The following is a 228,698-nucleotide window of genomic DNA, read 5'->3' on the forward strand; positions in this document are numbered from 1 at the left end:
AGACGCGTGTCACTGCGCTGGAAACCTCCAGCGGGTCGCCGTCCCAGATCACCACGTCGGCGATGGCACCAGATTGGAGCACGCCGTAACGACCGCCATAGCCGGAGATCTCCGCCGGAACCGAAGTGATCGCCGCCAGCGCCTCGCCCCATGTCAGGCCCGTCGCACCCGGCACCTTGGTCAGAGCCACGAGATTACCCGCGAACTGCGCGGCGTTGCGCGGCTGCTCGCCGGTCCCGCCGCCGAGACCGCCAATGGCGACCTTGACTCCGGCCTTCGCCATGCGTCCGGCATTGCTCTGTGTTGCGCCGAGCTGTTCGAAGCTGACCGGCAGGTCTTCCATCGGATCGACGATCACCGGCACCCCTGCTGCGGCGATTTCGCCTGCTACCATCCATCCTTCGGCCACGCCCACCAGCACCAGCTTGAGCCTGGGATAGCTGCTGCGCAGGCCCAGCACCGAGCGGATATGCGCCGCCCGGTCGACCCGGACATAAAGCGGCTGCTCGCCCGAGATCACATTGCCCAGCGCTGCGGCATCGGCTTGTGTCAGCAGATTGTCTTCCCCGCTCCAGCGCCCGGCGGCATAGTCGGCCGCTTCGCGCAGGGCGTTGGCGAATTCGAGGAACGCCGCCGCGCGGCTGCCACCGGCGATCTGCCCGCCGCGCTCGCCCAGCGTCACGACCTGGAACGCGCGCGGCTTCATCACCGCCCGCGGGTCGGCGCCGGTGTCGATCATTGCGCCTTGGCCACCAAAGATCGCACTGCCCGGATTGGGTGCAACCGATGCGCGGGTAACCCCCGCGTTGCGGCCGACCGCCATATGCTGCGACGAAGGATTGACCGCGGTGGAGATGTCGAGCGCGGCGTTGAAGCGCGCGCCGCGTGCACTGGTATCGTTGCTCTCGCCGACTGCGCCGACATCGTAGAGGCCGAGGTCGGTCACCGGCATGAAGATGCCCGGCGTGACCCACTGGCCATTGACGTCATAGACGGTGTCGGTGCTCAAGCTGCCTGCGCCCGCCCGTGGCCCGGCGTAGGCAATCTTGCCGTCATCGACGATTACTACGCCATCCTCGACCGGGGCGCTGCCGTCACCGGTGGCGACAGTGGCGTTGACGATCACGAAGTCCTGCGCCGCCACCGGGGCGGCAAGGGCGAGGCTGGCTACTGTGCCGAGCGCGAGCGTGGTCAGGAGGCGGTTCATTTGACGTCTCCTTCACCCGGTTGGCCGAGCTCGAAATCGCTCACCGGCCGCCGCTTGGGGTCCATCGCGTCAAACATCAGCGCACCGTCGATCCAGACCTTCTCGGGCCGCGAATAGACGCTCAGCGGATTGCCGTTCCACAGCACCACATCGGCCATCTTGCCTGTCTCGAGGCTGCCGGTCATGCTGTCGATGCCCATCGCCTTGGCCGGGTTGAGCGTGATCCAGCCGATCACCGTGGCATCGGAAATGTCGATCCCCACACGTCGTCCGGCGGCCTGCGCCTTGGCGGCTTCCTGGTTCAAGCGCTGGATGCCGTTCTCGTCATCCGAGTGGATCACTACACAGGCCCCCTCGCGCTGCAGGAATGCGGCGTTCTCCTGGATCCCGTCGTAGCTTTCCATCTTGAAACCGTACCAGTCGGCCCAGATCGCGCTGCACACGCCGTTGGCCTTGAGCAGGTCGCCGATCTTGTAGGCTTCGACCGCGTGATGGAAGGTTGAAACCTTGTAACCCATCTCCTTGGCCATATCCATTACCAGCGCCATCTCGTCGGCGCGGTAGCAGTGATTATGGACCAGGATCTCGCCGTCGAGCACGCCCTTGAGCGTCTCCTTGGCGAGGTCGCGCTTCTTGCCATCATAGGCCTTGGCATCGAGCCAGGTCTGGCGGTTGACGGCAAAGTTGCCCATGCGCGTCGAGGGCATCCGCCCGCGATTGCCATAGACCCGCTTCGGGTTCTCGCCGCAGGCCATCTTGAAGCCATAGGGCGCACCGGGGAACTTCATGCCCTGCACCGTCCGTGCCGGGACATTCTTGAGCGTCACCGAACGGCCGCCCATGAGGTTCGCCGAGCCGGGCAGGATCTGCAGGGCGGTGATCCCGCCATTGGCCAGTGCGCGGCTGAAGCCCGGGTCCTGTGGCCAGACCGAATGTTCGGCCCAGACTTCAGGAGTGGTCGGGCTGGTCGCTTCATTCCCGTCCGAATGGGCGTCGACCGAGGGGGTCGGGTAATCGCCCAAATGGCTATGGATGTCGATGATGCCAGGGGTGACGAACTTGCCGGTGCCGTCGAACACCGCGATGTCGGCCGGGATCGGCGTATCCGGTCCGCCTACCGAAACGATCTTGCCGCCGCTGAAGAAGACGACGCCATTGTCGATCCGGTTGCCCGCCCCATCGAACACCGTCGCCCCGACGAGCGCGGTCGGGACGCCAGGATAGGGCGTGTAGGTCGAAGGGAAAGGCGCTTGGCCATCCTCGCCGACCGGAGCGCTCCAGTCGGTGTCGGCCGCCGAGGCAGAGTTGACGTCCTCTGCCGTACCTGTGGCGGAACAGGCGGCCAGCGCCAGCGCGCCTCCGCAAGTGAGTAACGCGCTTAGTCGCATGGCCCTGTGCCCCTTCAATTGGTCTCTGGTGTCGTCTTACGCCTTGGAGGTCGGGTGTGTGCCACCTTCCATGGCTTCGAGCCCGGCTTCCTTGGCACCTTCGAGATCTTCGTCTTTCAGCGTGTCGAGATGCATCAGCTTCTTGATCAGCGGGCTGATGATGAAGACCGCCACGCCGACGCCGATCGCGACCCAGCCGATCTGACTATAGACATCGAGCACCACCTGTTTGCCCGCGCCTTCACCCGAAGCCGCTTCGGAGCCTGTCGCCGCAGCGATCAGGCCGGCGACGAAGTTGCCGGTGGCCGAGGCGAAGAACCAGGTGCCCATGATCAGCGACGCCATATGCGCCGGGGCCAGGCGGTTCATCGCCGACAGGCCAACCGGGCTCAGGCACAGCTCGCCGGTGGTGTGCATCAGGTATATCAGGAAGATGAACAGAACAGGGGTCAGGTTGCCACCCAGTGCCGAACCGGCCACCAGCACCAGGAAGCCGCCGCCGAGCTGGATCAGCGCGAGGCCGAACTTGGCCGGGGTTGACGGTTCAAGGCCCCGACGGCCCAGCCATGTCCACAGCCACGCAAACAGCGGTGCCAGGAGGACGATATAGATCGCGTTGATCGACTGGAAGGTCGACGCGGGCCATTCGATGCCGAGGAATTCCCGATCCACGTGACGGTCGGTGAACAGGTTGAGCGAAGACCCGGCCTGCTCGAACAGTGCCCAGAACAGGATCGAACCTACGATCAGGAACATCGCGGCAAAGATGCGGTCGCGGTCTTCGCTGCGGTTGAGGAAGGACTGCCACACGACCACCACGAGCGACAGAGCGAAACCGCCCAACGCCAATTTGGTTGCATTGCTTTCATCGATGCTGCCGAGGAACATGCCAACAAAGGCAGCAATGGCCAGCAAGCCGCCCAGACCGAACAGAGCCACCGGCAGTGTCGGTGCCGCAGAATAGGAGCCATGGACGAAACGGAAAGTCGCCTCGCCCAGCACGTAGAGGATCAGGATGGTACCGCCCACGCCGAGAAGCGTCCCGACCACGGCCTGGTTTTGCACCAGCCACCAGCAGGTAATGACAGCAATCAGGCCGACGACATAGAGCAGCCATTCGAGCTTGATGCCCATGACCGGAGCGGCGAGCGCTTCGGGATTGCTCGATTCACCGCGGCCGAGCAGCAGCGGCTTGAACACAACGAACACGATCAGGCCCAGCAGCATGCCGACGCCGGCTGCGCCGAAACCGTAGGCCCAGCCGTACGTCTCGCCGAGATAGCCGCACAACAGCGAGCCCAGCGCGGCACCGAGGTTAATCCCCATGTAGAAGATCGTGTAGGCCCCGTCGCGGCGCACATCGGTGCGCGGGTAGAGCTGGCCGACAATCACGGAGATATTGGCTTTCAGGAAGCCCGAACCGACGATGATGAAGGCCAGAGCCAGCCAGAAGATATTGAGCGAGGCCGGATCTTGCCCGCCCGCTCCTTCAAAACCCATCAGGAAGTGGCCGAAGGTCAGGAGTATGGCACCATAGAGCACGGCTTTTCTTTGCCCGAGCCAGCGATCCGCCAGATAGCCGCCCAGCACCGGAGTGATGTAGACCAGCGCAGTGTAGGCACCATAGATGATGCCGCTCTCGCTGTCGGAAAACAGCCAGTGCTTGGTGAGGTAGAATATCAGCAGCGCCCGCATCCCGTAGTAGGAGAAGCGCTCCCACATTTCGGCGAAGAACAGGACGAACAGCCCCTTCGGATGTCCAAGGATGGTTCCCGCAGAATCGCCGTGCGGAAGTGATTGCGTAGCCATTGTTGTGAAAGCCTCTTTGTCTCGTACCCGAACCAGCAGGCCGCGTTCCCCCCCGGCCCTGTGCAATGTCGGGCACCCTAGCGCCTCATTTCGCGTTGTGAAGAATTTGTTTCAGGCGAAACCACCTTTATCGGCGCTGAAGCGCGGTTTGCAGATTGGCGACAGCGCTTGACCTGACACGCTGTATTATGGCACTGATGCACCTATGAGTACAGCAAATCGACCCGTTTACCTGCGCCTGCGCGACATGATCGCCGCCGCCATCATGGATGGCCGCTACCGCGAAGGCGAGATGTTGCCCTCGGTTCGCGCCTTCGCAGCCGAACAGGGTGCCAATCCGCTGACTGTGGCGAAAGCCTACCAGCAATTCCAGGCCGACGGGCTGGTGGAAGTGCAACGCGGGGTCGGCATGTATGTGGTTGAAGGCGCGGCGGAGAAATTGCGCCGGGCCGAATGCGATAACTTCCTGGCCGAGGAATGGCCGGAGATTCGCGATCGAATCCAGCGGCTTGGCATCGAGGTCGAGCAACTTTTGTCGCGTTCCGCCAAGGAAACCGCCTGAACTGCCAGCGGTTTATGCAATTTTCCTGCGCGAGGGTTTGCGCGTTTTGTAGATTTCTGCCACTGTTTCCATCGTCTTGACGGTTGGGCGCGTCGTTGATGACCAAGTTGGGGGCTTGCCACGGAGGAGCTCTCGCCAACCAATCATGCCGCGGCTATTCCAGCGCGGCGCGGAGGGAAGTCATGATCCGATCAGAACTGCTGCAGGCCCTTGCGCGCGACAATCCGGAATTGCGCGCCGAAGAAGTCGAACAGGTCGTCGATACCTTCTTCAACGAGATTGCCGAACGCCTGGCCGAAGGTGGCCGGGTCGAGCTGCGCGGTTTTGGCGCATTTTCCACCCGCGAGCGTGAAGCGCGACAAGGTCGCAACCCGCGTACCGGCGAGCCGGTCGACGTCCCGGCCAAACGCGTGCCCTATTTCAAGCCCGGCAAGGAAATGCGCAACGCGCTCAACAGCTGAGCTGTTTCCGACACAATATCCTGCGTTTCCTGTGGCATGAATTGCCGCTAGGGGGCGTTCTTGCGCCTTGCGGGTGTGGCGGAATGGTAGACGCCGGGGACTTAAAATCCCCTGAGCTTTGCTCGTGTGGGTTCGAGTCCCACCACCCGCACCAGTTTCTCGCGACTCAATCCAGTCCGGGGGACTGGATTGGCCGAGAAACTCCCAAGCGAAGCGCTAGAAGCGCAACGCCCGGTCTCACTTACCCCTAGGGAAACTTACTAGGTCAGGCTTGGCAATTTTCTCGCCATTGTCGGGCTAGGCATTCCTTCGGCAACGATGGGAATACCGTATGGCTACCGCTCAGTTCGCCCCCGATGGAGGGCCCCAGTACCATGATGCAACCGCTTCGGTCGAACAGCGCGCCGCGCCGCGGTATACGCTGCTCCTGCGGCAAGCCCGGTTGCATTGCCGCACCGGTGAGTTCCTGTGCGTTATCCGTGATGTTTCGGAGACCGGGCTCAGCATCCGGACATTCCACCCGCTCCCGCCCGACCACCGCATGGCAATCGAGCTGGTTGAGAAGCGTCCACACCTGATCGAGAAGGTGTGGGAGAAGGAAGGGGAAGCCGGCTTTCGTTTCAAGGACGCAGTGAGCCTGGACGAGCTCTTGGCCGACGATGCCCGTTTCCCCCGCCGCCAGTTCCGGATCGAAATCGACTATCCGGTCGAGATGTGCGCCGACGGTGTCATTAGCCGGGCGAGTTTCACCAACCTGTCGCAACAGGGTGCCTGCCTGCGATGCGATCGGCTCCTCGCGCGTGACCAGTTGTTGAGCCTGCGCTCACCGATGCTGCCCGGCATTGAGGCAAAGGTGCGCTGGCGGCGCGACAATATCCACGGGCTGGTGTTCGAACAGACCTTCAGTTTCCGCGATTTCGCTAACCTGGTGGCGCGGATCCAGAGCGTTGCCTGATTGCCTGCAGGCACACTCCATTTGTAGGCCGGTGTTTTTGAGGGCGGTGTTAACACCTCCCTAACCATTTTCCTTCACTCCCCAGTCACGCGTCAAGCACGCAACAGATCAATACCTGGTTGTCTTGGGGGCAAGAATGAACACCGCCACTTCTCGTGAACTGAATGTAGACGTCGCCATTGTCGGGGCCGGTCCCGCAGGCCTGACCGCCGGCTACCTGCTGACCAAGGCGGGCAAGACTGTCGCCATTATTGAGAAAGACGAGACCTATGTCGGCGGCATCAGCCGCACGGTCGAACACGAGGGCTATCGCTTCGACATCGGCGGGCACCGCTTCTTCTCTAAGAGCCAGCAGGTCGTCGACCTGTGGAACGAGATCCTGCCCGACGATTTCATCCAGCGCCCTCGCATGAGCCGCATCTATTACGAAGGCAAGTTCTACAGCTACCCGCTGCGCGCCTTCGAAGCGCTGTCGAACCTCGGCATCCTGCGCTCTACCGCATGCATGGTGAGCTACCTTTGGTACAAGGCGTTCCCGATCAAGAATGTGAAGAGCTTCGAGGATTGGACCACTAACCAGTTCGGCCAGAAGCTCTATTCGATCTTCTTCAAGACTTACACCGAGAAGGTGTGGGGCATGCCCTGCAACGAAATGAGCGCCGACTGGGCCGCCCAGCGCATCAAGGGCCTGAGCCTGTGGAGCGCCGTGGTCGACGGCCTCAAGCGTTCGCTCGGCCTCAACAAGAAGCCCAATGACGGCATGGAAACCAAGACCCTGCTCGAAACCTTCCGCTATCCGCGGCAGGGCCCGGGCATGATGTGGGAAGCCGCGCGCGACAAGATCGTCGCCACCGGCAAGGGCCAGGTGATTATGGGCTATGGCCTCGAACAGCTCGCTTCGGATGGTGAAGGCGGCTGGCGCATGTCGGCCACCAACAAGGACGGCGAGAAGATCGTCGTCAAGGCAGGCCACGCCATCAGCTCGGCACCGATGCGCGAGCTCGGCGCACGCCTGCACCCGCTACCCGAAACCAGCTGGAACGGTACCAAGCTCAAGTATCGCGACTTCCTGACGGTCGCGCTGATGGTCGAAGGCGAAGACCTGTTCCCCGACAACTGGATCTACATCCACGACAGCAAGGTGCAGGTCGGACGCGTGCAGAACTTCCGCAGCTGGTCGCCGGAGATGATCCCGGACGAGAAAATGGCCTGTGTCGGGCTCGAGTACTTCTGCTTCGAAGGCGACGGGCTGTGGGATATGGCCGATGCCGACCTTGTCGATCTCGCCACCACCGAAATGAAGACGCTCGGCCTCGTCGATCCGAAGAAGGTCAAGAGCGGCGCTGTCGTGCGGCAGGAGAAAGCCTACCCCGTCTATGACGAGGAATATGCCGCCAACGTGGCGGCGATGCGCGGCGAGCTGGAGCATAAGTACGAGACGCTGCACCTTGTCGGTCGCAACGGCATGCATCGCTACAACAACCAGGATCACGCCATGATGACGGCGATGCTGACGGTCGAGAACATCCTCGCCGGCGAGCGCGTCTACGACATCTGGTGTGTCAATGAAGACGCCGAGTACCACGAGGCAGGCGACGAAGGTGCCGAAAAGGCGCTGCCGGCCCGCGAGGCGGTGACAGAAGATCAGGCAGCTGCGCTGAACTCCATGCGCGATGTGCCGGAGCGGATTGTTGCTGGAGACGACTCGGATGGCGAAGACCGCCGCGTTGCATAAATCGGGGGCCAGAGGGGGAGTATTGTCGATGATGGCACTCGTCCATCGGCTCAAGGACATCGTGCTGGTGCGCTACCTGCTCGCCAGCGTCGGGGCCCTGGCCGTCGATCTCGGCAGTTTCCTCGCCCTGCTTTCAGCCGGTACGCCTGCCGTTATCGCGTCGGCGATCGGCTATACACTGGGCATACTTGCGCATTGGCTGCTTTCCAGCCGGACGGTGTTTACCGGGCGCGTGGCCGAACGCGGTATCGCGCGGACCAAGCAGAAAGCAATGTTCGTGATCTCAGCCCTGGCCGGTCTTGCCCTGACCACCGCGATTGTCGGGGGCGGCGACCTTGCCGGGATTGATCCGCGTATCGCCAAGCTGGTAGCCGTAGGTGCAAGTTTCGCCCTGACCTGGCTCCTGCGCAGCAAGGTCGTGTTCCGCCACGGGGAATAATTCGATGCCCGGCACTGATGAAGACCGGCGCTTGCGCGAGGGCGAGTATCCGCTGCGCCGCATCCTGCTGGTGTGGCTGGCGGTCTCGGCCCTGCTGGTCCTGACCGCGCTGCAAAGCATCGCCACCCGCCGCTTTCCCGACCCCGACGATGTCTTGCGGCTGGTACAGGTGCGCGACTTGCTGGCCGGACAAGGCTGGTTTGACCTCAACCAGTACCGCCTCGACCCCGCCAACCCGGTGCCGATGCACTGGTCGCGGCTCATCGACCTGCCGCTGGTCGCGGTCATTGGCGGACTGACGCCATTGCTGGGCCAGCCGCTGGCCGAACAGGTCGGAACTGTGCTGGTTCCGCTGCTGACCCTGCTGGCGGCCATGCTGTTCGCAGGGCGGATGGCGTGGCGGATGTTCGATGTCGAGACCGCCGGGCTCGCCTGCCTGACGATCGGCTTCCTGCCGCTGCTGGTGTTCCAGTTCCAGCCGCTCAGGATCGACCACCACGGCTGGCAGATCTGCGCTGTCATAGCCGCGATGTGGGCGATCAACGCGCGACACGGCTGGAAGGGCGGCGCACTCGCCGGCCTCGCTATCGGCGCGGGGATCACCATTTCGCTGGAGCTCATCCCCATTGCCGCGCTTTTCGGGGGCGTGCTCGCGCTGCGCTGGCTGCGCGATGCCCAAGGGCGGTTCTGGCTGGTCGGTTACCTGCAGGCGCTGGCTGCCACGCTGGCTGTGCTGTTTGCCGCCACGCGCGGCTTTGACGACCTGACGCCCTATTGCGACGCGATGACACTGCCGCATGTCGGCTTCTTCGCCGTCGTTGCCGCCGGGGTGACCGTGCTGGCCTATGCACCGCGCCTGCCTTGGCCCGCCACCTTGGCGGGCCTGGGCCTCGCCGGCATGGCCGGGGTCGCGGTGTTCGGCCTGGCCTCGCCCGATTGCCTACGCACGCCGTTCGGCGCACTCGATCCACTGGTCCGCGACTACTGGTACGCCAATGTCCTCGAAGGCCGCCCGATCTGGGACCAGTCGGCGCTGGTCTATCCGCAATTGCTGCAGATCGTTGTCGGCCTTGCTGTCGGTATCCACCTGTGGCGCGGTGCCCGCGACTGGAAGCGAAGTTGGTGGGGAGACTACCTGCTGGTTTTCGTCGGGACCTTTGTGCTTGGCTTGCTGGTCTGGCGCTCGATGGCTTTCGCTTCGATCCTTGCGGCCCTGCCACTGGGTTATGTCCTCAAGCGCGGACTGGAGGCATTCCGCACGCTGGAGAAGCCGGTCCAACGCATGGGAGTGGCGCTGGGCATGCTGCTGGTGCTGGTGCCGTCCACGCCCTATCTCGCGATCCAGCGCTTGCTCGCTTCGTCCGGTGGCAGCGACGCCGGGGGCATGTCCATCTCCAGCTGCGACCTGTTCGACAGCGCCGACAAGCTCGGTACGCTGCCGCAAGGCACGATCTTCGCCCCACTCGATATCGGTCCGGCGATCCTGCAGCGTTCGCCGCATGCGGTGGTCGCGACTGGGCATCACCGGGCGGAAAAGGCCATGCGCGACGTGATCCTTGGCTATACTGGCACGCCGGATCTGGCGCATGACCTCGTGCGCAAGCATGGTGCCCAATATGTCGTGATGTGCACCGACCTGGTCGAGCCGGAGATCTATGTCACGCAGGGGGTCAAGGGCAGCTTCGCCTACCGGCTGCGCGACGGGACTGCGCCGGATTGGCTCGAGCCGGTCGATCTCGGCACGCCGGAGACCTTTCGCGTCTGGCAGGTCAAGAACTAGGCCGGAATGAAGTCCAGCGCTACGCCGTTGATGCAGTGCCGATTGCCGGTCGGCTTCGGCCCATCGCTGAAGATATGGCCCAAATGTCCGCCGCAATCGGCGCAGTGCACTTCCGTGCGCGGATAGCCGAGCTTGTAGTCGGTCGATGTACCGACCGCCCCGCGCTCGATCGGTTGCCAGAAGCTGGGCCAGCCGGTGCCCGAATCATACTTGTGGCGCGAGGAATAGAGCCGGTTATTGCAACCGGCGCAGACGAAGGTTCCGGCACGTTTCTCCTTGTCCAGCGGGGAGGAATAGGCCCGCTCGGTCCCGGCTTCGCGCAGGATCCAGAATTCCTGTTTCGACAGCTCCTTGCGCCACTGCGCTTCGCTCTTTCGGATGGGAAAGCTCTTGGCTTCGACTGGATCGGCCCCGCAGGCCGTCAGCGCACCAAAGGACGCTCCAGCTCCCAGCCAGCCGAGCATCTGGCGGCGGTTCGGGTTAGTGATCATGGCGTGCTCCGTCATTCGGATAAGATTGCTCTCACCCGATAATACGAAGCGGCGGGCCAAAAGGTTTCAGCCCGCCTGCGCCAAAAACATCAGAATTCGGTGATCTCGACTTCGAGCTTGCGGAAGCCGTGGACGAAGTTCGCCCGCACCCGCTCGATATCGCCCGCGACATGCACCCGCATGCGGCGCTTGTGAAGCTCTTCCAGCAGCACGCGCAGCTGCAGTTCGGCCAGCCGTGCACCCACGCAGCGGTGGATGCCATAGCCGAAAGCGATGTGGCGGCGGGCGTTCTCGCGCTCGATGTCGAGCTTGTCGGGGTTCTCGAACACTTCCTCGTCGCGGTTGGCCGAGATGTACCACAGCACGACCTTGTCACCCTTCTTGATGGTCTGGCCGAACACTTCGGTGTCTTCGGTGCAGGTCCGGCGCATGTGTGCAAGCGGGGTCTGCATGCGCAGGATTTCCTGCACCGCGTTGGGGATCAGCTCGGGCTTCTGCTCGAACAGCTTGCGCTGGTCGGGGTTCTTGTCGAGCTGGTAGATGATCCCGCTCATGGAATTGCGGGTGGTGTCGTTGCCGCCGACGATCAGCAGCACAAGGTTGCCCATGAATTCCTGCGGGCTCATCTGGTTCATCGCCGGCGAATGGATCATCATCGAGATGAGGTCGTCGCCCGGCTCCTTGTCATGCGTGCGCTCGATCCACAGCGACTGGAAATAGGCACCCATTTCTTCAAGAATGCCCCAGCGCATTTCGTCGAGTTCGCGCACGGTGGCGAGCTCGGTATCGCCCGACCAGTCCGACCAGTAGGTCAGCAGACGGCGGTCTTCCCACGGGAAGCCGAACAGGATGGCGAGCATGCCGGTGGTGAGTTCGATCGAAACCTTGTCGACCCAGTCGAATACTTCGCCGCGCGGCAGCGTGTCGAGCAGTTCGCCGGTGCGCTGGCGGATTTCGCCTTCCATCTCGGCCATGCCGGAAGGGGTGAACTTGGGCGCGACAGTGCGTCGCTGGCCGGTGTGCTGCGGTCGGTCCATGGCGATGAACATCGGCAGTTCGCGCCGTTCCCGGCCCATTTCCTCAAGCTGCTCGTCATCGAGCCGGTTGAGGATGGTGATCCCGCCGTGCTCCCAGCTGGAAGAGAAAGTCTCGGGCAGTGCTTCGATATGCTGGATCGCCTTGTGGCCGACCACTGCCCAATAGGGGCCGAACGGGCTGTCTTCGATATAGTGCAGCGGCCCGGCCTCGCGCATCTCCTTGAAGATCGGCTGCCAGGTGTTGTTGTAATAGATGTCGCTCCGACTCACGTCCCACTTGTCGGGGTGCTCCAGCCGGTCTTCCGGATGCTCCTTGAGGTGCTCCTTCAGCGCTTCATAGGCCGTGGGGGAACGGCGGCATTCCGGGCGTTTCGGGGCAAGGGTGGCCATGGCTGTCTCTCCTGTCGCGGGCGAATCTCCGGGCCGCCCGTCTTGGTGCGCTATCCTGACGTTATTGACAGCAGTGTCAATAGTAGGTTTCGTTTCGCGACCTATTCTTGCTGTGAGGCTACCACTGGCGTGGGCCTGCAACAATGCTGTCGTTTTCAGGCCGCCGCTGCTTTGCCCCGTCCGAACAGGCCGCGCTTCTTCGCCTTCCCGCCAGGGCCGGATTGCATCACGCGCTTGCGGAACAGCGTTGCGCCGACGCGAACGAAGATAGTGACGGCGAATGCTTGCCAAGCCAGCGCCACCAGGTGCTGCATGATCCCTTCCTGCATCGCCGCGCGGGCGAGCATGGCGAAAGGCGAGCTGAACGGGAAGATTACTGCGCCCCATTCGAAGGCCGAGCCCTGGTCCGCGACGGCAAAGCTGGCGGCGAAGAACACGATCAGCTGCAGCATGGTGGCCGGCATCGACAGGGTCTGCACTTCGCGCACGGTCTTCGCCTGCGAGCCGATGGTCAGGAAGACCGAGCCCAACAGCAGGTAGGCCATGGCGAAATAGGCGATGCCGAGGGCGATGAAGAGCGGCCAGCCGACCGCCGGCTCGGGCAGTTGTTCGAGGCTCACCCCGCCCCCGAGCATGACCAGCCCGATCGCGCTGGCCCACACCGCGATGCCGACAAAGGATACGCCGAGCATGGCGAACAGCTTACCGAAGAACACCGCATCCATCGGGATCGACGCAGCGAGGATCTCGATGATCTTGTTGGCTTTCTCTTCGACGAGGTTGGACAGCACCATGCCGGCGAGCAGCATGGTGAGCAGGAACAGCAGCATCTGGCCCGCCTGCGCGGTCAGCACACGGGCCGATCGTTCGCTGGCCCCGCTGGTGACGACCGTCGACGTAGCGATCTCAGGGAACTGGCTCGGTGCATTGCCCATGGCCGTTGCCGCGAGCAGCGCGGCCCGGCCACGCATGCGCTCGAGTTGGTCTTCCGGCGCAGTCAGCACTGGCTGCTCCAGCGAGCCGGACAGCACGGCAGCAATATTGCCGCGTCGCTCGGCCAGGATGCTGGCCGGGTCGGTCGTAAGCGGGTCGTCGAGCGTCACCAGAGGCGGAAGGCTTTGACCCAGTTGCCCTCCCAGCGCGCGGTGCGCTGATACCATGGCGTCACGTTCGGCAGGCGCCATCAGCACGGCGAGTTCCGGGTTGGCGACTTCCTGCTTGACCTGGCTACCGATCCCCCCGGCGAGCGCGCCGACCACGATCGGGAACAGCGGACCGAGCAGGAAAAACAGGAAGGCGCGGCTCAGCAGGATGGCAAAGAAATCGCGCCGAGCGACGACCAGCGCGGCGGCCATCAGCGACAGGCGCGAATTGGGTGTGGCTTCAGGGCTCATCGGGCGTCTCCCGCATTGTCCGCTTCGAGCGCGCGGGCAGCGGCTTCCCCGGCGATATGGACGAAGGCATCGTGCAGCCCGGCGCGCTCGATGGAGAGCGAGAGGATGCCCGCTTCGCCTTCGATCAGCGCGCGCAGCAGCGGCTCGATGCCGCTTTCGGGCAGCGAGAAGTTCCAGAAGTCGCCGACCTGGCGGGCGTCCGCGGGAAGCGCGGCGCGCCACTGGCCATCGCGCGCCTTGGTTTCCAGCCGCACTTGCGCCGGGATCCGGTCACGCGCCACTTCGACGCTGCCGGCATAGGGCACCTTGCCCCCGGCAATGATGGCGACATCGTCGCACAGCCGCTCGGCATGGTGGATGACATGGGTCGAGAAGATCACTGTCGTGCCGTTGTCGGCCAGGCGGCGGATCAGCTGCTCGAGCTTGCCCTGGTTGATCGCGTCGAGCCCGCTGAAAGGTTCGTCAAACACCACCAGTTTCGGGTCGTGCACCAGCGTGCCGAGCAACTGGACGGTCTGCGCCATGCCTTTCGAGAGCTGGCGGATCTGCTTGTCGATGGCGTGGCCGAGCCCGTGCCCTTCGAGCAATTCCTTGCCCTTTTCCCGCGCGTCGTGGAGCTTCATCCCGCGCAGCGCGCCCATGAACCCGATCGCTTCATAGCTCTTCATCGACGGGTAGAGCCCGCGTTCCTCGGGCAGATATCCGATCAGGCGACCGATCTCGTGCGGGCGATCATGCCCGAACACCCGGCGCACGCCTTCGTCGGGGTCGATGATGCCCAGCAGCATTCGCAGCGTGGTGGTCTTGCCCGCGCCATTGGGGCCGAGGATGCCGTAGATCGCGCCTGCGGGGACAGAAATATCGACCCCGTCGACCGCGAGCTGGCCGTCGAACCGCTTGACGAGACCCCTTGCCTCAATCGCGAGCGGGCGCGTCTCGCCAGCGCCGGATTGATCCCCGAAGTGATTCATGCCGGATGCAAACCCATCATTGCCCGCGAGAGGGGCTTCGCTTAGCGCAATATCCATGCCGGCGCGTTAACCGCCGCCAGTGAACGGGAGCGACCATAAGCGTGGTTAACGCCGCTGCAACCAATGACCTGAAAGCGCGGCTCGTCGCCAAGGCGAAGGAGCTGGGCTTCGTCGCGGTCGGCGTGGCTCCGGCCGAGACTGATCCCGAGCGGGCCCGGCGGTTGCATGACTGGATTGCTGCAGGCCATCACGGCTCGATGGGCTGGATGGAAGACCGCGCCGATGTGCGCGAAGGCCCGCATTCGATGTGGCCCGAAGCGAAGAGCGTGATTGCGCTGGGCATGGCCTATACGCCCGAGCATGATCCGCTGGCGCTGGAGGAGCATCCCGACAAGGCGCGGATTTCAGTCTACGCGCAGGGCCGCGATTATCACGACACGGTCAAGAAAGCGCTCAAGGCGCTGGCCCGCTGGCTGGTCGAACAGGAACCCGAAACAGAGCTCAAGGTGTTCGTCGATACCGCCCCGGTGATGGAGAAGCCGTTGGGCGAAGCGGCCGGGATCGGCTGGCAAGGCAAGCACACCAATCTCGTCAGCCGCGAGCATGGTAGCTGGCTGTTCCTTGGTTGTATCTATTGTACCCTCGATCTGGCGCCGGATGCGCCGCATCCGGACCGCTGCGGGAGCTGCAATGCGTGCCAGGCGGCGTGCCCGACCGATGCTTTCCCAGCGCCCTACCAGCTCGATGCGAGGCGCTGCATTTCCTACCTCACCATCGAGCATTCAGGCCCGATTCCCGAGGAATTCCGAGGCCCTATCGGCAACCGTATCTACGGCTGCGACGATTGCCTGGCGGTCTGCCCGTGGAACAAGTTTGCCGATGCTGCCGCCCGTCACAAGGCCTTCGCCCCGCGCGAGGAATTGGTTGCACCGCCGCTGGCAGACTTCCTGGAACTCGACGATGCCGGGTTCCGGACACTGTTTACCGCCTCCCCGATCAAGCGGATCGGGCGAAACCGGTTCGTGCGTAATTGCCTGATTGCAGCGGGAAATTCGGGTGACGCCGAGCTGCGCGCACCAGTCGAACGCCTGCGCGCCGATCCCGATCCGGTGGTGGCCGAAGCCGCCGAATGGGCTGCCGCCCGCCTCGGCTAGCCCTTTTTTTTCACCTGTTCGCGCAGTTCCGCGCCATGTTCGTCGAGCAGCGGTGCATGCCCTGTAAGCTCATGTTTCCAATCGGAAAACGTGCTGGGCTCGCGCATCTCGACCACTCCGCCTTCGCTGGGATGCGTGGTGCGCTGGATGAAGCCTGTGTCCGCCAGATGCGGGTCGTCGATCACTTCGGTAAAATGGCTCACCTTCATTGCCGGGATGCTGTTGTCGCGGCAGATTTTCTCCAGCTCCGCCACGGTGAAATTGGGGCTCAACTCCATCGCCCGCTCCTGCAGCGCGGCCTGGTTGAAGAACAGCCCGCGCCGGTCGGCAAATCGTTCGTCGCGGGTGAATTCTTCGTCGCCCAGCAGCACCACAAGGTCCCGGAATCCTTCCAGTCGCGAGGGTGCAATGGCGACGTGACCGTCCTTCGCTGCAAACGGCTTCTGCAAAGGATCGAGCTGGCGCACGAACCCCGGCGGGCCCTTGGGCGGATCGAAGGTCAGCCCGCCCATATGCTCTTTCATCATGAAGCTGGTGAAGAGTTCAAACATCGGAATTTCAATATGTTGGCCGCGCCCGGTGCGCAGGCGGTGGATCACCGCCGCCATGATGGCGTAGGCCCCGTGCAGGCCGGACACCTTGTCCGCCACCAGCGACGGCAGGAAGCGCGGCGTGGGATCGCCATCGACTTCGCTCAGTAGCGTGACAGTCCCGGTCGCGGCCTGGATGGTATCATCAAACGCCTGCAACCCGGCATAGCGTCCGCCCGAGCCGTAACCGACACAATGCGCATAGATGATCTCTGGTGCGATTTCCCGCACCGCGTCATAGCCGAAACCGAGCTTCTCGATGGAGGCGCCGCGGATATTGTGGACCATGACATCGGCATCGGCCAGCAGGCTGCGCAGGACCTCGGGGTCCTCTTCCTGCTTCAGGTCGAGCACGATCGACTTCTTGCCCCGGTTGAGCGCGATATGCGTCGCGCTCATCCCGCGATTGACGGCGTATTTGCTGGTGTGCCGCTGGTTGTCGCCGCCCGGGTTCTCGACCTTGATCACTTCGGCCCCGAAATCGGCGAGGATTTGCGTGCAATAGGGGCCGAACACCATGCTGGTGAGATCGACGACTTTGATGCCTTCGAGCATCGGCTTGCCATCAGCGGGGGCGATCATAGCATTTCCTTGAGCTGTTTCTCCGCATCGGCCAGTTCTTCCGGGTCGATCATGCTGCGCGCTTCGACCAGCTTGCGGCCCTGGACATAGTCCTTGGTGCGGTTGACACAATCGAGCGCGATCACCCGGCCATCCTTGAGGTAGACGACGGAGAACGAGCGCTCGCCCGGATCGCCGCGCAGCACGGTGTGATCGTAGCCCATCGAAATGCCAACGGTCTGAAGCCTGAGATCATACTGGTTGGACCAGAACCATGGGGTCGCCGCATAGGGCTTGGGATCGCCGGTGATGGATAGCGCCGCGGTGGTCGCCATGTCATTGGCGTTCTGGACCGATTCCAGGCGGATAACCGCGCCGTCGGCAAAGCCATTGGCGTGCGCCGCGCAGTCACCGATGGCGTAGACGTCTTCCAGCGAGGTGCGGCAGAACTCGTCGACATCGACGCCGTTGGAGCCCGAAGCGCCGGCAGCGATCAACGGGCCGATCGACGGGACGATACCGATCCCGACGATGACGAGATCCGCGGGCAGCACTTCGCCGCCCTCCAGCCGAACGCCGGTGACCTTGGAGCCATCCCCTTCGAGCGCTTCCACCATGGCTCCGAGCCGGATATCGACCCCGGCCTCGCGGTGAACGTCCTGGTAAAAGGTCGACAGCTCCTCCCCGGCCACGCGGGACAGCACGCGCTCGAGTGCTTCGAGGACGGTGACTTCGCAGCCGAGCTTGCGCAGGACGGCCGCCGCTTCGAGCCCGATGTAGCCGCCGCCGATCACAACGGCCCGCTTCGCACCGGCGTCGAGTTCGGCCATCAGCCGGTCGACATCGGGCTTGTTGCGGATGGCATGAACCCCCGCCAAGTCTGCTCCCGGGCAGGACAGCCTCCGCGGGTCGCCGCCGGCGGCCCAGACCAGCGTACCGTAGGTCATGGCTGCGTCGTCGGCGAAAGCGAGGCTATGCGCCGCCGGATCGATCGCGACGACGGCGCGGCCCAGCTGCAAGTCGATTCCCTTGTCGGCCCAGAAAGCCTCTGGACGGATCATGATCCGCTCGAACGGCTTGTCGCGGGCGAGATACTCCTTCGACAGCGGCGGGCGTTCGTAGGGCGGGTCTTTCTCCCGCGTCAGCAGTGCTATGCTGCCCTCGAAGCCTTTCTGCCGCAGCGCAATGGCAGCCTGCGCGCCGCCGTGCCCCGCTCCGACGATTACGATATCCGCATGGTCCATTGCTGCCGCATGGGGCGGGCAGCGCCTGATCGTCAAGCGTTTAGCGCGACAGCACGTTGCGGGCCTGGCTAGCGATTTGCGCAAGCATGGCTGGGGCCACCGGAGTGTGCGCCTGCGCCCGCGTGATCATCGCGCGGAACTGGCGAATGGCCGGCTTGTTGTCCTCGATCCAGGCTTCGACCACCTTGGCGGGGTTCTCTTTCATCCCCTTGCGCCGGGCGATCCGCTCGAGGAAATCGAGCCGCATCTGCTGGAAATCGCGCGCGAGGCCTGCAACGAGCAGGCGCTCCCAGACATCCGACGGGTTCATCAGCGCCGCCGTGCCCTGCGCCCAGGTCAGGCCAAGCTCGGCCCCGAGCATGGTGAAGGCGCAGGTCAGCTTGGGTGGGTCGATTTCGGCAAAGCCGGAGAGCTTGGCGAGGCCGACCGATCCATCGAGATCGAACAGGTGGGTGATGCGCTTGCCGATCTTGTCGGGGAGGCCGCCTTCGGCGAATTCCTTGCGCAAGCGCTCGGACAGGGCGCGGCTTTCATCGGCCAGCAATGTTGCCGTACCTTCGGACAGGATCTTCACACCTGCACCCAGCTCTTCGACCACCTTGCTCGGCTTCTTGAAACCGGCGCATTCGCGCAGCAGGTCGGCCATCTGGATGCGCATGGCAACGGCAGCCTTGTCGAAGGCGAGGATGCGGGTCTGCTCGGGCATCTTCGCCGCGTCGATATCCTCCCAGATGGTGTGGACGTCGAACAATCGCTCGGCCGCGACGAAGGCAGTGGCGACTTCTGCCAGCCCTACGCCTTCCTCTTCCGCCAATTCGAACGGATGGACGAGGCCCAGCCGGTTGACGATGCGGTTCGAAAGATCAGTGGCGATGATCTCGCGCCGCAGCCGGTGATCGGCGATCTCGGCCTTGAATTTCGCGCGCATCGGGGCGGGGAAATATTCGCTCAAGTTGCGCTCGAGCGTCGGGTCATCGGGCAGCTCGCTGGCTTCGATCGCATCCTGCAGCGCCAGCTTGGCATAGGACAGCAGCACGGCCAGCTCGGGCCGGGCGAGGCCGACGCCATCGGCGGCGCGGCGGGTGAGCGTCTCGTTGTCGGCGAGACCTTCGGTGCGGCGATCGAGATAGCCCATGTCCTCGAGCGTGTCGGAAACCCTGAGCAGCGAGGCGGTGGCTTCGCAGCCGCCATATTCAGCGATCGACAGCGCCAGCGCCTGCAGGCGGTTGTCTTCCAGCACGATGTCGGAGACTTCGTCGGTCATCTCCGCCAGCAGGTTGACGCGCTTTTTCTCCGACAGTCGGCCCGAGCGCCGCGCGGCCGCGAGCGCGATCTTGATGTTGACTTCGTTGTCCGAGCAATCGACCCCGGCCGAATTGTCGATGAAGTCGGTGTTGATGCGGCCGCCGGCGAGCGCGAATTCGATCCGCCCCGCCTGCGTGACGCCCAAATTGGCACCTTCACCAATCACCTTGACGCGCAAGTCACGGCCATCGACGCGCATGGAATCGTTGGCCGGATCGCCGACCTGGATGTTGTTTTCACGCTCGGCCTTCACATAGGTGCCGATGCCGCCGAACCACAGCAGGTCGACCGGGGCCTTGAGGATGGCGGTGATCAGCGCTTCGGGCTCGATGACCGCGTCTTCGATGCCCAGCACATTGCGCGCCGGCTTGGAGAGCTTGATGCTCTTGGCGTCGCGCGAATAGACCCCGCCACCCTTGCTGATCAGCGAAGCGTCGTAGTCCTCCCAGCTCGAACGCGGCAGGTCGAACATGCGCTTGCGCTCTTTCCAGCTCTTCGCCGGATCGGGATCGGGATCGATGAAGATGTGGCGGTGGTCAAAAGCGGCGACCAGCTTGATCGCTTTCGACAGCAGCATGCCATTGCCGAAGACGTCGCCCGACATGTCGCCGCAGCCAACGACCTGCACCGGCTCGGTCTGCACATCGGTGCCCATCTCGAGGAAGTGCCGCTGCACGCTGACCCACGCGCCCTTGGCGGTGATGCCCATGGCCTTGTGGTCATAGCCGTTGGAGCCGCCGCTGGCGAAAGCGTCGTCGAGCCAGAAGTCCTGCGACTGGGCAATGCCATTGGCCACGTCCGAGAACTTGGCCGTGCCCTTGTCGGCGGCGACCACGAAATAGGGGTCTTCCCCGTCGCGGATGGTGACGCTCTCAGGGTGCACGATCTTGCCGTTGGCGATGTTGTCGGTGACCGACAGCAGCGTACGGATGAAGACCTCGTAGCTGGCCTGCCCTTCGGCGGCCCATCCATCGCGGTCGCGGGCGGGATCGGGCAGTTGTTTGGGATAGAACCCGCCCTTGGCACCCGAGGGAACAATAACCGCGTTCTTGACCTTCTGCGCCTTCATCAGGCCGAGGATTTCGGTGCGGAAGTCGTCGCGCCGGTCGGACCAGCGCAGCCCGCCGCGGGCGACCGGGCCAGACCGCAGGTGGATGCCCTCGACACGGCGCGAATAGACGAATATCTCACGCCACGGCACCGGCTTGGGCAAGTTGGGGACGAGCGCGGATTCGATCTTGAAGGCCAGCGCTTCCTGTCCGGCCGGGGCAAAGGCATTGGTGCGCAGGATCGCGTCGATGACCGCGCGGTATAGCCGCAACAGGCGGTCATCGTTGATAGCGGCGACCTTGGCGAGACCGCTCTTGATCCGCGTGACGGCGTCGCTTTCGGATTCAGCGCGATTGCCGCCAAATTTCGGATCGTGCCGCGCAATAAACAGCGCGATCAATGCTTTGGTCACTTCGGGCGCGCGGGCCAGTGCATCGACCACTGTGTAAATCGTGAAGCTGACCCCGGTTTGGCGCAGGTAGCGATAGAAGGCTCGCAGCCATTCTGCTTCCCGCGCGGCCAGCCCTGTCGAAACCACCAGCCGGTTGAAGGGGTCGTCTTCTGCCTCGGCGTTGAGCACGGCAGAGATCGCCAGTTCGATACTGGCAGCTTGCCCGAGGATGCTGGCCTGGGCTGCCCCGTCTGGCAGGCTCAGGGTAAAGTCATGGACTGTTCCGAGCGTGCCCTTGGCGAGCGGCGCCGGCACTTCTGCCATGACGCGGAAACCGAAATTCTCGAGCGCCGGGACTGCATCGGAAAGGGGCAATGCCCCTTCATGCTGGTAGACCTTGAGCCGCAGTTGATCAGACGGGTCGGTGTCTATGCGATAGAGCCGGGCATCGCGGTGCGCCGCAGTTTCGCTCTCATCGCCCGAATGGCTCGCCAGTTTGCGAATCCGGTCAATGTCCATCGCCGCTTCGGCCGGGCCATAGCCGGTGCGATAGAAGGCCGGGAAAGCCTCGGCATAGCGAGCGGCCAGGGCGGCGGCGCGACCGGCCTCGATGGTTTTCGCCAGTTCACCTTCGACCGCTTCGCCCCAACCGCGCAGCATGTCCTGGAACTTGTCCTCCAGCGCATCTTCGTCGAACGCGGACTGCGATTCGCGAAAGTCGAGCACGAAGCGGATCATCGCCAGCGCCCCGCCTTCGACTTCAAGGCTCCAGTCGAGCAGGCTGGAACCGGTGTCTTCCTCCAACATGGCCTGGATCCGTCGCCGCAAGTCAGTCGAGATCAAGTCGCGCGGCAACCAGGCGAAGGCGAACAGGTGGCGCGCCAGCGGTGCTTTGACAATGGCGAGGCGTGGCCGCGGGCGGTCGACAAGGCTCATCATGGTGGTCGCAAGCCGGGTGATATCTTCCTGCTTGAAACCGATGATGAGGTCGTGCGGCAGCGCGGTCATGGCATGGACCAGCGCCTTGCCGGCGTGACCCGCCGGGTTGAAGTCGAATGCCTCCATCAGCTCGCTGAGCTGAGTGCGCAGGCGCGGGACATGGTGCGGCTTTGTTGCCAACGCGGCGCTGGTCCACACCCCGGCATGGACCGACAGCGCATCGACCTTGTTGCCGTTCATGCGCGGTACGATGAACAGGTCGAGCGGCACGCGGCGATGAACATTTGAGACGCGGTTGGCCTTGACGATCAGCGGCAGCTGGCGCTCGCCTGGTTTGGCCTTGTCGAACCATTCGAACGCGCGGTCATACGACGCGTCGGCAAGGATCTGCCTAGCGCTCTTGCGGCAGATGCCCTGGACATCTTCGACAGTGCCATCGCGCTTGCGGGTCACATGGCCCAGCTGGGTCAGCATGTTGTCGTTGAACCAGCGCAACAGTTCGGCTCCCTCGGCGTCGACAGCGGCCACGGCTTCGGCATCGGCGGCCATTAGCGCCTGCGCCTTGGGCCAGTCATCGACCGCCGCTTTCACGTCGGTCAGCGTCGCCTTGAGCGCTTGCTCCAGCTCGCGGCGCTGGCGGGCATCGACGCGTTCAGTCTCGAGGTAGATCAGGGATTCGGCGGGCTCGCCCGATGCCTTTCCCGGGAAGTCGAGGATATTGCGGGCCTCGTCGCGGCTGACCCGCAAGACGGGATGGACCAGTCGGTCGATGGAAAGGCCATGGGCTGCGATGGTCGCCGCTACCGAGTCGACCAGGAACGGCATGTCGTCATTGTTTAGCGAGATCCGCAAGAATCGCTTCTCGCCCAGCGCCGATTGCAGTGTCACCGCCGCTTCGCCTGCCTTGCGCTGCGCCGCCGTCGCCAGCATGAACCGCGCCGCCTCTTCGAGCTCGCCCTTGGCGAAGGGATCGTCCCCCGGCAGCAGTACGTCCCTGAGTTTCTTCGTCAGGGTCTTGAGGAGTTTGGAATCGACGGCCTGTGCCGCAGCGTCGTCTTTGGTGCTCATCCTGCGAGCGCTCCTTTACTGAGCTATCGCTACGCCGCGGCGCTTATATGATTGCCGTCTTGCGCAGTATTATTTCGCCGTTACGCCTTTGCCCGAGTCGCCGCAAGCTCCTGCGTGGAAGGGTTTACACTTATTCTGCAGACACCTGTTCGAGTGCCTCCATGGTCCATTCCAACGAGCGGCAGCGCGCCGCCGGATCGAATGTCGAACCCGCTACGATGATCTCATCGGCCTGCGTTCGCTCGATGAACGCGGCGATCCTTTCTCGCACGGTGACCGGGGAACCCACCGCAGCGGCTTGCTCGAGGTGCGCGAGCATGGCCTGCGCAGGAGCAGGGAGGCTGGCGCGATAGTCTCTGATCGGCGGCGGCAACTTGCCCGGCTGGCCGGTACGCAGCCGCACGAAGGCCTGCGCCTGGCTGGACGCAAGATAATGCGCTTCGTCGTCGCTTTCGGCGCAAATTACCTGCATTGCCGCCATTACATGCGGGCCATCCAAGGCTTCGGACGGCTGGAAATCCCGGCGATATATCTCCAGCGCTTCGTCGAGGTGGTCGGGCGCGAAATGCGAGGCGAAGGCATAGGGCAGGCCGAGCTTGGCGGCGAGCTTTGCGCCGAACAGGCTCGAGCCAAGCATCCACAGCTCGACATCGGCGCCAAGGCCTGGAGTCGCCTTGATCGGCAGCTCGACATCCCCGATCAGCAGCGCACGCAGCTCGATGACGTCCTGCGGAAAATATTCCGAGGCTGCGCGCAAGTCCTTGCGCAGGGCTCTCTGCAGTTCCGGCCCGGCACCGGGCGCGCGGCCCAGGCCGAGATCGATCCGCCCGGGGAACAGTGCATCGAGCGTGCCGAACTGCTCGGCGATCTGGAACGGGGTGTGGTTGGGCAGCATGATGCCGCCCGCGCCGATGCGGATGGTGCTGGTGGCGCTGCCAATATGCCCGATCACCACCGAGGTCGCGCCGCCGGCGATGCCGTCCATAGCGTGATGCTCGGCTATCCAGAACCGCTTGTACCCGGCTCGCTCGGCGGCCTGTGCCAGCTCGCTGGTAGCGGTAAAGGCTTCGGAGAGCGTGCCGCCTTCGCGCACCGGTACCAGGTCGAGGACGGACAGCGCGGTCATGAAAACTCTCCGACAATATCAAGCAGGCGTGCGATGTCTTCGTTACGTGACAGGCGGTGATCGCCGTCCTTGACCAGTGTCACGACCACATCGTCTGAGGCGAGCTTGTCGGCCAGCTGCAAGCTGATCTGCCACGGCACGTCGGTATCGCGCTGGCCATGGAGCAACCGCACGGGGCAGGCCAGCGGTATCGCCTTGTCCAACTGGCGGTGGCTCTCGGCATCGGCCCAGAACCTGGCATGGGTCGGCATTGGGTCATAGCCATAGTCGCTGTCTTCGTAGACCGTTTCCCCGGCGCGCAGCCGCGCCTTCTGGTCTTCATCGAAGCCCCAATCGGAAAAGTCCGGCGCGCTGGCGATCCCGATCAATCCGGCCAGCCGCGGACCGAGCGCGGCACCGACCAACAGGTTGAGCCAGCCACCCATCGAAGAACCGATCAGCACGGCTGCCCCGTCAACCACTGAATCGATCAACGCGAGAACTTCATCGCGCCAGGCGCTCAGAGTTCCATCAGCGAAATCGCCATCGCTTTGCCCGCAGCCGGAATAGTCGAGCAGTAGGCAGGCGCGCCCTTGCGCCCGGGCCCAATCGAATAGCGCCGTCGCCTTGCCGCCGTCCATGTCGGACATATATCCCGGCAGGAAAACCAGCGTAGGGCCGCTCCCCGCCGTGTGGCGATGGGCGATCCGAACGCCGTCGGGCATTGTATGGAACTGGATGTCGCTCATTGCCAGGCGTCATGCCCGCATCGGGGCGAGTCTGGCAAGTTCAGTAGGCGGCGGGCAGCACCAGTTCCTCAAAGGCCTCTTCGCATTGCGCCTTGGCGCAGCCGCCCAGCGCCAGCGCCAGCAATGCCAGGGTGAGAAACCGTGTCATTCTTCCGCCTCCCTTTGGAAGATGTCCTCGATAGCCAGCGCGAATACATCGGCAATCCTGAACGCCAGTGGAAGCGACGGGTCGTAGCGACCGGTTTCGATGGCGTTGACGCTCTGGCGAGAGACGCCGAGCCGCTCGGCCAGATCCTGCTGGCTCCAGTCGCGCTCGGCGCGCAGGACTTTTAGGCGGTTCTTCATACCGCCCCCCAAGCGCCGTACTGGATACGATTGAACACCGCGCCGACAGCTAGGCCGAGGAACCACGTTACCGCCCACCAATAAGCGGGAACATGCGGCACGATGTCAGCGCTTTCGAGAAAGCCCCAGATCGTGGCAATGCTGAGCGCGAAACCGGTCGCCACCAGTGATTGCCGGACGATGAGCATGCGCAGGAACTCGTCCTGCTCTTCGACGATAAGCCTGCCGATGGCCCAGAAGACACCAATGACCGCCAACCCGGGTAGCAAGGCGACGCCCAACCTCAGTGCGGGGTCGGGCTCACCTCCTTTGAGGGTAAAGGTCATGAGGCCGATAGCGACGAGATAGACCGACGAGGATATCGCGACGCGCTTGATGTATCGTTTCTGTGCTTCGCCCTTGCCCATGCAGGCTGCGCCGCCTGCATCGCTGCGACGACTGGCCGAAACCAGGAGCGGGGCGAGCAGGACGGTCGGAGCAAGCATGAGGATGATGGCTGCAGCGCCTTCGATCGCACCGCTCATAGACAGGCCGGCAGCGAGGCCATAGCCGCCCAGCATCAGTCCGGCCCAAAAGCCCGGCCCGCGCCCCAGGACGCCCGGTCTTGCGGTATCGCTCATGCCGCGTCTCGCTTGCCGGCCAGGCGGCACACCTTCCGCGGTTGGATCGTGGCCCATATCAGTGCGGGCAAGGTGATAACCAGTACCTGCAACTGCTTGTCAGACGCTACACCGGAATACGCGAGCCCCGCGACAAGCGCGACGAAGGCCAAGGAGAGGATGGCGGCGAGTTTGATTTTCGATTCGGTCATTTCAAGCTCCCTTTGCTTTATGGAAAGGGTGTTTGACATGATTCGAGCTCATTGTCAACGACACTTTACAAAAAGGATGGGTCGCTTTCCGTTTACAATATGCGGCTTGCCGCTGTCATCCTTCGAGCGCATGGATGCAGCCGGACGAGGAGAGCACCATGATTCCCACAGAACCCGCTGTTGCCAGCCCCGGCGTTCTCGATCGCCGTCGCTTGCTCAAGGGATTGGGGCTCGGTGCCGGCCTTGCCGCGGCTCCGCTTTCCGCTCAGCTCGGCCAGCACGGCTTCACTCATGGCATTGCCAGCGGCGAGCCTTCCTCGAATTCGGTCCTGCTGTGGACGCGCTATGTTTCGGACCAACCGGCAACGGTCTTGTGGGAGATGAAGGAGGCCGCGACGGGACGCGTGGTCGCAGGCGGTGAGATAGAAGCGCATCCCGATCGCGATTGGTGCGTGAAGCCTGTCGCCAGTGGTCTCGAACCGGCAACCTGGTACCTCTACCGATTCCGCGACGTGCAAGGGAATGTCTCAGCCGAAGGGCGGACGCGTACTTTGCCCGAAGGTGAGACAGATCGCTTCAGCATGGCGGTATTCTCGTGTTCCAACATGGGTTTCGGCTGGTTCAACGCCTATCGCCATGCCGCCGATGCCGACGAATTCGACCTGGTCGTGCACACCGGCGATTATTTCTACGAATACCAGCCCGGCAATTACCCGTCTGCCGAGGAGGCCGTACTGGGTCGTGTGCTCAATCCGGAGCACGAAATAGTCAGCCTCGCCGATTATCGCATGCGCCACGCGATATATCGGCAAGATCCCGACCTGCAGCGACTGACCCAGCTCTATCCGATGATCATGGTCTGGGACGACCACGAGACCGCCAACGATAGCTATTCCGACGGTGCCGAGAACCACCAGCCGGCAAGCGAGGGTGAGTGGTCGGTACGCAAGGGCGTCGCGATGCGGGCCTATCGCGAATGGCTGCCGGTCAGCGACGACAACTGGGCCAGCTATGAGATCGGCGATCTCGCGTCGATCTTCCGGCTCGAGACCAGGCTGACTGCCCGTTCCAAACAGTTCAGCATTGCCGATGTGCTCAAGGGGAAGAACTCCCCTGAAGAGGCCATGCAAGCCCTGCTTGCCTTCAAGCATGGCGATTATCTCGATCCTTCACGTAGCATGATGGGTGCGGAGCAGGAGCGATGGCTTGCGACAGGCTTGCGGGCTTCACGTGCGGCCGGCAAGCCATGGCAAGTGCTGGCCCAACAGGTTCTGATGGGATCTTCGCGCGCGCCGTCGGCCATTGCCGATGCCATGAATGACAGCGTTCCCGATTTCGCCCGCCGGCGGATCATGGCTGCCATCATGGCAAGCAAGGCAGGAATCCCGTTCAACATGGATGCGTGGGACGGTTATCCGGCAGCGCGCGAGCGGCTGTTCCAGTCCTCGCTTGAGGCCGATGCAAACCTCCTTGTCCTTGCAGGTGATACGCATAACGCATGGGCGTTCGAACTGGACCATGGGGGTGCGCGGGTCGGCGTCGAATTCGGCGGGCAAAGCGTGACCTCGCCCGGCGCGGAGGGCTATCTTTCAGCCGTAGCGCCAGAACGGTTCGCAAAGGGCATTGTCGAAGAGAACCCCCAACTCAAATGGGCAGACACCGCACAGCGCGGCTATATGGCGGTGGAACTGACCCCGGCGCGGGCGACGAGCGAGTATCGTTTCCTGGAAACCATCCGACACCGCAGCACGCAGCTTGCCGGAACGAAGCGGATTTCCTCTTCGGCAGGCAGTCGCACGCTCGAGCTTGGTTGATCCTTTACGCTTTGCCGCTATATCGCAGGCCATGGCCAAGCTGATCGCCACGACCACACCCACCACTACCCCCGGGTTCCGGGGGCGGTCGGTCGTGGGTTGAACCCGACTGGCTGCCGCCCGGGATCGGGCGGCATGCGGCGCAGCTTCCCGATAAATTCCTGCGAACATCACCGCCGCCCCTTTCAGCGCGCGCCTGCTTGTGCAAAAGGCCCGCGCAAAGCAGACGGACTGAATATGATGACGGAACTTCTCAAGATCAGCCTGCCCGATGGCTCGGTGCGCGAAATGGAACGCGGTTCGACGCCGGCCGATGTGGCCGCAGCGATCGGCCCGGGCCTTGCCAAGGCAGCACTCGCCGCGCGCGTCGATGGCGAAGTGCGCGACTTGAACCGCCCCTTCGAAGGCGATGCCGAGCTGGCGCTGATCACGTCGCGGGATGAAGCAGAAGCGCTGGAGCTGGCGCGGCACGACTATGCCCATGTGCTGGCCGAAGCGGTGCAGGCGCTCTGGCCAGGCACGCAAATCACCTTCGGCCCGGCGACCGACGACGGCTTTTATTATGACGTCAAGGCTCCCGAGGACCGCGATCCCTTCTCGATGGACGACCTTCCGGCGATCGAAGAGAAGATGCGCGAGATCATCACGGCCGACAAGCCGCTGCGCCGCGAAGTCTGGAGCCGCCAGCAGCTGATCGACAAGTGGACCGCTGAAGGCGAGACCTTCAAGGCCGAGTGGGCCCAGGAGCTGCCCGAGGATGAGGAACTGACGGTCTACTGGTCGGGTGACGACTGGCTCGACATGTGCCGCGGCCCGCACCTGGCCTCGACCGGCAAGCTCGACCCGCAGGCGTTCAAGCTGATGCGCGTCGCCGGGGCCTATTGGCGTGGCGACCAGAAGAACGCGCAGCTTACCCGCATCTATGGCACCGGCTGGCTCAACAAGAAGCAGCTCAACGCGCACCTCATGCGACTGGAAGAGGCTGCCAAGCGCGATCACCGCAAGCTGGGCCGCGAGATGGACCTGTTCCACTTGCAGGAAGAAGCGCACGGCTCGGTTTTCTGGCACCCGCAGGGCTACAAGATCTGGCGCGAGCTGGAGAGCTACATGCGCCGCAAGATGGACGGCGCGGGCTATCGCGAGATCAAGACGCCGCAAGTGATGGACGCGCGCCAGTGGGAGAAATCCGGCCACTGGGGCAAGTATCGCGAAAACATGTTCGTCATCCCCGACGAGATCCCCAACACCGAGGATGACGGCGACCTGGTGTCGAAGGATGCCGACTGGATGGCCTTGAAGCCGATGAACTGCCCGGCGCATGTGCTGGTGTTCAAGCAGGGCATCACTTCCTATCGCGACCTGCCGATCCGGCTTGGCGAGATGGGCTGCTGCCACCGCAACGAGCCGCATGGCGCGCTGCACGGCCTGATGCGGGTGCGCCAGTTCACGCAGGACGATGCGCACATCTTCTGCACCGAAAGCCAGGTGGTGAGCGAAGTGCGCGCTTTCATCGAGCTCGCCCACCGCATCTACAAGGACTTCGGCTTCACCTATGCCATCAAGCTGGCGCTGCGGCCCGAGCAACGCTTCGGCAGCGACGAGGACTGGGACAAGGCCGAGCAGGAACTGCGCGACGCCGTGGCCGAGGCCGGCATGGCCAATGACGACTACGGCTGGGAAGAGCTGCCGGGTGAAGGCGCGTTCTATGCCCCCAAACTCGAATGGCACCTGACCGATGCGATCGGCCGCACCTGGCAGGTCGGCACGATCCAGGGCGACCGCGTGATGCCCGAACGGCTCGATGCGACTTACATCGGCGAGGATGGCGAGAAGCACCGACCGGTCATGCTCCACCGCGCGATCTTCGGTAGCTACGAGCGCTTCATCGGCATACTGATCGAGCATTTCGCCGGTCGCCTGCCGGTATGGCTGGCGCCGACCCAGGCGGTGGTGGCGACGATCGTTTCGGACGCCGACGATTATGCGAACGAGGCGGTTGCCAAGCTCAAGGCCGCGGGCATTCGCGTCGAGAGCGACCTGCGCAACGAGAAGATCAACTTCAAGGTGCGCGAGCATTCGGTCGCCAAGGTCCCGCACCTGCTGGTGGTCGGCAAGCGCGAGGCCGAGGAAGGCACGGTGGCGGTCCGCACGCTGGGCGAGAAAGAACAGCAGGTGACGAGCTTGGACGAGGCGATTGACATGCTCAAGACTGCCGCGACCGCACCGGACCTCGCCTGAGGTGGAGCTGTTCGCCAGCTATAGCTGGATCCAGATTGCTGTCGCAGTAGCGGCGACATTGGGGGCGGCGTTTATTCGCGGACTGACGGGGTTCGGCTTCGGCATATTGCTGGTGCCGATCCTCGCGCTAGCGCTCACACCGGTTGAGGCGGTGCTGGCGCTCAACGTGATGGCGGGCCTGCTTGCGCTCATTGAAATCCGTTTCGTACTGCGGGAAGCAGAGCGTTCGGCGCTGACCATCAGCGCGCTGCTGGTGCTCACGACGCTTCCCGGGCTGCTATTGCTGCATGCGCTGCCTGCCCCGGTGGGGCGATTGCTGATTGCTCTCGTAGCGCTGTCGGCCTTCTTCGCGATCCTGCTGCCGCGCCGGCCCGGTCATGTTCCGGGGAAGGTGGCTACCGGCTTTGTCGGACTTTCGGCGGGAATCCTGACCGGCTTTGCGGCCATGCCGGGCCCGCCGGTAGTGCCTTATTACGTCGGGCGCGACATCCCGCGCGTCACTGCAAAGGCATCGATGATCGGTATCTTCGGCGTGGCTTCGCTCGCGGGGATTACGTCTGGTGCGGTGTCGGGCTTGCTTGAATGGAAAATCCTGGCGCTTGGGCTGACGCTCTTCCCGCTCGTTGTCTTGGGCAACTGGATCGGTTCGCATGCCTTCGGCAAGGTCAGTGATCCGCTTTGGCGCGGTTTTGTCGGTGTCGTCCTGGGTACAGCCGCGCTCGCCGCGCTGCTCAAACTCGTCTAGCGAGCCCGGCGCACGCCGGGACGTTCCTTAGCGATCCGTAGCGGTGTTCGATCAGAAGGGCTGCCAGGTGGCGGCGAAGACCAGCGCGAGCGCACAGGTGCTTACGATCATGCCACGCAGCTCTTCGGCTGCTGTTTCGGCAAGGGCGATGGCGCGGGCTTTGGTCACGCTGCGAGAGTGCGCCCCGCACCCTAAGAAAGCGTTAAGGCGCTGGTTCAAGCGTTGGCATCTGCTGGCTTGCGCAATGGAAACCGCCGCCGCCGGCCAGTACTGCACTGCCGGGAAGCCCCACGGTCTCGCGATCGGGGAACAGTTCTGCAATGGCCGCAACCCCTGCTTCGTCGTGAGGCGACCCGAATGTCGGGACCACCACGAGGTACGAAGTGATGGCGAAATTGACGTAGCTCGCCGGTTCGACCTGCCCCTCGCGTTCAATCCTGCCCGGCGAAGGTATTTCAGCGACATCGACGCCCGCCGCTTCGGCGCGCGCCCTGGCATCGGCATAGATTGCCGCGTTGGGATCGTCTTGGCCGGTCGCATGCGGCAGGCACAAGCGGTTCGGGGCGACGAAGCGGGCAAGGTTGTCGACATGGCCGTCGGTGTGATCGTTGACCAGCCCGTCGCCGAGCCACAACACGCGGTTGAAGCCAAGGTCACGGCTTAGCGCATCTTCGATGTCTCCGCGCGACATATGCGGATTGCGGTTGGGGTTGAGCAGGCATTGTTCAGTCGTCACTGCCTGCCCGGTACCGTCGCCATCGATGGCCCCACCTTCCAGCACATAGTCGCGCGGGACAACAGGCATGCCGGCAGAACGCGCCAGCTCGGCACCGATAGTTTCGTCGCCTGGCATCTCGTATTTCCCGCCCCAGCCGTTGAAACCGCAGCGGAGGGCTGAACCGTCGCCGCGCACCAGCGGGCCGGTATCGCGCAACCAGATATCGCCATAGGCACGCCGCTCGAGGATCACATCGCTCGAGACCAGCGCGCGGGCGCGGGCTTCGTTGGCTTCGTCGCGCACCAGCAGCCGCACCTGCTGACCGCTTTCGGCGACGGAGCTGGCAAAGGCAGCGATCTGCTCTTGTGCAGGTTCCAGCCACCCCGGCCATTCATCGGCCAGATGCGGGAAGCCGATCCACAGCCAATCCTGCGGAGCCCATTCGGGCGGCATCAGGATGGACACGGATCGGCTCCAATCACGGGGCGAGTGAGAGGCCTAACAGCCTTCGCCCGCAGCGCAGCTATCGTCACGCGTGGCCTTGAACTCGTCGCCTTCGACCCAGTTGGGCCAGCTGGTGCTGTCGGCCAGCATCCGGCCGATACGATAGAACAGCTGCAGGTCCTGCATCACGCCGGACCAGTCCCAGTCTTCGCTGAATTCGTCCTTGGGGCCGTGATAGCGGTTGGCGCGATACTCGTCTGAAAGCGCCTCGCCAGCCTCGCGTCCGCCATCGACGAGATCTTCCCCGCCGTCGACATAAAGCATCGGCACGCCGCGCTTGGCGAAGGCGAAGTGGTCGGAGCGGTAGTAATAGCCGGCTTCCGGCGCGGGATTGGGCGTTGCCACCCGGCCATCGGCAGTCAGAGCCGCGCTGAGGAACTCGTCGAGCTGCGACTTGCCCGGGCCGACCACAGTCACATCCTTGGACGGGCCGCCGACAAGGAACGCATCCATGTTGATCCCGCCGACGGTCTGGCTGAGCGGGAAGACCGGGTTGGCGGCATAATAGTCTGCGCCCAGCAGGCCCTGTTCTTCCGCCGTCACCGCCAGGAACACCATGCTGCGCTTGGGTGCACCGGCCTTGGCCTGCGCTTCAGCAAGCGCGACAAGCGCCGCGGTCCCCGTCGCATTGTCGACCGCGCCGTTGCAGATGTCGTCGCCATCGGGTGCCGGGGTGCAGCGGCCCAGGTGATCCCAGTGCGCAGTATGGATGACATACTCATCCGGGCGCTCTGTCCCCGGGAGCACGCCGATCACGTTCTTCGAATCGTATTTGCGAATATCATTGCCGAAAGCGGTCGAGACAGTCAGGCCCAACGGCACCGGCTTGAAGCCTGGCTGCTTGGCGGCTTCCAGCAGCGCATCGAAATCCTGCCCTGCGGCTTCGACGATCTGGCGCGCGGCATCTTTCTGCACCCACCCGTTCATCTGCGTCATCGGCGGCGCATTGTCGCCGCGCTGGGGATAGGCCTGAGGGCCCGTCCACGATGATTCGACGACGTTCCAGCCATAGGATGCGGGCTCGGTATCATGGATGATCAGCGCCCCCGCCGCGCCCTGCCGGCCGGCTTCTTCATATTTGTAGGTCCAGCGACCGTAGTAGGTCATGGCCTTGCCGTTGAAGGTGCCTTCGAGCCCCGCAGTGTCGAAATCCGGGTCGTTGACGAGGATGACCGCCGTCTTCCCTTTCATGTCCATTCCGGCGTAATCGTTCCAGTCGCGCTCGTCGGCCTTGATGCCGTAACCGACGAAGACCAGCTCGCTGGCTTCTATGCTGGTCTGGTCCTGCTCCTGATAGGTCACACCGACCCAGTCCTTGGAAAAGGCGAAGGAAAGATCAACACCTGTGCCCTGCACGGTCAGCGGCTGGAAATCCTTGCCGGTAATTTCGACCAGCGGCACATCCTGCACCCAACTGTCGCCGTTGCCCGGCTGCAGGCCGGCTGCCTTGAACTTCTCGATCAGGTAAGCGACGGTCTTCTCTTCGCCGGCACTCCCAGGCATGCGGCCTTCGAACTCGTCGGACGATAGCATTCTGGTGACATCGATCATTGTCTGCTGCGAGATATCGCCCGCTTCAGCCGTTGGAATATCGAGCGGTGCATCATCGCCGGGCAGCGCTTCGCATGCTGCCAGCGAGAGTGCTGCAGTGGCAGCAAGAATCAGGTGTTTCATGAGGCATCCCGTTATGATGATTATGTTGGCGGCCTTGTTGCAAAGCCATCGGGGCGGCGCAAGGGCGCTTGCGCGGTGCCGCCATGCAAGGCAGGGGCTGTCATATGACCGGCGACTGGCAATCGGCATTGGAACGCGCGCGGGCGCATGCGCCGTTCCTCGCTCGCGGTCTGGAGCGCCAGCCGGAACTGGCGCAACTGCTGGCAGAGGGCAATGGTGAAGCATCCCTTGCCTGGGCGCACGCACAAGGACAGTCCGGCGCGCCCGGCCCTGCCTTGCGCAAGGAAAGGCTGGGCTATGCGATTGCCCTCGCGATAGGAGACCTGGCCGGGGCCTACCCGGTTGCCCGGGTAACACGCGAATTGTCCGACCTTGCCGACCGGTCGCTGGACCGGGCGATTTCGGCGGCGATCGCGCGCCGCGTCGAAGGGGCGGGCAGCGACGGCTTTTATGCCTTGGCGCTGGGCAAGCAGGGCGCAGGCGAACTCAACTACAGCTCGGACATCGATCCGATCCTGCTGTTCGATCCGCAGCGGCTGGCCCGGCGCGAGCGTGATGAGCCCGGCGAAGCGGCCCAGCGTTATGCCCGCGAAGTGGTCAAGCTGCTCTCCGAAGTCACCGACGAAGGCTATGTCTTTCGGGTCGACTTGCGGCTGCGCCCGGCTTCCGAAGTCAGCCCGCTCGCGGTGTCGCAGAATGCGGCGCTGACACACTACGAAAGCTCGGCGCTGGCGTGGGAGCGGGCCGCCTATATCCGCGCGCGCTCCTGTGCCGGCGATATCCCGGCGGGAGAGACATTCCTCGAGGCGATCACGCCCTTTGTGTGGCGGCGGAGCCTCGATTTCGGCGCTATCGAGGAAATCGGCAGGCTCACTTCACGCATTCGCGAAGCCTATCGCGGCCCCCAGCGCCCGGGGCCGGGTTTCGACCTCAAGAAAGGGCGCGGTGGCATACGTGAAATCGAGTTCTTCGCTCAAACCCACCAGCTTATCCACGGGGGGCGCAATCCTGGCTTGCGTGTTCGCGGCACTCGCGCAGCGCTCGATGCCTTGGCCGAGAACGGGCTCATCGCTGCAGATGACGCCCAATTGCTTGGTGATTCCTACGACCGATTGCGGATCCTCGAGCACCGCTTGCAGATGGTCAACGACCGCCAGACGCACGCCCTTCCCGAAGGGCAGGCACTGGAAGATGTCGCACGCCTCGATGGGCTGGCTGGGGCGAAGGAACTCGTGGCTGAAGTGGAAAGCGTGACGGAAGCGGTGGGCGTGCGCTTCGACCAGTTGCTTGAGACGACAACCAGCCCGGACCGCGCGCGACCCGTGGCAGAGGTGACCGCTGAGCTGGTGGCAGACGGCGAAGAGGAAGCCCAGCGCCTGGCCGACCGGATCGAAGGCTGGCTCGACGGTCGCTATCGCACCTTGCGCTCGCCCAGTGCACGCGATGCCTTTCGGGCCATCCTGCCGCAACTGGTCGGCGCTCTTGGCAGCGCACCAGAGCCGGACCGCGCCATTCTCCGTTTCGAGCGGCTGCTGGAAAACCTGCCAAGCGCCATCAACCTGTTCCGCCTGCTGGATGCGCGGCCCGGCCTGCTCGACCAGCTGCTCAGGATCCTCGCCTTTGCGCCGCCGCTGGCGGATGAGCTTGGGCGCAACGCCACCTTGCTAGATACGTTGATCGACCAGACGGCACTGGACCTGCCCCCGACGGTCGAAGAGCTGGCTGCCAAGATGCGGCGCAGCGATCCGCAGTCATCCTATGAAAAGCTGCTCGACCGCATTCGCATCGTTACCGCTGAACATCGGTTTGCGCTTGGAGTACAGCTGATCGAAGCGACGCACGATCCGCTTGAGATCGCCGCTGGGCTGTCACGCGTCGCTGAGGCGGCGCTGCAAGTGGCGGTGGAAGAAGCGAGCCGCGAATATGCCCGTATTCACGGAACCATCGCCGGGGGAGAGATGCTGGTGCTGGGCCTCGGCAGACTTGGCGGTGAAGCACTGACCCATGCCTCCGACCTCGACCTGATCTATCTTTTCACTGGGGATACTTCCACCGAATCGAACGGCGATCGCCCACTAGGAGCGACCCACTACTTCAACCGCCTCGCCCAACGTATCAGTGCAGCGCTGAGCGTGCCGACAGCTGAAGGAGCGCTCTACGAAATCGACACTCGCCTGCGACCACAGGGCAACCAGGGACCGCTGGCCGTCAGCGTCGAGAGCTTCGCCAAGTACCAGCGCGAAGCGGCATGGACATGGGAACATATGGCCCTCACCCGTGCGAGAGTAGTGGCCGGGCCGGAGGCTGCCGCGCGCGAGCTCACTGCAACACTGCGCGATGTACTCGGTGGGGCTCGCGATGCTGGCAAGCTGCGCGCCGACGTGCTGGACATGCGGGCGGAAATGGCGTCCCACAAACCGCCCAAGGGTCCGCTCGATGCCAAGCTGTTGCGGGGCGGTCTCGTCGACCTCGAATTCATCATCCACTATCTGCAGTTGCGCGAGCGGACGGGGCTTGTTCCCCGTCTCGGTGAAGCGTGCGAAGCGCTGGTGGACGCCGGATTGCTGCCCGCAGCACTGATCCATGCACATGATTTCCTCACCCGGCTGATCGTCGGGGGCCGCCTGTTGGCACCCGACCTTGCCATGCCTGAAGGGCGGGCGGGTGAAATCCTGGCCGGGGCCTGTCACTGTGCCGGAACCGCTGACCTGGATCGGGCATTGATCGAAGCACGCCAATGCGTCGCCGACGCATGGCACACCGTATTTGACGAGAAACTGGAGATCGAATGATGAGCAGTCGCCCGCATGAAGGGGACAAGATGCCCGACATCGCCATGGAAACGCCGGATGGCGGCAGCGTGAAGCCTTCCGATTTCAAGGGTCGGAAACTGGTGGTGTTCTTCTACCCCAAGGACAACACGCCTGGCTGCACCACCGAAGCGACCGACTTCTCCGCTGCCAAGGCTCACTTCGAGACGGCGGGTTGCTCGCTCCTTGGCGTCAGCAAGGACTCGCCCAAGAAGCACCTGAACTTTATCGCCAAGCATGGGCTGACGGTCGACCTGGCAACCGATGCCGAAGAAAGCGGGTTGTCTGATGTGCTTGGCATCTGGACCGAGAAGAGCATGTATGGCCGCACCTACATGGGCATGGTCCGCACGACCTACCTTGTTGACGCTGACGGCAAGATTGCCCGGGTGTGGGACAAGGTAAAGGTCAAGGGCCACGTCGAAGAAGTCCTGGCGGCCGCGCAAGCCCTTTGATCGAACCGCGGCCTTCTCTAGCCGGGGCCATCCGGGCAGCACTGCTGACAGCGGATCCGAAGGCCAAGGCCTTTGCCGCCCGCGATGTGGCGCGCGGATGGCGGCTGGGCAGGCTCGACTGGCGCTTTGATGTTGCCATGCCGGACCGGCCCGGCTGGCCGGACGCGCCCCAGCTGCTGCCGCCGAACCGCATGCCCAGGCGTGGCAAGGGCGGCTCGGAACGTGGACGGATCGCGCTGTGGCATGCGCTGGCCCATATCGAATTCGTAGCGATCGACCTCGCGCTCGATATCGTCGGGCGGTTCGGGGCTCAGATGTCGCGCGCCTTCACAGACGACTTCCTCTCGGTCGCAGCTGATGAAGCAATGCATTTCGCGCTGCTCGACCGCAAGCTGAGGACACTGGGCAGCCACTATGGCGCGCTGCCTGCCCATGCCGGGCTGTGGCAGGCGGCAGAGGCGACCGCACATGACGTCACGGCACGGCTAGCGATCGTGCCGATGGTGCTCGAAGCGCGCGGGCTCGATGTCACTCCCGCCACGCGCGACCGCATTCGCGCGCAAGGCGACGAGCATGGTGCGAGAATCCTGCAACGCATACTTGACGACGAAATCCGCCATGTCGGTTTCGGCACCAAGCACTTTGTCGCTAGCGTCCAATCCCTCGGGGAATCACCGCAGTATCACTGGAAACGCTTGGTCGAGTCGCACTTCAAAGGGGCTGTTAAGCCACCGTTCAACGACTCAGCGCGTCTTGAAGCCGGACTATCGCGCGACTTCTATGATGCTATTGCCTCGTAAACTTTTGTCCCGTTAACGCACGATCACACAAGGTTCGGGAACCAATCCCTCACCAAACCGGGCGCCGCAGCCCTGGCTGCGCAAAACCAAGGACGGGCCGTGATCGCACTGCCAAAAACGATTTTCAAAGGCCTGGCCGTAGCCTTCGCCGCTGCAATTACCCTCGCTGCCACTCCCGCCCAGGCCAACACGGCCACCAGCGCGGCTGTCGAAGTGAAGAAGCCGGTCGATGAGACCGATTCGCCGCTGGGCAAGGGTGACGAGCAATTCCAGGAACTGTTTGCCAAGTGGGAACAGCTCGATCTCGATACCGGCTCCAAGCCGATCCAGGTCGCTGTGTCGATCCCATCGCGGATGCCGCTGGAAGATGCCACCCTGACCAGCAGCTATGGCATGCGCAACCACCCGGTGCTGGGCGGACGCCGTGCGCACAAGGGTGTCGACCTGGCCGCGCCCACCGGTACACCGGTCTACGCCACGGCTGACGGTCTCGTGCAGATGGCACAGTGGTTCTCCAGCTATGGCAAGTTCATCAAGATTGGTCATGGCAACGACCTTGAAACCCGCTTTGCCCACCTGTCGCGGATCGTCGTCGAGAAGGGTGCAATGGTGAAGAAGGGCGACCTGATCGGCTATGTCGGCTCGACCGGGCGTTCGACCGGCCCACACCTGCATTATGAAGTGCGCATCGGCGGGGTTGCAGTGAACCCGATTCCCTATATGGTTGAGAGCGACGCGCAGATTGCCTTTGCCAAGGCGACCGGTCGTGATGTCGCGGTAGGCGGCGAGTAATTACGAGTTAGTCCGCCTGGAAGCGGATTTGGACACTGGGAGAGGGTGTCCTGACAATGGCGGCGGGCTAGTCCCGCCGCCTTTTTTCATGGATTGAGTCGGTCCAGAGCCGCCGATAGTCCGGATTCTCCTTGCTCCCATCCGGTTGCTGGATAAAACTTTCCTTTGAGGAGAGAGATTTCATGCACCCGATACAGCACGCCAAGACGCGCCCGGACCACGCGGCCATCATCATGGCCGGGAGTGGCGAGACGGTCAGCTATGGCGCCATGGACGATTACGCCAACCGGTTCGCGCAACTGCTTCGCGCTCGTGGCTTTGCTCCGAACGATGCATTTGCGGTGCTGATGGAAAACAATGCCCACTACCTGCAGATGGTGTGGGGTTCACAGCGCGCCGGCACCATGTTTGTCCCTGTTTCGACCCGGCTAACGGCACCTGAAATTGCCTACATCCTGGAGGATTCCGGGTCCAAACTCCTCATCACTTCGCCCAAGTTTGCCGAAGTGATGGAAGGCATTCGTGAAGCCTGCCCCAGCTTGCCGGTGCTCATTGCCGGAGGTGATGGCGAAGAGAGCCTCGAGGCAGCGTTGGCTGCCCAGCCAGCCGAACCGATCGCTGACCAGGCACCGGGCCTGACCATGCTCTACAGCTCCGGCACCACCGGGCGCCCCAAGGGCGTGCGACCGGCACCGCCTGAAGATCCCGACATTGAGGCTACCAATCCGCTGCTGGGTCTTGCCGTGATGGGCGCAGGGATGCCGACCGACGGCTCGATGGTCTATCTCTCCCCCGCCCCGCTCTATCATGCCGCTCCGATCGGCTGGTGCTCGACCGTGCAGCGGCTCGGCGGGACCGTTGTAGTAATGGAGAAGTTCGACCCCGAGTTCGCGCTCCGGACGATCGAGAAATACAAAGTCACCGACAGCCAGTGGGTACCGACCCATTTTGTACGCTTTCTCAAACTGGATGAAGAGGTGCGCAACAGGTATGACCTCTCGAGCCATCTGCGTGCGCTGCACGCTGCGGCGCCCTGTCCGGTCCCGGTCAAGCAGGCCATGATCGAATGGTGGGGCCCGATCGTGAACGAGTACTATGCCGGTTCGGAAAGCATCGGCATGACCATGGTGCGCAGCCCCGATTGGCTCGACCACCCGGGCACCGTCGGTCGGGCGATCTATGGTACGCTGCATATCTGCGGGCCTGATGGCGAGGAAGTCCCGGCCGGGACCGACGGGCTGATCTATTTCGAGAACGACATCCTCCCGACCTATCACAACGATCCGGAAAAGACTGCCGATGCCATGCATCCCAAAGGCTGGATGACGCTGGGTGATATCGGCCATGTCGATGACGACGGCTTCCTGTTCCTGACCGACCGCAAGAGCCACATGATCATCAGCGGCGGGGTCAACATCTACCCGCAAGAGATCGAGAACCTGCTGGTGACGCATGACAAGGTCATGGACGCGGCGGTAATCGGCGCGCCTTGCCCGGATCTGGGCGAGAAGGTTGTCGCAGTGGTGCAGCCGGTCGACATGGCCGATGCTGGCGAAGCCTTCGAGCAGGAGCTCCGCGATTTCCTTGCGCCGAACTTGTCGCGCATCAAGATGCCCAAGTTGTTCGACTTCCGGCCTGACTTGCCGCGCGAAGCCAACGGCAAGCTCTACAAGCGCGAACTGCGTGACGAGTATGCGGAAAAGGCGAAAGCGGAGGCGGTGTGATGGCCAGCACCGACGACCCGGTCCTGCCGCCCGACATCGCCCGCGAAGTCGTCGATCCGCACAGCTATGCCGCGTGGGACCCGCTGCTCGACACCTTCGACCGGCTGCGCGAAGAAACGCCGGTGGTGAAGATCGTGCCCGAGGAGGAGGGGCTGTTCGATCCATTCTGGCTGGTCACGCGCTATGATGACGTGATGCGGATGAGCAAGGACAATGCGACCTTCCTCAACAACCCCCGACCGGTCGTCTTCAGCCTCAACGCCGCGATCGAGTTCTCGCGCCAGGCGACGGGCAGCAACATGCTGGTCGATTCGCTGGTGGTGTTCGATGCCCCGGTGCATCCCAAGTACCGCCGCCTGACGCAGGACTGGTTCATGCCGCGCAACTTGCGCAAGATCGAAGACGAGGTGCGCGCATTGGCGCATCGCACGATCGACAAGCTGGTCGAGGCCGGAGCTGGTGGCGAGGTGGTCGATTTCTGCAAGCTAGTTTCCGCCCCCTATCCGCTGCATGTGGTGATGCAGATCCTCGGCGTGCCGGAAGAAGACGAGCCGCGGATGCTGATGCTGACGCAGCAGATGTTCGGCGGGCAGGACAAGGACCTTTCGGGCACCGGCATGGACAACATGACCCCCGAACAGGTGATGCACCTGGTCGCAGGCGCGGTGAAAAGCTTCGAGGACTATTTCGCCGGGATCGCCCGCGATAGGCGCGACAATCCGACCGACGATGTCGCCAGCGTCATCGCCAATGCGACCGTTGATGGCGAGCCCCTCCCTGATCGCGACATGGCGGGGTATTACATCATCGTCGCCACCGCCGGGCATGACACTACCTCTGCCAGCACGGCCGGAGCCATGCAGGCGTTGGCGCAGGACCCCGGGCAGTGGGCCAAGGTCAAGGCTGACCGCTCGCTGCTGCCCGGCATCGTCGAGGAAGCGATCCGCTGGACCACCCCGGTGCAGCATTTCATGCGCACCGCCGCAGAGGATGTCGAGCTTGGCGGGCAGCAGATCAGGAAGGGCGACTGGCTGATGATGAACTATGTCGCCGCCAACCACGATCCCTCGCAATTCGAAAACCCGCGCAAGTTCGACGCTGCGCGCAGCCCCAATCGGCATCTGGCCTTCGGGGCCGGGGCACACCAGTGCCTGGGCCTGCATCTCGCCCGGCTGGAGATGAAGATCCTGTTCGAAGCGCTGCTAGACCGGATCGACACGATCGAGCTGGCCGGCGAGCCGCAACGCTCGACTTCGACCTTTGTCGGCGGGCTTAAGACCCTGCCCGTGCGGTTCACCGCGGCATGAGCGATCCATTGGACTTCACCGGCAAGCGCGTACTTATCGTCGGCGGTTCGAGCGGGATCGGCAACGGCATGGCGCATGCCTTCCTCCAGCGCGGGGCGGAAGTGCATGTCTGGGGCACCCGCGCCTCGGCAGCGGACTATGCGGACGAAGAGGGCTCGGACCTCGCTGGCCTGCACTACACGCAGGTCGCCGTCGATGATCGCGCGATGATTGACGCTGCGCCCGATTTCGAAAGCCTCGACGTGCTGATCTGTTGCCAGGGCGCGGTGCAATATCGCCGGGCGGAGTTCGAGCGCGATGGCTGGGACCAGGTGCTGGCGGTCAACCTCACTTCGATCATGGACTGCGCGCGCAAGTTTCGCGCGGCGCTGGCCGAGGCCAAGGGCACGCTGATCGCGGTGAGCTCGACTGCGGGGTTCCATGCCACCATCGGCAACCCGGCCTATGGCGCGTCCAAGGCGGGCGCGGTGGCGCTGGTGCGCAACCTCGCCGCTGCCTACGCCTCCGAGGGTATCCGCGTGAACGGCATCGCACCGGGCTTCGTCGCGACCAAGATGACCAAGGTCACAACGGACCGTCCCAAACGGCTGGAAGGCGCACTGGCGAAGATACCGCTGGGCCGGATGGGCGAGCCATCGGAAATGGCTGGCGCGGCGCTGTTCCTCGCCTCGCCGTTGTCGTCCTATGTGCTGGGACAGACCCTGATTGTCGATGGCGGGCTGACACTCTCCTAGGCCGACAAGAATAGAATCATCGTCGATCCGATCGTTGCGAGAATCGAACACGATCTGTCCGATTTTTCTGTCAATTCGCCGCAGCTTCTGCTATAGAATTTCCATGATAAAAACTTGGATTTTCAAGGTGATCGATACGTTCGATGCGCCCGCTGGAGGTCGACTATGACATGGATCGCGGATTACAACTTGCCCTTTACTGCGGCGCTCGGCCTGATGCTTTTTATGGCCGTGCTGCAGATCGTCGGCATCGGCGATCTGTTCGATGCGGATGTTGATGTCGAAGCTGATTTCGACGCAGCAACTTCTGCCGGTTTGGGCGGTGCGGTGACGACATTGCTCGGCATCGGTAAAGTGCCGTTCTTCGTCTGGCTGGTGGTGTTCCTGTTCCTGTTCGCCGGTATCGGCTACGGGATACAGGGGCTCGCCGACAGCCTGCTAGGCGCGCCCTTCGATGCGCTGGTGGCAGCGGTGCTGGCTTTGATCGGCACTGTCCCGGTCACATCCGTCATGGTGCGACCGCTGGGCGCGATCATGCCCAAGGATGAGACCAGCGCAGTCGGGCTCGACAGCCTGGTCGGGCGGCGCGGGGTCATTGCGACCGGCCGCGCTACTCGCGGTTCGCCGGCCCGGGCCAAGGTCCGCGACCGGCACGGCCACGCGCATCACGTGATGGTCGAGCCGCACGAGGACTCAAGTGAAATTCACGAAGGCGACGAGGTCCTGCTCGTGCGCCGGGAAGGGCAGACCTTCTATGGCAACCCGGTCTCGGAGCGCAGGCTTTCCCCCGCCGGATGAATACCCCCCAAAAACTATAACAAGGAGATGAAATGGATACCCTCATGAATACCGGAACGGTGATGGTCGTCTCGGGCGGCGTCGCGATCATCGCGATCTTTATCTTCCTCCTGAAGCTCTATCGCCGTGCGTCGAAGGAAATCGCCTTCGTGCGGACCGGTGTCGGCGGCGAGAAAGTGGTTATGAACGGCGGCGCGCTGGTGCTGCCGGTGTTCCACGAGACGATGCCCGTCAATATGAACACGCTGGTGCTGAGCGTGGTGCGGCGCGACACCGAAGCGCTGATCACGCTCGACCGCCTGCGGATCGACGTGAAGGCGGAGTTCTACGTTCGTGTGAAACCCGACAGCGAAGCCATCGCCATGGCGGCGCAGACGCTTGGTATGCGCACGATGCAACCCGAGCTCCTCAAGGACCTGGTTGAAGGCAAGTTCGTCGATGCGCTGCGTTCGGTGGCTGCGGGCATGACCATGAACGAGCTGCACGAGCAGCGGGCCGACTTCGTGCAGAAGGTGCAGCAGGTCTCCTCGAGCGACTTGGCCATGAACGGCCTGGAACTGGAATCGGTCTCGCTCACCGGGCTCGACCAGACCAGCATCGAGCATTTCAACGCCGATAACGCGTTCGACGCCGAAGGCCTGACCAAGCTCACCGAGCAGATCGAAGCGCGCAAGAAGATCCGCAACGATATCGAGCAGGACACGCGCGTGCAGATGGAGACCAAGAACCTCGAAGCCGACCAGCGGTCGTTCGAGATTGGTCGCGACAAGGAATACGCACGGCTGGCGCAGGAACGCGAAGTCGAAGTCCGGCGCGCCGCGCAGGTTTCGGAAATCGCCCGCGAACAGGCCGAGCGCCAGCGTGAAGCCGATGCCGCGCGGATCGAAGCCAAGAAGCAGGTCGATGCGCAGCAGATCGAAGCCGACCGGCTGGTCGAGGAAGCCCGCATCGACCAGGTCCGCGCGCTCGAAATCGCCCGGCAGGAACAGCAGATTGCAGTCCAGAACAAGTCGCGTGAGGAAAGCCAGGCCAAGGCCGAAGCCGACGCGGCGCGGGCCAAGGCGGTGGAAGCCGAGGAGCGGGTTGCCACCGCGCGCGAAAGCGAAGTGGCTGAGCGGATGAAGAAGATCGAACTGATCGAAGCAGCCAAGCAGGCCGAGCGTGAAGCCATCGGCATCAAGGTCGAAGCCGAAGCCGAGCGCGATGCCGCGAGCAACCGCGCCGAAGCACTGCGCCTCGAAGCCGAGGGTGAAGCCGAGGCTGAGAAGTTGCGTGCCGAAGCGGCCCGGGTCCGCTTCGAAGTCGAAGCTGCCGGTCAGCGTGCGATCAACGAGGCTGCGAACATCCTGTCGATGGACCAGATCTCGCTGCAGACCAAGATGGCTCTGCTCAAGGTGCTGCCGGAAGTCATCCGCGAAAGCGCCAAGCCGATGGAAGCGATCGACTCTATCAAGATCGTGCAGGTCGACGGCCTTACCAATGGCGGCGGCAAGAGCGGCGGTGCCACGGCTTCGGTTGGCGGCGGCGGCAGTGGTAACCTCGCCACCGACGCCGTCAGCGCTGCCCTCGCCTACCGTGCGCAGGCGCCGGTGCTTGACGGGCTGATGAAAGAGCTGGGGCTTGACGGCAGCTCGCTAGCCGGCCTTGCTAAAGGCCCGGCAGAGGATGCCGGCGGTGCCCCCAAGCTGGCCGAAATCCTCGAAGATGTCGCCGAACAGGTTGGATCAGCCGAGGTGAAAGCCACCAAGAAGGCTTCGCCAAAGCCTGCCAAACCGGCGGACGATGCCAGCAGCTGATCGGGTCGATCATGAACCGGAAAGCCGACGGGGACCTGAGGGTCCCCGTTTTGCATTCGGGACCGGACTTCAGCCGAGCAGACGCTGAGCCATCGCCCGCACATCCGCGCCCATATCCTCGCGCTCCAGTGCCAGTGCCAGCGTCGCTTCCACGAAGCCGAGCTTGTTGCCGCAGTCGTAGCGCTTGCCGTCGAAGGTGACGGCGTGGAACGGCTGTTGGCCGATCATCTTGGCCATTGCATCGGTCAGCTGGATTTCGCCGCCGGCGCCCTTCTCCTGGTCTTCAAGGATGCGCATGACCTCGGGCTGGAGGATATAGCGACCCGAGACGATCTTGTTCGACGGTGCCTGCTCGACCGGCGGCTTCTCGACCAGGCCTTTGACTTCGGTCAGCTGGCCCTTCTCTGCCCCGGGATCGATTACACCATAGCTGGAGACTTCTTCGTGTGGGACTTCCAGCACACTGATCAGATTGCCTCCGGTCTCGCCATAGGCATCGACCATCTGTTTCATGCAGCCTTCACCGCCCTTATGTGCGATCATCAGCTCGTCGGGCAGGAAGATGGCGAAAGGGTCGTCGCCGACGATGGCGCGCGCGCACCAGATCGCATGGCCAAGGCCGAGCGGGACCTGCTGTCGCACAGTTATGATGTCGCCCGGCGTGGCCCGAGTCGGGTCGAGCACGCTCATGTCCTTGCCGCGCTCGCCCATGGTGCTCTCGAGTTCGTAGGCAACGTCGAAGTGTTCAACGATGGCGGTCTTGCCGCGCCCGGTGACGAAAATCATCTGTTCGATCCCCGCCTCGCGTGCCTCGTCGACAGCATACTGGATCAGCGGCCGGTCGACGATCGGCAGCAGCTCTTTCGGGATGGCCTTGGTTGCGGGAAGGAAGCGGGTGCCGAGCCCGGCAACAGGGAACACGGCTTTCTTGATAGGTTTGGGGCTGGTCATGATGCTCATCGGTTTGCGCGGCTCGACAGTAGGCGTCAACTGCAGCGTGGATATTGCACCCCGGTGACGGTTGCATTTGCCAGTTGCACCGAATGGGCTAAACGCTTCGCCCATGGACAAACTCGTTATTCGTGGCGGCAACCGCCTCTCAGGGACAATCCCAATTTCCGGGGCCAAGAACTCCGCCTTGACGCTCATCCCCTGCGCCCTGCTGACGGAAGAGCCGGTGACGCTGCGCAACCTGCCGCGGCTGGCCGATATCGACGGCTTCCAGCACCTGATGAACCAGTTCGGCGTGATGACGGCCGTCCAGGGCACGCGGCCGGAGGATTTCGGCCGGGTCATGACCATGGAAGCGACCCGGATCACCTCGACCGTCGCGCCCTATGACCTTGTCCGCAAGATGCGCGCCTCGATTCTGGTGCTCGGCCCGATGCTGGCGCGGATGGGCGAAGCTACGGTTTCGCTGCCCGGCGGCTGCGCTATCGGCAACCGCCCGATCGACCTGCATTTGAAGGCGCTGGAGGCTTTCGGAGCCGAGATCGAGCTGGCGCAGGGTTATGTAAAAGCGGTAGCGCCCGAGGGCGGCCTGCCCGGCGGGGACTTCGACTTCCCAGTGGTCTCCGTCGGTGCAACGGAGAATGCGCTGATGGCTGCCGTTCTTGCCAATGGTACCAGCCGCCTGTTCAACGCTGCGCGCGAACCGGAGATTGTCGACCTGTGCAAGCTGTTGGTGGCGATGGGCGCAGAGATCGAGAATATCGGCCGGTCCGACCTTGTCATCCACGGGGTCAAGCGACTGCATGGCGCAACCTATCGCGTGATGGCGGACAGGATCGAAGCCGGTTCCTATGCCTGCGCGGCTGCGATCACCGGCGGTGACGTGGTGCTCGAAGGTGCCAATGCCGAAGAAATGGGTGCGACCCTCCATGCCTTGCAGGCGATCGGCTGCGAGGTCGAGGAAACCAAGGCCGGCGTTCGCGTCGCGGCCAACGGTCCGCTCAAGGCAACCAACCTCACCACTGCACCCTATCCCGGTCTCGCCACCGATATGCAGGCGCAGCTGATGAGCCTGTTGTGCAAGGCCGAAGGCACCAGCGTGCTCAAGGAGACGATATTCGAGAATCGCTTCATGCATGTGCCCGAACTCAACCGCATGGGTGCCGACATCGAGACCGAAGGTCGCACGGCAATCGTCAAGGGGGTTGAACGGCTGACCGGCGCGGAAGTGATGGCGACCGACCTGCGTGCCTCGATGAGCCTGATTATCGCTGCGCTTGCGGCCGAAGGCGAATCGCAGGTCCGTCGTATCTACCACCTGGATCGCGGCTATGAGCGGCTGGAAGAAAAACTGCAGCTGGTCGGTGCGGATATCGAGCGGGTCGACGATTAAGGTCCTGTTGGGCGACCTTGCCAAGGTGCAATCTCGACGAAGAATCCATCCCTGTGGTAAGGCGACACAGTCCGCTTGTCGCACTGGGAGGGAGATGTGACCGAAGAACCCAAGTCACATTGGAAAACGTTCGCCATCGTATTGGGTTCGGTGGCCGCATTGATCACTGCGATTACTGGCCTGCTGCCTGAAGTGCGCGCTTTCTTCTTGCCGTCTCCCGACCAGGTGGTGCCTGAACCGGCTGCACCTGCTTCAACATCTGTAGCACCGCCTGCGGCGGAGGTTTCCCCTGCGTCGCATTTGTCGGACCGAGACGCGATCAAGGCCGCAGAAGCGCAGACATCCCGTTTCATCGATGCCATGGCGCGGCGGGATGTGAACGCCATGGTGGAACTGGCTGACCCGCCGTTCTTTTTCGATAATGGCGGGCTGGCAACCAACCGCGCTCAGTTCCGGGCCAAGCTGAAAGGCATGTTTCCCGACGATGCTGCCCGCGATTCCCTGCCCCGGATCGACAGCATCAAGGTCATGACCATCGGTGAAGCGCGCTTGCAGGGCCTGATTGCCGATGGTGACCGGGCCATCAGCCGCCTTAATCTCGATGACGAGGATATTGTCAGCGTCGCTACGTCCGGCATTCACGCGACCGGCTTCTATTTCCGTCGCAAGCAGAGCAGCGTCGGACTGGCCGCGATCTGGAACTAGCTCGCCTTACTCACCAGCCAAACCCGGATCGCGCTGGCGAGGCCCGGTGGTGTCCTGGCCTTGATACGTTGTTCATCGATACGGGCTACCAGCGCATTGATAGGCACACCTTCGCGCTCTGCAGCCGCGCGCAACATGTCCCAGAACAATGGTTCAAGGCTAATCGACGTCTTGTGCCCGGCGATCTCGACCGAGCGTTTGACGGGAGGGTGATAGGGTGTTCCCACACGGTCCTGCTAAAGGCCCGCAAGCGTTTTGCCTAGGCGGCACGAGGAGCGCTGGCACGGCGACCGAAAGTGGCGGGTATATTCGCAGTGAACGGCTGAAGCTGCATGGCGATGCTGGCCAGTTGCTGGGTCGTCAGAGGGTCGTGGAACATCAATCCGTGCTGCCCGCCCTTGCGCCAGCATACATCGGCCGGGCGAACATCCATGCCCGGGAGTTCCAGCGTCAGGTAGGCACCTTGCCCAAAACGCTCTCCACACTCGATCAGCGCGCCGCCGCGCGACAGGTCGAGCAAGCGGATACGGTGAGCCACACGATGCGCTTCGACCACGCCCTGGGCACGGATGCGCAGACGGATCGGTCGGCTCTCGAACGGGCTCGGCTCGTGGATGAAATCTTGCAGCTCGATCGCGCGAGCGAAGCGATAGCCCGCCTGTTGCTTGCCTTTCCAGACGCGCTCGATGGGGTAGGTTGCCCCGTTCGAAAGCTCGAGTATGACGCGTGGCTCGGTCGGTACGGCATGCATGAAGCGCAAGCCCACGCCTTCGGCGGAAACATCGCGGACAATGCAGACATACTCGCCGCTCTGGCACACCAGCTTGGCGCTGCGCAGCATCAGCGAGGAGCGCGCATTGGCCCGCTGGTCCTGCATGTCAGCTTCATGATCGGCCATCGCCAGTGCCTTTCAGCCACCTATCCCGCAATTCAGGGATAATGAGCAGTAGCTGAGTAAGGTTAACAACCCGTCAGCATTTGCGGTGCTCTCTCCATCGGCGCGCTACGAATTTTTTGGGGTGGCTGGCGTGCGGGCTAATTCCTAGAAACCATCGGCAATGGCCGCAAACATCCACAAGCTGACGGAAAAGGAGAAGGAGACCTTGCGGCTGATGCTGCGGGGTCATGACGCGAAGTCAATGGCACGACAGTTCGATCTATCCGTGCATACGATCAATGAGCGTCTTCGCAATGCGCGGCGAAAGCTGGATGTGACGAGCAGCCGCGAGGCCGCCCGGCTGTTGTACGAAAGCGAGTGCGGCATCCCCGAAATTCCTGGATACAAAGGTTTCGGGGATGCCGAAAGCCAGCCGAACGATGATGATCGAACGATCGAGAACAAGGTCGCTTCCAGGCCTTACCTGATCGGAGGATTTGTCATCATGCTTGCAATCGCATTCGCCGCCGCCATGTTTCTTGCCAGCCATCCGGTTGACCAGCGCCCAGTCGGCGACCCCGCAACGGCTCTGGAAACAGCGCAGATCGAGCAATTCGAAACCGTGGCACGCACGTGGCTGGCGCTGGTCGACGCGGGAGACTGGGACGCGAGCTTCGCTGCTGCGGGACGATCGTTCCGCGATCCGAACACCATCACGATGTGGCGCGACGCGTCGCTTCAGGCTCGTGTGCCGCTTGGTGCGATGATTGAGCGCAAGGCCCTGACCGTCGATTTCGTGCAATCAGGGAAAGGCAAGGGGGAGGCTGAGCCGACCGATTCCGCAATCGTGCGGTTCGCCACTCAGTTCGAGAACGGCTCAGGCACGGTCGAAACCGTCACACTCGAGCAAGAGTATGGCGAATGGAAAGTCATTGGCTACCTAATCGAGTGATGAGAGCAGGGACGCGGTGTCGAGACAATCGTACCGCGCCCTCCAAACTCAATACATGTGCTGGCCGCCGTTGATGCTCATGGTAGAGCCGGTCATGAAGCCGCCGTTCTCGCTGGTGAGGAAGGCGACGCCCCGGGCGATTTCCTCGGCCATGCCGAGCCGACCGACCGGGATCTTGGCGACGATCTTTTCCAGCACCGGCGGCGGCACGGCGGCAACCATGTCGGTGTCGATATAGCCGGGCGCGATGGCGTTGACGGTGACGCCGAACTTGGCGCCTTCCTGCGCCAGCGCTTTGGTGAAGCCGTGGATGCCGGACTTGGCAGCGGCATAATTGACCTGGCCGTATTGCCCCGCTTGGCCGTTGATAGAACCGATGTTGACGATCCGGCCCCAGCCGCGCTCGCGCATGCCGGGGAAAGTCGCCTTGGCCATGTTGAAGCAGCCGCCGAGGTTGACGCGCATCACGTCGTTCCAGTCGTCGAAGCTCATCTTGTGCAGTGTGCCGTCGCGAGTGATGCCGGCGTTGTTGATGACGATATCGATCGGGCCGAACTCGGCTTCGACCTCGGCGCAGCCGTCGAGGCAGGCCTGGTGATCGCCGACGTCCCATTTCTTCACTGGAATGGCGGTGGCATCGGAGAACTTCTTCGCCGCCTGGTCGTTGCCGGCGTAATTGGCGATGACAGTGTGCCCCTGGCGCTTGAGTCGTTCGCAGATGGCTTCGCCAATGCCGCGGGTCCCGCCGGTTACGATGGCTACGCGTCCCATGAATTCTACCTCTTCGCTAGATCTGCTCTCCCGGTGCTTGCCGTAGCGTCAAGCACGGAGACGGGCAAAGAAAAACCCCGCCGAAGCGGGGCGCTGCAATCGAATTCAGTGCGTCTCGAGCCTGTCAGAAGCGCAATTGGGTGCCGACGTAGACGGCCTGATCGTCTTCAACGCCATCAGTGAGCGGTGCAAGGCGCGAGCGTTCCTGCGACAGCCGCACACCGGCTGTGACGTCGAGATTGCGGGTCACGCGGTAAGAGCCGCCGACATCGACGCTTTGCTCGCCCAGGCCTTCAAGCGTCCGCGGCGACCGTCCCGGTTCACGCTCGTTCTCAAGCGAAATACGGGGCTGGAACCGGCTCGGCTTGTTGGCAGCGGTGCCCTGGCTTGGCCGGTACTCCGACAGATCCGGCATTTCGATCTTGGAGACACCAAGAGGCAGCTCGCTCGCCGGCTTGGCAAAGCTCTGGTAACCGCGGGCAATTCCGAGATCGAAGCGAGTCGGGGCGATCTTCAGGTCGCGGCGACCAGGGGCCTGGTCGGCCCGGTCCATTGCCGAACGGATCGAAATGGCCCGCGCGGTTTCGTCGTCCACGCGCACCGCAACGGTCACGACACGGTCTGCCGACACTTTGCCGGAAGCGGGCGTGAAACGCATCGCCTTGCGTGCGGCGGCATAACGGTTGTTGACGCGCTCGGCGAGCGCGGGATCGACGCCAGCCGGTGTAAAGCGTGGTGCAGCTTCCGTAAGCGGGGCGAGCACGGCATTGGTCACGGCAAGGCCAGCCGAAGGGACACCGACGAGGACGGCACCCGCGACCAGAGCGGGAACGATGCCCCGCCGCAGTGTCGTTGTGGTCGTCTTGCTCATGGTATACCCAATTGCTCCCCTCGGCAGCCCGACTCGCTTGGCGGATCCCGGCTGAACCAAGGGTGAAGCTACGCATGGATGCTCAGGAAAGCCAGTTTTTCCACAAGCACTGGTTCGCTATGAAACAAAGTGTTGCATACGGTCCACAAAAGCGAGTCAGCTAACCTGCGGCTGAGATGGCTCCATTCACGCGAGATACAGCGCTGCTCCGCACAAGGCTTGAGGCCAACCTTCTCTTGTCGCGCGCGATGCGGCCGGTATAGAGGCACCCTGACCAGATTGAGGACAACAGATCTTTCCCATGCGCATGACCACTTTCCGCCTTCGCCCGATTGCCCGCATTGCCCTGGGCGGCGCTGCGCTTGCTTCGCTCGCCGCATGCGGGGGACGCGAGCGTCCCGAGGCAGATCTCGCCGCATCGCAGATCACCACCATCGGCGTGAACTCCTACCTCTGGCGCGCTGCGCTGGAGACGGTCAGTTTTGCGCCGCTGCTGCAGGCCGACAGCGCCGGGGGCGTGATCGTGACCGACTGGTACGCCAATCCCCAGAACCCGGGCGAACGCGTAAAGCTGACGGTTTCGATTCTCGACCAGGATCTGCGTGCAGACGCGCTGCGCGTTGCTGCCAGCCGCCAGGTTTCGCAGGCCGGTACATGGGTCGATGCACCGGTGCAGGCCGCAACGGTGCAGAAGCTGGAGGACATCATCCTCTCGAAGGCCCGCGAACTCCGCCGTCAGGCAGTAGCCAGCTAATCCAACTTTCCCTACGGGGCTTACATGACCGAGACACGTTTCGATCCGTCGCAGGCTGACGGGCGCTGGCAGCGCGCGTGGGACGAGGCTGCCTGCTTCGCTGCCGATTCGAATAGCAACAAGCCCAAGAGCTACGTGCTGGAGATGTTCCCCTATCCCAGCGGGCGCATCCACATCGGCCATGTGCGCAACTACACCATGGGTGACGTGCTGGCGCGCTACAAGAAGATGCGCGGGCACGAAGTGCTGCATCCAATGGGCTGGGACGCTTTCGGCATGCCGGCGGAAAACGCAGCGATGGAAAAGGGCGTCCACCCCGGTGGCTGGACCCGCGAAAACATTGCCAACATGAAAGCGCAGCTCAAGCGGCTGGGCTTCGCACTCGACTGGACCCGCGAATTCGCCACCTGCGACCCGGAGTATTACGGTCACGAGCAGGCGCTGTTCATCGACATGTACGAAGCGGGCCTCGTCTATCGCAAGGAAAGCGAGGTCAACTGGGACCCGGTCGACATGACCGTGCTGGCCAATGAGCAGGTGATCGACGGCAAGGGCTGGCGCAGCGGCGCCGAGGTCGAGAAGCGCAAGCTCAACCAGTGGTTCCTCAAGATAACCGATTTTGCCGAGGATTTGCTCGACGGGCTCGGGACGCTCGACAAGTGGCCGGAGAAGGTCCGGCTGATGCAGGAAAACTGGATCGGCAAGTCGCAGGGACTGGAATTCAGCTTCGAGCTGTCGAATGGCGAGACATTGCCGGTCTATACCACGCGGCCCGATACCATTTTCGGCGCGAGTTTCGTCGCAGTTGCTGCCGACCATCCGGTCGCACAGTCGCTCGACAACAATTCCGCGCGCGACTTCATCGCCCTGTGCAAGAAGGGCGGCACGACCGCGGCCGAGCTGGAGACAGCGGAAAAGCTGGGCTTCGACACCGGCATCACCGCCAGGCACCCCTTCACCGGGGCCGAGCTGCCGGTCTTCATCGCCAATTTCGTGCTGATGGATTACGGCACCGGCGCGATCATGGCGGTGCCGGGGCACGACCAGCGCGACTTCGAATTCGCCACCAAGTATGGCCTGCCGATCCCGCGCGTCGTCGCGGCGAGCGCTGACGAGGCCGACAAGCCCTTCGCTGGCGAAGCCGAGTCGGGCGACGGGGTGATCGTCAATTCGGACTTCCTCGATGGCAAGAGCGTCGAGGATGCCAAGCGCGAAGTGATTGCCCGCGCCGAGCTGGGCGAGTGGGGCAAGGGCACCACCGTATGGCGACTGCGCGACTGGGGCGTTTCGCGCCAACGCTATTGGGGTACCCCAATCCCCTTCATCCATTGCGATACCTGCGGTGTGGTCCCCGTGCCCAAGAAGCAGCTGCCGGTCGAACTGCCTGAGGATGTCGACTTCAAGACACCCGGCAACCCGTTGCTGCGGCATCCGACGTGGAAGCATGTCGATTGCCCGACCTGCGGTGGCAAGGCCGAACGCGAGACCGACACGCTCGACACTTTCACCAACAGCTCGTGGTATTTCCTGCGCTTTGCTAGCCAGCCGGCGGACAAGCCGTTCGATCGCGACGAAGTCGCCAAGTGGTTGCCGGTCGAGCAATATATCGGCGGCATCGAGCACGCGATCCTGCACTTGCTCTACGCCCGTTTCTGGACCCGCGCGCTGCAGCGCATGGGGCAGGTGACTTTCGCCGAGCCCTTTGCGTCGCTGTTTACGCAGGGCATGGTGACGCACGAGACATATAGGCATCAGGTCAGTGTGAAGGGCAAGCCCGCATTCTACATGTGGGATGCACCAGAGGACGTTGAACAGCGAGAAGATGGCTTGTTCCTAAAGGGAACAGAGATTCCAGTCGAAGTCGGCCGTGTCGAAAAGATGTCGAAGTCGAAGAAGAACGTCGTCGACCCCGACACCATCATCGCGCAATACGGTGCCGATGCGGTGCGCTGGTTCATGCTCAGCGACAGCCCGCCCGAGCGCGACCTGCCATGGTCGGAAGCCGGAATCGAAGGCTGCTGGCGCTTTGTCCAGCGGCTGTGGCGTTTAGCTACTAACGAGCTGCCATTCGTACCACCTGCCGGCGAGAACAATGTCGCTGATGGTGTTGGGGTGAATTTCACCGATCCAGAAGACATTGGGCTTCGAAAGTTAACCCATCGGACGGTGTCCGGAGTTGCGGAGGATATCGAAGCACTTCATTTTAACAAGGCCGTCGCCAAAATTTACGCCCTCTCTAATGCGATCGACAAGGCCAAAATGTCATATGATCGGCAAGATGCGGTTCGGACGTTGGTCGCCATTGCCTCGCCAATGATGCCCCATATTGCTGAGGAACTCTGGAGCAAGATCGGCGAAGAAGGTCTTGTCGCCGAAGCGGCCTGGCCTGAAGTCGATCCGGCGCTGCTGGTCGAGGATGAGGTCACCATTGCGGTCCAGCACATGGGCAAGCTGCGCGATACGCTAACTGCACCCAAGGGAGCGTCGAAGGACGACCTCGAAGCCCTTGCGCTCGCCAGCGAGAAGGTCCAGCGTTCAATCGATGGAGCTGCAATCCGCAAGGTGATCGTCGTGCCCGACCGGCTGGTCAATATCGTTACCTGATGCGCGCTGGCGTCGCCCTGGCCGCGCTTTTGGCGCTGACCGGCTGCGGCCTGCAGCCGATCTATGCCGGTGCCGGGAATGCGGCTGTGGCCGGGCTCTCCTCGGTTGAAGTCGCACCTATCCCGGGCCGTTCAGGCTGGCTGATGGGCAATGCCCTGAACGACCGGCTTTCGGCAGCAGGCGAAGGTACCGCTCGCTACCGGCTCGATGTCCGGCTCGACGACCAGCTCGAAGGGCTCGGCCTGCTCAATGACGATACCATCGGACGCGAGCGCCGCACGCTCAGGGCGCGCTACCAGCTGGTCGATATCGCTACCGGCTCGATCGTGCTCGATGCGACCGCCGGGTCCGATGCCGGGATCGACGTAGTCTCCAGCGAATATGCCACCATCGCTGCCGAACAGGCTGCGCTCGAGCGGCTGACCGACGAAGTCGCCGATCGTATCGTGACCAGCGTCTCGCTGGCGCTGCGCGAACAGCAGTGAAGGCAACCCAGCGCGATTTTCCCGGCATTGCGCCACGGGTGGCAAAGCAATGTTCCGTCTTCTTCTTTTGCGGACCAGATGAAGCCGGGGCATCGGCTGCGGCGGAGGCTGTCCACGCCGCTATGGCAGACGCTGGCGAGCGGGTGGAGCTTTCCGGGGCGGATCTGCGGCGGGACCCGGTCCTGCTCGGAGATGAAGCGCGATCCTCGTCGCTCTTTGGCGACACGCGCCATATCTTCGTTCGCGCCAGCGGTGACGAAGTGCATGACGCGCTAGCTAACTTGTTCGACGGAGAAGGCGAGGCATGCCCGGTCTTGGTGGTGGCGACATCTGCCACCGACAAGTCGCGCACAGCCAAGCTGCTGGAGAAGCGCGAAGATGCGCTGGTGGCGATGTTCTATCCGCCCGATTTGCGCAGCATGACCGGGACGGTACGCGATCTTGCGGACACAGCCGGGGTGCGGCTGGGCGGCGACCTTGCTGAGCGGATTGCGCGCGCTTCCGGGCTCGACCAGCGATTGGCAGCTTCGGAAGTCGCCAAGTTGGCCCTCTATCTCGACGCGTCGCCTGAAGCCCCGAAGACTGCTGGTCCCGAAGAATGGGATGCGATCGGGGCGAAGACGGAAGAGGATGGTTTCATGCCAATCGTCAATGCTGCGCTGTCCGGCCACGCCCGCAAGCTGCCGGCCGAGCTCGCCCGCATGTGCGAGCTGGGGATCAACCCGGTCGGAATCGCGCTGGCTGTGGAACGGAGGACTGCACAATTGGCACAGCTTGCTGCCCGCCTCGGACGCAGCAATGATGTCGGCGGATTGATTGCTTCCGAGAAGCAGGCGCGCCGTATCTTCTGGAAGGACGAACGCGATTTGCGCGAGCAGTTGCAGATATGGCGGGGGAAGAGGCTGGACCGGCTGGTTGCGAGAGTCACTGCGCTGCATCGGCATTTGCTGGCGAACAGCCAGTCGGCCGAGTTGCTGTTGGCGCAGGAACTGACCGAAGTCGCGCGGGTTGCGGCGACGGTCGGCAGCAGGTAGCGCTCGATTGACGGCGGTTTTACAAAGCGGTTAGGCTTGCTGGAGTAGGACAGCTTTATCCGTTCGTGTGTCGAGCGGGTTCGAAGGGATGTGAGCTGTACGGTGAATGCTCCTGCTGCAATCGATGACGACGCCAGCAACCACGGCCTCGCGGCCGCGCCTTCACTTGAGCGGCGCCGGTTGCGGGCCTACCTGCTCCTGCTGCTGGCCGATGTCGGGCTGATCCTCGCCGGGTTCCTCGTGGCAGGCGCGCTTTACCTGGGGAAGTTTCCCGATCCGCAGGCGTTGCGGCAAGCCTACCTCCTGCTGCCGATCTTCCTGACGATTGCGCTGTATCAGGGAACCTATTCGATTCGCTCGCTGATCGACTGGCGGTTTGCCAGCACCAGAGTCGTCGCCGCGCTGGCGATTTCGGCCTTCTTGCTGGCATTCGTGGCCTTCTATCTCAAGACCAGCGCGACATTCTCTCGTATGACTCTGTCCCTGGGCCTAATCTTCGCGGGCCTGTCGATGGTCCTGTTGCGCAGGGTTGCAGTGCGGCTGATCGAGCAGCGCTGGGACGGCTTCGTGCGTAACCGGCTGCTGATCCTCGACGGCGGCCCGGCGATGCCGGTGAAGGCCAATCGTGTCATTGTCGCTCAGGAGTACGGGCTCGATCCGACAGCGGATGAGCCGCACGATGTCGACCGGCTGGGCCAGGCCTTGCTAAACCAGGACGAAGTCATCGTCAGCTGCCCGCCTGAACGGCGCGCGCAATGGGCCTTCGCGCTGAAGGCCAGCGGGGTGCACGGTGAAATCGTCAGCGAGATGGCACACGAGCTCGGGGCTCTCAACGTCAGGCACTATGAAGATGCCGATGCGACCGCCCTGGTGGTGAGTGCCGGGCCACTCGGGTTGCGCGCGCGCGCGGTGAAGCGGGTGTTCGATATCCTGTTTGCGACGGCAAGCCTGATCGTTCTCGCACCATTCATTGCGTTGTTGATGCTGGCGATCAGACTGGAGGATGGCGGCCCGGTGCTGTTCGTCCAGCAGCGGACCGGACGCGGCAACCGCTTCTTCGCGATGCTCAAGTTCCGCTCGATGCGGGTCGACGGCGGCGATGCCGCAGGCAAACGCTCGGCCAGCCGCGACGATGACCGAACCACGCGCATCGGCCGCTTCATGCGCCGGACCAGCATCGACGAGTTGCCGCAGCTGGTGAATGTCCTGCGCGGAGAAATGAGCATCGTGGGCCCGCGCCCGCATGCCATTGGCAGCCTCGCGGGGGAGAAGAAATTCTGGCATGTCGACCAGCGTTATTGGCACCGCCATGCGCTCAAGCCCGGCCTGACGGGCCTCGCACAGATTAGAGGGCTGCGTGGTGCCACCGATGAAGAAAGTGACCTGTCCGACAGGTTGCAGGCGGATCTGGAATATATGGCGACCTGGTCGCTGTGGAGCGACATTGCCATCATCGCCCGCACTTTGTTGGTGCTTAGGCACGAGCGTGCATACTGACAACGAAAAGGGCCGCTACCCAATCGGGAGCGGCCCTTTTTCGCGTGTACGGATCGGATCGCTTAGCGCGGGCTATTGCCCTGGCTGCTGCTGGCAGCGAGCAGCAGCCCGGCAAGGCCGCCAACACCGAGCAGGATCAGGAGCCACAACGCGCCATCGTCGTCGTCATCATCATCCTGATTGCCAATGTCGCTGGCAAAGTTCACCGGCTTGGAAAATTCAGTCGCGGAGGGCCGGGTTTCAGCCTGCGCGGCAGTTGTGCCGAAGACCATCAGGCCGGCAACAGTTGCAGCAAGGAGCTTCTTCATTTCTCTACTCCGCAAGAATACGTACTGCCGTTCCTATAGCAAAAGCAGCGAAGGTCAACAAATTGCGACTCGGCTCCCTTCTAGTCTGCGCAGGTTGCAATTGCGTTGAGGAAGCGGTGACAAGGTGTTTGCCGCCCTTGTCTCGCCTTCGAATTTGGGCAGGGTCGACCCGCTCATTCTGGCTCAAAGGCAGGACTATTCGCGCACCATGGCTTCGATTTGCCTGATCAGCCTCAACTATGCACCCGAGCCGATCGGCATCGGGCCCTTCAGCCAAGGCTGGGCGGAGGTGCTGGTGCGTCGCGGGCATGCGGTACAGGTCATTTGCGGGGTGCCCTATTACCCGGCCTGGAAGGCCATGGAGGGATATCGTGAGCCCTTTGCGCAAGCGGTCGAGAACGGGGTGCAGGTCATGCGGGTACCGCACCATATTCCTGGTGCGCCGGGCACTGTCGGGCGGCTAAGACACTATGCCACCTTTGCCATGAACGCATACAGGGGCGTTGGTAAGCTCGGGCCGGCATTCGCGCCCGAGGCCGTCATTGCCATCGCTCCCGCTCTTTTGTCGGCACCCGTCGCATTGCAGCTGGCGAAAACGCACAGGGCCTTGTCTTGGCTGCACATCCAGGATTTCGAAGTCGAGGCCGCACTCGCGACGGGGCTCTTGCCAGGCTGGGCAGCACGGCTGGGTGCGGGATTCGAAAATGGGATCCTGTCGCGGTTCGACCGATTGAGTTCGATTTCGCCGCGCATGATCGAGAAGGCAGCCGCGAAAGCCGATGGCAGCCCGGTTGTGCACGAATTGCGCAATTGGGCCGACGTCGAAGTCGGTGCCATGACGACCGATGGCGAGCGGTTGCGGCGCGAACTCGATCTGCCTGATGGGCTGCTGGCGCTCTATTCGGGTAATCTTGCCCGCAAACAAGGCATCGGCCTGTTGCTGGAAGCTGCCAATGCCATGCAATCGCGCCCAGACCTGCACTTCGTCATTTGTGGCGATGGCCCGGCGCGGGCCGAGGTTGAGCAGGCGGCGCAGGACCTGCCTAACCTTCACTTTCGCCCGCTGCAGCCCCGTGCGAGACTGGCCGAACTGCTGGCCATGGCCAGTTTCCACCTGTTGCCGCAGATCGCCGGCGCGGCGGACCTTGTCCTCCCTTCGAAGCTGGCTAACATGCTTGCCTCGGGCAGGCCGGTCGTAGCGACGGCGAATTCCGGCACATCGCTGGCCGGAGAAGTGGAGGGGTGCGGTATCGTGGTGCCTGCTGGACAAGTAGTCGAATTCGAGCAGGCAATCATTCGATTGGCGGATGATGACGGATTGCGCAAAACTCTTGGGCAAGCGGCCCGGGCGCGTGCTGTCGAGCGCTGGTCGAAGGCTTCACTGCTCGAACGCTTCGCCGGTGCGCTGGAAGCTGCGCTGGAGGAGGCGGGACAATGAGCCTGGCATCCGGGGCCAATGTAAGCCTGGGCGGGCGAACCGGTGCTGCTGGCAACATCAAGCGATCCGGTGCTCAAAGCCGCATCACCTTCGATGTCTGGACTGTGCTCGCGTTCCTCTATCCGCTAAGCCAGCTCGCGGTCTTCAACATCGTCGGTCAGCTGTACCTGATGGACCTGCTGGCGTTGCCCTTGCTCGCCACGTTCTTGACCTTGCCCGATGCGATGGAACGGCTGCGCCGGATCGTGCCGGTACTGACACTGATCGGGGTCTGGCTGCTGGGGCAGGTGATCACCGACCTTGTGCGCGAAACGTCGCCGGGCGACTTCCTGCGCGGCTGGGCCAAGATCGTGTTCTTTGCCTTGCAGCTTGCCACCCTGTGGCTGTGGCTGCCTCGTAGACGAGCCTATTTCGCTGCGTTTGCCATCGGGCTCGGGGTGGCTGCGATGTACAGCGTGCCGCCGGAATTTGTCGGCTATGAATGGAAGTTCGGATATGACAGGGCGCTGATCTACATCACACTGGGGGGGCTGTTCTTCCTTTCGCTGGCGCTGCCGCGATTGCTCTATTTGGCCCCGGTGGTGCTGCTGGTGCTGTCATTCTTCCTTTTGCTGCAATCCGCCAGATCCGCTTTTGGCGTGCTGTTCATTGCGGCTGTGGTGGTCGCGGCAGCGCTGGTGTTCAGCCAATTCATCCGTTGGCGACAGCGGCTCAGCGCCGGGCTGTTCGCGGGACTGTTTCTTGGCGGGATCCTCGTCGCGACCGGGGCGACCACGATCTATGGAGCAGCGGTAGAGAACGGCCTGCTCGGCCGGGAAGCACTGGTCAAGTATCGCGACCAGACCTCGGGCGAGGTACCGCTGTTGCTGGGAGGACGAACGGAAAGCCTCGTCGCCACCCAGGCGATCATCGATTCGCCGGTCATAGGTCACGGCAGCTGGGCCCGGGATGCTCGCTATGTCGCCTTGCATCACGCGATCAAGGTCCGGCTCGGCCTGCCGATCTTCGATGCCGAGCAAGGCAAGCGCGACCTCATTCCCACCCACAGCCACCTTTTCGGGGCGTGGGTCGAAGCCGGGATCGCCGGGGGGATTTTCTGGCTCTGGACGCTGTCGATCCCGATATTCGCGCTGTTCTACCTGCTCAAGCGACAGGAATTGCTGGCACCGCTGGTGGCCTACTGCGCGGTAGCGATGTTGTGGTCGGTGCTGTTTAATCCGTTCGGATCTACCGAACGGTTCTTCGTCGCATTCCAGCTGGCCTTGCTGTTGTGGACCGTCCGTGCCGGCGGTCGATCGATCACGCTGTTCGCGCCAGTGCGCGAGGCGCTGCGCAGCAGGAAGGACCGGGACCGGGTTTGAAGATCCTGCACGTCATCGGTGATTGCAATCCAGCAATGGGTGGCGCGATCGAGGGTGTCTTGCGGCTGGGCGATGCTTATCGCGCGCTTGGGCATGAGCAGCACTTGCTGACGCTTGACGATCCGGGTGACCCATGGGTTGCGCAATGTCCGTCGCCTGTGGTGGCGCTTGGCCGTACTGGCCCCACAAAGCGATTTTACCCGGCGCGTGCGATCAACTGGCTGCGGGCGAACCTTTCGCAATTCGACGGTGTCGTGGTCGATGGCTTATGGAATGCTTCGACCCTGGCTGCTGCGCGCGTCCTCCCAGCCGGCCAGACGCCTTACTGTGTCTTTCCCCATGGCATGCTCGACCCGTGGTTTCGCAAACACCGTCCTCGTAAGGAGTGGCTGAAGCGTCAGTTGTTCAGGGTCAATGAGAGGCGGCTGCTCAGGAGCGCGCGCGCCGTGCTCTTTACCGCTGAACAGGAACGACAGCTGGCCCGGAATTCCTGGCCGGGATGGAGCGGTATTACAGAACAGGTGGTGGGCTTCGGTACCGGCGATCCACCGCATCATGAAGATGCCATGGATCGTGCCGCCAATCACGCTGTGCCGGGGATCAAGGGCCTTCGCTATCTGCTTTTCCTAAGCCGACTCCACCCGAAGAAGGGATTGGAGATCTTGCTGGACGGATTTGCTGCGGCCCATGGCGCGGGCGAACTCAGGCTTGTGATCGCCGGACCCGGAGACCCGGCCTATGTCATGGAACTGCAAGAGCGTGCTCGGGCGCTGGGTATCGGTGAACGGGTGGATTGGCCTGGCATGCTCAGCGGCGATGCGAAATGGGGCATCTTGTACAATTGCGAAGCCCTGGTCCTGTCATCATATCAGGAAAACTTCGGGGTCGTCGTGGCGGAAGCGCTAGCGTGCAGGCGACCGGTCATTGTCTCGGACCAGGTCAATATCCATGACGACATCGCTTCGCGGCGCGCCGGTCTGGTTTGTACTGCTACTGTCGCCGGGGTCGCCGATACTCTCGATGCCTTGAGCCAGCTTGATCCAGGGGCAATGGACGCGATGGGCGCAAGGGGCCGGTCCCTGTTCCTGGAGCGGTTCGACATGTGCAGGGTGGCTGAGAGAATTCTTGCGCAGTTCCTCTGAAGTCTGGAACTGGATAAACACCTTTCCTACAAATAACCAAATCGGTTAGCAGGCGCGACTCGAAAGGAGTTGCCATGCCCGATCCCTTGCCCCCCGTCCGCCATCCTGCCCGATTTGTTCCGTTGTCAGCCCTCGCTACAGGTGAACCCGGTGAAGCTGCCCTGCCGATAAGTCCGGGGAACCCGTTGCCGTCCCGCGAGCAGCCATTGCGCGGTGCTCGAGCGCTGGCTCCCGATACCAGCGTCGCCGCTGGCGTCGCGTTGTTGCTCGATTGCAGCGCCGGTGGCCAGGCGACCTTTACCCTGCAGGACAGTTCGACGCTCACTTTGACACTGTCACCAGGCCTGACGCTGTTGCCGCTGGCGGTCATTGGCATTGCGTCGGCCGGGCTCACTGCTGCCCTCAATGCCTGGGTGCTCGACTGATGCTGGCGCTGCATGTTCCCCGCCCGTCGCCCAGTCGACTGCTCCAGCCCGCGACGGAACTGGTCGCACCGCAATTGCTTGATCCCGCCCCGCTGGTCACACAGGCGGCGATCCCGACCCTCGCTCGCTACTGGCCGACGGCCAGTGGGACTCAGTTTTATCAAGTCGCTTCCGCCCCCCAAGGCGGTGTCTTCACCTTTTGCCGCGGGCTGCCTGGGGCATCCGCAGGCAGTCTCAGCTACCCCGAAGAAAAGGTCATGACCGCGTCAAGCAGCGGGGCACGATCGACCCTGGGCCAACAATGGTCCTTCATCCATGAGGGATCGCGGATCGAATTGCAGGTTCGCAACAACCCGCAGGGCTTCCTGCTCCGGATCGACAACCGCTTCTTGTCCCTCGATCCATATCAGAGCAGCGGTCCAACCATCGTTACGCTCGATTTCGGCAGCCATGGCCGCCGCCGGATCGACATCATCAGCTGGGGCATGTCCTTTGCTGGAGTCTTCACCGATCCTACCGATTGCCTGTTTGCCGCTGAACTGCGCGGACCACGCACAATTGTGTTCGGCGACAGCTTTACCACGCCCGAACCGATCAATTGGGCGGTGTGGTTCGCGCATGGCATGGGCTGGGATGATGTCTGGCCCAGCGGAGCAGGTGGTACCGGCTTCGTTGCGGATGGGCTTGGCAATGCTGTCGCCCTCCCGGATCGCGTGCTGACCGACGTCGTTCCCTACCGGCCCGAAGTTGTCTTCCTCCATGCCGGACTGAATGATCTGAGCAAGGACCCGACGCAGGTTGAAGCTGCTGCCGCCCTTACTGTTCGACGCCTCCGCGATCATTTGCCGGATGCCGTCGTGGCAGGTGGTGCAGATACCGCCTATGGGATCGAATATTTCAGCTCGCAGTCCCTGGACGTGATCGAGGCCATCAGGGCCGGGATCGAAAGCGCCGGCGGCGGATGGATTTCCCCCGTCGAACTGCCCTTTGCCTTTGCTGGACCGCAGATCGGTCATGCGGCGACGATTTACGCTCCGATCAACGCCGGGCAGGCCGGCAATGACGGCAGCCCCGACACCGTCGGATATCCCAATGGTTTCATCTGCAACACCTCGCAGTCAAATGCCGACGTCAACCTGCGGGTTGGTTCAGTTGTCGAGATCGGTACCGGGGCGACCCGAGAACGAGTTGTCATTACAGCGACAGGCAACCATGATGCCCGCCTCGTCTATGGCTTCGACGGGGCCATGCGATATTTCCACGCGGCGGGCGAGCCGGTGCGCGAAGTCGGACCGTGCTTCGTGACCGGCAACGGCAACTCGCTCAACCCTACCGGTTGGGGAAGCGCAGATCGATTCATCGGCACCGATGGCTTTCACTACACCAACACTGGTCACCGGGCTCTCGGCGCAGTCAACGCTTCGCTCTTGCGCCATTACCTGCGCGGCCGCCCCATAATCTGAGTGCTGATCTGGCGGATCATGGGAGAGGCAGCTAAGGCATCGCCATGGCTGCCTCTCCCGGATCACTCACTGTCGTTATCCTCACGCACAATGAAGAGATCCACATCGAACGCGTCCTGCAATCGGTAGAGGCGATCGCGACCCGAATGATTATCGTCGATTCGGGCTCGAGTGACCGGACATGCGAATTGGCACGAGCAAGCGGTGCCGAAGTGTTCGAGCGAGCCTGGGTCAACTATGCCGACCAGTTCCAATGGGCGCTCGACAACTGTGCGATCGACACCGACTGGACAATGCGGCTCGACGCAGACGAATGGCTCGGGAGCGACTTGACCGACCGGCTTGCAGCACTGCTGCCTGCGCTGGGACCGGACATCACCGGGATCAGCATCGATCGCCAGCATCACTTCATGGGCCGTTGGATCCGCCACGGCGGTCGCTATCCGCTCCGGCTCTTGCGCCTATGGCGTACAGGCCAGGGTCGGATCGAACAGCGCTGGATGGACGAGCACATCGTCATCGACGGTGGCGAAATCCGTCACGTGCCGGGCACATTCGTTGACCAGAACGATCACGGGCTCGATTTTTTCATTGCCAAGCACAATGGCTATGCGACCCGTGAGGCCATCGACGCGCTCATTGCAAAATATGATCTCTTCACGGCAGTCGAGCAGGCGGGGTTGGCAAGCACCGTGCAAGCCAACCGAACGCGAAGCCACAAGATGGGCTGGTACAATCGCCTGCCGACAGGTGTAGGCCCCCTGCTTTATTTCCTCTTTCGCTACCTGATCCAGCTCGGATTTCTCGATGGACGCACGGGCTTGATCTACCATGTGCTGCAAGGTTTCTGGTATCGGTTCCTCGTCGATGCCAAGCGGGTTGAACTGGAACAGGTGATCGCAGGGGTAAGCAGCAATGAACAGCGCATTGCCATGCTTACCGATGCGACCGGGCACGATCTCAGCGGATTCCAGCGACGCTCGGAAAACTAGCCGGACTGGAACAACGGACCATGGCGAACGCGTTCCATTGTCCGCCACGGGTGGCGAAAATGTTTCGCCCAGCGCAATGCCTGGCCGCCAATCCTGTCGCGCGATGCCATGGGGCGATTCATCAGCCGTTCGAAATTTCGGACTGCGTTGGCGTGGTGCTGGTCGGCCAGTTTGCCGGACATGGTGATGGAATTCGCATGCAGGCGATAGCATCCAAGGAAGGCATCGACCACGTCGATCCGCGCGCCTGAAAGGAATAATGACGTGAGCAGCCCGCCATCCCAATTGCCTCTGTCATTGGGATCGAATCCGCCTGCACGATGGTACGCATCGGCGCGGATAAAGGTTGCTGGCTGGACCTGCACATGCGCTCCGACCGCGACAGCATATCGGTGAAAGGGTTCGGACCACACCCGACGCACCCGCGCGCCCCGCTCGTCGATTACCCTGGCGTGGCCGCAAGCGACATCTACATCGCGGTGCGCTGCGAAGAAGTGCGCCATCCGGGCGAACGCTCCGGGCAGGACCATGTCGTCCGAATTGAGATAGTAGAAGATGTCTCCGCGCGCTCTTGCGAAACCTTTGTTAAGCCCGTCGGCAGGTCCGCTGTCGGGTTCGAATACCGATATGATACGCGGGTCGTCGTAGCTGGAGATGATATCCCGGCTGCCGTCGGTCGAACCCGGATCGCAGACGATGTATTCAAACTCAACGGCTTCCTGATCAAGGATGGAATCCATCGCCGCGCGGAGGAACTCTGCCTGGTTGAATGAGATGGTTACGGCGCTGATCAGCGGTTTCATGCGACAAAGCCGGTGGTGCGCTGAAAGTAGCCGAGATCGTCCGGCAGCTCACCGACACGCTGCGCAGGATTCCCGCGATACAAGCCCAGCGTTGCTTCATCACGCGCCTCGTAGACCGAGCCTGCTCCCAGCACTGATCGTTCCGGCAAGCTGCTCCCTTTGAGCAGGATTGCTCGCGAACCGACGAAGGAATAGCGACCCACCGAAATCGGCGCAGCGTCCTGTCGCGAGGCCCGGAAGTCGAAACTGTGACTGATGATCTGCGAATGCCAGCCGGCAAATGTGGCAAAGGCACCTATGCGAACACCGCCGGTGCAATCGATCAGGTGCCGGTGCGTAATGGCGGCTTGTTCTTCAAGAACAAGGCTGGGGTCACGCTCGGGCAGGTGACGAAAGAACTCGCGCGCTGACAGCGGGACTGCGGTAACCCAGTTGAGGTTCCCGAGCCGCGCACCTTCGCCAAGTTCGAGCCGCGCAAGCCCCTTGACCACCGTCAGGTGGCCGATGATCGCCCCTTCGCCCATTTCGAGCCGGGCCGCAGCGATGATCGAGCGACCGATCCGGGCACCCTTGCCGATGGCAAATCCGGGGACCAGTGAGAGCAGCGGACGCCGGATGAACCATGGCAAGGGCAACAGCAGGATCTGCCACAATACGCGCACAGGCTATTCTCCCGCCATCCTGCGTTCCGCCACCTGTTGCGCAGGGTTGCCGGTCCAGACCGTGTCGGCCGGGATGTCACGCGTCGCACAGGCGCGCGCGCCCAGTACGGCGCGTTCGCCGACCTCGACCCCCGGGCCGACAAAGGCTTCTGCAGCGACCCAAGCCTTGCGCCCGAGGGTAATGGGGCGAGTGACGAGCTGGTGCGCCATATCGCGGTGATCGTGATCTCCACCGCACAGGAACACCCGTTGAGAGACGATGGCCCCCTCGTGCAACGTCACTGGAGCCATATTGTAGCATTGCGTCCCGGGACCGAGCGTTGTCCAGTCATCCATCCGCAAGTGTCGCGGCAACCAGATCCGCACAGAGGGATAGACCTTCGCGCCCTTGCCGATCGAAGCTCCGAAGAGACGCAGCAGGAACCGCCGCCAGCCCCATCCTACCGGCGGCGGAAGTATCCAGGCCAGCAGTCGCCATGTCACAGCAAAAGCGAAGCGCTCCAGGCGGTTTGCAAACGAAAAGCTGGGCCCCCCATGCAGAGTGTCTTCAGTCTTCGCGTCCAGCGGCTGTGTCATTGCAACCGCTCCAGCGAAACGCGAGCAAGGTGGTGGGAGCCGTTCGAAGCTCCTGAGCGTTCGGCGACGAGCGCGATCGTCGCTTCGCTGCACCCTTCGGGTATGATGACGGGCCATTCGCCCAGCAAGCCGTCGCTTGAAAAGACAATCCCGCGGCCCTTGCATTGGACTTGCCAGCCTAGCCCTGTGGCCTCGCCCTCACCGGTTGCTGCCAAACGGTATCGACCGGTGATCGGTTCGAACCTCTGGATCAGGATCGAACCTGTCCCCTGGCCGAGTCGTGACAGGACAACACCCTCGCCTACGCGCTCGACTGCATAGGGGGCTCTCGGTGCAATCCGCCATTCACCGCCAACCGGGACTTCGCCCGGTTGCAAGCGGGCAAAGGCTTCATCGTACAGGACAGTGCCAAATCCTTGCGGATCGGCCAATGTGTCACGCCACAGGGCATCCCCGGTCGCTGCGGCTGCCCCCCCTTCCAGGCTGCCGACCAGTGCTGTCACGATCTGGCGCCGCCACGGACCGTCATCGGAATCGAGCAGCCGGGCAAATGCCAATCGACCGGACTCGGCGTCCGGACTGGCGGCGGGCAGTCGCAGATAGGTAATCCACCATAGCCCGCCCGACCGGTTGCTTGCGCGGGCGGCAAGCGCCTCTGGCCCGCCGGGCTTGGTCATCAGCAGGTCGGCCGAAGGAGCCGCCACCTCGCCGCCTTGTGTCCGTCCGAGTGCATCGACGCGCTGGGCCGCGACAACCACGTTGCCCTCGTTCAGGGCCAGCTGCAGGATCCGGGCATTGGCCAACGGGTCGCGCCAGCCAAGAGCGGCAGCGACATTGGCCGCTCTGGTCGGGGCCGCGGCCTGGCGACTCTCGACAAGAACTGCGAGGGCTGGCTGGTTAAGTGGCATTGCGGCGATGGATTTTCTCGCCAGTTCGGCGGCTTGGCTATTCGCCGTCGGGGTCTGTGCGGTCAGCGCTGCCTGGGCTCCGCGCAGCTGCAGCTGGCTGTCGCTGGTCCCCAATGATGCCGCTGCAACTGGAGGCAAGGGTAGCGCCGGTGGCGCGAGCAGGGCTGTTCCGCAAACCGCAACCAGCGCTGTGATCCCGAGCGCGAGCGGACGGCGCATCAGCTCGTCTCCGCCTCGTAGCTGTAGTAATAACCATATTCATAGCCATAGCCGGCGCTATGCGGGTCGAATTTGTTGAGCACAGCGCCGTCGATCACGACATCGTTGTTGTTGAGGCGGCGGATCGCCGCTGCTGTGCGACCATGGCTGGCGCGTCCGGCCTCGACCATGAAGATGAGATGCTCGATCCGCTGCGCCAGCAGCACGGTATCGGCCAGCCCCATGACAGGCGGACCGTCGTAGATCACCACGTCGTAATGCTCGCGCGCCCAATCCCTGAACTCGATGAAGGAGGGGGCCGAGAAATACTCTGGCACCGACGGCGGCAGCGGACCCGATGGGATCAGGGCAAGGTTGTCCGACACAGGGATCGTGGCATCGCCCGGCTCGATCTGGCGGGTGAGGATATTGGTCAGGCCGGTTTCGCGTGAGACCCCGAAGATGTTGTGTTGCGATGGGCGGCGCAGGTCGGCATCCACCACCAGCACCCGGCGCCCTTCGCGGGCAAAGCTGCGGGCGATGCCATAGGCGACCAGGCTCTTGCCCTCGGATTGCTGGCTGCTGGTGATCAGCAGGTCGCCTGCTCCGCCGGCCCCCATCAGGCCCAGCGAGGTGCGCAAGGCCGCAAAGGCTTCGGAAGCGCTGGACTTGGGATTGTCCAGCGTCTCCGTGATCTGCGCGTCGGCGTCGAGCTTGGGCACGGAACCGAGGAACGGCAGGCCGAAGCGTTCCACGATGTCTTCCGGCGTGCGCGCAGCGTCATCCACGAACTCGCGCAGGAAGACATAAAGGCCGGCGATCGCTGCGCCTGCGAAAAGGCCCAGCACGATATTGATCAGCGGTTGGGGCCGGACCGGGGAGCGCGGCGTATCTGCCGCATCGACGATGGAAATATTGCTGCTGGTGATCCCGGCCGAGGCGTTCACTTCCTGGAACCGGGACAACAGCGCGTCATACATGTTGCGCCGGGTTGCGGTTTCACGCGCGAGGATGTTGAATTCCACACGAACGGCCTGTTCGCTCGCAGTTCCGCTCCGCAGTTGCGAAACGTCGCCTGAAAGGCGCTCTTCATTGCGCAGCGCAGCTTGGTATCGTTGGCGCAAGGAGCCGCGAATATCCGCTACTGCTCCGTTGAGGTCCTGCCGGATCGATTCCACCCGCCGCTTGTGCTCGAGCATCACCGGGTGGTCGCCCTTGTAGCGGGTCGCATCGCGATTGCGCTCGGATTCGGCTTCGGCAAGGTCGCGCTGGAGCGCGCCGATATAGCCGCTTTCCTGGACCTCGGGAATCTCCATCGCATCGCCGCCAGCAGCAGCGCGATAGCGCTCTTCGGCAGCAATGCGCTCTGCCCTGACCTGGCCCAGCGCGTCATTGGCGTTCACCAGCGTGCGCTGTGTTAGCGACATCGGCGCCTCATTGCCGCTGGAGCCGGAATCGAGGTTCACGAGATTGTTGGCGCGGGCATAGTCGACCTGTGCCCGCTCGGCTTCTTCCAGTGCCTTCTTGGATTCGGCGAGCTGTTCCAGCAGGTACTCACGGGCATAGGAGGAGCTGTCGAAACGCCGCTCCAGCGTGGCGGCGATGAAGGCTTCGGAATAACCATCGGCGATTTCGGCGGCGTATTCGGGATCGGGGCTCTCGAAGCTCAGGTCGAGGATCCGGCTGTAGCGTGGCAGGTCGGCATTGACATTGGACTGCAGGATTGCAGCGATCGCATCGCGGCGGGTTTCTGCCATTGTCTTGCCGGTAGCTGCCACGGCCGGAGCCGGCACCTGCATCCGCTGGAAGAAGGTATCGTCGGCAGCCAGGTTCTTGCGTTCGACCAGCGTCAGCGCCGTGTCGCGGCTCAGCAAGACGTCGATCTGCGTCTGCAGGAAGCGCTCGACGTCCCAGTCGAACGACCGGAACGACGCTTCGTCTTCGAGCACATTACTGGTGTCGCTGTCGATCTGCAGTGCGGTTCGAGCGCTGTAGATCGGGGTGGCGAGCATGGTGAAAACGATAGCTGCAGCCAGCGCCAGGGCGATGATCCCGCCGACCACGAAGCGATGGCGGTAGATGGCGGCCCAGACCCGGCGCAAATCAACGCCGAAATTGGGCATACCCTGTTCTTCGGCAAAGGATTCCTTCAGCGGAGCGGCAGGCTTGGCAGGGCTATTCACGGAACGGCAGGCCTCGCATCAGTTGGCAGGGTCAGCAGTATTGCTGTCGTTGGTGCCATTGTTGTTGAGGATGGCAAAGGTCTGGAAGATGTTGAGCAGCGGGGCTGCTTTCAGCATGTCCTGGTAAGCTACCTTCAATCCATCGGTCCCGACGATAACCTGATCGCCTGCAAGAATTTCGATATCGGGCGAGATTCCGGCGTTGATTTGTCCGAGGTCGAACATGCCACCTACACGATCCCCATTATAGCGCCGGAATACTACGACCTGGTCGTATTTGGCGACATTGGTCGGTCCGCGTGCCAGCGCAACGGCATCGACCAGCGATATCCTCCCGGGAATTTCATAGACGCCCGGCTGGGTAACGGCACCTGCGACTGTGACTCGCTTCTGCGCCGCCTCCGTCAGTTCGACGGTCACGCTGGGATCGACGAGGAAGCGCGCGGCAAAGCGCCGCTCGAGATCGCGGGCAAATTCCGCCGCTGTCAGTCCGGCCGCATCGACGGTCCCCAGCAAGGGAACCTGGATATTGCCGTCAGGGTCGACAATCGCACTGTCGATGGAGAGGTCAGGTTCGCGGAAGACAGTGATCGACAGCCGGTCGCTGGGACCGATCTCGACCCGGCGCGGGGCGAAGATATTGCCTTCGGGAATGGCGTCGTAGGCCGCGCTGCCTGCCGGGACCACAGGCGCAGGTCCGGTGCTGCAACCCCCAAGCAGGCCAAGCACCATGATCGCGACTGCGGGCCGGTGCCCAATTCGTTGCATGCGTCCGAGTTCCCGCCAGTAAATCTTGCTAGCGACCATAGGCGGCACCCTCGTGTTCTGGCAATGGTTTGCGGGCCATTTCTTGTGCAGCGACAACGATCGCAAGTAATGCTGCCAAAGAACCTGTGCGCAGGGGATAATCGACTGCCGAATGCGCGAGCAGGATCACTCCGGCTCCCCACAGGCTCCACATTGCCGGTGCGGCCCGCGCCCGCCAATGCCGGGCCGCCAGTACCAGTGCCGCGACCGGTCCGCACAGAGCGATTGCCATCCCGGGCAAGCCGCCCTCCAGCGCCAGCTGCAGGTAGTCGTTATGCGCGGCAACGACATAACGTCCGGCCATGGTGTCGAGGTCTTCGAACGCCATGTAGACCGGCACGAAACTGCCCCAGCCCGAGCCCCACGGGAAAAACTCGCGAGCGGCCGCCCAGCTGGTCTGCGCCATGATCATGCGTTGGTCTTGTGCAAGGCCGCCGAAACGTTCGAAAACCGGGGCCAGCGCCGGGGCTTGGAACATGGCGAAGGCCGCCAACGTCAGTATTGCGCCGCCTCCCAGCAACACCATGCGCGACGGGCGCAGCAGCAACGCCAGCGATGCTGCCAAAGCGGTGCCACCCAACACGATCCCCGCCCGCGATGTGGTGGCGAGAACACCGACAAACAGGATGACCGCTATCGCCACGGCCACTGGCAGCAAGCGCCTGTCAGGCCCTGTCGGTGCGGCGGCCGGGAGCAGGATGATGGCGCAGGCAAGGAAAGCGGCATGATGGTTGCGGTTGGCAAACAGGCCGGTGGCAAATCCTGCATGGTCGCGGTCGTAGAGGAACAGGCTCCCCGTTGTCCGCTGTACGATGCCGAGCAACGCTGTCAGCACCGCGAGGAGGATGATCGCGCGCAGGATCGCATGCTGGTGTTGTGGCGCCAGCCGCGCGAATCCGACCATCACCACGAGTATGGGGACAAGCGAGAGCAACGCTCCTGCTGCCGCACCCCGATCCAGCGCCAGCGGTCTCCATCCGGGTTCCAGCCCTCCAGCATCGAGCGCAGCTACAGCCAGTTCACGGCCCGGTAGCGCGGCCCACAGGGCAGGAGGAAGCGGTATCAGCTGCAGCCACGCCAGGCCGTAGAGCCCAAGTGCGAGCCTGGTCGGCCAGTCCATGCGCTGGTGGCCCCTCCCGACCAGCAAAAGATACAGCACGGGCAGCGCGGCAATGAACCCTAGCAAGACATTGGGTGCCCGCGCAGTCCCGCCGAACAGGAACAATACCGCCAGCAAGCCGCATAGTGCCAGCACCAGCGGGTCGAGTCCGGGCTTGCTCCCTGCAAGGTTGATGGGCACGCGGTCCGTCATTCTTGCGATCCTCTGTGCGGGGCCGGCTGCCCGGATGCAAGGCCGGTGACGAGCCTGCGCATGAAGGCGGCCAGCCCCGGAGAGGCTGCCGCGATAGCCAGAGGGGCTATGCCGACAAGCGCGAGCTTGGCTGGAATTGCCCACAGGCCGATCAGTCGATCCCACTCCGGCGCGAGCAGAATGCACACTGAAAGCAACAGGATCGAAGTGAACGCGAGAACAATCGACCTCACCGGCATGCGGGCGAGGACCATATGGATCGCCCCAGCGATGAAATTCCTCGCTGCCACGGCCAGCGCTACGGCGGTCAGGCTCAATCCGCTTGCCCAATAGAGTGCGGCTGCAAAGGGCACGATCTCGATCACATGCTGGATGGTGATGGCGCGTGCTCGACCAGTCGATTGCAACAGGATGGCCGGCAGTTGCGCGATGGTTGTCCCGATAACTCCGGCCAGGGCAATGCGAAAGAAATCGCCCGCCTGGCTGGCAAAGCCGGCATCGACCCACAGCGTCAGGATCGGATCGGCGAACAGGATCCCGAACAGGCAGACCGGTAGCGTCAATGCCAGCGCAGCGTCACTGGCATGGCCTGCAAGCGCACTTCCTTCGGCATGGTCCGCGACGGCGAAACGTGGCGCCAGCGAGGTTCCCATCGCCAGCCCGACGACGCTCAGCCGCGCTGCAGCACCGGCGGGCGCGGCGTAGAAATAGAGCGCGCTGGCGCTGGCGCTGGCTCCGACGATGATCCGGTCGAGAGTCTTGCTGGCCGCATTGCACATGGCCGTGACAGTCATCAGCGAGAACTCGCGCCCGATGCGGGCAATCTTCTGCCCGATGTTCGCAAAGGAAGGCAGGACGTCGCGGAACGGGGCCCATCGCAAGGCAACCCCGGCCTGCAGCAATCGCCCCGCGGCAACTCCCGCCATCAGCCGGTCGAGACTGCCATCGTAGATCAACGGGACGATCGGCAGCAGCAGCGCCGCAAGCTGGCCAATGACCTGGCTGACGTTGGAAGCGGCAAAGCGGCCGCGCCCTTCCATCTGCCCCAGCTGGATCAGGATGACGATATCGAGCAGCACGATGGCTGCGGCCCAAGGGCGCGCTCGACTGGCTTCGTTTGCCAGCTCGGGGCTGCCTTCAATGCTCGCCGTCAGCCACGGATAGAGGACAAGGAGGGCGGTGGTGAGGACAACGCTGCCGCCGATGCCAAGCACCATCGAGGCATCGAGGCCTGCGTGGCCCTCTGCTCGCGCGCCGTCATCGGCGGGTCTGGAAACCCGCGCAGTGTAGGTGGTGACTTGCCGAGCCGTCGCCAGCGCATGGACCTGGAAATAGGGCATCAGTGCCAGCAAGAAGAAATAGCTGCCGAAGCGCGCCGCCCCGAACCATGCGGTATAAAGCGGGACGATCGCCACTGCGATCGCCATGCGGATCACCTGTCCGGCCATGTTGATGCCGATGGTGGAGGCTAACCGCATCGTCAGTCGTCCGCGCAATCGGGGCGCGCCGGTTGGGGTCGGATGCCGAGGCCGGAAAGTCCGGAGCTATCGTAGACAAGATTGGGAAACCCGCGCCGCCGCCCGTGCCACCCGTTGCGCTGCCAGCTGCGAAAGCGGTCGACGATGAGCGCTGCTGCGATCCCGGCCTGTCGGGATGGGCCGTCAGGGGGCAGCGTGCCGACAATGTCCCCGATCAGGCAGCGATGGGCATCGGCGCTATAATTGTAATAGGCGATGGCACCGGGTGCGGGCCATGCCTCGCTGTTAAGCAGGTTCGAAAGGTCTTGTGCCGTCTCATCGGCATCGAGAATGTGCCAATACCGCCCGGCCCATGCGAGCCGCTGGGCCTTCGAATAGCTCGCCAGCGAAGCGCGGGCCCTCTCGCGCGAGGAGACAACGCACAGGCGTAAGATCATTACCTGCATGGTGCTGCGGTCGAGCTGCTCGATGGCGCGCTCAGCTTCGAACTTTGATCTTCCGTAGGCGGTAAAGATGTCTCGCGAAGGAAACCACGGAGCGGCTTCGAGCGGCTGCCCGTCCTCGACGATCTCTCGCTTCCTGTAGCCATAGGCGAGCGCCGTGCTGGTGAAGAGAAAGCGCCGAACCCCGGCGCGGGCCGCCGCTGCTGCCAGTTCTCGCGTCCCGGCGACGTTGATCTCGTCCATGCTGGCGGCACGCGCCTGTGTCGCAGCACCAAGGTGCCAGACATCGTCCATTCCCTGCACCAGCCCTTCGTAGTCACAGGCCGGATCGGTGAAGTCGGCCCGGACCCACTCAATTCCATCTTCGCTGGCGGTAGGAGCATCGGGTGCCGAAGCGCGAAGGGTGAGGCCGGGATAGTCGCGCCGCAGGACCGGCAGCAAGCGCGAACCGATATGTCCGGTTGCCCCGGTCAGCAGGAGGGCGTGCGTCGCAGTCACTGCCCCGGTTTCTCCCTATCCAGCCATGCGCCCAGGCGCCCCGTGGCACCTGCCACAGTGCGGACATCGCGGTCGAGCAGGGCCGCTGCACTTTCCCCCGTGCGGCGCAGCAACCAGCGGGGAAGCGGTTCGGGCGATTGCCCGCTCGTATCCGGTCCAAACCGGCCACGCCCCTTGCCGCCGAGCCGCCTGATGGCTGACCGCGCCACAGCGCCGACCCCGCCTTTCGCGCTGAGTTCTGCAGCGAGGCCGATGGTCTTGCGATGGGCCAGGTCCTGCAACAGCAGGTCGGGCGCATCTTCGAGGATAGCCTGGTCTTCCAGCTCGGGACATTCGCAGGCCTTGGCCAAGCCAGGTCGGCACCAGCGATCGACCAGCCGCAGCATCATCGCCGCTCCCCGGTCCCAACCTCCTTTAGTCGCGCGTTCCCAGAAGGCGGGCCAGTCGACCTCGGCTTTAGCCATGAGATAATCGAGATCAACCAGCGCCAGCGGACCGCCGTTCAAGCGATTGCTGTAGGCAGCGTGGATGATGAAATGCGCAAGCATGTCGTCCATGGCGGGATAGCGCACCGGATCGCTCCCGGTCACCATTGCGGCGCGTGCGAAGATTTCCTCATGGGCCGACGCCGGCATCCACCAGCCCATGGTGGCTTCGCTCTCCCATAGCCGTACATGCAGCTCGATCCGGTCACCGGACGGGCTTATCAGAGGCGGCAGGTGCTTCTCGTATCGAGCGGTCTCTTCGAGCGGCCGAGCGGAGGCTTCTTCCTGCCGATATCCGGCGTCGAGCAGCACCTGGAAGGCGTCGACCGCGCGCTCCTCCGCAACAAGCACATCGATATCGCGCATCGGTCGTTCGGCAGCGGCGGGATAGGCGTGCCAGGCGCACCAGGCACCCTTGAGGGCGACCAGCGAGACGTCATGCGCGTTAAGCACGGCTTTTGTTTGAAGCAGGGTCTTGCGTTTGGCCAAGGCCGCGATGGCGCAGCGGCGGTGCGATGCCTGCCAACTCTCCCGGATCGTTTGCGGGATACATATCTGCAATTCGCCCCGACCGATGCGACCATGCAAATGCGGCTGGAGCCGATGCTGTGCCGCCATGGCATCGATCTGCTGCCAGTCTTGCAGTGAAAGCTGGGGAGCGAGGCCCGCGTCGGCGTGCGGCCCGATCAGGCCGAGCAGGAAGCGTCGCAGTTGCGGGAGGCGCATCGCCTCGCGGGTCAGTTTTGCGGGACGGAGAAAGTGCCGCGCACGCGCCCGCCGGATTCGCTGGTGACCGGGGAGCTTCCGCCTGAAGCACGGCCATCGATACTGGAGACGCCCGACTGCAGGTCGATCACCAGACGCCCGCCGCTGAGCGAATCGCTGCCGCGGTTGAGCCGGACATTGCCGGCCATGGTGATGATCCGGCGATTCAGGTCATAAACGGCGGTGTCGCCTTGCGCGCGTTCGGTGCCGCGGCTGACGTTGACGCCGCCGGTGGCGGTGATGCGGGTAACATCGAGCGATCCACTGTCGTTATAGTCGACTACCATGCGGTCGGAACGGACCGTCAGCCCGGCCTGCCGGACTATGACGCTGCCCGACAGAACCACGCGGTTCTCATTGTCCTGCACTTCGAAACGCCCGGCGTCGAAGTCGACCGGAGCCCTCGAATCGTGGCCTGCGATGGACTGGGCATGGAGCTGGATCCCGCTGGCCAGCGCGCAGGTTGCGGCAAAAGCGATGGTGAAATCGCGAAGAGCGCTGTGTGGGAGCTTGATCATCTGGGCATCCTCAATTCGCGGGGAAACTGGCCGGGCACCATGCGCAGGCGGGCATTGCCATCGAGCACGAAGATACGCTTCGCAAGGTCGGCTTCGAGCCGGTCGGCAGAAAAGGTCCCGGCCGGAATCGCTCCATCGACCCCGTCGGAACCGGTCAGGCGCTTGGTTTCGAGATTGATCGACACGCCGCTGGCGACAAAGCGATAGCCGTCGGCGGCTGTCAGGCGCAGCGGCCCGTCGACCTTAAGCACTTCGTCTTCGATGGTGTATGCGCCGCCTTCTGCGGTGAGCTGACCCGGGCCTTCGTCGAGCAGGATGCGGGCGACAACATCCTGCAGGCGCACGACGCCTTCGGCGCTCGATTGCTGTACCGCTTCATCGGCAGTGAGCGAGAACGGGCGGCCCTTGTCATCGGTGCCGCGATAGAGCGCATTGTCGACCCGCAGCCGTTCCTTGATTATCGCCACGGCGTTGCGATCGAGCAGGAAGGAGACTTCGCCGCGCGGGCTCAGCGGGGTGATGATCATCAGCGCGGCGACAATGCCGACGCCGATCGGCAGCGCACGGCCGAGGAACCGCACCAACGCATCGTGCGAGCCGCCGGGCGCGGCAAAGGCCTGGCGCCCCTTGCGCAGCTCCTTCGCGTCCTGCGTTTCGATCCTTGGCTTGTGTTCCATCGCGGCGTCGGGTGGTCCTAGGCGTGGCTGAAGATGTCGTGCTCTTCCCAGCCGGCGAGGTCGAGCCGCGCGCGGGTGGGGAGGAAATCGAAGCAGGCCTGCGCCATCTCCAGCCGCCCTTCGCGCTCCAGCCGCTGGATCAGGATCTCGCGCATGCGGTGGAGGTAGCGCACATCACTGGCGGCATAATCGCGCTGCGCTTCGTTGATGCCGGGTGCACCCCAGTCGCTCGATTGCTGCTGTTTGGAGAGGCTTTCGCCCAGCAGTTCCTCGACCAGGTTCTTGAGGCCGTGACGATCGGTGTAGGTGCGGGTCAGCTTGCTTGCGATCTTGGTGCAAAACACCGGTGCGGCGGTGACGCCCAGGTAATGCTCGATTGCGGCAAGGTCGAAGCGGGCGAAGTGATAGAGCTTCAACCGGTTCGGATCGCCGAGCAATGATTTCAAATTGGGCGCCGCATAGTCGCTGTCGGGCGCAAAGCGGACCAGGTGCTCGTCCGGTCCGCCGTCGCTGATCTGGACGATGCAGAGCCGGTCGCGCCGGGTGATGAGACCCATGGTTTCGGTATCGACAGCCAGCGGGGCGTCGCCTTCGAGGACGCCTGCGGGCAGGTCTTCTTCATGAAAATGTACAGCCATATGGAAGCGTGCTCTAGGCGCATTGGGGAAAGAGGAAAAGGGGACATGGTTAGCCATGTCGCTCCGGGTTAGGATAGCACCATGGCCGACACCGTTCCCGACAGCTGGAAACCTGCGCTTGATCCAGTGCTGGCAACGCCTGAAGCGAGGCGGCTGGGCGGCTGGCTGCGGGCCGAGGAAGCGGCGGGCAAGGCGATCTACCCACCGCGCGGGCAAAGGCTGCGGGCGCTGGAGCTGACCCCGCTGGATAGCGTCAAGGTCGTGATCCTCGGGCAAGACCCCTACCATGGACCCGGGCAGGCGCACGGGCTGTGTTTCTCAGTGGCCGATGGAGTCCAGCCGCCACCGAGCCTGGTCAATATCTACAAGGAGCTGGAGACCGACCTGGGTCTCGTGCGGCCGCAGCACGGCAATCTCGAGTATTGGGCGCAGCAGGGCGTGTTGCTGCTCAACAATTCGCTCACCGTCGAAGCGCATCAGGCCGGCAGCCATGCCGGCAAGGGTTGGGATGCCATTACCGATGCGGCGGTGGCAGCGGTGGCTGGAAGTGACCTGCCGACAGTCTTCATCCTGTGGGGCAGCCACGCACAGAAGAAGGCTGCGCGGGTACCGGAACTGGGCCAGCCGCATCACCTGATCCTCAAGAGCCCGCACCCCAGCCCGCTGTCGGCGCACCGGGGGTTCTTCGGCTCGCGACCGTTCAGCCAGGCTAACGCCTTTCTGGCCGAGCAGGGGCGGGGACCGATCGACTGGGCCTTGCCCGGTTGACAGATGCTTGACGAAGTTGACACGGTGTCAACTTCGTTGCGGCCCACCAAGATACTGAAATACATACATAAATTGTGAATCCAGCGATCTGGCTGTCGCGGGGGAGGGGCCCCGCCCCCTTGTGTCCATGCGCCTGATCATGTGCTTGGGTAACAGCGCGTTGGCGTGTAGGAAAATACCATGACCGAGAAAGAGGCCCGCACCGCCCTGCTCGCCCGGCAGGCTGAACTGGCGGAGGAAGACCGCATCAGCGCCGAAGGCCGCGCGCCTGTCACCCTGCAGCAGGACAGCGTCGGGCGGCTCAGCCGGATGGACGCGATGCAGCAGCAGGCGATGGCGCAGGCGCAGGAACGGCGGCGCAAGGCCGAAGTTGCACGGATCGTGGCGGCCTTGGCGCGCCTTGACCAAGGCGAATGGGGCTACTGCGTCTATTGCGGCGAAGAGATCGCGGAAAAGCGCTTGCGCCACGATCCCAGCGTGCCACGCTGCGTGAAGTGCGCGAGTGGCGATCCATGATGGAGCTGCGCCAGCCCGATGCGGCGATGCTGCCGTCCTATGTCGCGGCGATGGAGCGAGGCTGGTCGCCGCGCAACGTCGGGAGCGAGAAGGCGCGGCTGGATACGCTCGAGCGCATCGCGCGGGGAGAAGCGGCTTTCCTCTCCGAATTCGAAGATGGGGCCACCCGGGGGCCGCCGATCCGGTTGCCCGATGGCAGCGTAGTGCCGCGCCTGCCCGACCTGCTGCGATGGATGTGGGATGGCGAATTCTGCGGCCTTATCAACCTGCGCTGGCAGCCGGGGACCAATGCGCTGCCTCCGCATGCGCTGGGCCATGTCGGCTACACCGTCGTCCCGTGGAAGCGCAATCGCGGTTATGCCACGCAGGCGCTGATCGAGATCCTGCCGCTTGCAAGGCAACAGGGGCTCGACTGGATTGAAGCCACCACCACTGATGACAATGTCGCCTCCATACGCACACTGGAAAAGGCGGGGGCGCGGCTCATCGACAAGCTGACCGGGGTGGTGCACCACGGAGCTGACGAAGTGGTGCGATCGTACCGGATCGAGCTGTAGAACCGAGGAGTAAGCGATGAGCGAAGAACTGGTGTTGTGCGAAATTGCCGACGGAGTCGCCACCGTTACGCTCAACCGCCCCAACGCGATGAATGCGCTGTCGAAAGCCCTGCGCCGCAGGTTGTTCGAAGTGATGACTGCGGTCGATGCCGATGACAGCGTCCGCGCGGTGATCCTGACGGGGGCAGGCGAGCGGGCCTTTACGGCCGGGCTGGACTTGAAGGAGCTGGGTTCTGACCCGGGCGGGCTGGGCGCGGCCAATGCCTCGGGCGCGGACGAGAACCCGGTCAAGGCGATCGAGCTGTGCCGCAAGCCGGTGATCGGGGCGATCAACGGGGTCGCCATTACCGGCGGCTTCGAAGTCGCGCTCGCCTGCGACGTGCTGGTGGCGAGCACCAATGCCCGCTTTGCCGATACCCATGCCCGCGTCGGCATCTATCCCGGCTGGGGGTTGAGCCAGAAGCTGAGCCGGATGATCGGCATCTCCCGCGCCAAGGAGCTGAGCTTCACCGGCAATTTCCTCGATGCGGAGACCGCCAAGGCGTGGGGTCTCGTCAACCACGTCGTCGCGCAGGACGAACTTCTGCCACTCGCGCGCAAGCTCGCTGCCGACATGGCCAGCATCGATCCGGCATTCCTCGCCAACTACAAGAAACTGATCGACGACGGCTACGCCGCGACCTTCGGCGACGGGCTGGCGCTGGAAAACACGCTCTCAAGCGCCGCCAACGCGCAGGTCACGCCGGAAGAGGTGGAAGCGCGCCGGGCAGCGGTGCAGGCGCGCGGGCGGGGGCAGTAGGCCGTCACCGTCGCCAGGGCCTCGTCAGGCATTGCCTGAACGAGCCCGGTTCGCTGCGCCGCTCACAGGCCTGGCCAGCGAACCTCAGATTCCACGCTGGGCAAAAAACCGTTGGTTCTCCTGCGCGAACATGGCCTTGATCGCATCTCCGTCGGACGGTTCCTCGGCCAGGGTTTCGGGGTTCCACTGGTGCCGTTCGGTCTCGAAGAAGTCTCCGTCATAGATATGGATTCCGCCGGTGAACCGCTGGAGCGGGTTGGTCACCGAGTGGATGGCGTTTGCAGGCAGCGCTGCAACATCGCCTTCGAACAGGCAGTTGGCTTCATAGGCTTCGATGCCGTCGTCGCCTCGCCGCCACAGGATGTTGTCCTCGCGTCCGGTATAGATGCCGATCAGGGCTTTCATCATGTGGTCGTGGGGCAGCAGGTTCATCTGCGGCGTCCAATGCGCGGCGAAAATTGTGAAGTCAGGCGAGGAGTGCATCACGTCGAGGCCTGCGCGTGTCGGTCCGCCAAGGGCTCTCAGCACTGCGCGGTGATCCTTGAGCTCTTCGGCAAGAACTTCGGCAACGGCATCCATGCCGTCGGCGCGGTGCGCGCTGACACAATCCTCGACGAAGCGGTCGCGATCGAATGCGCGCTGGCGTATCGCCGGTCCCTGATTGCTTGCGATATCCATTGCACCTGCTCTCCTCGCCGACGTCGTGGCCAAGACCGCTGCCCCTTGCAATAGCATGGTCCTGCGCGAAAGGGCGGATTTGATCCTGTGGCCGTTCATGGTGGCGAGCATAGGGCGCCGCTTTGGCGCGGCTAGTCACATTTCTGGACCAGCCATCGCCAATCGCCGTTTGCTGTGACACAGTGATGCGGAAGGGAATGTCCATGCCATCCCAATTCGGTCAGTTCTGCCCCATTGCGCTCGCATCCGAAGTGCTGACGCAGAAATGGATGCTGCTGGTCCTTCGCGAGCTCAATGCGGGCGCGACCCGCTTCAACGAGATTCGCAGGGGGGTTCCGCGCATCTCCGCCACGCTATTGAAGCAGCGGCTGCTCCAGCTCGAAAGTGCCGGCATCGTGACGCGAAGGCCCGTCGGTGCGGATGGGCATGAGGCGTATATCCTGACCGAGGCCGGAGCGGAGCTGAAGCCGATCCTGTCTGCTGTCGGGACATGGGGCCAGCGATGGGCACGCGATATCGAGCGCGAAGACCTCGACCCGGCGTGGCTGGTGTGGGCGATGCATCGACGGATCGACACGGCAGCCATGCCTCAGGGCCGGACCGTCCTGGCGCTGCATTTTGTCGATGCACCGGCACACCATCGGCTTTTCTGGCTGGTGTGCGAGCATCCCCGTGTAGAGGTCTGTATCAAGCCCCCCGGCTTCGACGACACGCTTCGCGTCGAGACCGATGTCCGGACGATGGCGGAAGTCTGGCGCGGCATTCGGCCGATCGGCCAGGCGCTGTCAGAAGGAAGCCTGACTATCGAAGGGCCTTCGGCGCTCGTCGGGCAGGCACCGGGCTGGTTCCTGCTGAGCGTTTTTTCCGAGACCAAGCGAGCCGATTGCCGCTGATCGCGACGGGGGTCACGGGCTGGATTCAGGCTTCTGAATAGAAACTCTCGATCCCGGCGGGAACGAGCAGCCTCTAGAACCGCGTGACGGCTCTCAAGCCGACCGCCCATCCGGGCTTGCGTGCCACTACGGTGCTGTCGATATATTGCACGTCGGCGGTGATGCGCAGGGGCTTGGCGACTTCGAAGGTGTAGAAGGCTTCGACGCCTTCCTCGTCTTCGAAGGCAGCGAAGGGCGCGAGGTCGCTGACGAACTTGTCGCTCAGCGAATAGCGGAACCAGGCCAAGCCGAAATGGTCCTGCGGGCGGAACGGGACGTCGCCGGAAACGCCGATGAACCCGCTGACATCGAGCGGGGTCGGGTCACCATCGGAAAAGAACACCTGCCCGAACACGCCCCAGCCCTTGCCCGGATGGTCCTTGTAGGCACCCACATACTGGTAAGCGGCGAGGACCACACTGCCCTGTCCCCTGGCAGTGCCAAAGGTTCCGCCGGGGATGGGCTGGAGTCCCACCGGGAGCACTTCGACCGGCGAACCGCGCCGGGTCGTGCCCGCCAGCTTGATCGCATAGTACCCCGGCTTGCCGCCGATCTTGACCGGGAAGGTGACTGAGGCGAGCGCGCCGACGCCCTGCTCGAACGGATGCTCGAATCCGCTCTTCTGTGTCGCAATGACCGGGTCATAGACCCACAGCCGGAACAGTGCTTTCTTGGTTGGCACCGTCAGCATGGCACCGAACATTTCCTGCGGCACGATGGTGCTGGGCGGGAGGGCGAAGGCGAGGTTCTCGAACCCTTCGATCCCGCCGCCGCCAACAACCGGCAGCCCGGCAGCGATATCGAGGACATTGACCTTGCCGACTTCCAGCGAAGTGCCCGATTTCCAGGTTTTCTTGACGCTCAGCGAAAGGTCGAACTGTTCGCCCTGGTCATCGGGATAGAACAGACCGGTCTGCACCGGCAGTACGCCGATTTCACCGTTGATGCTCTTGCCGTAGCGGAATTCGGGATGGATGTTGACAGTGATGGAATCGTCGAGCCCGATGGCCGATCCGGGGACCTTGGCATAGACATCGACTCGCCCGCCGTAGCGGATCTCGTCATCCACGTCTTCCCGGATCGAAGTGGCCAGGAACTGCGTCCAGACGAAATTTATGTCGGGCTTCTTCGCCTTGGCGGGTGCATCTTCGGCAATGGATTCAGCCTCAGCCTCAGCCTTAGTCGGGGGCGGATTGCCGGATGTGACATTCGAGTTGGCGGAATCCTGCGCAAGTAGGGGGGAGGCGGCGACCGAAGCCAAAAGAATGCTGCCTAAAACAGCAGCCGCGCGCATTCGCAACGTGAACCCTCCCAGTATTCATTCGCCGCCCCACCTTTCCTGGTGGGTGCCGGCCGAAAGCGCGATCGAGCCCGATTCTAGCGGGTTTTCCTTATGTCACAACCACTAGTCGCTCGAATTGCGAGCTATTGCCGCCAAATCATCGCGGGAGATCGGTCACGCCCATCAGCGCTTCGTCCACCGCGCGTGCACATTGTCGACCTTCACGGATGGCCCACACGACGAGGCTCTGCCCCCGGCGCATGTCGCCGCAGGCATAGACGCCCGGCTCGCTGGTGGCATAGCTTTCGGTATCGGCCTCGACATTGCCACGGTCGGTCAGGCTGACGCCGGCCTTTTCCAGCAGCCCGCGCTTCTTGGGGCCGGTGAAGCCCATGGCGAGCAGGATCAGGTCGGCAGGCAGGGTGAACTCGCTGCCTTCGATCTCTTGCATCCGCCCTTCAACCCATTCGATGCGCACGCATTCGAGGCCGGTCACGGTCTCGCCGTCACCGACGACACGCTTGGTCAGTACCGCCCAATCGCGCTCGACACCTTCCTCGTGGCTGGAGGAAGTGCGCAGCTTCATCGGCCAGTCGGGCCAGGTCAGTGCCTTGTCCTCATGCTCGGGCGGCTTGGGCAAGATCTCGATCTGCGTGACCGATTTTGCGCCCTGCCGGTTGGAGGTGCCGACGCAGTCGCTGCCGGTGTCACCACCGCCGATCACGATCACGTCCTTGCCGGTAGCGGTCAGGGTGCCGCGAGGGGCGGCGCGCACTTCGTCGTCGCCGGCGTTGCGCTTGTTCTGCTGGGTGAGGAATTCCATCGCTAGCCGCACGCCCGACATCTCCGCGCCGGGAATCTCCAGCTGGCGTGCTTCCTCGGCCCCGCCCGACAGGACGATGGCGTCGAAATTCTCCTGTAGCGCCTTGAAGCTGACTTCTACCCCGACTTCACTGCTGGTCTTGAAGGTCACCCCTTCAGCTTCCATCTGCTGGCAGCGCCGGTTGATGAGGTGCTTCTCCATCTTGAAGTCGGGGATGCCGTAGCGCAGCAGGCCGCCGATGCGGTCGTTCTTCTCGAACACCGTGACCGAATGGCCGGCGCGTGCCAGCTGCTGCGCACAGGCGAGCCCGGCCGGGCCGCTGCCGATGACCGCGACCGACTTGCCGGTCTGCGACTGCGGCATTTCGGGCTTGATCCAGCCTTCCTTCCACCCGCGATCGACGATGGCGCATTCGATCGACTTGATGGTGACCGGCTGGTCGACGATGTTGAGCGTGCAGGCGGCCTCGCAAGGGGCAGGGCAGATGCGGCCGGTGAACTCGGGGAAATTGTTGGTCGAATGCAGCACTGTCAGCGCATTCTTCCAGTCGCCTTCATATACCAGGTGGTTCCAGTCCGGGATGATGTTGTTCACCGGGCAGCCGTTGTGACAATAGGGGATGCCGCAGTTCATGCAGCGGCTGGCCTGCGCCGACAGTTCCTCGGCCGGCGGTTCGATCACGAACTCGCGATAGTTTTCCAGCCGCTTTTCCGGCGCGATATAATCGCGCTCGCGGCGGTCGAGTTCGAGGAATCCGGTTTCCTTGCCCACGAGATCAAATCTCCGATTTGGCCGAAGCCCCTGCGCAGGCAGGGGTCCAGCTGACGGCGCCGTTGCGCGCCATAGCGATGTTGTCTGGATCCCTGCCTTCGCAGGGATGACGGAAGAGGTAAATCATTCCGCCGCTTCCATGGCGGCTTCATCGCGCTCTTCCTCGAGCGTCTTCAATGCTCTGGCGTAGTCGGTCGGCATGACCTTGACGAATTTCGCCAGCGCATTTTCCCAGTCGGCCAGCAGCTCTGCCGCCTTGGTCGAGCCGGTGTGCAGCTTGTGCCGCTCGATCAGGATCTTCAGCCGTTCGGCATCGTGCCGCAGCATATCGCCCATGCCGAAGTCGTGCACGCTGGCCGGGCGCTGGCGCGGGCGGCCAGCGCCATCCTCTGCATCGGGCTCGGCGCCGATGCGCTCCAGCTCGACCTGCGCCGGGTTGACCATGTCGGCGAAGCTGCCGTCCTCGTCGAGGACATAGGCGATCCCGCCGCTCATCCCCGCGGCAAAGTTGCGCCCGGTCTTGCCGAGCACGACCACCACACCGCCGGTCATGTATTCGCAGCCATGGTCGCCGGTCCCTTCGACCACCGCGATGGCACCGGAGTTGCGGACGGCGAAGCGTTCGCCCGCGACACCCTGGAAATAGGCCTCGCCCGCGATCGCGCCGTAGAGCACGGTGTTGCCGACGATGATGTTCTCATCCGGCCGGCGGTTGGCGGCCTTGGGCTGGTGGACGATGATGCGTCCGCCGCTAAGGCCTTTGCCGACATAGTCATTGGCATCGCCGGTCAGGTCGAGCGTAACCCCATGGGCGAGCCACGCGCCGAAGCTCTGCCCGGCCACACCTGTCAGGTTGATGCGGATGGTGTCGGGCGCGAGGCCTTCATGGCCATGCACCTTGGCAATCTCGCCCGAGAGCATGGTGCCGACGGTGCGATTGACGTTGCGGATTTGGCGGTCGAGCACGACCGGCTCGCCCTTGGTGATGGCAGGCTGGCAGGCATCGATCAGCTCGTTGTCCATCGCTGTGCCAAGGCCATGGTCCTGTTCCTCGGTGTGGTGCAGCGAGGAACCATCGGGCAGGTCGACCTTGTGCAACAGCTTGCCGAGGTCGATCCCGGCTGCCTTCCAGTGGCGGTGGACGCGGCGCATGTCGAGCCGGTCGACCCGGCCGACCATCTCCTCGACCGTGCGGAAACCCAACTCGGCCATGATGGCCCGCAGTTCCTCGGCGACGAAGAAGAAGTAGTTGATCACATGCTCGGGCGTGCCGGTGAAGCGCGCGCGCAGCACCGGGTCCTGCGTCGCGACGCCGACCGGGCAAGTGTTCAAGTGACACTTGCGCATCATGATGCAGCCTGCGGCGATCAGCGGAGCGGTGGCGAAGCCGAACTCGTCCGCGCCGAGCAGCGCGCCGATAGCAACATCGCGCCCGGTGCGCAGCCCGCCATCGACCTGCACCGCGATGCGGCTGCGCAGGTCGTTGAGCAGTAGCGTCTGCTGGGTTTCCGCAAGGCCGATCTCCCACGGCGATCCGGCATGGGTCAGGCTGGTCAGCGGCGAAGCGCCGGTCCCGCCTTCGTAGCCGGAGATCGTGACATGGTCCGCCCGGGCCTTGGAAACGCCGGCGGCGACCGTGCCTACACCCACTTCGGACACGAGCTTTACGGAAATGCGTGCGCTCGGCTGGACGTTCTTCAAGTCGTGGATCAGCTGGGCGAGATCCTCGATCGAATAGATGTCATGGTGCGGTGGCGGCGAGATCAGGCCCACGCCCGGGGTCGAGTGCCGCACTGCGCCGATGCGCTTGTCGACCTTGTGGCCGGGCAATTGGCCGCCTTCGCCGGGCTTCGCGCCCTGCGCCATCTTGATCTGGATATCGTCCGAATTGACGAGATATTCGGTGGTGACGCCGAATCGTCCGCTGGCGACCTGCTTGATTCGGCTGCGCATCGAATCGCCATTGTCCAGCGGCTGGAACCGGAACGGCTCTTCGCCGCCTTCGCCGGTGTTGGACCGGCCGCCAATGCGGTTCATGGCGATGGCGAGGGTCGAGTGCGCCTCGTGGCTGATCGAGCCGAAGCTCATCGCCCCGGTGCTGAACCGCTTGACGATTTCGCTCGCCGGTTCGACCTCGTCCAATGGGATAGGGCCGCTCTCCAACGGCTTCAGTTCCATCAGTCCACGGATCGTCAGCAGGCGTTCGCTCTGCTCGTTGATCGAGCGGGCGAAGTCCTCGTAATCCTTGTGCTTGTTGCCGCGCACCGCGTGCTGGAGCGAAGCGATATTGGTCGGCGTCCAGGCGTGGTCCTCGCCGCGCAGGCGGTACTGGTAGATACCGCCGACATCGAGCATCTCGCGGTGCACCGGATCGTCGCCATAGGCAATTTCGTGTCGGCGCACGGCTTCCTCGGCCACTTGCTTCAGCCCGATGCCTTCAATCGTCGTGGCGGTGCCGGTGAAATAGTTCTCGATGAACTGGCTGGAGAGGCCGACCGCGTCAAAGATCTGCGCCCCGCAGTAAGACTGGTAAGTGCTGATGCCCATCTTGGACATGACCTTGCGGATGCCCTTGCCGACTGCCTTGATGTAGTTCGCCTGCACCTGTTCGGCGGTGAGCGAGCTGAACTTGCGCTGGCGCAGGTCCTCCAGCGTCTCGAACGCGACGTAGGGGTTGATCGCTTCCGCGCCATAGCCAGCCAGCACGCAATAGTGGTGCACTTCGCGCGCCTCGCCGGTCTCGACCACTAGCCCGGTCTGCATGCGCAGGCCCTGGCGGACCAGGTGGTGATGGACGGCGGCGGTCGCCAGCAGGGCCGGGATCGGGATGCGGTCTTCGTTCTGGGTGCGGTCGGAAAGGATCAGGATGTTGGCATCCTGCAGCACAGCCTCGGTCGCGGCCCAGCACATTTCCTTGATCGCCATCTCGAGGCCTTCGGCCCCGCTGCGCGCATCCCAGGTGATGTCGACCGTCGCGGTGCGGAAGGCACCGTCAAGCGCGGCCTCGACCGAACGGATCTTGGCGATATCCTCATTGGTGAGGATCGGCTGCTCCACTTCCAGCCGCTTGTGCGTCCCCGCTTCGCGGCCCAGCAGGTTGGGGCGCGGACCGATCATGGAGAGCAGGCTCATCACCAGTTCCTCGCGGATCGGGTCGATCGGCGGATTGGTAACCTGGGCGAAGTTCTGCTTGAAATAATCGTACAGCAGGCGGCTCTTCTGGCTCAGCACTGCGATCGGCGTGTCCGTGCCCATCGAGCCGATCGGGTCGTCGGCATTGGTCGCCATCGGCTCGAGGAAGCGGGTGATGTCTTCCTGGGTGTAGCCGAACGCCTGCTGGCGCTGCATCAGCGTGGTCTCGAACGGCGGCACTTCGGCCAGTTCGGGATCGACCACGTCGAGATCCTCGAGCTTGTATTGCGCGGCATCGAGCCAGTCGGCGTAGGGATGCGCCTTGCTGAGGTCGGCCTTGAGCTCTTCGTCCTCGATAATGCGGCCTTCCTCGAGGTCGATGATGAACATCTTGCCCGGCTGCAGGCGCCATTTGCGCACGATGTCCTCTTCCGGGAACGGCAGTACGCCGCTTTCGGAAGCGAGGCAGACGATGTCGTCCTTGGTCACGCAATAGCGCGCAGGGCGCAGGCCGTTGCGGTCGAGCGTGGCGCCGATCTGGCGACCGTCGGTGAAGGCCACGGCGGCAGGGCCATCCCACGGCTCCATCAGCGCGGCATGGTACTCGTAGAAAGCGCGCCGCGACTGGTCCATCAACGGGTTCTTGGCCCATGCTTCCGGCACCAGCATCATCATTGCATGGGCGAGGCTGTATCCGCCCACCAGCAGCAGCTCGAGCGCATTGTCGAGACAGGCGGTGTCGGACTGGCCGTGCGGGATCAGCGGCCACATCTTGTCGAGGTCGGCCCCCAGCAGCTCGCTTTCCATGGTGCGGCGCCGCGCGTTCATCCAGTTGACGTTGCCGCGCACGGTGTTGATCTCACCGTTGTGCGCCATGAAACGATAGGGATGGGCGAGCCGCCAGCTGGGGAAGGTGTTGGTGGAGAAACGCTGGTGCACGAGGCCGAGCGCGGATTCGCACTTCGGATCGCGCAGGTCATCATAGAATGAACCAACCTGGTTAGCTAGCAACAATCCCTTGTACACAATGGTTCGCGACGAGAAGCTGGGGATGTAACTCTGCGTCAGTCCCGGCAGCTCGTGCTTTTCGGCCAGCTTGGCGAGCGGGTTGAGCGTCTGCTTGCGGATTACCACCAGCTTGCGTTCGAATGCATCCTGGTCGGCGCAGTTGGTACCGCGGGCGATCACGCACTGGCGGATGACCGGCATCGAATCGATCACGGCCTTGCCGAGACCGTCCATGGTCAGCGGCACGTCGCGCCAGCCCACGACCCGCTGGCCTTCCTTCTCCGTGAACTTTTCCAGCTGGGCGATTACGAAGTCGCGTGCGGCGTCGTCCTGCGGCAGGAAGCACATGGCCACGCCATAGTCGCCCGGTTCGGGCAGCTCGTGCCCTTCCTGCGCGGCCCAGTCGCGGAAGATCGGATCGGGGATCTGCAGCAGGATGCCGGCACCATCACCCAGCAGCGGGTCCGCACCAACGGCACCGCGATGGTCGATGTTCTCCAGTATCTGCAGTGCCTGGGTGACGATGGCATGGCTCCGCTCGCCTTTGATATGCGCGACGAAGCCAACGCCGCAGGCGTCATGTTCATTGCGCGGATCGTAGAGGCCCTGCGAAGCGGGGTAAGCCATATATTCCATTCCTGCCTGGTGCTGCGGACACGCCGTTGGCGGCGGGGCGCGGCAATTAAGCACGCGTCTCGACGGGCAATCCCGGACCGAAACTTTCGCGAACTGTGCTTTTGAAGACAGGAAGTGTTTTTTGCAAGTGCGAAGGCTGCAAGAAAGTCTTGGCCCGGCGCAAGGCCACCGCTACGACGCCCCGTCGGCTGGCGGGGCATCGATTGTGAATTCGATTGCGTGGGACGAAAGTCGACCCGTCAGGCGGCGCCGCTCATTCGCTGCAGTTTTTCGAGCGCCTCGCGCAAGGCGCGTTCGGTCTCGGCCGGATCGACCGGTTTCTGCGCCGGGGTGGTCGGGCTGGCGCGCATCAGGCCGCCGTTCGGACCTGCGGGGGGTGCGTCGAACGGACGCGGCTGGTTACCTGCAGCCTGCTTGCCGCCTTCCTGGCCCGGGAACACCACGACCGGTTCGGGCGCGTCGGACCCTAGCGAATCGCCAGCATCGTCCTCGTCCTCGACGCGGACAAACTCGCGTTGCATGCCGAGTGGGCTCTTCATGCTGAGCAGGGAGCTATAGCCTTCGTCATTACCGGTATCGCCGTCTTCTTCTTCTGCCGGAGGAGCGAAGGATGCCGCCAATTCGGGTGTCGACTCCGGCTCAGCTGCTGCTGGCGGTTCGTTCGCGGCCGGTCGCGCAAAGAGCTGGCCAGGAGCCGTGGCCGGGCGTCCGAAGCCAAAATCATTGGCGAAGGGATCGTCATCGTCCTCTTCATCATCTTCGAACGCACCCAGGTCCAGCGGGCGAAGTGCTGCGGGAACAGCCTCGTGGCTGCGTTCCTCATCTACTTGCTCACTCGCTGACGCGAATGTCGGCGCAGAGAAATCCGGAGCAGCAAAGGCTTCCTCGGTCTCCTCAGCCGCAGACTCGAGAGGTGCTGGCTGGAATGCGAACGGCACAGCGGCAGCTGCTTCGTCGGCACCCGTCTCGCTTGCCGCAACCGGTGCTTCCTCTTGCGCCGACGGAGCCGAGGGAAGCCCGGGTTCAACATTCGCTTCCTGCATCGAGCGAGTGAAGCGTTCGATCAGGTCCGACATGGAAAGATCTGCCAGCGGCCCGGCATTGGCGGCGGAAGGCGCACTGAACTCCAGGCCGTTGCTTGCGTGGGCCGGGTTGGCGAACGGACTCGTTGCCGCGGCCGGAGGCGCACTGAAGTCCGCCTGGTCCGCTGCCGGACCGGCGAAGGGCATCGGCTCATCCTGCGGAGCACCGAAGATCTGGCGCGGAGGCTCCGTTACGTCGGGCTCGATTGCATTGTGTTCCGGTTCGTTCGTGCCGGAGAGTACTTCGCTGGGCATGCCCAGGCGCAGGCCGAAATGCGGCCGCGGCGGCTCGCCCGAGCCAACGGCCACATCGGCACCACCAGGCGTGGCATCGGTATCAGGGGCGCGCGGCGCGTCGAACGGACGACCTTCGGCCTTGGGGGCATCGAAGGATCGCGCGGATTGGTCGCCGGCATGACTATCGCCGGGAATGCTCGACATCGGTTCGGGTGTCGACACGTCACGCTCGGTCTCGTTTCCGGTGTCTTCGCCGGCAAACCCGCCGAGGTCGAGCGTCTCAAGCGGAGGGGAGCCCGTGTCGCTCTCGAAGGCGGACGGGGCATCCTGTTGCGAATAGGGATCGGCCTCACCCGGCACTGGAACGGTCGCGAGATAGTCGCTCGGCCCGGAGTCGTCGGTCACCGACAATGCGCGACGGCGACCGGGTAGCGCCGGCTTGGCCGTGGGCGCTTCTTCAAAGACTTCGTCTTCATAGTCGTCATCGTCTTCGATAACCGGGCCAAGACCTTCCTCACCCAGTTCTTCAGTGGCGAAGATCGGCTTCTTGGCTGGTGCCTCGGAGAAGTGCCGCTTCGACCTGCTGGCAGGCTGTCGGGGGGCAGAGGATTGCGAAGCCACCACCTTGCGAGAAATGAACAACCCGGCCAGCACGCCCAGCGAAGCCGCCAATGCGGCAATCACCAGCTTGGCGGTGAAACCGATTGGCGGAGCTGCGGCGGAAATCAAGGCCGGGAGCCCGAGAGCTAGCGACAGTTTTTCAAGCAGGACATTCGGCAAGACCAGGCTGCCGATGCCGAAGAGCGCCGCAAACCATAGCGCGACGATGGCCGGGAATGCCGGATGGGCGCTGATTGGCGGCTTGTTCCCGCCCTTGCGCTTTGCCGCTTTTGCCATGGTCTTGCTCACTACCTCTTCGTGTCCGGAGCGGATCCTGGTTGCCTTACGCAGCCTGGGACACTCGCCCATTCGGCACTTGGGCTAGCAAATGATGGTAAACGCTTTGATAACGATGAACATTGCGCGCCCAGTCATGGGCAGAGGCGACGTGCTTTGCAGCGCGTTCGCGGATGGGGTCCCAGCGCTCTGGATGCGCCGCAAGATCCGCCAGCACATCGGCAATCGAGGCTGGATTGTCGGCCGGGAACAGCGTCCCGGTAATGCCGTCTTCCACCAGCTCGCGATGCCCGCCGACGTCGGATGCCGCGACGAGACGGCGTTGGGCCATTGCCTCGAGCGGCTTCAAGGGCGTGACAAGGTCGGTCAAGCGGCTGCGCTTGCGCGGATAGGCAAGGATATCGATCAGCGAATAATAGCGCTCGACCTCGCTGTGCGGAACGCGCCCGGTGAACAGGATGGCATCCGCAACCGGGCTGGCCGCAGCCTGCGCCCTGAGCGCTTTTTCCATCGGCCCGCCCCCGACCAGTAGCAGCCGGGCATCCGGTTCCTGCTCGCGAAGGAGCGGCAGGGCTGCGATCAGATCATCAAGCCCTTCGTAGTCATAGAAACTGCCGATAAATCCGATCACAGGACCGCTATCAACGCCAAGTTCGGCGGCCAGCGCTTCATCGCGCGGCAGCGGCTCGCCGAACAGCGAGAGGTCCACGCCATTGGGAGAAAGCCCGATCTTGCCACCCGGATGCCCGCGCGCGACCAGGTCTTCGCGCAGCCCGTTGCAGATCGTGAACACCGCATCGGCCTGCGCCACGACGCGGTTCTCCAGCGCCCGTGTCAGGCGGTACTTGAACGAGCCCTCGCTTCCCGTGCCATTGCCAACGGCCGCGTCTTCCCAGAAGGCACGAATCTCGTAGACAACCGGAATGCCGAGCCGCTGCCCGGCGCGCACCGCAGCCATGCCGCACAACGCGGGCGAATGGGCGTGCAGCACGTCAGGCTGCCATTCCTGCGCCAGCGCCTCGATGGCATCGGCAAGCCGCGAGATCTCGCGGAACTCGCGTACGCCCGGCGGGCCGGTGACCTTGCCGCGGGTGCGGTGGAAGGTGAGCCCTTCGAGCTGTTCGCAATCGGGCCCGTCGGCAGAATGCCGCAAACTGGTGATTCCGCGCACCTCCATCCCCTGCGCCTGCTGGCTCTTCAGGATCGCGCGGGTGCGGAAAGTGTAGCCGCTGTGCAGCGGCAGCGAATGGTCGAGGACATGGAGGACGCGGGTCATGACATGGGCGCATAACCCCAATGTGCTTAACGCCGCGTCAACTCCACCCTGCTAGGCGCGAGAAAGGATGGCGTGCCTGCGTGCGCCGCAAACAGGATACTCGCGCCCGCCATGATCGACATGTTCGCCCTCCTGCTGGTGCACGGCCTGCTGTTCCTGGGCGCGTTCCGGCTCATGATGGACGATAGCGTCGACGAAGATTCCGCGCTGCATCCTGCCGAAGAGGATGGCACGGCCGAATGACCGACATCTTCTTCCTTGGCTGTTTCGGCCTGTTCATGGCGATGGGGCTGCGCCGCCCGTTCCTGTGGGTGCTCGCCTATCTGTGGATCGACCTGCTTGCCCCGCAGAAGATCGCCTTCGGCTTCTTCGCTTCGATCCCGGTGTCGCTGATCGCCTTCTGCGCAGCTTTTGGCGGCTGGTTGCTGACCGATACGAAGAAGGGCACCCGCTTCACCCTGCGCCAGGGGCTGATGCTGTTCCTTCTGCTGTGGTGCTATTACACGCTGCAGGGTTCGGCTTTTCCCGAACCCGCCGGGACCAAATGGGACTGGGTCTGGAAATCGCTGTTCTTCGGCATCTTCCTGCCGTTCACCCTGTTTACCCGCAAGCGCATGGAAGCCGCCGCACTGACCATCGTGCTGACGATTGCAGCAATCGTGATCTCGGGCGGCATGAAGACCGTCTTCGGCGGGGGCGGCTATGGCGTGCTGTCGCTGTTCGTGAACGACAACAGCGGTATCTACGAAAGCTCGACCATCTCGACTGCGGCCATCGGCATCATCCCGCTGATCCTCTGGTTCACGAAGCACGGCACGGTGTTCCCACCCGACTGGCGGGTGAAGCTGTTTGCTTGCTGCCTGATCCTCGCCTGCCTGCTGATCCCGATCGGCACTGTCTCGCGGACGGGCCTGCTGTGTATCGCGGTGCTGCTGGTGCTGGCGCTGCGCGATGTGAAGCGGCGGGCGGCCTTCATCATCGCAGGGGCGGCGCTGGGCGTGATGGCGTTGCCGTTCCTGCCGCAAAGCTATTGGGACCGGATGGCCACTATCGGCCAGGCCGATGGCGACGAGAGTGCCTCCACCCGTGTGGCGGTTTGGCAATGGACGCTCGACTATGTCGCGGAGAATCCCAAGGGCGGCGGCTTTGACGCCTACCGCGCAAACAAGTTCACATACCGGCTTCCCGTGCGCAAGGGCGAAGGCAATATGAGCTCGGTCACCTACGAGATGGTGACCGACGAAGGCCGCGCCTATCATTCAGCCTTCTTCGAAGTGCTGGGCGAGCAGGGCTACCTCGGCTTCCTCGCGTGGATCTGGCTGCACCTGCTGGGCCTGTGGCAGATGGAGAAGATTCGCCGCCGCTGGAAGACCCGCACCGGGGATGGCGAGCAATGGCAGGCACCGTTGGCGACAGCGCTGCAATATGCGCAGATCATCTACCTGGTCGGGGCGGCGTTCCAGGGCATTGCCTACCAGCCCTTCATCATGATGCTGATCGGTTTGCAGATCGCCTTCTATACCTATTGCAACCGGCTCGATTCGCCCGGCCACGTGCCGATCGGCGAGCGGCTGAAGGATGGTCCCCTGCCACAAGCCAAGCAGGACGTAGCGGCAAGCCGCCCCGCATTGCGCTAAGCCCCGCTATCCGCCATGAACACGCGCAATCGGCGCGCCGTTCAAGGAGTCGCGCCACCAACGCGACCAGGAGGATATGCAATGAGCCCGCAGGATCTTGCCGCCAAGACAGGCGAAGTTATCGGCACCAGCGAATGGGTCGAGATGACTCAGGAAAAGGTCAACATGTTCGCCGATGCCACCGGTGACCACCAGTTCATCCATATCGATGAAGAGAAGGCCAAGCTGACGCCGTTCGGCGGCACCATCGTGCACGGTTTCATGACCCTGTCGATGATCCCCTATCTCGGTGCCAACAGCTCTACACCCAAGATCGACGGGGTGAAGATGGGCGTGAACTACGGGGGCAACAAGACCCGTTTCATCAGCCCTGTCCGTGTCGGCAAGCGCATTCGCGGCCACTGGAAGCTGCTCGAAATGATCGAGAAGCGTCCCGGCCAGTGGCAGCAGACCTGCGAGATCACCATCGAGATCGAAGGCGAGGAAAAGCCCGCGCTGATCTGCGAGTGGATCACCCAACTGTTCGTCTGAACCCAAATACGACGTTTCGCTTCCTCCCCAGCTGAGACGTAACGCAACACATTTTCAAAGGAGCTCGCCATGCGCGACGCAGTAATCGTTTCCACCGCCCGTACCCCCATCGGCCGCGCCTACAAGGGCGGCTTCAACGCCACTCCCGGTGCCACGCTTGGTTCCTATTCGCTGGCACCCGCTGTCGAGCGCGCCGGCATCGAAGGCGGCGAGATCGACGATGTGGTGTGGGGCTGCGTCCTCACCCAGGGCACCCAGTCAGGCAATATCGCGCGCCAGGTTGCTCTGCGTGCTGGTCTCCCGGTCAGCGTCGCCGCGCAGACCATCGACCGCCAGTGCTCCAGCGGCCTGATGGCGATCAGCACGGCGGCCAAGCAGATCATCGTCGACAACATGGATATCGTCGTCGGCGGCGGGCAGGACTCGATCTCGATGGTCCAGACCCCGGAAATGCGCGTCGCACCCGATCGCTCGCTGATCGCGATGCACAAGGACGTCTACATGCCGATGCTGCAGACCGCCGAGACGGTCGCCGAGCGTTATGGCATCAGCCGCGAAGCGCAGGACGAATACGCGCTGCAATCGCAGATGCGCACCGCTGCCGGGCAGGAAGCAGGCAAGTTCGACGACGAGATCGTTCCGGTCACCACCACCATGGGGGTGAAGGACAAGGAAACCGGCGAAGTCTCGATGGTCGAAACCACGATCACCAAGGACGAAGGCAACCGTCCTTCGACCACGCTCGAAGGCCTGCAGGCGCTGCAGCCGGTGATGGGTCCGGGCAAGGTCATCACTGCCGGTAACGCTTCGCAGCTGTCGGACGGTTCCTCGGCTTCGGTCCTGATGGAAGCCAAGGTTGCGGAAAAGAAGGGCCTCCAGCCGCTTGGCCGCTATGTCGGCATGGCCGCTGCCGGTACCGAGCCCGATGAAATGGGCATCGGCCCGGTCTTCGCCATCCCCAAGCTGCTCAAGCAGACCGGGGTCAAGATGGAAGACGTCGGCCTGTGGGAATTGAACGAAGCCTTCGCGGTGCAGGTGCTCTATTGCCGTGACAAGCTCGGCATCGACAACGACATCCTCAACGTCAACGGCGGCTCGATCTCGATTGGCCACCCCTATGGCATGACCGGCGCGCGCTGCGTCGGTCACGCGTTGATCGAAGGCAAGCGTCGCGGTGCCAAGTACGTGGTCGTGACCATGTGCGTCGGCGGCGGCATGGGCGCTGCCGGCATGTTCGAGGTGTTCTAATTCACCTCAAGCAACCTCGCATCGAGCCGCTCGACATGGAGCGGCTCGACGAGGCGCAGGCCGAAGTGCTGGCGCCGTTCGCCGATCCTGCCAACAAGGTCGGCGGCGGCACCGTCCTCAACATCTTCCGCACGCTGGCGCATGCGCCCAAGGCGCTCAAGGCGTTCCTCGGCTGGGGCAATTACATCCTCAGCCGCCGGAATGCGCTGCCCGAGCGCGAGCGCGAGATCGTGATCCTGCGGACCGGCTGGCTGTGCAAGTCAGGCTATGAATTCGCCCAGCATACCAGGATCGGCAAAGCCTGCGGGCTGAGCGATGACGAAATCGCCCGCATCAAGGCCGGACCCGATGCTGCAGGCTGGACCCCGCTCGAAGCCGCCATGTTGCGCGCGGCGGACGAGCTGGTGGCGGATCACTTCGTGTCGCAACCGACCTGGGACGCGCTGGCGGAACTGGGCGACAAGGGTCGTATGGATGTCGTATTCACCGTCGGCCAGTACACCCAGGTCTCGATGATGCTGAACAGCTTCGGCATCCAGCTCGAGAGTGGCGACATGGCCGATCCGGACTTTCTGCCATGAGGCATTTGGTGCTGCTTTCGGCTGCGCTGCTGGCGCTGGCAGGCTGCGGGACTGAACCTGCGGATGCCCCCGATCAAAGTGGCCCGGGGGAGGCTCCCGTCGCAACCGGGGAACCACAAGCGCCGACGGGCTTCGCCTCAGTCTATACCGACCTCGATCTCGACAGCTGCGAGCTGCTGGAGCTGGAAACCGAGCAAGGTAGCAGCGCCAGCTGGCGCTGCCCCGGTTTTGGCGACACGCCGCTGCTGGTCGAGGAAGGCGATGGCCGGTTCGACCTCGATGCCGGGGTGGATGACAGCGGGTTCCAGACCATCGGAGCCTTCAACGACCTCAACGACACCATCGAATGGCGTCTCCTCGACGGCCAGCCCGTCGCGGTGATTTTCCGCTACCGCGACGTCTCGATGGAAACCAAGGGGCGCACGGTCCTCGCGGTCGAGAAGGTCGGCCGGCAAGGCGCACCCGGTTGCCGGATGGCGCAGATCGCCGGCAACACCCCCGAAGCCAACCAACGGGCTCGAGATTTTGCCGATGCGGCGGTGGATTTCTCCTGCGGAACCAGCGAGATGGCACTGGTCGGCGAGGCCCGCTAACCCCTTGCCAATCCTTCCCTGCGCGCGCATCCTGTGGCCTGAGGGGGGACGCGGCACATGGGTATCATGGAAATCATCGGCATTGCGGGCAGCGTCAGCCTGCTGTCGGGCTGGCGGCTTTACCTGAGCATCCTTGCCACCGGCATCGCCATGCGCGCCGGCGTGGTGCCGCTACCCGAACATCTCGAAAGCCTCAGCGTCCTCGCCAATCCCTGGGTGATGGGCATCGCAGCCTTCGCCGCACTGTGCGAATTCTTCGCCGACAAGGTGATGTGGCTCGATTCGATCTGGGACACGGTCCACACCTTCATTCGCCCGGTTGGAGGTGCGCTGCTGGCGCTAGCAATCATCGACCCGTCCGACCCGGCGACGCAGGTGGTCGCTTTCATCCTCGGCGGCGGGGCCAGCTTCTTCGCCCATGGCGGCAAGGCCAGCGCGCGGGCGGTGGTCAACACATCGCCTGAGCCCGTCAGCAATGTTGCTGTCTCGACGGTCGAAGACGTGGCGACCGTGGGGCTGCTCTACCTCGCCTATGAACACCCCATCGCGGCCGGCGTGATCGCGCTGGTGCTGCTGGCGCTGGTCGTCGCCCTGCTGCTGTGGGCGCGGCGGGTGATCAAGCGCATCTTCCTGCGTGTGCCCAAGGTGGAGCGCCCGAGCGGACCCTGATTGCCTCAGCCGTGATCGGCACGGTGTTCGGCGATGAACTCCTCGACCACCGGGGCGATCGTGCCGCGCCACTTGCTGCCATTGAAGATGCCGTAATGCCCGGCGCCTTCGGCCATGTAGTAGCGCTTCCTGGCATCGGCGAGATTGTCGGTCAGCTTGAGCGCAGCCTTGGTCTGCCCCAGCCCCGAGATATCGTCGCGCTCGCCTTCGATAGCCAACAGCGCGGTGTCCGTGATGGCGTCGAGATCGACCAGCTCGCCGCGATGCCTGAAGGTGCCGTTGGGAATGGCGTGGGTCTGGAACACTTCCTCGACCGTCTGCAGGTAGAATTCCGCCGTCATGTCGCACACGCTGCGGTATTCGTCGTAGAAATCCTTGGTCGCCTGCGCGCTTGCCTCATCGCCTACGGTGAGATGCTTGAACATCTCGTAGTGGCTCATCATGTGGCTGCCCAGATTCATGCTCATGAAGCTCGCCAGTTGCATGAAGCCGGGATAGACCTTGCGGCCCGCGCCCGGGTAATTCATCGGCACGGTTGCGATCACAGTCTGGCGGAACCAGCTGATCGGGCGCTCCATGGCCAAATCGTTGACCGAGGTCGGGCTCTCGCGGGTGTCGATCGGGCCGCCCATCATGGTCAGCGTCGCCGGGCGGAACGGATCCTTGCGCGCATTCATCAGCGCTGTCGCGGCAAAGGCCGGGACAGAAGGCTGGCACACCGCCATCATATGCGCACGGCCACCGGTGGCATCGGGGCCGATATGGTCGAGGAATTCGACGATGTAATCGATGTAGTCGTCGAGATCGAACTGCCCGGCGCTGGTCGGCACCATCCGGGCGTCGGCCCAGTCGGTGATATAGACCACGCAGCTTTCGACCATCCGTTCGACCGTGCCGCGCAGCAGCGTGGCATAGTGCCCGCTCATCGGGGCGACGATCAGCAGCGAAGGGGCGTCTTCGGGCAGGTCGTCGCGGGTGAAACGGAGCAGGTCGCCGAACGGCTTGCTCAGGACGCGGGCTTCGCGGACCACGAAGGGTGCGCCGTCGACTTCGACCATTTCGATTCCGAACTTCGGCTTGCCACGATCCTGCGCGGCATGGGCGAACACGTCGAGCGCACTCGCGGCGATCGGGCCGAGACCGGTGTAAGATATCGGGTTGGCCGGGTTCGCCAGCCACTCGGCCGAAATCGAAGCCAGCGAGCTGGCGCTGTGAAGCCACGAGCGCTGCAGCTCATAAGCATGGTAAAGCAATGCGTTTCCCCTGCGCGGGAGCTCTCCGGCTCCCCTGATGGGCTCTCCCGGCCCTTGATTGCGCAAGTTGTGAACCCAATTTATGCGTTGTGCAATGCACAATTGCGGATTGATGGCCAGAATTGACACGACGTGCTGTGGATTTTGCCGTTGCAACCGACTAGGCGCGAAGGCGAATGTCCGAGACTGAACCAGCCCCGTCAGTAACGCGCCTGTTCGAAGGCGAACCCGCCGAAGGCGCGCAGCCCAAGCGCCGCTCGCTGGGCCCGCTACGCATGATCTATCGCGAAGCGGCAAAGTACCCGGACAAGGTCGCGCTGGCGTTCCTCGCCCTGGTGATTACCGCAGCAGCGACACTGGCGATTCCCGCCGGATTCAAGCTGATCATCGATAACGGTTTCGGTGGTGGCGGCGACCCGGCCAATATCGGTCGCTGGTTTCGCTACCTGTTGATGATCGTCGGCGTGCTGGCGATCGGGACGGCGCTGCGGTTCTACTTCGTCAGCTGGATCGGAGAGCGCGTGGTGGCCGACATAAGGCTCAAGGTGCATGCCAATCTGCTGCGGCAGGAACCGGGCTTCTATGAAGAGAACAGCCCCAAGGAAATCTCCAGCCGCATGACCAGCGACACGGCGATTATCGAGCAAGTGGTCGGAACCACGGTCTCGGTAGCGCTGCGTAACACGCTAATGGCGATCGGCGGGACGAGCTACCTGTTCTGGCTCGCGCCTTCGATGACCATGGGTCTCGCCTTGGTGATCCCGGCGGTGGTCATTCCGATCACGGTGTTCGGTCGGCGGCTGCGCAATGTCTCGCGCACCAGCCAGGACCGCGTGGCCGATGTCGGCGCGATGGTGACCGAAGTGCTGTCGGCGATGAAGATCGTCCAGTCGTTCAACCAGGAAGGCCGCGAGACCACCCGCTTCGGCGAAGCGGTCGAGCGCATTTTCGCTGTCGCCAAGCGGCGCATCCTGATTCGTGCAGCGATGACTTCGGTGATCATCCTGTTGATCTTCGGCTCCATCACCCTGCTGATGTGGCGCGGTGCCGTGGGCGTCAGCGAAGGAGCGATATCGGGCGGCACAATCGCCGCTTTTGTGATTACCGGCGGCTTGGTTGCGGGTGCATTCGGCTCACTGACCGAGGTCTATGGCGACCTTCTGCGCGGGGCCGGTGCGGCCAGCCGCTTGAACGAACTGCTGACGGCTGAGCCGCAAATCGCAGCTCCGGCGCGCAGCCAGTCGCTGCCCACGCCCGCACGCGGCAGCCTGTCGTTCCGCAATATTACCTTTCGCTATCCGACCCGGCCCGATGCCCCTGCGCTGAAGGACTTTACGCTCGAAGTCGAACCAGGCGAGACGGTCGCCATCGTGGGTCCCTCGGGTGCCGGCAAATCGACCATCTTCCAGCTGGCCGAGCGATTCTACGATCCCCAGGCGGGCACCGTCCGGCTCGACGGCATCCCGCTGACCCAGGTCGACCCGGCCGAAGTGCGCTCGCGGATCGCCTTCGTCCCTCAGGACGGAGTGCTGTTCAGCGCCAATGCCCGGGACAATCTGCGCTACGGCAATTGGGACGCTGACGATGACGCGATCTGGGAGGCCGCCCGCGCCGCCAATGCGGAGGAATTCCTTCGCGCCTTGCCGGAAGGGCTTGATACCTTCCTCGGCGAAGACGGCACCAGGCTTTCCGGCGGGCAGCAGCAGCGTGTCGCCATTGCCCGCGCAATCCTGCGCGATGCGCCCATCCTTCTGCTCGACGAAGCTACCAGCGCGTTGGATGCGGAAAGCGAGCGGCTGGTGCAGGATGCGCTCGATCACCTGATGCAGGACCGCACGACGCTGGTCATCGCTCACCGCCTGGCAACCGTGCGTGCGGCGAACCGGATCGTGGTGATGGATGGCGGCCAGATCGTCGAGCAAGGTACCCATGCCCAACTCAGCCAGGCCGGGGGGCTCTATGCCCGTCTGGCGCAGCTGCAATTCGACATGCCGTCCGCAGCGGCGGGTTGATATTCGGCGATCCTAATCGACAGGACGTATCGATCAGCCGACAAATGACACCACCCGGGGCCGCCAGGCGCTATGTGAGGTTACGGAATTCCGGCAGGTCGCGCCGGAATGATGCAATTTTTTCGAGAGGGGGCTCTCCCATGATTCGTTCTGTTCTTGCCACCACTGCGAGCGCGTTTGCGCTTGTCCTCGCCACCCCGGCGCTGGCCGATGGCCATGGAGCCGATGACAAGGCCGAAGCTGCCGAACCGGCGACTCCAACCATGAGCTTTGGCACCTGGGGTATCGACCCTGAGCTCCTGTCCGACGAGATTGCGCCGGGCGAAGACTTCTTTGCCTACGTCAACCAGGAATGGCTCGACGCCAACCCGCTGCCGGCCGAATTCAGCCGCTTCGGCGCGTTCAACCTTCTGCGCGAAAAATCGACCACCGACGTCAAGGCGCTGGTCGATGAGCTGGTGGCCAAGGATCCCGCAACGCTGACCGCAGACGAGAAGCGCATCGTCGACTTCCACAACGCTTTCCTCGACACCGACGCGATCGAAGCGGCAGGCCTCGCCCCGGCACAACCCTATGTCGATGCACTGGCTTCTGCGACCACTCTGGAAGAGCTCGCGATGCTGTGGGCCAAGCCGGGCTACTCCAGCCCGTTCGGCGGTTTCGTCAATGTCGATGCCAAGCAGCCCGATCGCTATGTCGCCTATCTCGGCATCGGCGGGCTCGGCCTGCCCGACCGGGACTATTATCTCGACGACAGCGAGAAGGGGCAGGAGATCCAGGCCAAGTACAAGGAATACATGGCGTTGTTCCTTGAAGCGGCTGGCTACGACGATCCGATGGCAACGGCCGAAGCGGTCTACGCGATGGAAGACCGGATTGCCCGTACTATCAGCTGGGACCGCACCATGCGGCGCAACCGCGACCTCACCTATAATGCCGTAACCGCTGATGAGCTGAAGGCCATGTCAGGCGATTTCCCGGTCGAGGCGGTGCTCGATGACATCGGTTTCTCCGCTTCGCCGATCTACGTGGTCTCGATGATGCCGCCGACCGACGAGGAGATCGAAGAGCTGGGCCTGACCGAAGAAGATCTCGACAAGATCGGCACCGGCTTGCCGGGCATGATGGAGCTGCTCAACGACACGCCGGTGGCGACGCTGCAGGCATGGTCGATCAAGCAGTTCCTGTCGGATCGTTCGCACCTGCTGCCGAAGAAGTACGACGTCGCCCAATTCGAGTTCTACGGCAAAACGCTGCAGGGTACGCCTGAGCAGCGCGCACGCTGGAAGCGTGCCATCAGCGCCACTGAAGGTGCGCTGGGCGAGCTGCTCGGCAAGTCCTATGTCGCGCGCTACTTCCCGCCGGAAAACAAGGCGGCGATGGAAGAGCTGGTCGGCAATTTGCGGCTCGCGGTCGCCGAATCGATCGGCGAGATCGACTGGATGGGCGACGAGACCAAGACCAAGGCGCTCGAGAAGCTCGCCAGCTTCGATCCCAAGATCGGCTATCGCGACAACCTCGAGACCTATCCGGGCCTGGAAGTGACGGCTGACAATCCGCTTGCGAACGAAATCGCCGGGGATGCCTGGGCGCTCAAGGACAATGTCGCCAAGCTCGGCGGTCCGATCGACCGTACCGAATGGTTCATGCTGCCACAGACGGTCAACGCCTATTACAACCCGACCAAGAACGAGATCGTGTTCCCGGCGGCAATCCTGCAGCAGCCGTTCTTCGCGCTGACCAACGATCCGGCGGTGAATTATGGTGCCATCGGCGGCGTGATCGGTCACGAGATCGGCCATGGCTTCGATGACCAGGGTTCGAAATACGATGCCACGGGTGCCCTGGCGAACTGGTGGACCGATGAAGACCGCGCCAATTTCGATGCGCTGGGTGATGCGCTGGTCGCGCAGTACAACGGCTTCTGCCCGCTCGATGAAGGCGAGACCTGCGTCAACGGTCGCTTCACGCTGGGCGAGAACATCGGCGACCTCGGCGGCCTCAGCCTCGCTTACCGCGCCTACAAGCTCCACCTGGGTGGCGAGGAAGACAAGGTGATCGACGGGCTGACCGGCGACCAGCGTTTCTTCATGGCCTGGGCGCAGGTGTGGCGCTCGCAGCAGCGCGAGGAAAACTATCGCCAGCGCCTGCGCACCGACAGCCATAGCCCGGAAGAATACCGTACCAACGGCGTCGTGCGGAACCTCGATGAATGGTACGAAGCGTTCGGCATCACGGAAGACGATCCGATGTACATCCCGCCGGAAGAACGCGTGCGTATTTGGTAGGACAAGGGATAAGCCCACCCCGCTGCGACTAACACGCGACTACGTCTCGTGAAGTCTCGCTCCCCTCCCGCTTGCGGGAGGGGATGGGGGTGGGTAATGGCGCGAGCGTCGCCTTGCGCGACGCATCTGAAAAGGTCCTCCCGCCTACCATGACTTTCCTACAGCTGCTCATCATCGCGATCGTCCAGGGGATCACGGAATTCCTCCCGATTTCCTCCTCCGGCCACCTGATCCTGATCCCCAATTTCACTGAGTTTCCCGACCAGGGACCGTTGATCGATGTCGCGGTGCATGTCGGCTCGCTGCTGGCGATCATCGTCTATTTCTTCAAGGATGTGCTGACCCTCGCGCGCGGCGGTTTTGCCAGCATCGGCATCGGGAGCGACCGTGCGGAAGCACCGGCTGAGCGGAGACTGTTCTGGTGGATCGTGCTGGGTACGATTCCCGCTGTGGCCTTCGGCCTTGCCATCAAGCTGGGCGCATTCAATTCCATTGCCGAGAGCTGGTTCAACGTCACCATCGTCGATGATGATTTGATGAGCTCGATCCGGTTCACCGATCTGATTGCCTCGAACCTGATCTTCTACGGCATCCTGTTGGGGCTGGCCGACTGGCTCGGCAAGGAACACAAGAAGTTCGAGGACATGAGCTGGCGTGACGGTCTGATCGTCGGCATCGCCCAGGCGCTCGCGATCATTCCGGGCACAAGCCGTTCAGGCGTGACCATGACCGCGGCCCGGGCACTCGGCTACTCACGCTTCGAATCGGCGCGCTTCTCGTTCCTGCTCTCGATCCCCGCCGTCGCGGGGGCCGGAGTGCTGATCGTCCCGGAAATCTTCGAAGCGGGTGCCACGCTGGCGCTCGACGCGCTGATCGCGGGCGTGCTGACCTTCATCGCTGCCTTCCTGACCATGGCGTTCCTGATGAACTTCCTGAAACGCGCGTCGATGATGGTCTTCGTGATCTATCGGATCGCAATGGGGTGTGCGCTACTGGCCTTCTTTTGACCGGGCCTGCGCTGGCCTGCGCCTCAAGGAACAAATTTCCGTAATTCACGTTCGATAGGGAAATGGACACGCACATCTAACCCCCGACTGTTTCCCCCATGGCTTTGATCGTACTACTCACCCTCGGTTCCGCAATCGGCTGGCTCGCTGCGATTCTCCTGCGCCAGGATTCGGTCACGCAGAGCTTCGCCAATATCGCAATCGGTGCGGTGGGGGCGCTGGCCAGCCATGTTATTGTCGGCGGTGGATTCGCAGCCAGTTCGATCGACCCCGAGGCGCTCCTGCTTGGCGGGATAGGCGCCGGGCTTTTCCTCGCCGTGGCAACAGTATTTCGTCGCCGCGTCCTTGGCTGACACATTTCGGACATTTTTCGCTTCGCAAGCGGCACCTGCGTTGCTATTGGGGGCGTCCCAATCCAACAAGGGGAAGATGGAAATGAAGAAGTTTGCAATCGCATCGGTCGCTGCCCTGGGCCTCGGCCTCGCTGCTTGCGCCGAAACCGCTGAAGAAGCTCCGGCCGAAGAAACCACCGAAGAAGCTGCTGCTGAAGACGGTGCGATGGCCGAAGAAGGCGCTGCTGAAGAAGCTACCGCTGAAGAAGGCGCTGCTGAAGGTGAAGAAGCTGCTGCTGAAGAAGCTCCGGCTGAAGAAGAAGCTCCGGCCGAGTAATTCGCCCGACAGCTTCGCTTCACACAAGCGAATCAGGAAGACCGGTGGAGGAGCGATCCTCCGCCGGTTTTTCGTATGTTTCGACACCGAAGGTGTCGCAAGCGCGACCGCCGGCGCTTGAGGCTAAACAGGCTTCGCGCCGCTGCCGCGCCCACCGCGCAGCATGTATTCCTGCGTGCCGCGATGGATGACGTTGTCGACATCGATGATCGCTGTGTTGGCGTAGGTGAAGCTGGGGCCAAGGCTCCGATAGAGCCGGTCGAAGTCACGCTCCACGGTCTGGCGGTAGAGGTCCTCGAAGCTCTCGATCACGAAATAGGTCGGCTGCAAGTCGCTGATCACGTAATCGGTGCGCATGACCCGGTCGACATTGAGCATGATCCGGTTGGGGCTTTCCGCTTCAACGGAGAATACCGCTTCGGTCGGGCCTGACAGGATCCCTGCGCCATAGGCCCGGATATCGTCGGGCGCCTCTTCGATCAGCCCGAACTCGACTGTATACCAGTAGAGCGCGCCGAGTGCCTTCAAGTGGTTGTAGCGCATCGCTTTCCACCCGGCCTTGCCATATTCCTGCATGTAGTCGGCAAAAGTCGGGTCGGTCAGCATGGGCACATGGCCGAACACATCGTGGAATACGTCGGGTTCCTGGATGTAGTCGAAAGTTTCGCGGGTACGGATGAAATTGCCCGCCGGGAAACGGCGGTTGGCCAAGTGCCAGAAGAACACGTGATCGGGGATCAGCATCGGCACTGGCACCACGCTCCAGCCGGTGAGCTTGTCCAGCTCCTCCGACATTGCCCCGAAGTCGGGCACGCCGCCCTTGCCCAGGTCGAGTTTCTCGAGGCCTGCCATGAAAGCCGATGCGGCACGCCCGGGCAGGACATCCATCTGGCGCGCGAAGAGGTCATCCCAGATCGCGTCTTCCTCGCTCGAGTACTGGGTCTGCGCCGGCTCCAGCCAGTCGTCGCCGACATGCGCCGGTTTCTTGAGCGGCGCAGTGAAGACATCCGCCGGCAAATCGGGCAGGACGCTAAAGTCGTGTTCGGGTTCAGCCAGAGTCGCCATAGTTTCAAATGTAACCACAATCGCGCGGATTTTCAATTCGGGAGAGTACCTTGGGCAAGTTGAAGAAGAAGGATTACGAAAATCTTCTCGAACCGCTGGAGGAAGAGCTGGTCGGCATGGCGCGCTGGGCGCGCTCGACGGGCGCGCGGATTTGCGTCTTGTTCGAAGGGCGCGACACGGCGGGCAAGGGGGGTGCGATCCGGGCGGTCAGCGGGAGACTCAATCCGCGCCAGTGCCGCATCGTGGCGCTATCAAAGCCGAGCGATACCGAGCGGACCCAGTGGTATTTCCAGCGCTATGTGCAGCACCTTCCTGCAGCCGGGGAGATCGTTTTGTTCGACCGCAGCTGGTACAACCGTGCCGGGGTCGAAAAGGTAATGGGGTTCGCCAGCGAACCGCAGGTCGCGAACTTCCTTGAGGAAGCGCCCCGGTTCGAACGCATGCTGGTCGATGACGGAATCCTGCTGTTCAAATACTGGCTGACGACTGACCAGGCGCAACAGGAAGAACGCTTGCGCGAACGGCTAGAAGATCCGCTGAAGCGCTGGAAGCTCTCGCCGATCGACCTTGCCGCGCGCGAGAAGTATGATGCCTATACCGAAGCGCGCGAAGCCATGCTCAAGGCGACGCACACTGAGCACGCGCCGTGGACCCTGGTCGATTTCAACGACCAGAAGCACGGCCGCTTGACGCTGGTCCGCGACTTGCTCGACCGGCTGCCCGATACGCATGTGGAGCCGGAACCGCTGGATTTCCCCGAGCTGGGGCGTGAGCCGGAAGAGGAAAGCTATGCAGTGCTGCAACCGCTTGCCGACTATCAGATCTCCTAGGCGAGCGTTGCAGTCGCCTTCAGTGTTTGGCGTCCGTCGCTGGCGAAGGAGCCAAGCTCCATGCTGTCGCCTGCCTGTCTGAGCGCCAGCGTCAGCGGTTCTCCGCAGATGGCCGGGCTGACGGCCCGGAAGGCGAAGCTCGCCAGGCGGTTATCGCCGAATTCATCCGCCGCCAGCTGAAGCAGCAGCGAAGTAATCAGGGGCCCGTGAACCACCAGCCCGCGATAGCGCTCAACGTCTCTCGCATAGGGCAGGTCATAGTGAATGCGGTGCGTGTTGAAGGTAAGCGCCGAGTAGCGAAACAGGAGAGTCTCAGACGGCGTCAGCGTGCGGGTGAAGTCCCAGCCGGCGCTGTCGAAGCTGCCATCGCCCGGTTCCGGTGGACTAGGCGGGGCATCGGGCGCTGCATCGCCGCGATAGACCAGTGTCTGCGTCTCGCGCACTGCCTCGACATGGTCGGCGGTGGTGACATGTTCGACCTCGACAAAGCCGAGCTTGCCGGTCGATCCTTCCTTCTCGCTGACGGAGGCAATGCGACTGATCCGTCCGATCTTCGCCCCGATCCTAATAGGCGCAAGGAAGCTGATTTCGCTGGCCGCCCACATCCGGCGCGGCAGCGGGATCGGCGGGAAGAAGCTGTCCTCGCTGTCATCGCGCGCAGGGTGGCCATCCGGGCCCAGTTTCGCCGTCGCTGCTTCGGGTGTGCAGAGGCAGAGGTGGATGCCCTGCGGCATGCGTCCGCTGTCGGGAGCGGCAAGATCGAAACAGGCGAGCCAGCGACGAGCCAGTGACGCGCCGAGCGTATCCTGCTGGACTTGCTTGCGCCCGATCCAGCTTTCCCAGCTCATGCCGCGCGTTCGAAAATAGCCGCAATCCCCTGACCGCCGCCGATGCACATGGTCTCAAGGCCATAGCGAACCTCGCTGCGATGCATCTCGGCGGCCATGTCGGCAAGGATGCGCCCGCCGGTCGCGCCGATCGGGTGGCCGAGCGAGATGCCCGAACCGTTGACGTTGACGATCTCGCGGCGACTGTCGTCTTCGCTGAAGCCCCAGCCTTTGAGCACGGCCAGTGCCTGCGGCGCGAAGGCTTCGTTGAGTTCGATCAGGCCGATGTCGTCCCAGCTCATTCCTGTGCGGGCGAACAGCCGCTCGACCGCGGAGACCGGGCCGATACCCATGCGGCTGGGGTCGCAACCTGCCGGAGCCCAGCTGTGGAACCAGAGCGAAGGGGTAAGGCCCATTTCTTCCAGTTTGTCCTCGGCGACGACAAGGCAGGCCGCCGCCGCGTCGTTCTGCTGGCTGGCGTTGCCGGCGGTGACAATAGCCTCGGGATCGCGTTTGAGGTCAATCGCGCGCAGTGCACCGAGCGTCTCCATGCTGGCATCTGCGCGGTAGCCCTCGTCATGGTCGAACACCACGGGATCGCCGCGCCGTTGCGGGACGTCGACAGTCACGAGGTGGTCGGCGAACTTGCCCTCTTCCCACGCCTTGGCCGCATTCTGGTGGCTGCGTACAGCGAAAGCGTCGGCCTCTTCGCGGGTGATGCCGTAGTCCTTGGCGAGGTTCTCCGCCGTTTCGATCATGCCGGTGATCACGCCGAAACGCTCGATCGGCTGGCTCATCAACCTTCCGCGGGTCAGGCGATCGTGCAGGGTCATGTCGCCCATGCGCACGCCGCCGCGCAGATCGGTGGTGTAGTGCTCGACATTGGACATGCTCTCGCACCCGCCGGCAACGACGACATCGGCCATGCCGGTCTCGACCATCATCGCGGCGGTGGCGACGGCCTGTACGCCCGAGCCGCAACGTCGGTCGAGCTGGAAGCCGGGGACTTCAATCGGCAAGCCAGCCGCGAGCCAGCTCCAGTGGCCGATTGCAGGCGCTTCGCCATTGCCATAACCCTGGCTGAAGACGACATCGTCAACCCGCGAAGGATCGATCCCGCTGCGCTCGACCAGTGCCTTTAGGATGACGGCCCCCAACTTCCCAGCATCGAGCGGGGCAAGCGTGCCTCCGAAGCGGCCGACCGGGGTGCGCAGGGGCGTGCAAATGGCAACGCGGCGTTTGCTCATGATCTATTCCTTATCCGAAAGGCGGACTATGCCGGCATCTACCAGCTTGGCGATAGAACCCGATGACAGCCCCAGCCGTTCGGCCAGTATCTCTTCGCTGTGCTGGCCCAGGTAGGGCGCAGGGGCCGGGTCGCCGACCGGTTTTTCCGGCATGTTGGCGAAGCTGCGGGTAGCGGGATATTCGAAGCCCGAGGGATTGGCTGGCGAGGGCCCGAACAGCGGGTTGTTCGCCACCAGTACGGGATCGTTCGCAGCCTCGTGCATGGTGCGGTACTTCTCGAATGTGGTTCCGGCCTTGGCCATGCGCTGCGACAGCTCGGTCCAGTCGAAACCGTCAGCCGCATGCTGGAACAGTTCGAACAACCGGTGCCGGTTGGCGAAGCGCGGGGTGTCGCCATCGGCGAAGCGCACGCCCAGCTCGCTTTCCAGCGCAGCAATCTCTTGTTCGACCCCGAAGGCTTCGATCAGGCCGCTCCATTGCTTGGGGGTCAGCGCTGCAACCATGAAGCGGACCCCGTCCTTGCTGCGGAAATCGCGCCCGAACGCGCCCCAGATGGCATTGCCGAGCCGCTCGCGATCGCCCCCTCGATAGAGCATTTCCGCCATCGCGCCGCTGTTGGCCATGGTGCCGATGGCGACGTCGCCGAGCGGGATGCGCACTTCGCTGCCTTCACCGGTGGTATCGCGGTGACGCAGCGCGGCGAGCAGGGCGAAAGCGCCATAGGCACCTGTGATGAAGTCCCACGCCGGCAGAACCTGGTTGACCGGAGGTGCGGTCGCCGGGTCCCAGTCCTCCGGTCCGCACATCAGCGGGTAGCCGCTGGCGGCGTTTACAGTGAAATCCATCGCCTGCCGCCCGTCGTGCCAGCCCATGATGCGGACGGAGACGAGATCATCCCTGCCTTCGCTCATGGCGGTGTGGCTGAGGAAGCTCTTCTCCGGCAGGTTGGTGACGACCTGGCCGGTCGTTCGGGCAAGCTCTACCAGCAGTTCGCGCCCCTCGCCCGATTGCAGGTCGAGCGCGACCGACTTCTTGCCGCGATTGAGGTTCTCCCAGCTGAGCGAGCGGCCTTCGCTGGTCAGCAGGTAGCGATCGTAGTCGAGCCCGCCGACCTTGTGGTCGACCCGGATCACCTCTGCTCCCATCTGCCCGCAATAGAGCCCGATGGTGGGCGAGGCGACGAAGCTCGACACCTCGATGATGGAGAGGTCGCTGAGCAGCTTGTACACCCGAACCTACCCGTTCTGCGCAGCGAAATCGCGCAGCATGTGCTTGGCGATCTGCAGGTAGAGGATCTGCGTAGTGCCTTCGTAAATGCGATAAATGCGCGCATCGCGGAAGAATCTTTCGGCGTCGTATTCGGCGAGATAACCCGCGCCGCCATAGACCTGGACCACGCGGTCGACCACGCGGCCGCACATTTCGCTGGAGAACACCTTGAAAGCGGCAGCCTTGCGCAGGATGTTCTCACCGCGATCGGCGCGTTCGCACACATCCTTCATCATCGCTTCGGCGGCGTAGATTTCCATCTCGCTTTCAGCCAGCATCTGCTGGATCAGCTGGAAATTGGCGATCGGCTCGCCAAACGCCTTGCGCTCGGTGGCATAGCGGACCGCGCTGTCGAGCGCGCGGCGGGCATATCCGGCGGCGGCAGCGCCCACCGATATGCGGCCGTTGTCCAAGCTCTTCATCGCAAAGACGAAGCCTTTGCCGGTTTCGCCGCCGAGCAATGCGTCACCCGGCACCTTCACATCGTCGAGCATGATGTCGGAGATGTGGCTGCCTTCCTGGCCCATCTTCTTGTCCGGGTTGCCGGTCGAGATGCCGGGCGTGTCCATCGGCACGATAAAGGCGCTGACATGCGCATTCTTGGGCAGCGCTTCCTTCTCCGTGCGCGCCATGATGAGTGCGACATCGGCATGCGGGGCATTGGTAATGTAGCGCTTGGTACCGTTGAGGATCCAGCCGTTGCCATCGGGATCGGGCGTGGCCGTGGTGGCCATGGCGGCACTGTCCGAGCCCGAGCCCGGTTCGGTCAGGCCGAAACAGGCGATCTCGCCGGCGGCGATGCGCGGCCACCATTCGGCCTTCTGGGCATCGGTGGCACCATTCTTGATCGCCGAATTGAACATGCCGACATTGATCGAGAAAATCGAGCGATAGGCAGGGGCGGCATAGGCCATACAGTTTACGACCCGCGCATATTGCGAAGTGCTGAGCCCGGCACCGCCATAGTCTTCCGGTACGGTGAGCCCGAACAGGCCCATTTCCTTCATCTCTTCGACAATATCTTCGGGAATCTTGTCGTTGGCGATAACGTCCTTCTCGGCGGGGATCAGCCGCTCGCGAACATAGCGCTCAAGTTGCTCGACGAATTGCTCGAAAACGTCGGCGTCCATCCCGGTGTCGGCCATAGGGGCAGGTCCTCTTGTCTATTGCTGTTCGGTTTGCGCATCCCCTTGCGCGGGCTCGGACGGATTGTCGAGGGCATCGGGCGGCAGTTTTTGTTCTTCCAGCATTGCTGCAGCTTCATCAAGCGCCTGCGCTTCACCCACGGTCACACCACCTGGGCCTGGGTCGTTCTCGCCGGGGCCGCAGGCGGCAAGCACAGCGAGCGAAGCAAGGGCGGCTATTGTGGGAGCACGAGTCATGCGCGGTATCATAGCGGTTAGGCCCCATAGGAAAAGCGGGCCTTTCGCCTGACGCGAAAGACCCGCTTTGTCCTGTCCCGGGGGAGGGCCTAGTTGACGACCTTCTCCATGGTGTTGGCGGCCTTCTTGGCCTGCTCAGCCGTTTCGGCGGCAGTGTTTGCAGCTGCTTCGGCTTCCTTCAACACGGCCTGCACGTCTGCCGCGGCCTTCTTCGCGTCCTCGCCAGCAGCCTCAGCCGAAGCCTGGTCGGCCGCGCTGGTATCTGCCGCGTCTTCGGCACCTTCGTCTTCAACGGCGGCTTCATCTGCGACCGGTTCGTCGTTCACGCCTTCCATGGCGTCGTCAGCCGTGGTTTCGACGCTCTCGGCGGTGGCATCGTCGGACGCGTCGTCGGAGCTGCCGCAAGCTGCGAGGGCAAGCGCGCCGGCGGCTGCGAGGCCAAGGCGGAGTGTGGTCTTCATGTGATCTCTCCAGATAAAAAGGGTATGCGCTCGTTGGCGCAGGGGCGACCGGTTTAACTGGCGACGGGCGGCGAGGCCAAGGGAAAACTTGGCTGCCACGGTTGCGCCACCGCGTGGCTATGCCATGGCAGCGGCGTGGAAGCACGGGTCGAATCCAAGAATTTACAAGCTGCACGCGAGCGGCTGCGGTCACTGTTCGGCTTCGACGACTTTCGCGGACGCCAGCCGGAAGTCGTCGAGCGGGTACTGGCAGGGCACTCGACCCTGGCTGTCATGCCCACTGGGGCGGGCAAGTCGCTGACCTATCAGCTGCCGGCGACAATGCTGCAAGGGACCTGCGTGGTCATTTCGCCGCTGATCGCGCTGATGCATGACCAGCTCCGCGCTGCGCAAGCCAACGGCATTCGTGCGGCGACCCTGACCAGCGTCGACGAAGACTGGCGCGAAACCATGGATGCGTTTCGCGGCGGGCGGCTCGACCTGCTCTATGTCGCGCCGGAACGGGCCAGCCAGCCCAGCTTCTGCGACTTGCTGACGGCTGCCCCGCTGGCGCTGTTTGCCATCGACGAAGCGCATTGCGTCAGCGAATGGGGGCATGATTTCCGCCCTGACTATCGCCAGCTGCGCCCGCTGATGGATCGCTTCGGTGATGTCCCGCGGCTGGCGTTGACGGCGACCGCCGATGCGCACACCCGCTGCGATATCCTGGAGCAGCTCGGCATCCCGCAAGAAGGGCTGGTGGTGGCCGGTTTCGACCGGCCCAATATCCGCTATGCCATTCGCCACCGCGAAAACCCGGTAAGGCAGCTGACGACATTGATGGCAGAACAGCCGGGTCCAGGGATCGTCTATGCGCCGACGCGGAAGAAGGTGGAAGACCTGGCCGCCAAGCTGGCCTCGGCGACAGGCCGCGAAGTCCTGCCCTATCATGCTGGCCTGGAGCCAGAGGTGCGCGCGGCGAACCAGGCCCGCTTCGTCGCCAGCGAGGACATGGTCATCGTCGCCACGATCGCTTTCGGCATGGGGATCGACAAACCCGACGTCCGCTTCGTCGCCCATGCGGGCATCCCCAAGTCGATCGAGGCCTATTACCAGGAAACAGGACGCGCTGGGCGCGATGGCGATCCTTCGCTGGCACTGATGCTGTGGGGAGCGGAAGACTTCGCGCGGGCCCGTTTGCGGCTGGCTGAAACTCCTGAAGACCGTCGCGAGAGCGATCGACAGCGGCTCGATTCGCTATCGTCGCTGGTCGAGACCGCTGGGTGTCGCCGCGCGGTGCTGTTGAAGCACTTCGGCGAAGACCCGCCGCAAACCTGCGGCAACTGTGACAATTGCCTCGATGCGCCGGATGTTGTCGATGCAACCGAGACAGCGCGCAAGCTCCTTTCCGCAGTCTATCGCACCGGGCAGAGCTTCGGTTTCGGGCATTTGCAAAAGGTGCTGACGGGAGGTGACGATGACCGGGTCATGTCCAGGGGGCACGACCAATTGACCGTGTTCGGTATCGTCGGGGCCGAGGAAGCGACATTGCTGCGCCCGGTCAGCCGGGCCCTGCAGGCACGCGGCTCGCTGGTGGCGACCGAGCATGGCGGCCTGATGCTCGGCGGCGATGCGCGAGACATCCTCAAAGGTGATGCCGAGCTGCTTATCGTGAAGCCGCCGAAGAAGGAGCGCCGCTCGCGCCGTTCGCGTGATGGCGGAGTCAACCCGATCGGCGACCCCCTGTTCGATGCACTGCGCGAACTGCGACGCGAACTGGCGATCGAAGGGCAGGTCCCACCCTATGTCATTTTCCATGATGCTACCCTGCGGGAGATGGCCACCAGCCGGCCCGCGACGCTCGCGGAACTGGGCACGATTGGCGGCATCGGCACGAAAAAGCTCGAGGCCTTTGGAGAACGGTTTCTCGACTGCATCCGGAGGCACTGACCGGATTTGCTTGACTCTTCCGTGAGTCGATATAAAGATGATATCATAATTATATCGACAGGAGGCCTTTCATGGTCAATCAACTGCAGGGAATGAATGTCAGCCAGGAACGGGCGGCGAAGTCCTACAACGGATATGTGATGTTGTTGGCAATGCTGGCGGCGATCGTCTTTTTCATCTGGACCGTGGCCAATGGTGCGCCGCCCGATGGCGCGAGCAAGGCCGCAAAGCTGATGTTCGTGGGTTCGCTGCTGGTCGGAATCATCCCCTTCCTGCTGATTGTGGGCGGGTTCTTCATGATCCAGCCCAACCAGACCGCCGTCATTACCCTGTTCGGAGCCTATAGCGGGACCGAGCGGACCGAGGGGCTGCGCTGGGTTTGGCCGTGGATGATGCGCAAGAAGATCAGCGCGCGCGCCCACAATGTCCATTCGGAAAAGGTCAAGATCAACGATTTGCGCGGCAACCCAATCGAAGTCGCCTGCAATGTCGTCTGGCGCGTGCGCGATACGGCGCAGGCCGCCTTCGATGTCGACGATTACAAGGAATTCGTCGAGATCCAGATCGAGGCCGGCCTGCGCACGGTGGGTGCCCGCCATCCTTATGACGATATGAACGAGGAAGATGAGACCACGCTGCGTGGCAGTGCCGATGTGGTCAATCGCGAACTCTGTGAAGAGCTCAACGAGCGGCTGCAGGTGGCCGGGATCGTCGTCGACGAGGCGGGCCTCACCCACCTCGCCTACGCACCTGAGATCGCCGGTGCCATGCTGCGCCGGCAACAGGCCGATGCCGTGATCGCCGCGCGCAAGAAAGTGGTGATCGGCGCGGTCGGCATGGTGGAAGACGCGTTGCAGAAGCTGAGTGCGGATGGTGTCATCGAACTCGACGACGAACGCCGCGCCGCGATGGTCTCTAACCTTATGGTGGTCCTGTGCGGCGATCGCGAAGCGCATCCGGTCGTCAATGCCGGCACACTCTATCAATAGGCTTTACCAATAGGCTTTGAAGTCAGGAGGCAGCCATGGCTGCACCCAAGAAAAGCGCGGCCAAGAAAGCCTTTGCCTTGCGGCTCGATCCGGCAGTTCACGCCGCGGTCGAGCGGCTGGCGGGTGCCGAGCTGCGCAGCGCCAATGCCCAGATCGAGATGCTGCTGCGCGAAGCGCTTGAGAAGCGCGGTATCGATGTCCGCAAGTCCGCCAAACCGCGCCGGGGCCGACCGCCAAAGGAAGATTGACCCATGTTGCACAAGTTCTTCGAAGAGGGTGATTGGTTTGCGCCCAAGAGATTGGGGCAGGGGTCAGGCTGGCCAATTGCGTGGCAAGGCTGGGTCCTGCTGATCGGTTTTCTTACCCTCGTGCTTGGAATAGCGTTTTTTATCGACGGCGGAACGCCGCTGGAGATGGCGATCGGGGTTGGCAGCATCATTGTGCTCACCATCCCGTTTATGATCATCGTCAGGAACCGCACTCCGGGCAGGTGGAAAAAGTGACAGGTTTGCGGTCTGCGCCCCTCGCAAGACACCCGAAAAGTTAGCGGCCCGTTAACCCTTTTCAGTTAGGACGGGCGGCATGGAAAACTCTGCCCGCCTTCCGCATGCACGCCCCGCTGTTTCGCGCCCTTCGAACTGGGTGTTCGGCGTTGTCGCCGCTGCCGCCATTGCGTTGATCCCGGTCGCTGCCGTGCTGGCGCAGCCGGCCCCCGCGCCATTCACGGTAGTCGAGAGCGGGCAAGGTTTCGGCAACCTGCAACAGGCGGTGGATGCGATCGGTACCGGTACCGGCACGATTGCCATTGCCCCGGGCACCTGGCGCCAATGCGCCGTGCAGCAGGTCGGCAGCGTGGCCTTTTTCGCCAGCGAGCCGGGCACTGCCATTCTCGACGGGGTGGAATGCGAAGGCAAGGCAGCGCTGGTCCTGCGCGGGCGCGAAGCCAGCGTGTCAGGCCTCGTCTTTCGCAACATGGCGGTGGCCGATTTCAACGGTGCCGGCATCCGGCTGGAGAAAGGCAACCTGACTGTCGCCAACAGCTGGTTCGTTGACAGCCAGCAAGGCATCCTCACCGCGCACGACCCTTCTATCAGGCTGGTCATCGACCGTTCGACCTTCTCCGGCCTTGGCACCTGCGAAGGTGACGGCGGCTGTGCGCATTCGATCTACACCGGTACGATCGCCCACTTGCGCATCACGCGCAGCCGCTTCGAGCGCGGCACGGGTGGGCATTACGTCAAGTCGCGCGCGCGCCGCACCGATATCGCGGCATCCAGTTTCGACGATTCCGCCGGTCGCTCGACCAATTACATGATTGACTTGCCGCAGGGCTCGATTGGCCAGATCACCAACAACTGGTTTGTTCAGGGCCGCGACAAGGAGAATTACTCCGCCTTCATCGCGGTCGGCGCAGAAGAAGGCGACCAGAGCTCCAACGGGCTCGTTATCGCCGGCAACGATGCCCGTTTCGTGCCGGGCCTGCAGCGTAACTCGGTGTTCGTGGCAGATTGGGGCGGCGATCAGGTCACGATTGAGGACAATGTACTCGGCCCCGGCCTCAAGCGTTACGAACGTCGCTAACCGAACGCGGGCGCGAGCGTGATCTGGCCGCTGGGCGGATCACCCTCGAACTGCAGCATTTGCAAGTAGGGATCCAGCGCATCCGACAGCGTGAGTGCGTGTTCGCGGGTGAAGCCGAAGCGGGAATAATAGTCCGGATCGCCAACCAGCAGGATGCCTGCAGCCCCGCTCCCCTGAAGCCGGTCGAGTCCGGCTTCGATCAGCGATGAGCCGATCCCCGAATTCTGTCCGCTCGGGATCACTGACACCGGCGCCAGCTGGTACCACTTCCCTTCCGATCCGGCGATCGCAACCGGCGAAAAGGAAATATGCCCGACGATGGCCTTGTCGGAATTGCAGGCCACGAGCGAGAGCACCAGGTCCCCCTGGACCCGCAGCCGCTCGATCAGCTCGCCTTCATCGCCGTCGGCATGCGGCATGTCGCGAAAGGCCGCATCGGTCAGGGCCCGGATCGCTCTTTCGTCGCCGGGCTGCTCGCTACGTATGGAAACGGTCATGGCAACAGGTGGCCTGACCGGTCACGCTTCGTTTCGAGGTAGCGGCGATTGTGCGGGTTGGGCGGCAGCACATGCTCCACCCGGCGTGCGATCGATATTCTCTGGTCTTCCAACGCGACGACCTTTCTTGTGTTATTGGTGAGGAGTCCAATCTCACCGATACCAAGTAGCGTTAGCATCCGTGCCGCCGTTGTAAAATCCCGACTTTCGTCAGGCAGGCCGAGCCTCTCGTTAGCCTCGACTGTGTCGAAACCCTGATCTTGCAGGCGATAGGCGCGCATCTTGTTGACGAGGCCGATGCCGCGCCCCTCCTGTCGCATGTAGAGGAGGACACCATATCCACCGTTCTCGGCCTCCTCGGCCATCCGCGCCAGCGCGGCATCGAGCTGCGGTCCGCAATCGCATTTGAGGCTGCCGAGGATGTCGCCGGTCAGGCATTCCGAATGCAGCCGTACCAGTGGCACCTTGCCTGCCATCTGCTTGCCGATGATCAGCGCGCAATGTTCGCGCATGTCATCGGCCTTGCGGAACACCACCAGTTCTGCGTCTTCCCCGGCAGCGATCGGCAACCGGGCGCGGGTAGCGATCTTCAGCCGAGCGGGATCGGACCATGCGGCGAGGTCGGCGGGCGCAACCGGTTGCGCTTCTCCGGCGTTCTCCGGCGCGACCATGAAGGCAGGCAGGATCCCGGCGATGCGGGCCAGCTCCATAGCCGTCTCGGCTGCCGCGTGCCATGCCAGCGGTTCGGCCTTGAACGGACCCTTGAGAGGATTGGCAAGGTCTAGCGCCGGGTCCGCCACGGCCGTGGCAAGGCGGAGGTCGAATGGTTCGGCTCCTCGTATCAGCACCGGGGCATGCGGCACGGCCGCATCGAGCTGGTTGATGAGCTTGAGTGTCGCTGCGCGGGCGGCAGAAATCAGCAGGTGCGACGAGCTCGCTGTCGCTTCAATTGCCGTTTCGACCGGCAGCAAGATACCCGCACCCTCGACCTCGATTGGCCAGCCATGCCTCAGCGCATCGATCGCTTGCGCTGCCCGGCGGGAGGGTGACGGCCCACTCAGAAAGTGAACTCCGTGGTCAGCGGGATATGGTCGGAGGGTTTCTCCCAGTCGCGGGCATCCTCGAACACACTGTGCGCGGTTGCCTGCGCGGCCAGTTCGCGGCTGGCCCACATATGGTCGAGCCTCCGCCCGCGATCGCCCTTGCGCCAGTCCTTCGCCCGGTAGCTCCACCAGCTGTAATAGCGTTCGGGAGCCTTGATGTACTCACGCCCGATATCTGCCCAGCCATGCGCGTCCATGAAGCGCTGCAAGGTTTCGACTTCGATCGGCGTGTGGCTGACGACCTTGAGCAGCTGCTTGTGGTTCCACACGTCGCTTTCCAAGGGGGCGATGTTGAAGTCGCCGACGATCAGTGTGGGGCGATCGATCTTGTCGGCCCAGCGGGTCATCCGCTCAAGAAAATCGAGCTTCTGGCCGAACTTGGGATTTATCTCGCGGTCCGGTTCGTCGCCACCGGCGGGGACATAGACATTCTCGATGACAGTGCCCTTGCCAGGCCCCTCGCCGAGCTCGACCCCGACATGGCGAGCCTCGCCATTGTCCTGCCAGTCATGCCGAGAGAACTCCGTGAACGGCACCTTCCCGACCGTCGCCACGCCGTGATAGCCCTTCTGCCCGTGGATCGCGAAGTGCTCGTAACCCAGCGCGCGAAACACTTCGTAGGGAAACTGGTGCTCCTGGCACTTGATCTCCTGCAGGCACAGGATGTCGGGTGATTGCTCCTTGAGGAAGCGCTCCACGATCGGCATCCGCAGGCGGACCGAATTGATATTCCATGTCGTTACTGAAACCATGGCGGTTGCCTTAGGTCGGGCATGTGCCAGCGGCAAGGCCGCGCGCACCCCTCTATGCCAGCTTTCTCTTGGTTGTCATGACCAAGCGCGATAGCAGGGCGCAACACTGAACCAGCGGAGGTATCCCATGCGCTCGTCTCACCTCGTCCTTACAGCTCTCGCTGCCATGGCCATGCCCCTTGCCGGGTGCACGACCGCCTATGCGCAGGATACGGTGGAGACCGCCGCTTCTGCAGAGCCGGTTACCAAGGAACGCAAGGCCAAGAACGTCATCCTGTTCATCGGCGACGGGATGGGCATTTCGACCATCACCGCGATGCGAATCTATGCCGGGCAGAAACAGGGGCAGACCGGCGAAGAATATGTCCTGCCGTTCGAAACCTTCGACAATGTTGCGCTGGTCAAGACCTACAATGTCAACGCACAGGTCCCGGACAGCGCTGGTACGGCGACAGCGATGAATTCGGGACGGAAGACCAATATCGGCTTTATCGGCATCGGGCCCGAAGCCGCGCGCGGCGATTGCGTCGGCGGCCAGCAGCACCCGCTGCCGCTGCTCAGCGAGAAAGCCAAGGCGCGCGGTATGGCGGTTGGCGTCGTCAGCACGGCGCGCATCACCCATGCCACCCCGGCTGCGGTCTATGCCCGCAGCACCGATCGCAACTGGGAAGCGGACGCCTGGATCCCCGAAGACCAGCGCGGGTCGGGCTGCAAGGATATCGCCCGGCAGCTTGTCGACTCCGATCTCGACCTGGCGCTGGGCGGCGGATTGGGTGGCTTCTTCGGCAGTGACAAGGGCGGCCGCAGGCTGGAGGCGGGCGCAGACTTGCCCGCTGAATGGGTTGCTCGCACCGGCGGCACATTTGTCACCGATGCTGCCGGGCTGGCCGCGGCTCCCTTGGGCGCGCCGGTGCTTGGCCTCTTTTCGCCTAGCCACATGACCTACACGGCGCAGCGCACCGAGGACACGGCAGAACCGACGCTGACCGCCATGACGGCAGAGGCGATCAAGCGGCTCGCGGGCAATCCCGATGGCTACTACCTGATGGTCGAAGCGGGCCGGATCGATCACGGCCACCACGAAGGCAAGGCGGGGCTCGCGCTGGAAGACGGGCTGGAATTCGCCCGCGCGATCCAGTGGGCGCTCGACAACACTGATCCGGAAGAAACGCTGATCCTTGTTACCGCCGATCACAGCCACGTGTTCACGATCGCCGGCTACCCAAAGCGCGGCAACCCGATCCTGGGCCTGGTGGTCGCACCTGAAGGGGAAGGTGAAGACGACGGGCCGATGCTGGCTGAGGACGGCAAACCCTACACGACGCTGGGCTATGCCAACGGACCTGGTGCGGTCTCCGGTGAGCGCCCGGTCCCGGACACGGGCGTGACTGCGGCCCAGCAGGCGCTTGTCCCGACGGGCAGTGAAACCCATGCCGGTGAGGACGTGGCGCTCTACGCCCACGGCCCCGGCGCCGAAGACGTGCGCGGGGTGATGGAGCAGGACCGGATCTATGACGTGATGGCGGGCGCGTTGGGGTTGCAGGACTAGCTCAGCCCCGTCCCTCAAAAAAAACCCTCGTGCCGGGGGCAATTGGCACGAGGGTTCCATGTGAGCGTTCGTCACGCTGTGAACAAAACGGACTTTATTGGAAGGACGAGGCAACAGGGGGGAAACCCGCCTCCCATCCGCTTTGTGAAACAAGATTACAGCGATTCGGCTTGCTTGGGAATGAACGGCATGTCGCGCTTTGTCGCAATTGCCCGTCAATTGGGAGACGAAGCGTTTATCCGGGGCGACGGGTGGTCCGGCGCGGGTCCTTGTACCTGAACGCCGAGTCGCTGACGGCCACGCCGTAGCGGTGATTCGTCAGCCGCACGGTGGTGCGGTTGTTCTGCGCATCGAGCGCCACCCAGTTGGTCAGCTGCCACCCGCCGGGTGCCTTTCCGTCGCGAATGAAGATGAGGGTGATAATGCCGAATTCCGGCTTCTTGGGGTCGCGTACTTCGACGCTCATCACAGCCGGATTGCTGGTCTGGATCAGCCTGCCGTACCGCTTCACGTCGCGGTTGGGATCGAGCAGCGCGCCCAGCGGTGAATTCTTGATCGGCCAGCGCTGGACCTGGTTCACTTCGTAGTCGATCATGGTCATCGAACTGCCGTTGGAAACCACCAGCAGCGGGACGCCTTTCTCGTATTCGAAGCGAATCTTGCCCGGGCGCTTGAGCGTCATTTCGCCAGAGACGGTCTGGCCCTTGCGGTCAGTCTGCGAAAACTTCGCCTTGAGCGTGGAGATCCCGCGTAGCGCGGCGACGGCATCGTCGAGCGTGCCGGCCGACTGGGCGTAGGCAGCCTCCGGCGCGCTAAGAAGAGATAGCGCGGGAGCACAAACGGCAAGCGCCGCGGCAAGCGCGGCGCTCGTGCGAAACGATGGAGGTATCCGGTTCATACGCGCCGCTTTAGGGAATCGGCGCTGAACTGTCACTGACAACGGGAATTTCTCCCCGTTCAGGAAGCCGGCAGATCTTACTTGATCTTGGCTTCCTTGAACTCGACGTGCTTGCGCACGACCGGGTCGTACTTGCGGAAGGTCATCTTCTCGGTGATGTTCCGCGGGTTCTTCTTGGTCACATAGTAGAAGCCCGTGTCTGCGGTCGAGACGAGCTTGATCTTGACGGTAGCGGGCTTCGCCATGGTGCTTTCCTGAACTGTCTGGTGTGGCCTTGAGGACCGAAAAAATACAGGCGGCACGCGCGCGTACCGCCACATCGGCGCGCCCATTGAGCGATTCACGGGGGAAAGTCAAGGTTCGTTAGCGCGTGGCCTACCAGTCCGAAGGCGAGACCTTGCCGCGATTGGCCTTGACCGCGCCGCGGGCCTTCTTGGCCTTGAGCCGCTGGAGTTTTCCTGCCCGGCTGACCCGGCTCTTGGCGCGCCGCTTGGGCTGGCGATGGGCCTCCTCGAGCAGCGCTTCGAGCTTTTCGCGGGCCAGCTGGCGGTTGGCTTCCTGGGTCCGATGCTGGCGAGCGGTAATGATGAGTACTCCGGCCGCTGTCAGCTTGCTGCCCGCCAGCATCCGCAGCCGCGCGAAGACCGGAGGCGGCAACCGCAGGCGGTAGATGTTGACCCGCAGCTGGACTTCGGTCGCGACCTTGTTGGCATTCTGGCCGCCCGGGCCGGATCCGGCGAGGAAATTCTCTTCTGCCAGCGCATGGGCCCTGGCAATAAGATCGCTATCCATCTCGGGCACCCATAGCGACAAAGTCGGCAGGCAGCGGCGCAACTGCCACTATGGGCGGCTTGCCTTCGCGCTCGACCGACAGCCCTGCGGCATGGAGCATAGTCCGCGGCCCGCTGGTCGTATCGCCGTAGACAGGATCACCGAGCAACGGCAGGCCGAGGCCGGCGGCCGCATGGATCCGGATTTGGTGGGTGCGCCCGGTCTCGGGCGTGAACTCGATTAGCGTGCCCAGATCGAGGGTTTGCAGCACCCGCCAGTGCGTGACCGACGGCTTGCCTTTCTTCGCGGCGATCATCCGCCAGCCCTTTTCGGCACTGCTGATCTTGCTGAGCGCCAGTTCGATCGTGCCTGCGTCCGTTTCCGGCACCCCGGAAACGATGCCGAGGTACCGCTTGCCAACCTTGCGCTCTTCAAAGGCGCGGGCAAACCGCTTCAGCGCCTTGGGATTGCGCGCCAGCAGCAGGCAGCCGCTGGTATCGGTGTCGATGCGATGGACGGGCACGGGCGGACGCTGGAAGCCGAGTTTGAGCGCGTCGAGATGGTCCTCCAGCGATGGCCCACCCTTGCGCGGGCGCTCGATCGGCAGCCCCGCCGGTTTGTCGATGACCAATGCTTCGCCGTCTTCGAAGAGAATATCGATCATGTCAGCAGCGTTGCTTTTACGAGACCTCTCACGGCATTGCCGATGAAGAAGCCCTGTTCGAGATCTTCGATACGCACATCCCCTTCGACCACCCGGCCTTCCGCAATCAGAGACTGGCGCAAGACGCCGGGCAGCAGTCCGAGCGAAACTGGCGGTGTGATCAGCACACCATCGCGCGCGACGAACAGGTTGGTGATGCAGCCTTCGGTCAGCAAGCCATCGTCGCGCAGCAACAGGGCTTCGTCAGCGCCGGCCTCCTTCGCCACCGCCAGGGCGTCTTCATAGAAGCCCCGGTCGCTGGTCTTGTGTCGCAGCCGCCAGTCGCCCGCATCGACAGGCAATGGCAGGATCGCACAACGTACCGGTTCGTCCCATGGCTTGCCCAGTGGCGCAGCTTCGAGCGCTGTTGCGCCGGAGCGGGCACAGGTGAGTCGCAACCGTGCCTGCGTTTCTAGGTCGAAGCACAGGGCCTGGATCTGGTTGCGTGCGGCGTGGCGGTCGAAAGCAAACCCCAGCTCGCCCGCGCTCGCCTTGATCCTTTCGAGATGCGCTTCCAGCAACGGGATGCCGTCTTCCGGATCGAACCGCATGGTCTCGATCAGGTGGAACCCCGGCGCGGTACATTCCGCATTGCTGGCACGGGCAAAACCACCTTTGAGGATGGTCTCGCGCCACTCATTGGTGGCTTCGCTGTCTGCAACGATGGCGGAGCCTACGCCCAGAACCGCCTTCCCGCGCTGGTTCTCGACCGGCGTCAATCGCAGGGTGCGGATGGCCACGTTGAACGCTGCATTCCCGCTGGCATCGATCCGCCCGATTGCCCCGCAGTAGGGACCGCGGGCATCGCGCTCGACCTCATTGATGAGCTCCATCGCCCGGATCTTGGGGGCACCGGTGATCGAGCCGCACGGGAACAGCGCGCGGATGAGGTCGAGCGCGCCCTTCCCTGGCTGGAGGCGAGCATGGACTGTCGTTACCATCTGGTGGACCGTCGGATAGCTTTCGACAGCGAAGGGTTTCTCGACGGTAACGCTTCCGGCCTCGGCCACGCGGCTGAGATCGTTGCGCATCAGGTCGACGATCATCAGGTTCTCGGCCTTGTCCTTCTCACTCCGCTGCAAGTCTTCGCGTAGCGCCGCATCGCTGGCCGGATCGGCGGAGCGGGGGCGGGTGCCTTTCATCGGCTTGGTGCGCGCCTGGCCGTCCTTCAGCGAGACGAACAGCTCAGGAGACAGGCTTAGCAGCCAGTGTGACCCATCGCAGATCAGCCCGCCATAGCCAGCCTGCGCCGCCGGTCTGAGCGCCGCATAGAGCGCGACAGGATCACCGGAATAGGCACCGGCCAGCGGCAAGGTGAGATTGGCCTGGTAGATGTCACCTGCCCGGATCGCTTGCTGGAGCGTGGCAAAGGCCTCGCTATAGGTCCCTTGCGACACTTGCGGATCGAGCGGGCCGAGCGAAGCGTTCCCTTCGGCCTTCCCGGCGAGCCAGCCGGGCACCTCATCAGGGGCCAGGACAGTCTCGCTTGAGAACAGGCCAAGCCATACCAGTGGCCCGGCCGCCCCGGTTCGAGCGGTCGCGATGGGTTGCAGTTTCGGCTCGATCGCCAAGCCTGCTTCGTAGGCGAGATAGCCGGCAAGTGTGCCGCCTTTGGCGGCCTGGGCGGCGCGTGCGGCGTCGAGAACCGGCCCTACATCTTGTGGTCCATGCGCGACGAAGACTTCAGCGGCATCGGTATAGAGATGCGCCTGTGCGCCGCCGCCCGCGCGGGCATCGTCCAGCAATACGAAAGGAGCCTTCTGCGCCATCTCCTCCGCCATAGCCCTTGCGACGCGAAATGGAACCTTACTTGACCACATGCGCCTTGTGCCGCCACAGCGTCACAAACGCATGAATCTCTAGGGGTCCTTTCGATTATGAGCCAGATATTCCTCGGTCTCGCCGCCAATGGCGAAAAGCAGTATCTCGACCTAGGCCTTGCTAACCGCCACGGTTTGATTGCCGGGGCGACCGGCACCGGCAAGACCGTGACCCTGCAGGGCCTGGCGGAGAGCTTCTCGGCCGAAGGCGTGCCGGTATTCGTGGCCGATGTGAAAGGCGATTTGTCGGGCATTTCCATGTCCGGATCGCCGCAGTTCAAGCATGCCGACAAGCTGGAAGGCCGTGCCAAGGAACTGGGCATGGACGATTACGCCTATTCCGATAACCCGGCTGTCTTCTGGGACCTTTATGGCGAGCAGGGCCACCCGATCCGCACCACCGTTTCCGAAATGGGGCCGCTGCTGCTGTCGCGCCTGCTCGATCTCAATGACACGCAGGAAGGCGTGCTGCAGATCGTCTTCCGCCATGCCGACGAGAACGGCCTGTTGCTGCTCGATTTCGGTGATTTGCAGTCAGTGCTGATGTGGGCATCGGAGAATGCCAGCGAGCTGTCGGGCAAATACGGCAATGTGTCGAAGCAATCGGTTGGCGCGATCCAGCGCCAGCTGCTGAGCTTCGAGAGCCAGGGGGCGGACCAGTTCTTCGGCGAGCCCGCGCTGGAAATCGACGATTTCCTTGCCGTCGACGAACAAGGCCGCGGCTATATCAACGTGCTCGCCGCCGACAAGCTGATGCGCAGCCCCAAGCTCTACGCCACTTTCTTGTTGTGGCTGCTGGCCGAACTGTTCGAAACGCTGCCCGAGGTGGGGGATCCGGAGAAGCCCAAGCTGGTGTTCTTCTTCGATGAAGCGCACCTGCTGTTCGACGATGCGCCCAAGGCCCTGCAGGAGAAGATCGAGCAGGTCGTGCGGCTGATCCGCTCAAAGGGTGTCGGAGTCTATTTCTGTACCCAGAACCCGATCGACATCCCGGAAGAGGTCGCAGGCCAGCTGGGTAACCGGGTGCAGCACGCCCTGCGCGCCTTCACCCCGCGCGACCAGCGGGCGATCAAGGCGGCTGCGGAAACCTTCCGTATCAACCCCGACCTGGATGTCGAAGAAGCCATCACCGAGCTCAAGGTCGGCGAAGCGCTTGTCTCGACGCTGGACGAGGATGGCGCACCCACGGTGGTGCAACGCACGCTGATCAAGCCGCCGCGCAGCAGGCTGGGTCCGGTAACGGTGAAGGAACGCGCGATCATCAAGTCGATCAGTCCGGTCGAAGGCAAATATGACGTTGCCGTCGATCGCGAAAGTGCCGAGGAAGTGCTCGCTGCGAAGGCCGCCGATGCTGCCGAGACCGCCAAGGAAGTCGAAGAAAAAGGCACCGAGGAAGTCGCCAAGCGCAGCCGCAAGACCACTTCGATGTGGGAGAAGGCCGGCAAGGCCGCGATGGGCGCTGCGGCCAGTTCCGCAGCGGCGCTGGTCGCGGCCAAGATCACCGGCAAGAAAAGCCGCGCCAATCCGATGAAAACGGCGGCCACTTCGGCAGCTGGGTCCATCGCGACGGAGCTCGGCGGAGGTCTGGCCGGGCGGTTCGTGCGCAACCTGATCGGCGGGTTGATGCGCTAAGGCGCTGGCAGGCGGATTTCTGCCCGCAACCCACCTTCGGCGCGATTGGAAAGCACCAGCGTGCCGCCATGCTGTTCGGCAATGGCGCGCGCGAGTGTGAGACCCAATCCCGCGCCACCAGTGGCACGGTTGCGGCTCGTCTCGCCGCGCTGGAAGGGCTCGAGCATGGTAGCGATCTGGTCGGGCCGGATGCCTGCCCCGTCATCATCAACGCGCAGGACAATGGTGGCGTTGGCACGCAGCAGTGAAACGCGCGCGCGCTTGCCGTAACGCAGCGCATTGGAAATCAGGTTGCGCAGTGCCCGCCGCAGCCAGGTCAGGTGGATCGGGGCAACGATCCGCTCGATTGCCTCCAGCGCGACCGGCTCACCCATGTCCTCGAATTCCTCGACCACCGATTCCACCAGTGCGCCAAGCTGGGCTGGCTCGGGTGGCTGGTCTGTCCGGCCGATCCGGGCGAGCGACAGGATATCGTCAAGCGAGCGAGTGATGTCTTCGATCCCAGCAGCCATCTTGTTGCGCTGCGCCTCGTCCCCGACCGATTCGATCCGTACCCTCAGCGCTGCGAGCGGCGTCTTGAGGTCATGCCCGATCGCACCGAGCATCACGTCCTTCTCGTCGAGCATCGCCGCGATACGGTTTTCCATGGCGTTGTGCGCGGCTTGCAGGCGGCTGATGTCGTCTGGCCCGCGCGGGGCAAGCTGGCCGCTGGCATCCTGAGTCGCAGCAAAGCGTTCTGTGCGCTGAGTCAGGGCGGCGAGCGGTCGCGTGATTCTGCGTAACAGGAAGAAGAGCACGGCCATGAGGAAAACGAAGAGTACCAGCGTCTGGAGCACGATCCCGCCAACCGCGCGTGGTTCGCGTGGCGGTATCGGGACCCGCGCCACGCGCCAGGGGCCACCTTGCTGCAGTTGGATCCCGGCAACGAGAATGCGCCTGTCCGCCCAGCCCGGTTGAGCAGCGAAACGAGGGCGATCACGCGCCAATTGCTGGAGCACAGGATCGTCACCGGCGACGCGCACGGTCGTCTGCAAAGTGACCGGCTGCAGTCCCTGCCCAGAGAGAATCTCGCCAAGGCGTTCCGACCGCCCAACCGAATCGCGTTCCGCTGGGAGCAGCGGGCTGGATTCGCTGCTGCGGGTCCGCATCGGGCGGCCGGCGGGGCGGTCGATCTCCATCTCGCGGCCCATACGTTCGAGTGATCGACGAAACTGGCGACCGCGCGTGTCCGGATCAATCAGCAGGCTCAGCGCAGCAGCATTGAGGACGGCGGCCTCGCGCCGGTTTTCGACCGCCCGGTAGAGCAAGACAGCGGAGACCGACTGTGCAACCAGCAGCGCGGCGCCGACCGCGAAAAGCGTCTGCCCCAAAAGGCTCCTGGGCCACAACCGCATCGCTCAGTCCCGCGCCAGCGCCACGCGGGTGACATTGGCGGCAAAGCGGTAGCCGCCACCGCGGACGGTCAGGATCAATTGCGGATCGCGGCTGTCGGCTTCGATCTTGCGGCGCAAGCGGCTAACCTGGTTATCGACCGCGCGGTCGAACATATGCGCTTCGCGGCCCTGCACCATATCGAGCAGCCGGTCGCGGTCCAGCACGCTGCGAGGATGGTCGAGGAAAGCCCGCAACAAGCGGAACTCGGCAGTGGAGATGGAGACGACGCTGCCGTCAGGATCGGTCAGTTTGCGCTTGAGCGGATCGAGGTGCCAGCCATCGAACTGGTAGAGCGCATCTTCTTCCGGTGAAGCGACCGCAGCGCGACCGGCCCGGCGCAGTACGGAGCGGATGCGCGCAACCAGTTCGCGTGGCTCGAACGGCTTGGGAACATAGTCGTCTGCGCCGATCTCCAGCCCGATGATGCGGTCGGTCGCTTCGCCTTTGGCGGTGAGCAGGATGACCGGCAGGCCCTTGGTTTCGGTCAGGAAGCGTGTCAGCGAGAGACCGTCTTCGCCTGGCATCATGATGTCGACCAGCGCGATGTCGGGGTGTTGGTTGAGCAGCACGCTGCGTGCGCCCGCACCACTTTCGGCTTCGGACACGCGAAACCCCTGGCCGGTGAGATATTCGGCCAGGGGTTCGCGCAGGCTGGCCTCGTCATCGACGAGCAGGACGTGAACGGGCTTATCGGCCTCGCTTGTGCTCATCCCGTTGCCGGCCCCCATCCTGATTACCTGCTTACTGGCCGCGCTTTTCGGTCCGGAACGCCTGCATGGCGGCGCGGCGCTCTTCGCGGGTGACCGTGCCGTCGCCATCGGTGTCGGCCTTGTCGAAGCGGGCCAGTGCCGCTGTCTGCAATTCAGCCTTCGTGACCTGCCCGTCACCGTTGGCATCGGCGGCCCTGATCATGCCGCCGGGGCCACCCTGTCCATGATGTCGGCCACCATGGCGACCCATGCGCTCGCCGCCCGGATTATTGGCACGCCGTTCGGCGCGCGCTTCGCGGCGTTCGGCACGCTTGTCGCGCATGGCTTCGTGGGCTGCGGCGAATTCGGTCCGGCTCAGCACACCGTCGCCATCGGTATCCATCTGGGCAAAGCGTTCGGCCATCTTGGCTTCGCGGTCGGCTTCGCTAAGGACGCCGTCACCATTGGCGTCCATTTTCGCGAACATCGCATCGGTGCGTTCGATCACCGTATCGCGGGTGGCGGGGCCACGTTCGGCGCGTTCGCCGAAAGGTTGGGCAATGGCGGCACCACCAGCAAGCAAGGCGCCGGTAGCGAGGACAAGGGACATCTTTTTCATCACAGCAACTCCGTTAGTCGAAAACTACGGAGCTGCGAAGCGGACAGGGGGGAGAGGGGGAGGATTGGGGTCGAGCCCGCTTCGCAACTCACGAAGCCTGTTCTAGGCCCGCAGTGTCGCAGGAGTTTGCCCGTTTCAGGGCGATTTGTCGCTGATTGTATCAGTGCGCGACGTTCATTCATCTGTCTGAAAACCTGAACGCCGCGCCTCGGAATGTTCGTGTCAGCCCGCCTGCGTCATGCAGAAGGCATTGAGCTTGTTGCCATCGGGGTCGCGGAAATAGGCGGCGTAAAAGCCGTCGTCACCGCGCGGGCCGGGCTCACCTTCGTCGCTGCCGCCATTGGCGAGCGCGATATCGTAGAGTTCCCTGACCTTGTCTGGTCCATCGACCTGCAGCGCCACCATGGTGCCGTTGCCGACACTTGCTTCCTTGCCGTCGAAGGGCTTGGTCAGCGCGACACCTGCGGGACCATCCATGGTGCCCCAGGCGATGAAGCTGTCGAACTCCATCATCCGCCCGACGCCCATCGCCTTGGCAATGGCATCGTAGAACGGGGCATTCTTCTCGAGGTCGTTGGTGCCGAGTGTGACATAGCCGATCATCGTGTGTCCTCCTGAAAACCGACTCGCACCTGCGACTCGGAGCAAGAGAACATTACTAGAACATCAGCAGTGTCACAAGCGCGATCAGAGCGGTTCGGTATTCGCCATCAGCCAGTCGAGCACGTCGCCTTCGAGCCGCGAGGCCAGCAGCGAGCGGGTGTCGGCATGGTACCGGTCGAGCCAGGCGCGCTCGTCTGCTGTCAGCAGCGCAGGCTCGATCAGCGTGCGGTCGACCGGCACCCAGGTCAGGTTCTCGAACCCGAACCAGCGGCCCTCGTCGGCACCCTCGATGTTGCGCTCCTCGGTCAGGACCAGGTTCTCGATCCTGATGCCGAATTCGCCAGCCTTGTAATAGCCCGGTTCGTTGGAGAGGATCATGCCAGGCAGGATCGGTTCCAGCGTGCCGGCCTGAGCCCCGTTGATCTTGCCGATCCGCTGCGGACCCTCGTGGACGGAGAGGAAACTGCCTACCCCGTGACCGGTGCCATGGGCATAGTCGGTCCCTGCCGCCCACAGGAACTGGCGCGCCAGGCTATCGAGCTGGCCGCCGCAGGTGCCCTCGGGGAAAATCGCCTGCGCAATGGCAATATGGCCCTTGAGCACGCGGGTGAAGCGGTCCTTCATCTCAGCAGTAGGCTCTCCCGGACCAACCCAGATGGTGCGGGTTATGTCGGTGGTGCCGCAAGGGTACTGCCCGCCCGAATCGCACAGGTAGATGCTGCCCGGCGGGATCGGGATATTGGTGTCTTCATCGACCTTGTAATGCGGCAGCGCGGCATGGCCGGCGGCGGCGGAGATGGTGTCGAAGCTGGTATCGCGCAAATCGCCATAGTGCTGGCGGAACTCCAGCAGCTTGGCCGCGGCGGTCAGCTCGTCGATCCCGCCTTTGGGCGCTTCAACGCTGAGCCAGTGGAGATACTTGCACACCGCCACCCCGTCGAGCGCCTGCGCTTCGCGGTGACCCTGCGCTTCGGCGGAATTCTTCACTGCCTTGGCAAGGATGGTCGGGTCGCGCTGCATTACCGGTGTCGCGCCGCCCTCTTCCAGCGCCAGCGCAATGGCGGCTACACCGTAGTCGGGGTCGATCGCGACGCGCTTGCCCTTCATTGCCTTGAGCGCGCCGTCGAATTCGCTGCGCTCGCGAATGGTCACCGCATTGCCGAGATGCTGCTTGAGCTCGGGGGTGACCTTTTCGCTGGCGATGAACAGTTCGGCGGTGCCGTCCTCATGCGCCAACACATAGGAGAGAGCGACCGGCGTGTGGCTCACATCCTTGCCGCGGATGTTGAGCAGCCAGGCCACCGAATCGAGCGCGGAGATCACCGCTGCGTCGAGCTTCTTGTCCTTCAGCCACTGCGCCACTTCGCTGCGCTTCTCGGCATGGCTGCGCCCTGCGAGGTCTTCGGCCTGGATGGTGGCCACGGCAGCGGAAGGGTCTGGCTGATCCTGCCAAACCGCATCGAGCGGGTTGCTCTCGACCGGGATTAGCTCAGCCCCGCCCTCGACCAGCAGTTTTGCAGCAGCCTTGGCCCAGCCGCGCGAGTGCAGCCACGGATCGAAGCCGATCTTTGCGCCTTCTTGCGCATTCTCGGCCAGCCACTTGGCCGGGCTGGTGGCAGGGACAGACTGGTAGGCAAACAGCCGTTCGTCGACCTGGTCGCGCACCTGCACGGTATAGCGCCCGTCGACGAAGATCGCTGCCTTGTCCGCAAGGACGGCGGCGCTACCTGCCGATCCGCCAAAGCCGGTGAGCCACGCCAGCCGTTGGGCATAGTCACCCACATACTCGCTCATGTGCTCGTCGCTGATCGGGATGACGAATCCGTCGAGGCCCTGCTTCTTCAACTGCTCGCGCAGGGCGGCAAGGCGGGCTTCATGGGTTTGCATCAGCATTTGATCGATCCTTGGGTATTCGTGTGTGCGCTCTTGTGTGCGTATGCCCCCTATCATAGGCCTTGCGGCACGGGCTTACCACCCAAGCCAGCGACAACATGGATTTCACGACCGATGAAACACCGCATGACCGCTCTGATCGCTCTCGCCGCCAGCCTGGCCGCTGCCCCGGTGATGGCCAACGAGACCACCAGCCAAGAGGATACTGCCAGCGTGAGCAAGACCGCTCCCATTTCCCCGCCCAAGGCGGAAAAGCGCGACTACAGCTACACCCGCCACGGGATCACCATCGAAGATCCGTATTTCTGGCTCAAGGATCAGTCCTATCCCAAGGTCGATGACGAGGATGTGCTCGACTATGTGAAGGCCGAAAACGCCTGGTTCGAAGCGGCCATGGCCCCGCGGAAGGATTTCGTCGAAAGCCTGTTCGAGGAGATGAAGGGCCGGATCAAGGAAGACGACAGCTCGGTCCCGCAGAAGGATGGCGACTGGATCTACTGGACCGAATTCGAAGAGGGGAAGGAATACCGCAAGTGGTATCGTAAGCCCGCCGCGGGCGAGGGTGAGCCGTCGCTGATCCTCGACGAAAACGCGCTGGCCGAGGGCAAGGATTACTTCCGCCTTGGTGCGTTCTCCGTCTCCGACAATGGTCGATTCCTGGCCTATTCCACCGACGACAATGGCTCGGAACGCTACACCGCGCGGATCAAGGACCTTGAGACCGGCGAGCTGCTCGAGGATGTGATCCCGGAGACGCTCTCCGGGCTGACCTGGGTCGCCGGCGACAGCATGATCGCTTACGGCAAAGCGAACGAGAACTGGCGTGTCGACAATGTCCGCCTGCACAGGATCGGCTCCGATGTCGCCGACGATGTCGAGATCTTCCGCGAGGAAGACGAGGGCTTCCGCGTCGGTGCAGGTCTGTCGGCGCAGGAAGACTGGTTGGTCATCGCTACGGGCGACAACGAGACCAGTGAAGTGCGGCTGGTGCGCGCCGACGATCCGACCGGGGAGCAGATCCTCATAAAGGCGCGCGAAAAAGGCGTCGAATACGATGTCGATGTACGTGACGGCACGCTCTACATCCACACCAATGACGACCACATCAATTTCCGGCTCGCCACCGCCTCGATCGATGCACCGGGCGAGTGGGAAACGCTGATCGCGGGATCGGACGAATTCTACCTGCAGGGATTCGAGCTGTTCAAGGATTTCTACGTCACCGAAGGGCGGCTCGACGGCCTGGACCAGGTCCAGCTGCGGTCTTACGACGACTCAGCCGACATCACGCCGATTGCCTTCCCCGAGGCGAGCTATGTCGCGGGCCTCTCCAACAATCCCGAATACGATGTCAGCAAGCTGCGGCTGACCTACGAGAGCATGGTCACGCCGGACTCGGTCTATGATTACGATGTCACCAACGGCTCGCTCGAACTGCTCAAGCAGCAGGAAATCCCCAGCGGTTATGATGCTTCGCTCTACACAACCGAGCGCCTGACCATCACCGCGCGGGATGGCACACAGGTCCCGGTCAGCGTGCTGATGCGCAAGGATCGCCCCGCCGGGGCAGGCCCGCTCCACCTCTATGCCTATGGTGCCTATGGCTATGCCGTGCCGCCGGGCTTCTCGACCACGCGCCTCAGCCTCGTCGATCGCGGGATGGCCTATGCCATCGCGCATATCCGCGGCGGGGACGACCTCGGGCGGCGCTGGTATTTGCAGGGCAAGCTCAACGAGCGCTGGAACACCTTCAACGACTTCGTCGACGTGGCGAAGGGGCTGATCGACAAGGGCTATACCGAGAAAGGCAAGATCACCGCCAGCGGCGGCTCGGCCGGGGGCGAGCTGATGGGCGTGATCGTCAACACCGATCCCGACCTGTGGGGCGCGGTGGTGAGCCATGTGCCGTTTGTCGACGTCCTCAACACCATGCAGGACGAGAGCCTGCCGCTGACGCCGGGCGAATGGCCTGAATGGGGCAACCCGATTACCAGCAAGCAGTCCTTCGGCTACATCCTCAGCTACTCGCCCTATGACCAGGTCATTGCGCAGGACTACCCGCCGATGCTCGTCACCGCCGGGCTCAACGACCCGCGGGTTACCTATTGGGAGCCGGCCAAATGGGTCGCCAAGCTGCGCGATACCAAGACCGACGACAATGTGTTGCTCCTGAAGACCAACATGGGCGCAGGCCACGGCGGCAAGTCGGGACGGTTTGCGTCGCTGTATGAGACGGCCGAGGAGTTCGCCTTCATCCTGTGGCAGCTGGGGTTGGTGGAGGAGTGACCTGGCCTCAAACAGCGAAGCGATAGGCCGATCAGACCATGACCGAACCCTTCCGCCAGTCCTTCACCGCCGCACCCGAGCACATCGATGTGATGGGGCACGTCAACAATGCAGTCTGGGTGCAATGGGTGCAGGACATGGCGACCGCGCATTGGGATGCGGTTGCAGAGCCCGATCACGCGCGCGATTTCGTGTGGCTCGTGGTGCGGCACGAGATCGACTATCGCGGCAATATTTCCGAAGGCGAGAGCGTCACCGGCGAAACCTGGATTCCAGGCGACGCCAGGGGCGCGACTTCGGCGCGGCGGGTCGATTTTCGCAACGATCAAGGCAAAGTAATCGTCTCTGCGCTCACGACCTGGGCCATGCTCGACCGGGAAACCCAGCGGCTGGTGCGCGTTAGGCCGGAAGTGATCGCACCGTTCCGGGTCGACCAGGGGGAATAGTCCATGTCATCGTCACCGCTCTTCCAGCCGTTGGTGCTGCCCAATGGCAGCACGCTCAAGAACCGCCTGTGCAAGGCGGCGATGGAAGAGAACCTCGCGGTCCAGCCCGGGCAGACGCCGGGCGAGAAGCTGTTCACACTCTACGAACGCTGGGCGCGCGGCGGCGTCGGCATGATCCTGTCAGGGAATGTCATGGTCGATCCTTCCGCCATGACCGGGCCGGGCGCGGTGGTGCTCCAAAAAGGCACCGACCTCACCCCGTTCAAGAGCTGGGCGCAGATCGGCAAGTCGGGCGGCGGGCAGTTCTGGCTGCAGATCAGCCATCCCGGGCGGCAGATGTACAAGTCGCTGGGCGAGACGGCGGTGTCACCGAGCGATGTCGCGCTCGATCTCGGCAAGTTCTCCGACCTGTTCGCGCCAGTGCGGGCGATCGAAGCAAACGAGATCGAAGACAAGATCGCCCGTTTTGCCGATACCGCAGAGCAGGCCGAAGCGGCCGGGTTTGACGGCGTCCAGATCCACGCCGCGCATGGCTATCTCGTCAGCCAGTTCCTCTCGCCACTGACCAACAAGCGCGCAGACGAATGGGGTGGCAGCCTGGAGAACCGGGCGCGTTTCCTGCTGCGGATCGTCGAAGCGTGTCGGGCGCGGGTGAAACCCGGCTTCGGGATCGGAGTGAAGCTCAACTCGGCCGATTTCCAGCGCGGCGGCTTCGCCTTCGAAGACGCGCGGCAGGTGGTGGAGTGGCTTAATGGCAAGGGCGTCGATTTCGTCGAGCTATCGGGCGGCAGTTACGAAAGTCCGGCGATGCAAGGCAATCCGCAGGAAGGCTCGACGGGGCAGCGTGAGGCATACTTTATCGATTTCGCCCGCGATATCGCCAAGGTCGCTGAGATGCCGATCATGGTCACTGGCGGGATCACGAAGCTGACGACAGCCGAAGAAGCGCTTACCGCCGACGACCACGGCTTTGGCGTTCAGCTGCTCGGCATTGCCCGGGCGATGGCGAGCGATCCGTTCTTGCCACGCCATTGGGAGGCAGGAGAGAACGCTGAGGTTGCGCTGCCCAAGGTCGGCTGGAAAAACACGCTGGCAGGCCTTGCCGTGATGGCGCTGACCAAGGCCCAGATCGAACGTATCGCCGAGGGCAGGAACCCAGGCAACGGCGGCGCGCCTGCCCTGGCGCTGGCGGCGGACCAGTATCGCACCGCGCGCCGCGCCAAGCGCTATCGCAAGTGGCGGACAACGTGCTGAAGAATCAGCTGGTCAGGCCAGAACGTCGCTGGTCGGTGTGTAATCATAACCCAGCTCGGTCGCGACTGCTTCATAGGTTACCTTGCCATCGTGGACATTGAGCCCGGCGGCGAGGTGCGCGTTTGCGCGCATGGCGTCCTTCCAGCCCAGCTCGGCCATGCGTAGCGCGTGCGGCAAGGTGACGTTGTTGAGCGCATAGGTGCTGGTGCGCGCGACCGCGCCGGGCATGTTGGCGACGCAATAGTGAACAATATCGTCGACGACATAGGTCGGGTCGTCATGCGTGGTCGGGTGCGAGGTTTCGAAACAGCCACCCTGGTCGATCGCCACGTCAACCAGCACTGCGCCGGGCTTCATCTGCTTGAGCAGGTCGCGGGTGACCAGCTTGGGGGCGGCTGCTCCCGGGATCAGCACGGCCCCGATCACGAGATCGGCCTGGCACACCGCCTCTTCAAGGTTGGTCTTGTTGGAAAAGCGCGTGCTGGCGCGGGCTTCGAAGAAAGTGCCGACTTTCTCCAGAACTTCGGGATCGCGGTCGAGGATCTCGACATCGCCGCCGAGGCCGACCGCCATCTGCGCTGCGTTGAAACCGACGACACCGCCACCGATGACCACGACCTTGCCCGGCAACACGCCCGGGACGCCGCCGATCAGGACACCGCGCCCACCATGCGCTTTCTCCAGCGCACTGGCCCCGGCCTGGATGCTCATGCGACCGGCGACCTGGCTCATCGGCTTGAGCAGCGGCAAGGATCCGCGCGGGCCGGTCACGGTTTCATAGGCGATCGCGGTGACACCTGACTTGACGAGGTCGGCGGTCTGTTCGGGATCGGGAGCCAGGTGCAGGTAGGTATAGAGTATCTGGTCCTTGCGCAGCTTGGCACGCTCTTCAGCCTGTGGTTCCTTGACCTTCACGACCATCTCGCACTCAGCGAAGATCGGATCCGGCCCATCGACAATCCTCGCGCCTGCCGCGCGGTATTCATCGTCGGTGGCCCCGATACCGAGCCCTGCGCCACTCTGGATCCACACTTCGTTGCCCCTACTGGCGAGTTCGCGCGCGCTCTCCGGCGTCAGCCCGACGCGATATTCGTGGTTCTTGATTTCCTTGGGGCAACCGATGCGCATCATGCGTCTCCTGGGGGATCGTGAATCGGGCAGGTCGTTACAAGTGTAACCAGTTTGCTGCAAGCACAGCCTATCACCGATTAGCCGGGGATTGTCACAGTTCTGCAATCTAGCCGTAGCGAAGCGGACACAATGGCGGCCTAACGGCACCGTGCTGTCTCACTTGCAACAGGAAGGTACGAATCTTGAGCAGACTGCTTTTGTGCACCGCATCGATCGCGGCAATCTGCACCTCAACCCCGGCGCTGGCGCAAGACGTTGATGCGTCTGCAGTGCTGGAAGAGCTGGCGACCATGCGTTCCCAGATGGAAACCATGGCTAACCGCATCCAGACCCTTGAAGGCCAGCTTGCCGCTGCCCAGTCGACGGCAGACGCCGCGACCGAAGCGGCTGCTCGCGCCGAAGAGAAGGCTGCCGAGAGCGTCGCCAAGGCTGATGCGACGCAGGTCAACTTCAAGGGCGCGCCTGAGATCAAGGGCAAGGGTGGCTGGAGCTTCAAGCCGCGCGGCCGCCTGCAGTATGACGCCGGCTTCGTTTCGGCGCCCGATTCGACCGGCCGCAGCGATGGCTTCGGCAACGAAGTTCGCCGTGCCCGCCTTGGCGTGCAGGGCGACATGCCGGGCGGCTTCGGCTACAAGTTCGAAATCGATTTCGCTGGTGGCGATGTCGCTATCACCGACGCGTTCCTCAGCTACGAAGATGGCGATCTCGAGGTCGCGATCGGTCAACAGAACAACTTCCAGAGCCTGGAAGAACTGACCAGCAGCCTGTCGATCTCGCACATGGAACGCGCGGCCTTCACCGATGCCTTCGGTTTCGAGCGCCGCGTTGGGGCATCGCTGACCTACACCCCCGGTGACGTGATCATCCAGGGCGGCCTGTTCACCGATGCCATCGACGACTTGTCGAACAAGAACTGGGGTGCGGATGCCCGCGTGGTCTACGCTCCCAAGCTGGGCGACACCCAACTGCATGTAGGTGGCTCGGTCCACTATGCCGATCTCGAGCCCGGCTCGACGGTTCGCTATCGCCAGCGCCCGGCGGTCCACTTCACCGGCGAACGCTTCATCAACACCGGCAACCTCGGCGCTACCAGCGAAACCGGGTTCGGCGGTGAAGCGGCCATCATTCGTGGGCCTTTCCACGCCACCGGCGAAGTGTTCTGGCAGAATGTCAGCATGCCCGGCATGGCAGACCCGACCTTCTTTGGTGGTTATGCCGAAGTCGGCCTGTTCCTGACCAAGGGCGATACCCGTGGCTACAAGGGCGGCAAGTTCGACCGTATCAAGCCGAACAAGCCGGTCGGAGAAGGCGGCAGCGGCGCGGTGCAGATCAACCTGCGCTACGACCGGCTGGACCTGACCGACGCCGGCATCTTCGGCGGTACGCAGGATGGCCTGCTGGCCTCGCTGATCTGGTCGCCGACCGACTATACCCGCTTCATGATCGGCTACGCCCACCTGATGTATTCGGACGCGGTCTATCCGGCGGCCGGCGGCGATACCTCCTACTCGGTCGACTCGCTCGGCGTGCGCGCGCAGATCGATTTCTGATTAAGCCTGCAATGTCATCCGGCTGTCATGCCTGCTAGGTACGGGCAGCCGCAGATCCAAACCAAGGACTGAACAATGAAACTGATGAAGACCCTTGCCCTGGCAACTGCTGCCAGCCTCGCTCTCACCGCCTGTGGCGAAACCGGCGGAGGCGGCACCCGCGAAAACATCCGCGCTGTCGGCTCCTCGACCGTGTTCCCGTTTGCCAAGCTGGTCGCAGAGACCTTCGCTCGCAACAATCCGCAGTTCACCTCGCCGCTGATCGAATCGACCGGCACCGGCGGTGGTATCGCGCTGTTCTGTGAGGGCGTTGGCCCGCAGTCGCCTGACATGGCCAATGCCTCGCGCCGGATGAAGGCCAGCGAGTTCGACACCTGCGCCAGCAACGGCGTGACCGACATCGTTGAAATCCAGGTCGGCCTCGACGGGATCGCTTTTGCCAGTGCCAAAGGCGGGATCAGCATGAACCTGACCCCGGACATGGTGTATCGCGCCATTGCCGCCAACCCCTATGGCGGGGAACAGGCGAATGAGACCTGGTCCGATGTCGATCCGTCGCTGCCCGACCTGCCGATCCTCGTTTACGGCCCGCCGTCGACGTCGGGCACGCGCGACGCGCTCAAGGAACTGATCCTCGAAGCGGCGTGCAAGCAGAACGACGAGATGAAGGCACTCAAAGAAAGCGACGAAGACGCCTACGATCGCACCTGCACTGAAGTGCGCTCGGACGGCAAGTATGTCGACCAGGGCGAGCAGGACAATCTGATCGTGCAGAAGATCCAGGGCAACCCGAACGCCGTCGGCATCTTCGGTTACTCGTACCTCGAAGAGAACATGGACAAGCTCCAGGGCCTGAGCATGAACGGGGTCGAGCCGACCTATGAGAACATTTCGAGCTTCGAATATCCGGGTGCCCGCCCGCTGTTCGTCTATGTCAAGAAGGCCCACGTCGGCGCCATCCCCGGCCTCGCCGAGTACCTGACCCAGTGGACCACCATGTGGGACAAGGGCGGCGAGCTGGCCAAGATCGGCCTCGTCGCTTCGCCTGATGAAGCCCGCGCTGAAGCCGTGACCAAGGCTACGCAGCAGACGCCGGTCCTGACCAAGGCCGACCTCGAGAAGAAGTAAGTCCAACCCCTTGTTGGCCTTTTGACGGGGGCCGGGCAGGATGCCATTCGTGGTGACTGCCCGGCCCCTCTTGTTTTTCCGACCGCGAGCCGCATGATGCGCGGCAAGGGAGGGGCAGAATGGCAGGCAGGATGGCAAAGGGCTTGGCCGGGTTGCTTGCGCTGGGTGTTGTGATTGTTTTCGGCTTGTGGGTGACCTCACCCGATCCCCGTGGAAATCCCGCCAGCTTTGAAGAAGCTCCCTTGGAGCCAGCGCTGGCCTCGCTCGACGAAGCCGTCACCCTGGCCCAGGTCGTGCGCGCCGACGGTAGCGTGGCGACCTTGCTGGTGACAGGCTTCGATGTAACACAGGTACAGGTGGTCGATTTGTCCCGAGCAACGGGATCGGCCTCGTCCGACCCGTTTGCGGTCCTCGCCGCTGTTGCCGCCGACCGGCTGGAGGACCTGGCCGGCGGGGCAACGGAAACCCTTGCCATTGCGGACTTGCTGCCGGCGGGCGGGACAGGCGAGCGCCATCTCGCCACTGGCACCAATTTCCCCGAACATGCCGAGGAAGCCTCCAGCGGCGCGGTGTTCCAGTTCCCCAAGTTCGGCCAGCCTTCAGCGGCCAGAACCACAGTCGAGGGTCGCGACGATGTCCTGCTCGATTACGAAGTCGAGCTGTGCATGCGGTTCGATCGTCCTGTCGTATCGCTGGCGGATTTCGATGCGGCCGTGAAGGGATTGTTCCTGTGCGGGGACTTCACTGACCGGGCTGCGCTCATTCGCCTGGTCGATCCCGACAATCTAGATTCCGGGCGCGGCTTCAGTGATGGGAAGAGTCGCCACGATTTCTACCCGACAGGGCCGTTCCTGGTCGTGCCGCGCGACTGGTCGGCGTTCGTGGCGAAAGAACGGATGATGACCCTCGTCAATGGCGAACCGCGCCAGGATGCGCGCGGGGGCGAGATGACGCTCGATTTCCGCGCCCTCGCCGAGAAGGCGCTTGGCGATATGGAGCGACCCCGCTTCCTCTATCAGGGCGAATATCATCGCCTTTCGCGAGAACCGCGCATCCTCGCCGACATGACCCTGATGTCCGGCACCGCCGAAGGGGTGATATTCACCCCGCCGAGCCGTGGGGACATGATCGAAGGGGGCGTGGCTTACCTGCTGTCAGGTGCCTGGCTGTCTGGCGCAGATCCGGTCGCGTCGATCATCGAGACCTTCATTGCCAACGAGCTCGAGAGCGGCCATTTCCTCCATTCGGGGGACGCCGTGGAGTTCCGCTCATCGGGGCTGGGAACAATCCGGGTCGATGTGATCGAAGGGCCGGTTGGCGCGCCTATTGGCTCCGGGGTTGAGCCCAGCCGGTGACAATCCTGTCCTGCGGTCCGGTATCGCGGGTCTCGACGGAAATGCCCGCCTTGCCATAGCGATCGGCGAGAGCCGACAGCGCCTCACCCTGGCCGCTCAGAACCACCGGCATGCGCGTGCGGGCAGCGGCCCATTCGACCAGCGCGGCCAAACGTTCGCCCTCGTCACTCAGCGCACCCTCCTGATCGAGCGGAATATCGGGCAGGGGAGCCATAGGCGGGCGCAGGCGCACGTCCCAACCTTCCATGCCCGCTGCCGCGCGCTGCTCCAGCGTGCGATAGCCTTCCCAGCCCAGCCCCGGCAGACCTGTCGCATCGGCCATGGCCCGGCGATTATCCCGGTCAATGGTGACATCGCCGACTGAGACGCCGGCGACGAGAGCAAGCCGCTCGGCCAGTGCCCGCACTTGCTGCGCGCTTTGCCGTGCGGCTTCTTCCGCCCGTGCCCGCTCAAGCTGGGCCTGCTCTGCGGCACCGGGATCGTTGCTTACCTTGAACTGGTCTATCTCGACACTGACCGGTCGATCGAGCAAGCGCAGCAAACGGCGCGATACATCGGCCTGGGCGTTGCGTGCGAATTCGGGCGTCAGCACGGAGGCTTCAATCCGGATCGGGTCGGTCTCGAAACCGATCGAAAGCTGGTCGACGCGGGCGTCCTCGACGAATGCCTCCTCGATGACGGCGTTGATCTGGCGTGAGGCATTGGCCTCCCACGCGATGGTCCGCAAAGTCAGCGCCAGGGGAATGGCCAGCAGGATGAAGGAGAAAGCGATCACTACGTCCTGCAGCCGGTTCTGCTTGTCGCTCAGCTGCGAACGGAAGCCATAGAGCCGGGCCATGATGGTGGCGGTGAAGGCAATCGTCATGAGGTTGGTGACGAACAGCATCAGCGCGCCGCCAAAGACCGTCCAGTTGAACGTCGCGAGCCCGAACCCGACCACCGCCAGCGGCGGCATCAAGGCAGTGGCGATGGCGACGCCAACGATGGTGCCCATCTTGCCGCGAATGGTGGCATAAGCACCGGCAAGCGCAGAAAACAGAGCGACCAACAGGTCGAACAAATTGGGCCGGGTGCGGGCTGCAATCTCGTCGGTGACCGTCTGCAATGGCGAAGCCAGCACGATCAGCGCGCAGAACAGGACCGCCAGCACCGAACCGATCAGCAGTGCCCTCAAGCAGCGGCGCAGCCACACGACATCGCCGATTGCGAGCGAGAATCCCGAGCCCATTATCGGACTCATCAGCGGAGAAAGGAGCATGGCCCCGATCACGACCGCCGGAGAGCTGAGCAGCAGTCCCAGCACTGCGATGCCGGCCGACATCATGGTCATGAAGACATAGTGCGATGTCAGCATGGATTCGCCGCGAATGGCCTCGATGCAGGCATCCTGGTCGACCGTCGCCACCACCGCTTCGCGCCACCACTTGCGCAGGTTCGCCAGCGCTCGCAACAAGGTGTAGCTGGTGGTCTTGCCCTTGGGTGATCCTGTTCCGTTGGCAGGGGCAGAAGTGTCGGTCGAAGTCATGGCTGGACTATAGGGGGCTTTTTGGCCTCATGCTGGAAAAATTCGCGCCGGTTGCCGGTTGAATGCAAGAGGCCCCGAACTGCCAAGATGGCGGTCCGGGGCCAGTTGTGACTGAAGCTGCGACTAGAAGTCGACAGAAACACGTCCGTAGATGAACCTGCCGCTAAAGCCGAACGGCGACTGCGAGGAATAGGGCAGGAAGCTGTTGTTGAGGCCATAGTCGAACCCGCCGACGAGGCCGACCGGCAGCCGGTCGGGGTATTCGTCGAGCAAATTGTTGGCCCCGATAGCGACCTGGACCGATTCAACCGGATTGACGCGGAATTCCAGGTCGACCACCCACTTCGGTGACAGGGTAATGTCACCCGGCGCATCGCCCTTGGCCACGGTAATATCACGCTGGTTGCCCACCGGCAGGAATACCGAACCATAACGATTGGCTCGCAACGTGGCTCCGAATGGCTGCTTGTCCCAGTCAAGCCCGACGTTCAACTTGTTCGACGGCTGGCCATCGGTGAGGCGGAAGCTTTCCGGCCGCGCAAACAGGCGATCGGCGGCAAAGCCGCTGAAGGTCCGGCGGTCGGTGATCGAAGTGTCGTTGATGTTGTAGCCTGCCGTCAGCGTGAAGCGGCCGAGACCAAAATCGGGGATGCGGTAATTCGCCACGATGTCGAGACCCTCGGTGCGGGTGTCGATACCGTTGATGAAGAAACGACCCGAGGTGCCGACTACTCCCGCCGCCTGCAGGATCGCTACCACGTCTGCCCCTTGCAGGTTCTCGGTCAGCACGATGCGGTCGTTGATCTTGATATTGTAGTAGTCGATCGTGACGTTGAGGCCCGGCACCATGGTGAATACCAGGCCGCCGCTGATGTTGACTGATTCTTCCGGCTGAAGCGGCTCAGCCCCCAGCGCTACGGCGATAGGCGAGTCGACCGGGAAGGTCCCGACTTCGATCAACCCCACGCCGGCGACATTGTTTGTCGAAGTGGTCGAGAAGAACTGCTGCGCCATGCCGGGCGCACGGAAGCCGGTCGAAACAGAGCCACGGAAGGCGAGGCCATCGACCGGCTCGAAGCGGGCTGCCGCCTTGCCGTTGATGGTATCGCCGAAGTCGGAGAAGTGCTCGTAGCGACCGGCCAGCTGGATGTTGAACATGTCCGAAAGATCGGTGTCGAGTTCGACATAAGCGGCAAAGGAATCGCGCGACTTGTCGGTTGCCGTGCTGGGCGCAAAACCGGGGAATACCTGCGAGCCAGGCGCTGCACCATTGCTGAAGGTATAGGGGCCCGCAACATAGCTGGCGAGCTCGCCGGCTATGATCCGGTAATTCTCGTTGCGCCATTCGCCGCCGATGGCGAGCGAGGTCTCCCCGATCCCGAGATCAAGCTCGCGCTGGGCGTCGAAGTTGACCGAGGTCTGGCCCGAACGCAGCCCGCCGGCGTCGAAATTGCGTGGGCTGGAATTGCCCCCGAGCGAAACGTTCCAGCTGTTGGAAACGCCATAGTCGAGCGCGTTGGTGCCGTAGTTGACCGACAGGTCGAGGTTCCAGCCCGAGGTTTCGCCACGGATCCCGACTGCCGCCGAAATATCCTCGATCGTGCTGTCGATCTGCGGCAGGAAACCGTTGGGATAGAACGGGGCGCCGCCATTGTCGTAGTCGCGGTTACGCGAGTCGAGCGAGCGGCGATAGAAACCGGTGCCATTGGCGTCGCGAATACCGTAGCTGCCGAAGGCGTAGAGCTCGAATGCGTCGCCAAGATCGGCCCCGGCGTTGACGAAGAAATTGAAATCCTTCGATTCGCCGTCACCGAACCGGTGGCTGTAGCGGTTGAAAGTGGTCTCACGCGGGTCGCCGGTGGTCGAGTACTGGCGGCGCAGGTCGGGTCCTGAGCGGTTGCTGGGCGAGCGATCCTTGTACTCTGCGGTCCAGTTGAAATAGGCGGTGTCGCCCAATGGCAGGCCGATATTGGTGGCGAGCGTAAAGGTCTCGCCGTCGCGCCGCTTGCGGTCTTCACCGGTAAAAGTGATGACCGGATTGTCGCTCGCGCCAGTGGTCGGTGCGACGCTGGCGACTTCGCCAACACCTTCCATGGTAGTGATGTACTTGCCGAAAGTCGCTTGAGCCCGGCCCCCTTCACGCTTCTTGAGCTGGATGTTGATGACGCCGGCGATAGCATCGGAGCCATATTGCGATGAGGCACCGTCGCGCAGCACTTCGATCCGCTCGATCGCGATCGGTGGGATCGTGTTCATGTCGACCCCGGCTGATCCGCGCCCGACCGAACCATTCAGGTTGAGCAGCGAGGAGAGGTGGCGGCGCTTGCCGTTGACCAGCACCAGCACCTGGTCCGGCGCCAACCCGCGCAACGTTGCAGGGCGGAGCGAGTCGGTCCCGTCGGTCAGCGACGGCTGCGGGAAATTGAACGAGGGAACGAGATTGTTGAGCAGCCGGTTTGTCTCCGTCGTGCCCTGGTTGAGCAGAGTGTCGGCGGCGATCACATCGATCGGAACGGTGCTTTCTGTCACTGTCCGGTCGGTCCGGCGGGTACCAGTCACGATGATGACGCGGTCGCCGCTGCTGTCAGCGGCTTCATCGCCGCTGTCCTGGGCAAGAGCGCCGGAAGGAAGGGTGGAGATGGCAAGCGCGGAAAGGCCGCAGCCGAGTAACGAAGCACGACGAAACGACATGGATAGTATCCCCGATGATGAAACCGTCCGGGATTTACTCCCCTAGGGACATTTCACTGCATCGAAAGAGATTTGGCCGAAACGAATTTTCAAGAACAGTCGCAATATTGCAACAATCTGTTAGCCGGGTATGGCAACCTTACAGCGGGTTCCCGTCCTTGTCGCGATAGATGTCGCGCCGCCCGACATGGTTGGCGGGGCCGACAAGGCCTTCGCTCTCCATTCGCTCTATCCACTTGGCAGCCGTGTTGTAACCGACCCCCATCTGGCGCTGGAGCCATGAGCCCGAGGCTTTCTGGTTTTCGATCACGATCTGGCAAGCCTGGCGATACTTGCGCTCTTCCGGGTTGTCGCTGGCAGTGAGGTCGTCTTCGAAGCTGAGGCCACCGCCATCTTCGGGCTCTTCCGTCACCGCATCGACATATTCCGGCTCGCCCTGCGCCCGCCAGTGATCGGCCACGCGCTCGACTTCCTCGTCGCTGACGAAGGGGCCGTGGACACGGATCATTGCCCCGGTATTGGGCTTGTAGAGCATGTCGCCCTTGCCCAGCAGCTGTTCACTGCCTTGCTCGCCGAGGATGGTGCGGCTGTCGATGCGGCTCGTGACCTTGAAGCTGATGCGGGTCGGCAGATTGGCCTTGATGACCCCGGTGATGACATCGACCGAGGGGCGCTGTGTCGCCATGATCAGGTGGATACCGGCGGCGCGTGACTTCTGGCTGAGGCGCTGGATCAGGACCTCGATTTCCTTGCCGACGGTGACCATGAGGTCGGCCAGTTCGTCGACGATCAGTACGATCAGCGGCAGCGGCTGGTAGTCGAGCTGCTCTTCTTCGTAGATCTCCTCGCCGGTTTCAGGATCGAAGCCGGTCTGCACCCGGCGGCCCAGCGGCTTGCCCTTGGCAGCGGCAGCGCGGACTTTCTCGTTGAAGCCGGAGATATTGCGCGAGTTAACGCTCGACATCATGCGATAGCGGCGTTCCATCTCCTCGACCGCCCATTTGAGCGCGCGGACCGACTTCGCGGGCTCCGTCACCACCGGCGACAGCAGGTGCGGGATATCGTCATAGGTCTTGAGCTCGAGCACCTTGGGATCGATCAGGATCAGGCGGCATTCCTCGGGCGTGAAGCGGTAGAGCAGGCTCAGGAGGATGGCGTTGAGCCCGACCGATTTACCACTGCCGGTGGTGCCCGCGACCAGCAGGTGCGGCATTGCGGCAAGGTCGGCGACAATCGGTTCGCCGGCGATATCCTTGCCCAGGATCATCGGCAGCGCGCCCTTGCTGTCGGCAAAGGCCGCGCAGGCGGCGAGCTCCTTGAAATTGACCATCTGCCGGTCCTGGTTGGGCAGTTCGATCCCCATCACCGTCTTGCCCGGAATGGGCGAAACGCGGGCGGAGATGGCGGACATGTTGCGCGCGATGTCTTCAGCGAGGCCGATCACGCGGCTGGCCTTGATGCCGGGGGCAGGCTCCAGCTCGTACATGGTCACCACCGGGCCGGTGCGCACGGCAGTGATCTCACCCTTGACGTTGAAATCGTCGAGCACGGTTTCCAGCAGGCGGGCGTTGCGTTCGAGCGCCATCTTGTCGAGCTTGGGCGCGGTGTCGGGGCCGGGATCGGTCAGCAGGTCCAGGCTCGGCAGCTCGTAATCGGCGAACATGTCGCGCTGCTTGGCCTTGGATGGAGCGGCCTTGCGTGGAGGTGCCGAGGGATCGACGATCTGCGGCGCGCGGCGCTCGATCGGCTGTTCGATCACCGGATCGGAGCTCGCCGGGCGAGACTTTGGCTCGGCCCGCGGCGACAGTGTTTCGGGCGCGCGGATGCGCGGCAGTGCGACCTGCGGCATGAAGGGCAAGTGGCGCATGAATGCGGGCAACGTCAGCAGCGAACGCCAGTCGATGGCGAAGATCCTTGTGACCAGCCCGGCCCCGCCAAAGAATGCGAGAACTGCAAGAAGAAGGATGATCCAGCCCGAGAGACTTTCGCCGAACCGCGTGCCGACGGCTTCGATGGCACCGGCCCCCATCAGCCCGGTGATGCCGCCCATGCCGGCCGGCAATGTGCCTCCGGGTCCGTCAAACACGAGTGCGAGCACTGCGGAAAGCAGCGCCATGGCCAGCAGCAGCATGAGCACCGGGCGCCACCAGCGGGTTTCGGTGTCGATGTCCTCTTCCTCGACATCGCGCCACAGCTTGCGCGCGAAAACATAGAGCAGCGGCAGCAACAGGATCGCGGTCCAGCCGAACAGGAACAGCACCATGTCGGCGGTCCACGCGCCGCTCGTCCCCATCCAGTTGGCGATCTGTGCACCGCTGGCAGCGGTCGAGGAACTGGGGTCGCTTTGAGTATAGCTCGCCAGCGACATCCCCAGGAACAGGGTCGAGCCGAACAGCACCGCTGCCCCACCCATCTGCGCAGCACGGCGCAGCGAACGCCGGAATGCGGCGCGCCAGTCGGCCTGCTGCTTGGTCATTGCCCGTGACGCCATGGTGTTCCCTTCCCTGCGTTGGAACACACCATGAATCCTCGCGGATTCCGGGTCAAGCGAAAGGCGGCGAGATGTTGGTCAGGAGAGTCCGTCGATTGCGGCCCAGCGCGGCCAATCGAGGCGGTTCGCTGTCCGGTCAGTCAGCCCTCCCAGCGCGATCACCGGCATCCGGGCATACCGGGCGAGGTGCCGGAACCGTTGCGTCCCCAGCACAGGCGCGTCGGGATGCGAGCGGGTCGGGAACACGGGCGACAGCATCACGGCATCGGCGCACACGCGGTTGGCCTGCCCGATTTCGGCCAGGTCATGCGCGGTGGCCACGGTCACCATGTCGCGGCGAGTGGGGTAGAGGCTCAGCGGCGCGCCATAGACACCGTCCGCGCCCCATTCGCGCGCGGTCATGGTGCTGTCGGCGAGGATCACGAGATGGCCCATGGCGCGGCATACCCTGCGCAGTCTTATGAACCGTGCGATCCGCTCCGGCGACGGCAAGTGATAATGGCGATAGACGAAGCCTGAACCCGGCGGCAGCGCGCGCAGGCTCGCTTCCAATGCCGGGTCATTGCGCTCATCCGAAAGCAGCCAGAGGTCGGGTAAGGTCTGGAACTGTGCCACGGCCCCGCTATAGCGCGCTCCCATGAGTGATCCAGTGACACCGCTCGAAGAAACCGAAGCCCGCATCGCCAAGGCCTGCAGAATCGCCCGACGCGAGCGGGGCGAAGTGATGCTGATCGCTGTCTGCAAGACCCACCCGCCCGAGAAAATCCGCCCGCTGCTGGAGCAGGGCCAGCGCGTGTTCGGCGAGAACCGCGTGCAGGAAGCGCAGGAAAAATGGCCGATGCTGCGCGAGGATTATCCCGATGTGGAACTGCACCTGATCGGCCAGCTGCAATCGAACAAGGCCGAGGATGCGGTGGCGCTGTTCGACTGCATCCACTCGCTCGACCGCCCGAGCCTGGTCAAGGCGCTGGGCAAGGCTATGGAGAAGGCCGGGCGGCCGGTGCCGTGCTTCGTGCAGGTCAATATCGGGGCGGAGGAGCAGAAGGGCGGTTGTCCGATCGCCGAAGTTCCCGCGCTGATCGAACAGGCACGCGAGGCGGGCATCCCTGTCATCGGACTTATGTGCATCCCGCCTTTCGACATCGAACCTGTGCCGTTCTTCGCCCTGCTCGACAAGCTGGCGCGCGATAACGGGCTGGAGGGTCGGTCCATGGGCATGAGCGGCGATTTCGAAACCGCAATCATGCTTGGCGCGACGCATGTGCGGGTGGGCACGGCGCTCTTTGGCGAGCGGGGCTAGTAAAACTCACTCGTCGCCCCGGACTTGATCCGGGGTCCCGTTGCCTTGGGTGGAGCGCTTGAAGTAAGCGGGACCCCGGCTCGGGGGCCGGGGTGACGGTAGCGGGCCGTTGACTAAGCCGGCTCCAGCTGCGCCTGCCGCTCGTCGCTGGCGGCTTCTAGCAGGGCGTTGCGGATACTGCCCTGCCGCGCATCGTCCACCACCTTCGAGCCAGTCAGGTCGGTGACGTAGAACGTATCTGCCGCCCGCTCGCCATAAGCGGTGATGTGAGCGGAATGCACCATCAGCTGGTTTTCGAACAGCGCCCGGCCGAGCCGGTTGAGCAGCGCCGGGCGATCGCGGGCGTTGACTTCGACCACGGTGAAACGGCTCGACGCGTCGTTGTCGAACTGCACCCACGGACGCACGTCGAAGGCGGCGGCGCGGCTCTGCTTGAGCGGGCGCTTGGCCAGCTTGGGCACCAGCTCACCGCGGTTGGCGATGGCATCGGTGATCGATTGCTTGATCCGCTCCAACTGGCGGGCTTCGGCAAAGCTCTTGCCCAATGGATCCTGCACCAGGAAATTGTCGACCGCCCAGCCATTGCGGGTGGTGTGGATCCGCGCGTCGATAATGTTGCCGCCGGCCAAGTGGATACCGCCGGCGATGCGGTAGAACAGGCCAGGGTGGTCGGGTGCGATGACTGTCACCAGCGTGGCACCGCGTTCTTCGTTGAACTCGCAATGGATCGAAAGCTGCTCTTCGATCTTCTTGGCAGCATCATACTGGACGATATTGCGGGCAATGACGTCTTCAGGCTCGGCGATCCAGTAGGCGTCGTTGAACCGTCCGCCCAGTGCATCCAGCAGTGCAGCCCTGTTGCCAAGTTTGGCCCTGACAGCTTCCTTCTTGGCTTCGACCCGGTGTTCGCGGCCATGCGGCATATGGCCGAGCCGAAGCCGCTCATGGGCCGCGTCATAAAGCTCGCCCAATAGCTGGCCCTTCCAGCTGTTCCAGGTCCCCGGGCCGACCGCGCGGATATCGACGGCGGTCAGGATCATGAGGTGCCGCAAACGCTCCAGGCTCTGCACTTCGGCGACGAAGTCCTCGATCGTCTTGGGGTCGGTCAGGTCGCGCTTCTGTGCGGTGTTGCTCATCAGCAGGTGTTGCAGCACCAGCCACGCAACGAGATCGGTCTCGTCTTCGCTGAGGCCGAAACGCGGGCACAGCTCGTGCGCAACGTCTGCCCCGAGCACGGAGTGATCCCCGCCGCGCCCCTTGGCAATGTCGTGCAGCAGAGCGGCAACGAAAGCGACGCGGCGGCTTTCGACCTGGTGGATCAGCATGGTCGAGCGCGGATGGTCAGCTGCCAGCTCGCCTTTTTCGATCCTGGTGAGGAAACCAATCGCCCGCAGCGTGTGCTCGTCGACCGTATAATGGTGATACATGTTGAACTGCATCTGCGCGTTGACGCGGCCGAAGTCGGGCACGAAGCGGCCCATCACCCCGGCTTCGTTCATCCAGCGCAGCACCAGTTCAGGGTCGTTGCGTCCGCACAGCAAGTCGAGGAAGATTGCATTGGCGCGGGGATCTTCGCGAATGTCGTCCCTGATCAGCACGCTGTCGCGGTCTGCCAGGCGCATGGTGCTGGGTTCGATCTCCAGCCCATTGGCCTCAGCGATCTGGAAGACTTCGATCAGCCGTACCGGGTCCTTGCGAAACCATTCGTCCGAGGGCGCGGCGATGCGCCCTCCGAAAACCTTGTAGCCCTTGAGCATTCGTGGCTTGGCATTGAAACCGGCGAAGAAGCCACGCCGTGCGCGCTGCCTGTCGAACTGCTGGTCGAGCTGGGCGAGGAACACGCCGGTCAGCGAACCGACCCGTTTTACTTGCAGGAAGTAGTACTGCATGAAGCGCTCGACCGCGCTCTTGCCCTGCCGCTCGGCAAAACGCATCCGTTCGGCAATCTGCTTCTGGAAGTCGAAGGTCAGCCGGTCTTCGGCGCGCCGGGTCAGCTCGTGCAGATGGCACCGCACGGCCAGCAGGAAACCCTCGGCGCGCCGGAAAGAGTGGTATTCGGCCTTGGTCAAGAGACCGGATTCGACGAGGTCGGCGGCGTTGCGCGCGCGATGGATATACTTGCCGATCCAGTACAGCGTTTGCAGGTCGCGCAGGCCGCCCTTGCCTTCCTTCACGTTGGGTTCGACGACATAGCGGGTGCCGCCCATCTTCTCGTGCCTTGCATCGCGCTCGGCGAGTTTCTCCGTCACGAACTGGCGCTCGCTGCCGGCCACGACTTCGGACCAGAACCGCTGCCGCGCTTGCTCGTAAAGCTCGCGGTCACCCCACAGGAAGCGCGCTTCGAGCAGGGCAGTGCGGATAGTGAGGTCTTCCTTTGCCATCCGAACCATCTCGTCCGGCGTCCTGCTGGATTGACCGACCTTCAGGCCAAGATCCCACAGGAAATAGAGCATCGCCTCGGTCACCTGTTCGCACCATGGTGTCCGCCGGGCGGGATGCAGGAAAGCGATGTCGACGTCGGACTGCGGAGCCATCTCTGCCCGGCCGTAACCGCCGACCGCCAGCACTGCGAGCCGCTCCGAAGCCGAACGGTTGGCAACCGGATAAACATGGGTGGTGACGTGATCGAACAGCAACCGCACCAGCTGGTCGACCAGAAAGGCGTGGCCAGCGGTGATCTCGTGCCCTGCGCTGGGCTTCTCAACCAGCCTGCGGCCGAGCTCCTCGCGACCGGCGGCCAGGGCTTCGCGCAGCATGGTCAGCACGTCGGGGCGGGCCTTCTCGCCCTTGTCCTCCACCACGGCATCGATCGCCGCCGCAATAGAGCGACGGTCGATGATGCTGCGTTGTTGGGGAACCGGCTTCGACGTCAAGTCGCCGCCTGCCCCGCGAGATATTCCTTGGTGTATTTCTCGCGCAAGGTGCGCTTGTCGATCTTGGCTGTGCCAAGCCGCGGCAGCGACTGGGTTTCCTGCCAGTAGATCACCGGCTGCTTGAACGAAGCAAGGCGTGTCGACAGGAAATCGCGCAAGGCTTCTTCCGTCAGCGTCTTGCCCGGCTTGGCGAGGAACACCGCGCCGACAATCTCGCCATAGCGCTCGTCCGGCAAGCCGAAGACGCTGCATTCGGCGATGTCGTCATGGGCGTAGATCGCTTCTTCGACTTCGATGCAGGTGATGTTTTCGCCGCCACGGATGATGATGTCCTTCTTGCGGTCGACGATGAAGAGATAATCGTCTTCGTCGAGCCGCCCGAGGTCGCCGGTGCGGAAATACATGTCGTCGGTGAACGCGGCCTTGGTCGCTTCCTCATTGTCCCAATAGCCGAGGAAGTTGCAGACCGAACGGATGCTGACTTCGCCGACCTGGCCCTGGGGCACAGGCTTGCCATTGTCGTCGAGGATCGCAAGGTCGACCAGCGGACGGCTGGCCTTGCCGGTGCTGGAAGGCTTGGCGAGGTAGTTCTCGTTGAAATTGCCGCAGCCCACGCCGTTGGTTTCCGTCAGGCCATAGCCGAGCAGCGGGTTGCCTTCGGGGAAGGCGTCCTTGATCTTGGTGACATGCTCGGGCGGCCGCGGCGCGCCGCCGGCAGCCCAGCCGGAACAGGTCGAGACATCGTATTTGTCGCGATCCGGGTGCGTCGCCATCTCATAGGTCATCAGCGGCACGCCGGCGAAATAGCTGACCTTCTCGTCCTGGATCAGCTGGAGCGCGGTCCCGGCATCCCATTTGGGCATCAGCACGACCTTGCGGCCCAGCGCGAAGCTCTGCAGCAGCAGCGGCACTTCGCCGGTAACGTGGAACAGCGGCACGGCGAGCAGCGCGCAGGCCTGCGTAGTCGGAGCGTTGCCTTCGCCTTCAAGGTAACTGAAAGCCATCAGCGACTGTACGGCATAGCTCATGGCACCGTGGACGACGCCGCGGTGATCGGAATAGGCACCCTTGGACAGACCGGTCGAGCCCGAGGTGTAGAGCACGGTGCACAGGTCGTCCGGCCCGACGTCGAGCGGGTTCACGCTCGTCGGGTCGCCCCAGGTGACTTTGAGGCCTTCACTCGGCTCGCAGTCATGGTCGAACAGCACCAGCTCGGCACCATGGTCGGTTCCTTCGAGCCGCTTGGCGCGGCCTACGTCGGCGAACACCAGCTTGCAGTCGACCAGCTTGATCGCCGCCGCCAGCTCTTCGCCATTGGAGAAACCGTTGAGCAATGTCGCGCAGCCGCCGCCCATGATGATGCCCATGTAGAGCACGATCCAGTTGGCCGAATTGCGCGCAGCAATGCCGACCCGGTCGCCCTTCTGCATGCCATGCTCGTTCTTGAGGCCTGCAGCGACCGCGCAGGCAGCACCCCATGCTTGCCCGAAGGTCAGGCGACAATCGCCATCGACGAGAAACTCGGCGTCTTTATGCTCGTTGCAATAATGCGCAAAGTAGTGTGCCAGGCTGGGCGGAGCGTTCTTGAGCGCCGGCATCTCGGTGCCGTTGCGTGTGAAGGGTACCGTTTCCGCCGGGGCGCCAGGCGCTGTCAGCGTGTCCATGATGGCATCGAGGGTCTTGTCGAGCTCTGTCGGCATCGTTTTCTTTCTCTCCGTCTGTTGCGGTTTGCCTTAACCCGATGGTCCTTCGGGGTTTCACCTGAACCCGGCCTGTGCCAAAGCCCCTGCCGAAGATGATCAAGGTCCGCGCCTTTCCCGTCTGCGGACCCCTGTAAGAGGTTGTGTCCGTGCTGTCACTATTGGCCGATGCCGCTTCCCAGCCGATCCAATGGACCGACCTGGGCTTGCGTCCCTACCTGTTCGAGATTGGCGGCTTTCAGCTGCGATTCTATTCGCTGGCCTATATTGGTGGTTTGCTGCTGGCCTATTGGCACCTGTCGAAGATGATCAAGGCACCAGGCGCACCTATGGTGCAAGAGCATGTCGACGATTTGTTCTTTTACTGCACGCTCGGCGTGATCCTCGGCGGCCGGCTGGGATATGCCGCTTTCTACACCGGCTCCGGCACAACCAAGCCCAACATGTTCACGACCTTCTCGCCCGGCGAGACTGTGAGCTGGGACCTGCTCAGGTTGTGGGACGGGGGCATGAGCTTCCACGGCGGGGTCATCGGCGTGGTCGTAGCGATCCTGTTCGTCGCCTGGCGCAACAATCTCAACTGGCTGCGCGTGTGCGACTATATCGCGGTCAACGTGCCCTTCGGCATGCTGCTCGGGCGGCTCGCCAATTTCGTCAATGGCGAGCTCTATGGTCGCGCCACCGACGTACCATGGGCAATGATCTTCCCGACCGGCGGTGAAATAGCCCGTCATCCCAGCCAGCTCTATCAGGCCGGGCTCGAAGGGCTGCTGATGATGCTGATCCTGGTGCCGCTGTTCTGGAAGACCAACGCTCGCTGGAAACCGGGCCTGATGGTTGGCGTGTTCACGGTCGGTATTGCCGCTGCACGCTTCATCAACGAGTTCTTCCGTGAGCCCGATGCGCAGCTGGCGCAGCGAGTCATCGACACGGGCCTCAGCCAGGGCCAGTGGCTGTCGATCCCAATGATCCTCGTCGGTCTCGGCGTGATCTTCTACGCGTTGATGAAGAAGCCTGCAGGCGAGCCCGGCAAGGCGGCCTGAGCGGCGCGATGGCAGACGACCTCGGAGCCATCTTCCGCCGGCTGATTCGCAACACAGGGCCGCTTTCGCTGACGCAGTTCATGGGCGAGAGCAACGCCCGCTATTACGACAGTCGTGATCCACTGGGGCAGGGTGGTGACTTCATAACCGCACCTGAGATCAGCCAGATGTTCGGGGAGCTGATCGGTTTGTGGCTCGCCGACATGTGGATCAACTCTGGCCGCCCGGACGATGTTGAATATGTCGAGCTTGGCCCGGGTCGTGCGACGCTGGCGAAGGACGCGCTGAGGGCGGCAGCAAAGTACGGTTTCCAGCCTGAAGTGAATTTCGTCGAGAGTTCCGGTGCGCTGCGCGAAGTGCAGGCCAAGGCGTTCCCGGCGGCGCATTTCCACCATGATTTGTCGACCCTGCCGATGGATGTCCCGCTGATGTTCGTCGCCAACGAATTCCTCGATGCGCTGCCGGTGCGCCAGCTGGTCAAGACCCCGGAAGGCTGGCGCGAGCGTATGGTCGGGCTCGAAGGCGAGGACTTCGCCTATGTAGCCAGTGGCGGGACCATGGACGGGGCGGTGCCGCAGGGCTTCCGCGATGTCGAACCCGGCACGATACTGGAAACATGCCCCGGGGCTGCAGCTACGGTCTACGAGGTTGCGGGACGATTGACAGAACAAGGCGGCGCGGCACTGTTCATCGACTATGGCCATGCGCAGCTCCAGCCGGGTTCGACCCTGCAAGCTATTCGCGCGCACGAAAAGGTCGATCCGTTTGCCGAACCGGGCACGGCAGACCTGACCGCCTTGGTCGATTTCGAGACGCTGGGCCGGATCGCCGAATCGCGCGATGTCCGCCACCTGGGGACTGTTGAACAAGGCGCATGGCTGCGCTCGCTCGGTATCGAAGCCCGGGCGCAGGCCTTGAGCGCCAAGGCCCCACACTATGCCGAAGAGATCCATTCGGCGATGCAGCGGCTGGTCGCACCCGACCAGATGGGCAGCCTGTTCAAGGTGATGGGGCTTGCTGCACCAGGCTGGGCTGACGGGGCTGGTTTCAGCAGCGATTAAGGCGGCCGTCGCGATTGCGGCTGAAACCGATGGCACCCCCCAAGCGTAGAAGGGGACGAGGAGACCGCTTGATGATCCGAAATATTGCCTTTGCTGCCGCCGCGTTATTCGCCGTTGCCAGTCCCGCTTCCGCGGCGGACTCGATTGCCGGAAGCTGGGTGACGACGGAGAAGGATTCGGTCATCACCATAGCAAGATGCGGCAGCAGCTATTGCGGCAAGCTGTCCAGATTTCTGAAGGCCCCTCCCAATGGTGCCGGCCAGAAGGACGTCAACAACCCCAACCCAAAGCTGCGCAGCCGTACGTTGTTGGGGACACCACTCCTGACCGGGCTGACCGAGGATGGCGACCTGTGGCGCGGCACGATCTACGATCCGCGCAATGGCAAGAGCTACCGCTCCGTCGTGCGCCGCAAGAGCGCGACGGTGCTGGAAGTGAAGGGTTGCCTCGGCCCGTTCTGCCAGACCCAGCTGTGGCGCAAGGCGAGCTAGGGCTTCAGCCCGATCCGCCCAGCGATCATCGCTGCCGCTTCGACCGGCGAGATCTTCTTACCATCGGTGCGGTCGACCGCGAGATTGGCTTCGCGCATCAGCTCGACATCGATCGCGCCGACCAGCGGTTGCAGCGCGGCCATCAGACCCTCGTCATCCGCACGTCCCGGCGCAATCATGATCATCGCGTCATAGCTGGGCAGCGCGCCTTTGGGGTCATCGAGGATCACGAGCTTGTCGGCCACGATCCGCCCGTCTGAGGTATAGGCGCTGATGACATCGGCTTCGCCTGATTTGAGTGCATTGTACATGAAGGTGGGGCTGAAATTGCGCTGCCGGGCAAACTTCAGGCCATAGGCATCGCGCACCGCGATCCATTCGGGCCGCTCGAACCATTCGGGATCACCGCCGGTGACGAGCCGGGGGGCGACAGGGGCAAGGTCTGCGATGCTGCTCACCCCTAGCTCTTCTGCGCGATCCTGCCGCATGCCAAGGCCATAGGCGTTCTCGAACCCCAGCTTGCCGAACACAAGCGTGCCGGTTCGCTCAGCCTCCCAGTCCTTGATGATCCGATACATTTCCTCGCGACCCGGGTTGTCGGTGCGTCCCAGGTTATTGGTCCAGATCGTGCCGGTGTAATCGATCGAGATATCGATCGCCCCGGTGCTGACCGCATTGTGGACCACTGCCGAGCCCAGCCCGTCGCGATATTCGACCGCGTACCCGGCCCGCTCGAGTTGCGACCCTATCAGCCGGGCGAGGATATATTGCTCGGAGAATTGCTTGGCGGCGATGACGACTGCGTCTTCGTCGCTTGTTTCTCCTGGACCTTGGAGCGACCATGCCGAGGCGATGATGCCAAGCGCTGCGACCGCCGCGCCACCCCATACGAGCACGCGCTTGCGCACAGCGAAGCCGCGCTCAACGGTGCCGAGAATAGCGTCGGTGACCAGCGCCAGCGCCGCCGATGCAAGGCACCCCGCCAGCACCAGCGACCAGTTCTGCGTCTGCAACCCGGCGAAGATCGGATCGCCGAGGCTCGGCTGGCCGATGGTGGTCGATAGCGTCGCTGCACCAATCGTCCACACCGCCGCGGTGCGGATGCCCGCCATCACATAGGGCGCGGCGAGCGGGGCCTCGACCAGTCGCAGTTTTTGCCATGGGGTCATGCCCACGCCGTCTGCCGCCTCCAGCACACCGGGGGCCATGTTGTCGCGCGCGGTGACAGCATTGCGCAGGATCGGCAGCAGCGCGTAAAGCGCCAGTGCCAGCAGCGCGGGCAGGAAGCCCAGCGTTGGCAGGCCTTCGCCAAAGACGACCCGAAGGCTGAGCAGGATCGGGAAGAACAGCGCCAGCAAGGCCAACGCGGGGATGGTCTGCACCAGGCTGGCAAAGCCCAGCGTCAGGCGCGAGACTGTGGCATTGCGGCTCGCCCACACCGCCAGCGGCAGCGCCACTACGATACCGAGAGCGATCGCGCTGGCTGCCAGCACGACATGGGAAGCGAGCTTGTCTCCCAGCCCCATGAGCGCGGTCCAGATGTCGCTCATGCTTCCAGCTCTGCGAGGGCATCGGCTTGTGCGCGCGGCACGGCCACCAGCGCCTGCGCCACCTCGCCGCCCGCCCCATTGATCAGTGCGCGCGGAGTCTCGTCTGCAACGATCCTGCCGCCGTCCATCACCAGCACCCGGTCAGCCAGCAACAGCGCTTCGGCCATGTCATGCGTTACCATCACCGTAGTCAGCCCGAAGTCGCGGTGCAGCTCGCGTACCCGGTGGCCCAGCGCATCGCGTGTCACCGGGTCGAGCGCTCCGAAGGGCTCATCCATCAACAGCAGTCGCGGCTCACCCGCGAGCGCGCGAGCGACCCCGATCCGCTGGCGTTGCCCGCCGGACAGTTCATTCGGCATGCGTGCGGAGTAGCTGCTGTCGAGTTCGACCAGTTCGAGCAGTTCGGCAACCCGCTCCTGACTCAGTTTCTCGCCAGCCAGCCTCGGTCCGATAGCGATATTCTCCGCTACGCTCATATGCGGGAACAGGCCAATCGACTGGAACACGTAGCCGATGGTGCGACGCAGCGCCGGGAGCGGCTGCGCGGCAACATCCTCGCCTTCGAACAGGACCCCACCTGCTGACGGTTCAGCCAGCCGGTTGACTGTCTTGAGCAGAGTCGACTTGCCTGACCCCGATGCGCCCACGAGGGCAACGAAGCACCCCCGGTCTACATCCAGTGTCACTGCATCTACGGCGGTTACTTCACCATACGCCTTGGTCACGCTTTCAAACCGCAGCGCCGTGGTTGCATCTCCCGCCATGCCCGCAAGCCTAGGGGGGCGAGGCGCGCTTTGCCAAGCGATTTCAGGTGCAACCGGTTTGCGCCGGCCACGCGCCTTGCTATGCGCTCGGGCAAGGAGATTCTTACCGATGCGAGCCACCCCCGATTTCGATTTCCAGCTCGGCGAAAGCGCCGACATGATCCGCGAGACCGTTGCGCGCTTTGCCGACGAACAGATCATGCCGCTTGCGGAGAAGGTCGACCGCGAAGACTGGTTTCCGCGCGACCTGTGGCAACAGATGGGCGAGCTGGGATTGCACGGGATTACCGTTGAGGAAGAGCATGGCGGGCTTGGCCTTGGCTATCTGGAGCACGTAATTGCGGTCGAGGAAGTCAGTCGGGCCAGCGCCTCGGTCGGCCTCAGCTATGGCGCGCATTCGAACCTGTGCCTCAACCAGATCCGCCGCTGGGGCAATGATGAGCAGAAAGCCAAGTACCTGCCCAAGCTGATCAGCGGCGAACATGTCGGCTCGCTCGCCATGTCCGAAGCCGGGGCCGGGTCCGACGTCGTTTCGATGAAGCTCAGGGCCGAGGAAGTCCAAGGCGGCTACATCCTCAACGGGACCAAGTTCTGGATCACCAATGCGCCAGAGGCCGATACACTGGTCGTCTATGCCAAGACCGACGGGCAGGCCGGCTCGCGCGGGATCACGGCATTCCTGATCGAGAAAGGCGATGAAGGGTTTTCGATTGGACAGAAAATCGAGAAGGTCGGCATGCGAGGCTCCCCCACCGCCGAGCTGGTGTTTGACGATTGCCACATCCCTGAAGACCGCATCATGGGCCCGCTCAACGGCGGCGTCGGCGTGCTTATGAGCGGGCTGGACTATGAGCGCGTGGTGCTCGCCGGCCTGCAGCTTGGGGTGATGCAGGCGTGCTTGGATGTCGTCATCCCCTATTTGCGTGAGCGCAAGCAGTTCGGCAAACCGATCGGCAGCTTCCAGCTGATGCAGGCCAAGGTCGCCGACATGTATGTCGCGCTGCAATCGGCCCGCGCTTACACCTATGCCGTCGCCAAGAGCTGCGACGCCGGCCACACGACGCGGTTCGATGCGGCGGGCGCGATCCTGCTCGCCAGCGAAAACGCCTTCCGTGTCGCTGCCGAAAGTGTGCAGGCGCTGGGCGGCGCAGGCTATACGCTCGATTGGCCGGTGGAGCGCTACATGCGCGATGCCAAGCTGCTCGATATCGGTGCCGGGACCAACGAAATCCGCCGTATGCTGATCGGGCGCGAATTGATCGGCGCGGCGGGGTGAAGCGGCGCTTCCTTGCCTTGCTCGCCGGGTTGGCGACGACCAGCGTCGCAGCCCAGCCTGTGTTCGACGGCAATTTGCCACCTCGCTCGTGCATGGAAGCGATCAAGGCGCTGCGATATGCTGGCGATTGCCAGAACAACGGGCTGTTCCACGAGCTCTACTGGCCGGGCGCTGTGCGGGTCGCAGCGGGCGGCGAGCCAAGTCCTTTCGCGAATGCCAGGCTATTCGGGCCTTGTCCAAAGTATCGCACTTACCTGCGCGATCTGCGAAAAGCGCCCGTTGTTGGCAATCGACAGACCATAAGGCTCAAGTCCATCGTCACAAGGGTAGCCACGGACGGCCGTTATTCAGGTGACTACTCCGTTTTCAAGGTGAGCTACACTTGCGAGCGCCGCGGCAAGGAATGGCGCGTGCTGAGGCAAGACATTTTCACGCGGGGCGATTTCGTCAACGCGCGCGCTGCGACCGAGTTTGAGCGAACCGGCGGCTGGGAAGGTCGACACTAGGAACTAGGGAGGGAGAGGCCCATGAAACGGATACTGCTGCTAGTCGCGGCGTTGATCGCGATGCTGCCCATGTCGGCGCACGCCCGGGTCGAGACCATCATGGTCCACAGCCCGTCGATCGAAGGCAATCTTGAAGGCAATGATGCGACCCGCAAGGTCCACGTTATCCTGCCGCCGAGTTATGACGAAGACCCCGAGCGGCGTTTCCCGGTGGTCTACTACCTTCACGGCTATACTACGACAGCGGATGCCCAGATCGAACGGATCGACCCCGATGCTGCGGTCGAGGCCTTCGACGGGCTGGAAATGATCGTCGTCATCCCTGACAGCTATACCAAGCGCGGCGGCAGCTTCTATGGCTCCGGCGAGACGGTCGGCAATTTCGAGCGCTTCATCGCCGTCGACCTTGTCACCGCAATCGACACCCAGTTCCGCACCATTGCCGAGCGCGAAAGTCGCGGCCTCGCCGGGCATTCCATGGGCGGCTATGGCACGCTGCGGATCGGGATGAAATACCCGCAAAACTACGCCGCGCTCTATCCGATGGCACCGTGCTGCACCCAGCCGCGCGTCTGGGCCGATACCGACGTCAAATACGAGACGATGGACCCGGACACGCTGACCCGCGAGCAGTTCTTCGACTTCGGCTATTTCGCTTATGCCGCTGCCTTCTCGCCCAATCCCGAAAACCCGCCTTACTTCTTCGACCGCAATGTGAAGGATGGCGCGATTGACCCGATGGTGCAGGCGCGCTGGATGGCGAATTCCCCGGCGGTGATGCTGCCGCAGTATGTCGATGCGCTGAAGAGCTATGACGGCATCGCGCTGGACGTCGGCGAGCAGGACTTCCTGCTGGCGGAGGTCAAGGCGATGGATGCACAGCTGACCCAGTATGGCATCGATCATGACTTCATGCTGTTCGAAGGCGATCATGTGAACCGGGTGAAGGAGCGCTTCGCGGCCAACCTGCTGCCGTTCTTCGCCGCGCATCTCGACGGCGAGAGCGAGGATTGAGCGACGCAGCGGACATTGCCGCCACCATGGGTATCGACGTCTTCGATATCGGACCCATGCGTGAACTCTACCGCCCGATAGCGCGGGGGGACTGGGAACTGCGGGTTACGGAAATGGCTCCCTGTCGCGGCTACTGGTCTCCGCTGCAGATGACCTACGGGCTGGTGCTGCTGACGCGCGGCGAAGACACCTGGATGTCGCTTTCGCCGACAGAAGTCGAAAGCCAGGTTCTCGGCGTCGAAGCGGCCCATCGCCATGTCGCCATCATGGGCCTCGGCATGGGCTGGGTCGCGGCGGAAACGGCGATGCGCGATGAAGTGTCGCAGGTCACTATCGTCGAGCGTGATCCGGATGTCATCGCCTTGCACAAAGAGCTGGACCTGTTCGCGCGCTTGCCCGGCGGCGTGGGAGAGAAAGTGCGGATCGTCGAAGGTGATGCGTTCCAATGGACACCGGATACGCCGGTCGACCTGCTGATGCCCGACATCTGGCTCCCGCTGGTCGGTGGGCACCGGGTCGCCGATGTCGCGCTGATGCAGGCGAATGTGCAGGCCCCGCTGATCTATTTCTGGGGGCAGGAGCTGGAGATCGCCCGCCATGCTGCTGGGGCCGGACGCACGCTGGACGACGAGGGTGTTGCTGAAACCGTGGCCGAGTTTGACCTCCCGATCCTGATCCCCGAAACAGCCGACTACCCCGGCAAGATCAGGGCCGCTGCAGCGCAGTGGATGCGCGACAACTGGTTTGCACCCGAACATGCCGCCATCCTCGAAGGCGCGCCGACGGTATGAAGGCGATGGACCTTGCCCCCCTTCTTTGACTAACAGGCCAACATGACTGCACCTGTCCTCACATCCATGCTCGACCGGGAAAGCCCGGAGGCAAAGGCTCGCTTCGAACACAACAAGGCGCTGGCCGAAAACTTGCGCGCCAAAGTGGCGGAGGCGGCACTGGGCGGTCCGGAAAAGCACCGCGATCGCCATGTGTCGCGCGGCAAGCTGCTGCCCCGCGACCGCGTCGAGCGGCTGCTCGATCCGGGCTCGCCCTTCCTCGAGGTCGGCCAGCTGGCGGCCAACGGCATGTACGAGGGCGATGTCTCGGGCGCTTCGATGATCTGCGGCATCGGGCGCGTGTCGGGCCGCCAGGTGATGATCGTCTGCAACGATCCGACGGTGAAGGGCGGCAGCTACTATCCGATGACGGTCAAGAAGCACCTGCGCGCGCAGGAGATTGCGATCGAGAACCGCCTGCCGTGCATCTACCTCGTCGACAGCGGCGGGGCGAACCTGCCCTACCAGGCCGAGGTCTTCCCCGACCGCGACCACTTCGGTCGCATCTTCTTCAACCAGGCCAATATGTCGGCGCTCGGCATCCCGCAGATCGCCTGCGTTATGGGTAGCTGTACCGCGGGCGGGGCCTATGTTCCTGCCATGAGCGACGAGACGGTGATCGTGCGCGAGCAGGGCACGATCTTCCTTGCCGGTCCTCCGCTGGTAAAGGCCGCGACGGGCGAGGAGATCAGTGCCGAGGACCTTGGCGGCGGCGACCTCCACGCGCGCAAGAGCGGCGTGGTCGATCACCTTGCAGAGAATGACGAGCACGCGCTCACCATCGTGCGCGATATCGTCAGCCATCTTGGCGCGAACACCGGCGCGGCGAGCGATGTCGAGCTGTGCGATCCGCGCCCGCCCAAATTCGATGCCGACGATCTCTACGCGCTTGTGCCCGAAGATGTGCGCGCGCCCTATGACGTACACGAAGTCATCGCCCGGCTGGTCGACGGCAGCGAGTTCCACGAGTTCAAGCAGCACTACGGCTCGACGCTGGTCTGCGGCTTCGCGCATATCTGGGGCATGCCGGTGGCGGTGCTCGCCAACAATGGCGTGCTGTTTTCCGAAAGCGCGCAGAAGGGCGCGCATTTCATCGAGCTTGCCTGCCAGCGGCGCATCCCGCTGCTGTTCCTGCAAAATATCTCCGGCTTCATGGTCGGCGGCAAATACGAGGCCGAGGGCATCGCCAAACATGGCGCGAAGCTGGTCACCGCGGTCGCCACCGCCACCGTACCCAAGATCACGGTGGTGATCGGCGGCAGTTTCGGCGCGGGGAACTACGGCATGTGCGGCCGCGCCTACCAGCCGCGCTTCCTGTTCACCTGGCCCAATGCGCGCATTTCGGTGATGGGCGGCGAACAGGCCGCGAGCGTGCTGGCAACGGTGCACCGCGATGCCGACAAGTGGTCCGACGCCGAGGCCGAGGAATTCAAGGCCCCGATCCGCCAGAAATACGAAGATGAAGGCAATCCGTACTATGCCACCGCACGGCTATGGGATGACGGCGTGATCGACCCGGTGCAGACTCGCGATGTGCTGGGGCTGGCCTTCGCCGCGACGCTCGAAGCGCCGATTGCCGAGCGGCCCGCGTTTGGTGTGTTCAGGATGTGATGAGGACTTGCTGGTGACTTTCCGAGCCGACATCTGGGCAGCGCACAAGCATGAGGCGTACGAGGCAATTGTCCAGATGATCGACCAATATGTCGAGAGTTTGAAAGATACCGACCCATTGTTGGCTGCGATTGAGAGAGAGCCCGAATTGCTTCTGACGCGGTTCAAAATGGGCGAAGTCGCAACAAGGACGCGCCTAACCCTATCGGGTGACAAGGCAAATTGGTTCACCGCTCTGCATATCCTCGCGCGATTGGCTGACGAGCGTTTGAACAATTTCGAACAGCACAATGATCAAGAACTCTGGCACGACTTTATGACCGCTGGCGAGTGGGCGATTTCAGAGTTGGATCGCTATGGGTTCGTCGTAGCCAGTTCTTCTGGTGGGGACTGGACCAAGGCTGGCCGAGCAATGGTCGAAGGCCATCTTACTTTCTGAAACCCCCTCCCATTCCGCTGCGTAACTGCTAACCCTTAGCGCGAGTGGGAGAGAACATGTCGCAAAACCCGTCGGTCAATGGGCGCCGCAAGCGCTCGATCCTGTCGCGTATCGTTCGGCGGATCATCATGGTGCTGTATCGCTGGAAGGGGTGGGAAATCGACGGGCACCTGCCTGACCTGCCCAAGTTTGTCATCGCCGGGGCACCGCATACCTCCAACTGGGACTTTGTCTTCTTCACCGGGGCCACGGCAGAGGAAGGGATCGAGCCCAATTTCATGGGCAAGCACACGCTGTTCCAGGGCGTGATGAAGAACTTCATGTACGATATGGGCGGCATACCCATCGACCGGACCAAGCGTAGCAACGTCACCCAGCAGGTAGCGGAGGAGTATGCCAAGCGCGATCATCTTGCGTTGGTGATCGCAGCGGAAGGAACGCGCAGCTCCAATGGCGAGTGGAAATCGGGCTTCTACAATATCGCCCGCGCGGCCAATGTACCGATCGTGGCCGCGTGGGTAGACAACACCACAAATACGCTTGGTTTCAGCGAACCGATCTGGCCGGGCGAAAGTTATGGCGAGACGCTGGGAAAGATTGCCGCCTTCCTGCGTTCCAAATTACCGGAGCTGGATCGCTACAAGGTGCTGGAGGCACAGGCGGCCCGGCTGATGGCTGAAGAACAGGCGGAACAGGGGAAACCGGACCAATGATCGACGCACTGCTGACCAACGCCGCGATATTGCTCGCCGCCACGCTGGTGATGTGGGCCATAGCCGTCAAGATCCACGATGCCTCGATCGTCGACAGCTACTGGGGCGGCGGGATGGCGCTGATGGCGGTGGCGAGCTGGTTCCAGCTCGCGGAGCCCGGCCTTGCCGCCAATGTCATCGCCGCCATGGCGGTGCTGTGGGGCACGCGGCTGGCGCTGCACATCTTCACCCGCTGGCTCAAGGAAGGCGAGGACCAGCGCTACAAGCGGATCATGCGCAAGGCGCGCGAGAACAACACCTTTGCCTTCACCGCACTGACCAAGGTCTTCCTCGGGCAGGCGGTGCTGCTGTTCGCCGTGTGTAGCCCGGCGCAGGTCGGCATCCTCGCCAGCGAAGCGCCCGCGCCGCTCAGCGCCCTGGCCTTTGCCGGGATCGCGCTGTGGGCGGTGGGTATGTTCTTCGAAGTCGTCGGCGACCTGCAGTTGCGCGCGTTCAAGAACGACCCCGCCAATGAAGGCAAGATCCTCGACACCGGTCTGTGGCGCTATACCCGCCATCCCAACTATTTCGGCGATGCCTGCGCCTGGTGGGGCATCTGGCTGGTGACCGCCTCGGTAAGCTGGAGCCTCGCGCTTTACACCGTGATCGGGCCGGTGTTCCTGACCTTCACCCTTACCAAGTGGTCAGGCGCAGCCTTGCTCGAATACGGGATGAAGAAGAAGCGCGGCGACAAATATGCCGACTACATCGCCCGTACCAGCGCCTTTATTCCCCTTCCTCCCAAGAAATCGGTCTGAACCGGCAGCGCCTCGTCGCAAAGGGGGTTTAACCGCCGCCTCCAGCCCCTACATGGGGCCGAGCATGAGGGAGTGAAGCGGTGGTAGCGTCCGGCGATACCGAACAGGACAAGCGGCAGCTGGTCGAGCTGGCCATGAAAGTAACCGAGCGGCGCGGCGAAGAGATCAGCCGTGCCACGCTGGCGAACGAAGCCGGCCTGTCGCGCACGGTCGTCGACCGCCACTTCCCTGAGGAAGGCGACCTGTTCAGTGCCATTATCGACCTGTGGTACGAGCCCGATATCGCGATCATGGAAGAGGTTGTCGCTTGCGACCTGCCGATCCCGCGCAAGTTCTACGAATTCTTTGCCCGCCGCTATGTGCGCGAGCGTGAGCGTTACGAAAAAGATCCACAGACCTTTGCGCTCTATTGCGAACTTGGACGCAACCGGTTCGAGGATGTGCGCGGCTACATCGACCTTGCCGATCACTACCTGAGCGAATTGATCGCCCAGGCACAGGCGGAAGGGTTTTTCCCCGATCTGACCATCAACCAAGCGCTGACACTGATCAACCAGATGGTGATCGCCTATACCTCGCCGCAGGTGTTGTTGATGATCTCGCACCGGCTGGAGGAAGAAAAGCTCGCCGCCATCGTCGATACGCTGTTTGCCGGGCTTGCCGGTGGTGATCGCGGGGCCAAGGGCGTTTCCGGCCTGCGCGCAGTTCGCTAGAGGGCTTGTCCGGCAGCGTGGCCGCTGGCCCAGGCCCACTGGAAATTGTAACCGCCAAGCCACCCGGTGACATCGACCGCCTCGCCGATGGCGTAAAGGCCGGGAACCTTGTTCGCTTCCATCGTCCGGCTTGAAAGCTCTGCGGTGCTGATTCCCCCGGCGGTGACTTCGGCCTTGGCAAAGCCTTCGCTGCCATTGGGCCGGAATTCCCACCGCGAGAGCCGCTCCTGCGCCCGGCGCAGCGCCTTGTCGGCGATCCCTTGCAGCGAGCCTGACAGGCCAAGCCGTTCGGCCAGCACGCTGGCAAGCCGCTCGGGCATGTATTCGCGCAGGATCGAGAGGAACGTGGTGTTGGGCGCGGCTTGCTTGCGCTGAACCAGCCAGTCGCCCTTCTCGCCGGGACAGAAGTCGAGCCAGATCGGCTCCCCCGGCTTCCAGTAGCTGGAGACTTGCAGGATCGCGGGGCCGGACAACCCGCGATGGGTCAGGAGCGCGGCTTCGGCAAAGCTCGCCTTGCCCGCTTTTGCGACAACGTCGCTGGCTACGCCGGACAATTCGCGGAACAGCACATCCTCGCCGCCCAGCGTCAGCGGTACCAGTGCGGGCCGGGGCTCGACCACTTTCAGCCCGAACTGCCGCGCCAGGCGATAGGCGAAATCGCTTGCTCCCATCCTGGGTATCGATGGTCCGCCGGTAGCGATCACCAACTTGTCACCCGTAAGCGCTGCGCCTGACGCCATAACGGCAAACCGGCCACCTTCATGAACCACCTCGGTGACGTCCTGCCCCGTCAGGATGGTGACATCGCCCCCCTTGCTTTCCGCAGCCTGGCATTCGTCGAGCAACAGCTGGACTATTTGCTTCGCCGAGCCATCGCAGAATAGCTGGCCGAGGGTCTTCTCGTGCCAGGCGATGCCATGCGCTTCTACCAGGGCGAGGAAATCGCGCGGGGTGTAGCGCCCCAGCGCCGACTTGGCGAAATGCGGGTTGGCGGAAAGGTACTTGGCCGGGCCTGCGCCGATGTTGGTGAAGTTGCAGCGCCCGCCGCCGGAAATCAGGATCTTCTTGCCGACCGCTTCGGCTCTTTCCAGCACCACCACCCGCTTGCCGCGCTGCCCGGCCTGCGCGGCGCAGAACAGGCCAGCGGCCCCGCCACCGAGGATGATCGCATCATAGCTCACCGGGGATCACTCAGGCCGATCCGGCGGTGCGCTGCTCTGACAGGATCGTCCAGCCGGCCATGAACAGGCCAGCCACCAGCGGACCGAGCACGATCCCGGAAATCCCGGCCATGGCGATGCCGCCGAGTGTCGTTACCAGGATCACCCAGTCGGGAATCCCGGTGTCACGGCCGACCAGGATCGGGCGCAGGACATTGTCTGCCATGCCGATCACGGCGACGCCGCTGACGATGACGACGACGCCCTGCCAGATGGCCCCGGTTGCCAGCAGCCAGATCGCTGCAGGAACCCAGACGATTGCCGGGCCAACCGCCGGCAGCAGCGAGAAAATCGCCATCACCACGCCGAACAGCGCGACTGAGGGCATTCCGGCGATCCAGAAGGTGATCGCGCCCAGCGTCCCCTGCACCAGGGCGACGACGCCCGAACCCTTGATCGTGGCGCGGACGATTGCCAGGAAGCGTTCGGCCAGCCGCTGCGCGATACTGTGTTCGAGCGGCAGGGCGCGCAGTGTGGCGCTGCCGATCGCCTTGCCGTCACGCAGCAGGAAGAATGTGACATAAAGGCCGACGCCGAAGGCCAGCACCCAGGACAGCGCGCCACCCCCGATGGCGACAGCCCGGCCGGCGATGAGGCCGGCACTTTCGGTTGCCAGTTCCTGCAGCCGGTCCTGCACCATGTTGAAATCGCCCAACCCTTCGCTGCGGAGCGAAGCCCGGATGCTTTCCGGCAAGGCACCGAATACCTGCGCAAACCATTGTGCCACGTCGATGTCGCCATTCTGGAAAGCGACAAATACCGCTGCCGCCTGTTCCACCACCTTGGCTCCGATCCAGAGTGCCGGCATCAGGATGGCGACAGTGATGATCGTCAACGCACCCAGGGCGCAGCGGGTCGTCTTGCCCGGGTTGCGAGCGAGCAACCACTGGTAGAGCGGCTGGAACATGATCGCCGCCAGCATCGACCACAGCAGGGGACTTACGAAAGGCCAGGCCACCAGCGCCAGCGCTCCGGTAACGAGCATCAGAAACAGCAGGAATCCAAGCCGCTCGATATCGCTGCCCAGCGGTGTCGTTGTCATTTCTGCTTGCCCCTTACCAATGATCCGGCGCACGCCGTTCGGACAGCGCATAGCGCAGGCTGGCACCGATCATAAGGGCCGCCAGCGCAATTATCAGCCCGGCCCACAGCCAATGCGGCAGCAACAGGTATTCTTCCATCTGCCCCGTGTCGCTGAGGATCGGCTGGCCACCGATGACCGCGCGTTCCATCAGCAAATAGTCCCACTGTCCGAACATGCTCAGCGCCGCCTGCAGGCCGAGAAATTGCAATGTGAAGCGCTCCAGCCATGGCTTTCCGCGCATCGCGATGACGACGAGAGCCACGGCGATACCGGGCAGGATGACCCAGCCTAGCACCGATCGCACCCAGATCACGGTCGACAGCACGAGGAGCCCGGCGATCCCGAACAGGATCGGTCGCCACAGCCTGGCCCGGGTCGAGGCAAGGATCAGCAGCGAGCCGATGACAGCAGGACCGATTGGCCCACCGGCGCTCACCAGCGCCTGCGACAGGCTGGAAGCATCTTCGGGGCGGTAGGTTTCAGCAAAGCCCGATCCGTCGGGCAACAGCACGAGCCGCTCGAAATCGAAGCCGACGACGATAGCGGTCAGGCCGTGACCCATTTCGTGGAACCACGTCGACAGAATCACGAAGGGGTAGAGAATATAATTGCCCAGCGGCAAGTAGGGCAGCAGCAACACCAGCCCGCCGGCCAGGATCAGCGCCTTGATATGCTCTTCGCGCGAATGGATGGCGAGCGACCGACCCTGCATGCTGAGCGCACTCCTTATTCCTGCTTCACAGGGTGGTATAGGCAAGCAACACAGCTATTGCCAGTGTCGGCACGGCGAAGATGCGATAGGCGGCGAGCGGGATCCGCTCCGCCCACCACACCGCATAGGCATGGTGCCAGCGCATCGGCAGCAGCAGGATGACGACTGAACTGGCGAAGATGAACCAGCCGGCGATTTCCATCGGCAGCGAGGCCTTGGACAGCGGCGCATGTGCCACCATTGCCACACCTACAATTGCGCGGGGGATGTGCTCCCCCAGCTGGATCCGCCACGTGCTTCCCATCGCCGCAAGGCCTTCGCGGGCGCGTTCCGGCGAGACGATGCAAGTGATGCCGACAATGCCGAGCCATGCTGCGCCTGCCAAGATGACCAGCAAGGCGGCGGTTGCGATCACTGAAAATCAGACGTCGAGGTTGGCGACATTCAAGGCATTGTCCTGGATGAATTCGCGCCGCGGTTCGACGACATCCCCCATCAGGCGGGTAAATATCTCGTCGGTCACGTCGGCATCCTCGACCTTGACCCGCAGCAGCGCCCGGTTGTCAGGGTCGAGCGTGGTCTCCCACAACTGTTCGGCGTTCATTTCGCCGAGGCCCTTGTAGCGCTGGATCTTCTGGCCCTTGCGCCCGGCCGCCATGACCGCTTCGAGCAGCTGGGTCGGCAGGGTGATGGCATCGTCGGCCAGCGCGGGGGCTTCGGTCTCGCCTTCGTCCTCGGTCTCGACTTCTTCAACCTGTTCCTCGCTGCCGCTGCGCAGCAGGCGTACGGGCGCGCCGTAGACTTCGGCCTGTTCACCGGCGACGCGGTGCAGCTTGCGCGCTTCGGCGCTGGTCATGAAGGCGGGGTCGATTTCGTGGACGTCGGTCACGCCGCGCCATACGCGGTGGATCCGCACGACGCCGTCGGTGCCGGTTTCCGCTTTCCATTGCGCTTCCGGGTCGCCCATCTGCAAATGCGCTGCGGCGCGGTCGAGCCCGGCCTGGCGGTCGGCGGCAGCGGGATCGAGCGCGCCGGCCAGCGCCATCGCTTCGATCAGGTCGGTCTTGTATTTGCGCGGCACGAAACCGAGCAGGTTGCGCATACGCAGCCCGTGCTCGACCAGTGTGGCCAGCCCGGTCTCGGGGATCGTTCCTTCGCGCGTTTCCAGCACCCGGCCCTGCAGCCCCTGGTCGATCAGGTAACGGTCGTAGGCGGCCTGGTCCTTCAAGTAGACCTCGCTCTTGCCGCGGGTAACCTTGTAGAGCGGCGGCTGAGCGATGAAGAGGTGCCCGGCCTTGACGATTTCCGGCATCTGGCGATGGAAGAAGGTCAGCAGCAGGGTGCGGATATGCGCACCGTCGACGTCGGCGTCGGTCATGATCACGATCTTGTGATAGCGCAGCTTCTCTAGGTTGAACTCGTCGCGCAGGCCGGTGCCCATGGCCTGTATCAGCGTGCCGACCTCCTTGGAGCTGATGATCCGGTCGAACCGGGCGCGCTCGACGTTGAGGATCTTGCCCTTCAGCGGCAGGATCGCCTGCGTCTTGCGGTCGCGGCCCTGCTTGGCGCTACCACCGGCGGAATCACCCTCGACCAGGAACAATTCGGACTTGGCCGGGTCGCGTTCCTGGCAATCGGCCAGCTTGCCGGGAAGGCTGGCGACGCTCATTGCGCCCTTGCGGCTCATCTCGCGGGCCTTGCGCGCGGCTTCACGGGCAGCGGCGGCGTCGATGATCTTCTGGATGATGGCCTTGGCGTCGTTGGGGTTCTCTTCCAGCCATTCGGACATCTTCTCGCCCATCAGGCTTTCCAGCGGCTGGCGCACTTCGGAGCTGACCAGCTTGTCCTTGGTCTGGCTGCCGAACTTGGGGTCCGGCAGCTTGACCGAAACGATCGCCGTCAGGCCTTCGCGCATGTCCTCGCCCGAGAGGCTCACCTTTTCCTTCTTCATCAACCCACTGGCCTGCGCGTAATTGTTGAGCGTGCGGGTCAGCGCCGCACGGAATGCGGCGAGGTGCGTGCCGCCGTCGCGCTGCGGGATGTTGTTGGTGAAGGTGAGGACGTTTTCGTAATAGCTGTCGTTCCACTGCAGCGCGACATCGATGCCAATGCCGTCCTTCTCCGCGCTGACGGAAATCGGCTCGGCCACCAAGGGCTGCTTGTTGCGGTCGAGATATTTGACGAAGGCCGCAATGCCGCCTTCGTAGAACATGTCATGCTCGCGCACGTCTTCGTGGCGATTGTCGCGCAGCAGGATGCGCACGCCCGAGTTGAGGAAAGCGAGCTCGCGATAGCGGTGCTCCAGCTTCTCGAAATCGAACTCGGTGACGTTCTTGAAAGTCTCGTGACTGGCCTGGAATGTAACGCGCGTGCCTTTCTTCAAGCCATTCGCATCACCGTTGCTGGCGACCGGCGGGGCATCGCCGCGCACTTCGAGGCTGTTGACGGCCTCGCCAAGCTCAAAGCGCATCCAGTGCTCCTTGCCGTCGCGCCAGATCACCAGTTCGAGCCATTCCGAAAGCGCATTGACCACCGATACCCCCACACCGTGCAGGCCGCCCGAAACCTTGTAGGCATTGTCGTCAGAGGTGTTTTCGAACTTACCGCCGGCGTGAAGCTGAGTCATGATGACCTCCGCCGCTGACACGCCTTCTTCCTTGTGCATGTCGACGGGGATGCCGCGGCCATTGTCTTCGACCGAGACCGAGCCATCGGGATTGAGTTCGATCAACACGAGGTCGCAATGTCCCGCCAGCGCTTCATCGATGGCGTTATCCGAGACTTCGAACACCATGTGATGCAAGCCCGAACCATCGTCGGTGTCACCGATATACATGCCGGGGCGCTTGCGGACGGCATCCAGGCCCTTGAGGACCTTGATCGAATCGGCGCCATATTCGCCGTTCTGCTTGGCTTTTTCCGGCGCCTGCTCGGGCGTATTTTCGCCGTTCTCGGGAGTGTTCTCGCTCATGCCGATTATATAGGCTCTGAGGGTCTGATTCCCAAGCTCCCAGGCCGGTTTCCGGCGGCTTTTTCCACGGGCCTCGGGCTTGCTCTAAAACGCCTCGCGGAAAGCCACTTCGCCTTTCCAGACACCCTGGTGAAAGCCCGGCACCAATGCCGCGCGGGTGGCTTCGTCGAACTGGGTCTTGTGGCACTGCGCCGCCGCGTCGGCAGCGGCCAAGTCGGCCTCGGAATAGGCGACCCGCACGCTGGCAAGATCAGGGGCGGTAGTCGCCCAGCCTTGTACGGCAAGCTGTTCGGGCAGCGGCGTGTTGATCAGCGCCGGGTGGAGCAGCTTGGCGCGAACGTCTTCGTCGTCCTGCTGCAAGATCTGCGCGACCAGCGCACTGACCATGCGGTGGTCGCCATGGCCATATCCGCCGTCAGGGCCCCAGGTGATGACAATCTCGGGGTTGGCGATCAGCATGGCGTTGGTCAGTACCGGAATAAGTTTCTTGGCCGGGCTGTTGGGGTCTTGCGGGCGGTCTGCAAGGGTCCCGTCGCCATAGTCGAGGAAATCCACGGCCTGCGCACCCAGCGCCTCTGCCGCACAGCGCGCCTCAGCCCGTCGCGCCTCGGCCAGCGCTTCGCCTTTCTCGAAATCGCTTACCCCCGGCCCGGCATCGCCGGAGGTCACATAGACCAAATGTACCACCGAGCCGCTGCGCGCTTCTGCGGCAAGCGCGGGCGCGAAGACAAGTTCATCGTCGGGATGGGCCAATACGGCGACGATTACGCGATGATATTCGCCGGGATGTGCGGTCGTTAGCGCGGGGAACGCAGCCACCGTCGCACCTATTCCCGCCATCACTGCCAATCGCTTGCGCATACAACCCTCCTCCTTGTCTGGCGCACCCTAGTCTGGAGCGTCCGCGATGCAAACCGGACTCGACAGCGGGCCAAAATCGGCAGAAAGCCCGATCGATACTCTGGGGAGGAGAGAATCTGATGATCGCACGCATTCTGGCTTCGGTCGCAGCGCTGGCCATGGCACTGCCCGCCACGGCACAAGTACCGACCGGCACGATGGGCGAGCTGCGCCCCGACCAGCAGCAGTTCTTCGAGCTCTACAAGGAGCTGGTCGAAACCAACACCACTGTCACCAACGGCAGCTGCACGCTTGCATCGGAACAGCTGGCGGAGCGGATGAAGGCGGCGGGCTTCAGCGATGACGAGATCACACTGTTCTCCGTTCCCGAACACCCTCGGGACGGCGGGATCGTTGCGGTGCTCAAGGGCTCTTCCGATACGCTCGAGCCGATGCTGCTCTTGGGCCATATCGACGTGGTCGAGGCCAAGCGCGAGGACTGGGTGCGCGAGCCGTTCAAGCTGATCGAGGAAGGCGGCTATTACTATGCCCGCGGCGTGGCCGACGACAAGTTCATGTCGGCGGTGTGGGCCGACACTTTCATCAGGATGAAAGCGGCCGGGACTGTTCCCCAGCGTACCATCAAGCTGGCGCTGACCTGCGGCGAGGAAACCGACACGGCCTTCAACGGCGCACAATATCTCGCGACCGAGCGTTTCGACCTGATCGATGCCGCCTTTGCCTTGAACGAAGGCGGTGGTGGGCGCACCGATGGCAAGGGGAACCTGATGGTGCAGACCATCCAGGTCGGCGAGAAGGTCTACCAGGACTACAGGCTGGTGGTGACCAACCCCGGCGGACACAGCTCGCAGCCGGTGCCTGACAACGCCATTTACCGCATGGCGGCGGCGCTTTCGAAGATTGCCGCGCATGAGTTTCCGGCCGAGTTCAACGACACGACCCGGGCCTTCTTCGCCAAGGCCGGGGCGCTGCGTCCTGACGAACTGGGCAAGGCGATGGTGCGTCTGGTCCAGGACCTTGGCGACGAGGAAGCCATGGCACTCGTCAACACAGACAAGGCCATGCATTCGATGCTGCGCACGACGTGTGTGGCGACCATGATCGATGGCGGGCACGCGGTTAACGCGCTGCCGCAGAAGGTCACCGCCAACGTCAATTGCCGCATCTTCCCCGGCCATACGCCGGGTGAGATCATGGCCGCGCTGCAAGAGATCATCGGCGATGACACCATCACCATCACGCTCGCCCGCGACGACAAGCCGCTGGCGGTAACGCCGCCGATGGATCCGGCGCTGATCGGTCCGATGGAAGAGCTGGCGGCGAAGCATTTCCCCGGCGTGCCGGTCATCCCGACCATGTCGACCGGTGCCACCGACGGCGTCTACACCGGCGGGGCGGGCATCCCGACCTATGGCGTGCCGAGCATGTGGGGCGATCCCGATGGCAATGGCGTCCACGGCCTCAACGAACGGCTGGAAGTGCGCGCGGTCTATGTCGCGCGCGACTACCTGTTCGAACTGGTCGAAGTGCTGGCAAACCCGGAATAGGTTGCAAGGCACGGATTGACGTAGCGGAAAGTGCGGAGCAAGGGCGCGGCCCATGCTTTCTGTGCTCGACATCTTCCGGATCGGGATAGGCCCTTCCTCCTCGCATACGGTGGGGCCGATGCGCATTGCCCATGCCTTCGTGAAAGCATTGGCGAAGTCAGGCAAGATCGAACGCGTCGCGCGGGTCGCAGTCGAGCTGCAAGGTTCGCTGGCCCTGACAGGAGTGGGGCACGGCACTGTCGATGCCACGATCCTCGGCCTGATGGGCTTCCAGCCGGAAACGACCGATCCGGATGCAGCGGCCCGCGCTATTGCGGGATTGAAGCGGAGCAGCCAGCTGGCGCTCGGCGACCACGCGATCACCTTCGATCCTGCAACCGACATCGACCTGGCCGGGCAAATCATCCCTGATCTGCACCCCAATGGCATGCGCCTGCGCGCCCTCGATGCGGAGGGTACCGTGCTGCTGGAGCGGACCTATTATTCGACCGGCGGCGGGTTCGTCGCCTCCGAGGCCCAGCTGAAACGCAAGCCAAAGGGCGATAGGGTCTCGACCGGCGCCCAAGTGCCTCATGATTTCAATTCGGCCGAAGAATTGCTGGCGATCTCCGACCATACGGGACTGTCCATCGACGCTGTCGTGCTCGCCAATGAAGACGCCATGCGCCAGCGCAGCAAGACCGAGGCTGGCCTCGATGCCATCGCCGAGGCCATGGAAAGCTGCATCGAGCGCGGGCTGGTCCAGCGCGGGACGCTGCCCGGCGGGCTCAAGGTCCAGCGCCGCGCGCCCGATTTGTGGGACAAGCTCAGCGCCAATCGCGGCTCCAACGAACGCGAGCAATTGTTCGACTGGCTCAACTGCTTTGCCATGGCGGTGAACGAGGAAAACGCGGCGGGCGGGCGGGTCGTGACCGCGCCCACCAACGGGGCCGCCGGGATCATCCCCGCCGTGATGCGCTTCTATTGCCTCGATGCCGACGAGAAGCCCTGCCGCGACAATCGCCGGAAGTTCCTGCTGACGGCAGGCGCCATCGGACTGCTCTACAAGCAGCGCGCCAGCATCTCGGGCGCGGAAATGGGCTGCCAGGGTGAAGTCGGCGTCGCCTGCTCGATGGCAGCCGGCGGACTCGCGGCAGTGTGGGGCGGGACCCCGGCGCAGATCGCCTGCGCGGCGGAAATCGGGATGGAGCACAACCTCGGCCTGACCTGCGATCCGGTCGGCGGGCTGGTGCAGGTGCCCTGCATCGAACGCAACGCCATCGGCGCGGTCAAGGCGGTCAACGCCGCCCGGCTGGCGTTGCACCGGACCGAGGCCGAGACCTGCGTCAGCCTCGACCAGGTGATCGAGACCATGCGCCAGACCGGGCTCGACATGTCCTCAAAGTACAAGGAAACGAGCCAGGGCGGGCTGGCGGTCAACGTCATCGAATGCTGATCGGCGCTTGCCGAAGGCTGGCGCGCGGCTAGTGTCGCGCCATGACCAACGAATCCCTTGTCGCCAAGCTGGCCGAACCCTTCGGTTCCTTCCCCGCAATCCTTGCTGAATGGGCGAGGGTGCAACCCGACAAACCGGCCTTGCGGGACGACGTTGGAGAGATCAGCTGGGCCGAGCTCGACGACCGGATCGAGCGACTGGCCGCGCGACTGGTCGAGACCGGGCTGAAGCGCGGGCAGTCGGTGGCGATCCTCGGCACGTCCAGCATCAACTATGCGCTGGTGTTCCTTGCCGCCGTGCGTGCGGGCGGGGTGGCGGCCCCGCTGACCACCAGCGCCAGCCGCGAGCAGCTCGAAGGCATGGCGAAGGATTCGGGTGCGATCCACCTGTTTATTGACGGACCCAAGAGCGCCGAGCTGGGGACGGATTTCGTGCCCGAACTCGACCATGTCGCACTGGAGAATATCGACAGCTGGATGGCTCCAGCGGGCACCAAGGCCCCGCCTTTCGAGCCCGATCGCAAGGACCACTTCAATATCATCTATTCCAGCGGGACGACCGGCATTCCCAAGGGTATCGTGCACTCGCACCTGATGCGCTGGCGCCAGTTCGCCAGCACCGCTTCGTCCTATCTCGGCAGCGGGCTGGAAGTGCGCTCGCTGGCTTCGACCCCGCTCTATTCCAACACCACCATGGTCGCTTTCCTCGCTTGCCTGCTGGCGGGCGGGACGCTGCGGATCATGGGCAAGTTCAACACCGTGAAGTGGCTCGAACATGCGGCCGCCGACCGGACCACCGTGACCATGCTGGTGCCGGTGCAATACCAACGGCTGATGGCCGAGCCGCGTTTCGACGAATTCGACCTGTCGGCCATGGCGATGAAATACTGCACCAGCGCGCCGTTCCCGGCCGAGCTCAAGGCCGACGTGCTGCGTCGGATGCCGGGCGGGCTGGTGGAGATCTATTCCATGACCGAAGGCGGGGTGGTGTGCCTGCTCGCTTGCCACGAATTCCCCGACAAGCTGCACACCGTGGGCCGCCCCGCACCGGGCAGCGAGCTCAAGGTGCTCGATGACAACGACCAGCCCGTGCCGCCGGGCGAGGCGGGCAACCTCATCGGCCTCTCGCAGACCATGATGGCCGGCTACAAGAACCAGCCCGGCAAGACGCAGGAAGGGTACTGGACCGATCCGGAGACCGGCGTCGTATGGCAGCGGATGGGCGATATCGGCCGGGTCGATGCCGATGGCTTTGTCGAGCTCGTCGGCCGGGCCAAGGACATGATCATTTCGGGCGGGTTCAATATCTATCCCAGCGATCTCGAGGCCGAACTCGACAAGGACGAGCGCGTGGCCGAAGCGGCGGTGATCGGCATCCCCTCCGAGCAATGGGGCGAGACCCCGCTCGGCTTCGTGCGGCTGGCCGATGGCGTGGCACAAAGCGAAGTCGAGGACATCCTCGGCACCGTCAATGCGCGGCTGGGCAAGACCCAGCGGCTGAGCGCGCTGCATGCGATCGATGAAATGCCGCGCAGCCACATCGGAAAGCTGCTCAAGACCGAACTGCGCGAGCTGGCCGACCGGCTCACGGCCTAGGCCAGTCGTCCGCCCTTTGCAGGTGCGACACGCTGTCGGAGGGGTCTGGGGGAGAGGGCAGCGCGCCGCACCTGCCGCGACCCGGACGGGCCGGGTAGGGGGTGCAAAGGCAGGTCCGCCACCGCTGCCAACACGGTTACAGCTGCTCATCGATTTCGCGAAGAATAATGCCGCGAGTCGCAGGTCGCCGGGGGGAGGGGGGAGAGAATGGCGACCGCGTCTCGCGGCTTCTGGATCGTTGCCCTGCCTACGCATAGGTCAGTGGTTTCGATCGTAAGGCAGTCGATGGATCGAGGCTGCCTTGGGGCCGGGGGCAGACGTTCGGGGGGAGAGGAGAGTCCGCCGCCCGGCTTCGAGGACTGAAATAATCTTTCGCGGAGCTTTATAAAAGTGAGAAAAGCCGTAGGAGAGTTGCGTTTTGTGCAACAAACCCGGAAAAACAAGCGCAATGCTTGCTCTCAGGTGAACAAAGGCGCGCCGATTGGTGCCCGCCGGCAAACTTCGCTCCACACCGCGTGAGGCAGGGTCTTCCTGTGGCGGACAGGGATGGTCGGGCGTCGCCGATCGTTCACAATGCTCCGGCTGGGTATCATGCGGCGGACCTGCTGGACAGCATTCCTTCCGCGGCTTACCGCGCTGCGCCATGGACGACGCACTTCTCCCCGATTCCATCCTCATCGTCGATTTTGGCAGCCAGGTGACCCAGCTGATCGCACGCCGCGTGCGTGAGGCCGGCGTCTATTCCGAGATCACGCCTTTCAGCATGGCGGAGGAGGCATTCCAGCGGATGAAGCCAAAGGGGATCATCCTCTCAGGCTCGCCTGCCGGAGTACCGGAAGAGGGCAGCCCGCGCGCGCCGGAGATGCTGTTCGAGGCAGGCGTCCCGATCCTCGGCATCTGCTACGGCCAGCAGGTCATGAGCCACCAGCTCGGCGGTGAAGTCCGTCCAGGCCATGAAACGGGCGAAGGCGGCGAGTTCGGCCGCGCCTTCCTGACCGTGACCAAGGAGTGCGCGCTGTTCGATGGCCTCTGGAAAGTCGGCGAGCGGCACCAGGTGTGGATGAGCCATGGCGACAAGGTGACGAAGTTCGCCCCCGGGTTTGAAATCGTCGCCATCTCCGACGGCGCACCCTTCGCGGTGATCGCCGACGAAGAGCGCAAGTTCTACGGCACCCAGTTCCACCCCGAAGTCGTCCACACGCCCGATGGCGGCAGGCTGATCGCCAATTTTGTGCGCCACGTCTGCGGGCTCGCGGGCGACTGGACCATGGCCGCCTATCGCGAGACCAAGGTCCGCGAGATCCGCGAGCAGGTTGGCTCGGGCAAGGTCATCTGCGGACTCAGCGGCGGGGTCGATTCATCGGTAGCCGCGATCCTCATCCACGAAGCCATCGGCGAGCAGCTGACCTGCGTTTTCGTCGACCATGGATTGCTGCGGCTCAACGAGCGCGAGCAGGTCGAAACCATGTTCCGCGACCACTACAATATCCCGCTGGTGGTGGTGGATGCCGAACAGATGTTCCTAGAAGGGCTGGCGGGCGTCACTGACCCGGAAGCCAAGCGCAAGTTCATCGGCAAGACCTTCATCGACGTTTTCGAGGCCGAAGCACAGAAGATCGGCGGCGCCGATTTCCTTGCCCAGGGCACGCTCTATCCCGACGTGATCGAGAGTGTCAGCTTCACCGGCGGGCCGAGCGTGACGATCAAGAGCCACCACAATGTCGGCGGCCTGCCCGAGCGGATGAACATGCAGCTGGTCGAACCCTTGCGCGAACTGTTCAAGGACGAGGTCCGCGAACTCGGCCGCGAGCTGGGCCTGCCCGACATGTTCGTCGGTCGCCACCCGTTCCCCGGTCCGGGCCTCGCCATTCGCATTCCCGGAGAAGTGACCAAGGAACGCTGCGACATATTGCGCAAGGCCGATGCGATCTATCTCGACGAAATCCGCAAGGCCGGGCTCTACGACGCGATCTGGCAGGCCTTTGCCGTGCTGCTCCCGGTCAAGACCGTCGGCGTAATGGGCGATGGGCGCACCTACGACTCGGTCTGCGGCCTCCGCGCCGTGACCAGCACCGATGGCATGACCGCAGACGTCTATCCCTTCGACGCAGCCTTCCTGACCGGCTGCGCCACCCGCATTGTCAACGAGGTGCAGGGCGTCAACCGGGTGGTCTATGACTATACGTCGAAACCGCCGGGCACGATTGAATGGGAGTAGTGTGAGCGAATTACCGAGATTTTGGCTCACGGCATTCTGGGGTTTCACCCCGGAACACGAGGGCTATTATGGGTTTACAATGGAAGGAGGTCGCAGACGCTTTCTGAATGAGTTTCAAGATAACGATCTCATTCTCATTTACGGCGCGGATGTGGCCAACACTGCGAAGACGGACCGCAAGCAGCTGCTTGGTATATTGCAGGTCGAGCCCACGCCCATTCGGGATACAGACAAGATTTCAGAAGAGGGGCTCCGGATCAAAACAGATCTCGGTAAAGTGGATAGTTGGAAGTATGCCGTTCCGGTTCGCAAGGCTTGGCGGATTGATCAACGAATAGGTGTATCGGACCTTCTTCCCGACACCTACACGGGGAACAACGGTCAGTCGCTCGCGAGCTTTGGGCAACTGATTACCCCTGCTGAAGCATCGAGAATCTCTAAGCTCCGGGTAACGCCGGTCAACGTTTACGGCGAAGCGCCCGTCGAGCAATTCACTCCCGCCCGCAAGATGGATTTTCGGGAAGCCTGGTCGTTGAGTCGAGGTCCAAGCCCCTCCTTTGGAACGCGAGAATCGAGCTATGTTGACGGTGCGGCTTACACGTATGTCTTTGAGCTTCAGGGGGCTTTGGACCAGTTCCTGGGGCGCACGAAGTACGAGCTAGGCAACCGGCGTCTCATAAAGGTCGGCAGAACAAACAACGTTGAACGGCGTCTAAAAGAGTTGAATTCAGGCTTTCCGCCTTCCTCTGTGGTCAGGTGGAAGTTGCGCGTTCAATCCCAGCCATACGATGATGGGGACTCTGCGCATGAAGCAGAAAGGCGACTCCACGAACTGTTCGGGGTGGTTGGGCAGGTGCAGGGCGGAGAATTCTTCTTGTGTGAAGAGCGCCAAATTGATGTGACGTTCGCAAGAGAAGCGAAGGCATTTCGTTTGAGTGCTTAAGCGGTGACATTGGGAAAGTTGCCTAAGCCGCTGCTTTCACTTCTTCGCCGATCCGCTCGACTGCAGCCCTGATCTCCCGCGCCGCGCTCGCATCGAGCCGGGCCTCGAACAAGGTCAGGTGCTGCAACAACGACTTTCGCACCGCGCCCTGCGGCTGGCCCAGCTCGGCGTGATGCTCCAGGCCATAGCGCAGGATGATGGTCGAGTTGATCGCCAGGTCGCGCAGCCGCTCGCGCTCCCAATCCAGCAAGCCTGCCTCCACCAGCGCCGCTAGGTGCGCTTCGAGGCTATCCTCGGTCGCCACCAGCCAGCGCGCGACATTGCTGGCGATGGGCTCGACATGCTCACCGTAATGCGGCTGGTCGCGATAGAGGAAGCGATAGTCGCGCAATTCCTGCATGAAGTCGCCGAGCATGGCGCAATAGGAGCCGAGCGGGTCGGCCGGATCGGGCTGGCGCGCGAGGCGGGCCTCGATCCGCTCGGCGAATTCCTCGGCAATGGCGGCCAGCAAGTCACGCTTGGTCTTGAAGTGATACCACAGGTTGCCCTCGGCAATGCCGCAGGCCTCGGCCAGCGCGGCCGTCGTCACCGCGCCATAGCCGTCGCGATTGAAGACCTGCCGCGCTGTCAGGACAATGCGGTCCTTGGTGCGCATCAATAGTGCGACAGCTGCACCGGCAGTGACTTGTAGCCATGGACGAAGCAGGCCGGGACCCGCACGGGTTCACCCACGACATTCACCCGCAGCCGCCGCTTGGCCATTTCCTCGAGCAATGTGTGGAGCTGCAGCTCGGCCACCCGCGCACCGACGCAGCGATGGATGCCATAGCCAAAGCTCAGGTGGCGGCGGGCGTTGTGGCGATCGACCTTGATCGCTTCGCCATCTTCGAAGATGTCCTCGTCGCGGTTGGCCGACAGATACCACAGCACGACCTTGTCGCCCGCCTTCATCTGCGGGCCGAACATGTCCGTATCTTCCACGACGGTGCGCCGCATATGCGCCAGCGGGGTCTGCCAGCGCAGGATTTCCTGAACCGCATTGGGGATCAGCGAGGGATCGGCTTCGAGCTTGGCCCGCTCTTCCGGGTACTGGCTGAGGCCATAGGCATAGGCCGACATCGAATTGCGGGTGGTGTCATTGCCGCCGACGATCAGCAGGATCAGGTTGCCGATGAATTCCTCCGGCGGCATGTCCTTCATCGATTCGGCCTGCAGCATCACGCTGACGAGGTCCTTGCCCGGATTGGCGATCCGCTCCTGCCACAGGGCAGCAAAGGCCATGCCCATTTCCTGCATCTTGGCGAGCCGTTTTTCGATCGTGACATCGTCCTTGATCATCTCGACATCGCCGCCGTAGTCGGACCATTCGGTCAGCTTGTGGCGTTCCTCCCACGGGAAATCGAACAGCTTGGCGAGCATGCCGGTGGTAAGCTCGATCGAGACTTTCTGGACCCAATCGAAGGTCTCGCCGATGGGCAGGCTATCGAGCAGTTCGGCGGTCCGCCCTTGCACTTCGGCCTTCATCTCGGCGACTTCCGAAGGGCCGAAACTGGGCGCGACCGCGCGGCGCTGGCCGGTGTGGTGCGGCGGGTCCTGGGCGATGAACATGGGTTCTTTCATGTTCCATTTTTCGAGCAACTCAGGGTCGCCGGAAATCGCGATCCCGCCCTTGTCCCACGAAGAGGAGAACAGCTTGGGCAGCGCTTCGATATGCTGGATAGGCTTGTAGGTGGTGACCGACCAATAGGGGCCGAAGTCGCTTTCCGGCACCCATTGGATCGGCGCGTGCTGGCGCAGCTGCCGGAACGGTTCGCGCCAGGTATCCTCGACATAGAGCTCCTTGCGCGAGACATCGATCGGATCGATTTCAGCGGGCTTGACGGTCAGGTCTGCAGCGGTGGCCATGGTGTTCCTCTCCCTTGATTTAGGGTGCATACCCTAACCCTAGTGAGCCTGCAAGTGTGGGCTTGTGTCACGACGGTGCCCTTGCCTATCGCAGGGGTATGCAACTCGACCTCGGCACTGACCCACGCACCGACATATTGCGCCGGATGCAGGCTGCGCTGATCGGGTGCTTCGGGCGGATCGTGCGTCCGCCGGACAAGCGCCGCTCGCCCGAATGGGTGCTGGTGCATGGCGTGATCGGAGCGCAGACCAAGACCGCTGCCTCCAACGCCTCGACCGACGGCCTGCTGGCGGAATACGGCTCGTGGGATGCGGTTGCTGCCTTGACTGTCGAAGAGCTGGAAGCACGGCTGCAGCGGCAGACCTTCCCCGGCGTCGCGGCGCAGCGGCTCAAGGATTGCCTGCAAGCGATCATTGCCGAGCGCGGGACGGTTGACCTGCGCCACCTCTCCAACCTCGATACGCCCGAAGCGATGGCATGGCTGGAGCGGCTGCCGGGTGTCGCGCGCAAGAACAGCGCGGGGGTGATGAATGCCTCCACCTTGGACCGCAAGGCCATGGTGATCGATGGCCATCACCGCCGGATCATGCAGCGCATGGGGGTCGTGCCGGCGAAAGCAGATACGGCGAAGACCTATGATGCGCTGATGCCGATTGTACCGCCAGAATGGTCGGCTGCCGATATGGACGAGCATCACCTGCTGCTCAAAAAGCTCGGGCAGGCCCTGTGCCGCCCACGCAAGGCGGAGTGTGACGATTGCCCGGTGTGCGCCGATTGCCGAACGGGGCAGGCGGCTGGCTAGATCCCGCCGGCCATGTTGGCCGCGCTGAGGATCTCGACCCAATAACCGTCCGGGTCCTTGATGAAGGCGAGGCCTTTCATCATCCCCTCATCGGGTTTCTTGACGAAGGTGACTCCGGCTTCTTCGAACCGCGCGCAGGCGGCGTCGACATCGGGCACGTCGAGCGCGATATGGCCGAAACCGCGCGGCTCGGAATTTCCGTCGTGATAAACAGCGCCATCCTTATCCTCGGTTCCCCAGTTGTGGGTCAGTTCCAGCACGCCCTGCCGCTGGAATACATAGCGTGCCGCTTCCCGAGGGTCGGTCGGTACTTCGTCTTCGCTTTCCACGTAGCCGAGGAAGAACAACGAGAACTCGCCCGGCTCCACATCGACCTTGTTCAACAGCGTCATGCCCAGCACATCGCAATAGAAGGCAAGGCTCTCTGCAGGGTCTTTCACCCGCAGCATGGTGTGATTGAGCGTATATCCATGGGGATTGGCAGGCATGGCGGAAATCTCGTCCTTGTCTGGTGCGCGTGGCTGCGTCAGGGTGTAGCCAACATATGGGACAATCGAGAGACTAAGCAATGAGCCGTGAAGACCAGTTCGCCGAGGAAGTGGGCCGCGAAGAGGCAGAATCGCGCGGCAAGGGCCGCACTGTAACAGTCGGGTGGAGCGTGCGCTTTCCCACCAGTGACGCGATCTGGGCTGCGCCCAAGGCCTTCAGCCGCAAGGATCCCAAGCCGGCCTCGGCCAAATCGGTGCAGCTGTGCCCGGCTGCGATCGATTTCGACCGCCGCCATTTTGTCGTGCCGTGCCCGGTCGACCTGACATTGGCGTTCAAGCGCGATGCCAGTGGCCAGCTGACCCTGACCGATGCCGATGGCGATCAATCGGCGATGCGCCCGCAAGGCCGTGCCAACCTGTTCCAGGTCCAACCGCCCAACGAATGGCGTCACCCGGAACGGCCGGTCCTGCAGTTTACCGCGCCCTATGTTTTCGTTTGCGACGAGCCATGCTGGATCGTGCAAACGCCGCCTTACCTGCACTGGTTCCCCGAACAGCGTCCCGGCATGCAGATGGGTGGGCGCTTCCCGACCCACGTGTGGCCGCGCCCGCTGGCCTGGGCGTTTGAATGGTACGACCTTTCGAAGCCGCTGGTGCTCAAGCGCGGCGATCCGTGGTTTTACGTGAGCTTCGAGACGGAGAACCCGTCGGCCCACGTGCGACTGGTTGAGCAGGAAATGACCCCCGAACTCGAGAAATATCTCGATTCGATCATCGATGTTTCGAATTACGTCAACCGCACCTATTCGCTGTTCGACGAAGCCAAGCGCATCCGGCCTGAGACTTTGCTCAAGCCGAAAGGCTGATCCTCAGGTCCGCTCGTTCAGCCGTCGCTTTCAGGCAGGCGATAAGGGATGAACTTATCGAGGAAGACATTGCCAGTGTAATACCCGCCGAAGCGATCGATGGTGCTGACAATATCGGATGAGCAGATCTGCGAACCGAAGCGGCGGAACACCAGCGTCTCATGGTCGTCAAGCGACTGGGGGTTCTTGGTATAGTTGACCCAGACGGTCCGCCCGATCTTGTAGACGATAGCGGTCTTGTCGATGACCTGGAAGCTGCGCACGGGAAAGTCGCGAATGCAGCTTTCCGGTTCGCCGGCGATGCGGCCTTCGATCAGCTTGGCGAGCTTCTTCTCGCCTTTGGTCATTTCCGGCTGATCGCTATCCGCCTCGTCCTGTGCTGCAGCGGGTGCGGCCGCGAGGCCGAGCACGGCAATTGCCGTCATGAGAGGTTTGAAAATGGTCATGGCGCTTCTCCTCGGAGCGGGCACTCTATCATATACGCCTGAACCGGGGCTGACGTTTCAGATCAGCCTCGAATGCGCGTCAGCGATGACCAGGGTCGGCCCCTTCGGAAATGTCGGGCAGGGTGGACTGGTCCAACCCGTCGGCCGGACCGCCTTCGAGCACGAAGCGGCGATCGCAATAGCCGCAATCGACATAGCCATGCTCGTCAATCTCGAGAAAGATCTTGGGATGGCCAAGCGCAGCCGGGCGATAGGCGACACCGCCACGGATGTCGCTCGCTCCATCGCAGCTGACGCGGCGGGTGGTGACCGTGATGACTTCAGGCGGTGCGATGCTCATGCACACGCCGATAGAGTGATTTGCGCCCGGTCTCAAGCAAGAGAATGTTTGATTTTCACCCGCACACTCCTAGGGCACATCTCATGACACAACCGCCTGCCATTTCGATCCGTGACCTGCGCAAGACCTACGCCGGGACCAGGGGCGAGCCGGGCAAGCAGGCACTCAAAGGGGTGAGCTTCGATGTCCCGCAGGGCGAGGTGTTTGGCCTGCTCGGGCCCAATGGCGCGGGCAAGTCGACGCTGATCAATATCCTCGCCGGGCTGGTGACCAAAAGCGGTGGCGAGGCGGAGATCTGGGGCTTCGACATCGACGCCAGCCCGCGCAATGCCAAGCGTTCGATCGGGATCGTGCCGCAGGAGATCGTGTTCGACCCCTTTTTCACTCCCTTCGAGGTGTTGGAGAACCAGGCCGGGTTTTACGGCGTGCCCAAGGAGGAACGGCGCAGCGAAGAGTTGCTGGAAGCGGTCCACCTCAGTGACAAGCGTGATGCTTATGCCCGCACGCTCTCGGGCGGGATGAAGCGGCGGCTGCTGATTGCCAAGGCGATGGTGCATTCTCCGCCGATCCTCGTGCTCGACGAACCGACCGCCGGGGTCGATGTCGAGCTGCGGCGGCAGCTGTGGGAACTGGTGACCGAGCTCAACCAGCAGGGCGTCACCATCGTGCTGACCACGCATTATCTCGAGGAAGCCGAGCAGCTGTGCGACCGCATCGCCATCATCAACCATGGCGAGCTGATCGCCAACAAACCGACCCGCGAGCTGGTTGGCATGGCGCGCGAGAAGATCGTGCGCGTCTCGGTCGACAAGGACCTCGGCGGGCCGATCATGGAGGAAGGCTTCGTCAAGGCCGACGTGATCGAACCGCGCACGCTGGAGATCACCTACAACCGCGATGTCGCAAGCGCCGGGCAAGTGCTCGCGAAGGTGCAGGAGCATGGCTACACCATCGAGGATGTGACGACCCGCGAGGCGGACCTCGAAGACGTATTCGTGCAATTGACCGGGGCTGGCTAGGGCGCGCGTTATGAGCGCGCTCTACGACACGATTGGCGTGGACTACGCCAATTTGCGCAAGCCCGATCCAAGGATTGCGGCGCAGATAGAAGCGGCACTCGGCGATGCGCGCACTGTCCTCAACGTCGGGGCGGGAGCGGGCTCCTACGAACCGGCAGGTCGCGATGTGACGGCGCTCGAACCCTCGGCGGAGATGATCGCGCAGCGCGCACCCGGTGCGGCCCCGGCGATCCAGGGCTCGGCTGAAGACCTGCCCTTTGCCGACAACAGCTTCGATGCGGCCATGGCGGTGCTGACGATCCACCACTGGAGCGACCAGGCGAAAGGTCTCGCCGAACTGCGGCGCGTCGCTTGCGAACGGGTCGTGCTGCTGACCTTCGATCCGGCGTTTCGTGCCATGTGGCAGCTCGACTACTGGCCCGAGCTGGCCGCACTCGACGAACAAGCCATGCCACCACTCGATTTCTACGCGCGCCATCTGGGCACGGTTGAGATCGCGCCGGTGCCGATCCCGCACGATTGCAGCGACGGTTTCCTCTACGCCTATTGGCGCCGCCCGCGGGCCTATCTCGACCCGCGCATTCGCAAGGGCAGCTCGTCATTCTGGAAGCTCGAAGGCGCGGACGAAGGCGCGCAGCGACTGGAGCAGGATCTTGCCAGCGGGGCCTGGGCGGAGCGGCATGCCGCACTGCTCGATGCCGAAAGCGCCGACATGGGCTATCGCCTCGTCACTGCACGGATTTCCTAGCGCGGACCCCTAGCGTGGCCTTTGCCCCAGCCCTGCATCGTGCAGCGGGGTGACGACCCACTCTCCCGGCGAAGCCTGCTCCATTACCCGGCGGCAATGCTTGCAGCGCCCCACTTCGCGTCCGTACAGTTTTTGGATGTGCCGGCGATCCACACGGTGGCGACCCAGGGCACAACCGATCCGTCCGATGAACATCGGCAGCGACCTCCAGTTGTGTTCCCCTGTCGGTGAACGGAGTATCTGCGCTGTGCCGCGCGGGAAGTAGGGCAGCGATGAAGCGTTCTTGGCTTGCCGCAGTGCGATGCTATCGGCATGACAAAGCCATGACAGACGTGACGCACGACGTACTCGTAATCGGCTCCGGCGCGGCCGGGCTCACTGCTGCGTTGGCGCTGGCGCAGGATAAGAAAGTGCTGGTGCTGGCCAAGGGTTCGCTCACCGGCGGCAGCACGGCCTGGGCGCAGGGCGGGATCGCCGCCGTGCTCGATGCGGGCGACACCTTCGAGAACCATATCCGCGACACCATGGTCGCCGGGGCCGGGCTCAACCGGCGCGAGACGGTGGAATTCGTGATCGAGAACGCCCCCGCCTCGATCGAGCGGCTGATCGAGCTCGGCGTGCCCTTCAATCGCGAAAGCGGCGATTTGCACCTCACGCGCGAAGGCGGGCACAGCCACCGCCGCATCGTCCATGTCGACGATGCCACCGGCTGGGCGGTGCAGGCGGCGCTGCTCAAGGCGGCGGAGAACAATCCCAACATCACCCTGCTGCCGGGGCGCAGCTGCATCGACCTCATCACCGGGCGCCATGGCGAGGTGTTCTCAGGTGCGGGCCGGGTGTGGGGTGCCTATGCGCTCGATGAAGCCACCGGCACGGTCGAGAAGCATGTTGCCAGGGCCACCATCATGGCGGCGGGCGGCGCAGGCCGCGTCTACCTGTTCTCGACCGCGCCGCGCGGCGCGACGGGAGACGGGATCGCCATGGCCTGGCGCGCGGGGTGCCGCGTCTCCAACATGGAGATGATGCAGTTCCACCCGACCTGCCTGTACAACCTCGAGGTCAAGAACTTCCTCATCACCGAGGCGGTGCGTGGTGAAGGCGGGCACTTGCTGCATCCCGAAACCGGGCATCGCTATATGGCCGACTACGACCCGGAGCGGATGGAGCTGGCCCCGCGCGATATCGTCGCCCGCGCCAATGACGACCAGATCAAGCGCTATGGTCTCGACTATGTCCATCTCGACATCAGCCACCAGCCGCCCGAATTCGTGAAGGGGCATTTCCCGACCATTTACGACAAGCTGATGGGCCTCGGCATCGACATGACCAAGCAACCGATCCCGGTGGTCCCGGCGCAGCATTATACCTGCGGCGGGATCCTCATCGGGCTCGACGCGCGGACCGATTTGCCAGGGCTGTGGGCAGCGGGAGAATGCACTGAGAGCGGGCTGCACGGTGCCAATCGCCTTGCCTCGAACTCGCTGCTCGAATGCTTCGTCTTTGGTGAAGCGGCGGCGAAGGACATCCTTGAAAACTGGGATGACTTGTCCGATCCGCCCGCGATCAGGGACTGGGACGAGAGCCGCGTCACCGATTCCGACGAGGAAGTCGTCATCAAGCAGAACTGGACAGAGATTCGCCGCTTCATGTGGAACTATGTCGGCATTGTCCGCACCACCAAGCGACTCGAACGCGCGGCGCACCGGATCAAGCTGCTCAAGGCCGAAGTGGGCGATTATTACGGCCACTTCCGCGTCACCACCGACCTCATCGAACTGCGTAACCTGTTGCAATCGGCCGAGCTGATCGTGAAGAGCGCGCTCGCCCGCCACGAGAGCCGCGGCCTGCACTATACGCTCGACCATCCCACGACCGACGAAGTGGCGCGCGATACGGTGTTGGTGCCTTAGATTGGCACTAATCGGCCCCAATCACCCGTTCGTCGGAAACTTTATTACGCCGATAGACCTCTGATTGCAGGAATCGGTCGTGGCGCGCATCTCCTGTCTCGGGAGCGGCGTCACAACCCCCAGTTCAGACCCGAGACCCAATATGGGTCACCGGCGTCGCTCCCGATCGACCATGGAGCAACAGCGCGCGAGGACAATCGGGACTGCGCTCAGCCTGTGGTTGCGATTGGCCGATCATTCACTGTTTGACGGAGGATGATCCAATGAAGTCCCTTATCCATACCGCCGTGGCCTTGGCGCTTGGCGCCACCACACTGACCCCCGCCTTTGCCAACACCGCGCAGGAAGACATTATCGTATCGCCCAGCCGGGCCATGCAAGCCTGGCGCGCCGATGTGTCGCGCGACCTCAGTCGCAACCTCGACCTCGCTGACCGCTGGGGCCAATACAATTCCGACAGCGGCATTGTGCAGGTCCGCTTCACGCTCGACGAAAATGGCCGCCCGGTCGACCTTGAGACCTATCGCAGCTCGGGCTCGGTCAGCGCCGACCGCGCAGCCATGTGGGCCGTGCGTCGTCTGTCCGGCCTTGATGAAGGCCCTGCCCGGATCGGCAAGGGCACGACCTTCCAGGCCAATATCATCTTCGCGGAGACCCGGGCCGAGCAGGAGCAGCTATCCGAAAAGCTGGCCTGGATCGAGCGCAACCGCCTCGCCCTGGGCAGCATCGAACGCAATGTGATCGCGCTCGGCCAATAGGCCGATCCCGAACAGGGCGCGGCACGGTTGGCGCGTCCTGACCCCCTGGCCCCCAAAGGCCGGCATCGCCGCACTGCCGCCAAGGCAGCGCGGCGATGTCTGCTTGTTGGCGCGTGCCCGTTTGCGGGCTAGACTGGGCAGATGAATTATCCCGTCACTTTCGCCGCCTTGCGTCGAATGCTCGCGACCTCGCTGTTCGTCGCAGGGCTCGCCCTTGTATCGCCGCGCGCCGTTGCGACGCCGCCTGACAGCGTCAATATCGAAGACACCGTGATCGGTGCCAGCGCGACTCATCTGTTCGTGCTGCGCTCGACGGCAGACAATCTCGGTTCGCATTTCGACTATCGCGGCGAAGTGTGGCTGGTCTCGATCGCTGTCGCCGACGGCAGCGAGGAACACTGGCCCGTTTATGGTGTCAGCGCGACGACCGATTTCACGGATGACGGCGATCGGCGAGTGGTGACCACTGATCCGATGGAAGGCCAGGTCAACCCGTTTGCCATCATGGCCGATCGCAAGGCCACGCCCATGAACAACCGGCGCAGCGCTGAAGACCAGGCGCTGGTGGCTGCACGGATATCAGGCGATGTAGTCGAGCTGGGCGACTACACCATGGCGCTAGCGCCATCGCTCGATCGGATGCGCGCATCAGTCGCCGCGTTGGCGAGCCGGGTGGCCGATCCTCCAAGGATGGCCACTGTCCCGACCGCAGTGGTCTATGGCTGGAAGGCGTTCGAGCCGGACCTGTGCGGTTTCGAAGCTGTCGGTTGGCCGCTCTCGCCGGCGGATGGTTCACCCTCGTGGCAAGCTGTCCGCGTGACTTGCGAAGATCCGGATGTCATGGATATGACTTCACTCATCCAGATCGCTCACGAGAAACCGAAAGCGGCTGGCCAGTAGGAACAGGGGACATTCGCGTGCCAGAAATCACTGCCAACGGCATCACCATCCATTATGACGAGCACGGTCCGGCCGACGGCGAGCCGTTGCTGCTGATCATGGGCTTCGGCGCGCAGATGACCCTGTGGCCGCAGGACCTCGTCGATGCGCTGGCGGGTCACGGCTTCCGCGTCATCCGGCACGACAACCGCGACATCGGGCTCAGCCACAAGTTCCACGGGGTCAAGGCGCCGGGCATGGTGCGGCACACGATCTTCCGCAAGCTCGGGCTCAAGCCCAAGGTGCCCTACACGTTGGGCGATATGGCCGATGACAGCGCCGGGCTACTCGATGCGCTGGGGATCGATCGCGCGCATATCGTTGGCGGCAGCATGGGCGGGATGATCGCCCAGCACGTCGCCGCGCGCCACCCGCACAAGACCCGGTCGCTCACTTCGGTGTTCTCGACCACTGGCAACCCGAAGCTGCCGAAGGCGAAGAAGGAAGCGATGGAAGTGCTGGTGAAGCGACCCGAATCGCTCGATGAGGAAGTGTTGGTGGCGCACGGGATGAAGGTCGCCCGCACGATCGGCTCGCCGGCCTACCAGTCCTCTGACGAGAAGCTGGAGGAGCGCACCCGCAATGCCGTGCGCCGCAGCGTCTACCCTGAAGGCCCGCTGCGCCAGATGGCCGCGATCATCGCCGATGGCGAGCGCACCAACATGCTCAAGGACCTGTCAGTGCCGACGCTGGTGCTGCATGGCGAGGACGATCCGCTGATTCCGGTCGAGCATGGCCATGCGACTGCTGCGGCAATTCCCGGGGCCAAGATCAAGACTATCCCGGGATGGGGGCACGATTTGCCGGTCGAGCTGGCGAGCGAAATCGCGGATGCCATTGCTGCCCACGCGCGCGCGTCGGCTTAGGACTGTTCCGAATCGGCTGGGCTCAACGCATCCTTGCGGCGAAGGATTGCAGGGCGCAGGAAGCCCCACCAGATGGCATTCCACGGACCTGACAGCATCCAGCTGTTGCGATCGGTGACATAGGGAATGTCCGGCACGGGGATGAACCGGGCGTAGGCCGCGCAGGTCAGCACGAACCAGCCGATAGCGAGCGCGCTCAGCAGCTTTTCGTGGCGTAAGGCGAACCGCGCGAGCGGATCGACCAAGGCGTTCGGCATGATCACCTCCGGCAAGATCCCGATTCATTTATTGCACAAATCCGACAGCTTGAATCGCGGTTTGATTCAAAAGATTCAATCACCATATTTTTCTTCACAGATTGATTTTGGGGCTTGCGCGTCGCGCGACTCAAGGATTCCCCACGCGTCGCTGCGTGTGAGAAGAGTAACACACCTGGGGGCTGATCGGGTTTGTGTCGTTAAATCGACATTTACCCTCTTGCGCGCGAGTCCCGCCTGATTCAGTATCTAGTGGTTCGCTTGGACGGCGAACCCCAAAACCTAGTCTGGTTGGCCCGCCATCGCGGATTCCGCGTCAGGGGGAGGAGTCACTCCAGGTCAAGGCCCAAGGGGATCGTTCTGTGGGCGAAACGGGGGACAGTCAGGGGACGGCAAAAACCACCGGGACTGGCTTTCTGGCATAGCGTGGGCCCTTCGGAGATCGCTCTCGACTGTGCGGAACGAATGTGGAACAAAGGGCGGCTCGCGAGTCGCCTTATGGAAAAGAGCGGGGCGACGAGATGGATTTCAAGGCAGGAGATGACCGGGCTATGGATGCGGAAGCGCTGGATACGATCGATGCAGCTACCGATGCACCTGAAGCCAAGGCGCCTAAGACAGATTCGAAGAAAGCAGTAAGCATGGAAAAGCAGGATTCCGGGTCGGAAGAACTGGTCGCCGAGGCAGCTGCCGGCGCGATTGCTGAAGCGGCGAAGGCTGCTGCCAAGCCCGCCGATGACAGCAAGAAGGTCAACGACCGCCGCTTCACCATCGCCATCGACGAGTCGCGCGATGCCAATTTGACCGAATTCGGCAAGGAAACGCTGATCGACCGCTACCTGCTCCCGGGCGAGAAGTTCCAGGACCTGTTCGCGCGCGTTGCCGATGCTTATGCCGACGATCAGGACCACGCCCAGCGGCTCTATGACTACATCTCGCAGCTGTGGTTCATGCCGGCGACGCCGGTGCTCTCCAACGGCGGCACCAACCGCGGACTGCCGATCAGTTGCTACCTCAACTCGGTGTCCGACAGCCTGGACGGCATTGTCGGGACCTGGAACGAGAATGTCTGGCTGGCGTCGAAAGGTGGCGGCATCGGCACCTACTGGGGCAATGTTCGCGGCATTGGCGAGCCGGTCGGCCTCAATGGCAAGACCAGCGGCATCATTCCGTTCGTCCGCGTGATGGACTCGCTCACTCTGGCGATTTCGCAGGGCTCGCTGCGACGCGGCTCGGCGGCCTGCTACATCGACATCCACCACCCGGAGATCGAGGAGTTCCTCGAAATCCGCAAGCCCAGCGGCGACTTCAACCGCAAGGCTCTCAACCTGCATCACGGCGTGCTGCTGACCGACGAATTCATGGAAGCGGTCCGGGCCGGCGAGGAGTTCGAGCTCAAGTCACCCAAGACCGGCGAAGTGCGCGGCAAGGTCGATGCCCGCTCGCTGTTCCAGAAGCTGGTCGAAACCCGCCTTGCCACTGGCGAGCCTTACATCGTGTTCTCCGACACCGTGAACCGCATGATGCCCAAGCATCACCGCGATCTCGGCCTCAAGGTGAGCACCTCGAACCTGTGCTCCGAAATCACCCTGCCGACCGGGATCGACCATCTCGGTAACGATCGCACGGCAGTGTGCTGCCTCAGCTCGCTCAACCTCGAAAAGTGGGACGAGTGGAACGGCGAGAAGCGCTTTGTCGAAGACGTCATGCGCTTCCTCGACAACGTGCTGCAGGATTATATCGACCGCGCGCCCGACGAGATGGCGCGGGCGAAATATTCCGCTGCCCGCGAACGCTCGGTCGGCATGGGGGTGATGGGCTTCCACTCCTTCCTGCAGTCGAAGAACCTGCCGCTCGAAGGACCGATGGCCAAGGCCTGGAACATGAAGATGTTCCAGCACATCAACGCCAAGGCTTGCGAAGCCTCGATGCTGCTGGCGCAGGAACGCGGCGCGTGCCCCGATGCGGAAGAGATGGGCGCGATGGAGCGCTTCAGCTGCAAGATGGCGATCGCGCCGACCGCGTCGATCAGCATCATCTGCGGCGGTACCAGCGCCTGCATCGAACCGATCCCGGCCAATATCTATACCCACAAGACGCTGTCGGGCAGCTTCATCGTCAAGAACCCCTATCTCGAAAAACTGCTCAAGAAGAAGAGCAAGGATTCGACCCAGGTGTGGAACTCGATCCTCGAGAAGGGCGGCTCGGTCGCGCATCTCGACTTCCTGACGCCGGAAGAGAAAGCGGTGTTCAAGACCAGCTTCGAGATCGACCAGCGCTACCTGCTCGAATTCGCTGCCGACCGCGCGCCCTATATCGACCAGGCCCAGTCGCTGAACCTGTTCATCCCGGCCGATGTCGACAAGTGGGACCTGATGATGCTGCACTTCCAGGCGTGGGAGAAGGGCATCAAGTCGCTCTATTACCTGCGCTCGAAGAGCGTCCAGCGCGCCGGTTTCGCCGGCGGGGTGGAAGCCGACAACACCAAGGACGCGACCAAGTTCGAACTGAGCGCGGCCGCTGGCGAGCAGACCGATTACGAGGAATGCCTGAGCTGCCAGTAAGGCGGGCGCATTCGACCCTCACCCTCCCACCACTTCGCGCCGGGCCCCTCCCTCTCCCGATGGGAGAGGGAAAGAGGCGCGAAGCGCCGAAAGGGTGAGGGTGTGAAGCAATACGGCAAGGGCACCTCCGGCACGGTCGATCGCGCGCGAATTTTGCGGCGTGATATGACCGAGGCCGAGAAGCTCCTGTGGCTCAAATTGCGCAAAGCGTTTCCTGAGGCGAAGTTCCGGCGGCAGTCGCCGGTACCGCCCTACTGCGCAGACTTTCTGAGTTACCGGCACAAGCTGGTCATCGAAGCCGACGGCGGTCAGCATGATCTGAACGATCCGGCCGAAATCGCGCGCACCCGGCATCTTGAACGACAAGGCTTCCGCGTCCTGCGCTTCTGGAACCACGATATCCTTGCCAATATCGACGGTGTGCTGGAAACTGTTCGACACGCTATTTGTGGAGGCAATAATGCCCAGTGACCCTCACCCTTTCGGCGCTAAGCGCCTCATTCCCTCTCCCACTGGGAGAGGGAGGGGCCCGGCGCGAAGCGCTGGGAGGGTGAGGGTGACAGGCGTTTTGGCCGCCCTCCTCGCTCTCGCCGCCACTCCCGCGCTGGCCCATCCCGAACATGACGAGCCCGCCGCGGCACCAGCGATGGAGCCGCGGCTTTCGTTTGTGACGCTGGGCGTGGCCGACATGGAGCGCGCCATCGCTTTTTATCGTGACGGGCTCGGGTTGCCGATGGAAGGCGAGGGCGAGGCCGACGGCATCGCTATGTTCAAGCTCGGCTCCACCCGCCTCGCGCTCTATCCACGCGGTGAGCTGGCGGCGGATGCGACTGTGCCCGATGCGCCCAACGGGAATTTCTCAGGTATTACCCTGTCGCACAATGTGGCTTCGAAGGAAGCGGTCGATACCCTGCTGGCCAAGGCGACAAGTCTTGGTGCCAAGCTGCTCAAGCCGGGGCAAGATGCGTTCTGGGGCGGCTACTCCGGCTACTTTGCCGACCCTGACGGGCATCTGTGGGAAGTGGCGTGGAACCCGTTCCTGCCGCTTGATGATCCCGCCGGCCTGCCGCCGCGCGGGCCGGGCTCCAACACCGCGCTGACCGCGCCGATCACGGTCGGCGGTCCCTTGAGCGTCATCATTTCGGACGTGGTCATCCCTGCGGGCGGGCAGGTGCCGCGGCACTGCCATCCGGGGCAGGAATTCCTCTACATGGTCGAAGGTAGCGCGACCCATGTCGAGCATGGCAAGCCCGACCGGCAGCTGGGACCGGGCGATGCCTATGTCATCCCAGCAGGCGCGATCCATTCGCCCATCGGTGGGCCCGAGGGCGGCCGCGCAGTGGTGTTCCGGGTCCATGTCGAAGGCCAGCCCGAGCGCGTCGCCGTGCCCGAGGGTGACGACAACTCGGCCTGCCTCGTTGCGGGAGGCGATCATGGCGAATGACCGTCACCCTTTCGCACCTTCGGTGCTCTTTCTCTCTCCCAATGGGAGAGGGAGGGGCCCGGCGCTAAGCGCTGGGAGGGTGATAGGTGTCATCGCTGCCACCCTCGTCCTTGCCGCCTGCGCGAACCAGGTCGATGCCGGGGTAAGCACGGAAGCAGGCGCGCCCGGCTTCTGGTGGGGCCTGTGGCACGGCTTCGTCTTCCCCTGGGCCTTTATCGGCTCGCTGTTCGACCCCGATATCGCGGTCTACGCCGTGCCCAATCGTGGCGGCTGGTACGATTTCGGCTTCTTCCTCGGCATCACCGTGCTGGGCGGAGGGAGCTTCTTCGGTTCCAAGAAGCGCCACAAGGACTGACCGACTCATACCCATGACCATGGCCCAGTTGACGACACCGGCTGCGCTGGAAGCGGCGGCATGGGGCGGGGCGCTGGGAGCAGTCGGCGCACTGGGGTTTTATGCAGTGCGCGATCGCGCGGTCCTGCTCGAACGCTGGCAGCATTGGCGCTCGTTGCAGCGAGGGGAACTGGTTCCGCCGTTCCAGCCGAGCGAGCCGGACGACTATGTCGAATTTCCGGTGACCGAGGAAGAGCGACGCCGGCTTCCGTTCGTCACCGCCTGGTTTGCCTTTGTCGGGGCCTGTTTCGGCCTGTGGTCGTCAAGCGGCTCCGAATGGCCGATGGTGGCGCTTGCCATCGCTGCCCCGGTCAGGGAGTTGTTTGCCGCGATCTGGCGCCCGGCCCCGGACGTAATCGATACCCTGGCAATCGAGCGGGAACCGCCACCGTCGCTGGGCAAGCGGCTGTTCGCTGCGCTGGGGGCAATCGCGGCGATCGGTTTGGCCGTTGCCGTGTCACTGGGTACCGATGTGTTCGGCGATTTCGATCCGGGTATCGAAGCCGGGCAAGTCTTCCGTTTCTTCTGGATCGCGGCATTCCTCGCTGCGTTGGGGGCGTGGCTGAGGCGGCAACGGACGGGCCCGCCCCAAGGTGCCGACGAATTCGAGCTGGAGGAATGGCACAAGGAAACGGCCATCGCGCTCATCGTTGCCGTCGCGCTGGGATTTGTCGGCACCATTGCCTGGCTGGCTTGATTCGCATGGGCTGAGGATGCACGCTCTACGATAGCCTGATGACAGGCGAACGGGGGGAGGGAATCCATGCTGGGAATGATCGGCCTGTTGGCCGGGCTGGCGCTGTTGATCTGGCTGGCGCTGCGTGACGTTAATATCATCTTCGCCTCAGTGATCTGTTCGCTGGTGGTGATTGCCACCAATGCGTTGCCGCTCGCCGAGAGCCTGACGCAGGCTTACACTTTTGGCGATCTTGGTGCCTTTACCTTTGCCGGGCGGTTTTTCCTGCTGTTTGCGGCAGGCGCTGTGTTCGGCAAGGTGATGGGCGAGAGCCATGCCGCCACTGCCATCGCCATGGCGCTGGTTCGTCGGCTCGGCGCGCACCGGGCGCTGTGGATCACAGTGCTCGCCTGCGCGCTGCTCACTTATGGCGGGGTGGTGGTGTTCGTGGTGATCTTCGCCATGTACCCGCTTGGCCTGCGGCTGCTGAAGGAAGCCGATATTCCCAAGCGGCTGTTCTGCGGTGCGCTGGCGCTGGGCGCGGGCACGTTCACGCTCACTGCGCTCCCCGGTACGCCCTCGATCCACAATGTAATCCCTACGCTGACACTGGGGACGGACCTCTTCGCTGCCCCGCTGCTGGGCCTGTTCGGCGGTACCATCATGTTCGTGCTGGGGATGGCCTATCTCGAACGCGAGCGAGTGAAGGCGCAGGCGGCCGGCGAACGGTTCGAGCCCGGCCCACGCGATGTCATTCCGGATCTTGATGAGGTCGCGCATGACCTGCCGCATTGGGCGCTCGCCCTGCTGCCGCTGGTGCTGGTGATCGGCACAATCCTCGCGCCGCGACTAGCCACGATGCTGGGCGTCGGTGCGGACGTGCCGTTGATCGCTTTCGCCAGCGGCCAGCCGATCCTGTGGCCGGCCATCGCGCTGATCCTCGGCAGCGTCGTTGCGCTCGGGTTGTTCCCCGCCGTGCGCCGCCGCCCGCTTGGCGTATTGGGCGAAGGGACGCAGGATGCGATCCTGCCGCTGATGGCGACCAGCGCGGTGATCGGTTTCGGCGGGGTCGTGGTGCAGACCGCCGGTTTCGCCAGCTTTACGCAGTTCATGCTCGGTGCCGACGTGCCGCCGCTGCTTTCGATGTTCGGGGCCATCAGCACGGTTTCAGGGATTACCGGCTCGGCCTCGGGCGGCTTGCAGATTTTCATGGCAACTCTGGCGGAGCCGTATCTCGCGCTGGGTATCGAGCCCCAGGAGCTGCACCGGCTCGTCGCGATGGCCAGCGGCGGTTTCGATTCGCTGCCGCACTGCGGGGCGGTGATCGCGATGCTGACAGTGACCGGCCTGACGCACAAACAGGCCTACAAGGATGTCGGCATGGTCACCGTGGTCGTGCCGGTCGTAGCCACGCTGGCAACGATTGCGCTGGCGATGGCGACCTGACGGAGGACCGGGCACCGGCCCAGCCCAACCCAACCCAGCCCGGCGCTTAGCTCGCCAGCCGATCGACCCTGAGCTCGATGCGTTCGGACAGGACCACCTGGTCGCGCCCGGTTTCCTTGGCATGATAGAGCGCGCGGTCGGCCCGGGCGGTGAGGTTGCACAGGTCGACCTTGGCCCCGGCACCGGTTGAAGCGACGCCGATGCTGGCAGTGACCGATTGCGCTTCATCGCGCCGGACCGGGATCTTGAGCGCGCGGATTTCGTGGCAGACCAGTTCGGCAAAGGATTCCGCATCGGCGATCGTGTGGCAATGCAATGCGCCGATGAACTCTTCGCCGCCGAAGCGGGCGACATGGCCGCCATGCGCATTGAAAGCATGGTCGAGGCAGCGCGCCACCGCACGCAGGGCGCGGTCGCCGGCGGGATGCCCGTAATTGTCGTTGAAGGCCTTGAAGTGATCAAGATCGATCATCAGCAGCGATACCCCGCTCAGCTCTTCCGGCGGCGGGTTGGCATAGGTTTGCAGGAATACGCTGCGAAACGCGCGGCGGTTGGCGAGCCCGGTCAGCCCATCTTTCTCCGACAGTTCGCGCAGGACCTGCACAGTCTGTTCCAGTTCGCCCTGGATGAACTTGTCGCGCACGGCATAGAGATAGGTGCGGGCACGCAATTCGCCGTTGCGAATGGCGATGGCGAGGATGGCACCGGCCACGATCAGCGTCATGACCAGGTGTTCCAGCATCAGCCCGGCCGGCAACGGGTTGGGCCAAAGGCCAATCGCCAGCGTGGCGGTGCAGAACGCGACCATGAAGGCGATCGCTTCGTCGAGCACGAAGGGCAGCAGCAGCCCGGCCATGCCAAGCAGGAAAGTGGTCGCCATGGTGTAGCGTGTCGCGTTGACCGGATCGGCCAGGCTGGCGAGGTGGACCGTAATGGTGCCGAAGGCGACGATGGACATGCCAGCGACCAGTTTCAGCGGGCGCAGGCTCCACCGCTTGGCAAAGATCACGCCCAGCAGCGCAGGCGGGATGACCAGCAGGCCCCGCAGCAGCGCACCACGCATAGCCTGGTCGGACAGCGCCACTACGTCGATGGCAATGGAAAGTATTGCCACGATCAGGCCGATCACCTGGAGGTGGTAGAGCACCTGGCGGGCATCGCTTTCGCGGGATCGCCCGTAGTCTTGCTTGAGCACTGGCGGCCATTGCGAAAACCGCCACTGTTCCGCCACTGCGCGCTGGACGGCCAGCTCTAGTTCGGAGCGCTTGGGTTCAGGCTGGAGAGCGGACATGCCCGGGGTTACGATCCTCGTGTGTTCTGCGCGGGCAGACACGGCGCGACCCGTGGCTCACCCCCTGCCCAATGGGTGAAGTGCCACTATGCCGCGATACCCCTAAGAATTGGTGTCTTGCACGGTACCCTGGGTTAACCATTGTAACGCGCAGCAGACCGTTTTGCGCTGGCCCCCAAAGCGGGCATGGTGTAAGGAACGAAAGCAGAACTCGCCGGATGGCCCCATCGCCGTCGCGCTGACCCAGGTGGGCCATCAAAGGCGTGGATAAGCCCCGGACTTTGGGCCGGGCTTGCTATCGAATCAGCGGTGTGATTCATACAGTGAGAATTCACGCCAAACCCACGGAGACACAAGATGTCGTTGCTCGAAGCCCGCAAGACCTACAAGCCCTTTGAATATCCGTGGGCCTACGACTTCTGGAAACGGCAGCAGCAGATCCACTGGATGCCCGAAGAAGTGCCGCTGGGCGAGGATTGCCGCGACTGGGCGCAGAAGATCACCGAGCATGAGCGCAACCTGCTCACCCAGATCTTCCGCTTCTTCACCCAGGCCGATGTCGAGGTGCAGGATTGCTACCACGACAAATACGGCCGCGTGTTCAAGCCGACCGAGATCAAGATGATGCTGACCGCGTTCAGCAACATGGAGACGGTCCACATTGCGGCCTATTCGCACCTGCTCGACACCATCGGCATGCCTGAAAGCGAATACAGCGCCTTCCTCGAATATGAGGAAATGAAGGACAAGCACGACTTCTTGCAGCAGTTCGGCGTGGACACTGACGAGGATATCGCGCGCACGCTGGCGGCGTTCGGCGGCTTCACCGAAGGGCTGCAGCTGTTCGCCAGCTTCGCCATGCTGATGAACTTCCCGCGCTTCAACAAGATGAAGGGCATGGGCCAGATCGTCAGCTGGTCGGTCCGCGACGAGAGCCTGCACTGCGAAGGCATCGTGCGGCTGTTCCACGAATTCGTGCGCGAGCGCGACTGCCTGACCAAGGCGGTGAAGGAAGACCTGATCGACATCTGCCAGAAGACCGTGCGGCTGGAGGATAACTTCATCGACCTCGCCTTCGAAATGGGCCCGGTCAGCGGCATGAGCGCGAAGGAAATCAAGAAGTACATCCGCTACATCGCCGACTGGCGGCTGGGCCAGCTCGGCCTGCAGCCGATCTACATGGTCGACGACCACCCGCTCCCCTGGCTCGCCCCGCTCTTGAACGGCGTGGAGCACGCCAACTTCTTCGAAACCCGCGCGACCGAATATTCCAAGGCCGCGACCAAGGGCAACTGGAACGACGTGTGGTCGACCTTCGACAAACGCAGCAAGGCCAAGGCCGCCAATGAGGAAGAGGCGGTGGACGAGGGGCCGGATATGTTTGGCGACGAGGGCGGCAGCGCCGGGAGTGTGGCGGCGGAGTAGGGGGCATTGACAATTGCACGTTAGCGATTGAGAACAGAGATGGAACATCGAGGATTGGTTTATGCCTACTGTTGTTGATCTCTTTTGCGGTGCTGGCGGTCTAAGTTGCGGGTTTGAGCGGGCGGGATTTGCGGTGCTCGCCGGCTGCGATGTCGACCGAACCTTTGGCGAGACTTTCGTCAACAATCATGATGGCGCTCGGTTTTTTCATGGCCCAGTTTCGCAATTTCGCGATGGCGTCCTGCTGAGAGAGTTAGATCTTAGGCCTGGTGAATTGGACGTACTAGCTGGGGGGCCTCCGTGTCAGGCCTATAGTGTGTACAATCATAGCCGAGGTATGGCCGATCCAAGGTCGAGGCTGTTTGAGGACTATCTTAGGATTGTCAAAGACTTGAAGCCGAAGTGGTTGGTCATGGAAAACGTGACCGGGATTCTTTCTATAGAGAAAGGGCAGCTCGTTGAACGTATCAAGCAAGCGATTCGAGACATCGGCTACCGTCAAGTAGAACATTTCGTTCTAAAGGCAGAGAAATATGGTGTCCCGCAGGAGAGAAGGCGGGTTGTATTTATTGCTAACCGTATCAACCAACCTGTTTCAGAACCGGCGCCTACTTGTCGCGGAGCCGACGAGTTTGTGAACATTTGGGATGCGATTGGCGATTTACCACCGATGCATCCAGACAGTCGTGTGGACGAAGCGGTGCCGTACGCTTGTGAACCAATGACTGAATTCCAACTGGAGATGAGGGGGAATAGGACCCTTGTGAGGTCTCACAAAAGTCCTCGGTTGGGAAAAATAAATCAAGAGCGCTTGAAGTATATTCCTGAAGGTGGCTCTTGGCGGAACATCCCCTTTGATCTTCTTCCTGCCGGTATGAAAAAGGCGAAGCGAAGCGATCATACCAAAAGATACGGTCGACCGAAGAAAACAGACCTATCTTGCACTATCCTCACTAAGTGCGATATTCACTGGGGGGCGTACATACACCCCATCCAGAATAGGCCGTTTAGCGTGCGTGAAGCGGCACGTATTCAGAGTTTTCCGGATAGCTTTGTTTTTTCCGGTAGCATGACTGAGCAATTCGTTCAGATCGGGAACGCTGTGCCGCCGAGGCTGGCTTTCGCTCTAGCAACTCATATTCTCCCCACGCTCGCAACAGAATCGATAGCTGCATAGTGATATTTCCAGAAGAGGTTCTGTACGAAGTATTGGGTCACCCGCCACATGTGGGATTTGATCCTGTCGACTCACAGTATGTCTGCCCATTTATTGGTTCTGAGTGCACGAAGCGCGGAGGCAAGGAGGGAGACAAGCCATATCCCGTTTGTGCGATCTCCACGTTGAAGTATGGGCCAATATGCGTCTGCCCGAAAAGGTTTCATCAAACCCCCTATCTTAGGGACGTTATGGACTTGGTTTGGCCTGGGAAACCGTACGACGAACTCTCGGTCTCTAACGAAGTCACTATGAGGGGTTTCGGTCGAGTTGATCATGTGATTTCGGAAATCCGCGATGGAGAGATCGACAAGTTCGTTTCTGTTGAATTGCAATCTATCGATTTCAACGGCTCGGTTTGGCCCGTCTATGATGCAATGCGGAATGGCGAGATCGTCGATAAAAGGCCGAGCGCTGGTCCGAACTGGAAAAACGTGTCGAAGCGCTACATCAATCAACTCATATCAAAGGGCTTTTTCCACCATCACTGGGGCACCAAAATTTATGCAGCGATCCAGGATAAGGTCTACGACTATTTCCGCAAAGATGCCGATTTTCCGACATTCTCTGACCATACAGACCCTCGACTAAACGTCGTCTTTCTCATCTACGAGTTGCGAGACGATCCGGTCGGAAAGCATAGAGGTGTAATCAGTCTTAAGAAAGTTGAAGCAACTCATCACTCAAACTTGCAGAATGCGGTTCTGTATAAGTCGACCCCTGAGAAAAGCGCTTTTGAGCGCGCAATACTCGGTTCACTGAACCGTTAGCCAATCCATTTTCCTACATCGTCAAGATCTGCTTCACCCTCGCGGATGAAGCGCTATCCGCCGCCGCCAGCCCCTCCCACTGCCCCGCCGACCCGTCGCCGCATTCCGGCCTTCCACCCCGTGCCCGTCGCCGCGCGCAGGGACGGGTGGACGCCGGCGCGGCAGGCGGCGTTTATCGGGTACCTGGCGGAGACGCGCTCGGTGGCGGAGGCGGCGAAGCGCGTGATGATGGGGCGCGAGAGTGCCTATCGCTTGCGCAAGCGCCCCGGCGCGGCGGGGTTTGCGGCGGCGTGGGATGCGGCGCTGGGAAAGTCACACGCGGCCGTGACCCTGGCCAGTGCGAAAGCCACAGACCTGCCCGCGCATTACCGTGTCCGCACCGGCCTTGCCTGCATCATCATGAAGAACGGGCTCTATCGCGGAACCCATTGGAAAGAGGATGAAAATGCGCTGCTCCAGCATCTCGCGCAGATCGACCGTGGGCTGGGATCGTGAGGCGCGCTCGGGCGAAAGTCACAGCCCCTAAAACTTCGTTCCGCGTAACGTTTCTTGTTTGGCCTCAGGCGCCGGCGTGCGCATCCGCTCAGTTGTCCTCGCTTCGCTCGTTCAGCTTCGCTTCGGCTATCCTCCGGGGACCCGACCCCTGCGGGGCCACCCCTCCGGTCGCGCGCTTGCGCTCTGGGCGCTGCGCGCCGTGGTGCGCCTCAACACCACGCGATGCGCGGGCCGCCCCAGCGTTCGGCCAGCCCTTCGCGCACCAGCGTATCGCCCAGGCTGCGCCCGTCGCGGGTCACCAGCTTGAGCGAGCGGCCATAGGGATCGGTATCGCGCCCCTCGGGATTGGGGGCGAGAGTGAAGGCCCCGGCATTGAGCAGCGCCTGCAGCCGCCGGGTCGCCCTGGCACCCAGCTGGGCCTCGCGCGGGCAGCCGGGGCTGGAGACTTCGGGCGTGTCGATATCGGCGATGCGGATCTTGGTGCCCTGGTACCAGATGGTGTCGCCATCGACGACGCAGGTGACCCGCGCGCCATCGCCGCAGATGGGGAAGCGGGCGCTCTCGCTATCGACCGGGGCGGTGAACAGCGGGGCTGCCTCGACCGCGTCCGGCCCGTCGCCCACCGCCGGCGCAAACAGCACGGCGCTGAACGCCGCCAGCGGCAGCGCCACCAGCAGCACCGGGAACCAGCGCGGTGAACCTGGGCCGCCGACCTCCGGCAATGGCATGCGTGGCCGGTGCGGAGGATGCGGTCGACGCGACGGACGGATGGGGATGACCTTGCCCATCCCCATCCTGTGCCATGAAAGGGGTCAATATTCGGCTAAGGGCCACTGCCTAGGGGATAGCCCCTGCCTCCCCCCCTGGGCGGGGAGCGAATTTGATCTGGCGCAATGTCGTTGCCGCTCGCCCCGCTAGAGTTGCTGTCATCACTTGTCTTTATGGAAAGGGCCTTCCCATGTCGCAGCATACCCCGAACGAGCTGACCGAGATCTTCAAGCGCGACCGCGACTTGCTGACGCGGCTCAAGCAGGATGATGCCCACTTCGCGCGAGTGGCAGACGAGTATCACGCGCTGAATCGCGCGGTACACCGGATCGAAGCCGAGACCGAAGCGGCCAGCGACGAACGCACCGAAGCGTTGAAGAAGCAGCGGCTGGCCCTGCTCGACGAGATCACCGGGATTGTCGGCAAGGCGCGCGCCGCTGCCTAGCGGCACGGACCACCGCCCGTGCCGCTGAGGGGCCGGACTAGCGATCGGTGCGCAGCTTCTTCTCGAACTTGCGCTTGCCGAGTTCGCTCAACATGCGGCCTCGCCCCTTCTTTGCCCCGGCCTTCTTCGCTGGCGCTTTCTTGGTCGGCGGTTGCTTGGACGAACCCTTCTCGCCGGCTTCTTCTTCCTCCTCCTGTTCATCGGTCTCTTCGGTCTCTTCTTCTTCGACCGCTGTGCCCGAACCGCTCTCGCCGATGCCGCTTCCCTTGTCCTCCTCCTCGAGGATCTCGAGTTCGATGGTCATGGAGCGGATCACCAGTGCCACAACGTCATCGTCGGAAATGGCGTTGCAGCTGACATCGGCGGTCACCTTGATCTCGTCCCTGTCGATGTCCTGTTCGCAGCTGTGCAGGTCGGAATAGAATGTCCCGACCAGGTCGTCGCCATTGGCCGGTTGCCACGGGATGATACCGTCGGTCCGTGCGAGGTCGTCGAGGTCCTCTGGCAGGATGCCCTTGTGCTGCCCCGGAATGCCGAGCACCCGATGCATCTCCAGTTCGATCCAGGCATAGCTGCCCCATTCGGTGGGGTCGTTCGCCATCCACGATGCATCGACGAAGATCTTGGTCCGCAGCTTGATGGTCTTGCCGTTGCGATCCTTGATCTTGACCGGCAGGTCGCGCACCGCCAGCCGGGCGATGCGGTGCTCGGTCTCCCAGATGTCGCGGATGCGCTTGATGGTCGACATCGTCAGCTTGATGATGGTGAGCGGGTTCGACGGGATGCCGCTGGTGTTGAGCCCCTCGGCGGCGGCATCCTGCAGCAGCCCGGTGATCAGGTTCTCCACGTCTTCCAGCTCGTCTTCGTCGGACGCGACGAGCGTCAGCGCCATCTTGTAAGTGACAGTCGCCCGCTTGCCGCCATCGGTGATGCTGACGGTGACGTCAGGTGCCTTTTGCGGAAGGTTGTTGGCCGTCAGCCCGGCGTCGATGAGGTCAAGGTGATCCTTGTTCTCATAGGCGTCATGCGCGTCCTTGTTGCCGATTTCGAGTGTAGCCATGTCAGGTCTCCTCCTTGTCGCGCAGCCCATTGCCGCGCGAGTCCCAGGCGACCCGCATGTTGTTGCGATCGAGCATTTGTAACATCTGCGCCGCCAAGCGCCAAATTGTCGGATTCCAATCCGCTCCGAACCCTAGCGAGAAAGCCTGTGCACGGCACCCGCCAGCAGGATGCGCGAATAGAGCCGGTGGAAGGGGTAGGCGAGGTGAGCGGTAAGGCTCAGCCGCCCGGATCCGGGCTTTGCTCCGACCCAGCTACCGAAGTAGAGGCGGGTCGATGCAGCGTTGTGCTCGACCATCAGCCAGCTGCGGGTCTTGCCAAGGAAGTCACGCATCAGCAGCTGGTTCTGGGTCCGCTGCTCGATGGTCCAGGCCGCGAAGCTCTCGGTCTCTGCGGCAGCCAGTGCGGCGATGTCGGCTGGTCCTGCACCGCGCCCGATCAGGCGCAGGAGGTTGCGCTCGGGAAAGAACGCGGCGCTGCTGTAGAAGGCGATGATGTACTGCCGGATGCTGACATGGCCCGGCACCTCGGCAGTGTAGCAGTCGGCGAAGTCGCCGGATCGCACACGCTGCGCCAGCAGGCTGTCGGGCGGCAAGGGCTGGGCGGTCACGCGGGCCATGTGGGGACACTAGCCGATCCGACGCCACCTGTCCTGCGGCAACCGGCAATGCTCACCGCGCGGGCGTGCGATCCCGGATACGGTCGAAGCCGGCCTTGATATTGGCAAAGCGCGCTTCGATGAAAGGCTCGAACTGCGTGTCGGTGAAGATGTAGTCCCAGTTGCCTTCGATCCCCTCGCGCACCAGCTCGCCGACATAGCGCGGATCGATCCCGTTCTCGATCGCGGCCCGGGCTTGCTGCACCAACTCGGGCGCCTCGGCACCTTCGCTCATCTGTTCGATGGTGCCAAAACGCTCAGGCAGGTTGCGCCGCGAATCCATGATCTGGGTTCGGATGAAGCCCGGGCAGAGCACCGAGACCCCGATCCCGCGCGGCGCAAGATCGGTGCGCAGACCTTCGCTTAGCGCAACGACGCCGTACTTGGTGACATTGTAGGACGGGCCGGTAGCGGCGATCAGCCCGGCAATGCTGGCGGTAGAGACGATCTGACCGCCTTCGGCATGACTTTCGATCAGCGGGCCGAAGATCTCGATCCCCCACACGACGCTCATCAGGTTGACGCCCAGCGCCCAGTTCCAGCTGGCATCGGTCCAGTCGCCATAACCGCCGCCGCCGCCGACCCCGGCGTTGTTGACGAGGATATGCACCTTGCCGAAGCGCGCAATGGTCTCCTCTGCGGCCTTGCGCAGCTCGTCCTTCAGGCTGACGTCCGCCCGCACCCCGGCGACGTCGGCATTGGTTGCGGATAGCCCCGCCACCGCTGTGTCGAGTGCGGCCTGGTCGATGTCACACAGCATGACCTTGACCCCGGCGGCCGCGAGCGCCTGGGCGATGCCGAGGCCAATTCCCGATCCCGCGCCGGTTACGAATGCGACCTTGCCTTCGAGCTGATGCATGATGTCTCTCTCCCTCTGATCGCGACTTTGGACCTGTCGGGCAATTCAGGCAATCCGGGTCTTGAGCCAAAGTGCCCCTCGCAAGCTGCCTCGCGACATGTCATGATACGATGGACAGGGAGGACAGCCACATGATCGTACGCTTGCTCATCGCCGCACCGGCCATGCTGTTGCCGCTGACTATGACATTGCAAGCCGTGCCTGCCATGGCGCAGGAACAAAGCGAAGAGGGCATGCCCTGTGACGACACGGAAAAGGTCACTGCCACACGCGGGATCGCCGACCCGGTCGAAACCTTGCGAGCGCTCTATGACGAGGGGATGGATATCCCGCAGGTGGACCTGCCGCTGACCGACCGGCTGTATGACCTGATGCTGCGCGACGACTGGCGGCGCGGCGTACATGACACACCGATCGCGCGGATCGACTTCGACTGGATCGTCAACGGGCAGGACGCGCTGATCTCGGACATAGAAGTGGAAGGGACCACGCCCGACGGATTGCGGCTGAGCGATGAGCCCGAGCGGATGGTAGTGACTGCCCGCTTCAAGAATTTCGATACGCCCAACGAGCTGGATTACTATTGGGAGAAAGGCCCGCACGGCTGGCGGCTCGACGACGTGGTAAGCCGCGGCGAGCGGGGTTGGGTGCTGTCGTTGCTGCTCGGCTACGGGAGGTAGCGGCCAACCCTAGTCCGCGAAGCCCCAAGGGGCGGGTGGCGGATCGACTGGACGTGTGGCGTCGAACTCGACGCGGAAGAAGCGGTCTTCGGGTGCGCCGCCAGCCATGGTCCGCTGGAGTTGGTAGGCGAAGCGAGCATCCTTCTGACCGGCAGGGTCGACTTCGATCGCCCAGACATTGGTAACCGAAGCGGCCAGTCCCTCGCGCTTGAACAAAGCAATGCTTTCGGCATCGACGGGGAAGGCTTGGCTGCGCGCGGAGCCATCTTCGGCCGTGTCTCCACCATACATGGTGACGGTATCGCTCTCGCCATCTTCGTGGCGGTGATCGTGCTTGAGACGCAGGCCCGCATCGGTGCGAGTAAGCACCCAGGTGCGCGAACGGTCCCAGTCTTCGCCGTCCTGCCTGACATGGAATGGCACCCGGATCTCGCTGTCGCTGCATTCGCGCACATGCATGAGCATCTCAGCGCCACGGAAGCCGGCATCGGCTTCGTCATCGCTTGCCAGCTGGCCTGAGTAAGCCTTGCCGCAGTGGCTGGAGAGGCTTGCCCAGAAGGAGTCCTGCGGGCTCACCTGGAGGTCCGGCTCGGCCTTGTTGCAGGCGAGCAGGGCGAGGAGTGGCAAGAGGGCGAACGAGTGGGTGCGATAAGTCATGCCCGGTTTGTGGCAGGTAAGCTTCACGCGCACCAGTCGATCGTGCTGGCACCCCAGCTGCTGTCCTCGGCGAGGCCATCGGCGACCATGCGCTCTGCCAGCCAGTCTTCCGCGCCATTGTCCAGAACCCGCCAGGCTGCACGCAATTCGCGGCCATACTGGTCGCGCGGCGGATCTTCGCCGCCATCGACATAGAATGGCCCTTCGTTGAGCCAGCCAAGCAGGGCGGTGCGGGCTTCGCGCGCGCGCGCTTGCTCTGCTTCGCATGCGCCGTCGAGTTCGGGCGCGTCATAGCCGGTCAGCCGGACGCGGCGCTGGCCAAAAGCGATGGTGTCGCCGTCGATAACGCAGGCGTCGCCCGGCTCGACGCCGCAGACGGTAAAGCGGGCCTCGGTCAGCTCGGCATTGCGCAGGCTGGACGGCAGGCCTGTCAGCCACAGCCCGAAGACGATGATAGCGGCGACCGCGAGCCATGGGCGCAGCCCTCGCCATCGCGCGGACCAGCGGCGCTGGCGACGCCACTTGGGATCGAATTCGGGCGGGCGGACGACTACCATGCTGCCAGTTTACACCAGCGCCAGCGCCTTGGCAGCGCGCTCTTCCCAATTACCCACGCCTGCGCTAGGCGACGCCCCGGTTTGATTGGGCCTGCCTAGGGGGCCGGCCACGCAAGGAATACGCCATGGCGGACAATTCGAACATGCTGCCGAAGGCCGAAGTGCTGATCGAAGCGCTGCCCTATTTCCAGCGCTACGCCGGGCGCACCTTCGTGGTGAAATATGGCGGCCATGCGATGGGCAACCCGCAGGCTGCGCGCGAGTTCGCCGAAGACATCGTCTTGTTGAAGGCGGTCGGCATCAACCCTGTCGTCGTTCACGGCGGCGGCCCGCAGATCGGTGCCATGCTCAAGAAGCTGGGCGTTGAGAGCACTTTCGTCGACGGCCTCAGGGTAACCGACAAGGAAACCGCCGAGGTTGCAGAGATGGTCCTGTCCGGTGCCATCAACAAGGAGCTGGTTGGCTGGATCGCCAGCGCCGGGGGCAAGGCCATCGGCATTTCCGGCAAGGACGGCGGGCTGGTGACCGCAACCAAGGTCACCCGCACGGTCAAGGATCCGGACAGCAATATCGAGAGTGTCATCGACCTCGGATTCGTCGGCGAGCCGTCGAAGGTCGATACCAGCATCCTCGATACCGCGGTCAACTCAGGCATGATCCCCATCGTCGCGCCAATCGGTGCGGGCGAGGACGGGCATACCTATAATATCAATGCCGACACCATGGCGGGCGCAATCGCGGCGGCGCTGGGCGCGGCGCGACTGTTCCTGCTGACCGATGTAAAAGGCGTATTGGGCAAGGACGGCAAGCTGCTGACCGACCTCACACCCGAACAGATCGCCGCCCTGCGCGAAGACGGCACCATCAGCGGCGGGATGATCCCCAAGCTGGAGACTTGCGTCCACGCAGTCGAGGCGGGATGCGAAGCAGCCGTTGTGCTCGACGGGCGCGTACCGCATGCGATGCTGCTCGAATTCTTCACTGCGCGCGGCGCGGGTACGCTGATCCGGGCAGAATGAGGCGTATTAGGGTGTTGATACACCACCCTGTCATCCTGTAGGGTGGTGCAAACACAGGTAACGGAAAGGACCGCATCTTGACTGCTGTCATCGACATTCTCGGCATGCCGATCAATGTGATCGTGATGCTGGTCATCGTCCAGTTCATCATCGGCTTGCTGTTCGCCTTCAATGTGACCAGCTCCAGCAATGATTTCCTCTATCAGGTCTATCGCTCGATCAACTCACTACTCGATCCCGTGCTGGCGCCGATCAAGCGCATCCTGCCCAGCACAGGCGCGATCGATTTCTCGCCGCTGGTGCTGATCATCGGCTTGCAGATCCTCAAGCGGGCACTGTTCTACGGGGTTTACTGATACTGATGACTGCCCAGATTATCGACGGGAAGGCCTTCGCTGCAGGATTGCGCGAGAAGGTCGGGGAACTCGCTGCACGCTTCGAAGCCGCTGCCGGGCGCAAGGCCGGGCTCGCCGTGGTGCTGGTGGGGGATGATCCCGCCAGCCAGGTCTATGTCGCCTCCAAGGCCAAGCAGACCGTCGCCTGCGGGATGAACAGCTTCGAGCATCGCCTGCCTGCCGACACCGCACAGGATGACCTCGAGGCGCTGGTCGACCAGCTCAACGCCGATCCTGCCGTCGATGGGATACTCGTCCAGCTTCCGCTGCCGAAGGGACTCGATGAGCAGGCGGTGGTGGCGCGAATCAGCCCTGACAAGGATGTCGACGGGTTGACCCCGACCAGCACCGGGCGGCTCGCGCTCGGCCTGCCGGGGCTGGTGCCGTGCACGCCGCTCGGTTCGCTGATGCTGCTGAAAGACCAGCTGGGCGACCTTTCCGGCATGGACGCGGTGGTGATCGGCCGCTCGATCCTCGTCGGCAAACCGATGGCGCAGTTGCTGCTGGGCGAGAACTGCACTGTCACTATCGCCCATAGCCGCACCAGGGACCTGCCCGAAGTCGTGCGCGGTGCAGACATTGTCGTGGCCGCCGTTGGCCGGGCGGAGATGGTCAAGCCCGAATGGCTCAAGCCCGGTGCAATCGTGATCGATGTCGGCATCAACCGGCTCGACCCCGAACCCGGCAAGGAGAAGGGGCGGCTGGTCGGTGATGTCGATTTCGCGGGCGCGAGCGAGGTTGTGAAAGCGATTACGCCAGTGCCTGGTGGTGTCGGCCCGATGACCATTGCGGTGCTGCTCAGGAACACGCTGGTCGCCGCGCATCGCAACGAAGGCTTGTCGGACCCGGAAGGTCTGTAGGCTTTCACGCAAACATGCCTTCGACTTTCCCTGTCCGAACGGATAGAGGGCGGGAATGATCAGGACATTTGCTATAATTGCCATCGCGGCCCTGCTTGCCTCATGCGTAGGCGGTCCGCCGCGGACGCCCAAGCGGGTGATCGATCGCGCGTTGGCGGGCAGCAATATCGCCGTCCCGGGCGAGATTGTCGCCACCGAATCCGCATTCGCCCGCATGGCACGCGAGGAAGGGCAGTGGACTGCCTTTCGCGAATTTTCTGCCGATGGTGCGCTGATCCATGGCCGCAATGGGGCAATCGACGCCAGGCGTTGGCTGAGCACGCAAAAGGACCCCGAGGAAGCCGTGGAATGGGGCCCGAGAGCGGTCTGGATGAGCTGCAACGGGCGACTGGCTGTGAGCCATGGCCGCTTCCGCGATCCTGAAGGCCTGCTGGGTCGATTCATTACCGTGTGGCAACGGCAGCCGGACGGTGAGTATCGCTGGATTTACGACGGCGGAGCGCCTGACAACCCTCAGCCACCCCCGCGTCGCGTCGCAGGCGATACACCCGACGACGTTATCGTGGTCACTGGCATGGACATGATCGAAGGGCATGTCGCAGATTGCGATACCCCGCCACTTGGTGCTGACGATGCGGCCGCCTGGCGCACGTCCAGTGACGGGACGTTGCGCTGGCAATGGTCCCACTCCGGGGACGGCCAGCGTTCATTCTCCGCGCAATTGTGGCAAGACGAGGCGTGGCAGGAAGCGCTGAGCTTCGACTATCCCGCCCCGTTGCCGGACCAATAACGTGACCGAACTCTTCATCTCCGCCTTCATCACCCTGTTCGTGGTGATCGATCCGCCGGGCTGCGCTCCGATCTACGCGGGCCTCACCAAGGGCGCGACCCCGGCGCAGGCGCGCAGCATGGCGCTGAGGGCCTCGCTTATCGCCGCGATCATCCTCGTCATCTTCGCGCTGTTCGGCGAGCAATTGCTTGCCGCCTTGCACATCGAGCTCGACAGCTTCCGCATCGCCGGTGGGCTTATGCTGTTTTTCATTGCCTTCGAAATGGTGTTCGAGAAACGCACACAGCGCCGCGAAGAACGGGCTGAAAAGGTCACTGCATCCGAAGTGGAAGACGTCTCGGTCTTCCCCATGGCCATGCCGATGCTGGCCGGCCCCGGTGCGATCGCCGCAATCATGCTGTTGCAGAACGAAGCGCAGGGCACCGAAGAAACGCTGGTCGTACTTGCCGCGCTCGGGGCCGTGGTGGTCCTCACCGCCGCCGCGCTGGTCGCGGCCGGCCCGCTGATCCGTTTGCTTGGCGACAAGGTTGAAGCCGTCATTACCCGCCTGCTCGGTGTGCTCCTCGCAGCGCTGGCCGCGCAATACGTGATTGACGGGCTCAAGGGCTCGTTCGGGACTTAGGGGAAGAATGCACTCCTACCCGTTCGGACTGAGCCTGTCGAAGCCAGGCCGCATCGTCTCGCCCGTACTTCGACAAACTTAGTACGAACGGATGCAGGACTGCGCTTCGGCTTCACTATTGCAGCGTCACCTTGTCATCGTCGCCATCGCGGCGACCGAAGAAATACATCAACTGGATCAAGAGCTCGCAGCGGGCGGCAAGGTCGGGCGCTTCGAGCAGCGCCTGCTTGCTGGCCTGGTCGAATGGCGCGATCTGGCTGACGCCGTTGATCAGCGACTGGTCGTCGAGGTTCTGCACCGAATCCCAGTCGACACTATAGCCCTGCGCATCCGCGAAGCGGCGCGCTTCGCGTTCGAACCCGGCGCGCTCGATATGGCTCAGCACCTGGTCGCCGTCTTCGGGGATCAGCTCGGCCTCGATCTGCCGGAACGGCGTCTGTACCTCGAGCTCCTGCACGACGCGGAAGCGGCTCTCCCCGTCGAGGATAAGGTTGTAGCGCCCGTCGTCGAGTGCTTCGACTTCTTCGATCTTGCCGACGCAACCAACAGTGTAGAGCGGGGCACCTTCGCGCGCTTCCTGAGGCTGGATCATGGCGATGCGGCGGTCGCGTGCCAGCGCATCGCCGACTAGCGCGCGATAGCGTGGCTCGAAAATGTGCAGCGGCAATTGCAGCCCGGGGAACAGGATCGCTCCGGATAGAGGGAAGATCGAAAGACGCATCGTCTAGGCGACTCCTCCTGCATTCGTTCGGGCTGAGCCTGTCGAAGCCCAGCCACCACAGTTGCGTCCATGCCCGTCGACAGGCTCAGGGCGAACGGGTGTGGTTTGAGACCTCATCAGCCAAACAGGATCTTGGACAGGCGTCGGCGGGTGGTGACGACCCATTCGTCTTCAAGGCCGATGGCTTCGAAGATCTGCAGCAGCTTGGTTCGCGCTGCGCCGTCATTCCAATCGCGGTCGGTCTCGAACATCGCCAGCAGCTCGTCGGCAGCGGCATCGCGCTGCCCGGCGGCAAAGGCGGCCTCGGCATAGGCATAGCGAGCCTCCATGTCACCGCCGGCGGCCTTGTCCTTGAGCGCTGCCAACTCGCTGTCATCGACCTTGTTGGCAGCAAGCTCGAGCGTCGCCTTGACTCGTTCGATAGCCGGGTCCTTGGCCACCTCTTCCGGCATCTGGTCGAGCATGGCCTGAGCCTGCTCGCTGTGCCCGGCTTCGATAAGCGCACGCAGGTAGCCAGACATCGCTTCGGCATTGGTGGGTGCCATCTCTACGACCTGCTGGAAAATTCCCAGCGCGCGTTCGGCATCGCCTTCGCCGAGAACTTTCTCGCCCATGGCGATAAACTGCGCGATCTCTTCTTCCGAGGGACCTTCATCGCCACCCCCTTCGCCGCCCGTGATCGGTAGCTGGGCGAGGATCTGGTCGAGCATCTGTTTCAGCTGTGATTCTGTTCGGGCCTGCGTCAGGTCGGCGACCGGCTGGCCCTGGAACATGGCATAGACGGTGGGGATCGACTGGACCTGGAACTGGCTCGCAATGAACTTCTCTTCATCGACATTGACCTTGGCCAGGATCACGCCTTTGTCGGCATAATCGGCCGCGACCTTCTCCAGCACCGGGGTCAGCGCCTTGCACGGACCGCACCACTCGGCCCAGAAATCGAGAATCACCAGGCTCTTCATCGATGGCTCCACGATGGTCTTGCGGAATCGGTCGACAGCCTTCTGTTCGTCGAGATTGAGACCCATGCTGGCCAAGAAACTTCCCCTTCAACTGGATTCGGCGGGGGCTACCCTAGCATGAGCCCCATGACACGTAATGTGGGTCTTCAGTCGCATTTGTGAAGGGCCGGATATCGAGCATGAGAGAATCCAATTTTCCGCTTGCGAGGGGCAATAAGCGCTGCTAACTGCGCGCCTCCCCAGCGATGGAAGGCCTCTTTGGCCCCATCGCGGACGCCAGTGAGCGGGCGTAGCTCAGGGGTAGAGCACAACCTTGCCAAGGTTGGGGTCGGGCGTTCGAATCGCCTCGCCCGCTCCATTTTCTCCCGACATGATATTCATCCGGCTGCGACCTCGATTCGTCGAGATTCTGCTTGCGTTGCGCTGGCCTGCATGCTTTGGGGCCGCGCGAGTAATGTTACGACGTATCATTATGCTTCCGGCTGCGTTCATCCCCCCTGCTGTCAGGTCGCATGAGACAACAACAAAGGTCAGCACCTCGAATGTCCCCTCCAGTACGCTTTTCCCGCCTTGCTGCCTCTTCGCTAGCCCTCGTCGTGGCGCTGTCGGCCCACTCGCTCGCCGCACAGGATGTCCAGGGTGATGAGTCGGTCAGTCGCCAACCGGACGATGACTTTCATGACCGTCGCTACGATGATGACAGCGTCATCGTGGTAACAGCCTCGGGGCTCAACCAACTGGATGTCCTGGCCGGGACTTCGGTCGTCGAAGGGCTCGAGCTGCAGCGGTCGCTGGAAGGCAATATTGGCGAATCGCTGGTCAAGATCCCCGGCGTGAGTGCGAGCGGCTTTGCCCCCGGTGCCTCGCGCCCGGTCCTGCGCGGCTTCAGCGGCGAGCGCGTGAAGGTACTGGTCGACGGTCTCGGTGCGATCGATGTCTCCAACACTTCGGTCGACCATGCCGTGACGATCGACCCGCTGACCGCTGAACGGATCGATGTGTTGCGCGGCCCGGCTGTGCTGCTGTTCGGCAGCCAGGCCATCGGCGGTGCGGTCAATGTCATCGACAAGCGCATTCCGCGCCGCATGCCCGACGAGCCTATCCATCTCGACGGGCTGGTCCGCGCCGATACCGCGTTCGATGCACGCGAAGGCGGCCTCTCGGTCGACCTGCCGCTGGGCCAGTACTTCGCCTTCCACGCCAACGGCTCCTACCGCACCACCAACGATATGGAGATTCCGGGGTTTGCAGTCGCTCCCGGGCTGCGGGCCGACCTGTTTGCCGATGCTGACGAGGAGGAACTGGAAGGCGCATTCGAAGAAGCCGACGAGCTGCGCGAAGCGGCCAACCAGCGCGGCATCGTACCCGGCACCGCGACTGAGACCTGGACCGCAAATGCCGGCATCACGCTGTTTGCAGGCGATAGCAACCTTGGCTTCGCAGTCGGCTGGTACGACACCAATTACGGCATTCCGGGTCGTCCGGGTGCCGGTCATCATGGAGAAGGCGAAGAGGGTGGCGAAGAAGAGGAAGAAGGTGACGTCCCGGTCACTATCGACCTGCGCCAGTTCCGCGCCGACCTGCGCGGCGAACTCGACCTGGGCGAGGGCTTTTTCGACCAGCTGATCACCCGGATTGGCTTCAGCGACTATACCCACACCGAATTCGAAGGCGACGAGGTTGGTACCGTGTTCGACGTGCAGGGGCTGGAAGCGCGCGCTGAGCTGGCCCAGAACCGGCGCGGTGGTTGGGGCGGCTCGACCGGAGTCCAGTATTATTCACGCGATTTCGATGCCTTTGGTGCCGAGGCCTATATTCCGCGCAACACCACCGAACAGTTCGCCGTCTTCACCCTGCAGGAATTCGAAGCCGGGCCGGTCCACCTCGAGCTTGCCGGACGGTTCGAAACCAGCGATGTCGCTGCACCACCGATCGGCATCGCGCGCAGCTTCGACACATTCTCCGGCGCTGTCGGCATCGCGCATGAAACCGACGGAGGCCTGCGCTTCGGTCTCAACGCCAGCCGCGCCGAACGTGCTCCGAGCGCGGAGGAGCTGTTCTCCGATGGTCCGCATATCGCCACCCAGGCCTTCGAAGTCGGCGATCCGGACCTTTCGACGGAGAGTGCCTGGGGCCTTGAAGCATACGTCCGTGGCCGTATCGGGCCGGCAACGGTCAGCCTGGCAGCGTTCAAGAACTGGTTCAGCGATTATATCTACCTCTCCGCCACCGGGCTGGAGGAAGACGACCTGCCGGTCTTCACCTACCTGCAGGGCGATGTCGACTACTGGGGCCTCGAAGGCGAGGTCAAACTGCCGCTCGTGGACACCGTTCCGTTCAAGCTCAGCGCCGACCTGCGCGGCGAGTATGTCAGCGCCAAGCTCGATGACGGCACGCCGCTGCCGCGCATCCCGCCGCTTAGCCTGCTGGGCGCGCTGGAGGCCGATCTCGACGCCTTCAACATCCGCGGCGAGGTCCAATGGTTCGACAAGCAGGACGCGATCGCTCCGTTCGAGACGCAAACCGGGGGGTTCACCCTCGTCAACGCCTCGATCGCGTGGCGCCCGATCAGTGGCAACAACAATGTCACCGTGCTGCTCAAGGCCGAGAACATCTTCAATGTCACCGGCCGGCGCCATGCCAGCTTCACCAAGGATTTCGTGCCGCTGACCGGGCGCAATATCCAGGCCAGCGTGCGCTTCAGTATCTAGTCTTCGATTGCGAAAGAAATCTCGGCATTGGCTTCGAGCCGTTTGACGAGGTCTTCGCCGAGGAACGAACCGGGCGTGCCGACGCCGCCCTCGGCCTTGCAATCGAGCAGCGCCATGCCGGTCTCGGCCAGCATGCGGCTGGTCGAGCCATAGCCCGGATCGTACTTGCCTTTGACGCCCAGGCGGATTTCCTCGTCATCATGGCCGGTCTTGCCGATGAATAGTACGTCGTAGAAGCCGTTCTCGCGCTCTTCCTTGCTCGGGCCTTCGCCGGGCTTGGGCGGCTTCGCCCCGAACGGGTTCTTGAGCATGTCCGCCACCGCATTGGCTGCCGCCTTGCCCGCTTCGCCGGGGCTGGTGAGCATCATTTCGTCGTATTTGAAATTCTCGCCATAGGGGAAGCCGCGCAGGAAATTGGTGCGGTGGACGTTCTTGGTGTTGATCGTCGCCATGATGAAAGGCGCTGCCCATTTGCCGGTGTCCTCGTCATATTCAGGCACCATGCCAAGCGGCTGATTCGGCCCTTCGAAGCCAGGGGTGAGCCCGAACGGGCTGGACAGGATCGGGATCAGCTTGGGGTTCTTTGCCACCGCCTTCATGGTGGCGGTGAGGCTGGCGGCAGTGCCGCCGGAGAAGGTCCCGGCCATGGCCCGCACGCGGCCCTTGACCCGGCTGCACGGCTTGCCGAACTTCTCCTGCGAAGCCCGCTGCAGCATGAAAACGCCAAGGTCGAAGGGGATCGAATCGAAGCCGCTGGAGAAGCATATCCGCGCGCCGCTCGACTGGGCGGATTCATGGAACTGGTCGATCTTCTCGCGCATCCAGCCCGGCTCGCCGCACAGATCGGCATAGTCGGTGCCGGTGGCGACACAGGCTGCCACCAACTCGTCGCCATAAAGCTGGTAAGGGCCGACCGTGGTCAGCACGACCTTCGTGCGGTTGCACATCGCAGTGAGGCTGTCGGGGTCCGAGGCATCGGCTACGACTAACGGAGTGGCTTTGGGAGCGCCGATCTCGTCGCGCACTTGTTCCAGCTTGTCGAGGCTGCGGCCAGCCATGGCCCATTTGGGTGCGTCGTTCCGGTCACCATAGTGGCGCACAAAATGTTCGGCGACGAGCCGCCCGGTGTAGCCGGTGGCACCATAGACGATGATATCGAATTCGCGGTTGTCCTTGCTCATGGCAGCTCTCCTTTGCGACCCTGCATGGGCCGAGTGCATCAAGGAGTCAAAGCCACGAAGGCAACGCCTGTTCCCGCATCAAAACCGATACTGGCGGCTAGCGAGGTCGTACATGATTTCCTCCGAGCCGCCGCCGATCGCCATCACCCGCACTTCGCGATAGATCCGCTCGACTCGCCCGCCGCGCATGAAGCTGGCGCCGCCCATGATCTGGCATGCCTCGCGGGCGCAATATTCCATCGTCTGGGTCGCCTGCACCTTGAGCAAGGCGAAGTCGCCGGGGAAGGCGCAGCCCTCTTTCACCGTCCACGCCGCATGGTCGATCATCGCTTGCGTCGCCTGGATCATCTGCAGCATTCGGGCGAGCTTGTGGCGGATCGCCTGTCGGGTCACCAGCGGGCGGCCGAAGGTCTCGCGTTCGCGCGCCCAGTCGAGCGCATCCTCGTAGCAAACCCGCGCATAGGCCGCCGCCTGTTGCGCCATGCCCAGCCGCTCGCCGTTGAAATTGCGCATGATCCCGCCGAAGCCCTGGTTCTCCGGCCCGATCAGATTGCTCACCGGCACTTCGACATTGTCGAAATGGATCGTCGCCGTGTCGGAGGCATGCCAGCCCATCTTCTGCAGCGCGGTGCGGGTGATGCCGGGGCGGTCCATCTCGACCAGCAGCAGCGAGACCCCGCCCATGCCTTCCCCGCCGGTGCGCACCGCCAGCGTGATGTAGTCGGCCCGCATGCCGCTGGTGATATAGGTCTTCTCGCCGGTGACGACATAGTGGTCGCCGCGCAGATCGGCGCGAGTCCTGAGATTGGCGACGTCGGAGCCGCCGCCCGGCTCGGTAATGCCGAGGCAGATGATTGTCTCGCCGCTCAGCACCTGCGGCGCAATCCGCTGCTGCATCTCCTCGCTGCCCATGGCGATGATCGGCGGCAGGCCGATGCCGTGGGTCAGCAGCGAGGCCGGGATGCCGCCGGCACCGGGGCGGCACATTTCCTCGGACTGGACCAGCGAATGGAAGATATCGAACCCGGCTTCCTCCAGCGTCCCGCTGCCGCCCAGCCGCTCGGGATAGCCGAGCCCGATAACCCCTGCTTCGGCAGCCTTCTTGTGCAGCTCGCGCGGCAGCTCGCCGGCTGCTTCCCACTTTGCCACATGCGGCATGATCTCGCGCGTCACGAAAGTGCGCACGCTCTGGCACACGGCCTCATGGGTATCGTCATAATGCGGCGAGCGGGCGCGCCATTGGTCGAACAGCGGGGTCTCCATAGTCATAGTTCTCCCCTCGGGATGCGCAGCAGGACCCCGGTCTGGCTCGAAATGGCGAGCAGTCGTCCATCCTCGGCAAAATGCCGCGCCGAGCCATGCACCACGCCGCGATCAAAGGCGGCGAATTCAGTGACGCTGAGCACCCAGCCGGGATCGGCCCCCTGCACGAAGCGGAACATGGCATCGAGGCTGAAACCGCCGCGTGCGGCCGGATGCCCGCCAAGAAACAGGTCGGAAATGATCGCCAGCCAGCCCGCATCGATGGCGAAGTCCGCGCGCGATCGGGTCCAGGTGGCATGCACGCCGCGGTCTTCGTCATGCAGTGCCACGCGGTATTCGAACTGGTCGGGCAATCCGCCGGGCGAGGAATGGCTGATCTCGACCGGCGTCGCGTTGTCCGGACCGACAAGCTCGGGCATTGCGGCAAACAGCGTCTGCTCATTGGGTTCGCGATAGCCCAGCGCTCCGCCGGCCCGGTGCGTAGGGCGGCCGTTGACCTGGGCGCTCGCGGCATATTGCGCCACCGACTGGCCGCCGCCGCATTGCTCGACCGAGACCAACAGTTCCTCGGCATGCTGCGTGGCTCCGAGAAACTGCACCTGCGCCCACAGCAACGGCAATTCGCTGTCGAGCTGCATGGCATCGACGATCGCCGCCAGCGCCACCCCACCCATGATATGCGGCGCGCCGTCGGGCCCGGCGGTGGCCGGAGGCATGACAGGGAGGATGTATGTGCCGCTTTGCTCGCCCGGCACGACGCGCCAGAACGGGAAGCGACCGACACTCACAGGCGCTTGCTCACAGCCTTGGCAGCGTTACGCCGCGCTGACCCATATATTTGCCAGCCCGGTCGGCATAGGTGACTTCAGGCCGTTCATTGCCCTGCAGGAACAGGAACTGGCAGGCACCTTCATTGGCGTAGATCCTGGCCGGAAGCGGCGTTGTGTTGCTGAACTCCAGCGTCACATGGCCTTCCCAGCCCGGTTCCAGCGGTGTCACGTTCACGATGATCCCGCAGCGGGCATAGGTGCTCTTGCCGAGACAGATCACCAACACATCTTCCGGGATACGGAAATATTCGACCGTGCGGGCCAAGGCAAAGCTGTTGGGCGGGATCACGCAGACATCGGTCTCGCGGTCGACCAGGCTGTCACCATCGAAATCCTTGGGATCGACCACCGCGCTGTTGACGTTGGTGAAGATCTTGAACTCGGGCGCGACGCGGGCGTCATAGCCGAACGAGCTCAGCCCGTAGGAAATGCAGCCGTCACGCCGCTGCGCTTCTTCGAACGGCTCGATCATGCCGCGTTTGGTCGCAGCCTCGCGAATCCATTTGTCGCTCAAAATTGCCATGCAGGCAGGATTCCCGAGCGCGGCGCTCGCGGCAAGCTCCGCACAGCGATTTCCCCTATTTTAGAGGGATGGCTCCCAGCTTGGGATTGAGGCCGGTTATGAAATTGAGCCACTTTTTTGGACGCCGGAGCATCTTCTGCGGGTACTCGACCTTGAGCCCGGCCAGCTCTGCCATGCGGCCTACGAAGTGGATGCAGTTGCGCTTTTCGAGGTCGTAGAAATCACCCGGGGCGTCGCGCCAGGCTGCGACTTCGCGCTTGATGCGATGATACTGCTGATCGCTGATGGTCAGCGTGAAGTGCCGGTTGGTCTTGCGGATCATTTTCGGCTCTTCATGAATGATCGCCTGCTTGACAGGTCCGTTGAGGATTGCCGGCGTGGTCTTGAGCGCGGAGAAACCGAAATTCTCATCGACCTTCGTGCCGTTAGCAAGCGTTCCTTCCAGAACGACGAAAGCATGCGGGTAGCGCCCGAACAGCACCGATCCGTTGAAGGAATGAAAGTGCATCTTCACCTCGGCCATGGCGGTAGACGACCATGCAAAGGCGAAGACGGCGATCAGCAGTTTGATATATCGGCCCATGGGCGCGCTGTTTAACGGGCGAATCGGGGGATGATAACCCCCCGATTCACGCTCTGTCTTAGCTGGCGAGCAGCGTGGCGTTGCCGCCTGCCGCCGTGGTGTCGATGCAAACCACACGTTCCGTGGCGAAACGTGCGACATAGTGGGGGCCGCCAGCCTTGGGGCCGGTGCCCGACAAGCCTTCGCCGCCGAACGGCTGGCTTTCCACCACCGCGCCGATCTGGTTGCGGTTGACGTAGAAATTGCCGACCCGCGCACGAGCTTCGACATAGCGCCGAGTCGCTTCGATCCGACTGTGCAGGCCCAGCGTGAGCCCGTAACCGGTGGCATTGATATCTGCCAGGACCTGGTCGAGTTCCTCGGCCTTGAAGCGGGCGACATGCAGGATCGGGCCGAAGTTCTCACGCTTCAGGTCGAGGATGGAATCCAACTCGATGATCGTCGGCGCGACAAAGCAGCCCCTGGCTGCCCCGCGCGGCAGCTTGCGCCGCCAGACCTGCATCCCGGCTTTCTTGCGGCGGGCAACGTGGCGTTCCAGCGCCGCCTTGGCGTCTGGATCGATAACCGGGCCGACATCGGTCGCGAAGTCCGCCGGATCGCCGATAGAAAGCGCTTCGAATGCACCCCGGATCATCGCCAGCATCGCGTCGTAGACGTCATCCTGGATGTAGAGCATGCGTTGCGCCGAGCAGCGCTGCCCGGCGCTCTGGAACGCGCTGGCGACGACGTCGCGGGCGACTTGCTCGGGCAGGGCCGAACTGTCGACGATCATGGCGTTCTGCCCGCCGGTCTCGGCGATAAAGGTTGCGATCGGCCCTTCGCGCGCGGCGAGCGAACGGTTGATCGCCTGCGCGGTCTCCGTCGAACCGGTGAAAGCAACCCCGGCCAGGCGCGGGTCGCTGGTGATCATCTGTCCGACATCGCCTGCGCCTGGCAGAAGCTGGAAGACTTCTTCCGGGATACCTGCTTCGTGGCACAGCTTCACGGCCAGCGCGGCGATCAGCGGCGTCTGCTCGGCAGGCTTGGCGACCACGGTGTTGCCTGCCGCCATCGCCGCTGCGGCGGGACCGATGAAGATCGCCAGCGGGAAGTTCCACGGGCTGATGGTGGCAAATACCCCGCGCCCGGCCATGTGCAGCCGGTTCTCTTCACCGGTCGGGCCAGGCAACATGATCGGCGCGGAAAACTGGCGCCGGGCCTCACCGGCATAATAGCGCAGGAAGTCGACCGCCTCGCGCACTTCGAGCACTCCGTCGAGCAGCGACTTGCCCGCTTCATTGCGGCACAGGCTGAGGAATTCGTCGGAATGCGCTTCGAACAGGTCGGCCGCCGCTTCGAGCAGCAAGGCCCGCTTCTCGCCGCCGAGCGCATTCCAGCCCGGCTGGATCAGCTGCGCACGTGTGATCGCGTCCTTGACTTCTTCCTCGGTACAATCGCGCCGGGTCCCGACTTCATGGGTCAGGTCTTGCGGCTGGTTGATCGGTGCTTCTTCGCCCGCTGCTTCGGCAGGGAAGGTCGGGCCGGCATACCAGTGCCTGCCTTCCAGCGCTTCGAGCCGTTGGAGTAGCGGTTCGCGCACCAGCGGATCCGCCAGGTCGACACCCGCGCTGTTGCGCCGATTAGGGAATATGTCCGCGGGCAACGGAATTTCCGGGTTCCGCTTGGGCTTTAGCGCCGCCAGCTCCTCGACCGGGTTGCTTGCCAGTTCGACCGCCGGCACCTCGGCATCGGCCATGCGGTTGACGAAGGAACTGTTGGCCCCGTTCTCCAGCAGGCGCCGGACGAGATAGGCCAGCAGGTCTTTGTGCACGCCAACGGGTGCATAAATTCGCACAGGGGTTCTGGCGTTGCCTTCGTGCGACGCCAGCGCGTCGTATAATTCCTCGCCCATTCCATGCAGGCGCTGGAACTCGAACTCCTTCGAACCCGCCAAAGCCTTGATGGAACCGATTGTATACGCATTGTGCGTGGCGAACGCCGGGTAGATCACGTCATTGGCTTCAAGCAGCCTGGAAGCGCAGGCGAGGTAGCTGACGTCGGTCGCGACCTTGCGCGTGAAGACCGGGAAGTCGGGATAGCCGCCGACATGGCTGAGCTTGATCTCCGTGTCCCAGTACGCGCCTTTGACCAGTCGCACCATCAGCCGCCGGTCGTGCCGCCGCGCCAGCTTGACGACCCAGTCGCACAGCGGCGCAGCACGCTTCTGGTAAGCCTGGATCACGATCCCGAAACCGCCCCATGCGGTGCCATCAGGCTTGGTGAACAGCGCGTCGTCTTCAACCAGTTGTTCGATGATGTCGAGCGAGATCTCCAGCCGTTCGGCTTCCTCGGCATCGATATTGAAATGCATGTTGGCATCGCGCGCTTTCGCCGCCAGGTCGCGCAAGATCGGCACCAGCGCCGCAACCGCGGCCTCCTGATGGAAGACATCGTATTTCGGATAGAGCGCCGACAGCTTTACCGAGATGCCCGGGCTCGATTTGAACGACCCATCGGTTTCGCCCGCGAGGCGTTCAATGGCGCGTTCGTAGGATTGGCGATAGCGCTCAGCATCCTCGAAAGTCAGCGCACCTTCGCCCAGCATGTCGAAACTGTGGGTCAGGCCCTGGGCCCGCTCAGGCTTGGCCCGCTTGAGCGCTTCACCAATATCGCGGCCATAAACGAACTGGCCGCCAAGGATTTTCATCGCCTGCAAGGTGGCTTTGCGGATAACTGGTTCGCCCAGCCGGTTGACGGTGCGCTTCAGCGTCTTGCCCATCCCGCGCTGGTGCTCTTCTGGTCGCTCCAGCACTTCGCCGGTCAGCATCAGCGAGAAGGTCGCGGCGTTGACAAAAGTCGAAGAACTCTCACCCAGGTGCTCGCCCCAGTCGATATCGCCGAGCTTGTCGCGGATCAGCGCGTCGGCTGTTTCGTGATCGGGCACCCGCAACAACGCTTCGGCCAAGCACATCAGTGCGATACCCTCTTCGGTCGCCAGCCCGTAGGTGTGCAGGAAGGCATCTATCCCGCTGGCCTTGCGCTTTCGTGCGCCCTCGATCAGGCGGACAGCCAGTTGCTGCGCTTCGTCGTGCCTGGCGGCGGCGGGAGCTGCCTGGCGCAGTCGCTCGGTGACGCACGTTTCTTCATCCTGGCGATAGGCGTTGCGGAAGGGCGTGCGATTCAGTGGGGCAAGCGTGGTCATAGGGGTGGTAAATTTTTCTCCTGTGGCGAGTCGTCGCTGGGCGCGAGTTGGACCTGAAAGTGCTTTCAATCAAGGGAAGTCGCGCAGGTGGTCTGGATAGTCTATCGCGCGTGCAAGAATCGGAAACATGACGAGGAGAGAACGCCATGGATATTGCCAAGCTGATGTACCGCGACGGGTTGATGGAAGGCGAACGCATCCTCGTCACCGGTGGCGGCACGGGGCTGGGCAAGGAAATGACCGAGGCGTTCCTCAAGCTGGGCGCAGAGGTCCATATTTGCGGGCGGCGAGAAGGCAAGCTGCAGGAAACGGCCGACGGGCTAATGGGCAAGCATGGCGGCAAGGTGGTCGGCCACGCTTGCGACATCCGCAACCACGAAGCGATCCAGGAAATGGTCGCGAGAATCTGGGAAGGTGGTGCGCTGACCGGCCTCGTCAACAATGCGGCGGGGAATTTCATCAGCCGGACGGAGGACCTGTCTGCCAATGCCTTCAACGCGATTTCGGATATCGTCTTCCGCGGCACCTTCTACATGACGCATGAAGTCGGAACGCGGCTGATCAAGGAAGGCAAGCGCGGCAATTTCCTCTCGATCCTGACCACCTGGGTCTGGAATGGCGGTCCGTTCACGGTGCCGTCTGCCATGAGCAAATCAGCGGTCAACAACATGACTCAGAGCCTGGCGGTCGAATGGGGCCGCTACGGCCTGCGCTTCAATGCAATCGCCCCTGGCCTGTTCCCGACCGACGGGATGAGCGCGCGGCTCAGCCCAGGCGGGCGTGGCGGCAATTCGGGCGACCGGATGAACCCGATGGGGCGGCACGGCGAGATGCACGAACTCGCCAATCTCGCGGTGTTCCTGATGGGACCGGGCGCGGAATGGGTGAACGGCCAGACCATTGCCATCGACGGTGCCGGGTATCAGGCCAATTCGGGCAATTTCTACCAGGCGCTGGCGCCATTGGGAGACGAGGATTGGGCGAAGATGCGTGAGATGATCAAGGGCACCAACGCCAAGGACAAGGCCGAGCGAACAACCTGAGCGGTGGAGACTAGCGCTTGCCTTTGAGCTGCAGGAAAATGCCCAGCAGCACGATGAGGATCACCGCGCCGCCCACAATCGGGACGAAAGGCGCGACCTTTTCCTCTGTCACGCCATGGTCGCTGCCAAACCGCACCGCGAGGCCCAACACCAGTGCCACCACGCCGAGCGAAATGACATAGCGCGCGGCGGCTGGAAGCTGCTTCAGATCGACCTTGTGGCGGCCGGTCTTGGTGCGTGTGTGGATGGGTTTGCGGTCGGTCATTCGAGGTCTCGGGCGCGTGTTTTCAGGAACTCGTAGTATTTCGGATCATCGCGATCAAAAATTTCCTTACCTTCCGACATGTAGGCCAGCATCATTTCATTGGCGGCCTCATCGAGCTTTCCTTCTTCGAACAGAACTTGACCGTTCCGCATGAGTATGAACGGGTTTCCAACCGCATCTTCCATGCGCTTAAGGTCGTCCAGCACCTCGCGAGCAAGGGAAAAATCTTTGCCGAGAAAAGCTGCATCGGCAATGGCGATGAGTAGCCAGGTTGATGCTTTCCAACGACTCTTCGGCGCGGGCAGCAAATCCCACGCCTTGTTGTAGCGGCCGATCGCCGCTTCGAAATGCCCCTTTTCGGCAAGCTCATCGCCTACGAAAGAATGCTTCCTGATCTGCGCATAAATATCGTCGGGCAGTTCGGGTTCGTTCTGGATAGCCATAACTTCTCCTACAAGGTGTCCCAGTCCCAACTGTCCGGAATCGGGTCCGGTGGGTCTTTGGGTTTGCGATAGTTTGCGTCCATGGATGCACCCTCGCTCCGATTATCATGTTTGCTTTCAAAGCGGTAATTGTCGGAGCGAAGCATGAATTTGCGCATGACCTCCGACTTCGGGCCGTATTTGTAACCAGCACGGTTCCAGAAATCGACAGCCGCCTCGATGTGCCCCATGTCGACATCCTTGCCGATAAGCATCCTCGTTCCATCGGGCAGTTCAAGCTCCAGCCCGTTGGGATTGCCGCGAGTCAAATCGCCTTCACCATGGATCAGGCCTTCTTCCCGCATCCGATCTAGAACTTCGCCACCAGTTTTCGAATATTTGTCGGGCGTACCACCAGCGTATTCGTCTCTGCGGCTCTGACTGCGTTCGTTCAGCGATACTTCGGAAATCTCGCCTCCTTCGACGGAGATGACCGGCAGTTTGTCCTTCGCTCCCTTCTTGCGACGCAGGATTTGCGTGACCACGCCGTTCTCCCTCCTGACCGAATACCCATCCTCCTTGAGCTGCTGTTCGAGTTCCGGGGTGACTTCTTCGCCGACCTTGGCTTCGTACTTGTCGGCAACCTCAAGCTTGTTCTCTGCGTTTCGGGCAGCTGCCGCCACCTCGGGGTCTGCCTCAGGATCGGTTCCGGTGTCCGGTTTTGTGCTGTCATCCGCCCCTTCTGTATCGGGAGCTTCGTCATTCCGCGGTTGGGTTGCGCCTTCCGCGCCGTCGGTCTCGGTTTGCGGGCGCTGGCCTTCAGTGTCGGTTCCGTCCTGCGCAGGTTCGGGCTTGTCGGTCGTTTCAGGCGTGGTCTCGGGCGTCGGCTGTTCGACTTCCGGTTCGGCCTGGTCACGTTGAGGGCTGGTTCCATCGGTACCGTCTTGTTGCGGCGCATCCGGATCGGTGGCGGGAGGTTGCTGCTGGCTATCCGGGGCTGCCTCCTCTTGCTTTGGCACAGGCGTGTCGGGCGTCTCGGTCGTTTCTGGAGCAGGTTCGAGCGTTGGCTGGTCGGCTTCTGGCTCGGCCTGATCACGCTGGGGGCTGGCGTCGTCGGCACCGTCTTTCTGCGGCGCTTCGGGATCGGTGCCAGGCGGCTTCTGCTGGGCTCCAGAATCCCCGCCTTCTCCGTCGGTCGCAGCGGCGACCTTCTC

General features: G+C 63.2%; 211 protein-coding genes and 2 tRNA genes (2 of these 213 only partly in view). 111 read left to right on the forward strand and 102 right to left on the reverse strand.

Features of this window, described 5'->3' with window-relative positions:
• The 3 genes in view from QPW08_RS01750 to QPW08_RS01760 are tightly spaced (at most 36 nt apart) and all read right to left on the reverse strand, a layout consistent with a single transcriptional unit that may run on beyond the window.
• Positions 1–1,207 carry the 5' portion of an amidohydrolase family protein gene (locus tag QPW08_RS01750; RefSeq protein WP_284124006.1) on the reverse strand. Its footprint begins 104 nt before the window's first position, so the window shows 1,207 of its 1,311 coding nt (coding positions 1–1,207); it begins with the start codon at positions 1,205–1,207; its stop codon lies beyond the left edge, outside the window.
• The gene (locus QPW08_RS01755; protein WP_284124007.1) at positions 1,204–2,595 is read right to left on the reverse strand and encodes an amidohydrolase; all 1,392 of its coding nucleotides are present in this window, start codon (positions 2,593–2,595) and stop codon (positions 1,204–1,206) included. Before QPW08_RS01755 ends, QPW08_RS01750 begins: the two co-directional genes overlap by 4 nt.
• Before the next feature lie 36 nt (positions 2,596–2,631).
• Positions 2,632–4,404 (reverse strand): peptide MFS transporter, encoded by a 1,773-nt coding sequence (locus QPW08_RS01760; RefSeq protein ID WP_284124008.1) that lies wholly within the window; start codon positions 4,402–4,404, stop codon positions 2,632–2,634.
• Between the two features lie 205 nt (positions 4,405–4,609).
• Between QPW08_RS01760 and QPW08_RS01765 the strand changes: the two genes are divergently transcribed.
• From QPW08_RS01765 to QPW08_RS01795, 7 genes are all read left to right on the forward strand, one after another.
• The gene (locus QPW08_RS01765; RefSeq protein WP_284124009.1) at positions 4,610–4,966 is read left to right on the forward strand and encodes a GntR family transcriptional regulator; all 357 of its coding nucleotides are present in this window, start codon (positions 4,610–4,612) and stop codon (positions 4,964–4,966) included.
• Between the two features lie 182 nt (positions 4,967–5,148).
• Positions 5,149–5,427 (forward strand): integration host factor subunit beta, encoded by a 279-nt coding sequence (locus tag QPW08_RS01770; protein ID WP_284124010.1) that lies wholly within the window; start codon positions 5,149–5,151, stop codon positions 5,425–5,427.
• A gap of 69 nt (positions 5,428–5,496) precedes the next feature.
• Positions 5,497–5,581 (forward strand) — tRNA-Leu (locus tag QPW08_RS01775).
• A 177-nt stretch (positions 5,582–5,758) separates the two neighbouring features.
• On the forward strand, positions 5,759–6,382 hold the full coding sequence (locus QPW08_RS01780; RefSeq protein WP_284124011.1) for a PilZ domain-containing protein: 624 nt from the start codon (positions 5,759–5,761) through the stop codon (positions 6,380–6,382).
• A 136-nt stretch (positions 6,383–6,518) separates the two neighbouring features.
• Positions 6,519–8,117 (forward strand): NAD(P)/FAD-dependent oxidoreductase, encoded by a 1,599-nt coding sequence (locus tag QPW08_RS01785; protein WP_284124012.1) that lies wholly within the window; start codon positions 6,519–6,521, stop codon positions 8,115–8,117.
• A 28-nt stretch (positions 8,118–8,145) separates the two neighbouring features.
• The gene (locus QPW08_RS01790; protein ID WP_284124013.1) at positions 8,146–8,556 is read left to right on the forward strand and encodes a GtrA family protein; all 411 of its coding nucleotides are present in this window, start codon (positions 8,146–8,148) and stop codon (positions 8,554–8,556) included.
• 4 nt (positions 8,557–8,560) lie between these two features.
• Complete coding sequence (locus tag QPW08_RS01795) at positions 8,561–10,336, forward strand: hypothetical protein (RefSeq protein WP_284124014.1); 1,776 nt, start codon at positions 8,561–8,563, stop codon at positions 10,334–10,336.
• Here QPW08_RS01795 and msrB read toward each other — a convergent pair.
• The 4 genes from msrB to QPW08_RS01815 all read right to left on the reverse strand — a co-directional run bounded on the left by msrB (position 10,333) and on the right by QPW08_RS01815 (position 14,619).
• Positions 10,333–10,827, reverse strand: a complete 495-nt coding sequence (msrB, locus tag QPW08_RS01800) for a peptide-methionine (R)-S-oxide reductase MsrB (protein WP_284124016.1) — start codon at positions 10,825–10,827, stop codon at positions 10,333–10,335. The two genes, QPW08_RS01795 and msrB, sit on opposite strands and share 4 nt — an antisense overlap.
• 89 nt (positions 10,828–10,916) lie before the next feature.
• Entirely contained in the window at positions 10,917–12,254 is a 1,338-nt protein-coding gene (locus QPW08_RS01805; protein ID WP_284124017.1) for a cytochrome P450, read from the reverse strand.
• A gap of 155 nt (positions 12,255–12,409) precedes the next feature.
• Complete coding sequence (locus tag QPW08_RS01810) at positions 12,410–13,648, reverse strand: ABC transporter permease (protein ID WP_284124019.1); 1,239 nt, start codon at positions 13,646–13,648, stop codon at positions 12,410–12,412.
• Positions 13,645–14,619 carry an ABC transporter ATP-binding protein gene (locus QPW08_RS01815; RefSeq protein WP_284124020.1) on the reverse strand — a complete coding sequence of 325 codons (975 nt, stop codon included), beginning with the start codon at positions 14,617–14,619 and terminating at the stop codon, positions 13,645–13,647. Before QPW08_RS01815 ends, QPW08_RS01810 begins: the two co-directional genes overlap by 4 nt.
• 101 nt (positions 14,620–14,720) lie before the next feature.
• Here QPW08_RS01815 and queG point away from each other — a divergent pair, with 101 nt between their 5' ends.
• On the forward strand, positions 14,721–15,773 hold the full coding sequence (queG, locus tag QPW08_RS01820) for a tRNA epoxyqueuosine(34) reductase QueG (protein WP_284124021.1): 1,053 nt from the start codon (positions 14,721–14,723) through the stop codon (positions 15,771–15,773).
• On the opposite strand, the gene QPW08_RS01825 is transcribed toward queG, so the two are convergent.
• The 8 genes from QPW08_RS01825 to QPW08_RS01860 form a co-directional block, all read right to left on the reverse strand.
• Positions 15,770–16,945 (reverse strand): CaiB/BaiF CoA transferase family protein, encoded by a 1,176-nt coding sequence (locus QPW08_RS01825; RefSeq protein WP_284124022.1) that lies wholly within the window; start codon positions 16,943–16,945, stop codon positions 15,770–15,772. The genes queG and QPW08_RS01825 overlap by 4 nt on opposite strands.
• On the reverse strand, positions 16,942–18,168 hold the full coding sequence (locus QPW08_RS01830; RefSeq protein ID WP_284124024.1) for an NAD(P)/FAD-dependent oxidoreductase: 1,227 nt from the start codon (positions 18,166–18,168) through the stop codon (positions 16,942–16,944). The genes QPW08_RS01825 and QPW08_RS01830 overlap by 4 nt, the downstream gene beginning before the upstream one ends.
• Before the next feature lie 40 nt (positions 18,169–18,208).
• On the reverse strand, positions 18,209–22,921 hold the full coding sequence (locus tag QPW08_RS01835; RefSeq protein WP_284124025.1) for an NAD-glutamate dehydrogenase domain-containing protein: 4,713 nt from the start codon (positions 22,919–22,921) through the stop codon (positions 18,209–18,211).
• A gap of 130 nt (positions 22,922–23,051) precedes the next feature.
• The gene (locus QPW08_RS01840) at positions 23,052–24,047 is read right to left on the reverse strand and encodes an LLM class flavin-dependent oxidoreductase (protein WP_284124026.1); all 996 of its coding nucleotides are present in this window, start codon (positions 24,045–24,047) and stop codon (positions 23,052–23,054) included.
• A complete protein-coding gene (locus QPW08_RS01845; RefSeq protein ID WP_284124027.1) occupies positions 24,044–24,775 on the reverse strand; it encodes an alpha/beta fold hydrolase in 732 nt (243 codons plus the stop codon). Before QPW08_RS01845 ends, QPW08_RS01840 begins: the two co-directional genes overlap by 4 nt.
• A 144-nt stretch (positions 24,776–24,919) precedes the next feature.
• Positions 24,920–25,120: a helix-turn-helix transcriptional regulator gene (locus tag QPW08_RS01850; RefSeq protein ID WP_284124028.1), complete on the reverse strand. Its 201-nt coding sequence runs from the start codon at positions 25,118–25,120 to the stop codon at positions 24,920–24,922.
• The gene (locus QPW08_RS01855) at positions 25,117–25,740 is read right to left on the reverse strand and encodes a hypothetical protein (RefSeq protein WP_284124029.1); all 624 of its coding nucleotides are present in this window, start codon (positions 25,738–25,740) and stop codon (positions 25,117–25,119) included. The genes QPW08_RS01850 and QPW08_RS01855 overlap by 4 nt, the downstream gene beginning before the upstream one ends.
• Positions 25,737–25,931, reverse strand: coding sequence for a hypothetical protein (locus QPW08_RS01860; protein WP_284124030.1), 195 nt, complete (start codon positions 25,929–25,931; stop codon positions 25,737–25,739). Before QPW08_RS01860 ends, QPW08_RS01855 begins: the two co-directional genes overlap by 4 nt.
• A gap of 158 nt (positions 25,932–26,089) precedes the next feature.
• On the opposite strand from QPW08_RS01860, the gene QPW08_RS01865 reads away from it, so the two are divergent.
• The 3 genes from QPW08_RS01865 (at position 26,090) to QPW08_RS01875 (ending at position 30,728) form a co-directional block, all read left to right on the forward strand.
• Positions 26,090–27,745 (forward strand): alkaline phosphatase D family protein, encoded by a 1,656-nt coding sequence (locus QPW08_RS01865; protein WP_284124031.1) that lies wholly within the window; start codon positions 26,090–26,092, stop codon positions 27,743–27,745.
• A gap of 240 nt (positions 27,746–27,985) precedes the next feature.
• The gene (thrS, locus tag QPW08_RS01870) at positions 27,986–29,983 is read left to right on the forward strand and encodes a threonine--tRNA ligase (protein WP_284126272.1); all 1,998 of its coding nucleotides are present in this window, start codon (positions 27,986–27,988) and stop codon (positions 29,981–29,983) included.
• Between the two features lies 1 nt (position 29,984).
• Positions 29,985–30,728, forward strand: coding sequence for a sulfite exporter TauE/SafE family protein (locus tag QPW08_RS01875; protein ID WP_284124032.1), 744 nt, complete (start codon positions 29,985–29,987; stop codon positions 30,726–30,728).
• 202 nt (positions 30,729–30,930) lie between these two features.
• Here the strand turns inward: QPW08_RS01875 and QPW08_RS01880 are convergent, their stop codons facing one another.
• A complete protein-coding gene (locus QPW08_RS01880; protein ID WP_284126273.1) occupies positions 30,931–31,899 on the reverse strand; it encodes an agmatine deiminase family protein in 969 nt (322 codons plus the stop codon).
• Between the two features lie 45 nt (positions 31,900–31,944).
• On the reverse strand, positions 31,945–33,624 hold the full coding sequence (locus tag QPW08_RS01885) for a M28 family metallopeptidase (RefSeq protein WP_284124033.1): 1,680 nt from the start codon (positions 33,622–33,624) through the stop codon (positions 31,945–31,947).
• Between the two features lie 104 nt (positions 33,625–33,728).
• On the opposite strand from QPW08_RS01885, the gene QPW08_RS01890 reads away from it, so the two are divergent.
• The 9 genes from QPW08_RS01890 to QPW08_RS01930 all read left to right on the forward strand — a co-directional run bounded on the left by QPW08_RS01890 (position 33,729) and on the right by QPW08_RS01930 (position 44,840).
• Complete coding sequence (locus tag QPW08_RS01890) at positions 33,729–36,416, forward strand: bifunctional [glutamine synthetase] adenylyltransferase/[glutamine synthetase]-adenylyl-L-tyrosine phosphorylase (RefSeq protein ID WP_284124034.1); 2,688 nt, start codon at positions 33,729–33,731, stop codon at positions 36,414–36,416.
• Positions 36,416–36,889 carry a peroxiredoxin gene (locus QPW08_RS01895; protein ID WP_284126274.1) on the forward strand — a complete coding sequence of 158 codons (474 nt, stop codon included), beginning with the start codon at positions 36,416–36,418 and terminating at the stop codon, positions 36,887–36,889. The genes QPW08_RS01890 and QPW08_RS01895 overlap by 1 nt, the downstream gene beginning before the upstream one ends.
• Positions 36,889–37,689: a ferritin-like domain-containing protein gene (locus QPW08_RS01900; RefSeq protein ID WP_284126275.1), complete on the forward strand. Its 801-nt coding sequence runs from the start codon at positions 36,889–36,891 to the stop codon at positions 37,687–37,689. Before QPW08_RS01895 ends, QPW08_RS01900 begins: the two co-directional genes overlap by 1 nt.
• Before the next feature lie 99 nt (positions 37,690–37,788).
• A complete protein-coding gene (locus QPW08_RS01905) occupies positions 37,789–38,481 on the forward strand; it encodes a M23 family metallopeptidase (protein WP_407674541.1) in 693 nt (230 codons plus the stop codon).
• A 182-nt stretch (positions 38,482–38,663) separates the two neighbouring features.
• Positions 38,664–40,205, forward strand: coding sequence for an acyl-CoA synthetase (locus tag QPW08_RS01910; RefSeq protein WP_284124035.1), 1,542 nt, complete (start codon positions 38,664–38,666; stop codon positions 40,203–40,205).
• Complete coding sequence (locus QPW08_RS01915) at positions 40,205–41,512, forward strand: cytochrome P450 (RefSeq protein WP_284124036.1); 1,308 nt, start codon at positions 40,205–40,207, stop codon at positions 41,510–41,512. Before QPW08_RS01910 ends, QPW08_RS01915 begins: the two co-directional genes overlap by 1 nt.
• Positions 41,509–42,246 (forward strand): SDR family NAD(P)-dependent oxidoreductase, encoded by a 738-nt coding sequence (locus QPW08_RS01920; protein ID WP_284124037.1) that lies wholly within the window; start codon positions 41,509–41,511, stop codon positions 42,244–42,246. The genes QPW08_RS01915 and QPW08_RS01920 overlap by 4 nt, the downstream gene beginning before the upstream one ends.
• Positions 42,247–42,411: 165 nt before the next feature.
• Complete coding sequence (locus QPW08_RS01925) at positions 42,412–43,044, forward strand: YqiJ family protein (RefSeq protein WP_284124038.1); 633 nt, start codon at positions 42,412–42,414, stop codon at positions 43,042–43,044.
• A 62-nt stretch (positions 43,045–43,106) separates the two neighbouring features.
• Entirely contained in the window at positions 43,107–44,840 is a 1,734-nt protein-coding gene (locus QPW08_RS01930; protein ID WP_284126277.1) for a flotillin family protein, read from the forward strand.
• Positions 44,841–44,909: 69 nt separating this feature from the next.
• Here QPW08_RS01930 and galU read toward each other — a convergent pair whose 3' ends face one another.
• Positions 44,910–45,791, reverse strand: coding sequence for a UTP--glucose-1-phosphate uridylyltransferase GalU (gene galU, locus QPW08_RS01935; protein WP_284126278.1), 882 nt, complete (start codon positions 45,789–45,791; stop codon positions 44,910–44,912).
• A 112-nt stretch (positions 45,792–45,903) separates the two neighbouring features.
• Between galU and murA the strand changes: the two genes are divergently transcribed.
• Positions 45,904–47,184 (forward strand): UDP-N-acetylglucosamine 1-carboxyvinyltransferase, encoded by a 1,281-nt coding sequence (gene murA, locus QPW08_RS01940; RefSeq protein ID WP_284124039.1) that lies wholly within the window; start codon positions 45,904–45,906, stop codon positions 47,182–47,184.
• A 96-nt stretch (positions 47,185–47,280) separates the two neighbouring features.
• Positions 47,281–47,889 (forward strand): nuclear transport factor 2 family protein, encoded by a 609-nt coding sequence (locus QPW08_RS01945; protein ID WP_284124040.1) that lies wholly within the window; start codon positions 47,281–47,283, stop codon positions 47,887–47,889.
• On the opposite strand, the gene QPW08_RS01950 is transcribed toward QPW08_RS01945, so the two are convergent.
• A complete protein-coding gene (locus QPW08_RS01950) occupies positions 47,886–48,116 on the reverse strand; it encodes a ribbon-helix-helix domain-containing protein (protein WP_284124041.1) in 231 nt (76 codons plus the stop codon). The two genes, QPW08_RS01945 and QPW08_RS01950, sit on opposite strands and share 4 nt — an antisense overlap.
• A gap of 32 nt (positions 48,117–48,148) precedes the next feature.
• Positions 48,149–48,787: a PilZ domain-containing protein gene (locus QPW08_RS01955; RefSeq protein ID WP_284124042.1), complete on the reverse strand. Its 639-nt coding sequence runs from the start codon at positions 48,785–48,787 to the stop codon at positions 48,149–48,151.
• 160 nt (positions 48,788–48,947) lie between these two features.
• Between QPW08_RS01955 and QPW08_RS01960 the strand changes: the two genes are divergently transcribed.
• A complete protein-coding gene (locus QPW08_RS01960) occupies positions 48,948–49,718 on the forward strand; it encodes a helix-turn-helix domain-containing protein (protein WP_284124043.1) in 771 nt (256 codons plus the stop codon).
• A 48-nt stretch (positions 49,719–49,766) separates the two neighbouring features.
• Here the strand turns inward: QPW08_RS01960 and phbB are convergent, their stop codons facing one another.
• Together phbB and QPW08_RS01970 are read right to left on the reverse strand one after the other, a co-directional pair.
• Positions 49,767–50,489, reverse strand: coding sequence for an acetoacetyl-CoA reductase (gene phbB / locus QPW08_RS01965; protein ID WP_284124044.1), 723 nt, complete (start codon positions 50,487–50,489; stop codon positions 49,767–49,769).
• Between the two features lie 124 nt (positions 50,490–50,613).
• A complete protein-coding gene (locus tag QPW08_RS01970) occupies positions 50,614–51,360 on the reverse strand; it encodes a hypothetical protein (RefSeq protein ID WP_284124045.1) in 747 nt (248 codons plus the stop codon).
• Positions 51,361–51,667: 307 nt separating this feature from the next.
• Between QPW08_RS01970 and QPW08_RS01975 the strand changes: the two genes are divergently transcribed.
• From QPW08_RS01975 to QPW08_RS01995, 5 genes are all read left to right on the forward strand, one after another.
• Complete coding sequence (locus QPW08_RS01975; protein ID WP_284124046.1) at positions 51,668–52,114, forward strand: DUF3576 domain-containing protein; 447 nt, start codon at positions 51,668–51,670, stop codon at positions 52,112–52,114.
• A gap of 24 nt (positions 52,115–52,138) precedes the next feature.
• The gene (gene leuS, locus QPW08_RS01980; protein ID WP_284124048.1) at positions 52,139–54,718 is read left to right on the forward strand and encodes a leucine--tRNA ligase; all 2,580 of its coding nucleotides are present in this window, start codon (positions 52,139–52,141) and stop codon (positions 54,716–54,718) included.
• A complete protein-coding gene (gene lptE / locus QPW08_RS01985) occupies positions 54,718–55,203 on the forward strand; it encodes an LPS assembly lipoprotein LptE (protein ID WP_284124049.1) in 486 nt (161 codons plus the stop codon). The genes leuS and lptE overlap by 1 nt, the downstream gene beginning before the upstream one ends.
• Complete coding sequence (locus QPW08_RS01990; protein ID WP_284124050.1) at positions 55,200–56,237, forward strand: DNA polymerase III subunit delta; 1,038 nt, start codon at positions 55,200–55,202, stop codon at positions 56,235–56,237. The genes lptE and QPW08_RS01990 overlap by 4 nt, the downstream gene beginning before the upstream one ends.
• Positions 56,238–56,327: 90 nt before the next feature.
• A complete protein-coding gene (locus tag QPW08_RS01995; RefSeq protein ID WP_284124051.1) occupies positions 56,328–57,734 on the forward strand; it encodes an exopolysaccharide biosynthesis polyprenyl glycosylphosphotransferase in 1,407 nt (468 codons plus the stop codon).
• A 62-nt stretch (positions 57,735–57,796) separates the two neighbouring features.
• Here QPW08_RS01995 and QPW08_RS02000 read toward each other — a convergent pair whose 3' ends face one another.
• Positions 57,797–58,042 carry a hypothetical protein gene (locus tag QPW08_RS02000; protein ID WP_284124052.1) on the reverse strand — a complete coding sequence of 82 codons (246 nt, stop codon included), beginning with the start codon at positions 58,040–58,042 and terminating at the stop codon, positions 57,797–57,799.
• A 208-nt stretch (positions 58,043–58,250) separates the two neighbouring features.
• Between QPW08_RS02000 and QPW08_RS02005 the strand changes: the two genes are divergently transcribed.
• From QPW08_RS02005 to QPW08_RS02030, 6 genes are all read left to right on the forward strand, one after another.
• Positions 58,251–59,480: a WcaI family glycosyltransferase gene (locus tag QPW08_RS02005; protein ID WP_284124053.1), complete on the forward strand. Its 1,230-nt coding sequence runs from the start codon at positions 58,251–58,253 to the stop codon at positions 59,478–59,480.
• Positions 59,477–60,841: a hypothetical protein gene (locus QPW08_RS02010; protein ID WP_284124054.1), complete on the forward strand. Its 1,365-nt coding sequence runs from the start codon at positions 59,477–59,479 to the stop codon at positions 60,839–60,841. Before QPW08_RS02005 ends, QPW08_RS02010 begins: the two co-directional genes overlap by 4 nt.
• Positions 60,838–61,983 (forward strand): glycosyltransferase, encoded by a 1,146-nt coding sequence (locus QPW08_RS02015; protein WP_284124056.1) that lies wholly within the window; start codon positions 60,838–60,840, stop codon positions 61,981–61,983. The genes QPW08_RS02010 and QPW08_RS02015 overlap by 4 nt, the downstream gene beginning before the upstream one ends.
• Before the next feature lie 122 nt (positions 61,984–62,105).
• Positions 62,106–62,408, forward strand: coding sequence for a hypothetical protein (locus tag QPW08_RS02020; RefSeq protein WP_284124057.1), 303 nt, complete (start codon positions 62,106–62,108; stop codon positions 62,406–62,408).
• Positions 62,408–63,871 carry an SGNH/GDSL hydrolase family protein gene (locus QPW08_RS02025; protein ID WP_284124058.1) on the forward strand — a complete coding sequence of 488 codons (1,464 nt, stop codon included), beginning with the start codon at positions 62,408–62,410 and terminating at the stop codon, positions 63,869–63,871. Before QPW08_RS02020 ends, QPW08_RS02025 begins: the two co-directional genes overlap by 1 nt.
• A gap of 44 nt (positions 63,872–63,915) precedes the next feature.
• Positions 63,916–64,863 carry a glycosyltransferase family 2 protein gene (locus tag QPW08_RS02030; protein ID WP_284124059.1) on the forward strand — a complete coding sequence of 316 codons (948 nt, stop codon included), beginning with the start codon at positions 63,916–63,918 and terminating at the stop codon, positions 64,861–64,863.
• Here the strand turns inward: QPW08_RS02030 and QPW08_RS02035 are convergent.
• The 13 genes from QPW08_RS02035 to QPW08_RS02095 are packed head-to-tail and all read right to left on the reverse strand — an operon-like array spanning position 64,860 to position 77,814.
• Complete coding sequence (locus tag QPW08_RS02035) at positions 64,860–65,666, reverse strand: glycosyltransferase family 2 protein (protein ID WP_284124060.1); 807 nt, start codon at positions 65,664–65,666, stop codon at positions 64,860–64,862. The genes QPW08_RS02030 and QPW08_RS02035 overlap by 4 nt on opposite strands.
• Positions 65,663–66,328: an acyltransferase gene (locus QPW08_RS02040; RefSeq protein ID WP_284124061.1), complete on the reverse strand. Its 666-nt coding sequence runs from the start codon at positions 66,326–66,328 to the stop codon at positions 65,663–65,665. Before QPW08_RS02040 ends, QPW08_RS02035 begins: the two co-directional genes overlap by 4 nt.
• A 3-nt stretch (positions 66,329–66,331) precedes the next feature.
• Positions 66,332–66,904 carry an LbetaH domain-containing protein gene (locus tag QPW08_RS02045; protein ID WP_284124062.1) on the reverse strand — a complete coding sequence of 191 codons (573 nt, stop codon included), beginning with the start codon at positions 66,902–66,904 and terminating at the stop codon, positions 66,332–66,334.
• A complete protein-coding gene (locus QPW08_RS02050) occupies positions 66,901–68,031 on the reverse strand; it encodes a hypothetical protein (protein ID WP_284124063.1) in 1,131 nt (376 codons plus the stop codon). The genes QPW08_RS02045 and QPW08_RS02050 overlap by 4 nt, the downstream gene beginning before the upstream one ends.
• On the reverse strand, positions 68,031–70,193 hold the full coding sequence (locus QPW08_RS02055) for a GumC family protein (RefSeq protein WP_284124064.1): 2,163 nt from the start codon (positions 70,191–70,193) through the stop codon (positions 68,031–68,033). The genes QPW08_RS02050 and QPW08_RS02055 overlap by 1 nt, the downstream gene beginning before the upstream one ends.
• Positions 70,194–70,211: 18 nt before the next feature.
• On the reverse strand, positions 70,212–70,961 hold the full coding sequence (locus tag QPW08_RS02060) for a polysaccharide biosynthesis/export family protein (RefSeq protein WP_284124065.1): 750 nt from the start codon (positions 70,959–70,961) through the stop codon (positions 70,212–70,214).
• Positions 70,962–70,989: 28 nt separating this feature from the next.
• Positions 70,990–72,312, reverse strand: coding sequence for an O-antigen ligase family protein (locus QPW08_RS02065; protein WP_284124066.1), 1,323 nt, complete (start codon positions 72,310–72,312; stop codon positions 70,990–70,992).
• Positions 72,309–73,790 carry an MATE family efflux transporter gene (locus QPW08_RS02070; protein ID WP_284124067.1) on the reverse strand — a complete coding sequence of 494 codons (1,482 nt, stop codon included), beginning with the start codon at positions 73,788–73,790 and terminating at the stop codon, positions 72,309–72,311. Before QPW08_RS02070 ends, QPW08_RS02065 begins: the two co-directional genes overlap by 4 nt.
• A 2-nt stretch (positions 73,791–73,792) precedes the next feature.
• A complete protein-coding gene (locus QPW08_RS02075) occupies positions 73,793–74,731 on the reverse strand; it encodes an NAD-dependent epimerase/dehydratase family protein (protein ID WP_284124068.1) in 939 nt (312 codons plus the stop codon).
• On the reverse strand, positions 74,728–75,942 hold the full coding sequence (locus QPW08_RS02080; RefSeq protein WP_284124069.1) for a nucleotidyltransferase domain-containing protein: 1,215 nt from the start codon (positions 75,940–75,942) through the stop codon (positions 74,728–74,730). The genes QPW08_RS02075 and QPW08_RS02080 overlap by 4 nt, the downstream gene beginning before the upstream one ends.
• A gap of 11 nt (positions 75,943–75,953) precedes the next feature.
• The gene (locus QPW08_RS02085) at positions 75,954–76,499 is read right to left on the reverse strand and encodes an LptA/OstA family protein (RefSeq protein ID WP_284124070.1); all 546 of its coding nucleotides are present in this window, start codon (positions 76,497–76,499) and stop codon (positions 75,954–75,956) included.
• Positions 76,496–77,176: an LPS export ABC transporter periplasmic protein LptC gene (gene lptC / locus QPW08_RS02090; protein WP_284124071.1), complete on the reverse strand. Its 681-nt coding sequence runs from the start codon at positions 77,174–77,176 to the stop codon at positions 76,496–76,498. The genes QPW08_RS02085 and lptC overlap by 4 nt, the downstream gene beginning before the upstream one ends.
• 17 nt (positions 77,177–77,193) lie before the next feature.
• A complete protein-coding gene (locus QPW08_RS02095) occupies positions 77,194–77,814 on the reverse strand; it encodes a ribonuclease D (RefSeq protein WP_284124072.1) in 621 nt (206 codons plus the stop codon).
• 81 nt (positions 77,815–77,895) lie between these two features.
• Between QPW08_RS02095 and ung the strand changes: the two genes are divergently transcribed.
• The 4 genes from ung (at position 77,896) to QPW08_RS02115 (ending at position 80,454) form a co-directional block, all read left to right on the forward strand.
• A complete protein-coding gene (ung, locus tag QPW08_RS02100) occupies positions 77,896–78,582 on the forward strand; it encodes a uracil-DNA glycosylase (RefSeq protein WP_284124073.1) in 687 nt (228 codons plus the stop codon).
• Positions 78,583–78,762: 180 nt separating this feature from the next.
• Positions 78,763–79,098 carry a TraR/DksA family transcriptional regulator gene (locus QPW08_RS02105; RefSeq protein ID WP_284124074.1) on the forward strand — a complete coding sequence of 112 codons (336 nt, stop codon included), beginning with the start codon at positions 78,763–78,765 and terminating at the stop codon, positions 79,096–79,098.
• The gene (locus QPW08_RS02110) at positions 79,077–79,655 is read left to right on the forward strand and encodes a GNAT family N-acetyltransferase (protein ID WP_284124075.1); all 579 of its coding nucleotides are present in this window, start codon (positions 79,077–79,079) and stop codon (positions 79,653–79,655) included. Before QPW08_RS02105 ends, QPW08_RS02110 begins: the two co-directional genes overlap by 22 nt.
• 16 nt (positions 79,656–79,671) lie before the next feature.
• A complete protein-coding gene (locus QPW08_RS02115; protein WP_284124076.1) occupies positions 79,672–80,454 on the forward strand; it encodes an enoyl-CoA hydratase in 783 nt (260 codons plus the stop codon).
• Between the two features lie 84 nt (positions 80,455–80,538).
• Here QPW08_RS02115 and QPW08_RS02120 read toward each other — a convergent pair whose 3' ends face one another.
• The gene (locus tag QPW08_RS02120; protein WP_284124077.1) at positions 80,539–81,132 is read right to left on the reverse strand and encodes a hypothetical protein; all 594 of its coding nucleotides are present in this window, start codon (positions 81,130–81,132) and stop codon (positions 80,539–80,541) included.
• Between the two features lie 203 nt (positions 81,133–81,335).
• On the opposite strand from QPW08_RS02120, the gene QPW08_RS02125 reads away from it, so the two are divergent.
• Positions 81,336–82,025, forward strand: coding sequence for a winged helix-turn-helix transcriptional regulator (locus tag QPW08_RS02125; RefSeq protein WP_284124078.1), 690 nt, complete (start codon positions 81,336–81,338; stop codon positions 82,023–82,025).
• Between the two features lie 73 nt (positions 82,026–82,098).
• Here the strand turns inward: QPW08_RS02125 and QPW08_RS02130 are convergent, their stop codons facing one another.
• The 5 genes from QPW08_RS02130 to QPW08_RS02150 form a co-directional block, all read right to left on the reverse strand.
• The gene (locus tag QPW08_RS02130) at positions 82,099–83,325 is read right to left on the reverse strand and encodes a carbohydrate porin (protein WP_284124079.1); all 1,227 of its coding nucleotides are present in this window, start codon (positions 83,323–83,325) and stop codon (positions 82,099–82,101) included.
• A gap of 178 nt (positions 83,326–83,503) precedes the next feature.
• Entirely contained in the window at positions 83,504–84,940 is a 1,437-nt protein-coding gene (locus QPW08_RS02135; RefSeq protein ID WP_284124080.1) for a glutamate synthase subunit beta, read from the reverse strand.
• 123 nt (positions 84,941–85,063) lie between these two features.
• On the reverse strand, positions 85,064–89,707 hold the full coding sequence (gene gltB, locus QPW08_RS02140) for a glutamate synthase large subunit (protein ID WP_284124081.1): 4,644 nt from the start codon (positions 89,705–89,707) through the stop codon (positions 85,064–85,066).
• A gap of 248 nt (positions 89,708–89,955) precedes the next feature.
• Positions 89,956–91,932, reverse strand: coding sequence for a hypothetical protein (locus tag QPW08_RS02145; protein ID WP_284124082.1), 1,977 nt, complete (start codon positions 91,930–91,932; stop codon positions 89,956–89,958).
• Between the two features lie 46 nt (positions 91,933–91,978).
• The gene (locus QPW08_RS02150; protein ID WP_284124083.1) at positions 91,979–93,208 is read right to left on the reverse strand and encodes a TIGR04063 family PEP-CTERM/XrtA system glycosyltransferase; all 1,230 of its coding nucleotides are present in this window, start codon (positions 93,206–93,208) and stop codon (positions 91,979–91,981) included.
• A 111-nt stretch (positions 93,209–93,319) separates the two neighbouring features.
• On the opposite strand from QPW08_RS02150, the gene QPW08_RS02155 reads away from it, so the two are divergent.
• From QPW08_RS02155 to QPW08_RS02185, 7 genes are all read left to right on the forward strand, one after another.
• Complete coding sequence (locus tag QPW08_RS02155; protein ID WP_284124084.1) at positions 93,320–93,451, forward strand: hypothetical protein; 132 nt, start codon at positions 93,320–93,322, stop codon at positions 93,449–93,451.
• Positions 93,448–94,845 (forward strand): putative O-glycosylation ligase, exosortase A system-associated, encoded by a 1,398-nt coding sequence (locus tag QPW08_RS02160; protein ID WP_284124085.1) that lies wholly within the window; start codon positions 93,448–93,450, stop codon positions 94,843–94,845. Before QPW08_RS02155 ends, QPW08_RS02160 begins: the two co-directional genes overlap by 4 nt.
• A gap of 81 nt (positions 94,846–94,926) precedes the next feature.
• A complete protein-coding gene (locus QPW08_RS02165; protein WP_284124086.1) occupies positions 94,927–95,376 on the forward strand; it encodes a MaoC family dehydratase in 450 nt (149 codons plus the stop codon).
• Between the two features lie 69 nt (positions 95,377–95,445).
• A complete protein-coding gene (locus tag QPW08_RS02170; protein WP_284124087.1) occupies positions 95,446–96,624 on the forward strand; it encodes an acetyl-CoA C-acyltransferase in 1,179 nt (392 codons plus the stop codon).
• Between the two features lie 35 nt (positions 96,625–96,659).
• Positions 96,660–97,205 (forward strand): carboxymuconolactone decarboxylase family protein, encoded by a 546-nt coding sequence (locus QPW08_RS02175; RefSeq protein WP_284124088.1) that lies wholly within the window; start codon positions 96,660–96,662, stop codon positions 97,203–97,205.
• Positions 97,202–97,798, forward strand: coding sequence for a hypothetical protein (locus QPW08_RS02180; RefSeq protein WP_284124089.1), 597 nt, complete (start codon positions 97,202–97,204; stop codon positions 97,796–97,798). The genes QPW08_RS02175 and QPW08_RS02180 overlap by 4 nt, the downstream gene beginning before the upstream one ends.
• Positions 97,799–97,855: 57 nt before the next feature.
• Positions 97,856–98,467 (forward strand): DUF4126 domain-containing protein, encoded by a 612-nt coding sequence (locus QPW08_RS02185; RefSeq protein ID WP_284124090.1) that lies wholly within the window; start codon positions 97,856–97,858, stop codon positions 98,465–98,467.
• A 5-nt stretch (positions 98,468–98,472) separates the two neighbouring features.
• Here the strand turns inward: QPW08_RS02185 and QPW08_RS02190 are convergent, their stop codons facing one another.
• Complete coding sequence (locus tag QPW08_RS02190; RefSeq protein ID WP_284124091.1) at positions 98,473–99,720, reverse strand: polyhydroxyalkanoate depolymerase; 1,248 nt, start codon at positions 99,718–99,720, stop codon at positions 98,473–98,475.
• Positions 99,721–99,896: 176 nt separating this feature from the next.
• On the opposite strand from QPW08_RS02190, the gene QPW08_RS02195 reads away from it, so the two are divergent.
• The 5 genes from QPW08_RS02195 (at position 99,897) to QPW08_RS02215 (ending at position 105,696) form a co-directional block, all read left to right on the forward strand.
• A complete protein-coding gene (locus QPW08_RS02195; RefSeq protein WP_407674542.1) occupies positions 99,897–101,732 on the forward strand; it encodes an ABC transporter transmembrane domain-containing protein in 1,836 nt (611 codons plus the stop codon).
• Positions 101,733–101,872: 140 nt separating this feature from the next.
• Entirely contained in the window at positions 101,873–104,020 is a 2,148-nt protein-coding gene (locus QPW08_RS02200) for a M13 family metallopeptidase (protein ID WP_284124092.1), read from the forward strand.
• A 149-nt stretch (positions 104,021–104,169) separates the two neighbouring features.
• Positions 104,170–105,027, forward strand: coding sequence for an undecaprenyl-diphosphate phosphatase (locus tag QPW08_RS02205; protein ID WP_284124093.1), 858 nt, complete (start codon positions 104,170–104,172; stop codon positions 105,025–105,027).
• 98 nt (positions 105,028–105,125) lie between these two features.
• Positions 105,126–105,380, forward strand: a complete 255-nt coding sequence (locus tag QPW08_RS02210) for a hypothetical protein (protein WP_284124094.1) — start codon at positions 105,126–105,128, stop codon at positions 105,378–105,380.
• Positions 105,381–105,462: 82 nt separating this feature from the next.
• Positions 105,463–105,696: a hypothetical protein gene (locus QPW08_RS02215; RefSeq protein ID WP_284124095.1), complete on the forward strand. Its 234-nt coding sequence runs from the start codon at positions 105,463–105,465 to the stop codon at positions 105,694–105,696.
• Positions 105,697–105,819: 123 nt separating this feature from the next.
• Here the strand turns inward: QPW08_RS02215 and phhA are convergent, their stop codons facing one another.
• Positions 105,820–106,761, reverse strand: coding sequence for a phenylalanine 4-monooxygenase (gene phhA, locus QPW08_RS02220; RefSeq protein WP_284124096.1), 942 nt, complete (start codon positions 106,759–106,761; stop codon positions 105,820–105,822).
• A gap of 50 nt (positions 106,762–106,811) precedes the next feature.
• Here phhA and ppk2 point away from each other — a divergent pair, with 50 nt between their 5' ends.
• The gene (ppk2, locus tag QPW08_RS02225) at positions 106,812–107,591 is read left to right on the forward strand and encodes a polyphosphate kinase 2 (RefSeq protein WP_284124097.1); all 780 of its coding nucleotides are present in this window, start codon (positions 106,812–106,814) and stop codon (positions 107,589–107,591) included.
• On the opposite strand, the gene QPW08_RS02230 is transcribed toward ppk2, so the two are convergent.
• The 6 genes from QPW08_RS02230 to QPW08_RS02255 form a co-directional block, all read right to left on the reverse strand.
• A complete protein-coding gene (locus QPW08_RS02230; protein ID WP_284124098.1) occupies positions 107,588–108,439 on the reverse strand; it encodes an FAS1-like dehydratase domain-containing protein in 852 nt (283 codons plus the stop codon). The two genes, ppk2 and QPW08_RS02230, sit on opposite strands and share 4 nt — an antisense overlap.
• Positions 108,436–109,665, reverse strand: a complete 1,230-nt coding sequence (locus QPW08_RS02235; RefSeq protein ID WP_284124099.1) for an acetyl-CoA C-acetyltransferase — start codon at positions 109,663–109,665, stop codon at positions 108,436–108,438. Before QPW08_RS02235 ends, QPW08_RS02230 begins: the two co-directional genes overlap by 4 nt.
• Positions 109,666–109,668: 3 nt before the next feature.
• Positions 109,669–110,895, reverse strand: a complete 1,227-nt coding sequence (locus QPW08_RS02240) for a CoA transferase (protein WP_284124100.1) — start codon at positions 110,893–110,895, stop codon at positions 109,669–109,671.
• A gap of 6 nt (positions 110,896–110,901) precedes the next feature.
• Positions 110,902–112,080, reverse strand: a complete 1,179-nt coding sequence (locus tag QPW08_RS02245) for an acyl-CoA dehydrogenase family protein (RefSeq protein ID WP_284124101.1) — start codon at positions 112,078–112,080, stop codon at positions 110,902–110,904.
• An 18-nt stretch (positions 112,081–112,098) separates the two neighbouring features.
• Entirely contained in the window at positions 112,099–112,317 is a 219-nt protein-coding gene (locus tag QPW08_RS02250; RefSeq protein ID WP_284124102.1) for a hypothetical protein, read from the reverse strand.
• 89 nt (positions 112,318–112,406) lie between these two features.
• Positions 112,407–112,778, reverse strand: coding sequence for a hypothetical protein (locus QPW08_RS02255; RefSeq protein ID WP_284124103.1), 372 nt, complete (start codon positions 112,776–112,778; stop codon positions 112,407–112,409).
• Positions 112,779–112,913: 135 nt separating this feature from the next.
• Here QPW08_RS02255 and recQ point away from each other — a divergent pair, with 135 nt between their 5' ends.
• The 5 genes from recQ to QPW08_RS02280 all read left to right on the forward strand — a co-directional run bounded on the left by recQ (position 112,914) and on the right by QPW08_RS02280 (position 117,277).
• Complete coding sequence (gene recQ, locus QPW08_RS02260) at positions 112,914–114,707, forward strand: DNA helicase RecQ (protein WP_284124104.1); 1,794 nt, start codon at positions 112,914–112,916, stop codon at positions 114,705–114,707.
• 71 nt (positions 114,708–114,778) lie between these two features.
• Positions 114,779–115,696 carry an SPFH domain-containing protein gene (locus QPW08_RS02265; protein ID WP_284124105.1) on the forward strand — a complete coding sequence of 306 codons (918 nt, stop codon included), beginning with the start codon at positions 114,779–114,781 and terminating at the stop codon, positions 115,694–115,696.
• A gap of 35 nt (positions 115,697–115,731) precedes the next feature.
• Positions 115,732–115,944 carry a toxin-antitoxin system HicB family antitoxin gene (locus QPW08_RS02270; RefSeq protein WP_284124106.1) on the forward strand — a complete coding sequence of 71 codons (213 nt, stop codon included), beginning with the start codon at positions 115,732–115,734 and terminating at the stop codon, positions 115,942–115,944.
• 3 nt (positions 115,945–115,947) lie between these two features.
• On the forward strand, positions 115,948–116,199 hold the full coding sequence (locus QPW08_RS02275; protein ID WP_284124107.1) for a hypothetical protein: 252 nt from the start codon (positions 115,948–115,950) through the stop codon (positions 116,197–116,199).
• 79 nt (positions 116,200–116,278) lie between these two features.
• Positions 116,279–117,277 carry a right-handed parallel beta-helix repeat-containing protein gene (locus QPW08_RS02280; RefSeq protein ID WP_284124108.1) on the forward strand — a complete coding sequence of 333 codons (999 nt, stop codon included), beginning with the start codon at positions 116,279–116,281 and terminating at the stop codon, positions 117,275–117,277.
• On the opposite strand, the gene QPW08_RS02285 is transcribed toward QPW08_RS02280, so the two are convergent.
• From QPW08_RS02285 to xth, 3 genes are read right to left on the reverse strand one after another with little or no spacing between them, the layout of a single operon-like run.
• Positions 117,274–117,774 carry a GNAT family N-acetyltransferase gene (locus tag QPW08_RS02285; RefSeq protein WP_284124109.1) on the reverse strand — a complete coding sequence of 167 codons (501 nt, stop codon included), beginning with the start codon at positions 117,772–117,774 and terminating at the stop codon, positions 117,274–117,276. The genes QPW08_RS02280 and QPW08_RS02285 overlap by 4 nt on opposite strands.
• Complete coding sequence (gene ribA / locus QPW08_RS02290) at positions 117,771–118,835, reverse strand: GTP cyclohydrolase II (RefSeq protein ID WP_284126280.1); 1,065 nt, start codon at positions 118,833–118,835, stop codon at positions 117,771–117,773. The genes QPW08_RS02285 and ribA overlap by 4 nt, the downstream gene beginning before the upstream one ends.
• Positions 118,832–119,629, reverse strand: a complete 798-nt coding sequence (gene xth / locus QPW08_RS02295; RefSeq protein WP_284124110.1) for an exodeoxyribonuclease III — start codon at positions 119,627–119,629, stop codon at positions 118,832–118,834. The genes ribA and xth overlap by 4 nt, the downstream gene beginning before the upstream one ends.
• 166 nt (positions 119,630–119,795) lie before the next feature.
• Between xth and QPW08_RS02300 the strand changes: the two genes are divergently transcribed.
• Positions 119,796–121,178, forward strand: a complete 1,383-nt coding sequence (locus QPW08_RS02300) for an alkaline phosphatase (RefSeq protein WP_284124111.1) — start codon at positions 119,796–119,798, stop codon at positions 121,176–121,178.
• 235 nt (positions 121,179–121,413) lie between these two features.
• On the opposite strand, the gene QPW08_RS02305 is transcribed toward QPW08_RS02300, so the two are convergent.
• The 5 genes from QPW08_RS02305 to pabB all read right to left on the reverse strand — a co-directional run bounded on the left by QPW08_RS02305 (position 121,414) and on the right by pabB (position 125,319).
• The gene (locus QPW08_RS02305; protein ID WP_284124112.1) at positions 121,414–122,076 is read right to left on the reverse strand and encodes a LolA family protein; all 663 of its coding nucleotides are present in this window, start codon (positions 122,074–122,076) and stop codon (positions 121,414–121,416) included.
• A 77-nt stretch (positions 122,077–122,153) separates the two neighbouring features.
• Positions 122,154–122,321 carry a 50S ribosomal protein L33 gene (rpmG, locus tag QPW08_RS02310; RefSeq protein ID WP_010233410.1) on the reverse strand — a complete coding sequence of 56 codons (168 nt, stop codon included), beginning with the start codon at positions 122,319–122,321 and terminating at the stop codon, positions 122,154–122,156.
• A gap of 130 nt (positions 122,322–122,451) precedes the next feature.
• Positions 122,452–122,868, reverse strand: coding sequence for an alternative ribosome rescue aminoacyl-tRNA hydrolase ArfB (gene arfB / locus QPW08_RS02315; RefSeq protein ID WP_284124118.1), 417 nt, complete (start codon positions 122,866–122,868; stop codon positions 122,452–122,454).
• Positions 122,861–123,511, reverse strand: a complete 651-nt coding sequence (locus QPW08_RS02320) for an RluA family pseudouridine synthase (protein WP_284124119.1) — start codon at positions 123,509–123,511, stop codon at positions 122,861–122,863. The genes arfB and QPW08_RS02320 overlap by 8 nt, the downstream gene beginning before the upstream one ends.
• The gene (pabB, locus tag QPW08_RS02325; protein WP_284124120.1) at positions 123,508–125,319 is read right to left on the reverse strand and encodes an aminodeoxychorismate synthase component I; all 1,812 of its coding nucleotides are present in this window, start codon (positions 125,317–125,319) and stop codon (positions 123,508–123,510) included. The genes QPW08_RS02320 and pabB overlap by 4 nt, the downstream gene beginning before the upstream one ends.
• A gap of 108 nt (positions 125,320–125,427) precedes the next feature.
• On the opposite strand from pabB, the gene QPW08_RS02330 reads away from it, so the two are divergent.
• Positions 125,428–127,002 carry a helicase HerA-like domain-containing protein gene (locus QPW08_RS02330; RefSeq protein WP_284124121.1) on the forward strand — a complete coding sequence of 525 codons (1,575 nt, stop codon included), beginning with the start codon at positions 125,428–125,430 and terminating at the stop codon, positions 127,000–127,002.
• On the opposite strand, the gene QPW08_RS02335 is transcribed toward QPW08_RS02330, so the two are convergent.
• The 5 genes from QPW08_RS02335 to QPW08_RS02355 form a co-directional block, all read right to left on the reverse strand.
• On the reverse strand, positions 126,999–128,372 hold the full coding sequence (locus tag QPW08_RS02335; RefSeq protein ID WP_326521293.1) for a sensor histidine kinase: 1,374 nt from the start codon (positions 128,370–128,372) through the stop codon (positions 126,999–127,001). The two genes, QPW08_RS02330 and QPW08_RS02335, sit on opposite strands and share 4 nt — an antisense overlap.
• A gap of 27 nt (positions 128,373–128,399) precedes the next feature.
• Positions 128,400–129,146 carry a response regulator gene (locus tag QPW08_RS02340; protein ID WP_284124123.1) on the reverse strand — a complete coding sequence of 249 codons (747 nt, stop codon included), beginning with the start codon at positions 129,144–129,146 and terminating at the stop codon, positions 128,400–128,402.
• Positions 129,147–129,177: 31 nt separating this feature from the next.
• Positions 129,178–129,744, reverse strand: a complete 567-nt coding sequence (locus QPW08_RS02345; protein WP_284124124.1) for an EF-hand domain-containing protein — start codon at positions 129,742–129,744, stop codon at positions 129,178–129,180.
• A 222-nt stretch (positions 129,745–129,966) separates the two neighbouring features.
• Positions 129,967–130,347 (reverse strand): VOC family protein, encoded by a 381-nt coding sequence (locus QPW08_RS02350; RefSeq protein WP_284124125.1) that lies wholly within the window; start codon positions 130,345–130,347, stop codon positions 129,967–129,969.
• A gap of 84 nt (positions 130,348–130,431) precedes the next feature.
• Complete coding sequence (locus QPW08_RS02355; protein WP_284124126.1) at positions 130,432–132,240, reverse strand: aminopeptidase P family protein; 1,809 nt, start codon at positions 132,238–132,240, stop codon at positions 130,432–130,434.
• A 126-nt stretch (positions 132,241–132,366) separates the two neighbouring features.
• Here QPW08_RS02355 and QPW08_RS02360 point away from each other — a divergent pair, with 126 nt between their 5' ends.
• Genes QPW08_RS02360 through QPW08_RS02370 form a run of 3 tightly spaced genes read left to right on the forward strand, consistent with a single transcriptional unit; the run spans position 132,367 to position 136,226 of the window.
• Positions 132,367–134,526: a S9 family peptidase gene (locus QPW08_RS02360; protein ID WP_407674543.1), complete on the forward strand. Its 2,160-nt coding sequence runs from the start codon at positions 132,367–132,369 to the stop codon at positions 134,524–134,526.
• 38 nt (positions 134,527–134,564) lie between these two features.
• Positions 134,565–134,972, forward strand: coding sequence for an acyl-CoA thioesterase (locus tag QPW08_RS02365; protein WP_284124127.1), 408 nt, complete (start codon positions 134,565–134,567; stop codon positions 134,970–134,972).
• A gap of 3 nt (positions 134,973–134,975) precedes the next feature.
• Entirely contained in the window at positions 134,976–136,226 is a 1,251-nt protein-coding gene (locus QPW08_RS02370) for an NADH:flavin oxidoreductase/NADH oxidase family protein (protein ID WP_284124128.1), read from the forward strand.
• Between the two features lie 12 nt (positions 136,227–136,238).
• Here QPW08_RS02370 and ald read toward each other — a convergent pair whose 3' ends face one another.
• A complete protein-coding gene (gene ald, locus QPW08_RS02375) occupies positions 136,239–137,354 on the reverse strand; it encodes an alanine dehydrogenase (RefSeq protein ID WP_284126282.1) in 1,116 nt (371 codons plus the stop codon).
• A gap of 185 nt (positions 137,355–137,539) precedes the next feature.
• Here ald and QPW08_RS02380 point away from each other — a divergent pair, with 185 nt between their 5' ends.
• From QPW08_RS02380 to QPW08_RS02390, 3 genes are all read left to right on the forward strand, one after another.
• A complete protein-coding gene (locus tag QPW08_RS02380) occupies positions 137,540–138,907 on the forward strand; it encodes an OprO/OprP family phosphate-selective porin (protein WP_284124129.1) in 1,368 nt (455 codons plus the stop codon).
• A 75-nt stretch (positions 138,908–138,982) separates the two neighbouring features.
• Positions 138,983–140,035: a substrate-binding domain-containing protein gene (locus QPW08_RS02385; protein ID WP_284124130.1), complete on the forward strand. Its 1,053-nt coding sequence runs from the start codon at positions 138,983–138,985 to the stop codon at positions 140,033–140,035.
• 119 nt (positions 140,036–140,154) lie between these two features.
• Positions 140,155–141,390: a fumarylacetoacetate hydrolase family protein gene (locus QPW08_RS02390; protein ID WP_284124131.1), complete on the forward strand. Its 1,236-nt coding sequence runs from the start codon at positions 140,155–140,157 to the stop codon at positions 141,388–141,390.
• On the opposite strand, the gene QPW08_RS02395 is transcribed toward QPW08_RS02390, so the two are convergent.
• The 4 genes from QPW08_RS02395 to QPW08_RS02410 form a co-directional block, all read right to left on the reverse strand.
• A complete protein-coding gene (locus tag QPW08_RS02395; protein ID WP_284124132.1) occupies positions 141,359–142,915 on the reverse strand; it encodes a DUF389 domain-containing protein in 1,557 nt (518 codons plus the stop codon). The two genes, QPW08_RS02390 and QPW08_RS02395, sit on opposite strands and share 32 nt — an antisense overlap.
• A 123-nt stretch (positions 142,916–143,038) precedes the next feature.
• Complete coding sequence (locus QPW08_RS02400) at positions 143,039–145,606, reverse strand: TonB-dependent receptor plug domain-containing protein (protein WP_284124133.1); 2,568 nt, start codon at positions 145,604–145,606, stop codon at positions 143,039–143,041.
• 139 nt (positions 145,607–145,745) lie between these two features.
• Positions 145,746–148,097 (reverse strand): DNA translocase FtsK, encoded by a 2,352-nt coding sequence (locus QPW08_RS02405; protein WP_284124134.1) that lies wholly within the window; start codon positions 148,095–148,097, stop codon positions 145,746–145,748.
• 78 nt (positions 148,098–148,175) lie between these two features.
• A complete protein-coding gene (locus QPW08_RS02410) occupies positions 148,176–148,736 on the reverse strand; it encodes a thiamine phosphate synthase (RefSeq protein ID WP_284124135.1) in 561 nt (186 codons plus the stop codon).
• On the opposite strand from QPW08_RS02410, the gene QPW08_RS02415 reads away from it, so the two are divergent.
• On the forward strand, positions 148,735–149,397 hold the full coding sequence (locus tag QPW08_RS02415; RefSeq protein ID WP_284124136.1) for a YggS family pyridoxal phosphate-dependent enzyme: 663 nt from the start codon (positions 148,735–148,737) through the stop codon (positions 149,395–149,397). The two genes, QPW08_RS02410 and QPW08_RS02415, sit on opposite strands and share 2 nt — an antisense overlap.
• Before the next feature lie 113 nt (positions 149,398–149,510).
• Here the strand turns inward: QPW08_RS02415 and QPW08_RS02420 are convergent, their stop codons facing one another.
• On the reverse strand, positions 149,511–152,270 hold the full coding sequence (locus QPW08_RS02420; protein ID WP_284124137.1) for a [protein-PII] uridylyltransferase: 2,760 nt from the start codon (positions 152,268–152,270) through the stop codon (positions 149,511–149,513).
• Positions 152,267–153,970 carry a class I adenylate-forming enzyme family protein gene (locus tag QPW08_RS02425; RefSeq protein ID WP_284124138.1) on the reverse strand — a complete coding sequence of 568 codons (1,704 nt, stop codon included), beginning with the start codon at positions 153,968–153,970 and terminating at the stop codon, positions 152,267–152,269. The genes QPW08_RS02420 and QPW08_RS02425 overlap by 4 nt, the downstream gene beginning before the upstream one ends.
• A gap of 149 nt (positions 153,971–154,119) precedes the next feature.
• On the opposite strand from QPW08_RS02425, the gene lgt reads away from it, so the two are divergent.
• From lgt to QPW08_RS02440, 3 genes are all read left to right on the forward strand, one after another.
• Positions 154,120–155,013 (forward strand): prolipoprotein diacylglyceryl transferase, encoded by an 894-nt coding sequence (lgt, locus tag QPW08_RS02430; protein WP_284124140.1) that lies wholly within the window; start codon positions 154,120–154,122, stop codon positions 155,011–155,013.
• Positions 155,014–155,021: 8 nt separating this feature from the next.
• Positions 155,022–156,074 carry a class I SAM-dependent methyltransferase gene (locus QPW08_RS02435; RefSeq protein ID WP_284124142.1) on the forward strand — a complete coding sequence of 351 codons (1,053 nt, stop codon included), beginning with the start codon at positions 155,022–155,024 and terminating at the stop codon, positions 156,072–156,074.
• Between the two features lie 71 nt (positions 156,075–156,145).
• Complete coding sequence (locus QPW08_RS02440) at positions 156,146–156,565, forward strand: DUF2147 domain-containing protein (protein WP_284124143.1); 420 nt, start codon at positions 156,146–156,148, stop codon at positions 156,563–156,565.
• Here QPW08_RS02440 and QPW08_RS02445 read toward each other — a convergent pair.
• A complete protein-coding gene (locus tag QPW08_RS02445) occupies positions 156,562–158,115 on the reverse strand; it encodes a glycine betaine ABC transporter substrate-binding protein (protein ID WP_284124144.1) in 1,554 nt (517 codons plus the stop codon). The genes QPW08_RS02440 and QPW08_RS02445 overlap by 4 nt on opposite strands.
• A complete protein-coding gene (locus QPW08_RS02450) occupies positions 158,112–158,879 on the reverse strand; it encodes an ATP-binding cassette domain-containing protein (RefSeq protein ID WP_284124145.1) in 768 nt (255 codons plus the stop codon). Before QPW08_RS02450 ends, QPW08_RS02445 begins: the two co-directional genes overlap by 4 nt.
• Positions 158,880–158,988: 109 nt before the next feature.
• Between QPW08_RS02450 and QPW08_RS02455 the strand changes: the two genes are divergently transcribed.
• From QPW08_RS02455 to QPW08_RS02495, 9 genes are all read left to right on the forward strand, one after another.
• A complete protein-coding gene (locus QPW08_RS02455; RefSeq protein WP_284124146.1) occupies positions 158,989–160,155 on the forward strand; it encodes an isovaleryl-CoA dehydrogenase in 1,167 nt (388 codons plus the stop codon).
• Positions 160,152–160,661, forward strand: coding sequence for a hypothetical protein (locus QPW08_RS02460; RefSeq protein WP_284124147.1), 510 nt, complete (start codon positions 160,152–160,154; stop codon positions 160,659–160,661). The genes QPW08_RS02455 and QPW08_RS02460 overlap by 4 nt, the downstream gene beginning before the upstream one ends.
• A 21-nt stretch (positions 160,662–160,682) precedes the next feature.
• Positions 160,683–161,675, forward strand: a complete 993-nt coding sequence (locus QPW08_RS02465; RefSeq protein WP_284124148.1) for an alpha/beta hydrolase — start codon at positions 160,683–160,685, stop codon at positions 161,673–161,675.
• Positions 161,672–162,466, forward strand: a complete 795-nt coding sequence (locus QPW08_RS02470; RefSeq protein ID WP_284124149.1) for a spermidine synthase family protein — start codon at positions 161,672–161,674, stop codon at positions 162,464–162,466. Before QPW08_RS02465 ends, QPW08_RS02470 begins: the two co-directional genes overlap by 4 nt.
• Before the next feature lie 42 nt (positions 162,467–162,508).
• Positions 162,509–164,116, forward strand: coding sequence for a carboxyl transferase domain-containing protein (locus tag QPW08_RS02475; RefSeq protein WP_284124151.1), 1,608 nt, complete (start codon positions 162,509–162,511; stop codon positions 164,114–164,116).
• Between the two features lie 13 nt (positions 164,117–164,129).
• Positions 164,130–164,555, forward strand: coding sequence for a hypothetical protein (locus QPW08_RS02480; RefSeq protein WP_284124152.1), 426 nt, complete (start codon positions 164,130–164,132; stop codon positions 164,553–164,555).
• A 56-nt stretch (positions 164,556–164,611) separates the two neighbouring features.
• Complete coding sequence (locus QPW08_RS02485; protein ID WP_284124153.1) at positions 164,612–165,268, forward strand: 1-acyl-sn-glycerol-3-phosphate acyltransferase; 657 nt, start codon at positions 164,612–164,614, stop codon at positions 165,266–165,268.
• The gene (locus QPW08_RS02490) at positions 165,265–166,065 is read left to right on the forward strand and encodes a DUF1295 domain-containing protein (protein ID WP_284124154.1); all 801 of its coding nucleotides are present in this window, start codon (positions 165,265–165,267) and stop codon (positions 166,063–166,065) included. Before QPW08_RS02485 ends, QPW08_RS02490 begins: the two co-directional genes overlap by 4 nt.
• A gap of 80 nt (positions 166,066–166,145) precedes the next feature.
• Positions 166,146–166,778: a hypothetical protein gene (locus QPW08_RS02495; RefSeq protein ID WP_284124155.1), complete on the forward strand. Its 633-nt coding sequence runs from the start codon at positions 166,146–166,148 to the stop codon at positions 166,776–166,778.
• On the opposite strand, the gene QPW08_RS02500 is transcribed toward QPW08_RS02495, so the two are convergent.
• The 6 genes from QPW08_RS02500 to QPW08_RS02525 form a co-directional block, all read right to left on the reverse strand.
• Complete coding sequence (locus QPW08_RS02500; RefSeq protein WP_284124156.1) at positions 166,775–167,959, reverse strand: BaiN/RdsA family NAD(P)/FAD-dependent oxidoreductase; 1,185 nt, start codon at positions 167,957–167,959, stop codon at positions 166,775–166,777. The genes QPW08_RS02495 and QPW08_RS02500 overlap by 4 nt on opposite strands.
• 10 nt (positions 167,960–167,969) lie before the next feature.
• Positions 167,970–169,040 carry an AI-2E family transporter gene (locus tag QPW08_RS02505; protein WP_284124158.1) on the reverse strand — a complete coding sequence of 357 codons (1,071 nt, stop codon included), beginning with the start codon at positions 169,038–169,040 and terminating at the stop codon, positions 167,970–167,972.
• Positions 169,041–169,053: 13 nt separating this feature from the next.
• Positions 169,054–169,794 (reverse strand): M50 family metallopeptidase, encoded by a 741-nt coding sequence (locus QPW08_RS02510; protein ID WP_284124159.1) that lies wholly within the window; start codon positions 169,792–169,794, stop codon positions 169,054–169,056.
• A 25-nt stretch (positions 169,795–169,819) separates the two neighbouring features.
• On the reverse strand, positions 169,820–170,209 hold the full coding sequence (locus QPW08_RS02515) for a hypothetical protein (RefSeq protein WP_284124160.1): 390 nt from the start codon (positions 170,207–170,209) through the stop codon (positions 169,820–169,822).
• Between the two features lie 6 nt (positions 170,210–170,215).
• Positions 170,216–172,765 (reverse strand): DNA topoisomerase (ATP-hydrolyzing) subunit B, encoded by a 2,550-nt coding sequence (gyrB, locus tag QPW08_RS02520; RefSeq protein ID WP_284124161.1) that lies wholly within the window; start codon positions 172,763–172,765, stop codon positions 170,216–170,218.
• 84 nt (positions 172,766–172,849) lie between these two features.
• The gene (locus QPW08_RS02525) at positions 172,850–173,626 is read right to left on the reverse strand and encodes a PIG-L family deacetylase (protein ID WP_284124162.1); all 777 of its coding nucleotides are present in this window, start codon (positions 173,624–173,626) and stop codon (positions 172,850–172,852) included.
• A 119-nt stretch (positions 173,627–173,745) separates the two neighbouring features.
• On the opposite strand from QPW08_RS02525, the gene QPW08_RS02530 reads away from it, so the two are divergent.
• The 5 genes from QPW08_RS02530 (at position 173,746) to QPW08_RS02550 (ending at position 181,364) form a co-directional block, all read left to right on the forward strand.
• Positions 173,746–175,173: a M20/M25/M40 family metallo-hydrolase gene (locus QPW08_RS02530; RefSeq protein ID WP_284124163.1), complete on the forward strand. Its 1,428-nt coding sequence runs from the start codon at positions 173,746–173,748 to the stop codon at positions 175,171–175,173.
• 52 nt (positions 175,174–175,225) lie between these two features.
• Entirely contained in the window at positions 175,226–176,608 is a 1,383-nt protein-coding gene (locus QPW08_RS02535; RefSeq protein WP_284124164.1) for an L-serine ammonia-lyase, read from the forward strand.
• Positions 176,609–176,649: 41 nt separating this feature from the next.
• On the forward strand, positions 176,650–178,203 hold the full coding sequence (locus QPW08_RS02540) for a class I adenylate-forming enzyme family protein (RefSeq protein WP_284124166.1): 1,554 nt from the start codon (positions 176,650–176,652) through the stop codon (positions 178,201–178,203).
• Between the two features lie 643 nt (positions 178,204–178,846).
• Positions 178,847–180,421 (forward strand): glutamine-hydrolyzing GMP synthase, encoded by a 1,575-nt coding sequence (guaA, locus tag QPW08_RS02545; RefSeq protein ID WP_284124168.1) that lies wholly within the window; start codon positions 178,847–178,849, stop codon positions 180,419–180,421.
• 1 nt (position 180,422) lies between these two features.
• Positions 180,423–181,364 carry a GIY-YIG nuclease family protein gene (locus QPW08_RS02550; protein WP_284124169.1) on the forward strand — a complete coding sequence of 314 codons (942 nt, stop codon included), beginning with the start codon at positions 180,423–180,425 and terminating at the stop codon, positions 181,362–181,364.
• Between the two features lie 22 nt (positions 181,365–181,386).
• Here QPW08_RS02550 and QPW08_RS02555 read toward each other — a convergent pair whose 3' ends face one another.
• Positions 181,387–182,019: a TetR/AcrR family transcriptional regulator gene (locus QPW08_RS02555; protein ID WP_284124170.1), complete on the reverse strand. Its 633-nt coding sequence runs from the start codon at positions 182,017–182,019 to the stop codon at positions 181,387–181,389.
• The gene (locus QPW08_RS02560) at positions 182,019–183,269 is read right to left on the reverse strand and encodes a cytochrome P450 (protein WP_284124172.1); all 1,251 of its coding nucleotides are present in this window, start codon (positions 183,267–183,269) and stop codon (positions 182,019–182,021) included. The genes QPW08_RS02555 and QPW08_RS02560 overlap by 1 nt, the downstream gene beginning before the upstream one ends.
• 98 nt (positions 183,270–183,367) lie before the next feature.
• Here QPW08_RS02560 and QPW08_RS02565 point away from each other — a divergent pair, with 98 nt between their 5' ends.
• Positions 183,368–184,072: an endonuclease III domain-containing protein gene (locus tag QPW08_RS02565; RefSeq protein ID WP_284124173.1), complete on the forward strand. Its 705-nt coding sequence runs from the start codon at positions 183,368–183,370 to the stop codon at positions 184,070–184,072.
• Here QPW08_RS02565 and gloA read toward each other — a convergent pair.
• On the reverse strand, positions 184,069–184,560 hold the full coding sequence (gene gloA, locus QPW08_RS02570) for a lactoylglutathione lyase (protein WP_284124174.1): 492 nt from the start codon (positions 184,558–184,560) through the stop codon (positions 184,069–184,071). The genes QPW08_RS02565 and gloA overlap by 4 nt on opposite strands.
• 80 nt (positions 184,561–184,640) lie before the next feature.
• On the opposite strand from gloA, the gene QPW08_RS02575 reads away from it, so the two are divergent.
• Positions 184,641–185,426: a hypothetical protein gene (locus tag QPW08_RS02575; RefSeq protein WP_284124175.1), complete on the forward strand. Its 786-nt coding sequence runs from the start codon at positions 184,641–184,643 to the stop codon at positions 185,424–185,426.
• A gap of 17 nt (positions 185,427–185,443) precedes the next feature.
• On the opposite strand, the gene QPW08_RS02580 is transcribed toward QPW08_RS02575, so the two are convergent.
• Complete coding sequence (locus QPW08_RS02580; protein WP_284124176.1) at positions 185,444–185,872, reverse strand: hypothetical protein; 429 nt, start codon at positions 185,870–185,872, stop codon at positions 185,444–185,446.
• Between the two features lie 79 nt (positions 185,873–185,951).
• Positions 185,952–186,212, reverse strand: coding sequence for a zinc-finger domain-containing protein (locus QPW08_RS02585; protein WP_284124177.1), 261 nt, complete (start codon positions 186,210–186,212; stop codon positions 185,952–185,954).
• Positions 186,213–186,295: 83 nt separating this feature from the next.
• Between QPW08_RS02585 and QPW08_RS02590 the strand changes: the two genes are divergently transcribed.
• The 6 genes from QPW08_RS02590 (at position 186,296) to QPW08_RS02615 (ending at position 192,452) form a co-directional block, all read left to right on the forward strand.
• Positions 186,296–187,231 carry an ABC transporter ATP-binding protein gene (locus QPW08_RS02590; protein WP_284124178.1) on the forward strand — a complete coding sequence of 312 codons (936 nt, stop codon included), beginning with the start codon at positions 186,296–186,298 and terminating at the stop codon, positions 187,229–187,231.
• A gap of 10 nt (positions 187,232–187,241) precedes the next feature.
• Positions 187,242–187,979, forward strand: coding sequence for a class I SAM-dependent methyltransferase (locus tag QPW08_RS02595; RefSeq protein WP_284124179.1), 738 nt, complete (start codon positions 187,242–187,244; stop codon positions 187,977–187,979).
• Between the two features lie 323 nt (positions 187,980–188,302).
• Positions 188,303–189,889 (forward strand): L-aspartate oxidase, encoded by a 1,587-nt coding sequence (nadB, locus tag QPW08_RS02600; protein ID WP_284124180.1) that lies wholly within the window; start codon positions 188,303–188,305, stop codon positions 189,887–189,889.
• Positions 189,890–190,152: 263 nt separating this feature from the next.
• Entirely contained in the window at positions 190,153–190,647 is a 495-nt protein-coding gene (locus tag QPW08_RS02605) for an energy transducer TonB family protein (protein WP_284124181.1), read from the forward strand.
• 141 nt (positions 190,648–190,788) lie between these two features.
• Positions 190,789–191,547: a hypothetical protein gene (locus tag QPW08_RS02610; protein ID WP_284124182.1), complete on the forward strand. Its 759-nt coding sequence runs from the start codon at positions 190,789–190,791 to the stop codon at positions 191,545–191,547.
• A 17-nt stretch (positions 191,548–191,564) separates the two neighbouring features.
• Entirely contained in the window at positions 191,565–192,452 is an 888-nt protein-coding gene (locus QPW08_RS02615; protein ID WP_284124184.1) for an alpha/beta fold hydrolase, read from the forward strand.
• Here QPW08_RS02615 and QPW08_RS02620 read toward each other — a convergent pair.
• Positions 192,449–192,709, reverse strand: coding sequence for a hypothetical protein (locus QPW08_RS02620; RefSeq protein WP_284124185.1), 261 nt, complete (start codon positions 192,707–192,709; stop codon positions 192,449–192,451). The genes QPW08_RS02615 and QPW08_RS02620 overlap by 4 nt on opposite strands.
• A gap of 521 nt (positions 192,710–193,230) precedes the next feature.
• Between QPW08_RS02620 and QPW08_RS02625 the strand changes: the two genes are divergently transcribed.
• From QPW08_RS02625 to QPW08_RS02650, 6 genes are all read left to right on the forward strand, one after another.
• Complete coding sequence (locus QPW08_RS02625; protein WP_284124186.1) at positions 193,231–195,273, forward strand: ribonucleoside-diphosphate reductase subunit alpha; 2,043 nt, start codon at positions 193,231–193,233, stop codon at positions 195,271–195,273.
• A 102-nt stretch (positions 195,274–195,375) separates the two neighbouring features.
• Positions 195,376–195,744 (forward strand): endonuclease domain-containing protein, encoded by a 369-nt coding sequence (locus QPW08_RS02630; RefSeq protein WP_284124188.1) that lies wholly within the window; start codon positions 195,376–195,378, stop codon positions 195,742–195,744.
• An 85-nt stretch (positions 195,745–195,829) separates the two neighbouring features.
• Complete coding sequence (locus tag QPW08_RS02635; RefSeq protein WP_284124189.1) at positions 195,830–196,717, forward strand: VOC family protein; 888 nt, start codon at positions 195,830–195,832, stop codon at positions 196,715–196,717.
• Between the two features lie 79 nt (positions 196,718–196,796).
• Positions 196,797–197,072, forward strand: coding sequence for a hypothetical protein (locus QPW08_RS02640; protein ID WP_284124190.1), 276 nt, complete (start codon positions 196,797–196,799; stop codon positions 197,070–197,072).
• A 13-nt stretch (positions 197,073–197,085) separates the two neighbouring features.
• Positions 197,086–197,808 (forward strand): hypothetical protein, encoded by a 723-nt coding sequence (locus QPW08_RS02645; protein WP_284124191.1) that lies wholly within the window; start codon positions 197,086–197,088, stop codon positions 197,806–197,808.
• A gap of 66 nt (positions 197,809–197,874) precedes the next feature.
• Positions 197,875–199,233: a GntP family permease gene (locus QPW08_RS02650; protein WP_284124192.1), complete on the forward strand. Its 1,359-nt coding sequence runs from the start codon at positions 197,875–197,877 to the stop codon at positions 199,231–199,233.
• A 46-nt stretch (positions 199,234–199,279) separates the two neighbouring features.
• Here QPW08_RS02650 and QPW08_RS02655 read toward each other — a convergent pair whose 3' ends face one another.
• Positions 199,280–200,524, reverse strand: coding sequence for a GGDEF domain-containing protein (locus tag QPW08_RS02655; RefSeq protein ID WP_284124193.1), 1,245 nt, complete (start codon positions 200,522–200,524; stop codon positions 199,280–199,282).
• 357 nt (positions 200,525–200,881) lie between these two features.
• Here QPW08_RS02655 and QPW08_RS02660 point away from each other — a divergent pair, with 357 nt between their 5' ends.
• The 4 genes from QPW08_RS02660 (at position 200,882) to QPW08_RS02675 (ending at position 204,430) form a co-directional block, all read left to right on the forward strand.
• A complete protein-coding gene (locus tag QPW08_RS02660; protein WP_284124194.1) occupies positions 200,882–201,949 on the forward strand; it encodes a ribonucleotide-diphosphate reductase subunit beta in 1,068 nt (355 codons plus the stop codon).
• A 61-nt stretch (positions 201,950–202,010) separates the two neighbouring features.
• Complete coding sequence (locus QPW08_RS02665) at positions 202,011–203,126, forward strand: DNA cytosine methyltransferase (RefSeq protein WP_284124195.1); 1,116 nt, start codon at positions 202,011–202,013, stop codon at positions 203,124–203,126.
• A gap of 50 nt (positions 203,127–203,176) precedes the next feature.
• Entirely contained in the window at positions 203,177–203,935 is a 759-nt protein-coding gene (locus QPW08_RS02670) for a NotI family restriction endonuclease (RefSeq protein WP_284126283.1), read from the forward strand.
• 45 nt (positions 203,936–203,980) lie between these two features.
• Positions 203,981–204,430, forward strand: a complete 450-nt coding sequence (locus QPW08_RS02675; protein ID WP_284124196.1) for a hypothetical protein — start codon at positions 203,981–203,983, stop codon at positions 204,428–204,430.
• A gap of 209 nt (positions 204,431–204,639) precedes the next feature.
• Here QPW08_RS02675 and QPW08_RS02680 read toward each other — a convergent pair whose 3' ends face one another.
• Positions 204,640–205,158 (reverse strand): thermonuclease family protein, encoded by a 519-nt coding sequence (locus tag QPW08_RS02680; RefSeq protein ID WP_284124197.1) that lies wholly within the window; start codon positions 205,156–205,158, stop codon positions 204,640–204,642.
• Positions 205,159–205,388: 230 nt separating this feature from the next.
• Between QPW08_RS02680 and QPW08_RS02685 the strand changes: the two genes are divergently transcribed.
• Positions 205,389–205,643 carry a YdcH family protein gene (locus QPW08_RS02685; RefSeq protein ID WP_284124198.1) on the forward strand — a complete coding sequence of 85 codons (255 nt, stop codon included), beginning with the start codon at positions 205,389–205,391 and terminating at the stop codon, positions 205,641–205,643.
• 37 nt (positions 205,644–205,680) lie between these two features.
• Here QPW08_RS02685 and QPW08_RS02690 read toward each other — a convergent pair whose 3' ends face one another.
• The 3 genes from QPW08_RS02690 to QPW08_RS02700 form a co-directional block, all read right to left on the reverse strand.
• The gene (locus QPW08_RS02690; RefSeq protein WP_284124199.1) at positions 205,681–206,703 is read right to left on the reverse strand and encodes a hypothetical protein; all 1,023 of its coding nucleotides are present in this window, start codon (positions 206,701–206,703) and stop codon (positions 205,681–205,683) included.
• Between the two features lie 132 nt (positions 206,704–206,835).
• Positions 206,836–207,321, reverse strand: a complete 486-nt coding sequence (locus QPW08_RS02695; RefSeq protein WP_284124200.1) for a hypothetical protein — start codon at positions 207,319–207,321, stop codon at positions 206,836–206,838.
• A gap of 52 nt (positions 207,322–207,373) precedes the next feature.
• Positions 207,374–208,219 carry an SDR family NAD(P)-dependent oxidoreductase gene (locus tag QPW08_RS02700; RefSeq protein WP_284124201.1) on the reverse strand — a complete coding sequence of 282 codons (846 nt, stop codon included), beginning with the start codon at positions 208,217–208,219 and terminating at the stop codon, positions 207,374–207,376.
• 131 nt (positions 208,220–208,350) lie between these two features.
• Here QPW08_RS02700 and QPW08_RS02705 point away from each other — a divergent pair, with 131 nt between their 5' ends.
• Positions 208,351–208,899, forward strand: coding sequence for a hypothetical protein (locus tag QPW08_RS02705; protein WP_284124202.1), 549 nt, complete (start codon positions 208,351–208,353; stop codon positions 208,897–208,899).
• A 9-nt stretch (positions 208,900–208,908) separates the two neighbouring features.
• Here QPW08_RS02705 and QPW08_RS02710 read toward each other — a convergent pair whose 3' ends face one another.
• Positions 208,909–209,556, reverse strand: coding sequence for a hypothetical protein (locus QPW08_RS02710; RefSeq protein ID WP_284124203.1), 648 nt, complete (start codon positions 209,554–209,556; stop codon positions 208,909–208,911).
• Between the two features lie 23 nt (positions 209,557–209,579).
• Positions 209,580–210,113: a thermonuclease family protein gene (locus QPW08_RS02715; protein WP_284124204.1), complete on the reverse strand. Its 534-nt coding sequence runs from the start codon at positions 210,111–210,113 to the stop codon at positions 209,580–209,582.
• Between the two features lie 125 nt (positions 210,114–210,238).
• Here QPW08_RS02715 and argB point away from each other — a divergent pair, with 125 nt between their 5' ends.
• The 5 genes from argB to QPW08_RS02740 all read left to right on the forward strand — a co-directional run bounded on the left by argB (position 210,239) and on the right by QPW08_RS02740 (position 213,799).
• On the forward strand, positions 210,239–211,132 hold the full coding sequence (gene argB / locus QPW08_RS02720; RefSeq protein ID WP_284124205.1) for an acetylglutamate kinase: 894 nt from the start codon (positions 210,239–210,241) through the stop codon (positions 211,130–211,132).
• 104 nt (positions 211,133–211,236) lie between these two features.
• A complete protein-coding gene (locus QPW08_RS02725; protein ID WP_284126284.1) occupies positions 211,237–211,488 on the forward strand; it encodes a YggT family protein in 252 nt (83 codons plus the stop codon).
• Between the two features lie 5 nt (positions 211,489–211,493).
• Entirely contained in the window at positions 211,494–212,387 is an 894-nt protein-coding gene (gene folD / locus QPW08_RS02730) for a bifunctional methylenetetrahydrofolate dehydrogenase/methenyltetrahydrofolate cyclohydrolase FolD (RefSeq protein WP_284124206.1), read from the forward strand.
• A gap of 55 nt (positions 212,388–212,442) precedes the next feature.
• Complete coding sequence (locus QPW08_RS02735; RefSeq protein WP_284124207.1) at positions 212,443–213,177, forward strand: hypothetical protein; 735 nt, start codon at positions 212,443–212,445, stop codon at positions 213,175–213,177.
• A gap of 1 nt (position 213,178) precedes the next feature.
• A complete protein-coding gene (locus QPW08_RS02740) occupies positions 213,179–213,799 on the forward strand; it encodes a MarC family protein (protein ID WP_284124209.1) in 621 nt (206 codons plus the stop codon).
• A gap of 115 nt (positions 213,800–213,914) precedes the next feature.
• On the opposite strand, the gene QPW08_RS02745 is transcribed toward QPW08_RS02740, so the two are convergent.
• A complete protein-coding gene (locus QPW08_RS02745) occupies positions 213,915–214,520 on the reverse strand; it encodes an LON peptidase substrate-binding domain-containing protein (protein WP_284124210.1) in 606 nt (201 codons plus the stop codon).
• Positions 214,521–214,636: 116 nt separating this feature from the next.
• Complete coding sequence (locus QPW08_RS02750) at positions 214,637–215,548, reverse strand: tetratricopeptide repeat protein (RefSeq protein ID WP_284126285.1); 912 nt, start codon at positions 215,546–215,548, stop codon at positions 214,637–214,639.
• 217 nt (positions 215,549–215,765) lie between these two features.
• Here QPW08_RS02750 and QPW08_RS02755 point away from each other — a divergent pair.
• Both QPW08_RS02755 and QPW08_RS02760 read left to right on the forward strand, forming a co-directional pair.
• Positions 215,766–215,840 (forward strand) — tRNA-Gly (locus tag QPW08_RS02755).
• 238 nt (positions 215,841–216,078) lie between these two features.
• Positions 216,079–218,193, forward strand: coding sequence for a TonB-dependent receptor (locus QPW08_RS02760; protein WP_326521294.1), 2,115 nt, complete (start codon positions 216,079–216,081; stop codon positions 218,191–218,193).
• On the opposite strand, the gene QPW08_RS02765 is transcribed toward QPW08_RS02760, so the two are convergent.
• From QPW08_RS02765 to putA, 6 genes are all read right to left on the reverse strand, one after another.
• Complete coding sequence (locus tag QPW08_RS02765) at positions 218,190–219,374, reverse strand: saccharopine dehydrogenase family protein (RefSeq protein WP_284124214.1); 1,185 nt, start codon at positions 219,372–219,374, stop codon at positions 218,190–218,192. The genes QPW08_RS02760 and QPW08_RS02765 overlap by 4 nt on opposite strands.
• Before the next feature lie 78 nt (positions 219,375–219,452).
• Positions 219,453–220,643 carry an acyl-CoA dehydrogenase family protein gene (locus QPW08_RS02770; RefSeq protein WP_326521295.1) on the reverse strand — a complete coding sequence of 397 codons (1,191 nt, stop codon included), beginning with the start codon at positions 220,641–220,643 and terminating at the stop codon, positions 219,453–219,455.
• Positions 220,640–221,425: a thioesterase family protein gene (locus QPW08_RS02775; protein ID WP_284124216.1), complete on the reverse strand. Its 786-nt coding sequence runs from the start codon at positions 221,423–221,425 to the stop codon at positions 220,640–220,642. The genes QPW08_RS02770 and QPW08_RS02775 overlap by 4 nt, the downstream gene beginning before the upstream one ends.
• Before the next feature lie 10 nt (positions 221,426–221,435).
• On the reverse strand, positions 221,436–221,990 hold the full coding sequence (gene dcd, locus QPW08_RS02780) for a dCTP deaminase (protein ID WP_284124217.1): 555 nt from the start codon (positions 221,988–221,990) through the stop codon (positions 221,436–221,438).
• A 55-nt stretch (positions 221,991–222,045) separates the two neighbouring features.
• Positions 222,046–222,573 (reverse strand): hypothetical protein, encoded by a 528-nt coding sequence (locus tag QPW08_RS02785; RefSeq protein WP_284124219.1) that lies wholly within the window; start codon positions 222,571–222,573, stop codon positions 222,046–222,048.
• 58 nt (positions 222,574–222,631) lie between these two features.
• Positions 222,632–225,754: a bifunctional proline dehydrogenase/L-glutamate gamma-semialdehyde dehydrogenase PutA gene (gene putA / locus QPW08_RS02790; protein WP_284124220.1), complete on the reverse strand. Its 3,123-nt coding sequence runs from the start codon at positions 225,752–225,754 to the stop codon at positions 222,632–222,634.
• A gap of 146 nt (positions 225,755–225,900) precedes the next feature.
• On the opposite strand from putA, the gene QPW08_RS02795 reads away from it, so the two are divergent.
• Positions 225,901–226,797 carry an SDR family oxidoreductase gene (locus QPW08_RS02795; protein ID WP_284124221.1) on the forward strand — a complete coding sequence of 299 codons (897 nt, stop codon included), beginning with the start codon at positions 225,901–225,903 and terminating at the stop codon, positions 226,795–226,797.
• A 10-nt stretch (positions 226,798–226,807) separates the two neighbouring features.
• Here the strand turns inward: QPW08_RS02795 and QPW08_RS02800 are convergent, their stop codons facing one another.
• The 3 genes in view from QPW08_RS02800 to QPW08_RS02810 are tightly spaced (at most 8 nt apart) and all read right to left on the reverse strand, a layout consistent with a single transcriptional unit that may run on beyond the window.
• Complete coding sequence (locus QPW08_RS02800) at positions 226,808–227,062, reverse strand: hypothetical protein (protein ID WP_284124222.1); 255 nt, start codon at positions 227,060–227,062, stop codon at positions 226,808–226,810.
• Entirely contained in the window at positions 227,059–227,505 is a 447-nt protein-coding gene (locus QPW08_RS02805; RefSeq protein WP_284124223.1) for a hypothetical protein, read from the reverse strand. Before QPW08_RS02805 ends, QPW08_RS02800 begins: the two co-directional genes overlap by 4 nt.
• Positions 227,506–227,513: 8 nt before the next feature.
• Positions 227,514–228,698, reverse strand: the final stretch of a protein-coding gene (locus tag QPW08_RS02810; protein ID WP_284124224.1) for an eCIS core domain-containing protein. The gene runs 4,068 nt beyond the window's last position; only the last 1,185 of its 5,253 coding nucleotides appear in the window; its start codon lies beyond the right edge, outside the window; the stop codon is at positions 227,514–227,516.

Source organism: Parerythrobacter aestuarii, from assembly GCF_030140925.1.
Classification (GTDB): domain Bacteria; phylum Pseudomonadota; class Alphaproteobacteria; order Sphingomonadales; family Sphingomonadaceae; genus Parerythrobacter; species Parerythrobacter aestuarii.

Excerpts from the sequence above, each read along its gene's own strand:
- dcd (WP_284124217.1), bottom strand. The coding sequence starts at position 221,990 with ATGGCAATTTTGAGCGACAAATGGATTCGCGAGGCTGCGACCAAACGC.
- QPW08_RS01910 (WP_284124035.1), top strand. The coding sequence starts at position 38,664 with ATGCACCCGATACAGCACGCCAAGACGCGCCCGGACCACGCGGCCATC.
- QPW08_RS02445 (WP_284124144.1), bottom strand. The coding sequence starts at position 158,115 with ATGAGCGACATCTGGACCGCGCTCATGGGGCTGGGAGACAAGCTCGCT.
- QPW08_RS02770 (WP_326521295.1), bottom strand. The coding sequence starts at position 220,643 with ATGACTATGGAGACCCCGCTGTTCGACCAATGGCGCGCCCGCTCGCCG.
- QPW08_RS02210 (WP_284124094.1), top strand. The coding sequence starts at position 105,126 with ATGGCTTTGATCGTACTACTCACCCTCGGTTCCGCAATCGGCTGGCTC.
- QPW08_RS01880 (WP_284126273.1), bottom strand. The coding sequence starts at position 31,899 with ATGCCGCCCGAATGGGCTCCGCAGGATTGGCTGTGGATCGGCTTCCCG.
- QPW08_RS02765 (WP_284124214.1), bottom strand. The coding sequence starts at position 219,374 with ATGAGCAAGGACAACCGCGAATTCGATATCATCGTCTATGGTGCCACC.
- phbB (WP_284124044.1), bottom strand. The coding sequence starts at position 50,489 with ATGGGACGCGTAGCCATCGTAACCGGCGGGACCCGCGGCATTGGCGAA.
- QPW08_RS01860 (WP_284124030.1), bottom strand. The coding sequence starts at position 25,931 with ATGACCGAATCGAAAATCAAACTCGCCGCCATCCTCTCCTTGGCCTTC.
- QPW08_RS02605 (WP_284124181.1), top strand. The coding sequence starts at position 190,153 with ATGAAGTCCCTTATCCATACCGCCGTGGCCTTGGCGCTTGGCGCCACC.
- QPW08_RS02195 (WP_407674542.1), top strand. The coding sequence starts at position 99,897 with ATGTCCGAGACTGAACCAGCCCCGTCAGTAACGCGCCTGTTCGAAGGC.
- QPW08_RS02230 (WP_284124098.1), bottom strand. The coding sequence starts at position 108,439 with ATGAGCTGGGAAAGCTGGATCGGGCGCAAGCAAGTCCAGCAGGATACG.
- QPW08_RS01815 (WP_284124020.1), bottom strand. The coding sequence starts at position 14,619 with ATGAATCACTTCGGGGATCAATCCGGCGCTGGCGAGACGCGCCCGCTC.
- QPW08_RS02005 (WP_284124053.1), top strand. The coding sequence starts at position 58,251 with ATGGCTTCGATTTGCCTGATCAGCCTCAACTATGCACCCGAGCCGATC.
- QPW08_RS02305 (WP_284124112.1), bottom strand. The coding sequence starts at position 122,076 with ATGAACCGGATACCTCCATCGTTTCGCACGAGCGCCGCGCTTGCCGCG.
- gyrB (WP_284124161.1), bottom strand. The coding sequence starts at position 172,765 with ATGAGCGAGAACACTCCCGAGAACGGCGAAAATACGCCCGAGCAGGCG.
- QPW08_RS02330 (WP_284124121.1), top strand. The coding sequence starts at position 125,428 with ATGAGCCAGATATTCCTCGGTCTCGCCGCCAATGGCGAAAAGCAGTAT.
- QPW08_RS02435 (WP_284124142.1), top strand. The coding sequence starts at position 155,022 with ATGGCAGACGACCTCGGAGCCATCTTCCGCCGGCTGATTCGCAACACA.
- rpmG (WP_010233410.1), bottom strand. The coding sequence starts at position 122,321 with ATGGCGAAGCCCGCTACCGTCAAGATCAAGCTCGTCTCGACCGCAGAC.
- murA (WP_284124039.1), top strand. The coding sequence starts at position 45,904 with ATGGACAAACTCGTTATTCGTGGCGGCAACCGCCTCTCAGGGACAATC.
- QPW08_RS02680 (WP_284124197.1), bottom strand. The coding sequence starts at position 205,158 with ATGCCATTGCCGGAGGTCGGCGGCCCAGGTTCACCGCGCTGGTTCCCG.
- QPW08_RS02455 (WP_284124146.1), top strand. The coding sequence starts at position 158,989 with ATGCGAGCCACCCCCGATTTCGATTTCCAGCTCGGCGAAAGCGCCGAC.
- QPW08_RS02555 (WP_284124170.1), bottom strand. The coding sequence starts at position 182,019 with ATGCGCACCAAGGACCGCATTGTCCTGACAGCGCGGCAGGTCTTCAAT.
- QPW08_RS02340 (WP_284124123.1), bottom strand. The coding sequence starts at position 129,146 with ATGAGCACAAGCGAGGCCGATAAGCCCGTTCACGTCCTGCTCGTCGAT.
- QPW08_RS02120 (WP_284124077.1), bottom strand. The coding sequence starts at position 81,132 with ATGGATATCGCAAGCAATCAGGGACCGGCGATACGCCAGCGCGCATTC.
- galU (WP_284126278.1), bottom strand. The coding sequence starts at position 45,791 with ATGACCAGCCCCAAACCTATCAAGAAAGCCGTGTTCCCTGTTGCCGGG.
- QPW08_RS02025 (WP_284124058.1), top strand. The coding sequence starts at position 62,408 with ATGCTGGCGCTGCATGTTCCCCGCCCGTCGCCCAGTCGACTGCTCCAG.
- QPW08_RS02625 (WP_284124186.1), top strand. The coding sequence starts at position 193,231 with ATGGATTTCAAGGCAGGAGATGACCGGGCTATGGATGCGGAAGCGCTG.
- ung (WP_284124073.1), top strand. The coding sequence starts at position 77,896 with ATGGCCGACACCGTTCCCGACAGCTGGAAACCTGCGCTTGATCCAGTG.
- QPW08_RS02395 (WP_284124132.1), bottom strand. The coding sequence starts at position 142,915 with ATGACTTCGACCGACACTTCTGCCCCTGCCAACGGAACAGGATCACCC.
- QPW08_RS02695 (WP_284124200.1), bottom strand. The coding sequence starts at position 207,321 with ATGGCCCGCGTGACCGCCCAGCCCTTGCCGCCCGACAGCCTGCTGGCG.
- QPW08_RS02085 (WP_284124070.1), bottom strand. The coding sequence starts at position 76,499 with ATGATCAAGCTCCCACACAGCGCTCTTCGCGATTTCACCATCGCTTTT.
- QPW08_RS02710 (WP_284124203.1), bottom strand. The coding sequence starts at position 209,556 with ATGACTTATCGCACCCACTCGTTCGCCCTCTTGCCACTCCTCGCCCTG.
- QPW08_RS02350 (WP_284124125.1), bottom strand. The coding sequence starts at position 130,347 with ATGATCGGCTATGTCACACTCGGCACCAACGACCTCGAGAAGAATGCC.
- ald (WP_284126282.1), bottom strand. The coding sequence starts at position 137,354 with ATGCGCATCGGTTGCCCCAAGGAAATCAAGAACCACGAATATCGCGTC.
- QPW08_RS01855 (WP_284124029.1), bottom strand. The coding sequence starts at position 25,740 with ATGAGCGATACCGCAAGACCGGGCGTCCTGGGGCGCGGGCCGGGCTTT.
- QPW08_RS02245 (WP_284124101.1), bottom strand. The coding sequence starts at position 112,080 with ATGGCCGACACCGGGATGGACGCCGACGTTTTCGAGCAATTCGTCGAG.
- QPW08_RS02685 (WP_284124198.1), top strand. The coding sequence starts at position 205,389 with ATGTCGCAGCATACCCCGAACGAGCTGACCGAGATCTTCAAGCGCGAC.
- QPW08_RS01850 (WP_284124028.1), bottom strand. The coding sequence starts at position 25,120 with ATGAAGAACCGCCTAAAAGTCCTGCGCGCCGAGCGCGACTGGAGCCAG.
- QPW08_RS01805 (WP_284124017.1), bottom strand. The coding sequence starts at position 12,254 with ATGGCCACCCTTGCCCCGAAACGCCCGGAATGCCGCCGTTCCCCCACG.
- QPW08_RS02355 (WP_284124126.1), bottom strand. The coding sequence starts at position 132,240 with ATGCTGATGCAAACCCATGAAGCCCGCCTTGCCGCCCTGCGCGAGCAG.
- QPW08_RS02645 (WP_284124191.1), top strand. The coding sequence starts at position 197,086 with ATGACCATGGCCCAGTTGACGACACCGGCTGCGCTGGAAGCGGCGGCA.
- QPW08_RS01890 (WP_284124034.1), top strand. The coding sequence starts at position 33,729 with ATGACCGGCGACTGGCAATCGGCATTGGAACGCGCGCGGGCGCATGCG.
- QPW08_RS02715 (WP_284124204.1), bottom strand. The coding sequence starts at position 210,113 with ATGGTAGTCGTCCGCCCGCCCGAATTCGATCCCAAGTGGCGTCGCCAG.
- arfB (WP_284124118.1), bottom strand. The coding sequence starts at position 122,868 with ATGGATAGCGATCTTATTGCCAGGGCCCATGCGCTGGCAGAAGAGAAT.
- QPW08_RS01885 (WP_284124033.1), bottom strand. The coding sequence starts at position 33,624 with ATGAAACACCTGATTCTTGCTGCCACTGCAGCACTCTCGCTGGCAGCA.
- QPW08_RS02010 (WP_284124054.1), top strand. The coding sequence starts at position 59,477 with ATGAGCCTGGCATCCGGGGCCAATGTAAGCCTGGGCGGGCGAACCGGT.
- QPW08_RS02205 (WP_284124093.1), top strand. The coding sequence starts at position 104,170 with ATGACTTTCCTACAGCTGCTCATCATCGCGATCGTCCAGGGGATCACG.
- QPW08_RS02540 (WP_284124166.1), top strand. The coding sequence starts at position 176,650 with ATGACCAACGAATCCCTTGTCGCCAAGCTGGCCGAACCCTTCGGTTCC.
- QPW08_RS02165 (WP_284124086.1), top strand. The coding sequence starts at position 94,927 with ATGAGCCCGCAGGATCTTGCCGCCAAGACAGGCGAAGTTATCGGCACC.
- QPW08_RS02370 (WP_284124128.1), top strand. The coding sequence starts at position 134,976 with ATGTCATCGTCACCGCTCTTCCAGCCGTTGGTGCTGCCCAATGGCAGC.
- QPW08_RS02215 (WP_284124095.1), top strand. The coding sequence starts at position 105,463 with ATGAAGAAGTTTGCAATCGCATCGGTCGCTGCCCTGGGCCTCGGCCTC.
- QPW08_RS02285 (WP_284124109.1), bottom strand. The coding sequence starts at position 117,774 with ATGACCGTTTCCATACGTAGCGAGCAGCCCGGCGACGAAAGAGCGATC.
- folD (WP_284124206.1), top strand. The coding sequence starts at position 211,494 with ATGACTGCCCAGATTATCGACGGGAAGGCCTTCGCTGCAGGATTGCGC.
- QPW08_RS02405 (WP_284124134.1), bottom strand. The coding sequence starts at position 148,097 with ATGGCGTCACGGGCAATGACCAAGCAGCAGGCCGACTGGCGCGCCGCA.
- putA (WP_284124220.1), bottom strand. The coding sequence starts at position 225,754 with ATGACCACGCTTGCCCCACTGAATCGCACGCCCTTCCGCAACGCCTAT.
- QPW08_RS02585 (WP_284124177.1), bottom strand. The coding sequence starts at position 186,212 with ATGAGCATCGCACCGCCTGAAGTCATCACGGTCACCACCCGCCGCGTC.
- QPW08_RS02735 (WP_284124207.1), top strand. The coding sequence starts at position 212,443 with ATGATCAGGACATTTGCTATAATTGCCATCGCGGCCCTGCTTGCCTCA.
- QPW08_RS02155 (WP_284124084.1), top strand. The coding sequence starts at position 93,320 with ATGATCGACATGTTCGCCCTCCTGCTGGTGCACGGCCTGCTGTTCCTG.
- QPW08_RS02050 (WP_284124063.1), bottom strand. The coding sequence starts at position 68,031 with ATGCGCCGTCCGCTCGCGCTCGGGATCACAGCGCTGGTTGCGGTTTGC.
- nadB (WP_284124180.1), top strand. The coding sequence starts at position 188,303 with ATGACAGACGTGACGCACGACGTACTCGTAATCGGCTCCGGCGCGGCC.
- gloA (WP_284124174.1), bottom strand. The coding sequence starts at position 184,560 with ATGCCTGCCAATCCCCATGGATATACGCTCAATCACACCATGCTGCGG.
- QPW08_RS02270 (WP_284124106.1), top strand. The coding sequence starts at position 115,732 with ATGGCTGCACCCAAGAAAAGCGCGGCCAAGAAAGCCTTTGCCTTGCGG.
- QPW08_RS02185 (WP_284124090.1), top strand. The coding sequence starts at position 97,856 with ATGGGTATCATGGAAATCATCGGCATTGCGGGCAGCGTCAGCCTGCTG.
- QPW08_RS01780 (WP_284124011.1), top strand. The coding sequence starts at position 5,759 with ATGGCTACCGCTCAGTTCGCCCCCGATGGAGGGCCCCAGTACCATGAT.
- QPW08_RS02650 (WP_284124192.1), top strand. The coding sequence starts at position 197,875 with ATGCTGGGAATGATCGGCCTGTTGGCCGGGCTGGCGCTGTTGATCTGG.
- QPW08_RS02655 (WP_284124193.1), bottom strand. The coding sequence starts at position 200,524 with ATGTCCGCTCTCCAGCCTGAACCCAAGCGCTCCGAACTAGAGCTGGCC.
- QPW08_RS02070 (WP_284124067.1), bottom strand. The coding sequence starts at position 73,790 with ATGCGGTTAGCCTCCACCATCGGCATCAACATGGCCGGACAGGTGATC.
- QPW08_RS02800 (WP_284124222.1), bottom strand. The coding sequence starts at position 227,062 with ATGACCGACCGCAAACCCATCCACACACGCACCAAGACCGGCCGCCAC.
- QPW08_RS02320 (WP_284124119.1), bottom strand. The coding sequence starts at position 123,511 with ATGATCGATATTCTCTTCGAAGACGGCGAAGCATTGGTCATCGACAAA.
- QPW08_RS02080 (WP_284124069.1), bottom strand. The coding sequence starts at position 75,942 with ATGCGCCTCCCGCAACTGCGACGCTTCCTGCTCGGCCTGATCGGGCCG.
- QPW08_RS02365 (WP_284124127.1), top strand. The coding sequence starts at position 134,565 with ATGACCGAACCCTTCCGCCAGTCCTTCACCGCCGCACCCGAGCACATC.
- gltB (WP_284124081.1), bottom strand. The coding sequence starts at position 89,707 with ATGGCTTACCCCGCTTCGCAGGGCCTCTACGATCCGCGCAATGAACAT.
- QPW08_RS02180 (WP_284124089.1), top strand. The coding sequence starts at position 97,202 with ATGAGGCATTTGGTGCTGCTTTCGGCTGCGCTGCTGGCGCTGGCAGGC.
- QPW08_RS02170 (WP_284124087.1), top strand. The coding sequence starts at position 95,446 with ATGCGCGACGCAGTAATCGTTTCCACCGCCCGTACCCCCATCGGCCGC.
- QPW08_RS02610 (WP_284124182.1), top strand. The coding sequence starts at position 190,789 with ATGAATTATCCCGTCACTTTCGCCGCCTTGCGTCGAATGCTCGCGACC.
- QPW08_RS02595 (WP_284124179.1), top strand. The coding sequence starts at position 187,242 with ATGAGCGCGCTCTACGACACGATTGGCGTGGACTACGCCAATTTGCGC.
- QPW08_RS02505 (WP_284124158.1), bottom strand. The coding sequence starts at position 169,040 with ATGACAACGACACCGCTGGGCAGCGATATCGAGCGGCTTGGATTCCTG.
- QPW08_RS02400 (WP_284124133.1), bottom strand. The coding sequence starts at position 145,606 with ATGTCGTTTCGTCGTGCTTCGTTACTCGGCTGCGGCCTTTCCGCGCTT.
- QPW08_RS02000 (WP_284124052.1), bottom strand. The coding sequence starts at position 58,042 with ATGAAGAAGCTCCTTGCTGCAACTGTTGCCGGCCTGATGGTCTTCGGC.
- QPW08_RS01845 (WP_284124027.1), bottom strand. The coding sequence starts at position 24,775 with ATGAGCGACATCCAGTTCCATACAATGCCCGACGGCGTTCGGATCGCC.
- QPW08_RS01970 (WP_284124045.1), bottom strand. The coding sequence starts at position 51,360 with ATGAGCAAGACGACCACAACGACACTGCGGCGGGGCATCGTTCCCGCT.
- QPW08_RS02795 (WP_284124221.1), top strand. The coding sequence starts at position 225,901 with ATGGATATTGCCAAGCTGATGTACCGCGACGGGTTGATGGAAGGCGAA.
- QPW08_RS02065 (WP_284124066.1), bottom strand. The coding sequence starts at position 72,312 with ATGACGGACCGCGTGCCCATCAACCTTGCAGGGAGCAAGCCCGGACTC.
- QPW08_RS01755 (WP_284124007.1), bottom strand. The coding sequence starts at position 2,595 with ATGCGACTAAGCGCGTTACTCACTTGCGGAGGCGCGCTGGCGCTGGCC.
- QPW08_RS02160 (WP_284124085.1), top strand. The coding sequence starts at position 93,448 with ATGACCGACATCTTCTTCCTTGGCTGTTTCGGCCTGTTCATGGCGATG.
- QPW08_RS02785 (WP_284124219.1), bottom strand. The coding sequence starts at position 222,573 with ATGGGCCGATATATCAAACTGCTGATCGCCGTCTTCGCCTTTGCATGG.
- QPW08_RS02620 (WP_284124185.1), bottom strand. The coding sequence starts at position 192,709 with ATGCCGAACGCCTTGGTCGATCCGCTCGCGCGGTTCGCCTTACGCCAC.
- QPW08_RS02045 (WP_284124062.1), bottom strand. The coding sequence starts at position 66,904 with ATGACACAGCCGCTGGACGCGAAGACTGAAGACACTCTGCATGGGGGG.
- thrS (WP_284126272.1), top strand. The coding sequence starts at position 27,986 with ATGACGGAACTTCTCAAGATCAGCCTGCCCGATGGCTCGGTGCGCGAA.
- QPW08_RS01960 (WP_284124043.1), top strand. The coding sequence starts at position 48,948 with ATGGCCGCAAACATCCACAAGCTGACGGAAAAGGAGAAGGAGACCTTG.
- QPW08_RS01865 (WP_284124031.1), top strand. The coding sequence starts at position 26,090 with ATGATTCCCACAGAACCCGCTGTTGCCAGCCCCGGCGTTCTCGATCGC.
- QPW08_RS02535 (WP_284124164.1), top strand. The coding sequence starts at position 175,226 with ATGCTTTCTGTGCTCGACATCTTCCGGATCGGGATAGGCCCTTCCTCC.
- QPW08_RS02415 (WP_284124136.1), top strand. The coding sequence starts at position 148,735 with ATGAGTGATCCAGTGACACCGCTCGAAGAAACCGAAGCCCGCATCGCC.
- QPW08_RS02485 (WP_284124153.1), top strand. The coding sequence starts at position 164,612 with ATGTCGCAAAACCCGTCGGTCAATGGGCGCCGCAAGCGCTCGATCCTG.
- QPW08_RS02465 (WP_284124148.1), top strand. The coding sequence starts at position 160,683 with ATGAAACGGATACTGCTGCTAGTCGCGGCGTTGATCGCGATGCTGCCC.
- QPW08_RS02475 (WP_284124151.1), top strand. The coding sequence starts at position 162,509 with ATGACTGCACCTGTCCTCACATCCATGCTCGACCGGGAAAGCCCGGAG.
- QPW08_RS02145 (WP_284124082.1), bottom strand. The coding sequence starts at position 91,932 with ATGGCAAAAGCGGCAAAGCGCAAGGGCGGGAACAAGCCGCCAATCAGC.
- QPW08_RS02125 (WP_284124078.1), top strand. The coding sequence starts at position 81,336 with ATGCCATCCCAATTCGGTCAGTTCTGCCCCATTGCGCTCGCATCCGAA.
- QPW08_RS01795 (WP_284124014.1), top strand. The coding sequence starts at position 8,561 with ATGCCCGGCACTGATGAAGACCGGCGCTTGCGCGAGGGCGAGTATCCG.
- QPW08_RS02660 (WP_284124194.1), top strand. The coding sequence starts at position 200,882 with ATGTCGTTGCTCGAAGCCCGCAAGACCTACAAGCCCTTTGAATATCCG.
- QPW08_RS01770 (WP_284124010.1), top strand. The coding sequence starts at position 5,149 with ATGATCCGATCAGAACTGCTGCAGGCCCTTGCGCGCGACAATCCGGAA.
- QPW08_RS02560 (WP_284124172.1), bottom strand. The coding sequence starts at position 183,269 with ATGGCCACCGCTGCAGACCTGACCGTCAAGCCCGCTGAAATCGATCCG.
- QPW08_RS02300 (WP_284124111.1), top strand. The coding sequence starts at position 119,796 with ATGGCCATGCCCCTTGCCGGGTGCACGACCGCCTATGCGCAGGATACG.
- QPW08_RS01930 (WP_284126277.1), top strand. The coding sequence starts at position 43,107 with ATGGTCGTCTCGGGCGGCGTCGCGATCATCGCGATCTTTATCTTCCTC.
- QPW08_RS02060 (WP_284124065.1), bottom strand. The coding sequence starts at position 70,961 with ATGCAACGAATTGGGCACCGGCCCGCAGTCGCGATCATGGTGCTTGGC.
- lptC (WP_284124071.1), bottom strand. The coding sequence starts at position 77,176 with ATGGAACACAAGCCAAGGATCGAAACGCAGGACGCGAAGGAGCTGCGC.
- QPW08_RS02705 (WP_284124202.1), top strand. The coding sequence starts at position 208,351 with ATGATCGTACGCTTGCTCATCGCCGCACCGGCCATGCTGTTGCCGCTG.
- QPW08_RS02675 (WP_284124196.1), top strand. The coding sequence starts at position 203,981 with ATGAAGCGCTATCCGCCGCCGCCAGCCCCTCCCACTGCCCCGCCGACC.
- QPW08_RS01765 (WP_284124009.1), top strand. The coding sequence starts at position 4,610 with ATGAGTACAGCAAATCGACCCGTTTACCTGCGCCTGCGCGACATGATC.
- QPW08_RS02030 (WP_284124059.1), top strand. The coding sequence starts at position 63,916 with ATGGCTGCCTCTCCCGGATCACTCACTGTCGTTATCCTCACGCACAAT.
- msrB (WP_284124016.1), bottom strand. The coding sequence starts at position 10,827 with ATGATCACTAACCCGAACCGCCGCCAGATGCTCGGCTGGCTGGGAGCT.
- QPW08_RS02665 (WP_284124195.1), top strand. The coding sequence starts at position 202,011 with ATGCCTACTGTTGTTGATCTCTTTTGCGGTGCTGGCGGTCTAAGTTGC.
- QPW08_RS02150 (WP_284124083.1), bottom strand. The coding sequence starts at position 93,208 with ATGACCCGCGTCCTCCATGTCCTCGACCATTCGCTGCCGCTGCACAGC.
- QPW08_RS02580 (WP_284124176.1), bottom strand. The coding sequence starts at position 185,872 with ATGACCATTTTCAAACCTCTCATGACGGCAATTGCCGTGCTCGGCCTC.
- QPW08_RS02510 (WP_284124159.1), bottom strand. The coding sequence starts at position 169,794 with ATGCAGGGTCGGTCGCTCGCCATCCATTCGCGCGAAGAGCATATCAAG.
- QPW08_RS02590 (WP_284124178.1), top strand. The coding sequence starts at position 186,296 with ATGACACAACCGCCTGCCATTTCGATCCGTGACCTGCGCAAGACCTAC.
- QPW08_RS02725 (WP_284126284.1), top strand. The coding sequence starts at position 211,237 with ATGCCGATCAATGTGATCGTGATGCTGGTCATCGTCCAGTTCATCATC.
- QPW08_RS02565 (WP_284124173.1), top strand. The coding sequence starts at position 183,368 with ATGCAACTCGACCTCGGCACTGACCCACGCACCGACATATTGCGCCGG.
- QPW08_RS01955 (WP_284124042.1), bottom strand. The coding sequence starts at position 48,787 with ATGGCCGATCATGAAGCTGACATGCAGGACCAGCGGGCCAATGCGCGC.
- QPW08_RS02690 (WP_284124199.1), bottom strand. The coding sequence starts at position 206,703 with ATGGCTACACTCGAAATCGGCAACAAGGACGCGCATGACGCCTATGAG.
- QPW08_RS01785 (WP_284124012.1), top strand. The coding sequence starts at position 6,519 with ATGAACACCGCCACTTCTCGTGAACTGAATGTAGACGTCGCCATTGTC.
- QPW08_RS02200 (WP_284124092.1), top strand. The coding sequence starts at position 101,873 with ATGATTCGTTCTGTTCTTGCCACCACTGCGAGCGCGTTTGCGCTTGTC.
- QPW08_RS02095 (WP_284124072.1), bottom strand. The coding sequence starts at position 77,814 with ATGGCTGTACATTTTCATGAAGAAGACCTGCCCGCAGGCGTCCTCGAA.
- leuS (WP_284124048.1), top strand. The coding sequence starts at position 52,139 with ATGACCGAGACACGTTTCGATCCGTCGCAGGCTGACGGGCGCTGGCAG.
- QPW08_RS01835 (WP_284124025.1), bottom strand. The coding sequence starts at position 22,921 with ATGAGCACCAAAGACGACGCTGCGGCACAGGCCGTCGATTCCAAACTC.
- guaA (WP_284124168.1), top strand. The coding sequence starts at position 178,847 with ATGGACGACGCACTTCTCCCCGATTCCATCCTCATCGTCGATTTTGGC.
- QPW08_RS02250 (WP_284124102.1), bottom strand. The coding sequence starts at position 112,317 with ATGACTCGTGCTCCCACAATAGCCGCCCTTGCTTCGCTCGCTGTGCTT.
- QPW08_RS02390 (WP_284124131.1), top strand. The coding sequence starts at position 140,155 with ATGGCAGGCAGGATGGCAAAGGGCTTGGCCGGGTTGCTTGCGCTGGGT.
- QPW08_RS02280 (WP_284124108.1), top strand. The coding sequence starts at position 116,279 with ATGGAAAACTCTGCCCGCCTTCCGCATGCACGCCCCGCTGTTTCGCGC.
- QPW08_RS02105 (WP_284124074.1), top strand. The coding sequence starts at position 78,763 with ATGACCGAGAAAGAGGCCCGCACCGCCCTGCTCGCCCGGCAGGCTGAA.
- QPW08_RS02410 (WP_284124135.1), bottom strand. The coding sequence starts at position 148,736 with ATGGGAGCGCGCTATAGCGGGGCCGTGGCACAGTTCCAGACCTTACCC.
- QPW08_RS02490 (WP_284124154.1), top strand. The coding sequence starts at position 165,265 with ATGATCGACGCACTGCTGACCAACGCCGCGATATTGCTCGCCGCCACG.
- QPW08_RS01975 (WP_284124046.1), top strand. The coding sequence starts at position 51,668 with ATGACCACTTTCCGCCTTCGCCCGATTGCCCGCATTGCCCTGGGCGGC.
- QPW08_RS02525 (WP_284124162.1), bottom strand. The coding sequence starts at position 173,626 with ATGCGCAAGCGATTGGCAGTGATGGCGGGAATAGGTGCGACGGTGGCT.
- QPW08_RS02235 (WP_284124099.1), bottom strand. The coding sequence starts at position 109,665 with ATGAGCAAACGCCGCGTTGCCATTTGCACGCCCCTGCGCACCCCGGTC.
- QPW08_RS01790 (WP_284124013.1), top strand. The coding sequence starts at position 8,146 with ATGATGGCACTCGTCCATCGGCTCAAGGACATCGTGCTGGTGCGCTAC.
- QPW08_RS02360 (WP_407674543.1), top strand. The coding sequence starts at position 132,367 with ATGACCGCTCTGATCGCTCTCGCCGCCAGCCTGGCCGCTGCCCCGGTG.
- phhA (WP_284124096.1), bottom strand. The coding sequence starts at position 106,761 with ATGGCGACTCTGGCTGAACCCGAACACGACTTTAGCGTCCTGCCCGAT.
- QPW08_RS02175 (WP_284124088.1), top strand. The coding sequence starts at position 96,660 with ATGGAGCGGCTCGACGAGGCGCAGGCCGAAGTGCTGGCGCCGTTCGCC.
- QPW08_RS02805 (WP_284124223.1), bottom strand. The coding sequence starts at position 227,505 with ATGGCTATCCAGAACGAACCCGAACTGCCCGACGATATTTATGCGCAG.
- QPW08_RS02700 (WP_284124201.1), bottom strand. The coding sequence starts at position 208,219 with ATGCATCAGCTCGAAGGCAAGGTCGCATTCGTAACCGGCGCGGGATCG.
- QPW08_RS02115 (WP_284124076.1), top strand. The coding sequence starts at position 79,672 with ATGAGCGAAGAACTGGTGTTGTGCGAAATTGCCGACGGAGTCGCCACC.
- pabB (WP_284124120.1), bottom strand. The coding sequence starts at position 125,319 with ATGGCGCAGAAGGCTCCTTTCGTATTGCTGGACGATGCCCGCGCGGGC.
- QPW08_RS02575 (WP_284124175.1), top strand. The coding sequence starts at position 184,641 with ATGAGCCGTGAAGACCAGTTCGCCGAGGAAGTGGGCCGCGAAGAGGCA.
- QPW08_RS01810 (WP_284124019.1), bottom strand. The coding sequence starts at position 13,648 with ATGAGCCCTGAAGCCACACCCAATTCGCGCCTGTCGCTGATGGCCGCC.
- QPW08_RS02265 (WP_284124105.1), top strand. The coding sequence starts at position 114,779 with ATGGTCAATCAACTGCAGGGAATGAATGTCAGCCAGGAACGGGCGGCG.
- QPW08_RS02345 (WP_284124124.1), bottom strand. The coding sequence starts at position 129,744 with ATGAAAAAGATGTCCCTTGTCCTCGCTACCGGCGCCTTGCTTGCTGGT.
- QPW08_RS02440 (WP_284124143.1), top strand. The coding sequence starts at position 156,146 with ATGATCCGAAATATTGCCTTTGCTGCCGCCGCGTTATTCGCCGTTGCC.
- QPW08_RS01925 (WP_284124038.1), top strand. The coding sequence starts at position 42,412 with ATGACATGGATCGCGGATTACAACTTGCCCTTTACTGCGGCGCTCGGC.
- QPW08_RS02745 (WP_284124210.1), bottom strand. The coding sequence starts at position 214,520 with ATGCGTCTTTCGATCTTCCCTCTATCCGGAGCGATCCTGTTCCCCGGG.
- QPW08_RS02750 (WP_284126285.1), bottom strand. The coding sequence starts at position 215,548 with ATGGGTCTCAATCTCGACGAACAGAAGGCTGTCGACCGATTCCGCAAG.
- QPW08_RS02275 (WP_284124107.1), top strand. The coding sequence starts at position 115,948 with ATGTTGCACAAGTTCTTCGAAGAGGGTGATTGGTTTGCGCCCAAGAGA.
- QPW08_RS01830 (WP_284124024.1), bottom strand. The coding sequence starts at position 18,168 with ATGGACCATGCGGATATCGTAATCGTCGGAGCGGGGCACGGCGGCGCG.
- QPW08_RS01840 (WP_284124026.1), bottom strand. The coding sequence starts at position 24,047 with ATGACCGCGCTGTCCGTCCTCGACCTGGTACCGGTGCGCGAAGGCGGC.
- lptE (WP_284124049.1), top strand. The coding sequence starts at position 54,718 with ATGCGCGCTGGCGTCGCCCTGGCCGCGCTTTTGGCGCTGACCGGCTGC.
- QPW08_RS02035 (WP_284124060.1), bottom strand. The coding sequence starts at position 65,666 with ATGAAACCGCTGATCAGCGCCGTAACCATCTCATTCAACCAGGCAGAG.
- QPW08_RS01825 (WP_284124022.1), bottom strand. The coding sequence starts at position 16,945 with ATGATCGCCCCCGCTGATGGCAAGCCGATGCTCGAAGGCATCAAAGTC.
- argB (WP_284124205.1), top strand. The coding sequence starts at position 210,239 with ATGGCGGACAATTCGAACATGCTGCCGAAGGCCGAAGTGCTGATCGAA.
- QPW08_RS01760 (WP_284124008.1), bottom strand. The coding sequence starts at position 4,404 with ATGGCTACGCAATCACTTCCGCACGGCGATTCTGCGGGAACCATCCTT.
- QPW08_RS02530 (WP_284124163.1), top strand. The coding sequence starts at position 173,746 with ATGATCGCACGCATTCTGGCTTCGGTCGCAGCGCTGGCCATGGCACTG.
- QPW08_RS01895 (WP_284126274.1), top strand. The coding sequence starts at position 36,416 with ATGAGCAGTCGCCCGCATGAAGGGGACAAGATGCCCGACATCGCCATG.
- QPW08_RS02425 (WP_284124138.1), bottom strand. The coding sequence starts at position 153,970 with ATGCCGACAGAGCTCGACAAGACCCTCGATGCCATCATGGACACGCTG.
- QPW08_RS01920 (WP_284124037.1), top strand. The coding sequence starts at position 41,509 with ATGAGCGATCCATTGGACTTCACCGGCAAGCGCGTACTTATCGTCGGC.
- xth (WP_284124110.1), bottom strand. The coding sequence starts at position 119,629 with ATGGTTTCAGTAACGACATGGAATATCAATTCGGTCCGCCTGCGGATG.
- QPW08_RS02450 (WP_284124145.1), bottom strand. The coding sequence starts at position 158,879 with ATGGCGGGAGATGCAACCACGGCGCTGCGGTTTGAAAGCGTGACCAAG.
- QPW08_RS01915 (WP_284124036.1), top strand. The coding sequence starts at position 40,205 with ATGGCCAGCACCGACGACCCGGTCCTGCCGCCCGACATCGCCCGCGAA.
- QPW08_RS02255 (WP_284124103.1), bottom strand. The coding sequence starts at position 112,778 with ATGAAGACCACACTCCGCCTTGGCCTCGCAGCCGCCGGCGCGCTTGCC.
- QPW08_RS02385 (WP_284124130.1), top strand. The coding sequence starts at position 138,983 with ATGAAACTGATGAAGACCCTTGCCCTGGCAACTGCTGCCAGCCTCGCT.